Origin of the sequence: Desulfovibrio sp. 86 (assembly GCF_902702915.1) — a bacterium.
Lineage (GTDB): Bacteria > Desulfobacterota > Desulfovibrionia > Desulfovibrionales > Desulfovibrionaceae > Desulfovibrio.
Map to the genome: position 1 here is coordinate 690,412 of NZ_LR738849.1, position 230,686 is coordinate 921,097.

207 protein-coding genes, 4 tRNA genes and 5 pseudogenes (1 of these 216 cut by a window edge) are annotated in these 230,686 nt (G+C 57.0%); 88 read left to right on the forward strand and 128 right to left on the reverse strand.

Annotation, left to right across the window (positions count from 1 at the left end):
* The 3 genes from DESU86_RS02935 to DESU86_RS02945 all read right to left on the reverse strand — a co-directional run.
* Positions 1–781, reverse strand: partial view of a pyridine nucleotide-disulfide oxidoreductase/dicluster-binding protein gene (locus DESU86_RS02935; protein WP_232088241.1) — the beginning only. The gene continues 1,691 nt to the left of window position 1, outside the view; only the first 781 of its 2,472 coding nucleotides appear in the window; it begins with the start codon at positions 779–781; its stop codon lies beyond the left edge, outside the window.
* Positions 782–1,087: 306 nt separating this feature from the next.
* A complete protein-coding gene (locus DESU86_RS02940) occupies positions 1,088–3,811 on the reverse strand; it encodes a molybdopterin-dependent aldehyde oxidoreductase (protein WP_179979680.1) in 2,724 nt (907 codons plus the stop codon).
* Between the two features lie 146 nt (positions 3,812–3,957).
* Positions 3,958–4,983 carry a molybdopterin-binding protein gene (locus DESU86_RS02945; protein WP_363928289.1) on the reverse strand — a complete coding sequence of 342 codons (1,026 nt, stop codon included), beginning with the start codon at positions 4,981–4,983 and terminating at the stop codon, positions 3,958–3,960.
* A 322-nt stretch (positions 4,984–5,305) separates the two neighbouring features.
* Between DESU86_RS02945 and DESU86_RS02950 the strand changes: the two genes are divergently transcribed.
* The 5 genes from DESU86_RS02950 (at position 5,306) to hcp (ending at position 10,439) form a co-directional block, all read left to right on the forward strand.
* The gene (locus DESU86_RS02950; RefSeq protein ID WP_179979682.1) at positions 5,306–5,689 is read left to right on the forward strand and encodes a DVU3141 family protein; all 384 of its coding nucleotides are present in this window, start codon (positions 5,306–5,308) and stop codon (positions 5,687–5,689) included.
* Positions 5,690–5,774: 85 nt separating this feature from the next.
* On the forward strand, positions 5,775–7,325 hold the full coding sequence (locus DESU86_RS02955; protein ID WP_179979683.1) for a polysaccharide biosynthesis/export family protein: 1,551 nt from the start codon (positions 5,775–5,777) through the stop codon (positions 7,323–7,325).
* A gap of 296 nt (positions 7,326–7,621) precedes the next feature.
* Complete coding sequence (locus DESU86_RS02960; protein ID WP_179979684.1) at positions 7,622–8,311, forward strand: Crp/Fnr family transcriptional regulator; 690 nt, start codon at positions 7,622–7,624, stop codon at positions 8,309–8,311.
* A 65-nt stretch (positions 8,312–8,376) separates the two neighbouring features.
* The gene (locus tag DESU86_RS02965) at positions 8,377–8,724 is read left to right on the forward strand and encodes a cupin domain-containing protein (protein WP_179979685.1); all 348 of its coding nucleotides are present in this window, start codon (positions 8,377–8,379) and stop codon (positions 8,722–8,724) included.
* Positions 8,725–8,813: 89 nt separating this feature from the next.
* A complete protein-coding gene (hcp, locus tag DESU86_RS02970) occupies positions 8,814–10,439 on the forward strand; it encodes a hydroxylamine reductase (protein ID WP_197957574.1) in 1,626 nt (541 codons plus the stop codon).
* A gap of 280 nt (positions 10,440–10,719) precedes the next feature.
* Here the strand turns inward: hcp and DESU86_RS02975 are convergent, their stop codons facing one another.
* A complete protein-coding gene (locus DESU86_RS02975) occupies positions 10,720–11,796 on the reverse strand; it encodes an MltA domain-containing protein (RefSeq protein ID WP_179979687.1) in 1,077 nt (358 codons plus the stop codon).
* A gap of 123 nt (positions 11,797–11,919) precedes the next feature.
* On the opposite strand from DESU86_RS02975, the gene DESU86_RS02980 reads away from it, so the two are divergent.
* Positions 11,920–12,318: an acyl-CoA thioesterase gene (locus DESU86_RS02980; RefSeq protein ID WP_179981699.1), complete on the forward strand. Its 399-nt coding sequence runs from the start codon at positions 11,920–11,922 to the stop codon at positions 12,316–12,318.
* 644 nt (positions 12,319–12,962) lie between these two features.
* Here the strand turns inward: DESU86_RS02980 and DESU86_RS02985 are convergent.
* The gene (locus DESU86_RS02985; RefSeq protein WP_179979688.1) at positions 12,963–13,199 is read right to left on the reverse strand and encodes a FeoB-associated Cys-rich membrane protein; all 237 of its coding nucleotides are present in this window, start codon (positions 13,197–13,199) and stop codon (positions 12,963–12,965) included.
* 432 nt (positions 13,200–13,631) lie between these two features.
* Complete coding sequence (locus DESU86_RS02990) at positions 13,632–14,096, reverse strand: Fur family transcriptional regulator (RefSeq protein WP_179979689.1); 465 nt, start codon at positions 14,094–14,096, stop codon at positions 13,632–13,634.
* Between the two features lie 406 nt (positions 14,097–14,502).
* Here DESU86_RS02990 and ahpC point away from each other — a divergent pair, with 406 nt between their 5' ends.
* A complete protein-coding gene (gene ahpC / locus DESU86_RS02995) occupies positions 14,503–15,069 on the forward strand; it encodes an alkyl hydroperoxide reductase subunit C (protein ID WP_179979690.1) in 567 nt (188 codons plus the stop codon).
* Between the two features lie 482 nt (positions 15,070–15,551).
* Here the strand turns inward: ahpC and uvrA are convergent, their stop codons facing one another.
* Positions 15,552–18,509 carry an excinuclease ABC subunit UvrA gene (gene uvrA, locus DESU86_RS03000; protein WP_179979691.1) on the reverse strand — a complete coding sequence of 986 codons (2,958 nt, stop codon included), beginning with the start codon at positions 18,507–18,509 and terminating at the stop codon, positions 15,552–15,554.
* A gap of 219 nt (positions 18,510–18,728) precedes the next feature.
* On the opposite strand from uvrA, the gene DESU86_RS03005 reads away from it, so the two are divergent.
* A complete protein-coding gene (locus DESU86_RS03005; RefSeq protein ID WP_179979692.1) occupies positions 18,729–19,367 on the forward strand; it encodes a hypothetical protein in 639 nt (212 codons plus the stop codon).
* A 342-nt stretch (positions 19,368–19,709) separates the two neighbouring features.
* On the opposite strand, the gene DESU86_RS03010 is transcribed toward DESU86_RS03005, so the two are convergent.
* The gene (locus tag DESU86_RS03010; protein WP_179979693.1) at positions 19,710–20,300 is read right to left on the reverse strand and encodes a TrmH family RNA methyltransferase; all 591 of its coding nucleotides are present in this window, start codon (positions 20,298–20,300) and stop codon (positions 19,710–19,712) included.
* 201 nt (positions 20,301–20,501) lie between these two features.
* On the opposite strand from DESU86_RS03010, the gene DESU86_RS03015 reads away from it, so the two are divergent.
* Positions 20,502–21,926, forward strand: coding sequence for a sodium:proton antiporter (locus DESU86_RS03015; protein ID WP_442873477.1), 1,425 nt, complete (start codon positions 20,502–20,504; stop codon positions 21,924–21,926).
* A gap of 410 nt (positions 21,927–22,336) precedes the next feature.
* Here the strand turns inward: DESU86_RS03015 and DESU86_RS03020 are convergent, their stop codons facing one another.
* Together DESU86_RS03020 and DESU86_RS03025 are read right to left on the reverse strand one after the other, a co-directional pair.
* Complete coding sequence (locus DESU86_RS03020; protein ID WP_179979694.1) at positions 22,337–23,125, reverse strand: hypothetical protein; 789 nt, start codon at positions 23,123–23,125, stop codon at positions 22,337–22,339.
* Between the two features lie 433 nt (positions 23,126–23,558).
* Complete coding sequence (locus DESU86_RS03025) at positions 23,559–24,836, reverse strand: YIP1 family protein (RefSeq protein ID WP_179979695.1); 1,278 nt, start codon at positions 24,834–24,836, stop codon at positions 23,559–23,561.
* Positions 24,837–25,438: 602 nt separating this feature from the next.
* Between DESU86_RS03025 and DESU86_RS03030 the strand changes: the two genes are divergently transcribed.
* The gene (locus tag DESU86_RS03030; protein WP_179979696.1) at positions 25,439–26,659 is read left to right on the forward strand and encodes a sodium:calcium antiporter; all 1,221 of its coding nucleotides are present in this window, start codon (positions 25,439–25,441) and stop codon (positions 26,657–26,659) included.
* A gap of 534 nt (positions 26,660–27,193) precedes the next feature.
* Positions 27,194–28,264 carry a DUF3298 and DUF4163 domain-containing protein gene (locus DESU86_RS03035; RefSeq protein ID WP_232088242.1) on the forward strand — a complete coding sequence of 357 codons (1,071 nt, stop codon included), beginning with the start codon at positions 27,194–27,196 and terminating at the stop codon, positions 28,262–28,264.
* Positions 28,265–28,294: 30 nt separating this feature from the next.
* On the opposite strand, the gene DESU86_RS03040 is transcribed toward DESU86_RS03035, so the two are convergent.
* The 7 genes from DESU86_RS03040 to DESU86_RS03070 form a co-directional block, all read right to left on the reverse strand.
* On the reverse strand, positions 28,295–28,975 hold the full coding sequence (locus tag DESU86_RS03040) for an IS1595 family transposase (protein ID WP_179979375.1): 681 nt from the start codon (positions 28,973–28,975) through the stop codon (positions 28,295–28,297).
* A gap of 277 nt (positions 28,976–29,252) precedes the next feature.
* A complete protein-coding gene (locus tag DESU86_RS03045; protein ID WP_179979697.1) occupies positions 29,253–30,431 on the reverse strand; it encodes a tRNA-specific 2-thiouridylase in 1,179 nt (392 codons plus the stop codon).
* A gap of 282 nt (positions 30,432–30,713) precedes the next feature.
* Positions 30,714–31,463 (reverse strand): amino acid ABC transporter ATP-binding protein, encoded by a 750-nt coding sequence (locus DESU86_RS03050; RefSeq protein WP_179979698.1) that lies wholly within the window; start codon positions 31,461–31,463, stop codon positions 30,714–30,716.
* Complete coding sequence (locus DESU86_RS03055) at positions 31,450–32,250, reverse strand: amino acid ABC transporter permease (protein ID WP_179979699.1); 801 nt, start codon at positions 32,248–32,250, stop codon at positions 31,450–31,452. Before DESU86_RS03055 ends, DESU86_RS03050 begins: the two co-directional genes overlap by 14 nt.
* An 82-nt stretch (positions 32,251–32,332) precedes the next feature.
* Positions 32,333–33,076: a basic amino acid ABC transporter substrate-binding protein gene (locus DESU86_RS03060; protein ID WP_179979700.1), complete on the reverse strand. Its 744-nt coding sequence runs from the start codon at positions 33,074–33,076 to the stop codon at positions 32,333–32,335.
* A 61-nt stretch (positions 33,077–33,137) separates the two neighbouring features.
* Positions 33,138–33,881, reverse strand: a complete 744-nt coding sequence (locus tag DESU86_RS03065) for a basic amino acid ABC transporter substrate-binding protein (RefSeq protein WP_179979701.1) — start codon at positions 33,879–33,881, stop codon at positions 33,138–33,140.
* Between the two features lie 236 nt (positions 33,882–34,117).
* Positions 34,118–34,834, reverse strand: coding sequence for an NYN domain-containing protein (locus tag DESU86_RS03070; protein WP_179979702.1), 717 nt, complete (start codon positions 34,832–34,834; stop codon positions 34,118–34,120).
* A gap of 151 nt (positions 34,835–34,985) precedes the next feature.
* Between DESU86_RS03070 and DESU86_RS03075 the strand changes: the two genes are divergently transcribed.
* Positions 34,986–36,335 (forward strand): O-antigen ligase family protein, encoded by a 1,350-nt coding sequence (locus DESU86_RS03075; protein ID WP_179979703.1) that lies wholly within the window; start codon positions 34,986–34,988, stop codon positions 36,333–36,335.
* Between the two features lie 205 nt (positions 36,336–36,540).
* On the opposite strand, the gene DESU86_RS03080 is transcribed toward DESU86_RS03075, so the two are convergent.
* Positions 36,541–37,347 (reverse strand): FAD-dependent thymidylate synthase, encoded by an 807-nt coding sequence (locus DESU86_RS03080; protein WP_179979704.1) that lies wholly within the window; start codon positions 37,345–37,347, stop codon positions 36,541–36,543.
* A gap of 469 nt (positions 37,348–37,816) precedes the next feature.
* Between DESU86_RS03080 and trpB the strand changes: the two genes are divergently transcribed.
* Positions 37,817–39,028, forward strand: coding sequence for a tryptophan synthase subunit beta (gene trpB, locus DESU86_RS03085; protein WP_179979705.1), 1,212 nt, complete (start codon positions 37,817–37,819; stop codon positions 39,026–39,028).
* A gap of 235 nt (positions 39,029–39,263) precedes the next feature.
* On the opposite strand, the gene DESU86_RS03090 is transcribed toward trpB, so the two are convergent.
* The 40 genes from DESU86_RS03090 to queF form a co-directional block, all read right to left on the reverse strand.
* Positions 39,264–39,686, reverse strand: coding sequence for a hypothetical protein (locus DESU86_RS03090; RefSeq protein ID WP_179979706.1), 423 nt, complete (start codon positions 39,684–39,686; stop codon positions 39,264–39,266).
* A gap of 441 nt (positions 39,687–40,127) precedes the next feature.
* Positions 40,128–42,569 (reverse strand): endopeptidase La, encoded by a 2,442-nt coding sequence (lon, locus tag DESU86_RS03095; protein ID WP_179979707.1) that lies wholly within the window; start codon positions 42,567–42,569, stop codon positions 40,128–40,130.
* A gap of 193 nt (positions 42,570–42,762) precedes the next feature.
* A complete protein-coding gene (gene clpX / locus DESU86_RS03100) occupies positions 42,763–44,061 on the reverse strand; it encodes an ATP-dependent Clp protease ATP-binding subunit ClpX (RefSeq protein ID WP_179979708.1) in 1,299 nt (432 codons plus the stop codon).
* A gap of 1 nt (position 44,062) precedes the next feature.
* Positions 44,063–44,671 carry an ATP-dependent Clp endopeptidase proteolytic subunit ClpP gene (clpP, locus tag DESU86_RS03105; protein ID WP_179979709.1) on the reverse strand — a complete coding sequence of 203 codons (609 nt, stop codon included), beginning with the start codon at positions 44,669–44,671 and terminating at the stop codon, positions 44,063–44,065.
* Between the two features lie 102 nt (positions 44,672–44,773).
* Positions 44,774–46,126, reverse strand: a complete 1,353-nt coding sequence (gene tig, locus DESU86_RS03110) for a trigger factor (protein ID WP_179979710.1) — start codon at positions 46,124–46,126, stop codon at positions 44,774–44,776.
* A gap of 28 nt (positions 46,127–46,154) precedes the next feature.
* A tRNA-Leu gene (locus DESU86_RS03115) sits at positions 46,155–46,238 on the reverse strand.
* A gap of 580 nt (positions 46,239–46,818) precedes the next feature.
* Positions 46,819–47,877, reverse strand: a complete 1,059-nt coding sequence (gene selD, locus DESU86_RS03120) for a selenide, water dikinase SelD (protein WP_179979711.1) — start codon at positions 47,875–47,877, stop codon at positions 46,819–46,821.
* 256 nt (positions 47,878–48,133) lie between these two features.
* Entirely contained in the window at positions 48,134–48,607 is a 474-nt protein-coding gene (gene rplQ, locus DESU86_RS03125; RefSeq protein ID WP_179979712.1) for a 50S ribosomal protein L17, read from the reverse strand.
* Positions 48,597–49,640, reverse strand: coding sequence for a DNA-directed RNA polymerase subunit alpha (locus tag DESU86_RS03130; protein WP_179979713.1), 1,044 nt, complete (start codon positions 49,638–49,640; stop codon positions 48,597–48,599). The genes rplQ and DESU86_RS03130 overlap by 11 nt, the downstream gene beginning before the upstream one ends.
* A gap of 12 nt (positions 49,641–49,652) precedes the next feature.
* Positions 49,653–50,279, reverse strand: coding sequence for a 30S ribosomal protein S4 (gene rpsD, locus DESU86_RS03135; RefSeq protein WP_179979714.1), 627 nt, complete (start codon positions 50,277–50,279; stop codon positions 49,653–49,655).
* Positions 50,280–50,324: 45 nt separating this feature from the next.
* Positions 50,325–50,714, reverse strand: a complete 390-nt coding sequence (gene rpsK / locus DESU86_RS03140; RefSeq protein ID WP_179979715.1) for a 30S ribosomal protein S11 — start codon at positions 50,712–50,714, stop codon at positions 50,325–50,327.
* A 124-nt stretch (positions 50,715–50,838) separates the two neighbouring features.
* Positions 50,839–51,207: a 30S ribosomal protein S13 gene (gene rpsM, locus DESU86_RS03145; RefSeq protein ID WP_179979716.1), complete on the reverse strand. Its 369-nt coding sequence runs from the start codon at positions 51,205–51,207 to the stop codon at positions 50,839–50,841.
* Positions 51,208–51,221: 14 nt separating this feature from the next.
* Positions 51,222–51,335 (reverse strand): 50S ribosomal protein L36, encoded by a 114-nt coding sequence (gene rpmJ, locus DESU86_RS03150; RefSeq protein ID WP_005027799.1) that lies wholly within the window; start codon positions 51,333–51,335, stop codon positions 51,222–51,224.
* Positions 51,336–51,474: 139 nt separating this feature from the next.
* Positions 51,475–52,269: a type I methionyl aminopeptidase gene (map, locus tag DESU86_RS03155; protein WP_179979717.1), complete on the reverse strand. Its 795-nt coding sequence runs from the start codon at positions 52,267–52,269 to the stop codon at positions 51,475–51,477.
* Between the two features lie 20 nt (positions 52,270–52,289).
* A complete protein-coding gene (gene secY, locus DESU86_RS03160) occupies positions 52,290–53,603 on the reverse strand; it encodes a preprotein translocase subunit SecY (RefSeq protein ID WP_179979718.1) in 1,314 nt (437 codons plus the stop codon).
* Positions 53,604–53,831: 228 nt separating this feature from the next.
* The gene (gene rplO, locus DESU86_RS03165) at positions 53,832–54,293 is read right to left on the reverse strand and encodes a 50S ribosomal protein L15 (protein WP_179979719.1); all 462 of its coding nucleotides are present in this window, start codon (positions 54,291–54,293) and stop codon (positions 53,832–53,834) included.
* 19 nt (positions 54,294–54,312) lie between these two features.
* On the reverse strand, positions 54,313–54,489 hold the full coding sequence (gene rpmD / locus DESU86_RS03170) for a 50S ribosomal protein L30 (protein ID WP_179979720.1): 177 nt from the start codon (positions 54,487–54,489) through the stop codon (positions 54,313–54,315).
* A gap of 2 nt (positions 54,490–54,491) precedes the next feature.
* Entirely contained in the window at positions 54,492–55,004 is a 513-nt protein-coding gene (gene rpsE, locus DESU86_RS03175) for a 30S ribosomal protein S5 (protein WP_179979721.1), read from the reverse strand.
* A gap of 1 nt (position 55,005) precedes the next feature.
* Positions 55,006–55,365 (reverse strand): 50S ribosomal protein L18, encoded by a 360-nt coding sequence (gene rplR / locus DESU86_RS03180; protein ID WP_179979722.1) that lies wholly within the window; start codon positions 55,363–55,365, stop codon positions 55,006–55,008.
* Positions 55,366–55,375: 10 nt separating this feature from the next.
* On the reverse strand, positions 55,376–55,915 hold the full coding sequence (rplF, locus tag DESU86_RS03185) for a 50S ribosomal protein L6 (RefSeq protein ID WP_179979723.1): 540 nt from the start codon (positions 55,913–55,915) through the stop codon (positions 55,376–55,378).
* 11 nt (positions 55,916–55,926) lie between these two features.
* Complete coding sequence (rpsH, locus tag DESU86_RS03190; RefSeq protein ID WP_179979724.1) at positions 55,927–56,307, reverse strand: 30S ribosomal protein S8; 381 nt, start codon at positions 56,305–56,307, stop codon at positions 55,927–55,929.
* Between the two features lie 102 nt (positions 56,308–56,409).
* Complete coding sequence (locus tag DESU86_RS03195) at positions 56,410–56,595, reverse strand: type Z 30S ribosomal protein S14 (RefSeq protein WP_012624307.1); 186 nt, start codon at positions 56,593–56,595, stop codon at positions 56,410–56,412.
* A 10-nt stretch (positions 56,596–56,605) separates the two neighbouring features.
* Positions 56,606–57,145, reverse strand: a complete 540-nt coding sequence (gene rplE / locus DESU86_RS03200) for a 50S ribosomal protein L5 (RefSeq protein WP_179979725.1) — start codon at positions 57,143–57,145, stop codon at positions 56,606–56,608.
* Positions 57,146–57,154: 9 nt separating this feature from the next.
* Positions 57,155–57,487, reverse strand: a complete 333-nt coding sequence (rplX, locus tag DESU86_RS03205) for a 50S ribosomal protein L24 (RefSeq protein WP_012624305.1) — start codon at positions 57,485–57,487, stop codon at positions 57,155–57,157.
* Positions 57,488–57,496: 9 nt separating this feature from the next.
* Complete coding sequence (gene rplN / locus DESU86_RS03210) at positions 57,497–57,865, reverse strand: 50S ribosomal protein L14 (protein ID WP_179979726.1); 369 nt, start codon at positions 57,863–57,865, stop codon at positions 57,497–57,499.
* A gap of 9 nt (positions 57,866–57,874) precedes the next feature.
* Positions 57,875–58,138 carry a 30S ribosomal protein S17 gene (gene rpsQ, locus DESU86_RS03215; protein WP_012624303.1) on the reverse strand — a complete coding sequence of 88 codons (264 nt, stop codon included), beginning with the start codon at positions 58,136–58,138 and terminating at the stop codon, positions 57,875–57,877.
* Between the two features lies 1 nt (position 58,139).
* A complete protein-coding gene (rpmC, locus tag DESU86_RS03220; protein ID WP_179979727.1) occupies positions 58,140–58,370 on the reverse strand; it encodes a 50S ribosomal protein L29 in 231 nt (76 codons plus the stop codon).
* Positions 58,371–58,784, reverse strand: a complete 414-nt coding sequence (gene rplP / locus DESU86_RS03225) for a 50S ribosomal protein L16 (protein ID WP_012624301.1) — start codon at positions 58,782–58,784, stop codon at positions 58,371–58,373.
* Positions 58,784–59,425 carry a 30S ribosomal protein S3 gene (rpsC, locus tag DESU86_RS03230; protein ID WP_179979728.1) on the reverse strand — a complete coding sequence of 214 codons (642 nt, stop codon included), beginning with the start codon at positions 59,423–59,425 and terminating at the stop codon, positions 58,784–58,786. Before rpsC ends, rplP begins: the two co-directional genes overlap by 1 nt.
* 3 nt (positions 59,426–59,428) lie before the next feature.
* Positions 59,429–59,767: a 50S ribosomal protein L22 gene (gene rplV / locus DESU86_RS03235; RefSeq protein ID WP_179979729.1), complete on the reverse strand. Its 339-nt coding sequence runs from the start codon at positions 59,765–59,767 to the stop codon at positions 59,429–59,431.
* A gap of 9 nt (positions 59,768–59,776) precedes the next feature.
* On the reverse strand, positions 59,777–60,061 hold the full coding sequence (rpsS, locus tag DESU86_RS03240) for a 30S ribosomal protein S19 (RefSeq protein ID WP_179979730.1): 285 nt from the start codon (positions 60,059–60,061) through the stop codon (positions 59,777–59,779).
* A 9-nt stretch (positions 60,062–60,070) separates the two neighbouring features.
* Complete coding sequence (rplB, locus tag DESU86_RS03245) at positions 60,071–60,919, reverse strand: 50S ribosomal protein L2 (RefSeq protein WP_179979731.1); 849 nt, start codon at positions 60,917–60,919, stop codon at positions 60,071–60,073.
* A 2-nt stretch (positions 60,920–60,921) separates the two neighbouring features.
* Complete coding sequence (gene rplW, locus DESU86_RS03250) at positions 60,922–61,212, reverse strand: 50S ribosomal protein L23 (RefSeq protein WP_179979732.1); 291 nt, start codon at positions 61,210–61,212, stop codon at positions 60,922–60,924.
* A 2-nt stretch (positions 61,213–61,214) separates the two neighbouring features.
* Complete coding sequence (gene rplD, locus DESU86_RS03255; RefSeq protein WP_179979733.1) at positions 61,215–61,847, reverse strand: 50S ribosomal protein L4; 633 nt, start codon at positions 61,845–61,847, stop codon at positions 61,215–61,217.
* 11 nt (positions 61,848–61,858) lie between these two features.
* Complete coding sequence (rplC, locus tag DESU86_RS03260; protein ID WP_179979734.1) at positions 61,859–62,488, reverse strand: 50S ribosomal protein L3; 630 nt, start codon at positions 62,486–62,488, stop codon at positions 61,859–61,861.
* Between the two features lie 12 nt (positions 62,489–62,500).
* Entirely contained in the window at positions 62,501–62,818 is a 318-nt protein-coding gene (gene rpsJ, locus DESU86_RS03265) for a 30S ribosomal protein S10 (protein WP_022658146.1), read from the reverse strand.
* Positions 62,819–63,688: 870 nt separating this feature from the next.
* Positions 63,689–65,170, reverse strand: a complete 1,482-nt coding sequence (gene ftsY / locus DESU86_RS03270; RefSeq protein WP_179979735.1) for a signal recognition particle-docking protein FtsY — start codon at positions 65,168–65,170, stop codon at positions 63,689–63,691.
* A gap of 148 nt (positions 65,171–65,318) precedes the next feature.
* Entirely contained in the window at positions 65,319–66,479 is a 1,161-nt protein-coding gene (locus DESU86_RS03275; RefSeq protein ID WP_179979736.1) for a hypothetical protein, read from the reverse strand.
* 33 nt (positions 66,480–66,512) lie between these two features.
* Positions 66,513–68,318, reverse strand: a complete 1,806-nt coding sequence (locus tag DESU86_RS03280) for a lipid II flippase MurJ (protein ID WP_179979737.1) — start codon at positions 68,316–68,318, stop codon at positions 66,513–66,515.
* Between the two features lie 220 nt (positions 68,319–68,538).
* Positions 68,539–69,039: a preQ(1) synthase gene (gene queF, locus DESU86_RS03285; RefSeq protein WP_179979738.1), complete on the reverse strand. Its 501-nt coding sequence runs from the start codon at positions 69,037–69,039 to the stop codon at positions 68,539–68,541.
* A gap of 152 nt (positions 69,040–69,191) precedes the next feature.
* Here queF and DESU86_RS03290 point away from each other — a divergent pair, with 152 nt between their 5' ends.
* The 5 genes from DESU86_RS03290 to DESU86_RS03310 all read left to right on the forward strand — a co-directional run bounded on the left by DESU86_RS03290 (position 69,192) and on the right by DESU86_RS03310 (position 73,540).
* Entirely contained in the window at positions 69,192–70,022 is an 831-nt protein-coding gene (locus DESU86_RS03290) for a MogA/MoaB family molybdenum cofactor biosynthesis protein (RefSeq protein ID WP_179979739.1), read from the forward strand.
* Positions 70,023–70,182: 160 nt separating this feature from the next.
* Positions 70,183–71,094: a UbiA-like polyprenyltransferase gene (locus DESU86_RS03295; RefSeq protein ID WP_179979740.1), complete on the forward strand. Its 912-nt coding sequence runs from the start codon at positions 70,183–70,185 to the stop codon at positions 71,092–71,094.
* An 8-nt stretch (positions 71,095–71,102) separates the two neighbouring features.
* Complete coding sequence (gene yjgA, locus DESU86_RS03300) at positions 71,103–71,750, forward strand: ribosome biogenesis factor YjgA (RefSeq protein WP_179979741.1); 648 nt, start codon at positions 71,103–71,105, stop codon at positions 71,748–71,750.
* A gap of 70 nt (positions 71,751–71,820) precedes the next feature.
* A tRNA-Thr gene (locus DESU86_RS03305) sits at positions 71,821–71,896 on the forward strand.
* Positions 71,897–72,034: 138 nt separating this feature from the next.
* Positions 72,035–73,540, forward strand: coding sequence for a hypothetical protein (locus DESU86_RS03310; protein ID WP_179979742.1), 1,506 nt, complete (start codon positions 72,035–72,037; stop codon positions 73,538–73,540).
* 476 nt (positions 73,541–74,016) lie between these two features.
* On the opposite strand, the gene DESU86_RS03315 is transcribed toward DESU86_RS03310, so the two are convergent.
* The 8 genes and pseudogenes from DESU86_RS03315 to DESU86_RS03350 all read right to left on the reverse strand — a co-directional run bounded on the left by DESU86_RS03315 (position 74,017) and on the right by DESU86_RS03350 (position 83,470).
* A complete protein-coding gene (locus tag DESU86_RS03315) occupies positions 74,017–75,639 on the reverse strand; it encodes a cobaltochelatase CobT-related protein (protein ID WP_179979743.1) in 1,623 nt (540 codons plus the stop codon).
* Positions 75,640–75,643: 4 nt separating this feature from the next.
* On the reverse strand, positions 75,644–76,681 hold the full coding sequence (locus DESU86_RS03320; protein ID WP_179979744.1) for a DUF3150 domain-containing protein: 1,038 nt from the start codon (positions 76,679–76,681) through the stop codon (positions 75,644–75,646).
* Between the two features lie 357 nt (positions 76,682–77,038).
* A pseudogene (locus DESU86_RS03325) lies at positions 77,039–78,019 on the reverse strand (AAA family ATPase); the annotation flags it as partial.
* Between the two features lie 91 nt (positions 78,020–78,110).
* Positions 78,111–79,274: a hypothetical protein gene (locus DESU86_RS03330; protein ID WP_179979746.1), complete on the reverse strand. Its 1,164-nt coding sequence runs from the start codon at positions 79,272–79,274 to the stop codon at positions 78,111–78,113.
* Between the two features lie 68 nt (positions 79,275–79,342).
* On the reverse strand, positions 79,343–80,044 hold the full coding sequence (locus tag DESU86_RS03335; protein WP_179979747.1) for an ERF family protein: 702 nt from the start codon (positions 80,042–80,044) through the stop codon (positions 79,343–79,345).
* Between the two features lie 145 nt (positions 80,045–80,189).
* Positions 80,190–81,158 (reverse strand): annotated as a pseudogene (locus DESU86_RS03340) (IS30 family transposase).
* A gap of 263 nt (positions 81,159–81,421) precedes the next feature.
* Positions 81,422–82,381, reverse strand: a complete 960-nt coding sequence (locus tag DESU86_RS03345) for an ornithine cyclodeaminase family protein (RefSeq protein WP_179979748.1) — start codon at positions 82,379–82,381, stop codon at positions 81,422–81,424.
* 9 nt (positions 82,382–82,390) lie between these two features.
* A complete protein-coding gene (locus DESU86_RS03350) occupies positions 82,391–83,470 on the reverse strand; it encodes an alanine racemase (RefSeq protein ID WP_232088243.1) in 1,080 nt (359 codons plus the stop codon).
* Positions 83,471–83,661: 191 nt separating this feature from the next.
* Between DESU86_RS03350 and DESU86_RS03355 the strand changes: the two genes are divergently transcribed.
* The 3 genes from DESU86_RS03355 to DESU86_RS03365 all read left to right on the forward strand — a co-directional run bounded on the left by DESU86_RS03355 (position 83,662) and on the right by DESU86_RS03365 (position 86,314).
* Positions 83,662–84,606: a LysR substrate-binding domain-containing protein gene (locus DESU86_RS03355; protein WP_179979750.1), complete on the forward strand. Its 945-nt coding sequence runs from the start codon at positions 83,662–83,664 to the stop codon at positions 84,604–84,606.
* Positions 84,607–85,178: 572 nt separating this feature from the next.
* Complete coding sequence (locus DESU86_RS14470; RefSeq protein ID WP_232088244.1) at positions 85,179–85,469, forward strand: hypothetical protein; 291 nt, start codon at positions 85,179–85,181, stop codon at positions 85,467–85,469.
* Between the two features lie 569 nt (positions 85,470–86,038).
* Entirely contained in the window at positions 86,039–86,314 is a 276-nt protein-coding gene (locus tag DESU86_RS03365; RefSeq protein WP_179979751.1) for a type II toxin-antitoxin system Phd/YefM family antitoxin, read from the forward strand.
* Between the two features lie 401 nt (positions 86,315–86,715).
* On the opposite strand, the gene DESU86_RS03370 is transcribed toward DESU86_RS03365, so the two are convergent.
* The 7 genes and pseudogenes from DESU86_RS03370 to DESU86_RS03400 form a co-directional block, all read right to left on the reverse strand.
* Entirely contained in the window at positions 86,716–89,820 is a 3,105-nt protein-coding gene (locus DESU86_RS03370; protein WP_179979752.1) for a type III restriction-modification system endonuclease, read from the reverse strand.
* Positions 89,817–90,854: a virulence RhuM family protein gene (locus DESU86_RS03375; RefSeq protein ID WP_179979753.1), complete on the reverse strand. Its 1,038-nt coding sequence runs from the start codon at positions 90,852–90,854 to the stop codon at positions 89,817–89,819. The genes DESU86_RS03370 and DESU86_RS03375 overlap by 4 nt, the downstream gene beginning before the upstream one ends.
* Positions 90,851–92,761, reverse strand: a complete 1,911-nt coding sequence (locus DESU86_RS03380) for a site-specific DNA-methyltransferase (RefSeq protein WP_179979754.1) — start codon at positions 92,759–92,761, stop codon at positions 90,851–90,853. Before DESU86_RS03380 ends, DESU86_RS03375 begins: the two co-directional genes overlap by 4 nt.
* 2 nt (positions 92,762–92,763) lie before the next feature.
* Positions 92,764–93,651 (reverse strand): hypothetical protein, encoded by an 888-nt coding sequence (locus DESU86_RS03385; RefSeq protein ID WP_179979755.1) that lies wholly within the window; start codon positions 93,649–93,651, stop codon positions 92,764–92,766.
* A 50-nt stretch (positions 93,652–93,701) separates the two neighbouring features.
* A complete protein-coding gene (locus tag DESU86_RS03390) occupies positions 93,702–94,367 on the reverse strand; it encodes a DUF4391 domain-containing protein (RefSeq protein WP_179979756.1) in 666 nt (221 codons plus the stop codon).
* Complete coding sequence (locus DESU86_RS03395) at positions 94,364–97,630, reverse strand: helicase-related protein (protein WP_179979757.1); 3,267 nt, start codon at positions 97,628–97,630, stop codon at positions 94,364–94,366. Before DESU86_RS03395 ends, DESU86_RS03390 begins: the two co-directional genes overlap by 4 nt.
* Before the next feature lie 173 nt (positions 97,631–97,803).
* Positions 97,804–98,541: pseudogene (locus DESU86_RS03400) on the reverse strand (IS30 family transposase); the annotation flags it as partial.
* A 107-nt stretch (positions 98,542–98,648) separates the two neighbouring features.
* Between DESU86_RS03400 and DESU86_RS03405 the strand changes: the two are divergent.
* Positions 98,649–99,689 (forward strand): IS481 family transposase, encoded by a 1,041-nt coding sequence (locus DESU86_RS03405; RefSeq protein ID WP_179979759.1) that lies wholly within the window; start codon positions 98,649–98,651, stop codon positions 99,687–99,689.
* A 60-nt stretch (positions 99,690–99,749) separates the two neighbouring features.
* On the opposite strand, the pseudogene DESU86_RS14700 reads toward DESU86_RS03405, so the two are convergent.
* The 10 genes and pseudogenes from DESU86_RS14700 to DESU86_RS03455 form a co-directional block, all read right to left on the reverse strand.
* Positions 99,750–99,992, reverse strand: a pseudogene (locus DESU86_RS14700) (helix-turn-helix domain-containing protein); the annotation flags it as partial.
* A 650-nt stretch (positions 99,993–100,642) separates the two neighbouring features.
* The gene (locus DESU86_RS03415) at positions 100,643–100,828 is read right to left on the reverse strand and encodes a hypothetical protein (RefSeq protein WP_179979761.1); all 186 of its coding nucleotides are present in this window, start codon (positions 100,826–100,828) and stop codon (positions 100,643–100,645) included.
* 16 nt (positions 100,829–100,844) lie between these two features.
* Positions 100,845–101,126, reverse strand: coding sequence for a hypothetical protein (locus DESU86_RS03420; protein WP_179979762.1), 282 nt, complete (start codon positions 101,124–101,126; stop codon positions 100,845–100,847).
* A gap of 120 nt (positions 101,127–101,246) precedes the next feature.
* Positions 101,247–102,116, reverse strand: coding sequence for a ParB/RepB/Spo0J family partition protein (locus DESU86_RS03425; RefSeq protein ID WP_179979763.1), 870 nt, complete (start codon positions 102,114–102,116; stop codon positions 101,247–101,249).
* 206 nt (positions 102,117–102,322) lie between these two features.
* Positions 102,323–102,991 carry a YagK/YfjJ domain-containing protein gene (locus DESU86_RS03430; protein WP_179979764.1) on the reverse strand — a complete coding sequence of 223 codons (669 nt, stop codon included), beginning with the start codon at positions 102,989–102,991 and terminating at the stop codon, positions 102,323–102,325.
* Between the two features lie 506 nt (positions 102,992–103,497).
* Positions 103,498–105,126, reverse strand: coding sequence for a DUF3987 domain-containing protein (locus DESU86_RS03435; RefSeq protein ID WP_179979765.1), 1,629 nt, complete (start codon positions 105,124–105,126; stop codon positions 103,498–103,500).
* Positions 105,127–105,188: 62 nt separating this feature from the next.
* On the reverse strand, positions 105,189–105,650 hold the full coding sequence (locus DESU86_RS03440) for a hypothetical protein (RefSeq protein WP_179979766.1): 462 nt from the start codon (positions 105,648–105,650) through the stop codon (positions 105,189–105,191).
* A gap of 208 nt (positions 105,651–105,858) precedes the next feature.
* Positions 105,859–106,086, reverse strand: coding sequence for a hypothetical protein (locus DESU86_RS03445; RefSeq protein WP_179979767.1), 228 nt, complete (start codon positions 106,084–106,086; stop codon positions 105,859–105,861).
* Between the two features lie 318 nt (positions 106,087–106,404).
* On the reverse strand, positions 106,405–107,643 hold the full coding sequence (locus tag DESU86_RS03450) for a tyrosine-type recombinase/integrase (RefSeq protein WP_179979768.1): 1,239 nt from the start codon (positions 107,641–107,643) through the stop codon (positions 106,405–106,407).
* 448 nt (positions 107,644–108,091) lie between these two features.
* Complete coding sequence (locus tag DESU86_RS03455; RefSeq protein WP_179979769.1) at positions 108,092–109,006, reverse strand: LysR substrate-binding domain-containing protein; 915 nt, start codon at positions 109,004–109,006, stop codon at positions 108,092–108,094.
* 130 nt (positions 109,007–109,136) lie between these two features.
* On the opposite strand from DESU86_RS03455, the gene DESU86_RS03460 reads away from it, so the two are divergent.
* The 3 genes from DESU86_RS03460 (at position 109,137) to DESU86_RS03470 (ending at position 113,609) form a co-directional block, all read left to right on the forward strand.
* Positions 109,137–110,477, forward strand: a complete 1,341-nt coding sequence (locus tag DESU86_RS03460) for a D-serine ammonia-lyase (RefSeq protein ID WP_179979770.1) — start codon at positions 109,137–109,139, stop codon at positions 110,475–110,477.
* Between the two features lie 164 nt (positions 110,478–110,641).
* Positions 110,642–112,228: an N-acyl-D-amino-acid deacylase family protein gene (locus DESU86_RS03465; protein ID WP_179979771.1), complete on the forward strand. Its 1,587-nt coding sequence runs from the start codon at positions 110,642–110,644 to the stop codon at positions 112,226–112,228.
* A 142-nt stretch (positions 112,229–112,370) separates the two neighbouring features.
* A complete protein-coding gene (locus DESU86_RS03470; protein ID WP_179979772.1) occupies positions 112,371–113,609 on the forward strand; it encodes an MFS transporter in 1,239 nt (412 codons plus the stop codon).
* A gap of 370 nt (positions 113,610–113,979) precedes the next feature.
* Here the strand turns inward: DESU86_RS03470 and DESU86_RS03475 are convergent, their stop codons facing one another.
* Entirely contained in the window at positions 113,980–114,678 is a 699-nt protein-coding gene (locus tag DESU86_RS03475) for a glutamine amidotransferase (protein ID WP_179979773.1), read from the reverse strand.
* 32 nt (positions 114,679–114,710) lie between these two features.
* Positions 114,711–115,412, reverse strand: coding sequence for a Fe-only nitrogenase accessory AnfO family protein (locus DESU86_RS03480; RefSeq protein WP_179979774.1), 702 nt, complete (start codon positions 115,410–115,412; stop codon positions 114,711–114,713).
* Between the two features lie 595 nt (positions 115,413–116,007).
* On the opposite strand from DESU86_RS03480, the gene nifH reads away from it, so the two are divergent.
* From nifH to DESU86_RS03525, 9 genes are all read left to right on the forward strand, one after another.
* Positions 116,008–116,835, forward strand: coding sequence for a nitrogenase iron protein (gene nifH / locus DESU86_RS03485; RefSeq protein WP_179979775.1), 828 nt, complete (start codon positions 116,008–116,010; stop codon positions 116,833–116,835).
* Positions 116,836–116,977: 142 nt separating this feature from the next.
* The gene (locus DESU86_RS03490; protein ID WP_179979776.1) at positions 116,978–117,295 is read left to right on the forward strand and encodes a P-II family nitrogen regulator; all 318 of its coding nucleotides are present in this window, start codon (positions 116,978–116,980) and stop codon (positions 117,293–117,295) included.
* An 8-nt stretch (positions 117,296–117,303) separates the two neighbouring features.
* The gene (locus tag DESU86_RS03495; protein WP_179979777.1) at positions 117,304–117,675 is read left to right on the forward strand and encodes a P-II family nitrogen regulator; all 372 of its coding nucleotides are present in this window, start codon (positions 117,304–117,306) and stop codon (positions 117,673–117,675) included.
* A gap of 21 nt (positions 117,676–117,696) precedes the next feature.
* Positions 117,697–119,247, forward strand: coding sequence for a nitrogenase iron-iron protein, alpha chain (gene anfD, locus DESU86_RS03500; protein ID WP_179979778.1), 1,551 nt, complete (start codon positions 117,697–117,699; stop codon positions 119,245–119,247).
* 15 nt (positions 119,248–119,262) lie between these two features.
* The gene (gene anfG, locus DESU86_RS03505; RefSeq protein WP_179979779.1) at positions 119,263–119,616 is read left to right on the forward strand and encodes a Fe-only nitrogenase subunit delta; all 354 of its coding nucleotides are present in this window, start codon (positions 119,263–119,265) and stop codon (positions 119,614–119,616) included.
* 28 nt (positions 119,617–119,644) lie between these two features.
* Positions 119,645–121,033 carry a Fe-only nitrogenase subunit beta gene (gene anfK, locus DESU86_RS03510; RefSeq protein ID WP_179979780.1) on the forward strand — a complete coding sequence of 463 codons (1,389 nt, stop codon included), beginning with the start codon at positions 119,645–119,647 and terminating at the stop codon, positions 121,031–121,033.
* 54 nt (positions 121,034–121,087) lie between these two features.
* On the forward strand, positions 121,088–121,666 hold the full coding sequence (locus DESU86_RS03515) for a gamma-glutamylcyclotransferase family protein (protein WP_179979781.1): 579 nt from the start codon (positions 121,088–121,090) through the stop codon (positions 121,664–121,666).
* Positions 121,667–121,753: 87 nt separating this feature from the next.
* The gene (locus DESU86_RS03520) at positions 121,754–122,221 is read left to right on the forward strand and encodes a pyridoxamine 5'-phosphate oxidase family protein (RefSeq protein ID WP_179979782.1); all 468 of its coding nucleotides are present in this window, start codon (positions 121,754–121,756) and stop codon (positions 122,219–122,221) included.
* A gap of 135 nt (positions 122,222–122,356) precedes the next feature.
* Positions 122,357–123,931 (forward strand): sigma-54-dependent Fis family transcriptional regulator, encoded by a 1,575-nt coding sequence (locus DESU86_RS03525; RefSeq protein WP_232088245.1) that lies wholly within the window; start codon positions 122,357–122,359, stop codon positions 123,929–123,931.
* A gap of 90 nt (positions 123,932–124,021) precedes the next feature.
* Here the strand turns inward: DESU86_RS03525 and DESU86_RS03530 are convergent, their stop codons facing one another.
* Positions 124,022–124,915 (reverse strand): DMT family transporter, encoded by an 894-nt coding sequence (locus DESU86_RS03530; RefSeq protein WP_179979784.1) that lies wholly within the window; start codon positions 124,913–124,915, stop codon positions 124,022–124,024.
* A gap of 329 nt (positions 124,916–125,244) precedes the next feature.
* Positions 125,245–126,624 (reverse strand): amino acid permease, encoded by a 1,380-nt coding sequence (locus tag DESU86_RS03535; RefSeq protein WP_179979785.1) that lies wholly within the window; start codon positions 126,622–126,624, stop codon positions 125,245–125,247.
* A gap of 296 nt (positions 126,625–126,920) precedes the next feature.
* Between DESU86_RS03535 and DESU86_RS03540 the strand changes: the two genes are divergently transcribed.
* Entirely contained in the window at positions 126,921–128,033 is a 1,113-nt protein-coding gene (locus DESU86_RS03540; protein ID WP_179979786.1) for a pyridoxal-phosphate-dependent aminotransferase family protein, read from the forward strand.
* A 602-nt stretch (positions 128,034–128,635) separates the two neighbouring features.
* Here the strand turns inward: DESU86_RS03540 and DESU86_RS03545 are convergent.
* Positions 128,636–128,953: a helix-turn-helix domain-containing protein gene (locus tag DESU86_RS03545; RefSeq protein ID WP_179979787.1), complete on the reverse strand. Its 318-nt coding sequence runs from the start codon at positions 128,951–128,953 to the stop codon at positions 128,636–128,638.
* Positions 128,954–129,859: 906 nt separating this feature from the next.
* Between DESU86_RS03545 and DESU86_RS03550 the strand changes: the two genes are divergently transcribed.
* Entirely contained in the window at positions 129,860–130,552 is a 693-nt protein-coding gene (locus DESU86_RS03550) for a transporter substrate-binding domain-containing protein (RefSeq protein ID WP_179979788.1), read from the forward strand.
* 3 nt (positions 130,553–130,555) lie between these two features.
* On the opposite strand, the gene DESU86_RS03555 is transcribed toward DESU86_RS03550, so the two are convergent.
* The 3 genes from DESU86_RS03555 to DESU86_RS03565 form a co-directional block, all read right to left on the reverse strand.
* Positions 130,556–131,751 (reverse strand): IS3 family transposase gene (locus DESU86_RS03555; protein WP_232088246.1). Its coding sequence is split into 2 segments (ribosomal slippage): positions 130,556–131,487 and positions 131,487–131,751, totalling 1,197 coding nucleotides; the frame shifts between segments, so codons are not numbered across the junction.
* Between the two features lie 370 nt (positions 131,752–132,121).
* On the reverse strand, positions 132,122–132,697 hold the full coding sequence (rbr, locus tag DESU86_RS03560; protein ID WP_179979789.1) for a rubrerythrin: 576 nt from the start codon (positions 132,695–132,697) through the stop codon (positions 132,122–132,124).
* Positions 132,698–132,821: 124 nt separating this feature from the next.
* Positions 132,822–133,337: a FlxA-like family protein gene (locus tag DESU86_RS03565; protein ID WP_179979790.1), complete on the reverse strand. Its 516-nt coding sequence runs from the start codon at positions 133,335–133,337 to the stop codon at positions 132,822–132,824.
* A gap of 412 nt (positions 133,338–133,749) precedes the next feature.
* Between DESU86_RS03565 and DESU86_RS03570 the strand changes: the two genes are divergently transcribed.
* Entirely contained in the window at positions 133,750–134,955 is a 1,206-nt protein-coding gene (locus DESU86_RS03570; protein WP_232088247.1) for a M48 family metallopeptidase, read from the forward strand.
* 290 nt (positions 134,956–135,245) lie between these two features.
* On the opposite strand, the gene DESU86_RS03575 is transcribed toward DESU86_RS03570, so the two are convergent.
* A complete protein-coding gene (locus DESU86_RS03575; RefSeq protein WP_179979791.1) occupies positions 135,246–135,905 on the reverse strand; it encodes a potassium channel family protein in 660 nt (219 codons plus the stop codon).
* Between the two features lie 284 nt (positions 135,906–136,189).
* Positions 136,190–137,476, reverse strand: coding sequence for a TrkH family potassium uptake protein (locus DESU86_RS03580; protein ID WP_232088248.1), 1,287 nt, complete (start codon positions 137,474–137,476; stop codon positions 136,190–136,192).
* A gap of 359 nt (positions 137,477–137,835) precedes the next feature.
* On the opposite strand from DESU86_RS03580, the gene thiC reads away from it, so the two are divergent.
* From thiC to DESU86_RS03595, 3 genes are all read left to right on the forward strand, one after another.
* Positions 137,836–139,116: a phosphomethylpyrimidine synthase ThiC gene (thiC, locus tag DESU86_RS03585; protein WP_179979793.1), complete on the forward strand. Its 1,281-nt coding sequence runs from the start codon at positions 137,836–137,838 to the stop codon at positions 139,114–139,116.
* A gap of 514 nt (positions 139,117–139,630) precedes the next feature.
* On the forward strand, positions 139,631–139,978 hold the full coding sequence (locus DESU86_RS03590) for a DMT family protein (protein WP_179979794.1): 348 nt from the start codon (positions 139,631–139,633) through the stop codon (positions 139,976–139,978).
* A gap of 1 nt (position 139,979) precedes the next feature.
* Positions 139,980–140,762 (forward strand): sulfite exporter TauE/SafE family protein, encoded by a 783-nt coding sequence (locus DESU86_RS03595; RefSeq protein ID WP_179979795.1) that lies wholly within the window; start codon positions 139,980–139,982, stop codon positions 140,760–140,762.
* A 520-nt stretch (positions 140,763–141,282) separates the two neighbouring features.
* Here the strand turns inward: DESU86_RS03595 and DESU86_RS03600 are convergent.
* Positions 141,283–141,699: a DUF1090 domain-containing protein gene (locus DESU86_RS03600; RefSeq protein WP_179979796.1), complete on the reverse strand. Its 417-nt coding sequence runs from the start codon at positions 141,697–141,699 to the stop codon at positions 141,283–141,285.
* Between the two features lie 196 nt (positions 141,700–141,895).
* Between DESU86_RS03600 and DESU86_RS03605 the strand changes: the two genes are divergently transcribed.
* The gene (locus DESU86_RS03605; protein ID WP_179979797.1) at positions 141,896–142,405 is read left to right on the forward strand and encodes a GlcG/HbpS family heme-binding protein; all 510 of its coding nucleotides are present in this window, start codon (positions 141,896–141,898) and stop codon (positions 142,403–142,405) included.
* Between the two features lie 197 nt (positions 142,406–142,602).
* Here DESU86_RS03605 and DESU86_RS03610 read toward each other — a convergent pair whose 3' ends face one another.
* On the reverse strand, positions 142,603–143,988 hold the full coding sequence (locus DESU86_RS03610; protein WP_179979798.1) for a PFL family protein: 1,386 nt from the start codon (positions 143,986–143,988) through the stop codon (positions 142,603–142,605).
* A gap of 228 nt (positions 143,989–144,216) precedes the next feature.
* Positions 144,217–144,780, reverse strand: a complete 564-nt coding sequence (locus tag DESU86_RS03615; protein ID WP_179979799.1) for a glycine cleavage system protein R — start codon at positions 144,778–144,780, stop codon at positions 144,217–144,219.
* Between the two features lie 208 nt (positions 144,781–144,988).
* Here DESU86_RS03615 and lysS point away from each other — a divergent pair, with 208 nt between their 5' ends.
* Complete coding sequence (gene lysS / locus DESU86_RS03620; protein WP_179979800.1) at positions 144,989–146,575, forward strand: lysine--tRNA ligase; 1,587 nt, start codon at positions 144,989–144,991, stop codon at positions 146,573–146,575.
* Positions 146,576–146,839: 264 nt separating this feature from the next.
* Here the strand turns inward: lysS and DESU86_RS03625 are convergent, their stop codons facing one another.
* The 6 genes from DESU86_RS03625 to DESU86_RS03650 form a co-directional block, all read right to left on the reverse strand.
* A complete protein-coding gene (locus tag DESU86_RS03625; RefSeq protein WP_179979801.1) occupies positions 146,840–147,709 on the reverse strand; it encodes a 4Fe-4S binding protein in 870 nt (289 codons plus the stop codon).
* Positions 147,706–148,230: a 4Fe-4S dicluster domain-containing protein gene (locus tag DESU86_RS03630; RefSeq protein ID WP_179979802.1), complete on the reverse strand. Its 525-nt coding sequence runs from the start codon at positions 148,228–148,230 to the stop codon at positions 147,706–147,708. The genes DESU86_RS03625 and DESU86_RS03630 overlap by 4 nt, the downstream gene beginning before the upstream one ends.
* Positions 148,227–148,556, reverse strand: a complete 330-nt coding sequence (locus DESU86_RS03635; protein ID WP_179979803.1) for a chaperone NapD — start codon at positions 148,554–148,556, stop codon at positions 148,227–148,229. The genes DESU86_RS03630 and DESU86_RS03635 overlap by 4 nt, the downstream gene beginning before the upstream one ends.
* 8 nt (positions 148,557–148,564) lie before the next feature.
* Positions 148,565–150,832, reverse strand: a complete 2,268-nt coding sequence (locus tag DESU86_RS03640; RefSeq protein ID WP_179979804.1) for a nitrate reductase — start codon at positions 150,830–150,832, stop codon at positions 148,565–148,567.
* Between the two features lie 157 nt (positions 150,833–150,989).
* Positions 150,990–151,436, reverse strand: a complete 447-nt coding sequence (locus DESU86_RS03645; protein WP_179979805.1) for a hypothetical protein — start codon at positions 151,434–151,436, stop codon at positions 150,990–150,992.
* Positions 151,433–152,005 (reverse strand): cytochrome c3 family protein, encoded by a 573-nt coding sequence (locus DESU86_RS03650; protein ID WP_179979806.1) that lies wholly within the window; start codon positions 152,003–152,005, stop codon positions 151,433–151,435. Before DESU86_RS03650 ends, DESU86_RS03645 begins: the two co-directional genes overlap by 4 nt.
* A gap of 774 nt (positions 152,006–152,779) precedes the next feature.
* Here DESU86_RS03650 and DESU86_RS03655 point away from each other — a divergent pair.
* From DESU86_RS03655 to fabZ, 6 genes are all read left to right on the forward strand, one after another.
* Complete coding sequence (locus DESU86_RS03655; protein WP_179981703.1) at positions 152,780–154,006, forward strand: lipoprotein-releasing ABC transporter permease subunit; 1,227 nt, start codon at positions 152,780–152,782, stop codon at positions 154,004–154,006.
* Between the two features lie 2 nt (positions 154,007–154,008).
* On the forward strand, positions 154,009–154,695 hold the full coding sequence (locus DESU86_RS03660; protein ID WP_179979807.1) for an ABC transporter ATP-binding protein: 687 nt from the start codon (positions 154,009–154,011) through the stop codon (positions 154,693–154,695).
* The gene (gene bamA / locus DESU86_RS03665) at positions 154,676–157,438 is read left to right on the forward strand and encodes an outer membrane protein assembly factor BamA (RefSeq protein WP_179979808.1); all 2,763 of its coding nucleotides are present in this window, start codon (positions 154,676–154,678) and stop codon (positions 157,436–157,438) included. The genes DESU86_RS03660 and bamA overlap by 20 nt, the downstream gene beginning before the upstream one ends.
* A 365-nt stretch (positions 157,439–157,803) precedes the next feature.
* A complete protein-coding gene (locus tag DESU86_RS03670) occupies positions 157,804–160,353 on the forward strand; it encodes an N-acetylmuramoyl-L-alanine amidase (RefSeq protein ID WP_232088249.1) in 2,550 nt (849 codons plus the stop codon).
* A 205-nt stretch (positions 160,354–160,558) separates the two neighbouring features.
* Entirely contained in the window at positions 160,559–161,104 is a 546-nt protein-coding gene (locus tag DESU86_RS03675; protein ID WP_179979809.1) for an OmpH family outer membrane protein, read from the forward strand.
* 323 nt (positions 161,105–161,427) lie between these two features.
* The gene (fabZ, locus tag DESU86_RS03680) at positions 161,428–161,895 is read left to right on the forward strand and encodes a 3-hydroxyacyl-ACP dehydratase FabZ (protein WP_179979810.1); all 468 of its coding nucleotides are present in this window, start codon (positions 161,428–161,430) and stop codon (positions 161,893–161,895) included.
* A 370-nt stretch (positions 161,896–162,265) separates the two neighbouring features.
* On the opposite strand, the gene DESU86_RS03685 is transcribed toward fabZ, so the two are convergent.
* The 6 genes from DESU86_RS03685 to DESU86_RS03710 all read right to left on the reverse strand — a co-directional run bounded on the left by DESU86_RS03685 (position 162,266) and on the right by DESU86_RS03710 (position 173,123).
* Positions 162,266–163,048 carry a hypothetical protein gene (locus DESU86_RS03685; protein ID WP_179979811.1) on the reverse strand — a complete coding sequence of 261 codons (783 nt, stop codon included), beginning with the start codon at positions 163,046–163,048 and terminating at the stop codon, positions 162,266–162,268.
* A 120-nt stretch (positions 163,049–163,168) separates the two neighbouring features.
* On the reverse strand, positions 163,169–164,275 hold the full coding sequence (cfa, locus tag DESU86_RS03690) for a cyclopropane fatty acyl phospholipid synthase (RefSeq protein WP_179979812.1): 1,107 nt from the start codon (positions 164,273–164,275) through the stop codon (positions 163,169–163,171).
* 660 nt (positions 164,276–164,935) lie between these two features.
* The gene (locus DESU86_RS03695) at positions 164,936–165,442 is read right to left on the reverse strand and encodes a metal-dependent hydrolase (protein ID WP_179979813.1); all 507 of its coding nucleotides are present in this window, start codon (positions 165,440–165,442) and stop codon (positions 164,936–164,938) included.
* A gap of 359 nt (positions 165,443–165,801) precedes the next feature.
* Positions 165,802–168,114: a vitamin B12-dependent ribonucleotide reductase gene (locus DESU86_RS03700; RefSeq protein ID WP_179979814.1), complete on the reverse strand. Its 2,313-nt coding sequence runs from the start codon at positions 168,112–168,114 to the stop codon at positions 165,802–165,804.
* Positions 168,115–168,677: 563 nt separating this feature from the next.
* Positions 168,678–171,266: a small ribosomal subunit Rsm22 family protein gene (locus DESU86_RS03705; protein WP_179979815.1), complete on the reverse strand. Its 2,589-nt coding sequence runs from the start codon at positions 171,264–171,266 to the stop codon at positions 168,678–168,680.
* The gene (locus DESU86_RS03710) at positions 171,267–173,123 is read right to left on the reverse strand and encodes an ASKHA domain-containing protein (RefSeq protein ID WP_179979816.1); all 1,857 of its coding nucleotides are present in this window, start codon (positions 173,121–173,123) and stop codon (positions 171,267–171,269) included. It lies immediately after the preceding gene.
* Positions 173,124–173,305: 182 nt separating this feature from the next.
* Here DESU86_RS03710 and fliM point away from each other — a divergent pair, with 182 nt between their 5' ends.
* A complete protein-coding gene (gene fliM / locus DESU86_RS03715; RefSeq protein WP_179979817.1) occupies positions 173,306–174,286 on the forward strand; it encodes a flagellar motor switch protein FliM in 981 nt (326 codons plus the stop codon).
* A gap of 162 nt (positions 174,287–174,448) precedes the next feature.
* Here the strand turns inward: fliM and gmhB are convergent, their stop codons facing one another.
* The 3 genes from gmhB to purM all read right to left on the reverse strand — a co-directional run bounded on the left by gmhB (position 174,449) and on the right by purM (position 177,169).
* Positions 174,449–175,054 (reverse strand): D-glycero-beta-D-manno-heptose 1,7-bisphosphate 7-phosphatase, encoded by a 606-nt coding sequence (gene gmhB / locus DESU86_RS03720; protein WP_179979818.1) that lies wholly within the window; start codon positions 175,052–175,054, stop codon positions 174,449–174,451.
* A gap of 310 nt (positions 175,055–175,364) precedes the next feature.
* Positions 175,365–175,829, reverse strand: a complete 465-nt coding sequence (locus DESU86_RS03725; RefSeq protein WP_179979819.1) for a YccF domain-containing protein — start codon at positions 175,827–175,829, stop codon at positions 175,365–175,367.
* Between the two features lie 275 nt (positions 175,830–176,104).
* Positions 176,105–177,169, reverse strand: a complete 1,065-nt coding sequence (purM, locus tag DESU86_RS03730; protein ID WP_179979820.1) for a phosphoribosylformylglycinamidine cyclo-ligase — start codon at positions 177,167–177,169, stop codon at positions 176,105–176,107.
* Positions 177,170–177,412: 243 nt separating this feature from the next.
* Between purM and DESU86_RS03735 the strand changes: the two genes are divergently transcribed.
* From DESU86_RS03735 to DESU86_RS03750, 4 genes are all read left to right on the forward strand, one after another.
* Positions 177,413–178,684, forward strand: coding sequence for a hypothetical protein (locus DESU86_RS03735; RefSeq protein ID WP_179979821.1), 1,272 nt, complete (start codon positions 177,413–177,415; stop codon positions 178,682–178,684).
* Between the two features lies 1 nt (position 178,685).
* Positions 178,686–179,708 (forward strand): AmmeMemoRadiSam system radical SAM enzyme, encoded by a 1,023-nt coding sequence (gene amrS, locus DESU86_RS03740; protein ID WP_179979822.1) that lies wholly within the window; start codon positions 178,686–178,688, stop codon positions 179,706–179,708.
* Positions 179,708–180,211, forward strand: a complete 504-nt coding sequence (locus DESU86_RS03745; RefSeq protein WP_179979823.1) for a cob(I)yrinic acid a,c-diamide adenosyltransferase — start codon at positions 179,708–179,710, stop codon at positions 180,209–180,211. The genes amrS and DESU86_RS03745 overlap by 1 nt, the downstream gene beginning before the upstream one ends.
* Positions 180,212–180,356: 145 nt before the next feature.
* On the forward strand, positions 180,357–180,860 hold the full coding sequence (locus tag DESU86_RS03750; RefSeq protein ID WP_179979824.1) for a translation initiation factor 2: 504 nt from the start codon (positions 180,357–180,359) through the stop codon (positions 180,858–180,860).
* 43 nt (positions 180,861–180,903) lie between these two features.
* Here the strand turns inward: DESU86_RS03750 and DESU86_RS03755 are convergent, their stop codons facing one another.
* From DESU86_RS03755 to murA, 3 genes are all read right to left on the reverse strand, one after another.
* Positions 180,904–181,362, reverse strand: coding sequence for a GNAT family N-acetyltransferase (locus DESU86_RS03755; protein ID WP_179979825.1), 459 nt, complete (start codon positions 181,360–181,362; stop codon positions 180,904–180,906).
* 275 nt (positions 181,363–181,637) lie between these two features.
* Positions 181,638–182,372 (reverse strand): BON domain-containing protein, encoded by a 735-nt coding sequence (locus DESU86_RS03760; RefSeq protein ID WP_179979826.1) that lies wholly within the window; start codon positions 182,370–182,372, stop codon positions 181,638–181,640.
* A gap of 19 nt (positions 182,373–182,391) precedes the next feature.
* Entirely contained in the window at positions 182,392–183,645 is a 1,254-nt protein-coding gene (gene murA, locus DESU86_RS03765) for a UDP-N-acetylglucosamine 1-carboxyvinyltransferase (protein ID WP_179979827.1), read from the reverse strand.
* A 259-nt stretch (positions 183,646–183,904) separates the two neighbouring features.
* Here murA and DESU86_RS03770 point away from each other — a divergent pair.
* From DESU86_RS03770 to DESU86_RS03795, 6 genes are all read left to right on the forward strand, one after another.
* Positions 183,905–183,980 (forward strand) — tRNA-His (locus DESU86_RS03770).
* Positions 183,981–184,023: 43 nt separating this feature from the next.
* A tRNA-Pro gene (locus DESU86_RS03775) sits at positions 184,024–184,100 on the forward strand.
* Positions 184,101–184,700: 600 nt separating this feature from the next.
* The gene (locus DESU86_RS03780) at positions 184,701–185,153 is read left to right on the forward strand and encodes a hypothetical protein (protein WP_179979828.1); all 453 of its coding nucleotides are present in this window, start codon (positions 184,701–184,703) and stop codon (positions 185,151–185,153) included.
* Positions 185,154–185,327: 174 nt separating this feature from the next.
* On the forward strand, positions 185,328–185,537 hold the full coding sequence (locus DESU86_RS03785; RefSeq protein ID WP_179979829.1) for a hypothetical protein: 210 nt from the start codon (positions 185,328–185,330) through the stop codon (positions 185,535–185,537).
* 41 nt (positions 185,538–185,578) lie between these two features.
* Positions 185,579–185,863 (forward strand): hypothetical protein, encoded by a 285-nt coding sequence (locus tag DESU86_RS03790; RefSeq protein WP_179979830.1) that lies wholly within the window; start codon positions 185,579–185,581, stop codon positions 185,861–185,863.
* 267 nt (positions 185,864–186,130) lie between these two features.
* Entirely contained in the window at positions 186,131–186,364 is a 234-nt protein-coding gene (locus DESU86_RS03795; RefSeq protein WP_179979831.1) for a hypothetical protein, read from the forward strand.
* A 39-nt stretch (positions 186,365–186,403) separates the two neighbouring features.
* Here the strand turns inward: DESU86_RS03795 and DESU86_RS03800 are convergent, their stop codons facing one another.
* The gene (locus DESU86_RS03800) at positions 186,404–186,631 is read right to left on the reverse strand and encodes a hypothetical protein (protein WP_179979832.1); all 228 of its coding nucleotides are present in this window, start codon (positions 186,629–186,631) and stop codon (positions 186,404–186,406) included.
* A gap of 152 nt (positions 186,632–186,783) precedes the next feature.
* On the opposite strand from DESU86_RS03800, the pseudogene DESU86_RS03805 reads away from it, so the two are divergent.
* The 25 genes and pseudogenes from DESU86_RS03805 to DESU86_RS03920 all read left to right on the forward strand — a co-directional run.
* Positions 186,784–187,392 (forward strand): annotated as a pseudogene (locus DESU86_RS03805) (IS3 family transposase); the annotation flags it as partial.
* Positions 187,393–187,422: 30 nt separating this feature from the next.
* Positions 187,423–187,620, forward strand: a complete 198-nt coding sequence (locus tag DESU86_RS14475) for a hypothetical protein (RefSeq protein ID WP_232088250.1) — start codon at positions 187,423–187,425, stop codon at positions 187,618–187,620.
* Positions 187,563–187,856: a DNA cytosine methyltransferase gene (locus DESU86_RS14480; RefSeq protein WP_232088400.1), complete on the forward strand. Its 294-nt coding sequence runs from the start codon at positions 187,563–187,565 to the stop codon at positions 187,854–187,856. Before DESU86_RS14475 ends, DESU86_RS14480 begins: the two co-directional genes overlap by 58 nt.
* A 113-nt stretch (positions 187,857–187,969) precedes the next feature.
* A complete protein-coding gene (locus tag DESU86_RS03815; RefSeq protein WP_179979833.1) occupies positions 187,970–188,311 on the forward strand; it encodes a carboxymuconolactone decarboxylase family protein in 342 nt (113 codons plus the stop codon).
* Positions 188,312–188,856: 545 nt separating this feature from the next.
* The gene (locus tag DESU86_RS03820; protein ID WP_179979834.1) at positions 188,857–190,560 is read left to right on the forward strand and encodes a sensor domain-containing diguanylate cyclase; all 1,704 of its coding nucleotides are present in this window, start codon (positions 188,857–188,859) and stop codon (positions 190,558–190,560) included.
* Positions 190,561–191,002: 442 nt separating this feature from the next.
* Positions 191,003–192,244: a type III sulfide quinone reductase, selenoprotein subtype gene (sqr, locus tag DESU86_RS03825; RefSeq protein WP_179979835.1), complete on the forward strand. Its 1,242-nt coding sequence runs from the start codon at positions 191,003–191,005 to the stop codon at positions 192,242–192,244.
* Between the two features lie 12 nt (positions 192,245–192,256).
* Positions 192,257–192,925 (forward strand): DUF1641 domain-containing protein, encoded by a 669-nt coding sequence (locus DESU86_RS03830; RefSeq protein ID WP_179979836.1) that lies wholly within the window; start codon positions 192,257–192,259, stop codon positions 192,923–192,925.
* A gap of 303 nt (positions 192,926–193,228) precedes the next feature.
* Complete coding sequence (locus DESU86_RS03835) at positions 193,229–193,837, forward strand: TetR/AcrR family transcriptional regulator (protein ID WP_179979837.1); 609 nt, start codon at positions 193,229–193,231, stop codon at positions 193,835–193,837.
* A gap of 158 nt (positions 193,838–193,995) precedes the next feature.
* Positions 193,996–195,351: a Glu/Leu/Phe/Val dehydrogenase family protein gene (locus DESU86_RS03840; protein ID WP_179979838.1), complete on the forward strand. Its 1,356-nt coding sequence runs from the start codon at positions 193,996–193,998 to the stop codon at positions 195,349–195,351.
* A 75-nt stretch (positions 195,352–195,426) separates the two neighbouring features.
* Positions 195,427–197,205: an indolepyruvate ferredoxin oxidoreductase subunit alpha gene (gene iorA / locus DESU86_RS03845; RefSeq protein ID WP_179979839.1), complete on the forward strand. Its 1,779-nt coding sequence runs from the start codon at positions 195,427–195,429 to the stop codon at positions 197,203–197,205.
* Positions 197,202–197,780, forward strand: a complete 579-nt coding sequence (locus DESU86_RS03850) for an indolepyruvate oxidoreductase subunit beta (protein WP_179979840.1) — start codon at positions 197,202–197,204, stop codon at positions 197,778–197,780. Before iorA ends, DESU86_RS03850 begins: the two co-directional genes overlap by 4 nt.
* A gap of 44 nt (positions 197,781–197,824) precedes the next feature.
* On the forward strand, positions 197,825–198,904 hold the full coding sequence (gene buk, locus DESU86_RS03855; protein ID WP_179979841.1) for a butyrate kinase: 1,080 nt from the start codon (positions 197,825–197,827) through the stop codon (positions 198,902–198,904).
* A 96-nt stretch (positions 198,905–199,000) separates the two neighbouring features.
* Complete coding sequence (locus DESU86_RS03860; RefSeq protein ID WP_179979842.1) at positions 199,001–200,404, forward strand: amino acid permease; 1,404 nt, start codon at positions 199,001–199,003, stop codon at positions 200,402–200,404.
* A 65-nt stretch (positions 200,405–200,469) separates the two neighbouring features.
* Positions 200,470–201,399: a bifunctional enoyl-CoA hydratase/phosphate acetyltransferase gene (locus DESU86_RS03865; RefSeq protein ID WP_179979843.1), complete on the forward strand. Its 930-nt coding sequence runs from the start codon at positions 200,470–200,472 to the stop codon at positions 201,397–201,399.
* A 490-nt stretch (positions 201,400–201,889) separates the two neighbouring features.
* Positions 201,890–203,719 (forward strand): SLC13 family permease, encoded by a 1,830-nt coding sequence (locus DESU86_RS03870; RefSeq protein WP_179979844.1) that lies wholly within the window; start codon positions 201,890–201,892, stop codon positions 203,717–203,719.
* 593 nt (positions 203,720–204,312) lie between these two features.
* Positions 204,313–205,734: a heme anaerobic degradation radical SAM methyltransferase ChuW/HutW gene (hutW, locus tag DESU86_RS03875; protein ID WP_179979845.1), complete on the forward strand. Its 1,422-nt coding sequence runs from the start codon at positions 204,313–204,315 to the stop codon at positions 205,732–205,734.
* On the forward strand, positions 205,718–207,817 hold the full coding sequence (locus tag DESU86_RS03880) for a TonB-dependent receptor plug domain-containing protein (RefSeq protein WP_179979846.1): 2,100 nt from the start codon (positions 205,718–205,720) through the stop codon (positions 207,815–207,817). The genes hutW and DESU86_RS03880 overlap by 17 nt, the downstream gene beginning before the upstream one ends.
* 72 nt (positions 207,818–207,889) lie before the next feature.
* Positions 207,890–208,435: an MptD family putative ECF transporter S component gene (locus DESU86_RS03885; RefSeq protein WP_179979847.1), complete on the forward strand. Its 546-nt coding sequence runs from the start codon at positions 207,890–207,892 to the stop codon at positions 208,433–208,435.
* Positions 208,413–209,195 carry an energy-coupling factor transporter transmembrane component T gene (locus DESU86_RS03890; RefSeq protein ID WP_179979848.1) on the forward strand — a complete coding sequence of 261 codons (783 nt, stop codon included), beginning with the start codon at positions 208,413–208,415 and terminating at the stop codon, positions 209,193–209,195. Before DESU86_RS03885 ends, DESU86_RS03890 begins: the two co-directional genes overlap by 23 nt.
* On the forward strand, positions 209,195–210,658 hold the full coding sequence (locus DESU86_RS03895) for an ABC transporter ATP-binding protein (RefSeq protein ID WP_179979849.1): 1,464 nt from the start codon (positions 209,195–209,197) through the stop codon (positions 210,656–210,658). The genes DESU86_RS03890 and DESU86_RS03895 overlap by 1 nt, the downstream gene beginning before the upstream one ends.
* Before the next feature lie 13 nt (positions 210,659–210,671).
* Positions 210,672–211,208 carry a heme utilization cystosolic carrier protein HutX gene (hutX, locus tag DESU86_RS03900; RefSeq protein ID WP_179979850.1) on the forward strand — a complete coding sequence of 179 codons (537 nt, stop codon included), beginning with the start codon at positions 210,672–210,674 and terminating at the stop codon, positions 211,206–211,208.
* Positions 211,208–211,756, forward strand: a complete 549-nt coding sequence (locus DESU86_RS03905; protein WP_179979851.1) for a flavodoxin family protein — start codon at positions 211,208–211,210, stop codon at positions 211,754–211,756. The genes hutX and DESU86_RS03905 overlap by 1 nt, the downstream gene beginning before the upstream one ends.
* A gap of 11 nt (positions 211,757–211,767) precedes the next feature.
* The gene (locus tag DESU86_RS03910; RefSeq protein ID WP_179979852.1) at positions 211,768–212,481 is read left to right on the forward strand and encodes a MotA/TolQ/ExbB proton channel family protein; all 714 of its coding nucleotides are present in this window, start codon (positions 211,768–211,770) and stop codon (positions 212,479–212,481) included.
* Positions 212,482–212,490: 9 nt separating this feature from the next.
* Positions 212,491–212,889, forward strand: coding sequence for an ExbD/TolR family protein (locus tag DESU86_RS03915; RefSeq protein ID WP_179979853.1), 399 nt, complete (start codon positions 212,491–212,493; stop codon positions 212,887–212,889).
* Positions 212,846–213,706 carry an energy transducer TonB family protein gene (locus tag DESU86_RS03920; protein ID WP_179979854.1) on the forward strand — a complete coding sequence of 287 codons (861 nt, stop codon included), beginning with the start codon at positions 212,846–212,848 and terminating at the stop codon, positions 213,704–213,706. The genes DESU86_RS03915 and DESU86_RS03920 overlap by 44 nt, the downstream gene beginning before the upstream one ends.
* Before the next feature lie 116 nt (positions 213,707–213,822).
* Here the strand turns inward: DESU86_RS03920 and DESU86_RS03925 are convergent, their stop codons facing one another.
* The 13 genes from DESU86_RS03925 to DESU86_RS03985 all read right to left on the reverse strand — a co-directional run bounded on the left by DESU86_RS03925 (position 213,823) and on the right by DESU86_RS03985 (position 226,473).
* The gene (locus tag DESU86_RS03925; RefSeq protein ID WP_179979855.1) at positions 213,823–214,350 is read right to left on the reverse strand and encodes a metal-dependent transcriptional regulator; all 528 of its coding nucleotides are present in this window, start codon (positions 214,348–214,350) and stop codon (positions 213,823–213,825) included.
* A 60-nt stretch (positions 214,351–214,410) separates the two neighbouring features.
* Positions 214,411–215,763 (reverse strand): MATE family efflux transporter, encoded by a 1,353-nt coding sequence (locus DESU86_RS03930; RefSeq protein ID WP_179979856.1) that lies wholly within the window; start codon positions 215,761–215,763, stop codon positions 214,411–214,413.
* A 363-nt stretch (positions 215,764–216,126) separates the two neighbouring features.
* Positions 216,127–216,786, reverse strand: a complete 660-nt coding sequence (locus DESU86_RS03935; protein WP_197957535.1) for a TetR/AcrR family transcriptional regulator — start codon at positions 216,784–216,786, stop codon at positions 216,127–216,129.
* A gap of 141 nt (positions 216,787–216,927) precedes the next feature.
* Entirely contained in the window at positions 216,928–217,638 is a 711-nt protein-coding gene (locus DESU86_RS03940) for a DUF134 domain-containing protein (RefSeq protein WP_179979857.1), read from the reverse strand.
* 237 nt (positions 217,639–217,875) lie between these two features.
* Complete coding sequence (locus tag DESU86_RS03945) at positions 217,876–218,253, reverse strand: response regulator receiver protein (RefSeq protein WP_179979858.1); 378 nt, start codon at positions 218,251–218,253, stop codon at positions 217,876–217,878.
* 8 nt (positions 218,254–218,261) lie between these two features.
* Positions 218,262–218,642, reverse strand: coding sequence for a NifB/NifX family molybdenum-iron cluster-binding protein (locus tag DESU86_RS03950; RefSeq protein ID WP_179979859.1), 381 nt, complete (start codon positions 218,640–218,642; stop codon positions 218,262–218,264).
* A gap of 11 nt (positions 218,643–218,653) precedes the next feature.
* Positions 218,654–219,565, reverse strand: a complete 912-nt coding sequence (locus tag DESU86_RS03955) for an ATP-binding protein (RefSeq protein WP_179979860.1) — start codon at positions 219,563–219,565, stop codon at positions 218,654–218,656.
* Positions 219,558–220,571 (reverse strand): nucleotide-binding protein, encoded by a 1,014-nt coding sequence (locus DESU86_RS03960; protein WP_179979861.1) that lies wholly within the window; start codon positions 220,569–220,571, stop codon positions 219,558–219,560. The genes DESU86_RS03955 and DESU86_RS03960 overlap by 8 nt, the downstream gene beginning before the upstream one ends.
* A 6-nt stretch (positions 220,572–220,577) precedes the next feature.
* Positions 220,578–220,928, reverse strand: a complete 351-nt coding sequence (locus DESU86_RS03965; RefSeq protein WP_179979862.1) for a NifB/NifX family molybdenum-iron cluster-binding protein — start codon at positions 220,926–220,928, stop codon at positions 220,578–220,580.
* Positions 220,929–221,344: 416 nt separating this feature from the next.
* Positions 221,345–222,256 carry an AmmeMemoRadiSam system protein B gene (gene amrB, locus DESU86_RS03970; protein ID WP_179979863.1) on the reverse strand — a complete coding sequence of 304 codons (912 nt, stop codon included), beginning with the start codon at positions 222,254–222,256 and terminating at the stop codon, positions 221,345–221,347.
* 511 nt (positions 222,257–222,767) lie between these two features.
* Positions 222,768–224,228, reverse strand: coding sequence for an NAD-dependent succinate-semialdehyde dehydrogenase (locus DESU86_RS03975; RefSeq protein ID WP_179979864.1), 1,461 nt, complete (start codon positions 224,226–224,228; stop codon positions 222,768–222,770).
* A gap of 29 nt (positions 224,229–224,257) precedes the next feature.
* Positions 224,258–225,520 (reverse strand): dihydroorotase, encoded by a 1,263-nt coding sequence (locus tag DESU86_RS03980; protein ID WP_179979865.1) that lies wholly within the window; start codon positions 225,518–225,520, stop codon positions 224,258–224,260.
* Positions 225,517–226,473, reverse strand: a complete 957-nt coding sequence (locus tag DESU86_RS03985; RefSeq protein WP_179979866.1) for an aspartate carbamoyltransferase catalytic subunit — start codon at positions 226,471–226,473, stop codon at positions 225,517–225,519. The genes DESU86_RS03980 and DESU86_RS03985 overlap by 4 nt, the downstream gene beginning before the upstream one ends.
* A 397-nt stretch (positions 226,474–226,870) precedes the next feature.
* Here DESU86_RS03985 and DESU86_RS03990 point away from each other — a divergent pair, with 397 nt between their 5' ends.
* The 4 genes from DESU86_RS03990 to DESU86_RS04005 all read left to right on the forward strand — a co-directional run bounded on the left by DESU86_RS03990 (position 226,871) and on the right by DESU86_RS04005 (position 230,543).
* Entirely contained in the window at positions 226,871–227,668 is a 798-nt protein-coding gene (locus DESU86_RS03990; RefSeq protein ID WP_179979867.1) for a sulfite exporter TauE/SafE family protein, read from the forward strand.
* Positions 227,669–227,694: 26 nt separating this feature from the next.
* Positions 227,695–228,561, forward strand: a complete 867-nt coding sequence (locus tag DESU86_RS03995) for a YitT family protein (RefSeq protein ID WP_179979868.1) — start codon at positions 227,695–227,697, stop codon at positions 228,559–228,561.
* A gap of 10 nt (positions 228,562–228,571) precedes the next feature.
* Positions 228,572–229,819, forward strand: coding sequence for an amidohydrolase family protein (locus DESU86_RS04000; RefSeq protein ID WP_179979869.1), 1,248 nt, complete (start codon positions 228,572–228,574; stop codon positions 229,817–229,819).
* 385 nt (positions 229,820–230,204) lie between these two features.
* Positions 230,205–230,543, forward strand: a complete 339-nt coding sequence (locus DESU86_RS04005; protein WP_179979870.1) for an Hpt domain-containing protein — start codon at positions 230,205–230,207, stop codon at positions 230,541–230,543.
* Positions 230,544–230,686 lie beyond the last annotated feature (143 nt).

Here is a 230,686-nt window from a genome sequence, read left to right on the forward strand (position 1 = left end):
CCAGCGTCTGGGCGGCGCGGCGTCCCTGCCCGGCCTGACGCGACGATGAGGCGAAACTGTGCCCTGTGGGCGTCACGCTGCGCCAGCCAGCGCAGCAGATGGCGTCACGCCAGTGCAGGGTTTCCTCATCCAGGGCCGCAGGGGCCGGAGCCAGATCCGGAGCCGCGCCCGCGTCCACAAGCACGCCCGCATATTCCGCAGCCGCCTTGTCCAGCAGGGCCTGATCCAGATCGGCCGCGACAAACTGCACCTTCTGACGCACCAGAAGTTCCATATCTTCGGCCAGAAAATCCTTGGCAAAAGCCCCGTCGCCCTCGTTGCGCAGTTGCGGATAGGCTTCAAGCACTGCCTGACCGGGCGTTCCGGCATGGTACACCGTCACGGGATACGCCTTGCGCGAAAGATCCCATGCAGCCGCGAGGCCAGCCAGACCCGCCCCAATGATGGCTATGCTGAAGCGCTTGGGCGGCAAGGGCAACGGGCGGCCCTGCGGGCCGGCCGTCAGCATGCAGGCAAGCTCAAGGCCGTGCATGGCAACACTGCCGCCAAGGTCGCGCCGCAGACAGACGTTTTCACACGGGGCGTCACAAAGGCGCGCCATGATGCCGGGCAACGGCAGATGGCGCTCCACAAGCTTACGGGCCTCGCCGGGCTTGCCCTCGGCCATACGCGCCATGAAGGTGCGTACGTCCAGATCAAAAGGACAGGCTTCGCGGCAGCGCGGAGGGCTTTCCTGCGTGCAGCGGGCTTCAATCTCGTGCAGACGTTTTTGATCCATCATGGCGTAAACTCACTGAAAACCGACTTGATGTGAAGTAAGGGCAACAATCTTTTTCCCTGTTCATCCCGCGTGGTCCCACAACAAGGACTGACGTATTCCCTGCCCGCAAAAATGCGGGATTTTCGGGGGAGCCCCCGAAAACCCCGCTCAAACGTAAGGACAATGCGCCACAAGAGCCTGTACCCCTGCGCGCCAGACAAACCAGTGATCTTTGCGGGTGAGGGTCCGGAAGGAGGGGGCAGCGGGCATGGCGCTGCCAGCCGCTGCGGCCCTCCTCCCGGTTTTTTCCTTTGTTATAACCTTACCCTACTTGGGCATGGCCTCCAAGACCTTTTCGGGACGCGCGGGCAAATGCCGGACGCGCGCGCCGCAGGCATTGTAGATGCCGTTGATGATGGCCGCATGCGGGGCGGTGAGGGGCATTTCGCCCACGCCGGAAGCGCCGAAGGGGCCGTCCTTGCGGTGGGTCTGCACATACACGATTTCCATATCGTCGGGGATCATCTTGATGCTGGGAACGCCCGATCCGGCTATGGTGCTGTGCTTCTTGAGGTCTTCGTAGTCTTCGGTAAGAGCCAAGCCAACGCCCTGGGCGAGGCCGCCGTAGATCTGACCGTCCACCACAAGCTTGTTGCAGAGGGTGCCGATGTCGGCCACGCAGACGATTTTTTCCACGGTGGCTTTGCCGGTGGCCACTTCAACAGCCACTTCGGACAGGAACAGGCCGTACATGTAGCAGGCGAAAGGCGAACCCTGGCCCTTGCCGTCGCAGTCCTTGGCCGGAGCGCTCCACTTGCCGTCATAGTGCAGCGGGCGGCCTTCGGCCTTCATTTCTTCAGGAGTAAAGAAGCCGCCGCCGGGCTTGCGCATGCCTTCAACAAGCATTTCGCAGGCCACGCGGATGGCGTTGCCCGTGACCACCTGTGAACGCGAGCCGCCCGCAGGACCGGAGTTGGGGGTCTTGCTGGTGTCGTTCATGACCAGGTGAATCTTTTCGGGGGCGATCTTCAGGGGACGCAGGGCCTCATGGGCCGTGCCCAGCGAACCGGCGTCCGCGCCCTGACCGTGGTCTTCCCAGGAGTTGCCCAGGGTCACGCTGCCGTCCATGTTGAGTTCAACCCAGGCCTCGGAGGTGTCCGGCCCGTCAAGGCCAGCGCCGTACACGCCAAGGGCGATGCCCACGCCGCGCTTGACTTCGGCGGTGGAACGCTCCTTCACGCGCTTTTTGGATTCTTCATAGTAGGGGCGCATTTTATCGAACATTTCAGGCAGGCTCATGACTTCAGGAACCTGGCCAGAGGGCGTGGTGTCGCCTTCCTTATAGCAGTTCAGGGCGCGCAGTTCGAAGGGATCCATGCCGAGCTTTTCAGCCAGTTCGTCCATGAGCACTTCAGAGGGGAATTCCGATTCCGGCGCGCCGTAACCGCGGAAAGCCGCGCCCCAGCAGTGGTTGGTGGCAACGGTGCGGCCCTGGCCGCGAATGTTGGCGATGCCGTAGCCAGCGCCGATGTACTGCGCACCGCGCAGGGTGAGCAGGTCGCCGAATTCGGAATAGGGGCCGTGGTCAACGCTCCAGTCCGTTTCCATAGCGAGGATCTTGCCCTGCTTGGTGGCCGCGTAACGCAGCGTGGTCCAGAAGGGCGAACGCTTGCCGGTGTAGTTCTGCTGCTGCTCATAGTTGTAGCGCAGGTGGCAGGGACGACCGGTGGCCATGACGGCCACGCCGATGAGCGCTTCCATGGTGGGGCTGAATTTGTAGCCAAAGGTGCCGCCCGCGGTGTTTTGCACCAGCACGAGATCCTTGGGGAATTCCAGGCCCAGACCGGGAGCGATCATAAGCGCGTGCAGGTGAAGACCGATGGACTTGGAGTGGATGACCACCTGGCCCTGCTCGTTGATGTAGCCGTAACCCACGTCGGGTTCGATGGGCAGGTGCGGCTGGCGCTGGGTGTAGTAGCTGCCCTCGATCACGACATTATTGGAGTCGTTGAAGAAAGGAGCCGTATCGCCGCCCTTTTCTTCAAACTGATCATAATAGACGTTGGGGGTGCCGGGGTGGATTTCAATGGCGTCAGGGGCCATGGCTTCGGGAGCGCTCATGTATTCGGGCAGCAGCTCCAGGTCAAACTTGACCTTTTCAGCGGCGGCGCGCGCATTGGCCTCGGAGTCGGCACAAACGATGGCCAGGGCATCGCCGTACTGGAAGATCTTCTGGTCGTTCAGGATGGGGCGTTCCCAACCGTCACCCTTGTTGGTGGGGAAGGTGATGAGGCCCGTGATGCGGTTTTTGCCCTTCACGTCCTTGTGGGTCAGCACCTTGACCACGCCGGGCATTTTTTCGGCCTCGGCGGTGTCGATGCCCTTGATGATGGCATGGGACACCTTGGCCTGGGCCAGGGCCAGATGCAGGGTGTCTTCAGGCATACGCCCTGCGGCGTCCGCGCCGAATTCGGCCACGCCCGTGACCTTGGCCACAGCGCTGGGACGGGGGATGCTGGTGCCCCAGATGCGGCCGTCGGCAGGCATCTTGAAGCTGATTTCTTCAACGGTTTTTTCGCCGCGCATGATGGCGGCCGCGTCCATGACGGCGTCCACCAGGGGCTTGTAGCCCGTGCAGCGGCAGATATTGTGGTTCTTCTGGAACCAGTCGCGCACGTCTTCACGGCTGGGCTTGATGTTCTCGTCCAGCAAAGCTTTGGCCGACACGATGAAACCGGGGGTGCAAAAACCGCACTGCGCCGCGCCGTGCTGTATCCAGGCATGCTGCAGGGGGTGCAGGCAGGCGGGCGTACCGATGCCTTCAAGCGTGGTTATGGCTGCATTTTCAGCCACGCGGCTCATCTTGATGATGCAGGCGCGCGACACCTTGCCGTCAACAATGACGGTACAAGCGCCGCACTGCCCTTTGCCGCAGCCGACCTTGACGCTGGTGAGCTGCAACTGGCTGCGCAGCACGTCCACCAGGGTATCATTGGGGCTGACCAGCAAACGCCGGGGTATGCCGTTCACTACTAGAGTTTTTGGTTCCATGCGCGACTCCTTTATTAATAAATGCCTGTGTATTTGCCGACGCGGGATATCCGCGCTCAGGGCCGTGGCTGACCGGCGTGCACGCCGTGCTGCTCTTCCAGAAAACAGAATGATATTTTGACTGTGATACCGTTGCGCCCGCGCCTCTATTTGCCAAAAGGACACATGGGGTACGTGCATTCAGGGCAACCCGAGCAAAAACCGCCGTGCCCAAGGGCCGCCACATCTTCGGGCGTGACCTTGATGCCGGCCAGCAGGCGCGGCACCACCAGGTCGAAAATACTGGCCTTGTGGTACATGACGCAGCCCGGCAGACCCAAAACGGGCACGGAGCCGCGCGGTCCGGTTGCATAGGCCAGAAGAAACATGGCTCCCGGATATACGGGCGCGCCGTAACTGAGCACTTCCGCTCCGGAAGCGCGGATGGCCGTGGGCGTGCGATCGTCCGGGTCAACGGACATGCCGCCCGTGACCACGATCATGTCCGCGCCCTGATGCAAAAAATCCACAATGGCGGACGCCGTCATGGACACCTCGTCACTGGTGAGGGTCTGCCCCATGACAGTACTGCCCAGTTTGGCGAACTTTTTTTGCAGCACTGGCCCAAAGGCGTCCTGAATGCGGCCGTAGTACACTTCACTGCCAGTGGTCACCACGCCCACCCTGGCGTGCGCAAGAGGCAGCACCTCCATGACGGGGCCACTGACGCTGGCCTCCATGCGGCGCAGCTTTTCTTCCTCAATCATGAGCGGCACCACGCGCGTGCCCGCCACAGCCCGCCCCTTGGCCACAAACTGCATGCTGTGCAGCGTGGCTATGGTAATTTCGCCCAGACTGTTGATCCTGGTCAGCGCAGGCACGTCAATACGCAACAGGCCGTCACATGCGGCCAAAAGATCGATGCGCCCTTCCCTGGGTTCCCCGGCCACAAGGTTTTTGCCCACCGTGGCGGCCACAATGCGGGAGGCGGCGTCATTTTCATGAACCATGCCGGGGAGCGGTTCGAAAACATAAAGATGCTCCTTGCCTACTTCGAGCAGCACCTTGATATCTTCGGGCCGTACCACATGGCCCTTGCTGAAGATCGGCCCCTTGCTCTCACCGGGTACAATCCGCGTTATATCGTGACAAAGAACACTACCCACTGCGTCATGAACATGTATGGTTTTCATGCAAGGCTTTGCCATGAATACTCCTGAATGATGCTTGATCTGATGCTCAGATTAGGCAGATAATACCACCCTCACAACAAAATGCAAAATAAAATTCAGGATTTATAAAGTGTGGACACAATAAACAACTGGTATCTTATGTGTTACGTTTTGATTTTCTCCATTTTGACAAAAAGCGTGACTATTAAACCCTAGTTAAAAGATATAATACCCTGCGGGAATTGACAGAGCACGCATTCTCTGCGACAGGGAGTGGAAGAAAATGATCCGAAATCACGTCAGATGATCATGGCGCAGCGACTCGCCGCCGTCAGGAGTCCGCATGAACACAAACCTCGGTATGTCACGCACACAGCGCTTTCACCGGCTGGCCACACTGGCTGCCGCACTTTTTCTCACCCTGCCCCTGGCCGCCTGCGGCTTTGGCGACAACCCGCAGAAGGCTGACACGCCCCCTGGCCCTGTGGAAAACTTCATGATACTTTCCACTCCCGGCCAGACCTCCGTTGTGGACGACGTACAGTTCGGCCAGGGCGTAAACGTGAGCGTTGACGAAGTCTTTACCTCGGCCAAGGGGGAAAACTGCAAACGCGGCACAGTACTGGCCGGGCAGAAGGAAGCCGAAGTGGTGGTCATCTGCCAGGACGAACAGGGACGTTGGATCATGGCTCCCAGAGTATGGGGACAGGGTATCTCCAAGCCGTAATTTCAGCGGGGGCTGACCCCGAAACTATTGCAGGCGCGCGGCGCGGCTCAGCCGCGAAACCGCGCGTCTTATCCTTTGGAACACCATGCTGCAAAAACACTACTTTCTCGCCATCTTGGCGCTGTTGACCCTTTGTGGCGCAGCCCGGGCCGATGACAACGTGCGGCCTTACGCGGCCAATCTTTTTCAGGGCAATTTCGCCCACAACAAGGAAGGCTCCGTCATCGCTCCCGGCGACCGGGTGGTGGTGCGTCTGTGGGGTGGCGACCTTAACGTTGATCGCACCCTGACCGTGGGGCCGGACGGGCACATGAACCTGCCCGAAGTGGGTGATATGCCCGCAGCAGGGCTTGCCTACGACAAGCTGATTGACGCCCTGCGCAGCAAGCTGTCCGCCAACGGGCACCCCGACGTGCAGATCTACGCCGCACCCCTGGACGCCCGGCCTGTGTCCATCTTTGTGACCGGCGGCGTAGCCCGCCCCGGCAGCTACACCGGCGGCCCCAACGATCCCATGCTCAGCTTTCTGGACAAGGCAGGCGGCCTTGACCCTGTGCGCGGAAGCTACCGCGACATCCATCTTATGCGCGACGGAAAATCCGTAGCCAACCTTGACCTCTACCCCTTTGCCCGCAAGGGCGTGCTGCCCGCCGTGCGGCTGCAGGACGGCGATACGCTGGTGGTGGGCGAAAAAGGCCCCACAGTCACGGCCACGGGCGTGGTGCGCAATGCGGCGCTTTTTGAATTTCCCAAGGGGCAGGCCACCGGGGCGGCTCTCATCGATCTGGCCGAACCCGAAAGCCGCGCCTCGCACATCACCCTCAACGGCACACGCAACGGCGCGCCCTACAGCACCTATCTGCCCCTGAAAGACCTGCGCAACCTGCGTCTTGAAGACGGCGACAAGGTGCAGTTCATCGCCGACGCCTCGGGCAACACCATAATGATTGAAGTCCAGGGCGCGGTGCGCGGCGCTTCGCGCTTTCCCGTACGTCAGGGCGCGCGCCTGCGCGACGTGAAGAACTTCATTGCCGTGGAACCTGAGCGCGCCAACCTTGACGCCATGTACATCAAGCGCAAGAGCGTGGCCGTGCGGCAAAAGAAGGCCATTGCCGATTCCCTGCGCCGCCTGGAAGAAACCGCCCTCACCGCCTCTTCGGCCAGCACCGATGAAGCGCAGATCCGCGCGAAGGAAGCCGAAATGGTGTCCAAGTTTGTGGAGCGCGCCAAGGCTGTGGAACCAGAAGGCGTGGTGGTGCTCGAAGGCGGCCCGGACAAGGCCGACCTGAGCCTGGAGGAAGGAGACATCATCGTCATCCCCACCAAGAGCGACGTTGTGCTGGTCAGCGGCGAGGTCATGGTTCCCCAGGCCATGCTCTGGGCCAAGAAGAAGGATTCGGACGACTACATCAAGAGCGCGGGCGGCCTGACCAACCGCGCGGACAGCGACAAGATTCTTGTCATGCACCAGAACGGCTCGGTGACGCAGGGCGGCAGCCACATTTCGGCTGGCGACCAGATACTGGTGCTGCCCAAGGTGGAATCCAAAAGCATGCAGGCCGTCAAGGACATCTCTCAGGTGCTCATGCAGGTGGCCATTTCCGCCAGAGTGCTGCTGGGGCTGCCCACGCTGTAACACCCGCCCCGCACCACAAACGATCACAACGACAAAAAGCCCGGAAACGGGCTTTTTGTTTTGCACCCCCACGAAAACAGCGAGGTACGGCTTTGCCCCTCCATCAGGGTGCAATGCTCCAAACCAGCGGCGCGCAAGCCCCGCCCCAAGTCGCCGCATGGTTTTGGCGTCCACGGCCCGGTCAAGCCAAACTTAGAGGTGTGCATTTTATGGGCTTTAGTGTACACTGCTTCCAAGCTTACGATCGGCATGACTCCGGATCAATGCCGGTTTTCTCTTCAGGACAGGAAGGACGCATGGATCAGGCCCTGAAAAACTGTGACCTTTTCGCACATATGACAGCCGATGAAGCCAGACTCTGTCTGGGTTGCAGCGGCGCTGTGGAGGAGAAATACGGCAGGGGGGGCATGGTTTTTTGCGAAACCGATTCGCCCACCCGTCTGTTCGTCCTGCTGGAGGGCTCCGTCACGGTGGGACGCGACAGCGCCGACGGCAGACGCGCGGTCATGGCCCGCATTGACAGCCCTGGCGATCTGTTCGGCGAAGTGTATGTTTTTCTTGATCAGACCACCTACGGCTGTAGCGTGCAGGCCGAAAGCCCGGTACGGGTTCTGGCCATACCCGCCAAGTTCTTTTATTCTACCTGTGAAAAGCGTTGCGCCATGCACGCGCAGATCATCCGCAACATGCTCTCGGTCTTTGCGCGCAAGGCATTTTTTTTAACACGCCGGGTATCGCTGCTATCATCCGGCAGTCTGCGGCGCAAGATCGCCGCCCTTCTGCTGGAGCACCGCACCCCGGACGGGGCAGTGAATCTGGGCATGAACCGTGAACAGATGGCTGATTTTCTTGGTGTAACGCGCCCGTCCCTTTCGCGGGAACTGGCGGCCATGCGTGACGAAGGGCTGCTGGACGTACGCGGCAAAGCCATCGTCCTGCCCCACCCCGAACGGCTGAAAGAATTTTACGATTATTTTGTTCCGTAACATATGTTACGGACTCGCTGACTCCCCCTTGCTATACAGGAATCGTCAAAGCCAAGGAGGGGATCATGCAACGCTTCCTCAAAAATCTCGATTACGCCACGGCCCTGCCCCTTGCAGCGCAGGTGGCGTACCAGCCCGGGCAGATAGCCAGCAAGACTCTTGTTCAGAACGCCGCTGTGAGCATGACGCTTTTCGCCTTTGACCAGGGCGAGGAAATCAGCGCACACACCTCCACAGGCGACGCCTTTGTCCTGGCCCTGGACGGTCAGGGGCAGGTCAGCATCGATGGGCAACCCACCGTTCTCAAGGCAGGCGAAGCCATAGTCATGCCCGCCGGACACCCGCATGCCGTCAGCGCGACCGAACGCTTCAAAATGCTGCTGATGGTCGTTTTTCCCACAGAAAATCAATAAAACTTATAGCGCCGTGCCCGCCATGCGCGGGTTCACCCAAGCCTCCGCCGCAACGGAGCCGCAAGAAGGATACCACCATGAGTAATGCCATGTTCTGCTATCAGTGTCAGGAAACCGTAGGTAACAAAGGTTGCACCCAGGTCGGCGTGTGCGGCAAAAAGCCTGAAACCGCCGCGCTTCAGGACGTGTTGATCTACGTGTCCAAGGGCCTTGGCCAGATCACCACGCGCCTGCGCGCCGAAGGCAAGACCATTGACCACAAGATAGACCAGCTGATCGTGGGCAACCTTTTTGCCACCATCACCAACGCCAACTTTGACGACGACATTCTGGCCGAACGCATCCGCATGACCTGTAAGGCCAAGAAGGAACTGGCCGCCACCCTCGGCGACAAGACCGGCCTTAGCGACGCCGCCCTGTGGGACGCCACCGACAAGTCCGCCATGCTCGCCAAGGCGGGAACCGTGGGCGTCATGGCCACCACTGACGACGATCTGCGCTCCCTGCGCTGGCTCATCACCTTCGGCCTCAAGGGTATGGCCGCCTATGCCAAACATGCCGACGTGCTGGGCAAGCATGAGAACAGCCTTGACGCCTTCATGCAGGAAACCCTTGCCAAAACCCTGGACGACAGCCTGAGCGTGGGCGACCTCGTGGGTCTTACCCTTGAAACCGGCAAGTTCGGCGTTTCGGCCATGGCCCTGCTTGACGCCGCCAACACCGGCGCCTACGGCCATCCCGAAATCACCAAGGTCAACATCGGCGTGGGTTCCAACCCCGGCATCCTCATCTCCGGCCACGACCTGCGCGACCTTGAAATGCTGCTCCAGCAGACCGAAGGCACGGGCGTTGACGTGTACACGCACTCTGAAATGCTGCCCGCCCACTACTACCCCGCCTTCAAGAAGTACGCCAACTTCAAGGGCAACTACGGCAACGCATGGTGGAAGCAGAAGGAAGAATTCGAAAGCTTCAACGGCCCCATCCTGCTGACCACCAACTGCCTTGTGCCCCCCAAGGAAAGCTACAAGGACCGCGTGTACACCACGGGCATCGTGGGCTTCTCGGGCTGCAAGCACATCCCCGGTGAAATCGGCGAACACAAGGACTTCAGCGCCATCATCGCCCATGCCAAGAACTGCCCCGCGCCCACGGAAATCGAGACCGGCGAGATCATCGGCGGCTTTGCCCACAATCAGGTGATGGCCCTGGCCGACAAGGTCATTGACGCCGTGAAGTCCGGCGCCATCAAGAAGTTCGTGGTCATGGCCGGCTGCGACGGCCGCGCCAAATCCCGCGACTACTACACGGAATTTGCCGCCGGCCTGCCCAAGGATACCGTCATCCTTACCGCCGGTTGCGCCAAGTACCGCTACAACAAACTCGCCCTGGGCGACATCGGCGGCATCCCCCGCGTGCTGGACGCCGGGCAGTGCAACGACTCCTACTCCCTGGCCGTCATCGCCCTCAAGCTCAAGGAAGTTTTCGGCCTTGAGGACGTGAACGACCTGCCCATCGTCTACAACATCGCCTGGTACGAACAGAAGGCCGTCATCGTACTGCTGGCCCTGCTCAGCCTTGGCGTCAAGAACATCCACCTTGGACCCACCCTGCCCGCCTTCCTGTCGCCCAACGTGGTCAAGGTACTGGTGGAACAGTTCAATATCGGCGGCGTGAGCACCGCACAGGACGACCTCAAGGCCTTCCTCGGCTAGTTCCCACGGGCATTCCCCATACACGCAGAAAGGCGCGCCCCGTAAGGGGCGCGCCTTGTCATTTCTGTCAGCCAGAACAAATAACCGTTGAGATGATGTGATGCCTTGAAGACGCTGTATCGGGAACCCCGCCCAGATCAGACAACTCGCTGTATTCACAATAAGAGTTTTAGGGGGAGGGGGCGTGGGGGAGGAGACCCTTTTACAAAAGGGTCCCTCCCCCACAAAGCATTTCACCGCGAAACTTCTTGCGCGTATCGGGCAGTCCGCGCCGACGCCCCTATTTCGCCAACAGCACCCAGGCCGGGCCCTTGGCGTCCAGGTGGCTGGCCACAAAGTTGCCGCGCTCTTCGCCGCCGCAGAACACGTCGATACGGTTCTTTTTGATGGCTCCGCCCACGTCCTGGGCAAAGCCTATGCCGCGCAGGGGGAACTTGCCGCGCCGCTGGTCAGGTATGTTCACCCCATAGGCCACGATTGAACCAAGGGGTATGAAGGTGCGGTCCGTGGCCAGTGAAAGCCAGTCGTCCACCACCTGACCCATGGCCCCTGTGGGGCCGCGCCCGCTGTATTTGAAAAAGACGTAGCTCGGATTATCGTTGAGTATTTCGCGCACGCGGTGCGGGTTATCCTTGAACCACTGGCGCTGCTCAAAAATGTCGCCCTGCCTGAGCAGACCTTTTTCACGCATGATGCGGCCCGAGCTCTTGTACTTGTGCCCGTTCTGCCCCGCGTAATTGACAAACGCCTGGGTGCCGTCGTCGAAAACCAGGCGGCCCGAACCCTGAATTTCCAGAAAAAACACGTCCACGGGGTCGGCGGCCCAGGCCAGTTCAAGCCCTTTGCCAGCCAGCACCTGCTTTTCCTCAATGGTACGGCGGTCATGATAGCGGCCACGCTTGGCTATCACGGAATTGAGATCCGGCGGCAGCCCGTAAATGGCCTGGGTATAGCCGGGCTTGCGCGTACGGCTGGCGCGCACCATGGGCTCATAGTAGCCCGAATACTTTATGCCGTCAGGCACTTCCACCCAGGTAAAATTGGCGAGAAAAAGCCCCGGCTCCTTGTCCAGACGGGGCAAAAGTTCCTGGAGGCGGGTAAGCGTGCGCGAAAGCTGGCCCCAGGTCACGGTAAGACCGGGCCTTTGCACGGCAATGGCCCCCTGGGGCTTGCTGTTGACATAGAGCAAAGACTTGCGCACGGTAGGAGCCATGTCCTTCCAACTGGTCAGATCCTGGTTGACGGGCCGCAGGCAGCTCACAAAAAATTCGGGGCTTTCAAAGCCCACAGGAGGCCCCACGTATTCCGGCGCCGGAGGGGCAACCGTTTTGGCGCAGGCCCCCAGTACCAGACACATGAGCAACAATGCCGCAAATCCGCACCTGCGGACGCCCGGCTCCCGGATCGACTCCGGCGCGCACGGCGCATATACATAAGGAGATTTCTCGTGCATGACGCTTTTCCCACCCCTGATATATGGATGCCTCACCGCGTTTCTTACGGAGAAACGGACACGATGGGCGTTCTTTATTATGCTGAATATCTGCATCTTTTCGAGCGCGCCCGTGGCGAATACATCCGCCGCTGCGGCATGAGCTACGCTGAAGTTGAAAAAAGGGGCCTCATTTTACCCGTGCGTGAAGCGCAGTGCCGCTACCGTTCCCCGGCCCATTATGACGATCTTCTTCTGGTGCGCGCGGGCATCAGCGAGTGGACCCGAGCCTCCATGCGCTTTGTATATGAGATATGGAGCGAGGACAAGACGCGCCTGCTGGCCACCGGCATGACGCAGCATGCGCTGGTAAACAAGGAAGGACGCCCCGTTCCGGTGCCGGACTGGTTCAGAAACCTGAGTTTTTCAGACAGCCAGGATAAATAACTGTTTAAAATATATCTCGCAAAGATTGAACGCGCCTACCCACGCAGCCGCAAGGGCCAAGCGCTGTGGGCCAGACGCTGTGGGCCAGACGCTGTGGGCCAGACGCTGTGGGCCAGACGCTGTGGGCCAAGCGCTGTGGGCCAAGCGCTGTGAGGGAGGGATGAAAAGCTTTGTGGGGGAGGGACCCTTTTGCAAAAGGGTCCCTCCCCCACGCCCCCACCCCCTAAAACTCTTAGTGTATGGTTCTCGTATCGAGCAAAGAAAGTGGTGCCCTGAGGCGAGGGCTCCAGAGACAGCGCCTTGCCAGGCGCACACCATCCCAAAAGGTATTTGCTTCAGAGACGGCAAACGCCAAGGGGGATCAGTCCGGCACGCATGCGCAACAATCAAAACCATCCGCCATGCAGGCGGTTTTGGATTACCAATAATGACAGCCCCGGAGGAAACTCCGGGGCTGTACTATCTCGCTGTCTGACGCTGCACAACCAGGCCAGGCAACGAGCGGAGGGGGCTATGACACGGGGGGATGCCGGACGCTGCCAGGGAGCAAAACCAGACATCGGAAGCGGAGCCGTTTTCGGCCGGGATGGAGGCCATGACGGACGCTCCCGAGGCAGGCAGCGTCGGCAAATTCCTACAGGGGTTTATGCATCCTTCCGATGAATGGGATCAATACGGGCAGCTTCCAGCCTTTGGGCTTCAGCGGCCGACTCCGCGCTTTTTGACGAGCAGCAGGCCATGTCCTTGGATTTGCCGGGACTGCCGCAGCCGTCGCAGCCGCAGCCGCACTGGCCTTTATTTACCGCCCGAACCATGCGGCGAATAATAAAAAATGCCGCACCCGCAATGCAAAGCGCCACGACAATCAATTGTGCGTCCATGTGAATCACCTCATGAAAGAATACTGCGCCCAACGAAAATGAATGTCAAGTTCGTCAGAACCAGATGCGGCTACGTATTCATGCGTAACCAGAATTGTGTGCAATTTTTTTGGGGGTGGGGTGACAGCCCTGCCCTTCATGCCTCTGGCAGAACAGGGAACAGACGAAAGCCGGAAGGAACCTGACCGGGTCAAATTACCTTTGATAATGCATATTCTCAAAGGGGAAGGTATGCTCGCCCCGGCGCTTAACCACGCAGGAAAAAGCGGTGCGGTCTTCGCGGCAGCCGTTGCCCGCAGGGCTTGCCTGAACCGTTGACGGTTCCATCAACGGTTCAGGCAAGCCCTGCGGCAGCGACCGAAGCTGCGCGTGTACCTTCGCGGTTGGCGTCTGCTCACACAGTCGCCAGAGCGATTTCAACGTGAAATTGCTCTAGCTGTCTTTTTCGGCAGCTTCAGCCCGGCAGGCTTCGCACAATCCGTAAAGATTATGCACGTGCCCCCGCAGCTTGAATCCATATTTTTCAGCCAGTTCGCGCTGCAGTTTTTCAATGCGCGGGTCGCATATCTCCACAATTTTTCCGCACTGCAGGCACACAAGGTGGTCGTGATGGCTGTCGGGCTTGGCCACTTCGTAACGGGTGATGCCGTCGCTGAAGTGGATTTCCATAGCCATTCCGGCATCACAGAGCAGTTTCAGCGTCCGGTATACCGTGGTTTGCCCGATACCAGGATCACGCTGCAAGATGTGCTGATAAAATTCTTCAAGCGAATGGTGGCCCGGCAGCTCAAAAAAAGCTTCGGCGATAATGCGCCGCTGCGAGGTGGTGTTCAAGCCCTTGCGGTTCATGAACTCCAGAAAGTCCGCCAGGCAGGCGTCACGCTGTTTTGTAGTCATAATTTGCCTACCCCCGAATCCACACTAAAATATTTTCTCGGTTCGCGCCACGTAAAACAGGCTCTGTTTTTTGACGGATCCGCTTTTTCCCTCAGGCTACAGTGTTATTTGTGACGCACTTTTGGGCAAAAAGCAATGGATTACACATGCCTGTTCGGGACGGATATCCTGAAAAATCCATAAGCGCGACCACTTTGCCCCCACATCCGGGAGAGCTTAACACAGGAAAGGTACATTTCCACGTTTGGGAACGGGCTATTCTCTACTACACGCAATTCATATCCAGCCTTTCAAGAAACTTTTGCATTTTCTTGACAGGCATAATAAGATTGAATACTGTTTTCAAAAAGAACCACCCCACTTGCTTCCGGACGACGCAGCCGTCCGCCAAAATAAGGAAAGCATCATGTCCAATCTGATCAACGCAAAAGTGGAACCCTTCTCAGTCCAGGCATATCAGGCTGGCGAACTGAAAACCGTCTGCGACCTCGACCTGCTGGGGCACTGGTCTGTCTTCTTTTTCTACCCGGCGGACTTTACCTTTGTGTGCCCCACAGAGCTTGAAGACCTTGCAGAAATGTACGACGACTTCAAGAAGCTCCATTGCGAAATTTATTCTGTTTCCTGCGACAGCGCCTTTGTGCACAAAGCCTGGGCGGACGCCTCGCCCAACATCGCCAAGGTCAAGTATCCCATGCTTGCCGACTGCGCGGGCACGCTGGCGCGTTCTTTCAACGTGCTCATTGAAGGCGCAGGGCAGGCGCTGCGGGGCAGCTTTATCGTGAACCCCGAGGGCGTCATCAAGGCGTATGAAGTGCATGACCTTGGCATCGGCCGCAATGCCGAAGAACTGTTGCGCAAGCTTGAGGCCGCCCAGTTTGTGGCCGAACACGGCGACCAGGTGTGCCCCGCCCGCTGGAAGCCCGGCAAGGCCACCCTGAAACCTGGCCTGGATCTGGTGGGCAAGCTCTAGAGCATTTTCGCATTGAGAATATCTATTCTCAATGCTTCCAAGACGCCCGCTCCGGCGCGTAACAGCGCAAATAAATAGCGCTTACACCTCCGCGGCGGGCGTCTGCTCACGCATCCACCAGAGCAATTTCAAGCGGCAGCCGTTAGGCGACGAAGAAGCCTTACGGATGGCGACAGCATCGCTAGAGAAATTGCTCTACTTTGTCAGCCCCATAACATCCATTCCTCCTCCTCTTGCTTACCTTCTAACCGAAACCACCCGCAACTTGCGGGTGGTTTCTTTTTGCTGACAAGCACGGATTGGGGAAAAACATGCGCCTGCCGGGCTATGGAGCAAACAACACTTAGCGCCGTGCCACACTACGATAAAAGTTTTAGGGGGTGGGGGCGTGGGGGAGGAGACCCTTTTGCAAAAGGGTCCCTCCCCCACAAAGCATTCCTGCCTACAAACATTCCAAAGATTCTCCGCTCCAGAGCGTGTCGTTACGAGCGCCTCTTTATCCTGTCCAGACGTTCCTGCATGAGGAACTGCCCGGTGACGGAATTGGGGTCGGCCACGATGGCTTCCGGCGTTCCGGCCGAAACGATGAGGCCGCCGTTTTCGCCGCCGCCCGGTCCCATATCCAGCACATGGTCGGAGGCGAGGATCATGTCCGTATTGTGTTCAATGACCACCACGCTGGCTCCCCTGTCCACCAGCGCGTGCAGCACCTTGATGAGCTTGCCCACCTCGTGCATGTGCAGGCCGGTGGTGGGCTCGTCCAGAATATACATGGTGCCGGGCAGCGAGCGCTTGCCCAGCTCGCGCGAGATCTTGATGCGCTGCGCCTCGCCGCCCGAAAGCGTGGTGGCGGGCTGCCCAAGCCGCAGGTATTCCAGGCCGACCTCTTCCAGCACGGCAAGACGGCGCTCCAGCGCGGGGTAGTTCTGAAACAGATCCCTGGCCTGGCTCACGGTAAGGTTGAGCACCTCGGCGATGTTCAGCCCTTTGTAGCGCACCTCAAGGGTTTCGTGGTTGTAGCGCTTGCCCTTGCACACGTCGCAGGTGACGTAAACGTCCGGCAGAAAATGCATTTCTACCCGAATCTGCCCGTCGCCGCCACAGGCTTCGCACCGGCCTCCACGCACGTTGAAGCTGAAACGGCCTGGCTTGTAGCCGCGCTTGCGGGCGTCCTGCGTCATGGCGAAGATATTGCGAATCTCGTCGAATATCTTGGTATAGGTGGCCGGGTTGGAGCGCGGGGTGCGCCCGATGGGCGTCTGGTCAATGGCCACGATACGCTCGATGGGGGCAGCGCCGTCTTCGTAGGCCAGGCCGCCGATGGCGCCTGGCTGATCAACCCGCAGGCCCAGGTTCAGGGCCAGGTGTTTGTACAGCGTGTCCACCACCAGCGAGCTTTTGCCGGAACCGGAAACCCCGGTCACGCAGGTCAGCACGCCGAGGGGGATGCGGCACTCCACATTGCGCAGGTTGTTGGTGGTCACATTGTGCAGCACAAGCCAGCCCTGCGGGTCACGCCGGGCGTCCGGCAGGGCAATGGTGTCGTCCCCGCGAAGGTAACGGGCCGTGAGCGTATTGGCCTTGGAAAGCAGGTCGTCCACACTGCCCTGAAACATGATGTCGCCGCCGTGCGAGCCAGAACCGGGGCCAAGCTCGATGACCGTATCGGCCTCGCAGATGGTGGCCTCGTCGTGTTCCACCACCAGCACGGTGTTGCCCCGCGCCTGAAGCGAGCGCAGCGTGCCCAGGAGCCGCTCGTTGTCGCGCGGGTGCAGCCCGATGGACGGTTCGTCCAGCACGTAGGTCACGCCCACAAGGCCGGAACCAAGCTGGCTTGCCAGCCGGATGCGCTGGGCCTCGCCACCGGACAGGGTGGACATGGACCGCCCAAGGGACAGGTATTCCAGCCCCACGCTGCGCATGAAGGACAGACGGTGCGTCAGCTCCTTCATGAGCGGCTCGGCTATGACCACATGGCGGCCCGAAAACTCGCGCTTTTCCAGCCATTCCAGAGCGCGCTCCACCGAAAGATTGCAGAAGGCCGCGATATTGAGATCGTCCACACGCACCGAGAGCGCGTTGGGATTGAGCCGCGCGCCCTTGCAGTCCGGGCAATCCATGGTCTGCCGGTAACGCGAAAGGGCTTCGCGCCAGGCGTCGCCGTACTGCATGCCGCTTTCCAGCAGGGGGATGACGCCGGGCCAGCGCTTGTCATTGACGCTCACGTCGCCCGTGCTTCTGGCGGCGGTAAAATGCTCGCTCTGATAGTCGCCCCCGGCCCCAAGAGCCACGTTGCCGCCCATCCAGTTGCGGCGCAGGCCCAGGGATGAGCGCGCGGGCCTGCCCTTTTCGTCCTCGCCGTAAAATAGCGCGGCCAGGGCGTCTTCAGAAAATTCTTCCAGCGGCGTGGACAAGGTGAACTTGAAGCGCTTGCCCAATGCCTTGAGCGCGCCCTCATAGCGGCTGAACATCTTGTCCGTGGCCCAGGGCAACAGCACGCCCGTATTGAGCGAAAGCCCCATATTGGGCGCAATGAGCCGTGGCTCAAAGTAGTCCACGCCGCCAAGGCCCACGCAGCGCGGGCAGGCCCCCTGCGGCCCGTTGAAGGAGAAGAGCTGCGGGCTTGGCGCTGGCAGGGAAATGCGGCAGTGCGTGCAGACAGAGGAGGTGGAGTGCGTGGTGTCGGCCTCCTCGCCCGCAGCCGCCTTGTCTGGCAGATGCACCACAAGGCGGCCCTCGCCATAGCGCAGGGCCAGCTCCACCGAGTCGGCCAGGCGTCCCCTGATGCCTTCCTTGTTCACAAGGCGGTCCACCACAAGGTCAATGCTGTGCTTTTTGTTTTTATCCAGAGCGGGCACGTCATCCAGAGTGCAAAAAACGCCGTTGACCCGCACGCGGGCGAACCCCTCGGCCTTGAGTTTTTTGAACTTGTCCTGATGCGTGCCTTTTTGCAGCTCGACCAGCGGAGCCAGCACCATAAACTTGGCGCCCTGCGGCAGGGCCAGAATATCTGCAATGATTTCGTCTGCGGCGCGCGCCTCGATGGGGCGTCCGCACTGGGGGCAATACATGCGACCAAGGCGGGCGAAAAACACGCGCAAAAAGTCGTAAATTTCCGTCACAGTACCCACGGTGGAACGCGGGTTGCGCGAAACGCTTTGCTGCTCAAGGGATATGGCGGGAGAAAGCCCTTCAATCTTTTCAACGTCAGGCTTGTCCATCTGGGGCAGAAACTGGCGCGCGTAGGCAGAAAGGGATTCTACGTAGCGGCGCTGACCTTCGGCATAGACGATGTCAAAAGCCAGCGTGGACTTGCCGGACCCGGAAGGCCCGCAAATGACCACCAGCTCATCGCGCGGTATGTCCAGACTGATGTCTTTGAGGTTGTGCTGCCGGGCCTTTTCAATATGTATGCAAGGTTTTTTGGTGCTGGTGTTCATGTGGGCATATGTAAGCGCGCCGGGGCCGGTTGGCAAGATGGCCCAGGCCCATTGAAGTCGCCCGCATTGGTGAAGACCGCGCCAATGGCGCGGTTTTGATGCCGAAACAAAACTTGAGAACTGTTCTCACCTCTGCGTGGACAAAAAACCATAAAGGCGGTATAAATTTTTTTACGAACGCAGGCCCATCAAACCGTCCTGCGACAGGGAGCATACACTATGGTTTACCAACGCGCTCGCACGCATTTTCTTGCTCTGGCTCTTGCCCTTGTTTCCGCTCTGGCCTTCCACCACGCGCCTGCCGTGGCGGCCGCGCCCGAACGCAACGCGCGGGAATTTTTTACAAGCCTGCCTGAAAGCATTTTTGAAAATACCCCTGAAGGCCTGAGCCCCGCCGAAAAGCAAAAGCTGCTGGCCAACGGACAGTCCGATTTTTGGGAAATAGCGGGCGAAACTGAAGACATCATGGTTTTCGCCAATCTGCCCTTTCATGACATTGCGGTAGCACTGCGTCTTTTCCGGCACACCAATGACGCGTCGGTGGACGCGGCCATAGGCACTCTGGGCGGCTCGGTCTGCACTGTGGAACTGTGGCGCATGGACGCCTCCGGCCGTCTGGTTCCCGTGGACACGCCGCCGGAACCCGCCGTTGAGGAATTTCTGGCCAAAGACCAAAAGCTGCCGCCGGACGTGCAGGCCACGGTCATGATCTGCCTGGGCCTTGGCGGGCTGCGCGCGCAGCCCCTGTTCTGGACCAGCACCGGCATGGCCCATGTGCCTGTGGCCTATGACATCGGCTATCAGTGGAACGGCAAGCGCTTTGAAAAATACGTGCAGCCGGTCAGCGACGCGCAGTAGCCCTCAGGGCGCAAGGCGCGCAGCGACAGAACTGTGCCTCGGTAAAGCGCTCTGTGGGGGAGGGACCCTTTTGCAAAAGGGTCCCTCCCCCACGCCCCCTCCCCCCAAAACTCTTGTCATATACCGCTCTGACGTATCGCTCTTGCGTATCGCTCTGGCGGCTACGTGCCAACGCCCGCAGTGCAGATGTCAACCCCGGCTGTCTGCGCGGGTAAACACTGTAGCGGGCGTGGCGCACCCTTTGCGATGCGTGCTCTCAAGGGCAATCAACACGACTGAAAACAGAACGGGCGGTGCCCGCTTTTTCTGCTTTTTCTGCTTTTTCCGCGTGTTCTGTTTTCCCTACTTTTCCAGCCATTCGTCCATTTTGGCCTGTAAAGAGGCCGCGTCCAGGCGTGGCGTTCCGTACATTCCCGCCGCCTCGCGCTGGCGGGCGGCTTCGGACAGAATGATGGCCGCCGCCACCGAGACGTTGAAGCTCTGAATCATGCCATACATGGGGATATAGAGCTCGCCGTCAGCCACATTGAGCAAATCCTGCTCAACGCCGCTGTGTTCGTTGCCCATAATCACCGCCGTGGGGCGGGTGAAATCCCATTCCCGCAAGGGCCGGGCCGTAGGCGTGCAGGATGTGGCAAGCACCTGCATGCCCTGCCCGTGCAAACTCGTCATCAGTGCCGCGCTGTCTTTATGGCGTACGCTTTCCACCCACTTGCGGGCCGAAGCCGAGGTCTTGCGCCCAAGCGCGGGAAAAGGGGTGTTGGTGTAATACAGGTTCACCTGGCTGACGCCGAAGGCGTCGCACGAGCGGTAGATGGCCGACACATTGTGTGGATCATGAATATTCGCCAGCACCAGAGTCAGGTCGGGCTGGCGGTGGCTCAGCACTTCAAGCAGGCGGGCCTTGCGTCTTTCTGTGGGTTCCTTGGACATGGGGGTCTTCCTTTGCTGTTCTGTTCAGGCCTTGTTATTTCTCAAAAAAAGCTGGCCCAGGCAAGCGCATTGACTCCACAGCGCATTCAATATACATTATTATGGAAGCACTGATTAAAGAGCCTCCTGGGAACGCGCTGGTATTTCGTTTGGCGGCGTTTCCTTAGACTCTCATGCCTTCTGGATACACGCTGGAGCCTCATGATGCATATCCGAACACTACTTTTCGCGCTGCCCCTGCCCTTCTGCCTGCCCGCCGCCGCACTGGCCGCCCAAGGGCATCCCACGCTGCCGGGCGCAGGGCTGGACGCCCTCTGGGCCATCCCCTTTGTGTGCATGCTGCTGTCCATAGCCGTCATGCCCCTTGCCTCCCCGCACTTCTGGGAGCGGCATTTCGGCAAAATTTCCGTATTCTGGGGCCTGGCATTTCTGCTGCCCTGCGCCTTTGTCTTCGGCCCCTCCGTGGCTTTGTACGAGTTGTTGCATATCATCATTCTTGATTACATCCCATTCATCATTCTGCTCTTTTCTCTTTTCACGGTGGCTGGCGGCGTGCGCCTTAAGGGCTCGCTCACAGGCACGCCCCTGGTCAACGCCGGGATTCTGGCCGTGGGCACAGTCCTTGCCAGCTGGATGGGCACCACCGGAGCGGCCATGCTGCTCATACGCCCCTTGCTGCGGGCCAACGCCCACCGCCGCTACAAGGTGCACAGCGTTGTGTTCTTCATTTTTCTTGTGGCCAACATCGGCGGTTCCCTGACGCCCCTGGGCGACCCGCCGCTGTTTCTGGGATTTCTCAAAGGGGTCAGTTTTTTTTGGACAACCACCAACCTCTTTCTGAAAACGCTTCTGCTATCCACCGTCCTGCTGCTCATCTACCTTGCCCTTGACGCAATGCTGTTCGCCAGGGAAGGCAGGCCCCTTCCCCCGTGTTCACGGGCAGGCACCACTGAAAAACTGGGGCTTGAAGGCAAGGTCAACCTGCTGCTTCTGGCTGGCATCGTTCTGGCGGTGCTGCTCTCCGGCCTGTTCCGCCTTGGCACGGCGGCAGAGGTCTACGGCGTGCCCCTCGAAGGGCAGAATATTGCGCGCGACCTTGCGCTGCTGGCCCTGGCCTGGCTCTCGCTGCGGCTTACCAACCCTGCCAGCCGGAAGGCCAACGGATTTTCCTGGGCCCCCATTGAAGAGGTCGCCAAGCTTTTTCTGGGCATCTTCGTCAGCATGATTCCGGCCATAGCCATCCTGAAAGCCGGAACTGACGGCGCGCTCGCGGGACTCATCCAGCTTGTCTCCAGCAACGGCCAACCCGACAACGCCATGTATTTCTGGCTCACGGGCGTGCTCACAAGCTTTTTGGACAACGCCCCCACCTACGTGGTCTTTTTTAACACCGCCGGAGGCGATGCCCAAACCCTCATGCGCGACGCCCCCGCCACCCTTGCCGCCATATCGGCAGGAGCCGTGTTTATGGGAGCCAATACCTACATCGGCAATGCCCCCAACTTTATGGTACGGGCCATAGCCGAAAACCAGGGCGTGCGCATGCCCGGATTTTTCGGCTATATGCTCTGGTCCGGCTGCGTGCTGCTGCCCCTGTTCCTGCTGCTGACGTGGCTGTTTTTCTAGACAGTGTAGTCACGAGCGCCTTTTCAGGCATCTCTCCGTCGAACTTCGCCTTTTATTCCGGTCGAGTACCATCAGAGTACACTCCCTGCATAAAAGGCTTGTTCTCCTTGATATGACTGAAAATTCATCTCGTGACTACACTGTCTAGAGCAATTAACGCATTTCATTCGTAAACTGCTCTGCAAGGATTTTTCTGAAAATCCTTGCCACGAAATGCGAGCAGGCAGGCAAAAGCCTGCCTGCTCGCATTTCGTGGCAAGGAAGCACCGATTAAAGAGCCTCCTGGAAACGCGCAGTTGTTTCGTTTGGCAAGGCGCGATCTTTTTTTGAAGCAGGAGTGGACTCTTCCGTCCTCGACTGTTTCAAAAAAAGTGAAGCAACACCGCCAAACGGAACAAATCAGCGTTTCCCTAAAAAGCCTTGGACTTGAACATGTCGGTCCACGAAGAGTCCCTGGGAGCCGGATGGCTCGGGTCTACCCAACCCAGAACCTGACGCCCCATATCCCAGGCCAGGGTGCGGGCAATGAGGCTTGAGGGGTCTTCGGGATTCACTTCCGTTACGGAAAAGAGATAGAAGTCATGCACCTGACGCGCATCCATAAGCCCGCCCTGCGCCATGGACCACACAACCGTGCCAGTCTTCACGTCATAGACTTCCATGGCCAGCGAAAGCGAACTGGTGCCGCCGGAGCCGCCGTCCATATAGTGATTGATATAGCCGCTCACCAGCATCTGCGCTCCGCGCGCCCTGGCGACGGCGAGCGCGCGCTGCGGCTCGAAGGGCGTGGCGCTGGTGTCATACTCAAGAGCGGAAAAGGCATTGAGCGACAGCCACACCTGCCATATCTGGCGCGAAAACATGTTGCTGAAGGTAACGGCGTTGGACATCTGCTGCACCGTCCGCAAAGGAACAAAAAGCGCTGTGGGCCGGTACCCCAGTGGCTCTCTTGGCCGCACGTAAATGGCTGGCGGCTGGCGGCGCACAAAATTGCTGACCTGCACCTGAATGGGCGTGCTCAGATCTCCCGTCACGCCGCGCTCGGTACGACTGGTGTCATCGGGCGCTCTGGCGCAGCCCGACGCCAAGAACAGCAGCAGGCAAAACACCGCTGCAAACAGGATACGCACCAGGGGCCAGGCCGTATCCTCAAAACTCTGGCCGCGCCACGCGCCTGAAACTGAAGGGCAGGTATGCATAGTGTTCTCCTGACGTAAAACCAACCGGGCAGCCTGTCCCTCGGGGCAGAGTGCCGTTGATGATTGTTTTCTGACCAACGTGGTTTTTCTTAAGGAAGCACTGATTAAAGAGCCTCCTGGAAACGCGCTGGTATTTTCTTTGGCAAGGCGCGATCTTTTTTTGAAGCAGGAGTGGACTCTTCCGTCCTCGACTGTTTCAAAAAAATGAAGCAACGCCGCCAAACGGAATAACTCAGCGTTTCCTTAATTCTGTTTCCGTTGCGGCCCCGGTTGCGCGGCAGGCGCATGTGTCCTTACGCAGACATGGCGCAACGCCAGTATTCTGGCAGTTGCCAAAAGCGTGCCACAACAATCAACATGGCCGCTCCGCCGCCATAGCAGACGGTGGAGCGGCCATGACGCTTGCGGATCAGGCAATGGTCCGGCTTCCCGGTCACATGCGGGCAGCCTGAAATATCTGGAGAAGCAGGGGCGCTATCAGCAGAATGACCGGAGCCAGCCCCATGAGCGTTTGCGGCCATGTGAGCCTGAGCGCCGCGCGGCAGCCCACCAGCACGCAGGCCACCATCCAGACAAAGCCCACCAGAGAACCCAGCAAAGGCACCACGCACAAGAGCGTGGGCGCGGCGGCATAGGCCAGAACCTGAAATACCTGGCCGAAATCGGCACGGCGGCCGCGTACAAAACCATAGGTGAAGTTTATAAGCGCGCTGAGCACATACAGCTGGATTACGGACATGCCCGTTTTGATCAGAATGATCATGGGCAGGCTCATCTGCGGCGAAAGCAGGATGAGCATTTTTTCCAGTTGGGGGTCAGAAGCGGCGCTGGGCGCCATAAGGGACATGAACAGCCCTGACCAGACGCGCTCCACAACGACCTGCACCACGCTCACCAGCAGATAAAAAATCAGGGCGCGCATCTGCGACCCATCGGGCCGCACCTGGCTGAAAAGACGCTGCGTGCTGAACATGACGCGCATACAGGTATGATAAAAGGCAGACAGCCAGCCATCGGGTTCCGGGGCTGTTTCCCACGGAATGCCGCCCTCGCCGTCATCATACTGGGCGTCATACCCATCGTGCCCGGCATCGCCGTCATGATCGTCCGCAGCATCCCCAAGGCCGCGCCTGCGGTCATACGGATCATCGTCCTCGTCGTAACGGCGGTTCTGTTCACGCTCATAGGCGCGGCTGGCTTCGGCGCGCGGGTCATCATCATGATCCGCAGAGCCCTCAGGCCCGGCCTTGCCCGCGCCCAAGCCCCTCTTTTGCGCGCCATCCCGCGTAGAGGCCTGTTCCCGCCCACGCGGCTCTGTATCCTGCTGCGCGGTATGGTTTGGCCTTGCGTCCTCGCGCGACCATGAGGGGCTTCCGGGAACAATGGCTCCCGGAGGCAGGGGGTCGTCTTCATTGGGATCTCGCGCCGCGCCCGCAGCATCCCGGTATTCGCCGGAATCTGCGGAGCTAACGGAGTCTGTGGCATTTGCGGAATCTGGCACATCGTGAGAAGCGGGAACCGCGCCCTGGTCGCGTGCGGGGCCGTGGTCTCCGGTTTGCGGCGCATCCGGCAGAACCTCCTGCACGCCGGTGTCAGGCCCAAAGCGGAACCGGCAGGAGCAATGGGGGCAGGTGGCGATAACCGCACGCGCCGGGAGGCGGTCGGCGGGCACTTGGCGGCTGAAGCCGCAACGCGGACACGTAATATTCACAAAGCTTCTCCTGAGTAAACACATCGTAAGGCCATAAAGTGGCATATATAGTATCCACAGGCTTTGCCGCTGGCAAGCGTCCGGCACGGCGTACCCGTGACGCCAACATTCTCATACGAATGCCGCTTTGCGGTGGTGTGACGCCTGACAGGCGCTGCCTCTGCCCCCATCGTCATTTCAAAAACACCTCGCCATAGACCAAAATATAATAAGAGTTTAGGGGGTGAGGGAGGAGACCCTTTTGCAAAAGGGTCCCTCCCCCATCTAGCGCTCCCTCCTCCACAAAACACCTCTCCCCCACCTAGCGCTCTCTCCCCCACAAAGCATCCCTTTCCCGCAAAGCGTTGCGGTGTAACGGCGTGCCAAGCGCCAAAATGCGCATGAAAATAATACCTGAACGTAAAGTTATTCTTCTCGCATGTTGACACGGTCCTTTAGTGGTTATAGCCTGACCGCACAAGGGGAGTAACTGGGTTCTTGAAACCCGGGCGGCATCAACAGCATGGCTTTAAGCCTGGTGCCGCCGTCGGTTCCGCCGATTAGTGAGACCTTGGCATCAATATGCCAAGGTCTTTTTATTTTTTTAAGGAGACAACATCATTATGAGCATCCGCGCCCTAAGGCCCTATATCCTGGCTGTACTCATGACCATTCCCGGTCTGGCTCTTCATCTTGCACCGCCCGATATTTCACCTTTGATTGTGACCGCGCTCGCGGGCATGGCCATTCTTGGAGCCTCATTTCTGCTTACCTGGGCCTGTGAAGTGGCCCAGATGGACATGCCGCAGGCTGTGGCAGTGGCAGTGGTGGCCTTTATCGCCGTGTTGCCCGAATACGCCGTGGACATGTACTTTACCTGGATGGCGGGCCAGAACCCCGACAGTTCCTACTCCCACTACGCCATTGCCAATATGACCGGAGCCAACAGGCTGCTTATCGGCGTGGGGTGGTCGGCCATCGTGCTTATCTTTGCCGGACGCTTCCACTCTGCCGTGGTGCTGCACAGCGACAAACGCACCGACGTGCTGTTTCTGGCCATGGCTACGGTCTATGCGCTTATCATTCCGCTCAAGGGTTCCCTTACCTGGGTGGACGGACTGGTGCTTCTTGGCATCTACGTCTGGTACATACTCATCATCATGCGCCGCCCCGTCGAGGAGGAGGAGCTTGAGGGCCCGGCCGCCGTACTGGCGCGTCTGGCCAAAAAAGTACGTCTTCGCAGCGTGATACTCATTTTTGTGTTTGCGGCCATCGTGATTTTGGGCAACGCGGAAATGTTCAGCGAAGGGCTCATTGCCAGCGGCAAAATGCTGCACGTCAACGAATTTCTGCTGGTGCAGTGGATTGCTCCTCTGGCCTCGGAAGCGCCGGAATTTATTGTGGCCCTCATGTTCGCCTCACGCGGCAACGCCGGTTTGGCTCTGGGCTGCCTGCTTTCTTCAAAACTTAATCAATGGACTCTGCTGGTTGGCATGATACCTGGCGTATACGCGGCCTCTTCAGGCGGCTTTTCCCCTTCCATAAACCTTGACACGCACCAGTTTCAGGAAATATTACTCACAGCCGGGCAATCTCTTTTTGCCGTGGCTTTGCTGCTGGACCTGCGGCTGCACGTACGCGAGGCGATCTGGCTGCTTCTGCTCTTCAGCCTGCAACTGCTTTCGCCCCTGTATGACGTACAGCTTGAAACCATGCTGGGGCTGCCGCATGATCCCCTGCGGCTGCATTTGTTCTATGCCAAGGTGTATCTGGTGCTGGCGGCTGTGCTGCTCATCAAGAACTGGCGTCAGGCATGGGAGCTTCGCAAGGGCTTCAAAGTTTAAATAAAGCCTGTATACTGCTGGACAGCGGCATGGCAGGGACGAGAGCGGGTTCGCAAACCTGCTCGCCGACTACGGGAGCAGACGCTCGCCGTGAAGGCGCAAGCGCAGCGCATCTGCGCTGTTCACGCCATAACGGGCGTATCTGCAACTTTGCGAATGCACGTTCGCAAAGCTACTCTGCTCTAGAACAGAGTAACTTTGAAATGCTTCACATTTCAAAGTGTTCATTCAGCCGAAAAATGTGATTTTCGGCTGAATCCACGCCACGTTGTGGCGCGCTGCACTTTCGTGCAACGTTAGAGCATTTACACTTTTTCAAAGTTAAATTGCTCTAAATGAGGAAAAGCCATGCAGCTTCCTTTTCAGGTTTTGCGTTTTTTTCACCTTGCGTCCCTTTTGCTTCCGCTGACGACATTCGCTGGTGCGGCCTGCTTTTCCGGGCCGCACCTGTGCAAACAACGCAAGACATGCAGCCCCGGCGTGACCGCGGGGCAACTGCAAGACGGTTCCGCACCTGATAGTGCAGGGGCACAGATGGTATACTACCTCCGGCAAAATGTTTCGCCTTCACCCATTACCGGTTATCAAGGTATCATATCCATGCCGCGCCTTTTGTCATTTCTTCTGCTGGCGCTGCTGCTCGGTGAACGGGCAGCCGAAGCGGCCCGTATGCCGGATCAGCAGACCCTCTCTCCCTCTCAGGCCCAGGAATTTACCGCTACCGCCGATCTGACGGAAACCGGCACCGCCCTTGAGCCTCCGTACCCTGCGGAAGCTACGGGGCATGCCCGCCCTGACGACAGCGCCAAGCCGGGTGCGCCCTCGCAGGAACACCCAGGTGAGCGGGCCGCAAATCAGGCCGGGGACCACGTTGGGGATCGCGCCGGAGAACGCGCTGGCGACCAGGTCGCCCCCGAGGAACAATCCGCCCGGGACAGCGCCGCCGCCATCATTTCTGGCTCGCGCAAGCCCGGCATCATTGAACACCAGCTTGTCCGCGACCAGAGCGGCGGCCCCGTCATCAACATCAGCTACCCCTCTGTGGGCAGCAAGCAGATAGACAGCGACATACGCCAATGGGTCACAGGCATCGCCAGCGCTTTTGAACAAAGCTGTAACAACGGCAGCTTCGGGCCAGGAGCCGGGCTTGACGGCGAACGCCCGCCGTATGAACTCTGGGGATCGTACAGCGTCACGTCGCCTTCACCCGCAGGCCTCAGCATCACGTTCGAGGTATGGACCTACACCGGTGGGGCCCACGGCAATCTGGACGTCATGACCCTGAACTACAGCCTGCTCACAGGCCAGCGGCTTGGCCTGGTGGATCTTTTTGAGGATCCGGACGCAGCCCTGCACCTCATGTCCACCTGGTCATACAAAGAACTTTCACGCCGTCTGGGCGGCATGCGGCAGGAACAGATGCTGCGCACCGGCCTTAACCCGGTGCCGGAAAACTTCGCCAGCCTGACCCTGACCCCGCAGGGCGTGCGCATCAATTTTCAGCCCTATCAGGTCGCTCCGTGGGCCGCTGGAGCACAAAAGGTGGACATGCCCCTGGATCAGCTCCTGCCCGCCAGCCCCCTGCTGCGCCTTTGGGGCCGCTAGGGTAATGTTACAATAAAAGAAGGGTCATGACTAGCTGAGAGGAAAATTGCGGAGCATTTTGAGCACCAATTTGTATATGTCCTCTCGCCGATGGTTAAATCTAAACTCGCATTCTTTCAAATGAAAATAAAAAGTGTGCTGGTGCAAGCCTCTAAATCGGACGAGCCGAGTTTTTGCAAAGGCCCAAAAGCTTTCAATCCCGTTAATGTGGGAATGGTTGTTTGCAAATTCGTTATTGCCGTGCTGAACACGAAAATGCTTTTGATAGCCAAGGTCTACAAGACCATCATAGCCACGCCATCCGTCAGAGTGAATAACGCTCTCAAGTTCAACGCGACCTCTGATGATGCCCTGGAGAGTGGCTTTTGAACAGTCGGGCACAATTTCGGTGTAGACGTGCCCATTGCGTTTAAACAGGCCGAAAACGATAGTTTTGCCACGAGCACCCCGACCTCTGATACCTCTGACCCGGCGCGCTCCAAAGTAGCTTTCATCAACCTCAACCTCACCGCTGACAGGCGATTCCGCCTCACAGTACTGGGCGATTCTTTCCCGGAACGCAGCGAGATACCTATTAATGGTATTGCGGTTGAGGCTCGTGACCTCGGCAATTTGAGAGGCGTCCAAATCAACGGCAAACAGCCTTACGATTTGACGGATTTTGTCCTCGGAAATTCTCGAACGATAAGCATACTTGTTTTTTGTTGCCATACTTAGCTTTTAGCCTTTTGTTGGCCTCTCAGCTAGTCATGACCCTAAAAGAATAGGCTTTGTGGGGGAGGGACCCTTTTGCAAAAGGGTCTCCTCCCCCACGCCCCCACCCCCTAAAACCTTTATTGTGGTTTAGTGTGGCGCAAGATGCTTTCTATTCTGATGCCGGGGTTCCAATGCTACGCAAAAGGCTCCGTGCGGCACTGCCGCACGGAGCCTTTTATACGTATGCACATTGAAATTTCCCGGCCGCTGCGGGTAGACGTTCCCCACCGGCCTATTCCATAAACTCCACTATTCCCGCAGCCAGCGCGCGGCCTGCGGCGTCATAGACAGCGGCCACCTGCCCCGGGGCGGAAGGAAACTGTGGCTCGGCAAACGCTATTTCCAGGCGACCTTCCACATCCAGACGCACGTTGGCGGGCGCGGGCCTGTGCCTGTGGCGCAGACGCACCAGAACTTCATGCGGCCAGTAGCGCGTCGGCAAGGCCACGTTGGCGATGCCTGTGGTGCAACGGGTGACGCCCAGCAAGGCGCGCGGCCCCACAACCAGGGTATTGGCAAGGCCATCCTTGGCAAGCACGTACAGAGGCTCGCTGTGGGCGATTCCCAGGCCCTTGCGCTGCCCCTCGGTATAGCGCCAGAGTCCCTTGTGGCGGGCTATCTCCCGCTGCGTGCCGTCCGCATTCCGTAAAACGACAGGGCCAGGGCCGGGAGGAACGATGGACGCCGCCTGCCAGTGACGCTCAAGAAATGGCCGGTACGCCTCGGATACGGAAACGCCGCCCGCCGCCATATCTGCGGAAGCCCCCACAGCCGGGGCAAAGCAGATATCCTGGCTCTCACCGGGCAGGGGCACAGTCAGTCCAGCCTGCGCCACAATTTCGCGGGTGCGGGTTTTATCCTGATCCGCCAGGGGAAAACAGGCCTGCGCCAGCCGCGCCCGTGGCACGAGGCTCAAAAAATAGCTCTGATCCTTGGCCGCATCATGCGCGGCGGCCAGCAGGGGCAGGCGGGGCATGCGACCCAACGCTTTTTCTGCTGCGCCCTCTTCTTCCGGCGCGCTCACAAGCCGCGCGTAATGCCCTGTGGCAAGTTTGTGCGCGCCGAGCTTTTGCGCGGCATCCAGCAGGGCTCCGAACTTGATGGCCCTGTTGCACAGGGCGCAGGGGTTGGGCGTGCGGCCCGCCGCATAGGCAGCGGCAAAAGGGGCCAGCACCCCACGCTGGAAAGCCGGACGCAGATCGGCAACATGCAGGGGCACGCCAAGGGCCGCGCAGGCATCTTCAAGACCGGGCGGCGGCGCAAGCTCGGCTTTCGGCAAAAAAAGGCCGTGCAGGGCCAGCACCGTATGCCCGGCCTGTTGCAGCATGACAAGGGCGCAAAGACTGTCCACTCCCCCGCTGACAGCCACTGCTACAGTGCAGGGGGATGTGGTGGTATTACTCACGGCCATACTGTCATCCTTGGAGCATTTCAACTTTGAGTGTGTCATGGCGCCTTGAAGACTTTGCCTTCGGGAGCCTGGATACGGGTCAGAAATTTCTTTGTACTACTGTGAACTGGAATAAAAGTTTTAGGGGGTGGGGGCGTGGGGGAGGAGACCCTTTTACAAAAGGGTCCCTCCCCCACAAGGCATTTCACCGACAACCCAAACCAGATCAAAATGCGGCTTGGGGAAAGAAAGTCCTTGCGTGCAAGAGCTTTCTTTCCCCAGCAAAAGAGCGCCTAGCGGCAATTACAGAATCTGATTGAGGAACTGGCGCAGACGGGGATGCCGTGGGGTCGTGAACAGGGTTTCGGGTCTGCCCTGCTCCACAATCTGCCCCTGATCCATAAAGATGAGCCTGTCTGCCACGGTGCGGGCAAAGCCCATTTCGTGGGTGACGCAGACCATGGTCATGCCTTCTTCCGCCAGTTTGACCATAACGTCCAGCACTTCGCCCACCATTTCCGGGTCAAGGGCCGAGGTGGGTTCGTCAAAAAGCATGATGGCGGGCTGCATGGCCAGGGCGCGGGCTATGGCCACGCGCTGCTGCTGGCCGCCGGAGAGCATGGCCGGATACACATTGGCCTTCTCGCTGATGCCCACTTTTTTGAGCAGGCCAAGGGCGCGGGCTTCGGCCTCTTCGCGCGTAAGCTTGAGCAGCTTTATGGGCGCGAGGGTCAGGTTTTCCAGCACAGTCTTGTGGGGGAACAGGTTAAACTGCTGGAAGACCATGCCAAGATTCTGGCGGATCAGGTTTATGTCATTGTCCGGACTCATGATGTCCTGACCCTTGACCACGATTTTGCCCTGATCGATCTCTTCCAGCCGGTTGATGGAACGCAGCAGGGTTGACTTGCCCGATCCGGAGGGGCCGATGATGACCACGCGCTCGCCGGGAGCGATATCCAGGCTCACGTCCTGCAGGGCGGGCAGCGAGTCGAAATACTTCCAGACATTGCGAATGGTGATAATGGGGGCGGTGGTGCTACTTTCCGTCATAATAGTTCAGCCTGGATTCCATAATGCTCACGGTTTTGGAAAGCATGAGCGTGATGATAAGGTACAGCAAAGCCACCACGGTATAGGTCTCAAAATAGAGGTAGGTCGTGCCCACGAAGCTTCTGGCCCGCTGCATGATGTCCGGCACGGCCATGATGGACACAAGCGAGGTATCCTTGAGCATGGCGATGCATTCATTGCCCACAGGGGGCAGGATGGTGCGCATGGCCTGGGGCAGCACCACATAGCGCATGGTCTGAAAACCATTGAACCCCAGCGAACGGGCCGCTTCACTCTGCCCTTTGTTGATGGCCGTGATGCCCGCGCGGAAAACTTCGCCCATATACGCGCCGTAACAGAAACTGATGGCAACCACGGCAGAGGTGACGCCGCTGACCTGCACAAAACGCGAAAGCGCATAGTAGATATAAAAAATCTGTACCAGCAGCGGGATGCCGCGAATCACCTCCACGTAGGTGGAGGCGACAAGATTGATAAGGCGATTGTTTGAAATGCGCCCAAGGCCCGTCACGAGCCCCAGAGGCACTGCACAGCATATGGAAAGAACGGTGATCTTAAAGGTAATCAAAATGCCGTCAGGCAAATAGAGCAAAATACGCAAATAGGGCTCGGGCCAGCAGAGGCACAGGGCGAACAAAGTGGAAATGGCCCCTACCAGAGCAATAGACCATGCGTTTATCAGGCGCCATTCACGAGGATCAGGGATGGAAGCCCCATCCGTGACCATGATGATATTGCCCTTGCTTCCGTCTTTTTTGTCGTGCATCTCAATCCTTCAGGTCGATACGGCTGCGATGTCCGGGCCTTGCGGCCCGGACATCCTGTAAAGTCATGGCGGCGGGGCCTGTCTACTTGGAGGCGCCCATCCACTTTTCAAGCAGTTTGGCTTCAACGCCGGAAGCCTTCACTGCCTTGATGCCCTTGTTCAGCTTTTCAACAAGGTCCTTGCGGCCCTTGCGCACGGTGAAGCCGTAGTATTCCTTCTCGTCGGTCTTGTACGAAAGGTTCAGCTTGCCGGCGGTATCGGCCTTCTTGTTGGCATAGTACATGGCAACAGGGTCATCGCAGATGACGGCGTCAATGCGTCCGCCGAGCATGTCCTGAATGGCCAGGCCCACATCGTCGTATTCCTTGAGATCCACGGGCACGCCGGACTTGCGCACGACAAACACGCCGGTGGTGCCTATCTGGCCGCCGACCTTCTTGCCCTTGAGGTCTTCAAGGCTCTTGATGTTCTTGCCGGCGGGCAGCACAACCGCCTGCGCCACTTCATAGTAAGGATCGGAGAAGTCGAACTGCTTCTGGCGTTCGGGCGTAATGGTGGTGGCAGCGGCCACGATGTCGTACTGGCCGGTGGCCACACCGCCGAAGATACCGTCCCATGCAATATTGCGCACATCAACTTCAAATCCGGCAGCCTTGCCGACTTCAGTGATGAAGTCCACGTCAAAGCCCACGGGTTGCTTGTTTTCATCAAGATATTCCATGGGGGGCCAGGTGCAGTCTGTGGCCACAATGTATTTTTCGGCGGCCACGGCCTGACCGCAAAGCAGGGTCAGGGTCAGCAGGGCAAGAGTAAGACGACGGATCATGAAACCTCCTTAACGTGCGGCAAAACGTTGCTGGTGGATATCAGCAGCGCTTTCTAACGGGCTAGTTGGATTTGCCCATCCATTTTTCAATAATTTTGGCTTCTTCGCCAGACGCCTTCACCTGCTTGATGCCCTTGTTGAGCTTTTCAACAAGGTCCTTGCGGCCCTTGCGCACGGTGAAGCCGTAGTATTCCTTCTCGTCGGTCTTGTACGTAAGGTTCAGCTTGCCAGCGGTGTCAGCCTTTTTGTTGGCATAGTACATGGCCACGGGATCATCACAGATGACGGCGTCAATGCGATTGTTCATGAGATCCTGCATGGCCAGACCCACATCGTCATATTCTTTGATGTCAGCGCCCACGTTGGCCTTGCGCAGCACAAAGATGCCGGTGGTGCCTATCTGACCGCCGACCTTTTTGCCCTTGAGATCGGCAAGGCTCTTGACGCTCTTGCCTTCGGGCACGACCACGGCCTGCACCACTTCATAGTACGGGTCGGTAAAGTCAAACTGCTTCTGGCGCTCGGGCGTAATGGTGACGGAAGAGGCCACAACATCATACTGGCCAGTGGTTATGCCGCTGAAGATGCCGTCCCAGGCCACGTTGCGGATCTCCATGTCCAACCCTATTGCCTTGCCAATGGCATGCAGGTAGTCGGTGGAGTACCCTTCGGGTTTCTTGTTGGCATCAAGCATTTCCATCGGCGGCCAGGTGCAGTCGCTGGCGACTATGATTTTTTCAGCCGCCAAGGCGGGACTGCACATAAGAACGAGACCAATCATGGCGAGGGCAATTCGGCGAAGCATGGGACCTCCTAAAATGGTTTCCTTCAAAGCCCGCCGCCCACGGCGTCTGTGGGGGGACGCCAGCTCCGCAATACCGCTGATGCGGCAAACAGACCGTGATTGGACCGTTTTTACCGGAATGCGCAGTGCCACCGGTACGGGGCGGGCAGCCAGAAAAGAGCGTGTTCTTCTTTAGCGTTGGGCGCGCCCTGCGTCAAGCACAGGGGTTGCCAAAAAGCGGTAGGGCAAGACTGCGCCTACCACGTATTGCCAGAGGTGGGATCGGTATTTTCCGGCCCGTCCAATGGGATATCCTCATGTCGGGGGCCGTAGCCATTGCCCTCCACCGCGTCAATTTTCCGGGCATGCGGCAAGGCATTGGGAACCGATTTTCCGGCAGCGTACACCGCTTCGCCGTCAAGATCATCACGGTCGTCACGCAGGGCCTGCTGCAAAAACCAGTCTTCACGGATGCGCCAGGACGCGGCGGCCGTATACGCCGGAGAGGAGTACCCCACCGAAAGCACCAGCGTGCGGCGGGCATGCTCCTGAAGGCGGATAAGCAGGGGCGTAAAATCGGCATCCCCTGAAAGGATGATAAATTCGTCAAACTTGGTTGAGTGTGAAAGATCATCCATGCAGTCCATGACCAGATGGATGTCCGTGCTGGTTTTGCCCCGCGACGTGAGCGGCGGGCAGTCCACCACCTGAAAGGCGCTGCGGATGAAGAAATTGCGAAATTCCTGATACCGCTGCGGATTAAGATAGCACATGCGTTTCAGAATGCGACGGCGTACGCCTTCACCATAAAGAATGCGCAAAGCGTGATTTTCTATCCAGCGCACCCAGCGATAGGGCGCGGAACCAAAAGCCCGAGCGGCTTCGGGATCAATTTCAAGAAATCGGGTAAAAATATTGTCGAAATCAACATAAAGAGCGCTGTAAACCTCATCAAATCCTGTAAATCGTGCCATGGTGTCCTCATAGTAAGCTAACGAATTAGCTTAGTATATTTTGCCTGCCATCAGATGGCAAGGTTTTTGCCCCACTTGAATTGCCTGGGCTCACGAGCTATTATAATAAATGGATTACAAGCTTATACCAATTTTTCGGTATGGAGGGACAGTGTATAACTTGCTGGAATACGGCAAAGCCCGTCTGGCCGCCCTTCGTGGGCAGGCAGAGGCTTTCCGGCAATCCCCCCCGGCCGAGCGCTGGTTTTCCTGCCTGTTCTGGTCCTTCTGGATCTCTCTGGTCACGTTTCCCATGGGCTACGCTATCCGGGACGTCATGCCCGTGGTCTGCCTGGTTTTTCTTGCCCTCTACTACCGTCACAACTGGCAGGGCAGCGTGCTGCGTCGGCTCGGCGCATGGCCGCTCTTTGTCTGCTTCGGGCTTATGGTTATTATTGGCGTCGTCTTTTCCGGCAACGTGGGTTCTTCACTGCTGCATGCCGGTTCCGGCCTGAACAAGGGTTTTATTCTGCCCTTTATCGCCATGGAGTGCGTGCGCAATGAAAAAGACCTGCTCCGGCTGGTGTGGGCCAGTGTTCTGGCCGTGTTCTGGCAGGGGCTGGACGGCATATGTCAGGCCCTGACCGGCAAAGATTTTCTTATGGGCTACCCGCCAAGCAGCGGACGCCTCACAGGCAGCTTTGACGACTATGAGGTGGGCAACTATATTGCCCTGGCCCTGATTCCCGCCTTCAGTCTGTGGTACGTTTTACGCCAGTATTTCTCACGTCTGCCCACGCTGCTGCTCTGTGCGGCAACCCTGTGGCCCGCGTTTTTTCTGCTCGCGGGCGCGGCCAGCCGCAGCGGCGCGCTGGCCATCGCAGCGGCCCTGGGCCTGTGGTGTTTGCTGGCAGGCACGGGCAGCCGGGTGAAAAGCCTGCTCTTCGCCGTTGCGGCCCTTTTACTGATTCTTCTGGCCCAGGGCCGCGCCCGCATGGACGAAGTGTTGGATGACGGCAGATGGAGCCTGTGGAAGATGGGGTGGCGCATCTTTCTTGAACACCCGTGGTTCGGGTCCGGAGCCGGACAGTACAATACAGCCTTTCGTGCCCTTGGCCTCTCACCGGAAAAAGATCTTATCACTATCAGCCATCCGCACAACCTCTACCTTGACATGCTGTATGCGCACGGTCTGGTGGGCTTCACGTTCGGCATGATCTTTCTGCTGGGCTTCAGCTGGTGGGGCTATCAACACATCCGGCCGCAGCTTCTGGCCGAGCGCTCTTACGGAAGAACGGGCATCTACTGGCACATGACGGCATGGTTCTGGATAGGCTTTGTGGCGTGGCTGTTTAACGGCATCTTTGGGCACGATTTCTATCGCGTCTGGTGGCTGGCCCTTGCCATGGGGCATCTGGGCGTCATGATAGGCGCGGTCATCAATGGCCCGGCAGCAGAAAATGCGGCCCGGCCAGCGCCCGTCGAAACAGTGAACAAGGCCGGAGCCCCGCCACAAGCGTGAGGCCAAGTAACGCGCCGCTCGCATAAAACACTGCGGGGCCGGAACACGGGTTCCGGCCCCGCTTCTTTTTCGATCATGCTGCGGAGGACTTGGCCAGGCATGGAGCTACCCTGATCCATTGCCAGGGCATCAAAAAAACAGACCATGGCGCGCTGCGCAAAGCACTCCCTGCGTAACGCGCAAGCAAGGCTGCGCCTGACAACAATCACTCTCCGACAAATTCGTCGGCAGCGGGAGGCGTTCCCTCACCGGCATTCCTGTTGGCGCGCAACAGCGCCATGGCCTCGTCCTTGGTGATGATGCGGCCCCTACACCGCGCATTCTGGAGCGCGTTTTCCGGGCAGTAACCCATCTGCACGCAATTGGGGCCAGCACCGGCAAAAAGGTCGGGGGCAGCCTTGCGGCACAGGTTCAGCATCTGCCACGCAAGATGCCTGATCTCGTACTGGGCGTTGCGACAACAGCGGATGGAAAACCAGTCCAGCAGGGCGTGGGCGTTCATGCCCACGATGGCTTTGAATTCCGTGGCCTGGGGTTTCAGATAGCGCAGATCTTCTTCGGGCAGCCCGGCGTCGAGTCCGGCATCATACCACTGGCGGCCCAGATCGGCCAGATCGCGCCCGCTCAGATTGACTGTGCCGCCGTCAGGCAGGGTCACCTGCGCGGTAAACTCCGCCGCGTTGCGCGGATACACCACTGAATAGCGGCGGTTACCGCCCAGTTCCGCCCGGCCGGATTTGATAAGATAGGAGGCCAGGCGCTTGCGCACAAGCTGGGTTTCGGTAACGCGCGAATATCCCTCAAGGCCGAAGATGAAAAAATCAAATTCCAGTGCGGCCCGGTGCCCGGAAGACAGGATATTCTCAACGATTTTCTTGGAATAGGGCGAGGCCACTATGTCCTCAAGTTCACGCTCGCTGCGCACAAAGCGGGCTGCGATATCCGTATAGATTTTTCCGCCGCCAGCCAGTAGCACCACTTTGCCGTTGCCAGTAAATTTTTCGTCCAGCATTACACCTCCCTGGCGCGGACTACCGCTGCCCTGACAAGCATATGCGAAACGGCATTCAGCAGCAAGACCAGCGCTCAAAATCACAAACCCGTAACGCTTGCGCTCCAAAGGCGCAACACGTCAGCGCCAGTGCATATCTTGACACAGCAGGCCCAAAAAGCCAGAGTGAGAACCGTTTTCCGACGTTTACCGTTTTCGGGACAAGCACCTGCCGTGCCCGGCAGGCTGCCCTTCTGCGACCATTGCCCCGACTGCGGCACAATGGCAGAGACACAGCACTACGTACCCATGAGCTTTAGGGAAACGCTGATGTATTCCGTTCGGCGGACTTGCGTCACTTTTTCTGAAACAGTCGAGGACGGAAGAGTCCACCCCTGCTTCAAGAAAAGATCGCGCCTTGCCAAACGAAACAACTGCGCGTTTCCAAGAAGTTCTTTAATCAGTGTTTTCTTAGCAGCAAGGAGATTACATGAGCCAGCATTCCGCCCCACATGGCAAACCTGACAGCAGCGGTTTTTTCGGCGCTTACGGCGGCCAGTTTGTTCCTGATTCCGTCAAGGCCCGCCTGGACGAGCTGACTGCGGCCATGGAGGCTGCCCTGGCCGATCCCGGATTTTTGCGCGAACTGGACGACCTTTTTCTTCATTACACAGGCCGCCCCAGCCCGGTTTTTCACTGCGCCAACCTGAGCCGCACGCTTGGCGGCGCGCAGATATGGCTTAAACGCGAAGACCTCAACCATCTTGGCGCGCACAAAATCAACAATACCCTTGGGCAGTGCCTGCTGGCCAAAAGAATGGGAAAAACGCGCGTCATCGCCGAAACCGGCGCGGGGCAGCATGGCGTGGCCACTGCGGCCACCGCGGCCCTGATGGGGCTCAAGTGCACCATCTGCATGGGCGAAGTGGACATGGAACGCCAGCGCCTCAACGTCATCCGCATGCGCATGCTCGGAGCCGAAGTGGTGGCCGCCACGTCAGGACAGCGCACCCTCAAGGAAGCCGTGGACGAAGCTCTGGGGCTGTGGGTGGCTGACGACGAAATGTTCTACGTGCTCGGCTCGGCCGTGGGTCCGCACCCCTATCCGTTTATGGTGCGGCAGTTCCAGGCCATAGTGGGCAGTGAAGCCCGCGCCCAGATGCTTGAAGCCAGCGGGCGCCTGCCTGACGTTGTCCTGGCCTGCGTGGGCGGCGGCTCCAACGCCATCGGCATTTTTTCCGGCTTTCTGGACGATGCGGACGTGCGTCTTATGGGCGTGGAACCCGGCGGGCGCGGCAAGGAATACGGCCAGCACGCCGCTTCGCTCTGCCTTGGCGAGCCTGGAGTGCTGCACGGTTTCAACTCCTATATGCTCAAGGACGAAAAGGGCGATGCCGCTGCGGTATACTCCATCTCCGCCGGGCTGGACTACCCGTCCGTGGGGCCGGAGCATTCCATGCTCAAGGACGCGGGACGCGCCGAATACGTCAGCATTGCGGACAAGGAAGCCCTGGACGCCTTCTTTGCCCTGTCCAGGAATGAAGGCATCATTCCCGCGCTTGAGTCCTCGCACGCCCTGGCCCAGGCCATGAAGATGGCTCCTGCCCTGCCCGACACCGCCGTACTGCTGGTCAACCTGTCTGGCCGTGGCGATAAGGACGTGGCCCAGGTAGCCGAAATGATGGAAAAAGGCGAAATATAAGTCCTGATTTCTCCAAGGGCACAGGCCCATAACGCAAAAGCCCCCGTCCACCGGACGGGGGCTTTTGCTGGCCTTTTGGCGGGCACACGCCTGAGGCTTATGGGCTGAAACACCTGAACAAAGGGACAGCCCAATGTGAACTATACGCGGCAATGTTACGGGCACGACACGCACGCGTCTGCGCCGCAGCCGCCAGAACGGTTTCAACGTGAAGCCGCCCTGCTCTGATACTTTTTTATATCACTTCATTGAGCGCCGAAAGCTGTTCCTGCGCCCTGAATTTGTGCTGCAACATGATGGGCAGCGCTTCCGGATCAGCGGGGTCATATTCAAACATGACCGCCGTGCCAAAGCAGGAAAAATACTTGCTGCCGTCCGGGTGAAAGGCCACGTTTTCATTGTAGCCCACGATGGCCTGCGCGCCTTTGTTCATGGCGCGCGCCGCCATGCCGAAAAAAGCTTCCTCGGAATCAAAACCCCGGCAGCACACGAGCCCCAGCACCTTGGCAATACGCCGCCCTTCCACCTGATGCGTGGTCACCACGGGGAATCGCCCGGCCAGAAACACTTCACGGATGCGCGCGGTGGCGTCTGACACACGCGCCTGCTTTTCAGCTTTGCGAGCCTTTTTTTCCTGACCACCGAGTAAAAAAAACATGCCGGACCTCCAGAAACAATGGGATGCACAATGATGACGCTGTCGTGCTCTTTGTTTGCAAAGGCCTTGCCAATAAATTTTTATCCTTTTATTTCATAAAATTATGCGGTCTTGACACCTCATTGTCAGACCATTGACGGCAGTGTCTGCCCATATTCATTCCCTGCAAACGCTCTGGGGGTTTCCGTCCTGCCCGGCAGCAAAGGCGCTACCCTGTCCGGCACATATGCCCGTAAACGCGTAAACCCGCCAATGGCGGGTTTACGCGTTTGTAGTATTGTTTGTCGCTAAAATAGTTACCCTTTTTCAACGGTAACATTCCTAACTTACAATAAAAGTTTTAGGGGGTGGGGGCGTGGGGGAGGGACCCTTTTGCAAAAGGGTCCCTCCCCCACAAAGTATTTCACCCCTCCCCACAAAGTATTTCAACATCCCCCTGCTCTATTGCGCGGGCTGCTTTTTGGTTTCGTCTTCGTGCTTTTCGGGGCGCAGGATGCGGCAAATGGGCTGGGCCGTCGCACGACCGGAGAAAATTTCCTCCGCGCTGGCGTCCAGAGCCTGAGGCAGCACTTCGTCCACGTGATCCACAAAAACGATCTCAAGGTCTTTCAGCACCTCATCGGGCACTTCCTTGAGGTCTTTTTCATTGTCGCGGGGCATGAGCACCTTTTTGATGCCGCTGCGGCGCGCGGCCAGCAGCTTTTCACGCAGGCCGCCAATGGGCAGCACGCGCCCGCGCAGGGATATTTCGCCTGTCATGGCCACGTCGTTGCGCACGGGTATGCCCAGCAGGGCCGACGTGATGGACGTGGCCAGGGTGATGCCCGCCGAGGGGCCGTCCTTGGGCGTGGCGCCCGAGGGCACATGGACGTGGATGTCCACCTTGCGGTGGAAGCGGGTGTCAAGCCCAAGCACTTCGGCCCGCGAACGCACATAGGAAAGCGCCGCCTTGGCCGATTCGGTCATGACCTCGCCCAGTTTGCCCGTGGTGACCACCTGGCCGGAACCGGCCATGAGGGTGGTTTCCACCAGCAGTATTTCGCCGCCGCGCTGGTTGTAGGCAAGCCCTGCGCACACGCCCACCTGCGGCTCGGCCTCGCGCTCGTCATGCCGGTATTTTTTGACGCCCAGAATGGAGGATAGGCTTTGGCGCGAAATGTTCACACACTTGTCCAGGTTGTCCTCTTCCACAAGCTTGATGGCGGTTTTGCGGCACAGGGCGGCAATTTCGCGCTCGAGGTTACGCACGCCGGCCTCGCGGGTGTAGGAACGGATGATCTCAAGGATGGCATTGTCCGACACGCGGATATTGCTTTCCTTGAGGCCGTGCTCCTCTATCTGGCGCGGCAGGAGAAAGTGCCTGGCTATATGACGTTTTTCCGTCTCAAGGTAGCTGTTGAGTTCGATGATCTCCATGCGGTCCAGCAAGGGCACGGGAATGGAGTGCAGCGAGTTGGCCGTGGTTATGAAGAATATCTTGGAGAGGTCGTATTCCAGATCCAGATAGTGATCCATAAAGGTGTGGTTCTGTTCCGGGTCCAGAACCTCCAGCAGGGCCGAGGAGGGGTCCCCACGGTAGTCGGAGGTCATCTTGTCCACTTCATCCAGGCAGAACAATGGGTTATTGTACTTCACCCTCTTGAGGGACTGGATGATCTTGCCCGGCAGCGCCCCCACGTAGGTGCGACGGTGCCCGCGGATTTCGGCCTCATCGCGCACGCCGCCGAGGGACAGACGCACAAAATCGCGTCCTGTGGCCCTGGCCACGGATTTGGCCAGCGACGTCTTGCCCACGCCGGGGGGGCCCACAAGGCAGAGAATGGGGCCCTTGAGCCCGTGCGAAAGCTTCTGCACGGCCAGATACTCAAGGATGCGCTCCTTGGGTTTTTCCAGGCCGTAGTGGTCGCCGTCAAGGATGGCGCGCGCCTTTTCGATATCAATATCTATCTGCTTGAGGTCGTTCCAGGGCAGGTCGAGGATCCAGTCCACATAGTTGCGCACCACCGTGTATTCGGCGGCCGACGGCGGCATGCTGCGCAGCTTCTTGGCTTCTGCAAGGGCCTTCTGACGGGCCTCATCGGGCATGTCGCGGTCCTTGATCTTCTGCTCAAGCTCGTCCACTTCGGCCATGGGGTCGTCATCGCGCCCCATTTCCTTGTTGATGGCCTTGATCTGCTCGTTCAGATAGTATTCGCGCTGGTTGCGCTCCATCTGCACCTTGACGCGGTTCTTGATGCGCTTTTCCACAGAGGCCAGGGCAACTTCGCCGTGCAGCATCTCGTAGGCCAGCTCCAGGCGTTCGGTCACGTCGTCCAGCTCGAGGGCTTCCTGCTTTTTGCGGTAGTCCACCTTGAGATTGGGGATGATGGCGTCGGCCAGGGAGCCGGAATCGTGCAGCGCCATCATGGAGAGCACGGATTCCTGCGAAAGTTTTTTATTGTTTTTGGCAAATTCTTCCAATGCTTCATGCACGGCGCGCACCAGGGCCTCCCGCTCATCGGGGCGGCTCTGCCACTCGTTGCGACGGCTCACGCGCACCATGGCGCACTGCTCGTCATCGCGCAAATCGTTCCAGTTGGCGCGGTACATGCCCTCAAAAAGCACCTTGATGGTGCCGTCGGGCAGGCGCAGCATCTGAAGAACCTTGCTGACAACGCCCACGGGGGCAAGATCCGAAGCGTCGGGTTTTTCCAGTTCCGGCTCGAGCTGGGCGACCAGAAAAATCTGCTTGCTGAAGCTGGCCTGCGCGGCCTCTATGGCTTTGATGGAGGCTTCGCGCCCTACAAAAAGCGGCATGATGGAACGCGGAAACATGACCACCTCGCGCAAAGGCATGATGGGCAGGTCCACGTATTTTACAGTGCCGCGTTCGGATTCAGTCATAGTTTTCCCCTGAATGGCCATATTGGGGCGCAAATGGGCCCCGAACCTGGGAGATTAGAGCAGTTTTACCGATAATGGTAAACAGCTCTGCGCGAACTTTAAAAAAATTCGCGCAGAGATGCAGAGATGTGGCTGCCGGGCGGCGTGCCACAGCACGCGCCCGCTACGCCATATGGGCCGGAATCAGGCGGCGTTACGCGGAGTTGCCGCTCGCCTGCGCCTGCCCGCCCTTGGTGGCCGGGCTTTCGCCCGCCTCGCCGAACAGCAGCACAGGTTCCTTGCCCTTGTCAATGACGGCCTGATTGATAAGGCATTCACGCACATTGGGCATGGAGGGCAGCTTGAACATGATGTCGAGCATGGTGCGTTCCATCACGTTGCGCAGACCGCGCGCGCCGGTTTTACGCTCAATGGCCTTGGCGGCAATGGCCTTGAGGGAGTTGGGCGTAAACCGCAGGGTCACGTTCTCGAACCCGAACAGCTTCTGGTACTGACGCACCAGGGCGTTTTTGGGTTCAGTGAGAATACGCACGAGATCAGCTTCATCCAGTTCATCCACATGCGTGATGATGGGTATGCGGCCCACGAATTCGGGAATAAGGCCGAACTTCACCAGATCCTGCGGGTGAATCCTGTCCAGCAGTTCGCTCAGGGGCATGTCCTTGCTGGCGCGCACCTTGGCGCCAAAGCCCATGGCCCCGCCGCTCATGCGCGATTCCACAATCTTGTCCAGTCCCACAAAGGCGCCGCCCACGATGAACAGGATGTTGTTCGTGTTCATGCGGATGAATTCCTGCTGCGGGTGCTTGCGGCCCCCCTTGGGCGGAATGTTGGCCTCGGTGCCTTCAATGATCTTCAGCAGGGCCTGCTGCACGCCCTCACCTGACACGTCGCGGGTAATGGACGGGCCGTCGCCCTTGCGGGAAATCTTGTCGATTTCGTCCACATAAATGATGCCCTTGCTGGCGGCTTCAAGATCGTAGTCCGCATTCTGGAGAAGCTGCACCAGAATGTTTTCCACATCTTCACCCACATACCCGGCTTCCGTCAGGGTTGTGGCGTCGGCAATGGCAAAGGGCACGCGCAACACGCGGGCCAGGGTTTTGGCCAGCAGGGTTTTGCCGCTGCCCGAAGGCCCGACCAGCAGGATATTGCTTTTTTCAAGCTCCACGCCGTCATCGCCCAGGGCGTCAGCGTAGAACACGCGTTTGTAGTGGTTGTGCACGGCCACAGAAAGGATCTTTTTGGCCTCGTGCTGTCCGATGACGTACTGGTCAAGCCTGTCCTTGATTTCCTGCGGAGACAGCAGGCGCTCGTCGCCCTCGGTGCTTTCCACCTGATCGCGGGCAATGATGTCGTTGCAGGCTTTGACGCACTTGTCGCAAATGCTTGCGCCGTCCTGCACGATAAGGTTGCGCACCTCAAGCTCGCTGCGCCCGCAAAAGGAGCAGGTCAAAGGTTCGCTGACCGTGGGTTTGTCGTTCTTGGCCATATTATTCGCTCTTTTCCTGAGCCATCTCGTGGCGCGAAGTGAGCACGCGGTCAATGATGCCCAGATCTCTGGCTTCTTCAGGAGTCAAAAAGTTATCGCGTTCGGTCGCCTTGACGATATCCTTGAAGGGGCGGCCGGTATGTTCGGCAAGCATGCGGTTGAGGCGTTCCTTGAGGCGGAGCACTTCGCGGGCATGGATTTCAATATCCGTGGCCTGCCCCTGATAGCCCGCCGAAGGCTGATGGATCATGATCTGGCTGTTGGGCAGGGCAAAGCGCATGCCAGGCTTGCCCGCGGCCAGAAGGAAGGCGCCCATGCTGGCCGCCCGCCCCATGCACACCGTGGAAACAGGCGCTGAAATGAAGCGCATGGTGTCATAAATGGCAAGACCGGCAGTAACCGATCCGCCAGGGGAGTTGATATAAAGATTGATTTCTTTTTCCGGGTCCTGCGATTCAAGGAAAAGCAGCTGCGCGCAGATGAGCGAGGCCACGGTGTCGTTGACCTCGGAGCCCAGCAGAACGATGCGGTCCTTGAGCAGGCGCGAGTAGATATCATAGGCGCGTTCGGAACGGCCAGTGGTTTCGATAACCATAGGAACTAGCGACATGTGAGCCTCACTACATGGCCTCAGGGGCCGGATATGGCAGCCCGGGAACGCCCGGGCCGCAAAAAAAGCAAAAGGCGGCCTTAGGGCCGCCTTCCCTTATTCTTATTTGTCTTCCTTGTCGCCGGGCTGAGCGCTGGCGGATGCGCCTGGCGCGGCGTCGGGGGCTTTTGGCTCCACTTCTTTGACATTGGCCTTGGCGTATACAAGGTCCATGGCCTTGTCGGCCAGCATGCGATCACGCAACACGAAGATCATGCCCGAGCGTTCGTACTGCTCGCGCAGGGACTTGAAATCTTCGCCAGTGCGCATGGCAAGCTGGTAAATCTGTGTGGTGACTTCGTGGTCGGTAACGTCCAGCCCTTCCTTCTTGGCGATGGAAAGCAGCAGAACCTGAGAGCGGGCCAGCTCATCGGCCTGGGGCTGGGTTTCTTTACGAAGTTCCTCTATGCTCTTGCCAAGGCTTTCCAGGCTACGGCCCTGACGTTCCAGCCTGGCGGCCATGTCGCCCAGCAGTGTGTTCATCTGGGTTTCCACAAGACTGGGGGGTAATTCAAACTGCACCATCTTGAGCAGGGCGTCCAGCAGGTTTTTCTGCGCCACGCTCTTGCTCAGATTGGTACGGCTCTGGATGTAGCTGTTGGCAATGGTTTCTTTCAGCTTGTCCACGCTTTCAAGGCCAAGGGTCTTGGCAAGCTCGTCATTGAGTTCGGGCAGCTTGCGTTCCTTGATGGCGTGCACCTTGACCTTCATGGTCACGGTCTTGCCCGCCAGATCCTTGGCAAGAAAATCATCGGGAAAACGGATTTCGCCCTCGCCTTCTTCGCCGTACTTCACGGTCTTGACCAGGGCTTCAAAGTCTTCCAGGGCCTGGCGTTCGCCAAGGGCCAGATCAAAGCTTTCAGCCTTGACGCCTTCAATGGGTTCGCCGTTATCAAAGGCAGCAAAGTCAACGGTGGCTATCTGGCCGTCCACGGCGGGGCCTGCGCCGTCTACAGGCACAAGCTCGGCGCGGTCGCGCAGGATACGGTCAAGCACGTCCTGCACTTCTTTTTCGTCCAGCACCACTTTTTCCTGCTCCACATCCATACCTTCGTAGGGGGGCAAATCAAAGGCGGGCAGAACTTCAAATTCGATGGTGTACGAAAAGCCCTTGCCGCGATCAAAGGTGTCGGGCGTGTCCACATCAAGGCCGGCAAGGGGCGAGACGTCGAGCTTCTGCATCACATCATTAATATGCACATTGATGAGGTCCTGACGGGCCTCATCATAAATCTTGTCGCGGAAGCGCTGTTCAATAACCGAGGCCGGGACTTTGCCCTTACGGAAACCGTCAACCTGCACGGAGGTTTTATACAGGGCGACCGCCCCCATAATGGCGGCTTCGACTTCCTGGGGTTCCGTGGTGATGACGACCTTTTTTCTTACCGGCGAGATATCTTCAGCGCTATATTCCACGAGGGGCTCCTTTTATGGGTGGACGTGATGGTGCGAGAGGGGGGACTTGAACCCCCATACCTATGGTGCTGGATTCTAAGTCCAGTGCGTCTACCAATTCCGCCACTCTCGCAAAGCGTGTTTCCATAGCACACTTGCTCCCGGCCCGCAAGCCGTGACCTGCTCCGCCGGAGGTTCGAGACACGTGGCGGCGTGTGTGGAATTGGCGCCAAAAACGTAACTCTTTAATACTAATGCCTTCCGAAACAATGGCAACAGGCAAAGCGAAAAAAAGCGACAGACATGTGACAAGAGCGCGCGCCACGCCCGCGCTCATCTTTTTCAAAGGCAGCGGTGGCCGGGCCAAACCGAGGCATGGAGTCGGGATAGCTCGCATGACCTGCCTGCGGAATTTCGCTTCAGATCAAAAAGACTCCGTGCTGTACCCAAACACAATAAGAGTTTTAGGGGGTGGGGGCGTGGGGGAGGAGACCCTTTTTAGAGCATTTGGCTTTTGAAAAAAGTTAAATGCTCTTACGCTGCACGAGAGTGCAGCGCGCCACAACGTGGCGTGGATTCTGCCGAAAATCGCATTTTCGGCAGAATGATACCTTTGAAATGTGAATATTTCAAAGGTAATCTGGTCTAAATCGGGTCCCTCCCCCACAAAGTTTTTCACCCGTCCCCCACAAAGTTTTTCACCCGTCCCACATCTAACGCAGCACCAGGGCCTTGCCGTCGGGTCGGGCCTCCACAACCTCGCCCACCAGGCAGGCCAGATCCCCGCCTGCCAGCAGCAACTGTCGCGCCTGCTCAACCTGATGGGGTTGCACGGCCAGCAATAGTCCGCCAGAGGTCTGGGCGTCAAAAGCGAGGCTTTCCACAGCTTCGTCCACGCCCTCGTGGACCAAGGTCGCGCAGGAGCAGTGCTTGCGGTTCAAATGGCTGCCAGCCGGGATAAGTCCGTCACGCGCATACTCCAGCGCGCGCGGCAAAAGCGGCAAGGCCTCGGCGTCAAGCACCACGCAGACGCCCGATGCCTGCGCCATTTCAAGCGCATGCCCGCCAAGCCCGAAACCAGTAATGTCCGTTGCGGCCACCACCTTGAGCATGCGGATCACTTCACCGCCAACGCTGTTCAGGCGGGAGCACCAGCGGGCGACCTCGGCTTCACTTTCTTCTGCGCCGTCCCAGCGCGCCTTGACCGCCGTAGCCAACACGCCCGTTCCCAGAGGCTTTGTCAAAAGCAGTTTCTGCCCTGGCGCAAGTCCGTCATTGCGGGCCATGTGCGCCGGATCAATGATGCCGGTGACGGCGAGCCCGTACTTGAGTTCGTCGTCCTGCACCGTGTGGCCGCCGGCAAGCACGGCTCCGGCCTCATTCATGGCGTCAAGTCCACCGCGCAGAATGGAAGCAAGAATGCCTTGAGGATCGTCCTCGGCCAAAGCCTGAGGAAAAAACGCCACGTTCATGGCGCTCCAGGGCTCACCACCCATGGCGTACACGTCAGAAAGGGCATTGGCTGCGGCAATGCGGCCAAAGCTGAAAGCGTCGTTGACGATGGGCGCAAGAATATCCACGGTCTGCACCAGCGCGCGGCCTGGCGGCACGGTCAGGACCACGGCGTCCTCATTACGGGCGCGGCCAGCCAGCACACGGGCTTCAAGGTCGGGCCGGGAACCGGAGGGCAGACCGCGCAACAAACGCTCCAGAGCCCCTGGAGCAAGTTTGGCAGCTCAGCCTGCGGCGCGGGCTTTTTCCAAAAGCTTCATGCGCGTCTCCTCATTATACGTTATTTTGCAACAAAATTTTTTACAGTATGCACTCTTACTGTTCAAAGGTCAAAACCTGGACGCAATAATGAGAGGCAGGACGGTGCTGGACGCAAGCGCCTTTGACAATTTTCGCCGTGCATACGAGAAACTGTCTTAACTGAAGCACGCGCACGCGCTTTGGTAAAGCCATAAAATGAAAAGGGGCGCTGAGCGCCCCTTTTCAATATATTCTGCGTCGTTGAAAAGACATTGCCTAGTTGGCTTCGGCCTTTTCCGTGACAGTTCCAGCTTCTTCAGCCTTGGGCTTGCGCTTGGGCTTGACCGGCGCTTCTTCGGCAGCCTTGGGGGCTTCCGTTGCAACAGTTTCGGCGCTGTGGGTCAGTTCAATAAAAGCCATGGGGGCGTTGTCGCCCTTGCGGGGCATGGCCAGCTTGAGGATACGGGTGTATCCGCCAGGCACGCCAGCGAAAACAGGGCCGATTTCATCAAACAGACGCTTGACCAGGGCATGATCATTGAGCACACGGTAGGCCTGACGGCGGGCGTGCAGGTCATTGCGCTTGGCAAGGGTAATCAGGGGCTCCACAACGCGGCGAAGTTCCTTGGCCTTGATTTCCGTGGTGCAGATTTTGCCGTGGATCAGCAGCGCCTTGGCGAGATTGTGCAACAACGCCTTACGGTGCGCAGGAGTACGCGAAAGTTTCCTGCCGGAATTGCTATGCCTCATTTTGCTGCTTCCTTTTCCATTCCTGATATTTCTTTTCGAAAGAGTCGACCTTGATGCCGAAGTCGAATCCCATGCTCAACAGCACACTCTTGATTTCGTCCAGCGATTTGCGGCCGAAATTCTTGGTCTTGAGCATTTCAGCTTCAGTGCGCTGCACCAGTTCGCCCACAAGCGCTATATTGGCGCTGCGCAGGCAGTTGGTGGCGCGTACCGAAAGCTCAAGATCGTCGATGCTTTTGAACAGGAGTTCATTCACTTCGCCGCTTTCGTTCCCGCCGTTGCGCATATCGCCGGACACACGTTCATCAAAGTTGATGAAAACGGATATCTGATCCTTGATGATCTTGGCGCTGTATGCAATGGCGTCTTCGGGCGTAAGCGAGCCGTCAGTCCACACTTCCAGCAGGAGGCGGTCATAGTTTGTCATCTGGCCCACGCGGGCCTGTTCCACCGTGTACGCAACTTTGCGGACAGGGGAAAAGCTGGAATCCAGCTTGATGAGGCCGATTTCATCGGCCAGACCCTCATGCATGTCGGCGGGCACATAGCCCTTGCCCATGCGGGCCTCAAACTCCATCTCCAGCACCACGTCCTCGGTGAGGGTCGCGATGTGCAAATCAGGGTTGAGTACTTCTACGTGCTGGTTGGGCACGATATCGGCAGCAGTGACCGGTCCCTTGCGTTCAACGCGAAGGGTCAGGCGCTGGGGCTCTTCAGTGTCCATGCGCAAACGCACCTGCTTGATGTTGAGGATGACATCAGTGATGTCTTCCAGCACACCGTGGATGCTGGTGAACTCGTGCTGCACGCCGATGATTTTCACCGACACAAAGGCAGAGCCCTGAAGGGAGGCCAGAAGAACGCGACGCATGGCGTTGCCAATGGTGGTTCCGTAGCCCCTTTCCAGAGGTTCACAGACAAACTTGCCGTGTGTGCCGCTGGCGGTCTCTTCTTCGCGCATAATCTGGTCAGGCTTGACAAGCTCGGACCAGTTGCGCGCATTGATAAGGCGTTCGCCCTGTTTAATAAGCATGCGAACCCCCGGTTATTTCGAGTAAAGTTCGACGATGAGCTGCTCGTTGACGGGGAACTGGATGTCGTCACGCTGCGGCATGGCCTTGACAGTGCCCTTGAAGGCAGCACCATCGGCTTCAAGCCAGGCGGGGCAGCCACGGCGGGCAATCACTTCCTGCGCTTCTGCAAGCACGGGAATTTTGCGGTTCTGTTCGGGCACTTCAATGCTGTCGCCCACACGAACCTGCAAGGAGGGGATGTCCACCTTGCGGCCGTTGAGGGTAAACACGCCGTGACGCACAAGCTGGCGAGCCTGGTTGCGCGAGTTGGCGAACCCGAGACGGAAAACCACGTTATCCAGACGACGTTCAAGAATGACGAGCAGGTTGGTGCCTGTAACACCCTTCTGCATATCGGCTTTCACAAAGTATCCGTGGAACTGGCGTTCCAGGATACCGTAAATGCGGCGCGTCTTCTGCTTTTCACGCAGCTGCACTGCGTATTCGCTCACCTTCTTGCGGGCACGGCCGTGCTGGCCGGGAGCGTAGGGGCGGCGATCGTAGGCGCATTTGTCAGTGAAGCAGCGGTCGCCCTTCAAAAAGAGCTTGCAGCCCTCGCGGCGACACATGCGGCACTTGGCTTCAGTATATTTGGCCATGTATTAATCCTCTTACGTTACTGGCTCTGCCGGAGCAGGGCCGGTCTAGACGCGGCGGCGCTTGGGCGGCCGGCAGCCATTGTGCGGAATGGGCGTGACATCACGAATAAAGGCGACCTTCATGCCTGCGGCCGAAATGGCGCGCATGGCAGCTTCACGGCCGGAGCCGGGGCCTTTCACATAGATGCCTACAGTACGCATGCCGTTGTCCTGCGCCTTGCGGGCGGCCGTTTCGGCAGCCACCTGGGCCGCGAAAGGCGTGGACTTGCGTGAGCCCTTGAAGCCGCTCTGGCCCGAAGAAGCCCAGGAAACGGCGTTTCCGCGCGTATCCGTAAAAGTAATAATGGTATTGTTAAACGAAGCCTGGATGTGGGCTATGCCCACCGGCACGTTTTTCTTTTCCTTTTTCTTGACCGCTTTTTTGGGTCTGGCCATATCAATCCCTCTGGATGGAGCTTGTCAGATTTATGCTCCGCGCGCGGCGGAAAATCCGTTCGTCCTCACGGCAGCACGAATGCTGCGTCCGCTTTACAAACTGCGACAAGCGCAGCCCGCACGCCTACTTCTTCTTGCCTACCGCACCGCGACGGGGTCCCTTACGGGTACGCGCGTTGGTGTGTGTGCGCTGGCCGTGCACGGGCAGCCCGCGACGGTGACGAAGGCCGCGATAGCAACCAATGTCCATAAGACGTTTAATATTACCGGACACGTCACGGCGAAGATCGCCTTCCACCTTGTAGTGCTGTTCGAGTTCCTTACGGATCTCGTTCACTTCGTCAGCGGAGAGGTCGTCGATACTACGCTCCCAGTTGACTCCGGTGGTGTCCAGAATTTTCATGGCCGTGGTACGGCCAATGCCATAAATATAGGTGAGCGCTACGTCCACCCGCTTGCCTCGCGGCAAATCAACACCTGCTATTCTCGCCACAATATGTCTCCTGCCTAGCCCTGACGCTGTTTGTGCCGGGGGTTTTCGCAGATAACTCGAAGCACTCCCTTGCGCCGGATAACCTTACACTTGGGGCATATTTTCTTGACGGAAGGTCTTACTTTCATTCCATTTCTCCAATAAGAGCCTTTGCTTTGACAGATAAAGTCTCCGGCAACCGGCCATTAACCGCACAAACGGCTCGACCGACGCCCTCAAAAAAAATAGGGCGTGAACGAAAGTCTTTATCCGGCTTTATCTGTTCTGTCAACCTTCAATGGTGTGCCGGTTGAGTCCGCGATCCGAGATGCTGAGGATTTGCGGTCCGGACGGCGTTATGGCCACACTGTGTTCAAAGTGTGCGGCCCACTGGCCGTCGCGCGTCACCGCAGTCCACTGGTCGTCAAGGATGTCAACCTCATACGTGCCCATGGTCACCATAGGTTCTATGGCTATGACCATACCGTTTTGCAATGTCAGACCGCGCATGCCGGGCCTGAAGTTGGGCACTTCGGGCTTTTCATGCATCTTGGCGCCAACGCCGTGTCCCACAAAACGCCGGACCACGCCGAAACCGGCTGCTTCCACATAATCCTGCACGGCCGCGCCGATGCTGTACACATCATTGCCTGCCCGTGCCTGCTCAATGCCAACGTAGAGGCTTTCCTCGGTAATTCGCATGAGCCTGCGGGCTTCGTCGCTCACCTTTCCCACAGGGAAGGTGCGTGCGGCGTCACCCACAAAGCCTTCAAAGACCACGCCCATATCCACACTGACGATGTCCCCTTCCTCAAGCAGCCGCGTGGAGGGAAAACCGTGCACCACCTGTTCGTTGACCGAGCAGCACAGTGCAAAAGGATAGCCGCAGTAGCCCAAAAAGGCCGGTTTGACCTTGTAATCAGCACACATATCGCGCGCCAACTCTTCAAGACGCATGGTTGGAAGGCCTGGGGCCACCATGTCGCCCACTGCATCAAGAACGTTGGCGACCATACGGTTGGCTTCGCGCAGGCAGCCTATTTCACGCTCGTTCTTGATGTACGCGCCCTGGTATTTTTTCATACTACCAATCACCCGTTGTTTTACAGCCGGCCGCTTTTGCGCGCCTTGGCCATAAGACCCTGGTACTGGCTGGAGATCATGTGCGACTCCACCTGATTCATAAAGTCCATGGCCACACCCACGAGGATCAGCAGGCTTGTGCCGCCAAAAAAGAACGGCACGTTGAAGTTGCTGATGAGCAGCATGGGCAGAAGGCAGACCAATGAAATGTAGGTGGCCCCCGAAAGGGTCAGCCGTGTAAGCACCGTATCAACATACTCCTGCGTCTTGTCGCCAGGGCGTATGCCAGGGATGAACCCGCCGTTCTTCTTGAGATTCTCGGCCATATCCTTGGGATCAAAAATAATGGCCGTGTAGAAGTAGCAGAAGAAGAACATGAGGCCCACGTACAGCACATTGTAGGCTACACCGTGGGGCGAGAACAGTTCCGCCGCATGCTTCACGTATTCGTTGCTGGAAAACTGGCCGATGGTGGCCGGAAACAGCAGGAGCGAAGAAGCGAAGATGGGGGGAATGACGCCAGCGGTGTTAAGACGCAAAGGCAGGTGGGAGTTCTGCCCACCGTACATCTTGCGGCCCACCTGACGCTTGGCGTAGCTGATGGGTATGCGCCGTTGCGCCCTTTCGACAAAGACGATGGCCACAAGCACTGCGGCCATGAAAACCAGAATGACGGCAGCCATGAATATGCTCATGTCGCCAGCCTGGATCAACGCCACGGACTGAATGAGGCCGCGCGGAATGCCGACCACGATGCCGCAGAAAATGATAAGCGATATGCCGTTGCCGATGCCGCGTTCGGTGATCTGTTCGCCCAGCCACATGACCAGTACCGAACCAGCGGTAAAGGTGGCCATGGTGACCATGCGGAACTGCCAGCCGGGATTGAGCACGATGGACGTTCCCGCAGGGCTCGTCATGTTCTCAAGGCCCACGGCGATCCCGAGTCCCTGCACCAGAGCGATGAGCACGGTAAGGTAGCGGGTGTACTGGGTGAGCTTGCGCCGCCCGGCCTGCCCTTCTTCCTTGGCCATGCGCTTCACGTCAGGACTGATGACCTGGAGCAGCTGCATGATGATGCTGCCCGAGATATACGGCATGACGCCCAGGGCAAAGACGGAAACGTTGGACAGTCCGCCGCCGGAGAACATGTCAAAAAGGCTGAACAGCGTCCCCTGCATGCTTTTGAAAAAAGATGCCAGAGCGGCGGCGTCCACACCCGGAATGGGCACATGCACACCGATACGGTAGCAGCACAAAATCAGGAAGGTCCAGCCAAGCCGCTTAACCAGCGAAGGCTGCCCCGCCATAGTATTTGCCGTTCCTACTGCCATGTAAGACTCTTTGCGTTTGTGCGCCAGTAGCGCAGTATGTGCATAGCCCCACTGCCTTCCCCAAAAGGGAAGCAATGAGGCAGATGCCAGGCATTGACAGGGTCACGACCCTGAAAACCGCAGGCCCGACGCTCGGCCGGACACAAGGGTTTTCGCCTTTCCGCACGGCTTTCGCCAGCTGCGGAACAAACCGGCCGGTCATGAAACCGGCCGGTTTGACGTCAACAGTTATTCCGCAGGAGCCGCTTCAAGCTCGCTCACTTCGCCGCCAGCAGTGCGGATTTTTTCCGCAGCGCCCTGGCTGAACTTGTGAGCCTCGACCTTGAAAGCGCCCTTGACTTCACCGCGCGAAAGAATCTTCACGGGAGAGCCCATGCGGGCCAGGCCGCGGGCGTAGATGTCGTCAAGCGTGATGTCGTTTTTGCCTTCAAAGGCTTCCAGCAGGCGGTCAAGATTGATCACGCTGTAGGTAACCTTAAAAGGGGCATTCTTGAAGCCGTGCTTGGGCAGACGGCGTTGCAGGGGCATCTGGCCGCCTTCGAAGCCAGGGGCCACACCGCCACCGGCACGGGCATTCTGGCCTTTGTGGCCTTTGCCCGCCGTGCAACCCAGACCGGAACCAGAGCCACGGCCCACGCGACGGCGGGTCTTGCGCTCTTCCGGAAAAGGAAAGAGATTGTGCAGTTGCATGGTATATGTCCTCCGACCGTTATTCGATAACGGTCACCATATGCGGAACTTTGGCGATGATGCCCCGGATGGCCGGGGTGTCCTTGAACGTCTTGACCATCTCGCGGCGCTTGAGGCCAAGGGAGTCCAGCAGCCTGCGTTGCGCGGGCGTGGTGCCGATGCGCGAGCGCACGAGTTTAACCTTGATTTCTGCCATGACTACTTCCTCGGAGCTTCGAGCTTTTTGCCGCGCAGAACCGAAACATCGTCGGCGCTGCGCAGGGCGACAAGACCCTGCATGGTGGCGCGAAGCACGTTGTGCGGGTTGTTGGTGCCAATGGCCTTGGCAAGCACGTCGCGCACGCCGGCAGCTTCCATAATGGCGCGCACAGCGCCACCGGCGATGATGCCGGTACCTTCGGAGGCGGGCTTGAGCATGACACGTCCGGCGCCGAAGCGGCCCAGAATTTCATAGGGCAGCGTGCCGTCCACAAGGGCAACCTGTACACGGTTCTTGCGAGCGCGTTCGGTCGCCTTGCGCAGGGCTTCGGGCACTTCCTGGGCTTTGCCGAGGCCGAAGCCCACGCCGCCCTTGCCGTCGCCTACCACCACAAGGGCGCTGAAGCTGAAGCGACGGCCACCCTTAACCACTTTTGCCACGCGGTTGAGGGAAACGATCTTTTCGATTTCGCCCAACTCGTTCTGCTGAGTTTCGGTATTTTCCTGACGCATATTAGAACTCCAGGCCGCCTTCGCGGGCGCCATCGGCTACGGCTTTGACGCGACCGTGATAAAGATACCCGTTGCGATCGAATACCACCTTGCTGATATTCTTCTCCTTGGCCATGCGGGCAATCTCCATGCCCACCTTTTCTGCGCCGCTCTTGTTGCAGTGCATACCAGCTTCGTTCTTGGCGAGCGAAAGCGTGGAGGTGGCCACCAGGGTGGCGCCGTCCAGATCGTCAACGATCTGGGCATAGACATGCAGGTTGGACCTGTAAATAACCAGACGCGGGCGCTCGGCGGTACCGCTGATCTTTTTGCGAATGCGGACCTTGCGGCGCTGCCGCGATTCATTCTTGCTGTAATTCATGACGCGCCCCCTACTTCTTGCCGCCGGACTTGCCGACCTTACGGCGGATAGTCTCGGTCGTGTACTTGATGCCCTTGCCCTTGTAGGGTTCAGGCTTGCGGATGCGGCGGATCCTGGCGGCCATTTCGCCCACCAGTTCCTTGTCAATGCCGCTGATGGTCAGCACCTGGCCTTCCACAGCAGCCTTGAGGCCTTCGGGCAGTTCCACGAGCACAGGATGGGAGTAGCCCACCTGAAGCTCGATGATGGTGCCTTTCACCGCCACGCGGTAACCAACGCCGATGACTTCCAGAGCCTTGGAAAAGCCCTTGGTGACGCCGTCGATGCAGTTGGAAAGCAGGGTACGGCGCAAGCCGTGCTGGGCGCGGGTAACGCGGTCATCTTCAATGCGGCTCAAGATCACGTGGCCATCGGCCTGTTCGTAAGTGAGCAGGGAGCAGACAGGGGTGCTCAGCGAGCCCTTGGGGCCTTTCACTTCCACAACATCCGCTCCGATCTTGACTTCAACGCCATTGGGAACGGGAATGGGCAGTTTACCTATTCTGGACATGCTCGCACCGCCTACCAGATTTCACACAGAAGTTCGCCGCCCACCTTCTTGTCATGGGCAGTCATACCGTCCAGCACACCGCTGGACGTGGACAAAATGCAGATACCGAGGCCGTTCTGTACACGGGGGATCTTGTGAGCGCCCACATACACCCGGCGACCGGGCGTACTGATGCGCTTGAGGCCGCTGATGACGGCCTTGCCCTTCAGGTACTTCAAAGTGATGGTAATGTTACTGTCGGCCACGGTCACGTCTTCGACGTAACCTTCCTGCTTGAGGATGGCGGCTAACGCTTCCTTCATCTTCGAGCGCGGCACATTCACTTCCTTGTGCAGGGCCAAATGTGCGTTGCGGATACGGGTCAGCATATCCGCAATGGGATCTGTCAACATCGAAAGCTCCTGAGAGTTTGAACGCGGGGTTGACGGCCCAATGCCGCCACTTCCCGCAGGCGCGCAAAAACGCGCCATCCGGGCGCTTGCGCGCCCGGAAATTTACCAGCTCGACTTGCGTACGCCGGGCAGCTCGCCACGAAGGGCCATATTGCGGAAGCAGATACGGCAGATGCCGAACTGACGCAGAAAAGCCCGGGGCCGGCCGCAAAGCGGGCAGCGATTGTAAGCGCGAGCGCTGAATTTGGGCTTGCGCTTAGCCTTTACTTCCAAAGAAGTACGGGACATAGCTTAACTCCTACTTGCGGAACGGCATGCCAAGCTGGTCAAGAAGGAACTTGCCTTCCTTGTCCGTGGACGCCGTGGTGACAATGGTGATGTTCATACCCTTGGGATTTTCCACACGATCCACCTCAAGTTCGGGGAAGATGGTGTGTTCCTTGATACCCAGGGTGAAGTTGCCGCGTCCATCGAACCCACGGTCAGGAATGCCGCGAAAGTCGCGCACACGGGGCAGTGCGAAGTTCATGAGCTTGTCAAGAAAGTCCCACATGCGTTCCTTGCGCAGGGTAACGCGGGCGCCGATGGGCATGCCTTCGCGCAGCTTGAACGCAGCGATGGATTTTTTGGCGCGAGTCACCACGGCCTTCTGGCCGGCAATGGCTGAAAGTTCAGCCACGGCCTCTTCCATCAGCTTATTGTTCTGGCTGGCGGCGCCAAGGCCGATGTTCAGAGAGATCTTTTCAATCCCGGGAAGTTGCATGGAAGAGGAGTAGCTAAACTCCTTCTGCATTACCGGAACCACCTTCTCTCTATATATCTTTTCAAGGCGTGTCATCGTATCACCTTATTCCATGACTTCGTTGCACTTTTTGCAGAAGCGCACTTTCTTTTCCTTGCCCTCAGACTCGATGGTCTTGTAACCCACGCGGGTGGCTTTGCCACAAGCGGAGCAGACAACCATGACGTTGGACACGTGGATGGGCATTTCCTTCTCCACGATACCACCGGGCTGCTGAGCATAGGGGTTGGGGCGCATATGGCGCTTGACCATGTTGGTCTTTTCCACCAGCACGCGATCCTTCTTACGCAGGATCTTGAGCACCTTGCCGATTTTGCCCGCGTCTTTGCCGGCGATTACCATCACCTTGTCGTCCTTGCGGATACGATACATTTTCATGACGGTCTCCTACAGCACTTCCGGGGCCAGCGAAATAATTTTCATAAAGTTCATGGCGCGCAGCTCACGGGCCACGGGGCCGAAGATGCGGGTGCCAAGCGGCTCGCCCTGGCTGGAAAGCAGCACAGCGGCATTGCCGTCGAACTTGATATAGCTGCCGTCCATGCGACGCACTTCTTTGGCGGTGCGCACGATAACAGCCTTCATCACGTCGCCCTTCTTCACTTTGCTATGTGGTATGGCTTCCTTAATGGAAACCACTACAATGTCGCCGACCGAGGCGTAGCGGCGGTGTGAACCGCCCAGCACCTTGATGCAGGCAACCTTTTTGGCGCCGGAATTGTCGGCGACCTGAAGCGTGGATTCTACCTGGATCATGGTCCTACCCTACACGGCTTTTTCAATGATGGAGACCAGATGCCAGCGCTTGTTGCGCGAAAGCGGACGGAACTCCACAATCTTGACCTTATCGCCCATACCGCATTCGTTCATGGGATCATGAGCCGTGAACTTCTTGCGGCGCCTCACATACTTCTTGAGCAGAGGGTGCTTGACCAGGGTCTCAACGCGCACGACAATGGTCTTGTCGTTCTTGTCGCTCACCACAATGCCGGTCAGCGTCCTGCCCTTACGATCTTCCAGAGCTTGCATTTTAGGCCCTCTGTTCCTTTTCGTTCAGTACAGTCTCGATGCGCGCCACATGCTTGCGCATGGCCTTCAGCTCGGAAGTCTTTTCAAGCTGCGCAGCGGCGTGCTTGAAGCGGGCGGACATCAGTTCCTGGCGCTGCTCGACCAGCTTGCCGCGCAGTTCTTCGACGCTCATGGCGCGAAGATCGGCGGCAGCGGGCCGGACGCTCTTTTCAATTTTTTTCTTGGCAGCCATTTAGATGCCCTCCCTCACCACGATGACGGTCTTGACGGGCAGCTTGTGCGCGGCGCGGGTGAGCGCTTCGCGGGCAAGGTCAAGGCTGACGCCCTTGATTTCATACAGCACGCGGCCGGGTTTCACCGGAGCGCACCAGCCCACCGGGGCGCCCTTACCGGAACCCTGACGGGTTTCAAGGGGCTTGGCGGTCACAGGGCGGTCGGGGAACACGCGGATCCAAACCTTACCACCGCGCTTGATGTGGCGCATCATGGCGATACGCGCAGCTTCAATCTGCTGGCTGGTAAGCTGTCCGTGCTGCACGGCCTTCAAACCAATGTCGCCAAAGGCAACGGTCGCACCGCGTGTGGCCAGGCCGCGGAGGCGGCCCTTCTGCCATTTGCGGAATTTTACTTTTTTAGGCGCAAGCATTACTGATCAACCTCTTTGTCAAGGATTTCACCCTTGTATATCCACACCTTGACGCCAATGATGCCGTAGGTGGTGCGCGCTTCAGCAAAACCGTAGTCAATGTCGGCGCGCAGGGTCTGCAAGGGCACCCGGCCATCGCGGTACCATTCGGTACGGGCGATTTCAGCACCGGCCAGACGGCCGGAACACGTCACCTTGATGCCTTCGCCGCCGAATTTACGCGCCATGGACACGGTGCGCTTCATGGCGCGGCGGAAAGCCACACGGCGCTCCAGCTGCTGTGCCACGTTTTCGGCCACAAGTTGGGCGTCCACTTCGGGACGGCGGATTTCATTTACTTCAAGCGAAAACTCACGGCCGAACTTCTGACGAAGGTCGTTGCGCAGCTTTTCGATTTCCACACCCTTGCGACCGATGACAATACCGGGGCGGGCAGTGGACAGGATAAGCCGTACCTTGCCGCCAGCACGTTCGATTTCAATCTTGGAAACGCCTGCATGATACAGGAGCTTTTTCACGAACGCGCGGATCTTGCTGTCTTCATAGACAAAGGCGGGGTAATCTTTCTTGCTGAACCAACGGGACAGCCAGTTCTTGTTATACCCAAGCCGGAACCCGAACGGATGTACTTTCTGACCCATAGCCTATTCCTGCCCTTCTGCGAGTATAACGGTGACGTGGCTCGTGCGCTTGTGAATCTTGGTCGCCCGGCCCTGGGCACGGGGCATGAAGCGCTTCCAGGTGGGGCCTTCGTTGACCACGACTTCCTTCACCACCATGGCGTCCACATCAACGCCGCCCAACTGAGAGGCATTCGCCAGCGCGCTTTTGAGCACACCGTAAATAACCCCAGCGGGCTTATTGGGCGTAAAGCGCAGAAGGTTCATTGCCTCCTCCACTCCAAGGCCCTGCACGTTTTTGGCGACAAGACGGGTCTTGCGCGGCGAAACGCGCTGGAATTTCGCAATAGCTTTAGATTCCATATCGCTACCCTACTTCCTGCCGGCCTTAGCCTTTTTGTCGGCGGCATGCCCATGGTAGGTACGGGTGGGCGAGAATTCGCCCAGCTTGTGACCAACCATGTTTTCGGTGACGAACACCGGCACGAACTTTTTGCCATTATGCACCGCAAAGGTCAGTCCCACCATTTCGGGCAGGATGGTCGAGCGGCGCGACCAGGTCTTGACCACGCGCCTATCGCTGTTGGCCACGGCGGTGTCGACCTTCTTCATCAAATGACCGTCAACAAACGGCCCTTTTTTCAATGATCTCGGCATGAGCTACTCCTACTTCTGGCCGCGGCGTTTAACAATAAGCCTTGAAGAGGCCTTCTTCTTGTCGCGGGTCTTGAAACCCTTGGCGGGCATGCCCCAGGGCGACACAGGATGACGGCCACCGGAGCTTCTGCCTTCGCCACCGCCCAGGGGATGGTCGATGGGGTTCATGGCCACGCCACGGACCTTGGGACGGCGACCGAGCCAGCGGTTACGGCCAGCCTTGCCCAGCGAGATGCTTTCATGGTGCACGTTGCCCACCTGGCCCACAGTGGCCACGCAGGCCACGAGAACCTTGCGGACTTCGCCGGAGGGCAGGCGCAGCAGAGCGTGCTTGCCTTCCTTGGCGACGAGCTGCGCGTAGGTGCCCGCGGCGCGGCAGAGCTGTCCGCCCTTGCCGGGGTACAGTTCGATGTTGTGGATGACGGTACCCACGGGGATGCGCTGCATGGGCAGGGCATTGCCGGGGATGATGTCGGCCACCACGCCGTTGCGCTCGTTGACGCCGGACATGACCACATCGCCCTGCTTCAGGCCCACGGGAGCCAGAATGTACCGCTTTTCGCCATCTGTGTAGTGCAGAAGGGCGATGCGGGCGGAGCGGTTGGGATCATACTCAATGTGAGCAACACGGGCTTCAATGCCGGTTTTATCGCGCTTGAAGTCAATGATGCGGTACAGACGCTTCACGCCACCGCCACGACGGCGGCTGGTGACTCGGCCCAAGTTATTGCGGCCGGCCTTCTTGGTCAGACCGACAGTAAGGGACTTCTCAGGGCGCGTCCGGGTGATTTCCTCAAAATCGGAAACCGTCTGGAAACGACGCCCAGCGGAAGTCGGTTTCAGCTTGCGGACAGCCATGCTTATACTCCCTCGAAGAACTCGATTTTATCGCCCTGGCGCAGCGTCACATACGCTTTTTTCCAGCCAGCCTTGCGACCAACCACACGGCCCTGGCGCTCCCTGTTCAGGGGCGCGCGGCGAACCACGTTGACCGCTTCCACTTTAACGTCAAAAGCCTTTTCCACAGCCTGCTTGATTTCAAGCTTGTTGGCCTGGGTGTGGACCATAAAGGCCACCTGCTGCGCTTCGTCCTTAATCAGGGTCGTCTTTTCGGTCAGCAGGGGCTTGAGCAGAACAGAAGTAATTTCCATAACTACGCTCCCTTCTTCGCGAAACGCGCCTGAACGGATTCCACAGCGCCTTCAAGCAGCACAAGCTGCTTGTGCTTCAGGATTTCAAGCACGCTCAGGCGGTCCACCGTGGTCAGCGTGAGACCGGGGATATTGCGAACCGACCGGGTCAGTTCAACGCTTTCCTCGTGCGCCACGATGAGGGCCTTGTTGAGGCCCAGGGTGTTGGCCACCTTGGCAAAATGTTTGGTTTTGGCCTCGGGCAGTTCAATGCCCTTGACCACCATCAGTGTTTCAGCGGCCAAGCGGCTGGACAGAGCCATCTTGAGGGCCAGGGCGCGAACCTTGCTGTTAACCTTGAAGCTGTAGTCGCGGGGGCTGGGTCCAAAAATGATGGCGCCGCCGCGCCAGATGGGCGAACGGTTGGAACCGGCGCGTGCGCGACCGGTGCCCTTCTGCTTCCAGGGCTTGACGCCGCCGCCGGAAACAAAGGCGCGGGTCTTGGCATTGTGCGTTCCAGCGCGTTTCGCCGCCATTTGGGCGCGCGCCACGAGATTGAGGATTTCGGGCCTCACCTCGATTTCGAACACATCGGAAGCCAGCGTAACTTCACCGCTTTCCTGCTTGTTCTGATCAAATACTTTCACGGTAGCCATTGCTGCTTCCTCTACTGCTTGCGGATCAGTACCAGCCCGTTCTTGGGGCCGGGCACGGAACCTTTGACCAGAATGACGTTGTCCTCAGGACGGACGTCAACAATGGTCAGGCCCATTTCCGTAACGGTTTCATTGCCCCAGTGGCCAGCCATCTTCCGGCCCTTGAACACGCGGCCGGGGAAGGTGTTGTTACCGATGGAGCCGTTGTTGCGGTGCACCTTTTCGCAGCCGTGCGTATCCTTGGAGCCAGCAAAGTTCCAGCGGCGCATACGGCCCTGGTACCCCTTACCAACGCTCTTGCCGGTCACCTTGACGGTGTCGCCGGCGGCGAACATTTCAACGGTAAGTTCCTGGCCGAGCTCCTGATCGGGAGCAGCCGAAAGGCGGATTTCACGCAGGTGGCGGAAGAGCCCTTTGCCAGCCTTGGCAAAATGACCCTGCATGGCCTTGCCCACGTGTTTTTCCTTAGCGGCGGTCAGCGCGATCTGCACGGCGTTGTAGCCGTCGCTGGACGCGGTCTTGACCTGGGTGACCGGGCAAGGTCCTGCCTCAATCACCGTAACGGGCACAGCGGCGCCGTTGCCGTCAAATATGCGGGTCATACCGAGTTTGCGACCCAAAATTCCCATTTTCTCAGCCATGACTGCCTCTCGCTAGAGCTTGATTTCCACGTCCACACCGGCGGGCAAGGAAAGCTTGCCCAGCGCGTCGACGGTCTGCTGGGTGGGTTCCAGAATATCCATAAGCCGCTTGTGAATACGCATCTCAAACTGCTCACGGGACTTCTTGTCCACATGCACGGAACGCTGCACGGTATACTTGTGAATGTTGGTGGGCAGAGGAATGGGCCCCGCCACACCGGCACCCGTATTGCGCGCCGTATCCACGATTTCCGCAACGGCTTTATCCAGAATGCGGTAATCGTAGGCTTTGAGCTTGATCCGAATGCGATCGCTGCTAACTGTCGTCATTGTTGCCTACTCCGTTTGCATAAACATCCCGCGTGCCGACCACCGGCTACGCAGGCTTCTTCACAGCATTCGCGGGCCATGAAGCATGGCCCGAAGGCCGACCTCACCCTGGAATGGGACGGAACGGAGCAACGTAAGGGGCTGCGCTAATGCGCGTATCATGCCTGAGATTCAGGATATTCGGAAGATTTTTGGACGCCTGAACGCGCCAGCATCATCCGCATGATACTCCCCGGCGTCGCCCAGGCCAGGCCACCAAGAAAGGTGGCAAGGCGGTCCCGCAGGGTCACCAAATGAGGGGAATTCTCCCCCCTACCTTACAGCCCCGGGTCACGCGCGCCTCCGGGGCAGCGGTGGGATCCGTCGATGGGCTGGAACGGCTCGACATTGTCCGGCATCTGGTAACGCCTGCACATGTCAAAACCTGTCGGATTCGCTTGGAACCCTTCCAGGTACAGCAGGGCAGACTCAATCTGCCCTTCCCTGCCGTCCAGGGAATACCCATTGAAGACACCTGTCCCAATGGGCAAGGGATATTTTAGCCAACCCGGGCCGCCGCGTCAAGGCTTTTTACAGTATTTTTTGCAGTGCGTCGTCAGAATGTCATTTGGCGGCAAGTAAATCAGCAGGTAGCGGCGCGCGTGCAATTTTCCCCTGTGATTTTTTTTGGCCTCAACGACAGAGCGTGTACCCTATTCAAAGGGTACACGCTCTGCCGTCCCCGTGAAGCTCACAAAAAACCTTGCGCCACAGCAGCACACCATAAGAGTTCTAGGGGTGAAGAGTTTTAGGGGGTGGGGGCGTGGGGGAGGAGACCCTTTTGCAAAAGGGTCCCTCCCCCACAAAGTTTTTCCAAAATTCGCCACGGGATCAGACCGCCCCGTCGTCTTTGTGCCCCAGCAGGGCACGCGCGTAATCCTCGCCATTGAAGGGGCGCAAGTCTTCGAGCTTTTCGCCCAATCCCACAAAGGTTATGGGCAGGTGGTGCTGCATGGCCACGGCAATGGCGACGCCGCCCTTGGCCGTGCCGTCCAGCTTGGTAATGATGAGTTCGTCCACCCCTGCAGCTTCCTTGAACAGTTTGGTCTGCGACAGGGCGTTCTGGCCCGTGGTCGCGTCAATGACCAAGATGCTGCGGTGGGGCGCTCCAGGATGCTTTTTGCCCAGCACCTGACGGATCTTGGTCAGTTCTTCCATAAGATTGACCTTGGTTTGCAGGCGGCCGGCCGTATCCACAAAAAGGACGTCCACGCCTTCCTTCACCGCCCTGTCCATGGCCTCGTACGCCACCGAGGCCGGGTCCGACCCCGGGGACTTGGCATGAAAGAGCGCGCCCACGCGTCCGGCCCAGACCTGCAGCTGCTCAATGGCGGCGGCGCGGAAGGTGTCGGCGGCGGCGATCATGACCTTTTTGCCCTGCATGCGCGCGCGGTGAGCCAGTTTGGCGATGGTCGTGGTTTTGCCCACGCCGTTGACGCCGATCATGAGCACAACTTCAGGGGGATTGACGGCGGCAATGCGGCGCGGCGCACGAAATATCTCTTCCACCTCGGCCATGAGCAGGGCGCGCATGCCCGACGCCTGGGTGACTTTTTCCTTGCGGGCCCGTTCCTTGAGGCGCTCCACCAGTTCCAGCGACGGTTCATAGCCGAGGTCGGCCATGATAAACAGTTCTTCAAGCTCTTCCCAGAAGGCGTCGTCAAGCTCGCCGTGGCTTGAAAACAGCGAATCCAGACCGCGCGCCAGTTGATCGCGCGTGCGGGCCAGACCTTCGGTTATCTTGATGAACAGACGGTTGCGCTCGTCTTCCTCGTCTTCCAGGTCAAGGGCCAGAGCCAGGCGGTACTGCAGTTCCGAGCGGAATTCCTCAACCTGGCGATACTCCATGCGCTGCGTCCAGGCGCGAAAATCGTCAACAAAGTCCTGTGCTTCCTGCGGCGGCGCTTCCAGCGCGCCAAGCAGAAAAGCAAGGCGCTGCCACAAAAGATCGCCCGTTGCATCAACGCCTTCCAGAACAATGCCAAGCCAGACAGAAAGGCGCGGCTCCGCCTCGCGCAGGCGCAGCGTCAGCGCTTCTTCCGCAGGACTTGCGGCGGCAGTGACCGGAACGGAGACGGAAGGTGCCGCGTCTACCCCTGCCGGGGAAGCAGATTCGGCAGCGGCGGTCTCCCCCTGATGGGGCGCAGCTTCAGGACTTTCAGTTTCAGACGCTTTTTGCGGCGGCGTTTCCGGCTGGCCAGGGGCCTTACCTTCCTTTAGGGCAGAAGAACCATCCTCTTGCTGAATCTGCGATTCCTGCTCCGCAGAGGATTCGGAGCCGAACATTTTTTTGATGGCTGAAAAAAATCCCATTCCCTCTCCTTATGGCTCGTGCCCGCGCAGACTTGTGCGCAGAGGCGGCATCCGGAGCGTGTTGCCCCGTAAAATACGCATTCCAAAATCTCAAGCACGGCCTTTTGCGCCAGACAGCAACAAAAAACCGTCCGGGCAATTCCAGCCTTCAGCGCAGGGCGTCCAGCACGGCCTCCAGAGCCAGAACGCACTCCTCGACCGCCAGCGTCGCGCGTTCCCTGTCGGGACAGTGCAAGGCCGTCTGCATATCCCTGGCCGCTGCGGCCAGACGCTCGGCTCCAAGGCAGGGAGCGGCCCGTTCCAGCAAATCTCCAAGGCGGCACAGCGCCGCGACGTCGCCAGCCGCGTACAGGCGGCCCATAAGCTCCGGCCCCTGGGCGAAGCTGTGCCGGAACAGTCCGGCGGTCACCTGCCAGGCGTGATCATGCCGACGCACAAAGGCCAGTCCCAGCGCGGGGCTCACAACCTCACCCGCCCCCAGGGGCGCGCTCAGGGGTTCGCTGGACTCCGCGCCGGGCGCATCTGCTCCATCCTCACGGCACGGGCTGACACGCTCGGCCTGAACCTGTTCACCGGGCGCGGCGGCTTCGGGCAAAGCCTCTGCCCCGGTGGCAGCCACAGCAGGTGCGCCGTCGGGAGGGGCGTCCTCGGGAGGGATGGCATCTGAGGAAGCGTCCGCAGGAGGGGCGTCATCGGGAAGAGCGCCATCGGAAAGAACGTCCTTCGGCTCGCGCCGGGGAGAACCCTGCACGCCGCCCTCGCCAGTTGCGTCGCGCTGCAAGCACGTCCGCCACAAAAAGGCCAGGGCCGCCGTCCAGCACAAAAAACTCAGCGCAAAGCGCCATGTTTCGCGCCGGGCCGTGAGGGCAGCGCCCTCCTGACTTACGCGCGGCGAAACATAGACCTCCACAGTGCCCACGGGCCGACCTTCCACGCGCAGCGGACTCAGGCCCGACACGGCCTCTTCATCAATTTCGTCATCCCAGGGCACAGGCTCCCACTGGTAATTGCGGCGCTGGCCCTCCAGCATGCCTTGCGGCGTCTGTACCTTGACGGCGTAGATGCTCTCGTCTTCCATGGCGGCCATGACAATGGTGCGCGCCGCCAGTTCGTCCACATCCCATGCGGGAACGGCCAGCAGGGCCGAAAGTTGCACGGCCGTGTTGCGCGCCTCGACGGCAAGACGCTCCCGGGCGGCTTCACGCTCTGCGCGTACCGTCCACAGGGCAGGCAACAACAGAGCCAGCAGACCGGCGCACCAAATGGCCAGCAAGATGCGGCCAGACGCAATTTTTGCACGCTGTGACATACTTTTCCCACAAAAAACGGATTGCGCGCCTTCTCAGGCGTTGCCACCAACTATAGGGGTGCGCGCCTTCTTGCGCAAGCGGCCTGCCAGAAGGGCCAGATCAGGATCGCGCAAAATCCCCAGGCACAGCATCCAGGCCAGTACGCCGCCCGTAATGGCCAGACAGAGCGAGGGCCACAGCCCCAGGGGTTCCGCTAAACGCACAAGCCCCCCGGCCGCAAGACCGGTAAGGCCCCCGGCCAGCACATGCCGCCACATATCCTTCCAGCCGGGCAGCCAGGGCGGCGCACAAAAGCGTTTGGACGCTGCAGGCCGCATCCGGTCGCCGTCATTTCCGTCTGGCCCGTCATTCCCGCATGGCCCGTCTGGCCCGTTTGGCAATGCCCTTTGCAAAAGGAGCAGCAGCAGACCGCACTGCAACCAGAGGCCAAGACTCACGGCCAGCGCCGGAGCCATGCCGCTGTGCTGCGGCCCGAGAACGCGGGTCAGAGCAAGCCCGGCGGCCAATGTGCCGCCCACAGCCCACAAGGCGCTCATAGCCGTGCGGCGCACAAGCCCAAGGGCGTTGCAGGCCGCCAGCAGCGAACGGTTGCAGGCAAAGGCGGGCAGGCCGGGCACATACGCCAGCAGGGCAAGGCCCGTGTCCCTGGCGGCCTGACTGTCAAAAGCGCCGTGCCCCAGCAGGCCCGTGACCAGTTGCGGCCCCACTGCCCACAATCCGGCGGCAGCTGGCAAGCTGAGCATGACGGTCAGACGCAGGGCCGTGGAAAGCTGCGCCGCGAACTGGGTAAAATCCTTTTCCGCCGCCAGTCGGCTCAGGGTCGGCAGACTGGCCATGCCAAGACAGACGCCCACGAGCCCAAGAGGCAGTTCAAGCAGCCGTTCGGCATAGTACAGGGCGGCCACCTGTCCCTGACCCAGTCCCGAAGCCAGCGTCATGGCGGCCAGCATGGCCAGCTGCGGCGCGGCTGCCCCAAGAACCCCGCCGGGCAGCAGGGCCAGGCAGCGCCATGCGCCAGCCGTGATTTCACGATCCGCACGGGCATCCGCAGTACTCGCGGCAGGCTGCGCGCCCGCGCGGCTCTCACTGGCAGCCGCGGCATGCGCGCGGGTCGCATGCTTTGGCAAAAGGCGGCGCACCGCCAGCCACTGCGCCAGCCACTGCGCCAAACCACCGCAAAGCATGCCCACCGCCAGCGCCTCGGCTGGCGGACAAAACCCCAATGCCGCCGCCACGGCGGCAAGCAGCATGACCAGGTTGAACAAAGCCGGAGACAGGGCGGGCAGCCAGAATACGCCCATGCTGTGCAGAAGGGCCATGCCCAGCGCAGCCATGCCCGCCGCCAGCACATAGGGCAGGCAGATGCGCAGCAGCACCACGGTGCGCTCCAGTTCCGGGCCGCTGAAACCGGGAGCCAGCATTCGCGCCAGCCAGGGCGCGGCCGCCATACCCAGCAGGGTCAGCAGCAAAAGCATAAGGCCAAGGCGCAGCGATAGGGCGCGGGCCAAGAGCCGCAGAACCCCGTTGCCGGATTTTTCCGCAGCGCCGTCGCAGGAGTCAAGGCGCAGGCCGTTGGGGAATCCGTAGCCCTGACGCAGACGCACCAGACTGGCCGTAAGCGTCATGGACAGGGAACCTTCGCCCAGCAGCCGTCGCAACACATGGGGCAGGCGCATGGCCGCCACCAGGGCGTCTGCGGCAGCGCCTCCGCCCAGAAGCCAGGCCATGCTCATGTCGCGCGCAAGCCCCAGCAGACGGGAAAAAAGCGCAAAACCGCCCAGAAGGGCCGCAGTGCGGGCCAGACCGGAGTTGGGCGTATTTTCTTGCTGACTGCGCATGGATGGCCTGCAAACCGGGTTTGGAACCGTCATTTCAAGTGCCGCCGTGGCAGCGTGCCAAGGCATCTGCCAAATTGTCTGTTACGGACGTAACCCGGCGAGGGCCGTCAGACCGTCACCCGACCTGACAGCCCCACAGTGACCCGGCGTAACGGCGTAGGCGCACTAAATCCGCGAGCAACGCGCCGAAGTGGGCATGGCGACCCCCTTAAGTGTTCATCTAGGGCCGATGCGGGTCCGGCTCGGATTTCCAGGAACGAACGACCTCGCGCACAAGGGCGTTCTGCTCTTGGGGCATATCCTTGAAGGATTCGGCGAACACGTGGATGCGCGTTCCCCCGCGTGGCGCGAACAGGCCTTTGACCCGGCACCAGCAGGGGTTCAGCAGAGTGCGCAGGTCATCCAGCACGTTGTTGGTGATGGTTTCCATAAAGGACTGATGGTTGCGAAAGGCGAACATATAGAGCTTGAAGCTTTTGGACTCAACGCAAAGCTCGTCGGGGATGTATTCAACGGTGATGGTGCCGCAGTCGGGCTGGCCCGTCACCGGACAGAGCGAGGTGAATTCGGGAAAGCTGATGCTGATGACATAGGGACGCTGCGGAAAACAATTGGGAAAGGCCTCCAGCTGGGCCACGCTCGGGCCCCCTTCCGGGGTGGCAAGACGGCCTGTGCCAAGTACCTTCAGGTCCTGGGTCTGATCCTGGCTACGAGTGGTCATGACTATGAACTCCTTGAAAAAGATGCCCCGCGCCATCCCAAACCGAGACGGTGCGGGCGCGTATGGGACTTGTAACCCATCGCGCTTGCGGCTACAATATTCTATTATACACTTGAATCCGATATCAGCCATGCGGATTTTCCGGAGCATGCATGAATATTCTGATGCACCTACACGCCTGCCAGCGCGGGCAAGTCCTGCCCCTTCTGCCTGCGGGCGCGCCCCTTGACGGACACATGACGGGCCATGGCCTCATGGCCCCGGAGCAGTGGGCCCTGCCCACGCTCGCGGTAGGAACCACCCTTTGCGGCGCTTGCGGCACAGCCCTGCTCAAAGTGACCGGGCGGGCATGGCTGGACGTGCCGGTCTGCCAGGGCGGCGCGGCCCAGGCCTGCGTCCTTGACGCCATGCGCCATGCCGCGCACTGCCTGCTGCTGACGGCGCTTACCGATCTGCCCGAAGGGCCGCTGGAACTGACCCCCCGCAAGGACGGGCACAGTCTGGCCTGGGTAACCCTTTCGGACAAGGGTTCGCGCGGCATGCGCCAGGACTTGAGCGGCCCCGCCATTGCCGAGGCCGTGGCCGCAGCCATGCCCCTGTGCCACAGCCAGGGTTTCGTGCTGCCCGATGAGCCTGTTCAGTTGCGCGCCCTGCTCACGGAACTGGCCCTGAGCCACGGCTATGACATCATCTGCACCACCGGCGGCACGGGCCTGTCCCCGCGCGACATCACGCCCCAGGTCACGGAAGCCCTGCTTGACGCCAGCCTGCCCGGCTTCACCCAGGCCATGATTGCGGCGAGCATGGCCAAAACGCCGCACGCCATCATATCGCGCGCCGCAGCGGGAATACTTGGGCAAAGCATCATCATCAACCTGCCGGGCAGCCGCAAGGCGGTTGTTGAAAATCTGGCGGCCGTGCTGCCCGCCCTGCCCCACGCCCTGAACAAGCTTCAGGGCGACATGGACGACTGCGGCGGCTAGGCAACGCCAACACAGCATATCCATTTTTGCGGGTTGCCGGTCAACCCAGGGACAGTTTTATCCTGCGGCCGCGCCGCGCACAGGCAATATGCCAGCAGTCGGGCGGGAACGGACATCAGAACTGCGCGCCCTGCTTACGAAATCGCCTCAAGGAGAAACCATGCGCTTCAAAAATCCCCTCGGCGGGGTGTCCCTGTCTGTGGACGCCCTGTCGGCGCCCTTCGGCAAGTTTACCGACGTCTGCCGCATGATCAAGATCGAGCATTCCGTCTTTGCCCTGCCCTACGCCTGGGCCGGGGCCGTGCTGGCTGCCCGTGGGCTGCCGCCGCTGTGGAGCCTCTTTTTTCTGACCATCGCCATGGTGGCGGCACGGTCATTCGCCATGGCCTTCAACCGCCTGGTTGACCTGCCCTTTGACCGCGACAACCCGCGCACGCAAAACCGCCCCCTGGTCACCGGAGCCATCACCACCAAACAGACGTGGGCTTTTTGCGCCTTCATGGCCATCATCTTTGTGGTGGCCTGCGGCTGCATCAATCAGGTCTGCCTGTGGCTGTCGGTTCCCGCGCTCATTTTTTCCGCCATCTACAGCATACTCAAACGCTTTTCGCCCATGTGCCATTTCTGGCTGGGCGCGACTCTGGGTCTGGCCCCGCTGGCAGGCTGGCTCTCCGTAAGCCCCAACAGCCTGACCCTGCCCCCCCTGCTGCTGTTTCTGGCCGTCACCTTCTGGGTGGCCGCCTTTGACATCTACTACGCGTTTCAGGACATGGACTTTGACATGGCCTTTGATCTGCATTCCATCCCCGCCACCTGCGGCGCAGAAACGGCGCTGGCGCTGGCGGCCTTTTCCCACGCCATGACGTCCATCTTCCTGCTGCTGGCCGGTTTTGCCGCCGGTCTGCACTGGCCCTGGTATGTCGTCTGGCTTGGCATCACCACCATGCTCTTTGTGGAGCACAGGCTTATGAAGCCGCAGGACCTGCGGCATGTGAACACGGCCTTTTTCACGCTGAACGGCATCATCTCGCCCGTGGTGCTGATCGGCGTGGTCTTGGGCATTTACCTGTAGGACATTTCATGCCACGTAAAAAACAGTACCAATGGCACGCCAAGGACGAAAACGGCGATGCGGATTTTTCACAGCCCAGCCGCTCTGCAAAAAAGCGGGAAAGCCTCGCCCTGCAAGCCCTGGGCGAAGAACTGGCCAATCTTGCACCGCAGGAAGTGCAGGCCCTGAATCTGCCGCCAGACCTTGCCGAGGCCCTGGCCTTGTATGCCCGCCTTCGCGATCACGAAGGACGCCGCCGCCAGATGCAGTACATCGGCCGTCTCATGCGCGAGGCCGATGCGGAACCCATCCGGGCCGCCCTTGACCAGCGCAAGGAAACCTCGGCGGCCGCCACTGCGGCCCTGCACAGGGCCGAACAGTGGCGTGAACGCCTGCTTGCCGCCCCGGAAGCTGAACTGGACGGCCTGCTGCACAGCCTGCCTCGCCCCGTCGCGCCCGAATTCGACCCGGATCAGCCGGATCAGGACGAAGAGCGCGCCCCGCGTCCCAAGGGCAAAAAGCCCCTCGGCACAGAGGAATTGCGCAAGCTTGTGCTTGAGGCCCGCAAGGAAATTGACGACAAGGCCGCGCCCCATGCCCGCAGGGCGCTCTTTCGGGCGCTGCACGTCCTGCTGACCGCGCAAGCCGCTGCCGCCGTACATCCGGAACAGGGATAATTTTGCATCATTCCGGCAAAAATGCTTGACGCTTGCGAAGGCATACGCTAAAAGCTTTCTTCGTTACAACGCCCTTGTAGCTCAGTCGGTAGAGTGCATCCTTGGTAAGGATGAGGTCAGCAGTTCAATCCTGCTCAAGGGCTCCAGAAATTACAGAGGCTTACGGGTAGTATCCGTAAGCCTTTTTTCATCGTTACGATTCTAGCCCCGCAATAGCCCCGCTTTTTTTCGGTTTGGAGTCGTGACACACGAATATGTACTATTACCTCAAAAATGAGGCGGCCATGAAAAGTCTCCGCAAAAAATCAAAGCTCAAAAAAATTACAAGGAAACATCTTCATCGTTTTAAGCCTTCGGCTTCAAATCAAATTAAACTGCGAAACTCTCCAAAAGGAATATCAAACACAAAAAGGGGCGAACCTTTTAGCGCCAGGATTGTCCTATCCAGCGACCATTCCTCGCCCAGCGACGGGCAAAAACGGGAGAAATTGAAAGAACAAATTGGCCGCGCAAGCTCCCTAGGAAAAAACTTGTGCTACACTTTTGACGAAGCAATAGAAAAAATTGCAAAAAAACTTGATGAGGCTGAAGAGTCTTCCATTTTTTCAAAAAAACTTAAATACAGCCCAGCTCTTGCAGTTTTTTTCAAATTATTCATTTGCAAATTGTTTTTTCAGGGAAAAGTTGATTGTGGAATAATTAATAGTGAGGGCGTGGTATCTCCATTATGGGATATGAATGTTTGCTATCAAAATTTTCATAAAAGAATGAACAATATTGCTAATACCCCCCTTGAAGCGATATCAATTTGTTATAAAAGAGATGATGAGCATGAAGACTTTGAAGATATATTTAAAAATTTTTTCAAATATTTGAGTATAAATAAAAAAAATGATCATGGAATTCTTTTTTCCCTGACTGGCAAAGACAATCCCGTCACTCTGGGAGAACGCATGTCGGTTGTCAGTGGGGGAGATTGCGTTACCCCTCCCGTTCGAATTGCCGAGCATGGTCCAGATAGGTATGCACAACTCACCATGTTATCTGGAAAAAAAACATTATTTTACTGTAAAAATTGTAAAAATAAAATCATTGAACTTCCCCTATCAATGGATTTTTGTATATCGTTCAGTCCTCTTTTGGACACTCATGATCCCAGCATACTTAAGCTCAACAAAACGTTACCTAAAAATTTTTCTACATTAATTGGAATGGCTGGTGGAATTTTTTTGCTTTTTTTGGCATCGCATGGCATAGTTGAAACGAAACTTTTTTCTATAGAGAAACGAAGGACAGTGTTCGAATGCTATGATGATTTTGTTGTCGCGAAGTACCGTGACACACTGCAATACTTTAACAGATTTTTATTGTTACAAAAAAAATCATTTGATTTATTTTTAGATAGTTTTAACATCGATCATATTGAAAATTATTATACAAATCCTTTATGTCCGTTTATATTTAAATCTAAAACTAATATTAAAACAAATAATACATCTATCGTTAATGATAAAATTAATATTTTGCAAAAACTTCTTTCCTCTGACGATATAAACAAAAACGCTGATGACCGTGCTATAATTGAAGCAGAACTTCACAGGGTGCGCGACAACCTCAGCATGACACATTTCTATAAAGAGTATTCAAAAACAATTCTTAAAAAGGACAGTGATACAGCTGCTAAATTTTGGGAACGCTTTAAATATAGAATAAAAGTCATTATGAAGAAAAAAGAAATTCATGATTATAAAGTTGAAAAATTTTCCCATGACAAATCCAAAGATGAATAACATCCTTTATGAAAAAATATTATTTATAAAATCCATGTAACAATAATCTTGATGTGTGATTTCAATTCTACTGAATGCAATATTGAATAAATAGTGCCTTGAACGCTAACACTGTAACAATCAATAGCTCTTTATATCGTCTTAAAATTTACAGATATTGCACATTTTGAAATGCACATTGCGCAACAACTAACAATCATCAATCGGAAATAGTCTCTGTTCTATTGTTCTCTTTTCCAATAACATGATTACAGGGGGTAGGAATTCTCCTACCCCCTACCTATTCAGCCGCAGTACGAATTAATCATCCCAGTTATCTTTTATGGCCTGAAGTACAGCGATAACAACAGGTATCCAGTTCAGGTAATTCATTTACCCTCCCTTCATTTAGCAGCGCTGGATGCGCCGCTTTTTGTTAAGTAAGAAGAACCGAAATATTCCCGTTCGGTACCAAGGGCTGAAATCAAGGGGAACCATCATACAGCACCGCCTTTGAGCAAGGCGACCTGCAGCAGGGTAAACATGGCAGGCACCAGGTCGGGCAGATCGTTGACCACCCTGCTGGTGTGCGGCAGCAGATGCGTGATGTGTTCATCCCGAATGCCAAGGCCATAGACTTCAAAGCCAAGTTGTTGGGCCACCCCTATGGCATTGTTTGCAGCCAATGGGTTGTCCGGCATGCCGTCAGTGATAACCAGAATCATCTTGCGTTGCTCCTTGAGGGGCAGCATGCTTTGCAAAACCCACCACAAGGCCCCAGCCAAGGGTGTGCCGTCAGAAGCCCGAATGTCGAACAAATCTGGCACCGATTGCCCATGCCGCATGATGGGGAATACAGAGTTTGTGACCGCAGTAGCGGGGAAAGCCGTAACTGCTGGATTCACGCCACGGATACGACTCAGGGCAGTTACCACTGCATAGCAGGCCCGATTGGCAAGATTAATCGGTGCGCCAGCCATGCTGCCGCTTACGTCCAGCAGGACATGGACAGCGGTGTTTAGCCCTTGCTGCTCAGATTCTTTTTGGAAAACCCGATCATTACCAACCTGCAGACGGTGTAGCAAATTGGCATGCAGTGTTCCTCTACGCCCGATGCTGCAACGCCTCTGGGTTTGCGCCTGTAGAAATCCCTGAAGGCGAGTGCGCAGGGCAACGCTGGCCTGAAGGGCTTGCAGCTTCTGCTCTGCTGGCAAGGGGGCTGCATGTCGGGAGCCTTCCACGGCCACGGTCAGTGCGTCACCAGCGGATTCTGCGCTGCTATTGGCAAGCTCAATCGACATGATTTCGCCGAGTTGCTTGGGGAGATCCTGCGCCTCTGCATGAAACAAGGCCTTAAGCGGTAAAGCACTAGACAGTTGGACCGGTTCAGATTGCTGGTTGATTTGTGTGGCAGAATCGTTGGCTTCCCCTATCGCCCTTGGTGTGGCTCCCTGACCATTTTTATTCGTGCCTTCGCTGGTTGCAGTTGACTGAGGTGGTTCCCACTGCCTGATACATATGGCAATTTGTCGAGCATACTCGACTGCTGCCGCAGTATCCGGGCAATGGATGTAAACCTTGACCAAGATGGCATCCAGAACCTCTATCAAGCTGGGGAAGTGCTGCTCCACGATGCTTGCCGCGTGTTGCCGTGCCGGGGTCACCTCATCCACATCCCAGGCTCGCACGGTCAACAGCACATAGTCCAAAACAGCAAGGGCCGGGGAATCATCCCCGGCCCTTGGCTGTGCTTGCGCTACAAAGAATCGTCGTATCAGCCAGTTCAGGTTTCTCCTACAGCCAGGGAAAATGCCTGACAGCATTTTTTCAACACGCCAATCTTCAAGACAGTTGAACAAATTGAAGGTCATTGGATCAAGGTTTGCAGCTTTCAGCACGCCAAAATCTGTGTGCCGTATATGGGCAGCCTCATGGTCTGTGAACCCCTTGGCGAGCGCCAGCAATTCCGGCTCACAATCCATGGGCAATGAAGGCAAGTGGATAACCTTACCGTTGGTGCAGGCCTCCTTGCCGCCAATACGTACCTGCACCCCGTAGCGGTCACCCAGGATGGATGCCACAAGGGGCAGGCAGTTGAGTACATCTTTTGTTCGAATCATGGAGTCACCACAGGCCCAGGCTGGGGATGGCAGGATGAGGCAACGGGCTGTCAACCACGGGAATCTCAGGCAGGATGGGTTCATCGTCCATTTCTCCATCCACGGTGCTGTCCACCCGTCCAGCAGGATCATCCGGCTCGGATACGCACGCTGGACCAGCCAGCAGAGCATCCAGCACAAAGGCCGGGCCATAGCCCTCAATGACCTTCTGAGCGTGGCCTACAAGGGCAGTACTGTCCTTGAGCAGGCAGACCAGCCCCTGCAACAGCAGCAGGTCTGTACCGGTGATGTTGCCCTTCTTGGGCATGCGCAACAGTGCAGCCTGCACGATGTCAGCCACCGGGGCCACATGCGGCTCTACGAAGGACAGACTCGTGAGCTTGGCGTGCAAGGTCCGCAGGGGCGAAAGGGCTTTGTGGGTTACTTCCGTCTTGCCGTGGTACACCCTGCGCCAGATGTCTTCGGCAGACTTGGCCACTTCGCCAAAGAGCGTGCCGCCGAGGGCCTGCACTTCTTCTGCCAGCCCTGCTTCCAGCACAGCGGTATTGTCCGAGTGCTGCTCCAGCGGAGCCACCCTGTACAGCTGCCAGCGAAAATCCATGCGGGCGCGCACATAGTCCGGCCCCACGATGGAATTGCGGATAATTGCGCCCCAGTGGTGGTGCTTCTCAATCCAGGCCTGTACATTCTGGTCGTAACCAGCCAGAAAGGCTTCTTTTTCTCTCTGAAAGTCGTTGCGGATGCTGCAAAGCTCCTGCACGATTTCACCGGCTTTTTCTTCAGGGATGGCCCAGCCGGACATGAAGCGCACGCCGTGTCGGTCCAGATAGTTGAAGGCGCGGGCCTTGAGCGTGCCGAACACCTTGAGGTTTTCCGGGTCGGCAATGCGCTTGGAACCCAGCGAAGCCAAATCTTCGGGGGGCAATTCCGCCCCACCCAGGTCTTCCTGGCTCATCTTGCGCCGGGCTGACCACAGGCTGACATTGAGGTTGAGGGCCAGCAAATTGTCCAGAATACGAATGTCAGAAACAATTGGTGTCATAACCGTCTCCTAAAATGAGCTTTTTGTGGTGTTTAAGACGTAACCTTTGGTGAGCTTTTTGGCTGCACGGGCTTCAAGCTCCAGGACGGAATTGTTGCCCGCACAATTTTCAGCGGGAATAACGTGTTGTTGCCCAACAGTATTCGGCTTACCCCAATGGAGCATGAGGCCTTCGGGGCGGGCCTCGCCGATCCAGAATTTACCGTTCTGGTTCTTGCCGGAAAGGGTATGAACTACCTCCAGATGGACGCGGGGGTTAGCTACCGCAGTTGTGTGGTGCAGCTGGCCGCGCATGAACCGTAGGGCCTGATCTCCTTGCAGATTTTCAGGGCCAGCCGTTTCTGTTTTGGGGGCTTCAGTTTCCATATGTTGCGGGAACATGCGCTGAGCCAGTTCGTGCAACATGGCGCGGGTTTCGCGGCTGGCGCGATAGGCCAATGCCCGGTCAAGGGCATAGGTGACAGGCTGTATGCCCTGGTGGGCCAGAGGTTGGAACCGCACGGTCAGATCGCCCCAGCGCAGCAGGCTGCGCGTGGAGAAGGTGACTTCAATGGTGTTGGTCAGATTGCCGGTGGAAGCCTCGCCCATGAACAGCTTGCGAACCTCATTGGCATAGTCCACCATGGTGGCGCACAGCGATTCGGGCAGCGATGGGAAGCGCCGGGCAAGCAGGCTTTTTTCCACATCGGCAGGTGGGTAGCCCACTTCGCAGATAGTAAAGCGGTCCAACCAGGCAAGGTTCTGCCGCTGGGTGCCCTGATAGAGGCCGGTGTCATCGCCGCCGCCATTGGTGTTGGCCGTGGCAACCAGACGGAACATGGGGTGTGGCGCAATCAGCTCGCCGCCGTTTTCCGCTATGCACAGGGGGGAGCCGTCCAATACGCTATTCAGCCCAGCTGCAATCTCTGGCGAGGTCAGGTCAATCTCATTCAGCAGCAAAAGTGCGCCGTAACGCATGGCAAGCGCCAGTGGGCCGTACTCAAAGGCCATGTTACCACCCTTAACGGTCAGGTGACCAACCATGTCGGCAAACTCCAGACGTCCGTGTCCGGTGACCTCAAAGACGGGATAGTTAAGTCTGGCAGCCAGCTGCTTGATGCAAGTCGTTTTACCACAGCCTGTGGGGCCGAAGACGTACAGTGGTTCCTGGGGGTTGAGAAACCAGACCACAACATCGCGGCTGGACTCATGGAAGATATATTCGTGGTCAATAGCCGGGGTGTAGGCCGAAGGGACGGCGTAGCCTCTGACAGTGGTGCCGGATGGTTTGCCGCTGAAGACCTGACCGGCATCAAGATCCGTGGGCTGCAGCTTACAAAGGTCGTTGATATTATTCATGCCTGGCTCCTTAAAACGAAAACTGCCCCAGGGTGGGGCGGTTTTGGCGAACGGGATAAAAGTGAGGGGATGGTCATGAGCGCCCTATTTTTTAGTTTATGGGCGAAATGCTCAATTTTTCGAAAGGTGAGCCGGTGCGCTCGCAACGGGCCAGCAAGGTATCCACGTCTATGCCGCCCATGTGCTCAGCGTTAAGAATCTCGGTCAACTCCTCCCGCAGAGCATCCTTGTCCAACGTGGTACGCCCTGCTGCCACTGACATACGGAAGCGGTAGTTTCCCGTGTCTACCCAATCCCGTGTGCCAGCCTGACGGTGGACCAGCTTAAGCACAGTCTCCATTTCTTTGATTTCATTATCTAAAAACGTGCGCTGATCCTTAAGGGCAGCCAGTTTTTCAAGCGTCGGTTCCCATTGCGGCATTTGCACGCCCTGTGGGAATTTGGGGCAGGCGCTGTTGTGCTCGCAGTACGAGCACAATGGGTAAAAGCCCTGAGCGCAATCCACCTGTTCCAAGGTTATGTGCCCAGCGCGAAATGCCGTTAGCTCACCCCAAAGTTGCGCCGCATGGTCAAGGGCCGTATCCAGCATGGCCTGATTGAAGCCATATGGGCCGAACGCTTTAACCTCTTTCATGGAAAGGCAGAGCAACCATGCCTCCACGCTTGCCTCGGCAGCCGTTGCGGGCAAGTTAAGGCCAAGTTGGGCACGGCAAAGTTGAGGGAAGGTCACTTTGTCATGCAGAAGCGTACCGTCCTCAGCACGGAGGCTGAAGACGGGTTTGCTCCATGCTTTTGCCAGAAGACCGATTTGCCCGTGCAGTTGCAGCAGGTGGGAATCGTGAGGCGAAGCAGGTAGTTTGTCAGTGCTTTTAACTTCCAGAATGCGTATGGCATTGACGGGCGCGCCCCAGACCAGCACAAAATCAAGATGGGCTTTAATGGGCACGCCCTGATGCTGCCAGTTGATTTCAAGCTGGGGCAGCATATACAGACCCAGTGATGCCAGAGCTTGCCCAACCCCGGACTCGAACCAGTGCCCGCGCTGAAGTGTGAGCAGGCGCTCCAGACTGTTTGTAGTGGGCAGCACCTTTCTGGCCAGTGCAGCCCGTGGACATTCCCAGTGCTGACCGATGTCGCTCATACCAATGTAGCTGGAGCGGTCGCCCAAATGGGCAAGTGTGTCTTTGTGGGCCACGGCTTGCAGGCCCTGCCTGATTAACGCCCGTAATCCTTCCGTGCGGTCCTTCTGTTCCATGGTTTAGCCTCCATAAACGTGAAAGGGCCGCCATCAGGCAGCCCTCTCACTCGATATTTTTATTTTTGCTATGCGGCATCAACATACTTCCACCACAATTTTCTCTGCGGATTCCAGCGGAAGCCCGAACCAGTCAGTAATTCCTTTTTGGCCTGCGTGTTGCCGGTGGCAATGATGCACGGTCGTCCGTCCTGAGCGGTAACCTGCTGGTAGGTGACACCTTCAAGCGGTGGAAGGCTTTCAAGGCTGGCTGACGGGCGATTTGAAGGGGTTGAAATACTGTTCGTGATGGATGGGTCGCGTTGTCGGACTTTTTGCGATTCAGAGGCGATTGTGGGCAATTTAGGCCGTGTAGACGATTTTTTGCCATTTTTAGCCCCTTCGCCATCGTCATCTTCGGTTACCATGCCCAACATGGCGGTTAACGCGTAGCGGCGAGCATAAGTAATTGCCGATCCCATGCCCTGCGGGTCGGCCTTGGGCAAAGGAACCACAGCAAGAGAGCTTTGCCACTGGCCAGACTCTGCATGTGTCAGCTTGGTAACCAGCCCTAAGGAGTTGGGCTGTTCCACAGGCACAGGATACTGGCACAGCCAGATGCCATTTTCGATGAGCGCATCACGGCAGGCGTCCATGACGCTGTTGAGGCTGGCGTACCAGCTTTTGGTGAAGGGATTTTCAGCGTCTTTTGTAGCAGGTTGAACGGTTCGTTGTACGCAGAGCAGGGCCTTAGCCAAATCGGTAATGTTTTCTGATTGGTATTCGTGCATGTTTGCCCCTTAAAAATGGCAAAGCCCCGCCCAGCTTAGTGCTGGACAGGGCTTTTTGGGTGTTTTGAAGCGTAATTCCTATCTTCTTGAGAAAGTAATATATTTTTCAAATTTAATGAATAACTCTGTTTTCGCGGTTTCAAGTTCAAAGTGCAACACCCAGTCCTTGGGTATTGGCGTCTTCTAAAAAAACTTCATAGGGTGTCTTAAACCCAAGGCATTTTCTAGGCCGCCAGTTCAAGCGGCACATTGCCGCTATGATCTCATCTTGCGTGACCGATGCCAAGCTTACCCCCTTGGGGAAGTATTGGCGTAGAAGGCCATTGGAGTTCTCGTTCAAGCCACGCTCCCACGAATGGTAGGGGTGCGCAAAAAATCCCTGAGCCTCGAGTGTAGCTGACACATCGGCATGGTAGCTGAACTCCTTGCCGTTATCATAGGTAATAGTCTAAACAAAGTCCTTAATGGGTGTCAAGAGTCCTTCAATGACCCGCCTTACTTCGCTGGCGCTTTTGTTGGGAGCCTTGCCAAACAGGAAAAGACGACTTTTACGCTCTGCAAGTGTCACCAAAACGGGGCCTCCTTTACTGCCTTCAACGGTATCAGCCTCCCAATCACCAAGGCGTGAGCGCTCGGCAACAATGGACGGGCGTATGTCTATGCTGATACGCCCCTTGATTTGACCTCGTCTGTCGGGTTTGCCATATCGTCGTTTGCGTTTGCGCTGGCAGCGCAAATGGCTGTGCAGCGTTCCTCCTCGTTTTTTGTCCGCCAGAATGTACTGGTAAATCCATTCATGACTGAGGGCAAAACCTTTGCGTTTGAGAACTCCAGAGATTTGCTCCGGACTGAAGTCCTGGTGCAGACACTGTTCAACATACGTCCATACCTCAAGGCCAATGCGCTTCTTCCCTTTACTGGTCTGCCTTTTCTGACTGCGCTTGTGTGCCTGCCTGTAGCGGTAGCCACGCGCCCCGGTATTTCGCGCAAGTTCGCGGCTTACAGTTGAGACGCTACGGCCTATCGCTTTGGCTATGGCCCTCAGTGACGTTCCACTTTTCACTGCCTGGCAGATGTAGTACCGTTCTTCCCTGGCAAGGTGTGCATAGCCCATACGCCCCTCAATCTTTGGTTGGATGGAGAGGCTAAAGGGCTATACCACCTTGCCTTTTCATTCAACTTTGAGGGTGTTGCACTTGCAAGTTGAATCCGCCTTTTATAATAACCGGCCCGCAGCATATCGATTTCATCCTGCTGAAACAGCTCAGCCAGTCATTTCAAAGAAATTTCTAACTTTCATGACTTAAGCATTTCTCCCTCCTTATCCGTCGTGTGTTTTCAATATGGCTAAAATTGTATCCATATTTCAAAATGCAGCTAAATTTCTTTTGCCATGCCCCTGTTATGTGCTTTTTCGAGAGCCAGTGCACAGATGGCAACATCTTGAAGGGCCATGCCTGAGCTGTCGAAAACTGTAATCTGCTTGCCGTTTGTTCGTCCGGCCCGCCCATTGAGCACCGCCCCAAGCGGTGTAATGCGCTCTTTGTTTACAAGACCTGTTTTGAATGCTTTTTCGTATTCACCTACGGTTATTGACTGTTCCACTACGTCGGCGAACAGATTGGCCCTTGCAAACAAAGCCGGATCGAGTTCCTGTTTGCCCTCACCGTCGGCTCCCATTGCAGAAACATGGGTTCCTGCACGCACCATATCTGCGGAAAACAGGGGCTCGCGGGCAGCAGTGACGGTAACGATGATATCTGCTTGCTGTACCGCGTCAGGGGCATCCACGGCATTTGCCTCAAGCGAGAGTTCTTCGCGAATCCGTCTGGCAAATGCGGCTGCGGCCTCTTTTGATCTGTTTGTTACAAAAACCTGCCTGATCTTTCTGACTTCGCAAATGGCCAAAAGCTCGTACCATGCCTGGTGTCCGGCACCAAAAATCGCAAGGGTTGCGCAGTCGGGCCGTGAAAGATGACGAACAGCAACGGCATCGGCTGCGGCAGTGCGCAGGGCTGTCATGTGCGAGGCCCCCACCAGCGCCTTGGCGTATCCGGTTTCCGGATCAAGCAGCAAGGTAGTGGATGCATGGGCATTATGCCCTTGCTTGCGGTTTTCTGGCCAGTAGCTACCTACCTTAAGGCCCAGCACGCCACGGTTGGTCAGTAATCCGCTTTTCATGCTGAAGGACGTACCCTGTTTGGGGCCGTGCCCCATGACCACAGGAAACACCTTGGCCGCACCCCGGCCAATCTCGCAGAATACCCCTTCTATTGTTTCTATGGCGTCGGCCATTGTTACAACAGATTTTGCTGTTTCTTCAGATACATAAAGCATACGTACCCCCTACCAACCCTTCAGGCGCGTCCACTTGGCCGCGATTTTCTGTTTATCTGCGCCGATGACATTGTAGAGGGCGTGCTGCTCAACCGTGGCACAGGCATGGATGGGAAGAATGCGCACTTTTGTGCCATAGGGCAGGTCGGGTATGCTTGCCTGAAAATCTGCCCGGCGGGCAATGATGCCGTGTTCCTGATTGGCATTGGCCACAAAAAGGCCGTGCATAATGTTACCTTCAAGATCACAGACCAGCCCGTACCCCTGGTCAACGCTCTGCGATTCGGTTCCCCGGTCAGAAGATAGCGCTGCCCATCCGGCGTCTATGATAGTCCAGCCTTTTTCATGCTGATGCCCGATAACAGTGGCCAGAACTGAAACGGCGATGTCCTGTGGCGAGCACACACCAAGCCCGGCCTGAACAAGATCAAAAAAGGCAAACACGCCTGCGCGAACCTCGGTGATTCCGTCATAGTTCTCGGCAAACAGTGCAGTGGGGGTGGAACCAATGCTCACCACAGGGCAACCGTGCCCAGCGTGACGCAAAATTTCTGCGGCTCTTACTGCGCTTGCCCGCTCGTTTTCCGCAGCAGCTACAAGCGCCTCGCGGTTGATGGCTGTGTAACTTTCGCCCGCATGGGTCAGCACGCCACGCAGGTTGCCAGAAGCATGCAATGTTTGGGCAATGGCAAGCAGTTTTTCATGGTCGTCACAATGCACGCCCGATCTGTGGCCGTCGCAATCAAGTTCAATCAGCGCCGGAATCGTAACATCCTGTCGCGAGGCAGCGGCAACAGCCTCGGCCTGCTCCACACTGTCGAGCAGCACGGTCAGGTTGACGCCCTGCCGCAACAATGCCTGAACGCGCACAATCTTTTGCGGTGAAATACCAACAGCATACGTTATGTCTGTAATGCCGGCTCTTGCAAAAGCCTCTGCCTCGTTGAGCGTAGACACCGTTGCTGGGCCGTGGGCTCCGGTTACCATGCGGCGGGCGATTTCAATGGACTTGGCTGTTTTCAGATGGGGGCGAAATGCAACGGTCTTTGCGGCAAGTCGAGTGTGCAACCGTATTATATTACAGTTCATTTTCGATACATCAAGAAGCAGACAAGGGGTATCAAGATCGGAAACAAAATCGGTTTCAGCCCGGGTAGTTGCCTGCGGTGTCGTGTAATTGGTATGCATGGTAACCTCTTTTATTCTGATACTATATTAGTAGGATACCAAAAGTAAAAATTCAATTTACAAATGGTAAATCCCATATTAAGTGGTTCTTAATGTTCACATCAGATGATATGATCTTTCTTTCGGCTCTCAGCAGATCTTCATCTCTGGCTGCCGCTGCCAGGCTTCTGAATGTTACTCCACCCGCTGTTACACAGCGGCTGAGGGCTTTGGAAGCCCGTACTGGCGTACATCTGGTAGATAGGGGTACAGGAGAAATCATATTCACCGACGAAGGTGAACTTCTGGTGGATGCTTCAAAGCGTATTTTGCGAGATATAGATAGCGTATCTGAGTTGTTGCGAGAAAGAAAAGGCGTTGTCTCCGGCCAGTTGCATATTGCAGGGCCCACAGGATTTGGGCGCAGGTATCTCGCACCAGTGGTAGAAGCCTTTAGTAAACTGCATCCACAAGTTACAATCACCCTGAATCTGTCAGACAACCCGGTGCATCTGAGGTCGGATTACTGGGATTTGATAGTTCATATTGGTGAAATGCCCACGCACCCGTTTCAACTGGTAACGCTCGCACCCAACAAGCGTTTGTTGTGTGCCTCGCCCGGTTATGTGCAGCAACATGGCACGCCAGAAACGCCCAGGGATCTGGTGAAACACAATTGTCTTATTCTGCGAGAAAACGACGAAGACGTTACCATGTGGCGCTTCTGCGGGCCCGGCAACAACAATCTGGCTATGCGTATTGCTGAGGGAATGTCATGTAATGACGGCGATGTGATTCTGGCGTGGGCTCTTTCTGGTCTGGGGATCGTTTTGCGGTCAGAGTGGGATGTGGCTGACGCCCTTGCCACGGGGAATCTTGTTCACCTAATGCCAGACTGGGTTTCTCCCGATGCTCCTGTTATTGCCCTGCTTGGGCCCCGCCACCAGCGGGCGGCGCGTACGCGTTTTTTTCTGGAGGAATTGAGGCAAGCGCTCAATCCCGCACCGTGGCGTGCGGCATGGGAACACACAGCAAGTGTTCAGGATCTTTTGAAATAGATTACCCTGATAGGTCTGTGGGGCAGAGCCGCCAATTATGCGTTAAAAAAGGGTTCTTCCAAGTTTTCCGTGGGTAGGTGACCAGCATGGTCAGCCCCGGAGAGTGATCATGAAGGACACGGATCTGTATTCGCGGGTTCTGGGGCTGAACGCCCCCTGATGTAGAGTTGGACACAACCGTAGGCCAGGTGGATGACCATGTTTATCATGCTGCCGGTGTCCGATGGCGAGGTCCGACCTGTGGACGCGAGCTGGCTTGCCGGGATCATGCAACGCCCCGGATTTAGCGTCATCTCGACACCTGCCAGTTCAAGACCTTTCTCCGTGCCCGGGTTTCACGGTGGAGTGTCCTGAGCACGGTGTGCTTCAGGTCAAAGTGCCTTGGCTGAGACCAAAGGACGCTTCACCTTGCTCATGGAGCGTTTGGTAATTATCATGCAGCATGTGGCTCAGACGGTAGACACGGTCCGCCGGTAGAAACATCAAGAGCTGCTCCGCCAAGAAGACGAGCGCCTCGGCACCAAGTACATCTGGCTATTCTGGGAGGAGAACCACCGGACAAACACCAACCAATGTTAGAAGCCCTAAAGGACACGAACCTGACGGTGGCCAAGGTCTCGGCCCTGAAGGAAAGCTTGCCCGAGTTGTGGAACTACCTCCGCGTCGGCTGGGCTAGGCGAAGGCCATCCTTTCCGCAGGGCTGGCCGCTGGGACGCCAGAGTGAAAGTAAATCTTTCCACCAGTTTTCACCGGCATCGTTCGCCATTGCATGGAGAGCCTTTAACCCTGCAGTGGAGATGCGTCTTTTGAAAATGCTCATCTTTGTTCCCCTCTATCCTTATGCAAGTGCACTGGTTGCATGAGATCAAGTTCGTTGCAGGTTAAAAGCGCTGTTCAATCCCCCCCACCGCTACTAGCGTCGACAATCTCAAGCCAAACAGTGGGTTGGGTTCATATTCAGCCAAGGCCCTAACCTCCGAAGTGATCCATCCACTCGAAAGCGTATCCCGATCACTTTCGCGCAGAGGCCGGAGGCACTCCACAATCCGTTGGTGATCAGTGTGAAGCTCCCTCAAGCCTGAAAGCCTAGGTAGATGCCGAAGAAATCACCCGTGAGTATGTATGCGCTTTCATTGCATACCCTACCCGAGGCTCGAAGTACAAGCTCTGAGCAGCCGCGATGCAGTATGCCGTAGGTGGAATTCTGCAGCGGCCACATTCCCGAGTCAGGCATAGCAGCCAGCTGGATAATTGAGATATGTAGCAGAGAGGGCCGGGGAAATCCCCGACCCTCTCTATTCTGGCAGGCTACTTTCTGATGAACAAGGACAAGCCTTCACTGATTGGCAAGCACAATCCAGAGCACGGTACCGCGAAGCCAGCTTGACCGATAGAATCAAATTCAGCACTTTTTTGGCAAAGGAGCGCGGATATGCAACTTAGCACCGCAGTACGCCCAATTAGTGCGGTCAAGGCGCACCTTACAGAAATCATTCGCACTTTCAGCGAAGAAGCTGCGCCGCCCGTTGTGATCACACAGAATGGCGAGGCCAAGGCCGTGCTCATGGGCGTTCATGAATATGAGCGCATGCAGGAAACGCTGGCCATGCTCAAGGCTCTTTGCGTTTCCGGCAAGAGCTTTGAGACGGGCAAGGGACGCCCCGCTCGGGAAGTTTTCGCAGGCCTGCGCGCAAAGGGTAAACGATGACCCCCTACACCTATAAGCGGCCAATGCAGGCCAGCTCAAGCAGATACGATTCTGGGCAAGTTAGAGCAGGCCATCCGCTCTCTGCACAGCCTGCCTCAGAGTGGCAATGCCCCACCGGGGCTCTACCGTTTCAAACGCACATCGAAAATGTCCTCATTGTGCGCTGGGTAAGGTCAAACTAAGATCAGCTAAAATCTCGATGCTAGATAAAACCGTTGCAGTTTCGCAATATTCTGCTTAGCTTATAAGGCCATTGTATAAATTTACCAAATATTATCTATTTTCAGCTGTGAAATACGTAAAAAATTCTCACCACCACAGAAATTATCAACCGACGTGAATCGTCCGCGCAGTCTGAATAGCAATGCCAGGGAGAGAAATTACTCCCACCCATAATCAGCTTAGCCATCTTTTCCAGCAACAACTTCCATCAATTTTTCATAGCTATCCACAACAGAATACTGCACATGTTCAGGGTTAATTTTGCGGTTCACCTCGGCAAAAAACTTTTGGGCACACTCAATTTTTGTTTTCTCAATAGCGCGCAGCTCCATACTGGACATGGAACCTTTGGTCTCGGCCACGAAGTATATATGTTTGACGGAACCTTCTTTGAAGGAAATGGCCCAGTCCGGGTTATAGTCACCCACAGGTGTAGGAATTAGAAAACCTCGCGGAAGCTTTGCGTACACAACCACTTCGGCACTGGTGTCCAGCTCTTTGACAAATTCCCTTTCGACCTTGGAATCTGTGATTGCGTAGTCATAAATGTGGTTCTTGAGTTTTTCCCCAGCCTTGCTGAAGTCCTGCTTACTTTGACCCGCCGTAAAAATGTCCATGTCATAGCTTTCGGCAAGGCTGTCATAGCTCAGTCGCTCAATAATTATAGTGGCTTTTTGTTCGTTGATAAGCCGTGAAGCCTCGGCAATAAAATGCTCTGGGTTTTGCTTGAACTGGTCAAAAACATCTGGCCTGACACCGCACAAAATTTTCGTGATGGTTTTTCGTGTCAGGTGCGTATTTTCAGCAATTTTCCCGATTAGATCATAGGTCACAGCGGAGTGAACCGACATAGCGTGGGCTTCTGTTGTTGAGCTGATCAACGTGAAGGCGTCACCATTTTTGAGCTTATCATCGGTAAGTTTGTCACCTTGCATCCCACTTTGGATGGTGTATTGCAAAGGTGTTACGTGTAATTCCTTATTCAGTGTGCTGATACTGTTCTGAACAAGTTCTACGGAATCAAACTCAACACGATAAACGGCCCTTCTATTGATACGATTCCAAAGAGCCTTAAACTCTTTTTTCTCAAAGTTGGAATTCAGTGGATTTGATTTAGTACGGCGCTCATTATCAAAGGTGGGCAATCCAGACTCGCTAAACACGCTATCAATCAGGCCAAAAATTTGCGCCGCGTGAGGTGCAAGTTCTGTCGGTAAAGGAGCCAGGGTGCCGCTCGTCTTTGCTTCGTGGTAGGCTGTGGCAACGTGATCTGTGTCATTATCGGTGTAGTCATTTTTGAGCAGATACTTGTAAATTTGTTTGGCCATAGCCGGGGTAATCTCCACGGGGCCATTTTCTGTTGCAATGATCTTTCCTGTGAAGTACGCCTCGTCGGCCTTTCGTGGTCTCTCGGAGAGCGATGCACTGATTTCCTGCTGCAAGTTGCTCACAAAGTCCTTGTAGCTCTCGCTGGCAACAACCGTCAGCACATTCACGTCATGGACAGTTGCAGGGTTATCCATGCGATCCCCGTGCAGGTTGACGCTGATGCGCAAGCCACGGCCCACCTCCTGGCGGCGGGATATGGTGTTGTCGCTGTGCTTGAGCATACACATCACAAATACGTTGGGGTTATCCCAACCTTCGCGCAAAGCGGAGTGAGAAAAAATGAAGCGGACTTCTTTCTTTTTGCGGCTTTCCGCATCGTCACCGGCGGTGGGAAAAGACAGAAGGGATTCCTTGTCCTTCAAAATCAAATCATAGGCGTCCACGTCATCAGAAAGGCCCGCCTCTTCACCGCGCTTGACGATGCTGGGGTCAACGAGGCGTCTGCTCTTTTTGTCGATGGAAAAATACCCGTTATGGGTGCGCTCCACAGGAATAGCCTGCAAAAACTGACCGTAAGCATTGGTATTAGCGGGCAGAGCTGCCAATATTTCAGCTTTCAGGCTTTCGTACTCTTCTTCAAAAATTCTGGCGTATTCGCCTTTTTCACCTGGCTGACTGTAATCCCGATACTTTGCTACCTCGTCAATAAAGAAGAGTGAAAGCACTTTGACGCCCTGCGTGAAAAGAGCCTGCTCTTTATCCAAATGGGCCTTGATGGCTTCCCTGATCTGGATACGCCGCATGGTCATTTCGGTGATGTCGCCGGTGGCGTCACCAGCCGTTAAAACCTGGCCATTGGTGAACTCTACAGTGTCGGTAGTGGCGTCGATTTGGGCAATTACAAAGCCCTTGTATTGATCCAGTTCGTTGGATTCCGCAAAAAGATCGCGTCCTTGCTCTAGACGCTTGACGATGCGTTTTATGCCGCCGCTTTGACGTACTTCCATTTCAATGCGGGCCACAGGAGCCTTTTTGGAAATTTCAATGGATTCCAGATACAGATAGGCATTGGTGCCAGCCAGCCCCTTGACCGCAATGCCGCGCACGGCAATCTTTTTCACCAGCTTCAGGTTATAGGCGTCCAGCGCATCCAGCCGATGAATCTTGTTGTGCGTGGTACGGTGGGTGGCGGAGTAACGCAAAATCATCAACGGTTTGAATTTACTCAAGGCTTCCAGCGTTTTCTTGCCTTCCATCTTCTGTGGTTCATCCAAAATTAGGATAGGATGATTGCTGCTTATAACGTCAATGGGCTTACGCGATTGAAAATCGTCCAACTCGTCGTAAATGCGGCGGTTATCCTTGCCTGTAGCATTGAACGCCTGAATGTTAATGACCATGACGTTGATGCCCGCATCAGAAGAGAAACTCTCAAGATGGTGAAGTTGTCGAGAATTGTAAGCAAAAAAACGAATCTTCTTTCCGTAGCTTTCGGTAAAGTGCTCTGCAGTGATGGCCAGTGATTTCAGCACGCCTTCACGAATGGCAATGCTGGGGACAACAATGATGAATTTGCTCCAACCGTAGAGCTTGTGCAGTTCAAAAATTGTTTTTATGTAGCAATAGGTTTTGCCGGTGCCAGTTTCCATTTCAACATCAAGATTGATGTTGCATCCAGCACTGGGCACCAGGGCAGAAGACAGCGGCAGGTTCTGGCGGCGTTGTACGGCCTGAATGTTGGCCAGCACCTGCCCATCACTCAATTGGCAAGGGGCATTCCTGAAGCCAAGGGATTCTGACAAAGTTTGCAGATACCCAGCGGGGGCTATCTGTTTTCCACGGCCTGGATCAACGCGGTACGTCACACCGGCGCTGTTCACCTGCCCGGCAAAACAATCAATTACAGATTCCACAGCCGTGGTCTGGTAGGGCTGAACCTTGAACTTCAGTTTCATGACTTGTTCCTGTCCCGACTTGGAATATTTTGCTGAACTCGCCTTTCGGCTTCGACAAAATGCTGTTCTACGGCTGTGGGCAACTGCGCTCTGACAGTACAAAACTTTTCGTATTCTACACGAGCTTTGTGCATAGCTGCTTCATGGCTGATTTGCCCAGCATGTGCCAAAACTTCCCGCCCTGTCATGGTCAGGAATTGATGCAAGCGCTCCATCCAGTCGCGCATGGTCATGGGGATCCGGTTCAAAGCTTGTATTTCCGCCACTTCAAGATAGGCGGTAACAATGCGGTTGAGAATATTTAGCTCTTCTTCCGTCAGGTAGTTCTTTGCTATTTCCACATCACGCAGGAGTAATGTATTGCCCGAATAGTTGGTTACCCCCATGTCGGGTTTTGTGGCATCCACCCTGGCGTGAATCAGCTCGGCAGCGGTGTGACCGTGCGCGGCCCAGTGCATTTTATTCTGCACCTGCTTGAAAAATAGCTGTGATTCAGATGCTTGTGGGTTATAGTCCACACTTGTCGCATAAATATCTAAAATTTTTCGCCAAAATATTTTTTCAGAACTGCGTATATCCCGGATGCGGGCAAGAAGCTCTTCAAAGTAGCGGCTGTTGCCAGCTTCTTTCAAGCGCGCATCATCCATCGTGAAGCCCTTGACGATATACTCTTTCAAGCGCTCCGTAGCCCACATGCGAAACTGGGTTCCCCGCAAGCTATTTACGCGGTATCCCACTGAAATGATGGCATCAAGATTGAAATACTCCACCTGGTAGGTTTTGCCGTCAGCCGCAGTTGTTGCAAAAATTGCAACAACTGAATCGCGCTGCAATTCCCCGCTGGAAAAAATATTCTTAAGGTGACGGGAAATGCCCGATTTATCAACCTGAAGCAGCTCTGCCAATTGAGAGAGGGAGAGCCAGACGCTTTCATTATGCAGCCGCACTTCAAGTTTGGGGCCTTCCCCATCGACCTGGAAGAAAAGCAATTCCCCCAAATTCTCACAAGGAATCATAGGCACCTTGTCATTCATATGGCTTTGACCTCTGTACCCGGAGACAGCTGCCAGAAAATCTGTGTGGCGTTGATTTTGACGGCATCAGAAGAAAAACCGTTATCGCGGAACACCACGCGCAAAGGCTTAGCGCGGGCAAGTTCTTTGATCAGCTCCTCGGTAAGGCCGGTATCAAAGCAGGCCACAAGGACGTTTTCATCCACGAAGAAGACTGTTTTACCCAGGATGGTTTCCTTGCGGATGGGCAGGGTCAAATCCACGCCCCAGTCCAGCAACACCTGGAAGAGCAAGTCTTCCGGTGTGCGACCCAACTTGATGTTGTCGGTCATCATGTCCAGCATGGACTGGTTCAGTGTGTCTGGCGTGTAATACACGTCGGCCATGTTGGATGAGTCAACTTTGAGGACGCGGAAGCCGATGTCCAGCGGGGTATTGCGCTGTGTATCAGGGGCAAGCAAGCTGGCTTGGGCGTTCTGGTTTTGCTGTGCGTCAAGTTCCGCCTTGATCTTGGCTCCGGCCCTGCGGATGCGCTCTTTGCCTATCTCCGCAATGGTTGTGTAGCCCGCTTTATAGGCTTCGGACTTTTCGTCACACGGCTCTGGCAACTGAACCATGATGAATTGGCGTTTGCCGCCGTCTTCAGCGTTGAGCTGCATAACAGCGTGAGCTGTGGTGGCAGAGCCGGAGAAGAAGTCGAGGATGATGTCGCACTCGGTTTTTGAAGATATTCTTAAGCAGCGTTCAATCAATCCAATCGGTTTTGGATTATCAAAAATATGACTAGAAAATAAACGCTTCACTTCCCCAGTACCAATATTTCCCTCTGGCAAATCATCCCATAGGGTATCTGCAATTTGCCCTTCATTTTCTCTTTCATTCCAATAGCACTTCTCACGCAGGGTATTACCATCAAGATACAATCGACCATCATTTTCTAGAGATTTTATTTTTTGCTGAATCATGCGCCAGCCTTTAGATGGGCATGACCATATTTTACCCGTATTATCTTCATAGTCATAAGTCGTTTCTGGTCCTGGCGATTTTGTTTTTTGCAATGAAACAGTACAGTATTTACCTCTTCCATCTTTATCATCTCTGTTATAAGTTGCAACAGTAGAGTCTGATAGCGGCTTATAAACATTCATTAAGCTATATATTAAAGATTTTGAGAACATTAGAATATATTCAATATTTACAGGAAACTCGCGTGACACTGTTTTACCACTGCTATTTTTTTTCCAAACAAAGTGGTTTATAAAATTTTCATTCCCAAAAATAGCACTACACAATTTTTCCATATTGGCAATTTCATTGTCATCAATGGAAATAAATAGCAGGCCATCCTCCCTTAACAAATTCCTAGCCAGTTTCAACCTAGGATACATCATGCTCAACCAATCAGAGTGAAAACGTCCGTTGCTTTCTGTGTTCGCAACAAGCCAGTTCCCTTCCTCGTCTTTTTGGTTGGAGCGGCGCAAGAATTCGTCAGTATTTTCTGCAAAGTCGTCTTCATAGATGAAGTCATTGCCCGTGTTGTACGGCGGGTCAATGTAGATCATCTTGACCTTGCCCAGATAGGTCTCTTGAAGGAGCTTTAAAGCATCAAGGTTGTCGCCCTCGATATATAAATTCTTGGTGGTATCAAAATCCACGCTCTCTTCACGGCAAGGGCGCAAGGTTTTGGCAATGGGCGCATTGGCGGCAAGCAGAGCTTCACGCTTGCCCGGCCAGTCAAGGCGGTATCGCTCTTGCGGCCCTTCCACGATAGATTCGGACAACTCTTGCCGCAGCAGGTCAAAGTCTACCGCCAGCTTCACCTTGCCATCTTCATCTCTGGCCTCGGTCACGCAATTGGGGAAAAGCTCGCGGATGCGGGACATATTTTCTTGGGTCAGGTTCGGGGAGTGCATTTTGAGTTTATCCATGGCTAGGCCTTTGTTCTGTATAGGGGGATAGTATTAAATTGTATTTCTTCCATAAGTCGAGGATATCCGCCAAGACGTCTTGCTATTGCCTCAAATCTTGGAAGTAATGGGGTAGTATCTTCTCTATCCTCAATGTTAAGATGTGATTGCTGTTTCCAGATATACTGCAAATTTTGAGTGTCGTATTTATCAGCCCTCTTGAGGTACAATTCACACTCTTCAATGTCATCTTCATATTTTTTCAAAAATATTAAATAGATATCTGAGAGTATTTCGCTTAGGTAGCCGTAAAACTCTCCGGACAAGGCGTATACAGAATTTTTAATATTCTTTTCAAGGTAATCATATCCGCCATTTTTGAAGTTGTCCCGCGCATCACCATCCATAAAGTCTCTAATTTCTTGCAAAAAACTATGAGGAAACTTCATGTCTACAAATTTTTTACCTTGCGAAAAAATGTGGCTATCTGTAGCTGAAAAAATTGGAACTAACGTATGCGTTTGATAATTTCGCAATGACTTAAAAAAATCAAACGCTTCATTATTCTTAAATTTCTCTTCAAACTCTTGCTTTGGCAATAGCCATGTATTCTGAATTGCATCACGAAAAGGTAGCACTGTTTGTAAAAATGCAAATAAATAGTAGTTAGCCTCGGACTTAAACCCAAGCATCACTTCTGTGCTCTTTTCGCTGAGATTATCCATATAGCATAACAAACTATACAGTTTTACCAGAGAAAGATGTGCATAGAAAAGCAGTTGATTAGCAGAAAATATTTTTTCGAACACTTCTACACTATAGGCCTCCATAATTTTGCGCTGTACTGCTTTCCTATTTTTGACAAAGTATTCAATAAAGTTGTCATTATTCCATGAAAAATTATTAGCCATCTTCACCTCGAAATTTTTGCAGGCTCACTACAATGTTTTAGATTAGCACTTTAAACATCAATAAGAGCCTTGAAGACTAGCTGTAACTCCCGCTTCTCCGCATTCATCGCCACCTTCCGATTAAACTGCCTTTCCTTGGCAAGCCGTGCCTCACACCGCTCCAACTCACGCTGCAATTGCCCGATCTGGTCCATGCGGTCAACCTGCGTCTGCAAACTCTCCCCTTGGCGTGGCGGATAGGGCAGCAGCGGTGCCAAAAGCTGCGCGTAGAGCGCCTCAAGGTCAAACACCACTGGCAGCGGCTGGCGTGGCGTACCCTCTGGCAGCCAGTCAGTGGCAAAATAGGTGCTAATGACACTTTTTGCGGCGTCAGCCTCACTGGGCCGCTTATAGGCGGCAATACTCTTGACGTTGCCCTCGTGATGCAGCTCAAAAACAAGTGGAAAAGGGATGGCCTGGTCGATACAGCGCAGCGCCTCTGGCTTCAGTTCTCCAGTTTTGAGGGCGATATGGAATATCTGAATTTCTGGAACAGCGGCTGTACCTTGCACATTGATGGTTTCGGTTGCCAGTTTATACTGCCAGACTATCTGCTCAATCTGGCGAACAAACAGTTCTTTCACGGCAGTGGTGGGCTGGGTGCGCTCATAGATTTTACTCTTGGGCAGCACCCGACCAAATGCGGCGTTGGTAGGATAGGCAAAGAGAGTTGTCACTGCGCCTCCTGCACTACCAAGAAGGCAATAAGCTCAAAGTCATCAAGCCCAGAAATAGCATTGGTCAGGGCTGTGGTTTTGCCGCCGGTGAACAGGCTGTCAATGTCCTTTTCTTCTTTCACCACAATCATGGAACGGACAGCCGCACTCAACAGGGTGGAATACGCTTTCATGTCCCTGCCTTCCTTGGTTTGTTGATTAAACAGGCGGCAGACTTCGGCAATGGGTTCGCTCTGCCCTTTGCAGGAGGTGCGCACAAGATCGAGCAGTCTTTTTACTTCCGAGTGGTAGGCGACAACCTCTCCATCCTTGGCAACATACACAAGGTAGTAGGGGTGAAGACGATTGTGCTGTTGAACGGTGGCCCCGTCATTACGATTGCGCAAAGCAAAAATAGCACCGGGCCTAAGCCCTAAAGCCAGTTGTGCAGGAACAACGGCGTGCATTCCCTTGGGGGCAAGCTCCATATCGCCGTGCGCTTTGACGTAACCCAGAAGATCCATACGAAAATCATTCAGTCCCAAGTCGGTTATGGAAACGCCCGTTTTTAGGTCTTCCAGCTCAATGACCTCATCCTGAAGGCGGCGGAGTTGCTCTTTGCGGTAACTCACTTCGCTGCTTTGCGCGGTGAGCATGTTGTCATCGCCGGTAGCCGTCACGTCCGCAATCATCATGCGGGTTTCCACGCGTTCCTTGAGGTTTATGTATTCGTCAAGGGAGATGTCCGGCCAGTAATTGACGAGCTGAATATGGGTGTTGCGGGAGCCTATGCGGTCGATACGCCCAAAACGCTGAATAATACGCACGGGGTTCCAGTGTATGTCGTAATTGATCAGGTAGTCACAGTCTTGAAGGTTTTGCCCTTCAGAAATGCAATCCGTACCGATAAGCAAATCAATCTGATGAGGTTCATCCGGCAGTGCCAGCGCCTTTTCTTTGCTGATAGGCGAAAAAAGCGTTAGAATTGACTGAAAATCATAGCTTTTCTTCAGGGTTGACTTGGGTGCATCCTTGCCTGTGACTTTGCCGGTGTGCAGCCCCCTTGCCCTAAGTAGTGGGGCAAGGTTGTCGTACAGGTAGTTGGCAGTGTCGGCGAAGGCTGTAAAAATGAGCACCTTCTTGTTGTCAGGATTGAGGGGAGCTACAATTTTTTTCTGAATCAGCTCCTGAAGATGTTGCAGTTTGGCATCGTCTTCAGGGGTAACTTTGTTCATGGAAGCCAGCAAAGCGGTAATGACGGCAAGATCGGCAGATAAATCGGCTTCCCATGAGGGCAAATCCATATCTGCAAGATGTATTTTAACCTTGCCGCCGACAGGTTCACCGGAAAACACAGGCACGTCATCGTCATCGGCATCCAGAGTTTCCAGCCGATCACTCCAGTCAGTGACGTCTCCACTCCCCGACTGCTTGAAGGCCTGGATGCGCGAAAGCATCTGAACATGGTTTTCATGCAGGCCACTGAGCGTCAGCCTGAAGGCCTCAACAGAGCTTTCGAGGCGTTTCAGGAGGTTGGTGGTCATCAAAGCTTGTAGGCTGCGTTCTCGGTCAGCTTGACGGAATTTGCTTCTTCCACCTTCCACCTGCGTGTCATACCGTTCCTCGTAATTTCTCAGACGGCTGGGCAGAATGTAGCTTATGGGCGCATAAACGGAGAGCTTGAGCTGCGATAATGCTGCAAAAATACCGTTAAAATCGGGAACATCAGCCCGTGCTGTCAAAGGGCAGCGGAAAGAAAGAGGCTTGAGTCGCTCTGGAAAAGGGCCAATGTCCTTGGTGTCGTAAAAAGCCTGAATGTGTTTGCGCGAGCGGGCGATGGTTACGCAGTCGAGCAGCTCGAAAAAATCAAAATCAAGTGTATCCAGAATGGCCTTTGCCGTGCGCTTTTCTGGGGGGAGCTTGGCCCATTGATTGAAGGCAACCTGGGCGCGTCGAAAGACCTCTTCTACGCTTCGTTGACTGCGTAGTTTGTTGCTGAGGTTTTCAGAATCGCCTTCATAAGCCAGAGCCAATTGATTGCGTAAGTCGCTGAAACGATTGTTGACCGGCGTAGCGGAAAGCATAAGTACCTTTGTTTTTACGCCATTTTTGATGACCTTATTCATCAATTTTTGATATCTGGTTTCCCTATCTTTAAATGCCTCATTATTTCTGAAGTTATGCGATTCATCAATGACAACAAGATCGTAATTACCCCAGTTGATGCGGTTGAGCGGGATTCCAAAAGATACACCTGATGTTCTTGAAAGATCAGTGTGGCAAAGCACATCGTAATTAAAGCGGTCTTTGGAAAAAATATTTGTATTGAGATTACTGTTGTAGTTCAGCCAGTTGTCAGAGAGCTTCTTGGGGCAAAGAACAAGAACAGAGCGATTGCGCAATTCGTAGTACTTTATGACAGCAAGTGCAGTGAATGTTTTACCCAGGCCAACACTGTCAGCAAGAATACATCCATTGTATGTTTCCAGCTTATTGATGATGCCTACAGCAGCGTCCTTCTGGTAGTTAAAAAGCTTCTGCCATACAAGTGTATCTTGGTAGCCAGTTCTGTCATTTGGCAAAACGTCTTCATCAATATCGCTAAGAAATTCACTGAAAATATTATAAAGAATAAGAAAATAAATTCTTTCAGGGGAATTTTCATGATAGACTGATTCAATATGGTCGCAAACAATGGACGTCACTTCTTCGAGCTTGTCGGAGTCATTCCAGATTTGCTCAAAAAGCTGAAGATATGTACCTGTAAATGTTGGCTCATCGAACCTGTTTACAATATTCGAAACAGCATCACCTTTTTGATACCCAATATCCACTGCTGTAAAACCGTGCAGCGGCATATAGGCCACATCCTGTTCTTCCTGCTGAATACAGGCAAATTGCTGCATTGGTGCTTTAGTTTTATTTGAACGAAAAACAGCTTTGCTTCGCATCCACTCGGCGCACTCCCGCGCAATTGCTCGCTGTGTTAATTTGTTTCTGAGCTGTATCTCAAATTCTGAGCCATAGAGACTTTTTTCTCGTTCTTTTTTGGGGATAAAAAACTCTCGACGTTCTTTGTGTATCTTGCCTGTAACTTCATCAGCAATAAAGGCTGGTGATGTAAATATAAACTGTAAAGAATCAATTTTTGCAAGCTCAAACTTGAGAGATTCGTATGCATATATCGAAAAGCACGAAGCTGCAATTTTAAGTTTACTTTTCTTGTTCAATGATTTTTTAAGATCATCGCCAAGCAATGAATTGATATTATCAATAATTTTCATCCGGCTTTACCTTCAAAATTATCCCTACTGAATCCCTAGCTGTTACCTGCTGACGCAGAGCTAATTGCACCTGCGCATCTCAGAAGGCAAGTGTCAGACGAATTAGACGATGCTCGCGTTCAATATATCGAATTGAAAATACGCTTGGAAAACTGAATTACGCGGTTTCAAGTTCAAAGTGCAACACCCAGTCCTTGGGTATTGGCGTCTTCTAAAAAAACTTCATAGGGTGTCTTAAACCCAAGGCATTTTCTAGGCCGCCAGTTCAAGCGGCACATTGCCGCTATGATCTCATCTTGCGTGACCGATGCCAAGCTTACCCCCTTGGGGAAGTATTGGCGTAGAAGGCCATTGGAGTTCTCGTTCAAGCCACGCTCCCACGAATGGTAGGGGTGCGCAAAAAATCCCTGAGCCTCGAGTGTAGCTGACACATCGGCATGGTAGCTGAACTCCTTGCCGTTATCATAGGTAATAGTCTGAACAAAGTCCTTAATGGGTGTCAAGAGTCCTTCAATGACCCGCCTTACTTCGCTGGCGCTTTTGTTGGGAGCCTTGCCAAACAGGAAAAGACGACTTTTACGCTCTGCAAGTGTCACCAAAACGGGGCCTCCTTTACTCCCTTCAACGGTATCAGCCTCCCAGTCACCAAGGCGCGAACGCTCGTCAACAATAGGCGGCCGTGTGTCTATGCTGATACGCCCCTTGATTTGACCTCGTCTGTCAGGTTTGCCATATCGTCGTTTGCGTTTGCGCTGGCAGCGCAAATGGCTGTGCAGCGTCCCTCCTCGCCTTTTGTCCGCCAGAATGTACTGGTAAATCCATTCATGACTGAGGGCAAAACCTTTGCGTTTGAGAACTCCAGAGATTTGCTCCGGACTGAAGTCCTGGTGCAGACACTGTTCAACTGAGGTAGTCGCGACTTGATCTGACAGTAGCCCTTGAAAGAGAAGGGACTCTCCGTTTTGATGGAAGTGTAAACGCACCATCAAACAGGGTACTATGCCCACGGAGAATCCCAATGGAAAGCTTCAATCAAAACGTCATCAAGCACAAGACCGGACTTCTGAATCTCGCCGCCGAACTCGGCAACATTTCCAAGGCCTGCCGCGTCATGGGCTTTTCGAGAGACACCTTTTACCGGTATCAAACAGCACGAGATGCCGGGGGCGTCGAGGCGCTGTTTGATGTCAGCAGGCGCAAACCCAATCTGAAAAATCGTGTTGAAGAAGCCACGGAAGTCGCCGTGACCACTTTTGCCATCGATTTTCCCGCCCACGGGCAAGTGCGGGCCAGTAACGAGTTGCGTAAACAAGGTGTATTTGTTTCTCCCTCCGGAGTGCGTTCCATCTGGATGCGGCACGGGCTGGCATCCATGAAACAGCGTTTACGCGCACTGGAAAAGAAGTCCGCCGAGGAAGGCCTTGTGCTGACGGAAGCTCAGGTGCAGGCCCTGGAGCGTAAAAAGCACGACGACGAAGCCTGTGGTGAAATCGAAACTCACCATCCCGGGTATCTCGGCAGCCAGGACACGTTTTACGTCGGGACCATCAAAGGCGTGGGGCGCATTTACCAACAAACCTTCGTGGATACATACTCCAAGTGGGCCGCAGCCAAGCTCTACACCACCAAGACGCCCATCACCGGAGCCGATTTGCTCAACGACCGAGTTCTGCCGTTCTTTTCCTCACAGGAAATGGGTCTTATCCGTATCCTGACGGACAGGGGCACGGAATACTGCGGCAAGGTTGAACAGCATGATTATGAACTATATCTTGGCGTGAACGGCATAGAGCATACCAAAACAAAGGCCAGGCATCCGCAGACAAACGGCATTTGCGAGCGCTTCCACAAAACGATCTTGCAGGAGTTTTATCAGGTTGCTTTTCGGCGTAAGCTGTATCACTCTCTGGACGAGTTGCAGGTAGACTTGGACGCCTGGATAGACAACTACAATTCAAAGCGAACTCATCAAGGGAAAATGTGTTGTGGCAGAACGCCTATGCAGACACTCCTTGACGGAAAACAACTTTGGATGGAAAAGGTCGGACAGCTCAACTAATCGGACAGAAAAATCCGTCAAAACGGAGAGGACTGTCAGATAAAGTCTAAACTACTACAGTTCAACATACGTCCATACCTCAAGGCCAATGCGCTTCTTCCCTTTACTGGTCTGCCTTTTCTGACTGCGCTTGTGTGCCTGCCTGTAGCGGTAGCCACGCGCCCCGGTATTTCGCGCAAGTTCGCGGCTTACAGTTGAGACGCTACGGCCTATCGCTTTGGCTATGGCCCTCAGTGACGTTCCACTTTTCACTGCCTGGCAGATGTAGTACCGTTCTTCTCTGGCAAGGTGTGCATAGCCCATACGCCCCTCAATCTTTGGTTGGATGGAGAGGCTAAAGGGCTATACCACCTTGCCTTTTCATTCAACTTTGAGGGTGTTGCACTTGCAAGTTGAATCCGCCTTTCTTTCTCAGTAGAGTCTATTGATTTTTTTTGTCAGTACCATTATCAAGCCCCGAGTTTCGAACGCAATCGATTTTTTTTGCAGACTAGAGCCTGCTCTAATCATTAGCAAGAATCTTTGGAGCAAACGAGGCATAATGGTCGGGTTTTCTGACGGTGGCGGGGCTGCGGCACTACTTGCTGCCATGAGGCAGGATGTGACCTTTCTGGGAACAGTTGCAGGCAATCTTGATATTGATGCTTGGGCAAACCTGCAGGGCGTGAGCTAGCTTGCAGAAACTTTGAACCCTAAGGCGGTGGCTCCATCGCTGCAGCACTTGCCCCAGCGGCATTTAAGCAGCCGCACGGATGCGACCATACCCCCGGAAATCAGCGAGGGGTTCTGTCGAGCAATGAACCAGCCAGAAAGTTGCGTTGTTGTTTCAGGCGTGCCGCATGGCGGGGCGTGGCAACGTTACTGGGACTACAATTATTCGGTTCGGGGGCGATGAAGCCAAGGCCAGACTAGGGATGTTGCATCAAACATTGGTATGCGCCCCTCAACTCCTTTCACACCCTTAGCAGATCAATAAGCTGGCTGGCCTCGTTTGCTGTCATCTCGCTATATTCCTTGCGAAAATTTATGGAACAAAGTGCTTCAGCGTCTAGGCCCTGCCGCTCCGCGAGGTCATAGGCATAGCAAAGTTGCTTGTCAGAAGCAGGCTGATTGGCACTGCGCGGGGTAAAACCGTACATAATCACCTCAAATTTTTCATAACAGTTTAAATTTTTTCCGAATGTACGCCATGGCTGAGGCGCGGGTGTAGCCAATTTTTGACCCTGCCCGTACACGCTCTGCGGGACCTTTGTGCAAAGCGTCTTCATTGGACAGCGTTTTTGGTGAGATCAGCCCGCCTGTGGCCTTCGCCAGCTCTGCTCTTGAGACAACAGGCGGTAATTCCTGTTCGATAGACCTAAAAAAGGCTTCTGTACCGAGGCCGTGGTTTATTAGGCTTTCATAACGCTCAAAATTGCGTTGCCAGTATTGTTGCATGTGTTCTCCTGCCTGTTGGGCTGATAAGGGTTGGTGTGGGAATGCATATAATAAGCAGATAATAAAATAAAAAGGGTGTTGCCAGTAAAGCAACACCCTCAAATATTTTGAGTGAAACAGTTAATTCTCTTCGGATTTGCCTTTCTGATAGGCAGAGACTTCATCCAGTAGAGCTCGTATCTCCTTTTCAATGCCTTCTCTAAAACGAGCATCCGTAATTTTTTCTACATCTTTCTTGATTCTATCGCGCAACTTTTGGATGTGACCTTTGAATACGTTCAATCTACGGTCCATTTGGGACATATTTGGCGGTTGGGCAGTAGGTTTCTGCCCTGCTTCACCAGAACTAGAATCTCGCGAATTTTTGGCTGCTTCCTTCTTTTCGATGGCCTCTAGCATCTTTTTGAATTCAGCTTGCTGCTTATCATCTTTCAATTTTGAAAGTTTAAGCAGTTTATTGCGCGACCAAAGGGGACTCGTAATAGCCGCTTCTTGTATGCCAGATGGGAGACTATTGAGCTTGAGTATCTCAGAGATGGTACTTTCTGCCTTGCCCAATTGAACTGCAACGTCTTGTTGAGCTAAACCAGATGCATTGATGATGTCTTGAATAGCTCGAGCTTCTTCCATGGGCAGGAGAGAGTTGCGCTGTAAATTTTCAGTTAATGCAATGACCCTGTAATTTCCAGATACAAACTGAGCTGGTAATTCTTCAAGACCAAGTTCTGATGCCGCCTTATATCTACGCTCACCTGAGACTATTACTTTTTTATCGCCATCAACCCGGTATAGAATCGGAGTAATAATTCCATTAGCACTAATAGAGCCTTTCAACTCTTCAAGTTGCTGTTTATCAAAATAGCGCCGGGGCTGATTACTATCAGGCAATATCTCTGATATCTTGAGCATCTCGATCTTTGAGCTAACACCCACAGGGTTCTGTGGGACAGATTGAGCACTTGTCGACACCTTGGGCGGATCAATAGACACAGCAACACCTCGTATTTTTTGACTATTTCACACTTCGGAACTCCGAAGTCACCAAAACAACCAATAAAGTCTGCGAGCAGGCCTTTTAATTAGTGTAGGGATGATTGACAAAAAAAGTCAACACAAACCAGGACCCCGATGTCCTGCGAACATAAAGGCTTATTCGAGAGGTCTGGAGGATACCACTACCTCCGCAACTCGCATCATCATTTTCGAGGAATCCTTGTGCATGAGGATACCCTTGATCCCTTGGGATTGAATTCCTTGGTGCGGACTTTAGCCAAATAGCTACCAGCAAAGATTACGTCATTGATCTGATCTTCGGCCTCAGGTGAATTGCGCTCTATGAGCTTCCCCTTGGCTCCATTGCTACCAGAAAAGTTAACAAGCCCATCATAGCTTTCATTTGACGTGTGATTTGCGCTTTGCAGTTTGTTTTTGACTGCTCTACTCACTGCTTCTTTGACGGAGTAGCCATTTTTAATGGCATTGCCGTTGACAAACGCATTTACATGAAAGTGTGGTTTGTCATTTGGTGAGGTCCTTTCCGTTGTCCAGACCCAATGCACATCAGGATCATTTTTTCCTTCTTTTAATTTTGAGTTTAGAGTACGTGTTGCACTTTCAATAATCCTGGTCATGTCCTTGCTGTCGAGTGCATAGTCAATCTCTTGTCCATTGTTCCCGATACGGCCAGTTGCTGTGTTCTGAATGTCAAGGCGTACTGAAAACACCTTTGAGTGTTTGGCTGCCATGAGTTCAACAGTGTCTATGATCTGGTCTAGTGTTTTCGTATGGCAATGAAGGTTGCCATCTTGACCATTGTTGATTGTGTAGCCCCTGTATTTTCTCCCAGTCGTGGTGTCTTTTGCCATGACCATCTCCTTTAGTTTGCTTTAACTCTGTCGTAGTTATTACTTCTATGGCTAATGAACATACAAATGGCATTAATGTTGTGCTTATAATTTATTCTGCATGTTGCATTTATTATTCGCAGCAAATAGCTCTTTTATGATTATTATTAAGACACTACTAAAACCGGGATAGCCAAGTACGAACTACACGGAGTATAAATAATCTTACTTCTAAAAGTTGCTGACCATTTACACATAGTATATTTGCGATAAAGTTCTACTTCAAATAAAATACAAAAGATAAAGAAATAAACAGAGTCTCTCAAAAACATTTCAAATCATTTGCCACGGATTCATAGATACATGACTCTAACTATACGTTACCCATTGCCATTAAACATAATGACAGAGTTTATGGTAAATTTGAGTAACTAAGTACATGAAATGGCGCCAGGAAGCACTCCCTGACGCCTGTATGAGCCATAAAAACATGTACTTAGAGCCATTTTTTTCCATAAACTCTTTCATTATCGCTCTTGGCTATATCTTTCAAATGAATCAAGATGAAGAACAAATTTTGGATTTTTTGAACCATCATCATGAAAGAGTATCCAATTACACGCCTCCAGAAGTTTTAAAGCATTAGTAGCAGCTACAGCGCTCAGCCCTAGGCGGCTTCTTATGTTTTCGACATCCCAGACTTGTCCGATCTTGTGCCTTTTGTCTTCCCGTCGTGATAAGATGTTATCTAAAATTTGCTTAGCAATAGGATAGGCGGGCAATCCCCTTGGGTCATGTGCAAATTGAAAATGATTTATAAGATTTCTGGCAACACTAATCCCTATGCTCATTTCGTAAGCATTAATGCTTGCTTCGTGTGGAATGTCGTGGAGTAAGGCATGGAAGGCACATGCGAATCTCACAGCTAAGCCATGCATCTTTTTTAAGCTCGCAGTAACCGAACCGTGCATGTCTGGTATAATATCAAATTTAATCTCCTCTTCAAAATCTTGGATTAACTTTGACGCATCAGCTTCGACATTTATTACATACCGTTGCGGTGACGAATTTTGCGTGTAGTACATACTAAGCAATCGTATCATAACAGCATCATAAAGCTTAATTGATTTGAACATAGATGGAACACGCTCGTGATGCTCATGAAGAAAGAAAGGGCTGATCCGTGGGGTCAAACCGATGTCATTAAGATGTTTATTGCCATAAACCTCTGCTGCAACGCTATACTGCGACGCCAGCAGCATAGGAAGTGCGGGTTGCTTCAGGTGTATTTGATCCCTGCCCAAGCGAGTATAAGGTTCTTGGGTATAACCACGCAAAATAATATCTAAATTTGCGTTTGGACTGAGCACGAGATCCCGAAAGACACTAGGTTCAGGACTAACTACCCCAATACACCCCCCATTATCCCTTACACACTCTAGCAAAGCTACCGGTGTGCCAGAATCTATTACAACTTTCGGGGCTGGCCTGCACATTTCCGCCGTTTTTTCTCTGAGCTCAGCGCTTTGAAGAGCTAATTCTTTGGAAGATTCCAGCATCTTGTCGACAATATACATTGGATTTTCTCCGACAAGCTCCTTAACAGTATTTCGAGTGATTTTCCCCTCGAAACAACTTAGATGTTTATTGCTGATACGGCGGATTTCATTGGCCATCATCAATTCTCTTTCCGATGGAGCTTTACTTTTTTCAAAACATTCAAATGGTTTATATAGTATACTAAAGAAACCGCTCTTACGAACACCTGAGTCACCAATCATCACGGACATAATGGGTGAAGGTTCAACCCAGCCTTCTCTTACAAAAACTGACACCGCTCCCCTTAATGCAATGCTTGCGCATGTAAGCAATGCAGTTACAGCTGCATCTGGCGGCACATGTAGATCAGAGTGGCTAATGTATGTCACACAAGAATAAATTTCGTTTGGAATTGATAAATTATGAGAGAGACGCCCAGGCAAGCTTGATAAAGAGAATGGGTGACACTTAGCACTAAATTCATATTGGCAATCCTTGAGATAATTTTGAAGTTCAAAATTGTCCTTATTGCTCTGAAATCGCTCAAGCTCCTCATACGCATGATTTGCCATGGTTATCTCCTGCAGCCACGGCAATGCCTTTCTTCCTGTGGACATATATTTCTCCTTATATATTCGAGCCCGAGTGGCAATTTCTTGCCACTCGCTGCTCAAATAAATTATTTGTATTCCATAACGATGATCTTTCCATTCTGAACATCCGGCTCAACACGAAGATACTCAGAATTGGCTATGCCAAACTTGTTCATGACTTTTTTTAGTTCCTGAGGTGTATTTATAACTTCGTATTTTTGTGACACCTCGCACAGTTGCCCTTCCATTTGTAGAGAAAAATAGATTTTTATTAGAAAATCCTTGCGAAGGTTATATTTATGCATTACTGCGGCGAATGGCACACCAGCATTATGGTCCTCTGCTATTTTTGTTTTTAACTCTTCCATTTGTTGAGCGGTACGCCGACTTCGCTTAACTCCCACGCAATTATTGCCGGTTTTTTCGCATGCACGGGTGACCTGTGCATTGCTACTAATCTCATTGAAATCGCTTACCCCTATATCGTTGGGAGATGACATTACATCCGGAGAAGAGCTTCCATTTACGAGACTGCAGATATCAAGCATAATAGTCACCTTTTTTTAGATATTGACTGATACTACTGATAAACAGTGCATATTCAGCCCATCAATATTTTAAATTAATCAATAATTCCTACGAAAACTAACTAGCATTAGTTCATTTTACTAACATTTCACCCTCATTTACTTCAAAGTTTGATCCCATACCCCAAATAGACAATCGCACTCCTGCGGCCCTCTCTTAGGAGCAAAATTAACGCACACGACTGCGAAGCCAAGCTATGAATGCGGTTCTTTCGTAGCCAGCATATTTGCCAATCCTAATTTTTCCACTTGGCCCTTGCCCCTTTGAATCCAAATTGGCCAACCCGCCAGGCGTAATCAACGTCCCGCAATATTTGGGCACGTCACGGCGCGCAAAGATCGGTGGAAGCGCGCCCTCAAGTTCCTTCCAAAAATTTTCTACTGCTTTTTCTCCCATCGAAATTACCTCCTCATAATCGCCCAATACGATCAAAATTTATGATGCAGAGCGCTACTTGCTCTTGCGGCTAACATATAGCCTGTAAAAAATTTGTCTACAACTTAATGATATTATTGATTAATCTTAAAAAAATACTATTCAAAATTCAAAAATTCAGAAAGCTAACAGGCTACAATTATTCAATTTTTAAAATGACTATTCTTAATTTTTTCTTAAACTTTTTTTGTATTTTTTGCGGCGAGTGTGTGTTCAGGGGCGAGCAAAAAAAAAGCCGTCGGCATCCGACGGCTTTTTGGCAACTTTTTTGAAAAGGGGTCATTCTGATTGAGGTAACACGCCTTCTAAGCTTAATGCTGCTCTTTGAAGCGTATCAGGAGCAAGATGACTATACCTCTCGGTCATTTCCAACGTGCTATGTCCCATTAGCTTAGCAACGGTATAAAGAGGCGTACCCTTTTGCACCAACCATGAAGCAAACGTATGGCGAAGGCTGTGAAAGACTACTCTCTGGCGGGAGTCAGAAATTTCAATAGGAACTTGTGTTCCATCGGCTAGAGGTCGTAATTCTCCTGAGTTGTTGAGGCCTAAGTCTCGTACTGTACGTTCAAACGTATCTGAGACCCATTTACGCACAAGACCATCCTTACCAGGAAAGACATACTGTAGTTTTCTTTCTGATTCAGGAAGTCTACCTATCAGCATTCTGCGCACTTCTTCGCCCATAAATGCGTGACGATTTTTATTATTTTTTGTGTCTCTTATATAAATGGTGCCGTTAATAAAATCGATATCAGACCACGTAAGAGCATGCACTTCCCCAGCACGTAGACCGCAAAAAAGAGAAAGCAGCGCCATATCGTGCATATCAAGAGAACGACCACGCAGTGCGCTCAGCAATGCACATGCCTCATCAGGCGTAAGGAAACGCATTCGTCGATTGTCTTTCTTGGGAAGCTTTACCCGTTTCGTTGGAGAATTCCCAGAAACGAGACCTCGAGATGCGGCATGATTCCAGACCTGTGAAATGATTCCAAGGATTTTGGCCATAGTGGCTGGGCTTTTACCTTGTTCTGTGGCCTTCAATATGACATCTTCCACCATGTTAGTCGTGATTTTCTGTAAAGAAATCGATCCGATAATGGGGAAAATCCACTTACCAGCCATACTTTTTTCAAAGGCAATGGTTCTGGGATGTTTTCCAACGCACGAAGGCAAGTAATCGGAATCCCAAAATTCAGCTAGCGTGATATGGGTGCGGTGAGCAGCCTGTGCTTCAAGTTCTTCGGCTTGGCGGGCTTCGTTTTCCATCTGTCGCATGTCAGCCAAGGACTGTGGTCGCTTACCAGTTTTGATATTGTTTTTGATGATGGCGAGTAGCCCCGCCGCAGTGGCTGCGGATACTTTTTCAGAGGCCCAACCAACCCCTTCTTCCTTATCTTTGCCATTAAGTTTGTAGCGGATAAAAAAATAACGATCCGGTTTGATTCCATTTTTACGAGTTTTACTGTCTCTATACCTAACCCCAGGATGATTACTCTTAGTGGCCTCAGCCATATTTAAGATCCTACCTGTCTAAATTTTAGCCCCGCTATAGCCCCGCTTTCTTATTTCAAATGTCATGCGGAGTGGTGATGAGTGATGAAAAATTTACTAGCAAGACACTTGTTATAGCAAGACATTATTGTTAAATTTATGATGAACGATTACACATCATGAAGTATCTCAAAGTTATAATTTTATCCTTGGTAAGGATGAGGTCAGCAGTTCAATCCTGCTCAAGGGCTCCACGAAAGTTACGGGTCACTGCCTCGGCAGTGACCCGTTTTCTTTTGTGCACATGAATCCTCATGCATTCCCGGCATAGGGCTGGCGCTCCCCGCCCATGTGGCAGTGAAGGCAACCTGCACACGGTTCGTGCCCAAAGCACGCGAGAAAAGCGCGTCAGCCCGCATTTTCACAAAACGCCCGTTCCCCCTGCGACCACCTCCAGCCAACGCCCGCACTACGCGCCGGTCATGCTTTGCAGCCAGTTCACAAAACCGACAATGCGCGGGCGGTGCACATCTTCACGGCGCAAGGCCAAATGATAGCTTTGCGTGGACAGCAGTTCCTCCCCGAACGGGGCCACCAGCCTTCCCGCCGCCAGTGCCGCGCTGACAAGCTGCTTTCGCCCAAGGGCGACGCCCAGGCCGTTTTCCGCAGCCATGGCCGCCAGTTCCGACCTGTCAAAGCTGTAGCCGCTCTGAACGTTCAACCCCGTAACACCGCACTTCTCGGCCCAGCGCTGCCACTCGTCATAATACTGGCTGTTGGGCCAGGGCGTGTTGTCGTGCAGCAGCAGGCATTCCTTGAGGCCGTCCTTGCCTTTTTCGGGCAACTGCATGGCCCTGGCATATTCCGGCGAGCACACAGGCAGCACAAATTCCTGCATCAGGGGAATGACATGCAGACGCGAATCAGGCACGTCGCCATAAAAAATGGCGATATCCACCGAATCCGTTTCAAAATCCACCAGATCATTGCGGCAGCGTAAATGCACTTCCACACCAGGGTGCTGCGCCCTGAAGCCGGAGAGCCTCGGTACAAGCCATGTTCCTGCCAGAGACGGAGGACAGTGCACCATAAGCGTGCCCGTCAGGCCCAGATGGCGTATCCGGCGTATTTCATTCTCAAGATCCCACACAGGTCTTTGCAAAATATCATACAGGCGCTCGCCCTCGCCCGTCAGCGTGAGCCTGCGCGGGAAGCGGTGGAAGAGCGGAAAGCCAAGCGCTTCTTCAAGCTGGCGGATGCGGTGGCTCACAGCGCCCTGGGTGACGCACAGATCCGCTGCAGCCCTGGTGAAACTCAGATGTCGCGCCGCCGACAGAAAAAAGGGCACGGCTGGCATGACGTCCAGCAGTACGGACATGTCCATGGATTAGTTTTCCTAATGCATACGTGAAAGATTTTCGTTTGTCGTCATCACAGAAATACACCAAGGTGCATAAACAGGTAGAATTATACCCGCGTGTGTCACATGCAAAACCTTTTTGGAGCATCCCCCCATGAGCTCATATAACACATTAGAAAATTTGATACAAGAATATCCCCTGCTGCGCCAGATGGCTGCAGGGGAACCCGTGTGCTGGACAAATCCCGGACTGCGCCCCTTTGCCGAAGCCGCGGCCGACAATCCCTTTGGGCTTGAAGACGCGCTGGACGCCATGACCAGACTTGAGCGTTTCGCGCCCTACATTGCCCAGGTCTTTCCTGAAACTGCCGCACGTGGCGGCATCATTGAATCTCCCGTGCGTGAAGCGCCCGCCATGCGGGCGCGGCTGGAAGAACTGTGGAGCCTCCCCCTGCAGGGCAGGCTTTTTCTCAAGCTGGACAGCCAGTTGCCGGTATCCGGCTCCATCAAGGCGCGAGGCGGATTTTACGAAGTGATGGCCCTGGCGGAACGCCTTGCCCTGAAAAACGGCATCCTCAAGCCCGGCGACTGTTACAGCACGCTTGCCACGCCCGCTGCCAAGGAGGCCTTTGGCAAATATTCGCTGGCTGTGGGCTCCACGGGCAACCTTGGACTTTCGGTGGGCCTTATGGGCGCGGCTCTGGGCTTTAAAACCACCGTGCACATGTCGGGTGACGCCCGCCAGTGGAAAAAGGACCTTTTGCGCCAGCGCGGCGTCACCGTGGTGGAATATCCCGAAGACTACAGCAAGGCCGTGGCGGCCGGGCGCGCCCTGGCGGCCACTGATCCCTTCTGCCACTTTGTGGATGATGAAAGCTCGCGCGATCTCTTTCTTGGTTATGCGGTGGCCGGGCTTCGCCTCAAGCAGCAGCTCAAGGACGCGGGCATCCGCCCCGATGCGGAGCATCCCCTGTGCGTCTATCTGCCCTGCGGCGTGGGCGGCGGCCCTGGCGGCGTGACCTTTGGCCTCAAACTGGCTTTCGGCGATGCGGTTTCCTGCTATTTTGCGGAACCAACCCAGGCCCCTGCCGTCATTCTGGGCCTCATTACCGGGCGTGACGACGCCATTTCCGGCCAGGATCTGGGCCTGCCGGGCAAAACCGCCGCCGACGGCCTTGCCGTTTCGCGGCCTTCAGCCCTGGTGTGCCGCGCCATGCGCTCCCTTGTGAGCGGGCTGTACACCATGCGTGACGAAACCCTTTACCTGCTTTTGCACCATCTGTTCCAGACAGAGGGCATCTTTCTCGAACCTTCAGCCCTGGCCGGTTTTCCCGGTGTGCGTCACGTGGCGCGCGGCGGCTTTGGCCCGCATCCCCATGCGGCGCAAGGCACACATCTTGTCTGGTGCACGGGCGGCAGCCTTGTGCCCGAACAGGAACGGCAAACATATCTGGCCATGGGAGAAAAATGCGCTGCCGAGGCGACGCCGTACTGAATCTCACCATGCTTTTCTGACACTGGAGCAGATTTCGAATGAAATGAGTCAACTGCTCTGCAAGGATTTTCTTGAAAACCCTTGTCACGAAATGCGAGCAGGCAGGCTTTTGCCTGCCGTAAGCGAGTATTTCAAGTGTTAATTGCTCTAACCTGGAGGTGCGTATGCTGGATATCCTGATAAAAAACGCCCGCATTCTTGATGGAACGGGCAACCCCTGGCAACCGGGCGATGTGGCCGTACAGGACGGGCGCATTGTGGCCATGGGCCGTGTGGAGGGCGATGCGGCCCAAACCATTGACGCCGCCGGACTCTTCTGCACGCCGGGATTCATTGATCCTCACGGACATGACGAAGGCTATGCCCTCACCGATGAAGAAACCCATGCCAAACTTTCGCAGGGTGTAACCACGGACGTTTCCGGCAACTGCGGGCTGAGCCTGGCCCCGGTTTCGCCCGACCACACGGCCGAACTGGCCGCTGCCATGGCGCTGCTCACTCCGCCAAAAAACCTCAAGGATTTTGTGACCTTTGATGATTTTTTGCGCGCCATGGAAGCGCGCCCCCACGCCATCAACCTGGCCTATCAGGTAGGGCACGGGGCCTTGCGTATCGCCGTCACGGGCATGGAAAACCGCCCCGCAACGGTTAAAGAGCTGGACACCATGTGCGGCATGCTGCGCGAAGCCCTGCAAAGCGGGGCCGTGGGCATGTCTGTGGGCATGCTCTACCCTCCGGGAAACATCGCCTCTCAGGACGAGCTTGTGACACTGTGCCGCGTTTTGCGCGACTACGACCGCATCATGACCATCCACATCCGCGACGAAGCGGACGGGGTTGTGGAATCGGTGAAAGAAGCCATCGACCTGGCGCGGTTTTCGGGCTGTTTTGTCAACATTTCGCATCACAAGGCGCTGGGGCTTTCCAACTGGGGCAAGGTCAATACCACCCTTGGCCTTATTGAAGAAGCCAATGCTCAGGGCGTGGCCGTGGGCTTTGACCAGTACCCCTACAACGCCAACTGCACCGGCCTCAACACCATTCTGCCGCCAAGCTATCTGCTGAGCGACCAGGCCGAGCTTGTCAGCAATCTGCGCACGCCGGAATTTCGCGATCAGGCGCGGCACGCCATCATGAATCCCACAGAAATTTGGGACAACTACGCCCGCAACGTGGGCATGGACAGAACCCTTGTCATCAAGGCCGACGCCACCCCTGAGGCCGTGGGCATCCGCGTGTCGGAATACGCCGCCGCGCGTGGCCTTGAACCTATGGACGCCGCCTTCCAGCTGCTGGCGGACAATAATCTGGATGTGGTGGCCGTGTACTTCAGCATATCTGATGAGGATATCGCCACGGTCATGCGCAATATCAACGGCATGTTCGGTTCTGACGGCATCTATGTGCCCGGCGGCAAAAAGACGCACCCGCGCATCATGGGCACCATGCCCAGAGTACTGGGGCGCTATGTGCGCGAAAAGGGCGTGCTGCGCCTTGACGAAGCCGTGCGCAAGATGACCTCCCTGCCCGCCCGGCGCATGCGTCTGGCCCGCAAGGGGCTGCTGCTGGAAGGCTATGACGCGGACATTGTGCTCTTTGACGCGGCAACGGTCACGGACACGGCCGACTTCATCAAGGACAGCTACGCGCCCAATCAGGGCATACGGCACGTCATCGTCAACGGGCGCATAGCCATGACGGACAATATATATACCGGCGCGGCGTCCGGCCGGGTTTACCGGGCGCGCTGACGGGGGAAGGCGGCGAAGATCGCTTCGTCGCCCAGCTCACAAAGGGCTTTCCAGCTTTTCCGGGGGCGGAAGAGCCGGAAGGCGCGAGGACTGGATAGAGGATGTAAAGGCAACGTCAACAGACACCTACGAGGAGTGCTCCATGCCCAAGAGATGGAAATACCGGTACACCGTGCTGGTCATCATGTTCATGACCTATTTGCTCTGCTACATGGACCGTATGGTCATGGCCACGGCCATCCCCTTTATCGCGGATGAATTCGGCCTGACCACCCTTGAAATGGGCGGCGTCATGAGCGCCTTTTTCTTCAGTTACGCCATATTGCAAATTCCCGGCGGCATTCTGGCCGACCGCTTTGGTTCGCGCCCGGTCATGGCCTTTGGCATTGCCTGGTGGTCCGTCTTCACGGCCATGACGGCTATTGCCAAAAGCCTGAACCCGCTGATTCTCATCCGCGTGGCCTTTGGTCTTGGCGAAGGCGTCTTTCCTCCGGCTGCATTTAAAACCATCGCGGCATGGTTTCCCAAAAAAGAAGTCGGGCGGGCCAATGGCTTCATGCTGACCACCAATTCGCTCGGACCCGCCCTGGCTCCGCTGTTCGTGGCTGGCGTGGTGGCGGCCTGGGGCTGGCGCAGCGTGTTTTTGAGCCTGCTTTTCCCCGGTGTTATCATTGCCTTGCTGGTGTGGTTTTTTGTGTCCAACACGCCGCAGCAAAGCAAGCATATGAGCAAGGAAGAACTGGCTGATTACGAAGAGGACGAAGCCGCCGCACCCGCCGTCACGCACAAGCGCGGCATTGGCGATGTGGTCAGGATGCCCATTGTATGGTGGTGCTTCTTCACGCTGTTCTTCTACAACATCGCCTTCTGGGGCATTGCAAGCTGGCTGCCCACATACCTGCTCAAATCGCGCGGTTTCAGCCTTTCACAAATGGGCGTGGGGGCCTCACTGCCCTTCTTTATGGGAACCATCGGCTTTTATCTCAGCGGCCACATTTCAGACAAGTTCTTTCGCAATGCCCGGCAAATGCCCGTTGTGATCGGGGCCGTCATCGGGGCTGTTTTCGTCTACCTCACGGCCATTGCGCCTTCGGGCAATCTTGCCATTGCCGCGCAGATGGTGGGCTTCTTCTTCATCACCATAGGCCTTTCAGCCATCTTCACCCTGCCTGTGGCCGTCATGCCCAAGGAAATGGTTGGTTCCGCAGCTGGCGTGGTCAATACGGCCGGGCAGATCGCGGGGTTCCTGTCACCCCTGCTGGTGGGCTACATACTTTCGGTAACTGGCAACAACTACACCATCGTCTTCAATCTCTTTGTGGGCTGCCTCGCCATAGCCGCACTTCTCTCAACGCGCATCAGGAAGGCTACCGATCACTAGAGCGTTTTCAAAGTGAAATTGCTCTGGGCCCAGGGCGACGTTGAAAGGTACGCTGCCAGAAGCAGATTCACAGTGCGAGGCCTGACTGACAGCACAAATATTCCGGCAATCCATCCGCTGAAATCCGGCTGCCTGCTGCTGCTCCCGTGATGCAGGGCCAGACCGGAAAAACCAGCACCATTCCCGCAGGAATGGTGCTGGTTTTATTTTGTGCCCATGCGTCATGGCACGGGTGCGTTTGCGAAGACGCGAGCGCTGTTAACGAGGCTGGGAACCCGGACAAACAGGGCAACATATCCCCGCCCAACGCCTGCTCCCGTTGCCGTCAGAGCCATGGCAACGAAAAAACGCTGTTCCGAAAGGCCGCGCCTCAGGCAAGCTCTTCAGCCAGCCAGCGCCGTATGAACTTCTGCCCCGCCGTGCGGGCGGCTTCTCCCAATCGCAGCGCGTCCGCCCGTATGGCACGGGGGTCGTTGCCGGTCTGGGCCAGTTCGCAGCAATGGCCGATAAGCCAGGTATCCATAAGCCTTGCGTCCATTTCCGCATGAAATTGCAGACCAAGCTGGCCGCGCCCGCAGGAAAATGCCTGATGCGGCGTCAAAGGCGTTGCGGCTAGCAGTTCGCATCCTGCCGGGACGTCAAACGTGTCGCCGTGCCAGTGGAGCACAGGGGCATCGGCAAGCTCCGCCAGAGGTCCGCGCAGCCCCGCTGCGGTCACGTCCACCGTGCCCCAGCCTATTTCTTTTTTCGGCCCGGCATAGACCTTTGCGCCAAGAGCGGCGGCCATAATCTGCGCCCCAAGGCAAATGCCCAGCAAGGGCTTGCCCGAGGCCAGCCGCTCCGCCACCATGGCCCTTTCGTCAAGCAGGAAGGGATAGATGTCTTCTTCGCCCACGCCAATGGGGCCGCCCAGGACCACGGCCAGATCCGCATCCTTCCACAAATCGCTGGTCATGGGGCTCACCCCGGCCTGCACGTAGGTCACGTCATAGCCGGCCTCTCTCAAAGGCTGTTCAAAAACGCCCAAATGCTCAAAAGCCACATGCTGCACGGCAACACAACGTTTCATATTTCCCTCACAGGCAGTACGTTACAGCCCCGTTATCCACAAGAACACCCCCCCGCGTCAAACCATTTTTGCCCTGTGAGCGTGGCGTGATCGCGTCCTGCCGGATGGTTTACGGTAAGCAGGGTAAGGCCGGACTCCAGAGTCTCCCTGCTGGTCTCAAGCCCGGTCAGCAGCGCAAAGCTGTCCAGCCAGCGCGGCGGATGATCGCAGCGAACCTGCAACTGGATAAAAGGTTTTTTTTCAAAGAAGACCAGAAGAGCCTCCCGTGAGGTGAACAGGGGGTCAACCTCCTTGGCCTCCACCATATCGAGAAAAAAACGCCCTGGCGCTATCTCGCGCGGCGTGCTGGCAGATGGTCGCGACGAAGGCGCGGCCGGGTTGCGCAGGGCATTCAGAACACTGCCGCGCACAGCCTCCAGGGCCAGAACGTCAAACCTGTCCATAATGCAGATGTTGAAGCCAAGGGCATCCAGCATGCCGTACAGGGCTCCATTGTCGTCCGTGCCCACCAGTATGCGGCAAGCGCCCAGCGTCCGCACCAGATGGTCCAGCTTTTCGCGCAGGCCGCCGATGCTCTCCTTACCAGTCAGGGCGAAACCGGTTTCGCTCTCCGGCTGCCATCCGTCTTCACCTCTGGCGTACACTGACACAACACTGGCAGTGGGGGGAGCCGCAAGCTCTCCGGCCCCATCCATAAAGACTGCAATTCTGCCTCCATCGAGCAACGTGGTCATAAAGCCTCCCGCTTTTTGCCTGTCTACGCATGCCTACGGCCGGGCACTTCTGCACCTTGGCGCTAGTGCCCCGGCCATACGACAATGTCTGGCAGGCAGAATTGCAAAAACCGTGCGCTTTCAGACAAGCTTTGGAGAAATCCGCCCCTGGCCCGGCTCCCCTGCCATACAACAGCTGTTTTCACCTCCCGCCTGCCCTACCTGTGGGCCGCACACAGAAAATGTGTACCCAGGCGCACAAACAGCCACGTCCACGTTCAGGCCGCGCTGAACCGCCGTTAAAAAATATACTTATATTTTAGTAATTTATAAGATAGCCCCAACGGGGAGATACCGTTTCTGTAAAAAAGAGTGAACATATAACATACTGTAATTTATTATTTTTAATGCACTTTGTACAACTATGTACGAATTTACGTGATGTGTACGCTTCAGTACACAGAGGCACGAGTCCTTTTATAAAAAATACATTTAATCAATATAGTTATATACAACAACCACCTCTGGCATACCCGATGCAATTACGGCTGCAAACAACGACAGGGCCAAACCTGGCCCCTGCCTCAAACAGCCGGAACCCGGCGGGAGAACGCTTATGCCTCGCAAAATCGCTATTTACGGCAAGGGCGGCATCGGCAAGTCCACCACCACTCAGAACACTGCGGCCGCCATGGCCCATTTTCACAACAAGAAGATCTTCATCCACGGCTGCGACCCCAAGGCCGACTCCACCCGCCTCATTCTCGGCGGCAAGCCGCAGGAAACGCTTATGGACACCCTGCGTGCCCTGGGCGCTGAAAAGGTCACCCTGGACAAGGTCGTGAAGAAGGGCTTCAAGGACATCCTCTGCGTGGAATCCGGCGGCCCCGAACCCGGCGTTGGCTGTGCGGGACGCGGCGTCATCACGGCCATTGACCTTATGGAAAATCAGGGCGCGTACACGGACGATCTGGACTTTGTGTTCTTTGACGTTCTGGGCGACGTGGTGTGCGGCGGCTTTGCCATGCCCATACGCGACGGCAAGGCCCAGGAAGTCTACATCGTGGCTTCTGGTGAAATGATGGCCATCTACGCCGCCAACAACATCTGCAAGGGGCTTCTCAAGTATGCCAAGCAGAGCGGCGTGCGCCTCGGCGGCATCATCTGCAACAGCAGAAACGTGGACAAGGAAAAAGAATTTCTTGAAGAGTTCACCGCATCCATCGGCACGCAGATGATCCACTTCGTCCCCCGCGACAACATCGTGCAGAAGGCGGAATTCAACAAAAAAACCGTCACGGAATTCGACGATTCCGTCAATCAGGCCCAGGAATACAGCATGCTGGGCGAAAAAATCATCAACAACAAGAATTTTGTCATCCCGCAGCCCCTGACCATGGACCAGCTTGAAGCCATGGTCGTGAAATACGGCATCAGCGACTAACCCTAGGGCAATTTACGAATGAAATGAGTCAATTGTTCTGCAAGGATTTGCGTACAAATCCTTGCCACGAAACAGGCGCAGGCGCGCGTTGCCCGCCGTAAAGCGACTGTTTCAAGTGCAAAATTCTATAAAGGAGCGCCACATGAAAATGGTACGAGCTGTCATACGACCGGAGAGCACGGAACTTGTGGTGGATGCCCTCGCCGCTTCGGGCTTTGTGGCCCTGACCAAGATACAGGCCTTCGGCCGCGGCAAGCAGAAAGGCATAGACAGCGGCAATGTACACTATGACGAGTTGCCCAAGAACCTGCTTATGCTCGTGGTAGAGGACGAACACGTTCCCCAGGTGCTGGAGGTGGTGCAAAAGCAGGCCAAGACAGGCAGCTTTGGCGACGGCAAGGTTTTCGTCTCCCCTGTGGACACCGTCTTCACCATCCGCACCGGCCAGGAAGGCGTCTAGGAGGCGACATGAAGGAAATAATCGCCATCATACGGCCCAACAAGGTCACAGCCACAAAACGGGCACTGGACCGCCTGGGCTTCCCGAGCATGAGCGTCGTGGCCGTTTTCGGGCGCGGCAAGCAAAAGGGGATCGCCAACGAGGTCGCTGTGGAAATCAGCCCCATAGTGCGGGGGCTGGGCAGCTTCAAGGGCATGCCCTATGTGCCCAAACGACTGCTTTCCATCGTGGTTCCCGCCGAAATGCTCAACAAGGTTTTGAACACCATCATCAAGGTAAACCAGACCGGGGACATCGGCGACGGCAAGGTCATCGTCTGTCCTGTGGAAGACGCTCTGCGGGTTCGCACGGGCGAAACGGGCCAGGCCGCCATCCTGTAAGCTCACAGCAAGGAACATCCCATGCCATACCATCTCTTCAAGTGCAGTGAATGCATACCCGATCGCAAGATGCACGCCGTGGTCAAGGGCGAAAACGAAGACCTGTCCTCCTGCCTGCCGCTGGGCTATCTGAACACCATTCCCGGCACCATTTCCGAACGCGGGTGCGCCTTCTGCGGGGCCAAGCACGTTATCGGCACGCCCATGAAGGACGTTATCCATCTCTGCCACGGCCCCGTGGGATGCACCTACGACACATGGCAGACCAAAAGGTACATCAGCGACGACGGCAACTTCCAGCTCAAGTACACGTTTGCATCGGACATGAAGGAAAAGCACGTGGTCTTCGGCGCCGAAGACCAGTTGCGCAACAGTATTGTCGAGGCTTTCAAGGCCTTCCCGCACATCAAGCGCATGACCATCTACCAGACCTGCGCCTCGGCCCTTATCGGCGACGACATCAACGCCCTGGCCCAGGAAATTATGGAAGAAATGCCCGATGTGGACATTTTTGTGTGCAACTCGCCCGGCTTCGCCGGCCCCAGCCAGTCCGGCGGGCACCACAAGATCAACATCGCCTGGATCAACCAGAAAGTCGGCACCTATGAGCCGGAAATCACCAGCCGCTACGTGATCAACTATGTGGGCGACTACAACATCCAGGGCGATGTGGAAGTCATGTGCGACTACTTCCGCCGCATGGGCATTCAGGTGCTTTCGGTCTTCACGGGCAACGGCCGCTACGACGATCTGCGCGGCATGCACAAAGCCCAGCTCAACGTGCTGGAGTGCGCCCGCTCGGCAGAATACATCTGCAACGAACTGCGCACCCGTTACGGCATCCCCCGGTTGGATATCGACGGCTTCGGTTATGAGATGATCAGCGAATCCCTGCTCAAAATCGGGCTTTTCTTCGGGCTGGAAAAAGAAGCCCAGGCCATCATCGACGAAGAGACAGCCCGCTGGAAGCCCGAACTGGACTGGTACGCCAAGCGGCTCAAGGGCATCAAGGTCTGCCTGTGGCCCGGCGGTTCCAAGCTGTGGCACTGGGCCCACATCATAGAAAAGGAAATGGGCCTGAACGTGGTTTCCATCTACTCCAAGTTCGGCCACCAGGGCGACTTTGAAAAGGGCATAGCCCGCGTCAAGCCGGGAACCCTCGCCATCGACGATCCCAACGAACTTGAAGGCCTGGAGGCAATGGAACAGTGGAAGCCGGACATCATCTTCACCGGCGTGCGCCCCGGCGAGGTCGCCAAAAAAATCCGCGTGCCGTATCTGAACGCCCACGCCTACCACAACGGCCCGTGGAAAGGATTTGAAGGCTGGGTGCGGTTTGCCCGCGACATATACAATGCCGTGTATTCGCCCATTCACCAGCTGTCCGGCATTGATATCAGCAAGGACGACTTCCCGCTGGATCGCGGGTTCATGACCCAGAGGCTGATATCCGGCCCGGATATCAAGGACGAGAATGGCGAACGCCAGTATACGGGCAAGTACGACTGCGTGACCCCGTTGCGCAGCAAGGAATACCCGCCCTACCCCGAACCTCTTTCACAGGCCGTGTAGAGCAGGAGCAGAGACATGGGAGCCCAAACAAACGATCACTATGTGGAAAAAGTCATCGACTACATCATGCGCAAATGCCTGTGGCAGTTCCACTCACGGGCCTGGGACAGGGAGCGGCAGAACGCGGGCATCATGACCCAGACCACGCAGATACTCTGCGGCGAGCAACCCGACGTTCAAACCCCCGAAAACCGCTGCTACTGGGTTGATGCTGTCATGATGGCCCGGGGCCTGATCGGAGAAAACCCCGAACTGGCAGACATGAACAACGACGACATTCGCCTGTTCATGACGGATGCCAAAAAGAGACTGGATTTTCTGACTATTCACGGTTCACTGAACCAGGAACTGACAGATCCCAAGTACTGAGTACCAGTCCAAGCAGAAGAGGTGAGCCATGTCTTGCGAAATAATGGAAAAAGAACGGTCAGGGGTCATCAACCCCATTTTCACCTGTCAACCCTGCGGCGCGCAGTATGTCAGCATCGGCGTCAAGGACTGCATCGGCATTGTCCACGGCGGTCAGGGCTGCGTCATGTTCGTGCGCCTGCTATTCGCCCAGCACTTCAAGGACAACTTCGAAGTGGCGTCCTCCTCCGTGCATGAAGACGGCGCGGTCTTCGGGGCCACCAACAGGGTGGAAGAAGCTGTGGACGTGCTGCTTATGCGTTATCCGGACGTGAAGGTCGTGCCCATCATCTCCACCTGTTCCACGGAAATCATCGGCGACGACATCGATGGCGTGGTGACCAAGCTTAACAACGGCCTGCTCAAGGAAAAATATGCGGACCGTGAGGTGCACCTCATCGCAATACATACGCCAAGCTTTGTGGGCAGCATGATCAGCGGTTACGACATCGCGCTGCGGGATTTTGTGACGCACTTCGCCGAAAAGGGCGAACCCAACGGCAAGCTCAACCTCCTTACCGGATGGGTGAACCCCGGTGACGTCAAGGAGCTCAAGCACCTGCTCAGCCTGATGGACGTGGACGCCACCGTGCTTCTGGAAATTGAAAGTTTCGACTCGCCCCTGTTGCCCGACGGCACGGGCAAATCCCACGGCAGCACCACCATTGCGGATCTCAAGGGAACCGCCAATGCCGTGGGAACCATCGCCCTGGCCCGGTACGAAACAGGCAGGGCGGCAAAGTACCTTGAAAAAGAGTTCGACCTGCCCACCGTCATAGGCCCCACGCCCATAGGCATCCGCAATACGGACGTTTTTTTGAAAAACGTGCAAAAGCTCACGGGCAAGCCCATCACGCAGGCTCTGGTGCACGAACGCGGCATAGCCATGGATGCCCTTGCTGACCTCACCCATATGTTCCTGGCGGACAAAAAGGTGGCCATCTACGGCAATCCCGATCTGGTCATCGGCCTGGCCCAGTTCTGCCTTGATCTGGAAATGAAGCCCGTCCTGATTCTGCTTGGCGACGACAACCCGCACTATGCCGAAGACCCGCGCCTCAAGGAAATGAAGGACAATGTGGACTTTGACATGCAGATCGTCACCAACGCCGACCTCTGGGATCTGGACGGCCGCCTCAAGCGTGGCGAAGTGGAACTGGATCTCATACTCGGCCACTCCAAGGGGCGCTGGGCCGCCATAGACAACAATGTGCCCATGCTGCGCGTGGGCTTTCCCACCTATGACCGTGCCGGCCTCTACCGTTACCCCGTCATGGGATACGCCGGAGCCGCCTGGCTTGCGGAAAATATGGCCAACACCCTGTTTACCGATATGGAATACAAAAAGAACAAGGAATGGATACTGAACGTCTGGTAGCTGTTCGCAGTGTGCCTGCCTTCAGACAATCACCCTCAACACGGACATGCAGTTATGGATATCACCGCCAGCTTTGACCGATACGGGCGCAAGGACAGGCAGTACTACTTCGCCTATGGTTCCAATATGCATCCCGCCCAGATCAGCACGCGTTGCGCCGCGCCCCGCGCGGTCTGCACCGCCTGCCTGGCGGATCACAAGCTGGCGTTTCACGGTCGCAACAGGGTTTGGGACGGCGGCATGGCAACCGTCGTTCCGGCCCAGGGCCGCGAGGTTTGGGGAGTCTTGTATGAACTGGGCTTCGGCGACAGCCTCAGCCTTGACCTGTGGTGCAGTGCGCGGCTGGACGGCGGCGGGGCCTATTTTCATTATCCTGTGCTTGTGCGCGATGGCGCTGGCGAAGAGCATGCGGCAGTGCTGTACAAAAAGGACGTGCTCGGCACGCCTGTGCCGCCCAGCAGCGAGCATATGGCATTCATTCTGGAGGCGGCCCGCATGCGCAGCCTGCCTCCCCGGTATCTGCAAATTCTGGAAAAGATGGAAAGCACGCCCGCGCGCTATGACGTCCCACGCGAGGCAAAACAGTTGCACGGCGTGCTTGTGGAAGCTACCTGCCATGAGTGCGCCGGGTAAGACCAGACGGTCTGGCCCTCTGCCCGGCGCGCCCCTTCAGGCAAAGACACAGCAATGACAACCGTTCAGCACTTCAAAGGAGAGCGCATGCAGGCGCGCATGAAGGAACACCAGCTCACGGCGGATCAGATCGTGGCCCTTCTGGACAAGGCCCCAGTGGGGCATCTTGGCACAGTGGATGAAAAGGGCTTTCCCTATGTAACGCCCGTCCACTTTGTCCGTCTTGGCGACAGCATATATTTTCACGGCCTTGCCAGGGGGCGCAAGCTCGCGAACCTTGCCGCCGACCCCAAAGTCTGTTTTGAGGTTGCGGGCGAGCACAGCTACATCCAGGCAGATGCCCCGTGCGACACCAATACGGCCTATCGGAGCGTCATCATCACGGGCAGGGCCGCGACGGTGGAGGCTCTTGACCTGAAAACCCGCGCGCTTGACGCCATTGTCGCCAAGTATACGCCGCAGCACAGCGGCGCGAGCTTCCCCGCGAACATGCTGCAAATGACGGCCGTGGTCGAAATCACCATTATTGAAATTACCGGGAAGTACTATGCCTAGTTCTGGGGCAAGGATACACGGATAAAAAGAGGTTCCCTACAGAACCGGCTTGCGGACGGCGCGGGCGTGAACAAGGCCATGTGAGGCCAAAACCGCGCGACCGCTCATGTACCCTGAAAGATGGTTCGGTTTTTCATGCGTGTCGAACTCTATGACGCAGAGCTTCAGTGTGAGGCCGACGAATGCAGGGGTAAAATCATCACCCTGCTCCTGCGGGTCGGCAAACTGCTTTCCGAGCAGAACGACGTTGTGGCGGCTCTGGACAGCCTGCTGTCTTACATGCGGCGGCATATGGGCATGCAGCGCGCCGCCATAAACCTGTTGCACAGGGAATCAGGACATGTTTTTGCCTACCGCTGCACGGGCATGACCCCCTCGGAACAGGACAGAGGCGTGTACCACGTTGGCGAGGGCATCACCGGCAAGGTTGTGGAAAACGCGACGCCCATCGTGCTGCGGCGCATCGGCAGCGAACCGGATTTTCTCAACCGCACCGGAACCATCATGCTGGACAGCGACAAGGACATGTCCTTCATCTGCGTGCCCATCCACCTGGGCCCCAAGGTTTTGGGAGCCATCAGCGCCAGCCGCCTGTACCAGAGCGATGCTGCGCTGCGCAAACATGTGAACGTCCTGAGCGTCATGGCGCAGATGCTGGCCCATGCCGTTGAGCTGTATCTTGTGGAAAACATTGACCGTGTGGAATGGGAAAAGCGTACCCGCCTGCTGCTCAGCCAGTTGAAGGAGCGTTTTCATCCCGACAACATGATCGGCATTTCCCGCCCCATGCAGGAGGTGTATGAACTCATCCACAAGGCTTCACCCACCAAGGTGACGGTACTTCTGCTGGGCGAAAGCGGCGTGGGCAAAGAAATGGTGGCCAACGCCCTGCACTATGGCGGGCTGCGGCCCGGCGGCCCCTTTATCAAATGCAACTGCGCCGCCCTGCCCGAAAGCATCGTGGAAAGCGAGCTTTTCGGGCATGAAAAAGGCTCTTTCACAGGGGCCAGCTTTCGCAAGGGACGCTTTGAAGATGCTGACGGCGGCACCATTTTTCTGGACGAAGTGGGCGAACTGTCGCTGGCCGTGCAGGCCAAGCTGCTGCGATTGCTGCAAGAGCGCCAGTTCGAGCGTGTGGGCGGCAACCGCAGCATTGCCGTTGACATCCGCATCATCGCCGCCACCAACCGCGACCTTGCCGAAATGGTGACGCAGGGCACGTTTCGCGAAGATCTGTACTACCGCCTGAATGTCTTTCCCGTAATGATTCCTCCGCTGCGTCAGCGCGGAGACGATGTGGTGGCCCTGGCGGAGCACTTCATGAACTATTATGCCAAGGAGGCGGAAAAAAACATCACGGGCATTTCCACATCAGCCATGAATCTGCTGGTGCGGCACAACTGGCCAGGCAACGTGCGCGAACTTGAGAACGTCATCCACCGCGCCGTGATCCTGGCTGAAGGCGAGATTCTTCACGCCCACGACCTGCCCCTGGCATTGCACCCGCAAACGTCCCCCGGCAAGGGGCAGCCCCCCAATCTGGAAAACAGGCTGGCGTCCATCGAATACGACATGCTGGTGGAAACCCTGCGCAGATGCCAGGGCAATATGAGCAAGGCCGCCGAAGCCCTGGGGCTTACGCGACGCACCATGGGCCTGCGCATGAAGCGCTTCAATCTGAACTACAAGCAGTTCCGCGAGGGCGGGTAAGGCGTCAGACCGTGTTGCCGGGCGAAACACCCAGGCCATGGTCAGCCCCTCGGCTCAACACCGTTTTTTCAGCTGGCATGCCTGGCAAAACTACGAAGCTGCCTTTTCCTTCTTTCCCCGGCGCGGCCGCGCGCTGCTGATGAGCACGCCGGCCACCACAAGCGCCCCGCCCACAAGGCTCAGCAAGGGCAGGCGCTCACCGGCCATGCGCCCGAAAATGGCCGCCCATACGGGTTCTCCGGCATAAATGAGGGTGGCGCGGGTGGGCGAAATGGTTTTTTGCGCCCAGTTCATGACCAGCTGGATGAGGGCTGTGGCAACCCCAAGCCCGCAGGCGCTGCACACGAGCAGCCAGGAAAACCCCGGCACAGGCTCACCCACAATGGGCATAAGGCTGAAACTCAGTATCGAGGTAACGGTCACCTGTACAACAGTGACCCTGCGCACATTGACCGACCCAGCAAAGTAGCCGATGAACAGAATCTCAAGAGCGCAGGCCACGGCTCCCAGGAGCGTGAGCATCTCGCCGGCGCCGAAGCCAAGCGAAACGCCGTCAGGCCCGGCCAGCAAAATCAGCCCCACCAGGGCGCAACCCACGCCAAGCCATGCCATGGCGCTTGGGCGGTGCCGCATGAACAGCCATTGTAAAACAGGCACGGCAGGCACATAAAAAGCCGTTATAAATGCTGATTTGCTGGCAGAGATGGTCACAAGTCCATACGACTGCAAGGCATAGCCGCCCAGCAGCGAAAGCCCTATGAGGAATCCGGCAAAAAGCTCGTGCAGGGTAAGTCCGCGCAGAATGGGCAAAGAAATGGCCAGAAGCGCCAGAGCCGCCGATCCAAAACGCAGGCCCACAAAAAACAGGGGGCCGGTAACGTCCAGAGCGTTGCGTATAATAAGAAACGTCGTGCCCCAGATCATAGTTACGCCAACCAGCGCCCATTCGCCCTGGCTGAGCTGAAAAAATCTTTTATCCCGCATGATGGAAAATACCTGACCCCTCGTGAGCAAGGCTGGGGCAAAAAGCATTATGCCCAGGCCATGTCTGACAACGTGCAGCGCAGTTTTCTGCCGACCCCAATTGCCAGATGGTCGGCGTAACTGCCATTGCGGTACGCAATAAAACACAAAAAATCGCCGGACGATTGCGGCGCAACACATTGAGGCCGCATTACAAATCCGACTCCGGCCAGGGCACTGTAGCTTGTGGCAGTACAAAAGGGAACCGGTAAAACCGGTTCCCTTTCTGCGGCCAGAACATGGCCGGGACATGCCTTTCGTGACGTCACTGGCTCACGAAAGCGGGCGTATCACAAATTGTATTTTTTCTTCGCCTTGTACCCAAGCCACACAAGAATCAGCCACACCGGCACCGCCTCCACCGAGCCTGCCATGCCGATCTGCGTCAGCACCACAAGCACCACGGCCATGAAAAGCAGGCAGAGATAATTGGACAGCGGAAACCAGAAGGCTTTGAACACGATCTTTTCACCGGCCTTTACCTTGGCGGCCCGAAACTTTATGTGCGTAAGGCTGATCATGGCCCAGTTGATGACAAGGGCCGCCACCACCAGCGCCATAAGCATGCCAAGGGCCTGGGCGGGCATAAAATAGTTCAGCAGCACGCACAACAGCGTTGCGCCCGAGGATATCATAAGCGCGGGAACCGGCACGCCCCTGGCGCTGACTTGGGCCAGCGCCTTGGGCGCGTTGCCCTGAAGCGCCAGCCCGTAAAGCATGCGGCTGTTGCAGTACACGCAACTGTTATACACGGACAGCGCCGCGGTCAGCACCACAAAGTTAAGCACATGCGCCGCCGAGGGAACGCCGATAAGATCAAAAATCTGCACAAAGGGGCTGGCCACCATGGCTTCGGCCCAGCGGCTCTTGTCCACTGGAGCGCCAAGCTTGTTCCAGGGATGCAGGGTCAGCAGCACGGTGAGCGCGCCGATGTAGAAGATGAGAATGCGGTAGATAAGCTGGTTGACGGCCTTGGGGATGGTTTTTTGCGGATTGGCCGTTTCTGCGGCGGCAATGCCCACAAGCTCAAGCCCGCCAAAGGAAAAGCTCACCACGGCCAGAGAAGTGAAGACGCCGCCCCAGCCTCTGGCAAAAAAGCCGCCGTATTCCCAAAGGTTGCTGACGCTGGCGTCGGGCCCTGCGTTGCCGGACACCAGAAGAAAGGTGCCAAGGGCAATCATGGCAACAATGGCCGCAACCTTGATGGAGGCGAACCAGAACTCCATCTCGCCAAAAACGCTCACCTGGGCAAGGTTGATGCCATTGATGAGAAGAAAGAAAAAAGCCGTGGTCTGCCACGGCTCAATGCCCGGAAACCAGTACTGCACGTACACGGCCACGGCAGTGAGTTCCGACATGCCCACCAACACGTACAGTATCCAGTAGTTCCAACCGGAGAGCAGACCGGGGAATTCGCCCCAGTACTTGTAGGCAAGATTGCTGAAAGACCCGGCCACAGGCTCCTGCGCCATCATTTCGCCAAGCTGGCGCATGATGAGAAAAGCGATAAACCCGCCGATGGCATAGCTGAGAATAACGGCAGGACCGGCCATTTGAATCGTGCCCGCAGATCCGAGAAAAAGGCCTGTACCAATGGCTCCGCCAAGGGCAATCAGCTGGATGTGCCTGTTTTTTAAGGCACGGTGTAGTTCTTGTGTGTCTTTTTTCATACCTGGCCCTTAGGTTATAATGATTCGGGAAGCCATAGCAGCATTCCGAACTTTTGAAAAGACGGCTGGCCCCGGTGCAACGCCTCCAACGCCTTCGAAACGGCTTTGGGCCTGCCGATTTTTTTGGCGGCATGTAAAAAGTCCGCCGCCACACTGGACAGATGCGCGCCAGTATCGTAAAATTTTTTGGAATAATAAATTTTTTAATAAAAATTGCAGCACTGCGGCCAATACCGCAGAAAATGGGCGCATACTACGTCAAAACGAACAGCTTTCGTCAACCAGAGGAGATCGCCATGAGTACCGTTTTGGGAACGCTTGACCATGTTCTGCTGATGGCCCCCGGCCCCAGCCCCGTTGCCTCCAACGTCCTGCAGGCCATGAGCCTGCCCACCCTTGGGCACCTCGACCCCGACTGCATCAAGGTTATGGATGCCATTCAGGGGCAGTTGCGGGCCGTGTGCAAAACCGGCAACGACGTTACCTTTCCCATTTCCGGCACAGGCTCGGCCGGTATGGAAACGTGCTTCGTCAACCTGATCGAGCCTGGCGACGCCGTGCTTGTGATCAATAACGGCGTATTCAGTTCCCGCATGGTGGAAGTGGCCTCGCGGCTTGGAGCAGAAGTGGACGTGGTGGAAAGCCCCTGGGGCACGCCCGTCAAGGTGCAGGACGTCAAGGCGCAACTGGCGAAAAAGCATTACAAGATTCTGGCCGTGGTGCATGCCGAGACATCCACGGGCGTGAACAACCCTGTGGCCGAATTGGGCGAACTCGTCAAGGGCAGCGACACCCTGTATCTCGTGGACAGCGTGGCCGGACTTGGCGGCGTGGACGTGCAGGTGGACAACTGGGGCGTCGATGCCTTTTACAGCGGGTCGCAAAAATGCCTTTCCGTCCCCCCCGGCCTTGCGCCCGCGTCGTTCTCCGAGGCTGCCATGGACGCCATGGCCAAACGCAAGACCAAGGTGCCCAACTGGTATCTGGACGTGTCGCTTATCCGCAAATACTGGGAAGGCTCCCCGCGTGTGTACCACCACACCGCGCCCATAAACATGTACTACGGCCTGCACCAGGCCCTGGACAACCTGCTGACCGAAGGGCTGGACGCGGCATTCGCGCGCCACAAGGCCATGCACCAACGCCTGGTGGACGGCCTCGCTGCCCTGGGCTTCAGCCTCTATGTCAAGGAAGGCGCGGCCCCGCAGGTGAACCTCTTTGTACCGCCCGCCGGCGTGGACCCCAACGCGCTGAAGGGCTGCCTGCGCGAAAAGCATAAAATCGAAGTGGCTGGCGGGCTGGGCGCCCTGGCTGGCAAGGTGCTTCGTGTGGGCGTCATGGGCGAAGGCGCGCGGCCTGAAGCCATTGACAAGCTGCTCGCGGCCATTCGTGCCTGCATGGGCAAATAATATCCCGACCATCCCTGCGGGCGGCGGTCAAGGCTGCCGCCCGCATTCATACTACGTTCAAAAAAATCCGGGCCGTTGGTGGAAGGGCCATGCCGTAAACGCGTCAGCGCCTGTTTTTCCGCACGGCTACACGCCAGACGCCCGCAGACATTGAGCGCAAACGCGCGAAATGGGATCAACGCCGCCGCTGCCATGGCATGCCTGCCAATGGCGACAACGATTGCGAAGAGCAGGCTGCAGGCGCAGATGCAGGCACACCTGTTGCCATTATACGGGGTTTGAGCGGCGCGCCGGATGGAGCCTGCGCCGTGCTGCCTACCTGCTGGCAAGAGCGTTCAGCCAGCGGGTGATGCAAGACTTCGCGGGCAGAGTAAAGGAAGCACTCATTTAAGGGCCTCCTGGAAACGCGCAGGTATTTCGTTTGGCAAGGCGCGATCTTTTTTTGAAGCAGGAGTCGACTCTTCCGTCCTCGACTGTTTCAAAAAAGTGAAGCAAGTCCGCCAAACGGAATACATCAGCGTTTCCTAATATGTGATCACGTCTTCAGGTGAGCGTCAACGCTTGCGGCGCATCGAAGTCTCAAGGCGTCACAGCGCCAGCGCTCAAACCTTTTCTTCGTTGCTCTCTGCCTTAACCGTCATGGCCTTGCTGATGGAGGCGGCGCGGCGCTCACTGTTTTTCTTTTTTTCAATCTCTTCTGAAACGCGCCTGAAAAAATCCTCCGGCTGAACTCGCAAAGCTTCGCAAATGGAATAGATGGCATTGACGGTCGGCTTTTTCAACTCCCGTTCAATGTCTCGCAAATAGCGTCTCTCAAGGCAGGCAAAGTCAGCCAGAGACGACTTGGTCATGCCGCGCTCTGCCCGCAACACCTCAATCACCCTGGCAATGGCGCTCGAAAGGTATGGATATACTTTCATGAGTATCAATTACACCAAATTTTGCCGATGAGCATGTGCTATAGTACTCATAAATTGAGTACTATAGTTCACTTTCTTTTTTTCCGGTTTCTTTTTTAAGCAACAATCGCCGCACAATTCTTTTTTCCACATATTCATACCCCCTATATTCCTGTCATTCTGCTTTAAAAAACATTTATACCCCCCACCTCAAATAGGTTTATAAATAAATAGACATCCACTCTACATATGATGCAACACAAATATACATTATACACTATTAACATTAGTGCATGCATATAGACATTCAATAACACAATTGTAAGTTGCACAACATTATTAAACGATTTGTAGTTATGTTTATTGAAAGTAAAAATTAAACATAAATCATTAGCAATAACTTTACTGCGCCACATAGATAACAAAATTGGTAACTACATACTATCATATAAAAATATTGTTAAACATTTTTCTTTATTTTCAAGAGCCTTTGAAACCCAAAAAAAGAATAGCCACTATTATCGGTTAGCGAGTTAACGGCACATTTAAAAACAAATTTATTTTTATATATCAATAAATTATAGACACATTTCTTACCCGGGGACACAGCCCCGGCACAAATTGTCCGTAATGGTCAATTGATACTTGCTTCAACAATCCAATAAATGTAGAGTAATCCATCATTTGTCACCAATCCATTACTGCGAGCCAAATTCCCGCCTCTTTTTCTCCACGCAGCGAATGTTGGTCCAGGGTGATGTGATTTACGTAATTGTTGCCCCAATCGCTGGCGCCCCCAGAGAACATAGACTATACTATATACAGGGTAGTTCCCCCGCTAGCTCAAAACCCACTATGCGGGTGGTATGCTTCTGTGGCATCGGACAAACGCTTCCCTATGATCTGCGAAACCTGAGGAAAGCGCGCATGAAGATGTTTCAGTTCAGGATCCTTTTGCTGGTTCTCTCAATTCTGCTTTACTCGAGCGTCTGCCCGCGCGCCCACGCCCAGGAAGAGGCTATGCGCGTGGGTTTTTTTGAATTCGGCGACTACATGTTTCGTGCCCGCAGTGGCCAGTACCAGGGGCTCATCTTTGAGTTTCTGCAAGAAATTTCCCGAACCACTGGCATGCGTTACAAAGTTGTGGACTGCGGCAACTGGACCCGCAGCCTGGAAATGCTTGAAAACGACCAGATAGACCTTTTGCCCTGCACCTTTTTTACGCCAGAACGCGCCGAAAAGATGCTCTTTCCCAACCTGCCTCTTGCCAATTCCTTCATGACCATCAGCGTCAGAGACGATGACGCGCGCTATACCTTTGAAGACTATGCCGCGTTGGACGGCATGCGCGTGGGCGTTCTGGCCAACACCAAGAACGTCCCCGCCCTTGAAGCCTTTATGCGCGATCGCAACCTGAACTTGACGCTGGTGCCTTACATCGACATGCAAAGCATGCTGCAAGCCCTGCGCGACAAGGAACTGGACGGCGTGGGCATCACCAACCTTGGCAAAAACAATCCCTTTCGCGTTATCGCACAATTTTCGCCAGAACCTTTTTACATTGCCGTCAACAAGCGCAAGCCCGAAATTGACCGGCCCCGGTTTTTTGTACCAGGCTAAAAGTTAGTGGCAAGCGCTTTGCGGCGCTTCTTCTGCCATCCGTATACACAACAACTCAGTGGGAGGCGAGAGCGACCCCATTGCCCCTCCCATGGGAGGGGCAAAAAACGTCAGAGGTGCTGGCGGTTGGCCTCCCAGGGAACGATGCGGCCGGCGGTGATTGTAATGCCTACGCCAGTTCTCAATAACAATTTCAGCCTCTTGTAGCGTCATAAACAGCTCGCCGTCCAGCAGCTTGTCGCGCAATTTTCCGTTAAAGCTTTCGCAGTAGCCGTTTTCCCAAGGGCTTCCCGGCTCAATGTATTGAGTCTGTACCGATAGTTCCGCCAACCACTTTTTCAAGGCTAATGCCACGAATTCCGGGCCGTTGTCCGAACGAATATTGTCCGGTCGGCCATGGGTCAAAAACAAATCCGCCAAGACATGCATGACCTGCTCGGCACGAATCGTACGAGCCACATGCAAGGCCAAGCATTCACGGCTGTATTCGTCAATGACCACCAATACCCGGAAGGCTTTGCCATTAACGGTACGGCAATGCACGAAGTCATAAGCCCAGACATGGTTTTTCCACTCCGGGCGGAGACGAACGCAGGAACCGTCATTCAACCACAGCCGTTTTCGTGGGCGCTGTTTTGCCGGAACCTTCAAGCCTTCCTGTTTCCAAATCCGCTCTACGCGGTTGTAGCTGATACCCCACCCGTCCATCCGCAAAAGATCGGTTATCGCCCTGTATCCGTACCGGCCATACTCCGAAGCGTAGTTGATCACCGCCTGGCGCACCAGCACTGAAAATTCACGGACAGAAGACGTGTACCGCTGCGTTGTCCGGTTTTGCCCAAGAACAGCGCATATTTTACGCTCGCTGCTCCCGGTCTGCTCACGAACATGCTCCGCACATTGGCGGCGACGAGCGGGGCTCAAAAGTTTCCCTTTGCCGCCTCCGCCAAAATAATTTTCTCAAGACTCAGATCGGCCACTGCCCGCCGCAGTCTGGCATTTTCCTTTTCAAGCTCTTTCAACCGCTTGAGCTGATCCGTTCCCATGCCACCGTATTCCTTGCGCCAACGGTAGTAGGTTTGCTCCGTCACGGCTATCTTTCGGCAGGCCATGGCGATGCTCTCGCCTTGTCCCACTAGCACCTCGACCTCGCGTAGCTTGAAGATAATCTGCTCTGCTGTGAAGTTTTTGCGACCCATTGCAAGCCCTCCGTGCCCACACCATACACTAACTTTTTAGGTGGGCCAGTTTTTTGGGGGCAGGTCATTGGCGCCGTCACCCTTGCGAATTTTCATCGCACCAGATGGGTATACGGTTCGCCGTTGCGGCGCAGGGCAGCGCGGATAAACCGCGCCTAGCCCTTGCGCCTGACGGCTGACCCTGCAGCTGCAGGGCACTTTCAGCGTTACATTGTTCTAAGGAAGCACTGATTAAAGAGCCTCCTGGAAACGCGCTGGTATTTCCTTTGGCAAGGCGCGCTCTTTTTTTGAAACAGGAGTGGGCTCTTCCATCCTCGACTGTTTCAAAAAAGTAAAGCAAGTCCGCCAAACGGAATAAATCAGCGTTTCCCTAGAAGCAGTAGTTCAGTTCTTCAAAGTAGGCCTTGGGATGCGCACATGCGGGGCACATTTCGGGCGCATGGTCGCCTTCCACAAGACAGCCGCAATTAAGGCAGCGCCACACCGTGGGCTTGGAACGCATAAACATGCGTCCTTCCTTGATGTCGCTGGCCAGCTTCAGAAAACGCTTTTCGTGATAGGCTTCGGCCACGGCGATATGGCGCATGGCAAAGGCCACTTCAGAAAAACCTTCTTTTTCGGCAGTGGCTGCCATAGAAGGATACATCTCGGTATGCTCATAATTTTCGCCATGGGCGGCGGCCAGCAGGTTGGCTTCGCTGCCGGCGATGATGCCAGCGGGATAGGCTGCCTGAATTTCTACTTCGCCGCCCTCAAGAAACTTGAACAGGCGTTTGGCATGTTCCTTTTCCTGCGCAGCGGTTTCAAGAAAAATCTCTTCCACCAGCACGAAGCCGTCTTTTTTGGCCACACCGGAAAAGAAGTCATAGCGGTTGCGCGCCTGGGATTCACCGGCAAAAGCGGTAAGAATGTTCTTTTCAGTCTGGCTGCCCTTCAATGATTTCATAATCCTCTCCTCGAACATGCCAAGCATGCATTTAAGGTGTGTGAGCAGTAATCAAATAAAAAGGGACAGCCATTGCCATCCCCAAAATCCACTATAAGAAATGCGATCAGTTACTGTCAAGTCTTTATGCAACCCGTTGCGCCTCTGCAAGCTGGGCCTCCAGAGCCGCTATTTGTGCCTGGAGGGCATTAATTTTACTATTGATTCCGGCATCCATCACACCGCCGGTCACATGACTGGCAAGACTGGTCAACTGACTTTTGAGAGCTTCAATCTGCTTTTTGATGTTCTCAACGGAATTTGCTCCACCGGATCCGCCGCCAACTCCGGAGCCTCCACCTGCGCCGCCCGTACTCTGGGCGGACTCCTCCGCCGCGCCGCCGGAAAGTCCTTCAACGGATACGCCGGAAGAGCTGGCAGTTTCGGCTTTTTTGTCGCTGTCAGAGGCCGAGGCGGTATACCGGCCCAGTTTTTCGGCAAAAAGCTCCCTGGCTTTATCGGAGATGCTTACCGTATCGCCGGAGCCGCTCTCTGACGAGGCGCTGCTGACGGTTTTGCCGCTGCCTCCGGTAACGCTCCAGAGTTCATCCACGCCAGAAAGACCGCTGACGCCGTATGCGCTTGTGCTGGACACGCTCATAATTGCTCCTTCAGTGCAGATTAACTTTGAAATGCAACACCTTTCAAAGTTTTCATTCAGCCGAAAAATGTGATTTGCGATAACCATCAGCAGGCTGGTCGTTCTATTAACCAATTGCTGTCTTTGCGGCAGTCGTTGGCGAGTCTACGAGCCTTACGAATGGCGACAGCGATTACACAGAACAAGACGTATAGTTACTCATGCTGTCTTCAAGCGTAGTTTCCTGCGTCACAACGCTTTAAGCATCCGTAGCTTCCTTCGTCGCAACGGCTAAAGCTCGGCTGAATCCACGCCACTTCGTGGCGGCTGCCGCCTTCGCGTCAGCAGAGCAATTTCAAAGTGAAATGGCTCTAGTGCCGGGCGCCGGGAAAATATTGCTCCTCGCCCGCTCCTCCCCGAAGCAGCAAAAGATATGCCATTCTATACTGGTAAAATTTGCCCAGAGGGCGCGGTGGCGGCCGTTCTTTACAGGCGCGCCGACCTGTGGCAGCCTTGTCGCATGGCTGAAAAAAATCCGGCTTCACGGCGCTTCCGGTCTGTAGGCGCGCCCTTGCCCGCCTGTGTACATCTGCGCCTTGCCGACGGCACCGATCTTACAGCCAGGGTAAAGATCTCCTCACGTGCCAGGCGCACGCGCCTTTCCCTCAGCCCTTACGGGCAGTTGACCATCACCACTCCTGAAGGCATGCCCCTGTCGCTGCTGGAACAGACTCTCCCCCAGTTCTTGCCATGGCTTGAACGCGCATGGAAAAAACGCAAGGCCACTGCCCCACGGCAGCAATTGCCTTCCAGCATTGAACTGCCCCTGGCCGGGCTGACGTTTGCGGTGCGGACTGAGGGCGACATGGCGGCGGGCAGGCTGGCGGCGGCACGGCATCATGAAAACCATTTTTCCCTGCTGGCGCGGCAGGGTTCGCAACGGCTGCTGCTGGTGCAAAGCCCTGACTGCCTCCGCCTGTTTGGCGCGGTTGAAGACGCCAGCCTGTGCGTCAAGGCCCTGCGCCAGTGGTGCCGCCATATGGCTGAAGCCCTGCTTCCGGCATATCTGACCGCCCTTGCCCTGCAGACAGGCTTTGCGCTTGAAAAAATCAGCGTGCGGGATCAACGCTCGCGCTGGGGCAGTTGCGCCCGAACGCGCAGAGGCAAGGGCGCGGCCAGCGGCAGAAGCCAACCGCAGAAAAACGGCAGGCCAAGGGCACAGGACGGTACAGCGCACGACGCCTCCCTCCCCGTGCAAGGCAGGGCCGGAAGACTGGCCGCAAAGCTTTTCGGCCTGTTCACCACCAGAGCCGAGAACCATGACGGCAGGCAGGTCGGACTTCTGCCCGCAGATCAGGAGTACAGCCCTGCGGGGCAGCAAGCCCCCCCCATCGGGCGCATCAGCCTCAACTGGCGGGCGGCGCTTCTTCCTCTGCCCCTTCTGGAGCACCTTTGCTGGCACGAGCTGTGCCACCTGCGCCATATGGACCATTCGCCAGCTTACAGGGCCGAGCTTGCCCGATACTCGCCCCACTGGCCGGAACAGGAAAAAGCCCTCAATGACGCATGGCGCGACCTGCCCTGGTGGGCGCTGCCCGGAGAAGGCGATCCCGACCCGGCTGAAAGCGAAGAAGACTGAAAATGAAGACGGCCGCCCCCACCGTCCGCCGGGCCAGAACGCCGCTGCGGATAGGACAGGGACGTGGCCTCGATGCTCTTGCGCTTCGTGTTTTTTGGCTGGATGGCAGGCTGAAAGGCAAGGCATTTCAACGGCGATATGCCTGGACAGTGCCGCCACGAGACGAATTTCCCGTCATATCACGGAGAACGAACCTTTTACGCAGAGAGTGTACTCTGACGGTACTCGGCCGGAATAAAAGGCGAAGCGCGACGCAGAAATACCAGGAAAGGCGCTCGTGACAACAGTGTCTAGGGCTTCAGGTCGCCCATGGAGTTTGCCCTTCCGGCCAGCACGATGGTGTCGCCCTTTTGCAGCACCGTCATGGCCGGGGGCACAAAGTTGAAAGAATGTTCCCCCACAGGGCGTATGCCCAGCACCATGACGTTAAACCGCTGCATCAGGTTGAGGTCAATCAAGGTCTTGCCGTGCCACTCGTCCACCTTCAATTCCTGAATGGCTATGCCGCCATACTTGGGGATAAGGTCCAGCATGCCGGGGTAGGTAAGCTGGTGGGCGGCCATGACGGCGGCCTCCATTTCGGGCACAAGGGCGCGGTTGACGCGCAGACGCTGCAATATCTTGCGGTGTTCCTCGTTGGACGCCTTGACCCATATCTTGGGGCCGCCCAGTTCCTGCACGTTCAGGGTGATGCTCAGCGACTGCTCCACGCTCTGGCCCACGCTGATGACCACCCAGTCCAGGTCCTGCACATGCAGCGAACGCAGCACGGCGATGTTTGTGGCGTCAGCCTTGTACACGGAATTCAACGCATCCTCGGCCCGCTGCACCTGTGCGTCGGACATGTCTATGCCGACCACCGTATGCCCCAGAGACACCAGGGTGGTGGCCATGCGCAGCCCGAACTTGCCCAGGCCGATAACACCGATTTCAAGTTTCTTTTCCGCCATATATCTCTCGCAGTAACGCTCCCGCCGCTGGCGGAAACGCCTTTATGCCCGCACGGCTTTTTGTCCATGCCAGGACGTCTTGTACAGGAATGCCGTTCACCAACGGCGCAAATATTTTTTGGGGGCCGCATCCCCGGCGCAAAACCCGTTGGGGCCGACCAGACGGCCACTGCGCGTTGCCCAAAACTTGCGCATACCGCGCCGAACAGGCAGATGCGATCCGTACCATGCACCAGACCGTACTTGAGGCCGCGCGCCAGCCATGCGCCGGACCGCGTCCCGGTCTAGCCGATGGGCAGCTGTGTTTCCGCCACTGAGTAGGCCTTGCGCGGCTGAAGGCTCTGCACGGCCATGAGCAGGCTCAGCAGGCCCACGCGCCCGGCAAACATGTTGACGATAATAATGCCCTTGCCCTCGGCGCTCAGTTCTGGCGTGAGATTCAGGGAAAGCCCCACAGTGCCGAGGGCGGACACTTCCTCAAACAGAATGCGCAAAAAAGACGGCCCGTCAGTTGTTGTTCCGTGCAGAATCCCGTATTCCGTGATGCTGAGCAGAAAGGTCGATATGCCCACCAGCATGGAGTAGAGAAAGAACAGCGTCAGGGCACGGGTGACGTTTTCTTCCGGCACGCCCCTGCCTTCCAGCACTATCTGCCTGTCGCCGCGAAACTGCGCTGCAATATACCCCGCCAGCACCCTGAACGTCACCACCTTGATGCCGCCAGAGCACGAACCTGGCCCGCCGCCCACAAACATGAGGGCCATGATCACCAGCAGGCTGGCCTCGCTGAGGCTGGTCATGTTGATGGTGTTGAAACCGGCAGTGCGCGCCACTGCCGCCTGAAACAGGGCTGTCAGGGCCAGATCGAAACCGTCGCCAAGGGCATGCTCATTGCCCACACGCCAGAATTCAATGGCAAAGCCTATGGTCGCGCCCACAACGATGAGAAAAAAACTGGTTTTCAGCACCAGGCGGCTGAACCGGCTGAACTGGCGTACCGGCAGGCCGATGCGGCCTCCGGAGATGATGCCGAGCGCCTCGCGCAGTACGCCAAAGCCTATGCTGCCCAAAAAAACGCTGGCCGTGATGATGCTGTTCACCACCACATCGTCGCGAAAATTCATGAGGCTGTTGGAACTGAGCGAAAAACCCGCATTACAGAAAGCCGACACCGCGTGAAAAACCGCGCTGAACGGATAAAAAAACACTGGATCATGCCAGTACAGCAAAAGGGCCGTCACCGCCTCAATACTGAAGACAAGGGCCAGCACCTGCACAAGAAAGGATTTGAGGTTAAAATCGTCCCCAAGCAATGCCTGGCTCACGGCTTCACGGCTGGTGAAGGGCACATGGTTGCGCCAGAGCAGAAAAATAATGCTTGTATAGGTCATGATGCCAAGGCCGCCCAGTTGCACGAGCAAAAGCAGCACGGTCTCGCCAAAGGGGCTGAGCACGGCGCTGATGTCCACAGGCGTAAGCCCTGTGACGCACACGGCGGATGTGGAAAGAAAGGCCGCGTCAATCAGGCTGAGGCTGTGCCCTTTCTGCCAGCTTGCGGGCGTGTGCAACAAGACCGCCCCGACGGCAATAACCGCCAGGAATGAAAAAACGGGCCAGGTGAGGGGACTGAAAAATCGGTTCCGCTGCATTCTCACCATGTAAGCCAGGCGTGACGGGATTGCAAGGCAGATGACGCCCAACAGCAATCCGTCTGACGCGCGGGCAGCGCTCTTTACAGACGGCTTGGGTGCGCGTATGCTCCTTTCTGAGCTAGGGGAACCGTGCGGACGACAGTTGCACGGCTGAGAGTGGGAAAACCCAGACCCTATGAACCTGACGCAGTTCGCACTGCCGGAGGGAAGCCGCAGCCACAAGCTCCACTGCTGCTTGTGGTTTTTTTGCGCCCTGCGTCGCAACCAGCGAGGCACACATGTCTACGACACTTTGTTCCCAGAACGCCGCTTTGCGCGGCCTTCTGGATACGCACCTTGCCGCCCTGGCCGCCGAAGAGGGCCTGACCCAGGAGGCAATCGTCGCCGCCCTTGAAGCCGGAACCATGGTTCTGCTTGGCAATCCCGCCCATGCCGGTCTCAAGCCCATTCTCGTGGGCCAGCCTGCCAGGGTCAAGGTCAACGCCAACATTGGCACGTCTCCCCTGAACAACTGCCCCAATACGGAAGAACGCAAAATTCACGCCGCGCTGGACGCGGGCGCGGACACGGTCATGGATCTTTCCATCGCCGGAGACCTGGACGCCCTGCGTCTGGGCATGCTGGCCGCCTGCCCCCGCCCTCTGGGCACGGTGCCGCTCTACGCCGTGGGCCAGCAGATACTCGACGCCGACCGCGAGATCACCAGCATGTCGCCCGACGATCTTTTTGACGAAATAGCCAAGCAGGCCGCGCAGGGTGTGGATTTTGTCACCGTGCACTGCGGCCTTTCCCACCGTGGTGCCGAGATGGCCGTCAAGAACAACCGTGTTCTGGGCATAGTCTCGCGCGGCGGCTCCATGCTGGCGCGCTGGATGCTTGAAAACGACCGCGAAAATCCCCTGCTTGAATATTTTGACCGCCTGCTGGACATCTGCCGCCCCTACAATGTCACCCTGTCCCTGGGGGACGGCCTGCGCCCCGGCGCTGGCGTGGATGCCGGGGACGCCGCGCAGTGGGAAGAAGTCATCAATCTTGGGCGTCTTGCCAAGTACGCGCTTGAGCGCGGCGTACAGTGCATGATCGAAGGCCCCGGCCATGTGCCGCTCAATCAGGTGCGCACCCAGATTCAGGGCATCAAGCGCCTGACCAACAATGCGCCCCTCTACGTGCTTGGCCCCCTGTGCTGCGACAGCGCGCCCGGCTACGACCATATAGCCGGAGCCATAGGCGGCGCACTTGGCGTGGAGGCCGGCGTGGATTTTCTCTGCTACCTCACCCCCGCCGAACACCTTACCCTGCCGGATGAAGCCGACGTGCGCGCGGGCGTCATGGCCTCACGGGTGGCGGCCCAGGTGGGCGAAACCGCCCTTGGCCGTCCCCATGCCGTGGCGCGCGAGGCTGCCATGAACGCCGCTCGCAAGGCTCTGGACTGGGATGGCATGTCAAAGGCCGCCCTTGACCCCAAGATGCTCGAAAAACGCCGCGAGGCCCACAAGTCTGAAGAAGTGTGCGCCATGTGCGGCAAGTTCTGCGCGGTCAAGATGCTGCGCGACCATTAGGGAAACGCTGATTTATTCCGTTTGGCGGTGTTGCTTCACTTTTTTTGAAGCAGTCGAGGACGGAAGAGTCCACTCCTGCTTCAAAAAAAGAGCGCGCCTTGCCAAACGAAATAACTGCGCGTTTCCAGGAGGCTCTTTAATCAGTGCTTCCTTAGAGCGATTTCACTAGCGGTGCTGTCGCCATCTGGAAGGCTTCTTCGTCGCCTAACGGCTGCCGCTTGAAATTGCTCTGGCGGCTGCGGGAGCGGACGCCCGCTGCAAGTTCTGATGGTAAGGGCTGACACCGCGCTTGCGCTTTCACCACAGGCGGCTGCTCCGGCAGCCGCCTGAGCGTTTCGGCATGCCCACACTCCGGATGTGCCGCCACAGCAGGCATACAGGCGGCGGGCAGGCAGCCTTCCAGTGGCCCCTTCTTGACTCCAAACGGTCCTGCAGATATGCCTCAGCCTTGCCCGCGCTTTGGCGCGGGATCACCATCCCCTCTGCCCGGCGTAACCCGGTATGCGGAAGCACTATGAACGTACCCGTTCCTGTGGCCACTGTGGGCCTTCTGCTTTTTTCCAACGTCTTCATGACCTTTGCCTGGTACGGGCACCTGCGTTACAAGGGCGCGGCCCTGCCCGTGGTGATCCTTGTCAGTTGGGGTCTGGCTTTTTTCGAATACCTGCTGCAGGTTCCTGCCAACCGCATCGGCTACGGGCACTTTTCGGCAGCGGAACTGAAAACCATTCAGGAAATCATTTCCCTGAGCGTTTTCATGGTTTTTTCCACCCTGTGGCTGCATGAACCCATGCGCTGGAACCACGCCGTGGGCTTCGGGCTTATCGTGCTGGCCGCGTGGGTCATTTTCAAGGAGTGGTAGCATGGAATTCGGTCTCGTAGCCCTGCTGGCGGGCATCGCTGCCGCCTTTGCCGGTGGCTTTATCGACGCCATCGCCGGAGGGGGCGGGCTTGTGACCATGCCCGCGCTGCTGCTGACCGGGGTGCCGCCGCACATGGCCCTGGGAGCCAACAAGTTCAGCGCCTGTCTTGGCACCTGCGTGGCCCTGGGGAACTTTGCGCGCAGCCGCCTTGTACTCTGGCGCGTGGCCCTGGCCGGACTGGCCTTCTCCCTTTTGGGCTCCTGGGCGGGCGCGCGTCTGGCGTTGCACGTGGAACCGGCGCTGCTGGGCAAAATCCTGGTGGGGCTTTTGCCCGTGGGCATGTGCGCCACCCTCATGCCACGCAAGGAGCGGGCGGGCGGCCTCGACATGGCCCTCTACGGCCCGCGCCTGTGGCTGCTCACGCCCATGGTCTGCCTGCTCATCGGCGCGTATGACGGATTTTTCGGCCCCGGCACGGGCAGCTTTCTGATACTGGCCTTTCACTGGATTCTGCGCATGGGCCTTATGGAAGCATCGGCCACGTCCAAGGTGCTCAACCTCGCGTCCAACTTCGCCGGACTCATGGTCTTCATGATCAACGGCGTGGTGGTCTGGAGCCTGGCCCTGCCCATGGCCGCAGCCTGCTGCCTGGGCAACTGGCTTGGCAGCCGCCTGGCCATCCGGGTGGGCCCCGCCGCCGTGCGCCGCTTTCTTATGGTTTCACTGAGCCTCCTGCTGCTCACCCTTGTGTGGCAATATTTTCTGGCGCCATTCATGCGGTAGGCCATTGCCTCTTGGATTTTTTTGTGGGGGAGGGACCCTTTTGCAAAAGGGTCTCCTCCCCCACGCCCCCACCCCCTAAAAATCTTAGTGTATTGTATTGTAATACAACGAGCTTTCTAGCCTGTAGTGGGGGGGGCATAAACAAAGCCTCCCAGTCATCGCACCATTCAAAATTTGTCCGTCCCGCGCACCAAACACTACGGCAAACGCTACGACCAATCCTCCCCCGGCAATTGCGCCAAACAATACGCCAGCCGTAACGCCGGATGGCGGCACGAGCGAACCCCTCCCGAACCCGGGGCATTTAAGAAAACACTGATTAAAGAGCCTGTTGGAAACGCGCAGTTGTTTCGTTTGGCAAGGCGCGATCTTTTTTTGAAGCAGGAGTGGACTCTTCCGTCCTCGACTGTTTCAAAAAAAGTGACGCAACGCCGCCAAACAGAATAAATCAGTGTTTCCTTATAAACACAAAGGCCCGTGCACAATGCACGGGCCTTTGCGATATATGGATAGAAGAAACTTATTTCTTGGCGTCCTGCTGCATCGTGTCACGAACCTTTTCGGCTTCTTTCAGCTCGTCTTGCGCTTCACGCAGTTTCTGCTGCCGTTTTTCGATCTTTTTACGCGCAACGCCCTGAGCCGTGGCCTTGTCCAATTCTGCCTGACGCTCCGCCACTTTTTCCTGCTTCTCAAGCACCTTGATTTTGGCTTCGGCCAGTTCGCCGTCATCCGTGCACCACGTGCGCACGTTTTCCAGGGCGCGCTCAAGTCCGGCCGCCCTGCCCGTGTTCTTGTGCTGCTTGGCGATGCTCAGCTGACGCTCAAGCTCGGCTATTTTTTTAGTGCAAATACCTTCCGCGCGCACCGACACGGCAAAGGCGGAAACCACGACTGCGCAAGCGTACATTGAAGCTATCTTCATTATATTCTTGATCATATTTTCTCCTTTTTTGCCCAGGGCAGTGCCTGAGGCATGCCCTGGGGTGGGCATGTCCTGCCCACTGTTATCCCTATATAATGGTACAAACAAAAATCCAACATATGCGATCCTTGTCCGTTTATGAGCGGCACTATATACTTATTACAAACTGGCCGACATTGCGCCCGCAACTTCGACCATCAAGGAGCCACACATGCGTACATTGATTTTCACTCTTGCTCTCGTGCTTACCCTGGGGCTGAGCGCTGTCCAGGCGGCGTCTGTCAAAACCCATCTGCCCGGCGACCTTACTCTCGAAGAGGCGCAGGACATTCTCAAGGCGGCGCTGGCCAAGGCAAAAGAAGTTGCCGTTCCGATGAACATTGCCGTGGTGGACGCGGGGGGAAACCTTAAAATTTTCGCCCGCCAGGACGGGGCCTTTCTTGGCAGTATAGACATCGCCCAAAAGAAGGCCAAAACGGCCCGCTACTTCAACATGTCCACGGGCGAACTGGGCGCAGCCGCGCAGCCCGGCAAGGAGCTTTTCGGCATCGAGGTGACCAATAACGGACTCGCCATCTTCGGCGGCGGGGAACTGCTGGTGCGCGGCGGCGTTGTCGTTGGGGCCATCGGCGTCAGCGGCGGCAGCGTTGTGGACGATACCACTGTGGCCAAGGCGGGAGCAGCGGTCCTGCAGCAATCGTCCAAAAAATCTTCTTTTTAGGCGGCTAAAGTTACAACAGGCTCTATGATCTAACGCTGCACGCGCGTGCAGCGCGGTGTTTCGTTGCGTGCTCTCTGCCCACGCGCACTTCATGCCGTCACAATCTTGTTGCCGCGCGCAAAACAGAACATCCCGCGTGCGCGGGATGTTCTGCAATCATTGATTATGCGGCAGCCGTGACGTGCACGGCCGGAAAATCAGTTTTTCAGGCTGTGGATGGGGGCAGGAATCCGGCCGCCCAGCGCGATGAAATCTTCGGCATTGCCGCCGGGCACGGGCATGATGGCGGCCTTGCCAAGCAGCCCGCCAAAGGAGACCTCGTCGCCGACGCCCTTGCCGGGCACAGGGATGAGGCGCACGGCCGTGGTCTTGTGGTTGATCATGCCGATGGCCATTTCATCGGCGATGATGCCGGAAATGGTGGCCGCCGGGGTGTCGCCGGGAATGGCTATCATGTCCAGCCCCACGGAGCACACGCTGGTCATGGCCTCAAGTTTTTCAAGACTGAGTATGCCCGCAGTGGCAGCCGCCTCAATGCTTGAGTCTTCGGACACGGGAATGAACGCGCCGGAAAGCCCGCCCACCGAGGATGAGGCAAAAGCCCCGCCCTTTTTCACCGCATCGTTGAGCATGGCGAGCACGGCGGTGGTGCCGGGCGCGCCTATGCTGGAAAGCCCGAGGCTCTGAAAAATCTCGCCCACGGAATCGCCCACGGCCGGTGTGGGCGCCAGGGAAAGGTCGGCCACGCCAAAGGGGATGCCCAGACGGGTGGCCACTTCGGTACCGATCATTTCGCCCACGCGCGTCACCTTGTAGGCAGTGCGCTTGATGACTTCGGCCATGTCCAGCAGGGTGAGGGGGCCGCCCTTGCCGTTATGGCCCGCCTCGCGGGCGCGGTCCAGAGCCTTTTTCACCACGCCGGGGCCGGAAACGCCCACGTTGATGACCACATCGGGCTCCCCAACGCCAAGATACGCGCCAGCCATAAAGGGCACGTCCTGCGGAATATTGGCAAAGACCACAAGTTTGGCGCAGCCGATGCCGCCGCGATCCGCCGTGGCTTCGGCCACCTTGAGGATCTGCCGCCCCATGAGGGCCACGGCGTCCATATTGATGCCGCTGCGCGAGGAAGCCACGTTGATGGACGAGCAGATGCGGTCCGTCTGTGAAAGGGCTTCGGGCAGGGCTTCAATGAGGGCGCGGTCGCCCTTGGCAAAGCCTTTTTCCACCAGGGCGGTGAACCCGCCCAGAAAATCCACGCCCGCTTCCTTGGCGGCTTCGTCCAGAGCCTTGCACACGCGCACCATGCCGTCAGGGCCAAAGGGCGCAGCCACCACGGCGATGGGGCTGACGCTGATGCGCTTGTTCACCACGGGGATACCGTACTTGTCGCCCACCTCGTCGCATATGGCCACAAGCTGCGAGGCGTAGCGGCGCAGTTTGGCCCGCACGTTGGCGGTGAAGAGATCAAGATCGTGGCTCACGCAATCAAACAGGCTCACGCCCAGGGTGACGGTGCGCACGTCAAGATGCTCGTTACGGAGCATGTTCAGAGTGCTTGTGACTTCGCGTTCGGAAAGCATGGCTGTAATCCTGTATGGTTGCAGACGTGTCTGGCAATGATTCTTGAACAACGGTTCCTGCGCGGGCGCGCGTCGGGCCTTCGGCCCGCAGGGACATTCCCTCACGCCGGGCCTTGATGCGGAGCCCTGATGTCAATCCCTGATGCCAATCCCTGACGTTGGGCGCTGTCCCGGAGACTCGCCGAAAATTTGGCGGCGGAGTCCGGCCTGCCCGCAGTCCAGCCTTGGCTAGAAGGAATTGACGCGGTGAACGGCCTCGAAAATATCCCGGTGCTGCACGCTCACGCGCAAATCGCGGCTCTGTCCCTCGCAGGAGAGTTCGCGGCGCAGACGGCCGAGATCCACGGAGTCGGGAACCATGACCTCAAAAACAAACAGGGCGCGGTTGGCCCCGCCTTCGCCCAGAATGGCCTTGAGGCTTTCAATGTTCACGTCATGACGGGCGAACACGCGGCTCATGGCCGCGATGAGGCCGGGTTTGTCCGGGCCGTCGGCAGTGACCACAAAGGGTTCACAGTGCAGGTCCTGCCCCCACTGCCCCTTGATGGCGGGGCGCACCAGCACCGACAGGTCAACCTTGGCCTCGGCCAGGCTGGCGCTGAGATTCTGGCGCAGACTCTCGGCATCTGTTCCGTCAGGAGCCGCCACCACAAATATGGCGGCAAACTCCCCAGAAAGTATGGTCTGGGTCACTTCTTCGATATTGCAGCCGTTTTCTTCAAGAATACGACTGACAGCGGCCACAACGCCGGGGCAGTCGCGCCCCAGAAATGAGGCAGTATACTTGTGCATGAGGTAATCCTTGCGGAAATGTACCGCTGGCGGGGCCGTTGCGGATGTTGTCTTGGAAAGCATTGCTATATACGCAACCAACGCGAACTTCAAGGGGCAACAGGCCCCACGGGCGGCTGAAAAGCATTGGACACGCCGTCCTTGACGCCTTTCTGTGAATGGCATACCCTAACAATCCTTTAAGACTAGGCATCTCAGGAGTTTCTCAGTGGAAAATCGGGAAAAGAAGAATAAAAAGCCTACCATCAAATTAGGCACCAAGTCGCAGCACGCGGGCTATTTCATGCCCATGCTGGAAAGCTTCGCCAGCCGCGAAGGACTTAACGAAGTCGTAAAAAACCGCGTGGTTAAATCCTGCGATCTGCTGGATGCGGGCGTGCCCCTCTTTCCCAATGATTTTCGAAAAGAGCACTCCATCTCCTGGGTACTGGACAAATTTGGCGACCTGGAAGGCGAAGCCCTCGAAAGCCAGGAAGACGTCGTCGCCATTGCCGGGCGCATTGTTTCTTTGCGCTCCTTCGGCAAGGTGGCCTTCTTCCATATAATGGATCAGACGGGCCGCGTGCAGTGCTACGCAACGCGCGAACACCTTGACGAAGCGACGCACAATCTGGTGAAAAAGCTGGATATTGGCGACATTGTCGGTGTTTCCGGGCACCTCTTCCGCACCAAAACGGGCGAACTGACCATCGCCTGTCGCAAAATAAAGCTCATCACGCGCTCCCTGCGTCCCCTGCCCGAGAAATATCACGGGCTCAAGGATATGGAAACGCGCTACCGCCAGCGCTATGTGGATCTTATCGTCACGCCGCGCGCCCGCGAGATATTCTTCAAGCGCAGCCTTATCGTGCGCGAGTTCCGCCGCTTTATGGAAGACCGGGGCTTTATGGAAGTGGAAACGCCCATGATGCAGCCCCTGGCTGGCGGCGCGACCGCACGCCCCTTCAAGACGCACCACAACGCGCTGGATATCGGCCTCTTCATGCGCATCGCGCCGGAGCTGTATCTCAAGCGCTTGCTGGTGGGCGGCTTTGAAAAAGTTTTTGAGCTCAACCGCAACTTCCGTAATGAAGGCATCGACACGCGGCACAACCCCGAATTCACCATGTGTGAATTTTACTGGGCCTACGCCACGTTTGAAAACCTCATGGATCTGACCGAAGAGCTTTTTGCCCATCTGGCCCAATGCGCGTGCGGCACAACCGTGGTGCCTTATCAGGGCGATATGATCGACCTCACGCCCGGCAAGTGGACGCGCATGAGCTTCTACGATTCGCTCACCGTCATTGGCGGACACAAGCCGGAGTTCTACAACGATTACACTCAGGTGCAAAATTACATCCGGCAGAAGGGCGAAAAGGCCGCTGACAGCGAAAGCCTGCAAAAGCTGCATGCCAAGCTTTTTGACCTTGACGTTGAAGGCAAGCTGATCCAGCCGCACTTCATCTACCATTATCCCACGGAAATCTCGCCGCTGTCGCGTCGTAACGACAAAAACCCCGGTCTCACCGACCGTTTTGAGCTTTTCATCACCGGTCGCGAGCTTTCCAACGCCTTTTCCGAGCTCAACGATCCCGTGGACCAGCGCCTGCGCTTCGAAGAGCAGGTGCGTGAAAAGGAAGCCGGAGACGACGAGGCCCACAGCATGGACGAAGACTATCTGCGCGCCCTTGAATACGGCATGCCCCCGGCTGCCGGACAGGGTGTGGGCATTGACCGACTGGTCATGCTGCTGACGGATTCGGCCTCCATCCGCGAGGTCATCCTCTTCCCCCTGCTGCGCCCCGAGATTTAAGGAAGCACTGATTAAAGAGCCTCTTGGAAACGCGCAGTTGTTTCGTTTGGCAAGGCGCGATCTTTTTTTGAAGCAGGAGTGGACTCTTCCGTCCTCGACTGTTTCAAAAAAAGTGAAGCAACGCCGCCAAACGAAATAAATCAGCGTTTCCTTAATTTCCGAGTCCACCTCCAAGACTTTTCCAATTCAAGAGGGCCGTTCCATTGGGAACGGCCCTCTTCACGTGGTGGGCACGCATTTGGGGCACGTGCAGTAAAAATACGCTCACTCTTCGGGCCGCTTGGGCTGCCGGTGAAAAACCCTCCATCCCAGCGCACCGCCCCGGCTTTCACAGGCCCGCAGGCACTCGCCACAAACGGTGCAGTCCCGCCGCTCCGGCCCGTCCAAGCGTCTGGGATTGAGTTGCAGCGGGCAGGCGGCCCTGCACGGCACTTCCCCCCGGCAACTGCACTGCGCGGCCGTCCAGTCAATGCGCAGCCCCGGCGCTTTTGCGGGCAGGCAACGGGCCGCCGCTCCAAGCAGCACGGACTGCGGGCACACATACCGACACCACAGCCGCTTGCCGCTTATGGCTTCCAGCACCAGCGCCGCTGCGGGCAAAGCCAGCGCCGACAGCAGAAACACCGCTCCCGCGCCCTGCCATACCAGCACGGGAACCAGAGAAAGTTCACCGGGCATGCCCAGTATGTTGAGGACAGGATATTCCAGCAAAATGGCCAGAGACAGGCCCGCCATGAGTATAAAGCCCTTGGCGGCAAAGGCTATGGCATGCTGCGTGGAGGCAGTATCACGCCTTGCCACGGCCTTGGCCCGGATCCTCCGCCCGGCCATGTTGTACAGCAGTTCGGACAAAAAACCGTAGGGACACACCCAGGAGCAGAATACCCGCCCCAAAAGCAGGGCCAGAATCAGGGAACAGACCGCCCCCCACAGCAGGGCTCCGGCGGTCATCATTCCCTCAGCCGCCACTTGCAGGGCGGCCACGGGATCGGCAAAGGGAAGTCCGAAAAAATGCAGGGAAAACAGGCTGCCCCTGATCTGCCCAAGCCCCGCCCCATTGATCCAGGGCAACATGCAGAACACCACAAGAACAGACAACTGGGCGCACCGACGCGCCAGAGTGTACCTCTTCATACGCCGCCCCCTGGAGCGTCCAGCGTCGGCACGGCGGAAAGGGGCCTGCGGCGGGAAGATGCGGGCCACACCTCCACCGCCTGCACGGGGCACACGTATTCGCAGATGCCGCAGCCGACGCAGGCCCTGGTTATGGCCGGCGTCACCCCTCCCGAAAGAACCACCGCCGAACCGCGCAGGGGGCAGCGGTCATAGCAGGTCATGCACATGACGCCATTGGTATAGTTATGGCACCGGTCTTTCAGTATGTAGGCCCGCCCCATTCCGGCGTGCGCCATGTCCGTGACGGCGGCGTTGAGCGCGCCGGAAGGGCAGACAGGCGGGCACTTCATGCAAAGGTAACAGGGCGTTTCGCGCGGCACGACGCGCGGCGTCCGGCGGGATGGCCCGAAGCCGCCCATAAGCTCCAGACTCTTGTGCGGGCATACGGTCACACATTGCCCGCAGCGCACGCACTGGCGCAAAAAATCTTCTTCCGCCGCCGCGCCGGGCGGTCGCAGCGGCGGAAGAAGCAGGCTCATTGGAGCCCTCCCTCACCTACGCCTTCCACCACCGGCCACGGCCCATGCCCTTTGGGCCGATGCGGCGGGCAAGGCATGTGCCCGGTGCTGTCCAGATCATCCTCATAGTTGATAAAAGCCACGTCGAGGGCCAACACATGGGGGAGGCCGTTCACGTATTCCAGATATCCCTGCAGCGTCCGGGACGGGCTTTCCAGCACAACGGCCAGCTTGTCCGCATCCGGCACTTCCTGCACTTCCAGCACGCCCCTGGTGGCCCGCAACTCGCTGCACAGCGGCAGCAAATGTTCACGCAGGCAACTGACCACAATACCCGCTATAGCCATACGGCCCCCTATGCCTTGCGAATGCGCGCGGCGCATATCTTGTATTCGGGCTCGCGCGATGCCGGGTCGGTGGCATCGAGAAAGAGCTTGTTCACCAGTTTCTTGGGGTCAAAAAACGGTACCGCCACAAGTCCGGGCCGACAGACGTCGCTGACCCGCGCGGGCAGCTCCATGGCGTCACGCCGCGTTTCCAAAATGACGTTATCTCCGTGCTTGATGCCAGAATTTGCCGCATCTTCCTCATTTATTTCCACAAAAGCAGACGGATTGGCCTTTTGCAGTTCCGGCACCTTTCCCGTCATGGTGGCGGTATGCCAGTGGTCAATGACGCGCATGGACGTCAGGTACAGAGGATAGTCGGCATCCGGCTCCTCTGCCGCGCCCTTGGCCGGGCGCATCCAGATCACGGCCTTGCCGTCGGGCTTGCCGTAAAAGAAAAACCGGTCCGGGTGGTCTGCCGGAACGAAGGGGTCCTGCCCGCGCACATAGCGCAGGAATGTTCCGGGGTGATCCTCGCTGGGGCAGGGCCAGATCAGGCCGGACTCCTTACGCAGGCGAGCCCGTGTCATGCCGGAAAAATCATAGGTGGTGCCCTTGGAGACCATGCGCCACTCGTTCCAGACGTCCTCTGCGTTGTTGAAGTTCACAAGCTTGGGGTCCACGCCCGCGCGCTTGGCGAATTCCACCAGGGTGTTGACCGTGGGGCGGCACTGGGCCGGAGGCTCCACGGCCTTTTCAATGAGCGAATAGCGGCGCTCGCCGCAGCCGTACACGCCGTCGCGCTCGCACCAGAAAGCCGGGGCAAGTACGAGGTCGGCATATTCCAGCGTGACCGCGTCGGGAAAGGCCTCAATGCAGACGATGAAGGATTCGGGGTTGGACATGGCCTTGTGCACCTTGTTCAGGTTGGGCAAGGTGTGGGCCGGGTTTGTCTCGCAGATGATCATGCACTTGACGTCGCCCCTGCCAAGGGCCTCGAACAGGGCCACCGTGTGATAGCCCGGTTCGGGCGCGATGCGCCCCTCGGGCAGGCCCCACAGTTTTTCCATTTCAGCCCGGTGCTTGGGATTGGGGATGGCCCGCCCGGCGGGCAGCAGATGCGAAAGCGCGCCGCCGTCGCGGACGCCGCCGCAGGCGTTGGGCTGCCCTGTGAGCGAAAACGACGTGGCCCCGGGGCGGCATATCTGCCCGGTGAGCAGGTGCAGGTTATGGATGAGGTTGTTGGCAAAAACGCCCTGCACACGCTGGTTGATGCCCATGCACCAAAGGCTCATGGTGGCTGAGGATTCGGCAAAGGCGCGGGCGGCCCCGTAAATCTGCTCAACCGGCACGCGGCATATTTCGGCCACCTTCTCCGGCCGGTAGTTTTCAAGAAAAGCCTTGTAGCCTTCAAAATCCGAAGGCTTGCCCTCGGCGTCCATAAAGGTGACGTAGCGCTGCCAGAAGCGTGGGCTGTCCAGCTCCTCATTGATGATGACCCAGGCCATGCTGTGCATGAAGGCCAGATCCGTGCCCGGGCGAAAAGCGATGTGCATGTCCGCTATGCGCGAGGTATTGGTACGGCGCGGATCAGCCACAATGATCTTCACGCCCGGCTCCACCTGCTTGCGGCGGGCCAAGCGTCGGAAAAGCACCGGGTGCGCCTCGGACGTGTTGGAACCGATGATGAAAAAACAGGTGGCCTGGTCCATGTCGGCATAGGTGCCCATGGGCTCATCCTTGCCGAAGGTGGTCACATAGCCGCCAACGGCCGAGGCCATGCACAGGCGTGGGTTGCCGTCCACATTGTTGGTGCCGAACCCGCCCTTGAATATCTTGTTGGCCACATAGCTTTCTTCCGTGAGGCACTGGCCGGAGCCGTACCAGGCCACGGAATTGGGTCCGTAAGTGTCTATGCTGTGCCGGAACTTTGCGGCCATGAGATCAAGGGCCTCGTCCCAGCTCACGGGTTCGAGCTTGCCGCCCTTCTGGCGGCGCAGCATGGGCTGCGTGACCCTTTCCTTGGAATTGAGCACGGGGATGAGCAGCGAGCCCTTGAGGCACAAAAGGCCCGCGTTATGGTTGTTGGGGTCGCCCTGAATGGCCACGGCCTTGCCGTCCCTGACGCCCACAAGAACCCCGCAGCCCGTGCCGCAATACCGGCACACGCCCTTGACCCATTTTTCGGGCTTGTTGTCGGCCGCATGGGCCAATGTGGTCAGTCCCGTGCCCGAAGCCGCGGCCATGGCCGCTGACATGGCAAAATATTTCAAAAAATCACGACGTGAAGTACTCATGTGTTCAACCTCGCTATTAAGCTGGCGTAAGGGTCCGTTGCGTCCCAAAGCGCCCTGCCCTCTTCACGAAGACCGGGCCATGGCTGCCGTCAAGGCTGTGCGCTGAAAGCCGGGGCAACTGCCCCACATCCGCCGCAGTCAGCCTTGCCGGTGTGCATCACAGGTCCGTCTTGTTGGAAGGCATGCGATATTCATAAGCCCGGCCATGCAGAGGGCTCTGATGATAGGGGTGGCAGCTCACGCAGTCGTCACGCTTGCCGAACTTGGCTTCCATGCGCTGTATGGAAAGCGAGTGGCAGCGCGCGCACACCTCGACGCCGGGTTTGCGCGCAAAGGGTATGGCCCCCTTCCCGTCGGGCATGCCGTGGCAGGTCTGGCAACGCACCAGGGTGACGCCGTGCTTGCTCTCATACCACTCCTGGGCCAGACGCGGCGTGCTCTTGGCATGGCAGCTGTAGCAGTCGCCCTCCATCTTGGGCGCGGCAAGGTGTTTGGCCGCCTCGCAGCGCTCGGCCGGAAAGGCCCAGGCCATATAGCCGAAATAGCCGCCCGCGAGCACCAGCAGGGCCAGCAGGGAACCGATCAGGATCTTACAGGACTTCATGGCCGGATCTCCTTGATTTTCTGAGCGAACGTGTGGTTGGCGGGTATGCGTTCGTCAAACACGGGCAGGTGGGCAAGATTGCGGTGACACCCCACACAGCCGCTGCGGGACTGACCGTTCTTGCCCTCATAATTTTCGTGCGCCAGTCTGCCCTCTTCGGAGACAGGCCCGTCGTTTTTGGCGTTTTTGGTCAGGTTTTGATGACAGGCCCTGCAATTGGCGTCATCGGTGAAGCGGCGGGCCACAGGCTGCATGGCCGCCCTGTTCAGGTCATCGCCGCCATCAACGGAATGCACCCACACATCCCTGATGCCCAGCCACGCCTTGGCGCCGAGCATGCGGGCGATGTTGCCCGAAGGAATGTGGCACTGCCTGCAGCCAATGGCCTGGCCCTGCGCGTCCTTGGCATGTGATGAAAAACGCATCTCTTCCTGATAAACGCGCATTTCATGACAGGAAAGGCAAAAGTCCGTACTGGAGGTGTACGCCACTCCGCCGCCAGCCAGAGCCACACATGCCACAAAAATTACGCAGCCTATGATCCAGACGCGCTTTCGTGGATAGGGCATGGGTTTGAACCTCCATCAAAAGAAAAGAAGAAGAGTTGTAATAAACGCCTTGCAAATCATGAAGTGTGGCACTGCAATACTACCAAATGCCAACAGAATCTTTGTATTGAAGCCGCTACAGCAAGTCCTGTGCCAGATCACAGTTTTCATTTTAACTGTGATTACAGGCACATTTTGAGAAAAACATCACACGCCCAAGACTGGCATTCATAGTAAAATGACAATCGTCATAAAAAAATGACAAACGCCCCCATCCCGTCGTGCCGCACGCGCAACAAAGGGCTGCGCCCAAACCGTGCGCGCGCCAGCCCGTGCGCAAAAAAACAGGACCGCCACTGCCGCTGCGGACATTGACAATCCCCGGTTTTACAGGCAATGCCTCGTGAGAAAAAACAGCGTTTTACCCGCCGCCCTCGCGCCGCGCCTGGAGCAATGCAACTTTTACATTGCCCTCATGGCGCCCTGGCGGCTGCGAGAACAGACGTTCGCTACGGAGGCATGGGCGCGGCTTATCTGCGCGGGCAAACGCCGTAGTAAGCGCGCCTTAAACTTTGAGAATGCATATTCTCAAAGGTAATCCGCTCTGGGCTGACAGCGCCCCGGCCCTGCCGGAACCGCCGCCGGAGCCGCCGCCAGAACGGACTACGGAACGAACAACAGAACGAACAACGCCCGGCAGGATGCTGCCGGCCGATGCCGCAGAAAGCGTGTCACTGCCCCTTTGCTCTAAAAAATCTCTTGAATATCCCGCCAAGCTGGGCCACTATGCCGCAAATGTCATTTGAACTCTTCGTAGCCTTGCGCTACCTCTTTTCAAGGCGCAAACAGACCTTCATTTATATAATCTCACTCATGTCCATTATGGGCGTCGCGCTCGGCGTGGGCGCGCTGGTGGTCGTGCTGGGCGTTTATAACGGCCTGACCACCGACATGCGCGACAAGATCCTTGGCGCCAACGCGCACGCCATTGTCATGTCCTACCTGCCTTCGGCCTTTGAGAATGACGACGGACTGCTGGACCGCATCCGCTCGGTCAAGGGCGTCACCGGGGCGACCCCTTTTATTTACACTGAAGTGATGCTCTCCGCCGGAAACGGCGTAAAAGGCGTGGTGTTGCGCGGCATTGACCCGGAATCGGGCCCGCACGTGCTCTCCATGCTGCGCCAGATGCGCACAGGTTCGGCAGCCGCCCTGCAAAAGGAAGGCACGCCAGGGCTCATCATTGGTGAAGAACTGGCCAAAAGGCTGGGCCTTGTGGAAGGCAGCCGCGTGAATCTGCTTTCGCCCTCCGGGCAAAAAACGGCTTCAGGCTACGCGCCGCGCATCCGCCCCTTTGAAGTGGTGGGCATATTCAAGACAGGCATGTTTGAATACGACTCCTCGCTGGCCTTTGTGAGCCTGGCTGCCGCGCGCGACGTGCTTGGCCTGCCGGACAAATACCTTTCCGGCGTGGAGCTCACCGTTGACGACCTTTTCAAGGCGGATCAGACCTCGGCGCGCGTGGCCACCGAACTTGGCTCGCCCTTCTACGTGCGCTCCTGGATGGAAATGAACGCCAACCTCTTTGCGGCCCTCAAGCTGGAAAAGATCGGCATGTTCATACTGCTGACCATGGTGGTGCTTATAGGCTCTTTCTCCATCGTGACGACCCTTGTCATGCTGGTGATGGAAAAAACGCGCGACATTGCCATCATGATGTCCATGGGGGCAACGCGCAGCATGATACGGCGCATATTCATGCTCCAGGGCAGCATCATCGGCGTCATCGGCACGCTGCTGGGCTATGCCCTGGGTCTTTCGCTGGGGTGGCTGCTCAAGCGCTACCAATTCATCAAACTGCCTGAAAACGTATATACGCTTGACCATCTGCCCATCAGCATCACCGTTACCGACGTGATCACCGTCGGGGTCAGCGCCATGCTGCTGTGTTTTCTGGCCACCCTTTACCCGGCACGCCAGGCCGCCCGCCTTGAACCGGCGGAAGCCCTGCGCTACGAATAGCCATGTCCGCACTCTACAAATTTTCCAACGTGAGCAAAAACTTTTCCGCACCGGGTGAAGATCTTGAAATTCTCAAGAATATCAATCTGGTCGTGGAAGAAGGCGAGGCTCTTGCCATCGTGGGAACTTCCGGCTCCGGCAAGAGCACCCTCTTGCATCTTATGGGTGCTCTTGATACTCCAAGTACGGGCGCTGTCTTTTTTGACGGTCAGGACATGGCGCGCATGACGCCTGACCAGAAGGCGGCCTTCCGCAACAGAACACTGGGCTTCGTTTTTCAGTTTCATCATCTCTTGCCGGAATTTTCGGCAGTGGAGAACGTGGCCATGCCGGCCATAATCGGCGGTGAACGCCAGGCCGTCATCATGTCCAAGGCCCGCGAAATGCTCGAACGCGTGGGTCTTTCGGCTCGTATGGAAAGCAAGATTTCCACGCTTTCAGGCGGCGAAAGGCAAAGGGTGGCCATTGCCCGCGCGGTGCTGATGCGCCCGCGAGTTCTGCTGGCCGATGAGCCCACCGGCAATCTGGACGAAGGCACCGGAGCGCAGGTGGGCACACTCATGAACGAACTTAACCGCGAACTGGGCATGACACTCGTGGTCGTGACGCACAATCGGGAGCTGGCCGCAGGCATGGGCCGCACTCTGGAACTGAAAGCGGGGACACTGTATGAAAAAAATGTTGCGTAATCTTCTCTCTAACATCCTCTGCATTACAGCTCTGGCTTGCGCTGTGCAGCTTGCGCCCGTAGCGGCGGAAGCCGCCCAGGGACCTCTGGTTCTTGTGCTGCCCTTTCAGGTCAATGCCGGGCCGGATATGCCCAATGCCGCCCGGGATGTGCCCCAGATCATTGCCGACCAGCTCAAACAGAACGGCATGAGTGTCGTGCCGATGAATGCGGCGCGGCAGTTGCAGCAACGACACGGCGAGAACATTGATCTCGCCACAGCGCGCGCTCTGGGCCGTCAGGCTGGCGCGCAGCTTGTCATATACGGCAGCTTCAACCAGCTTGGCGACGGCTTCAGCATGGATACGCGCCTTGTTCCCGTGCAGCAGGGCGAAGCCGTGCCCGCGGGTTTTGAGCGCAACTCACTGGTCGCCCTCAGCGACTGTGCCAGCACCCTCGCCAGCCGCGCGGCCGAAATGACCAAGGCCAGCAGCCCCGCTCCCGCGCCGCAACTGGCGGACAACGGCCCCGGATTCGTGCCCATGGGCGCGCCCGCTGCCGCCAAGGGCGGCCTTGCCGACGTGCAGGTGCGCGGCATGAATGTTATGGACCCTGACACAGTGCTCATGCGCCTGACCATCCGCAAGGGTGACACCCCCGATGCCCACGCCATCAACGAAGAGGTGAAGCGCATCTGGGAAATGGGCTATTTCAGCGACGTGCAGGCCACCCTTGAGGGCAATGTGCTCGTCTTTACCGTGGTGGAAAAGCCCCGCATCGACAGCATCGTGGTGGAAGGCTCCAAGGGCATCAGCAAGGATGACGTCCTTGCGGCCATGGGCACCAGAACCGGCAACGTGCTCAACGAGCAGGTGCTTTCCGACGACCTGCAGAAAATTACCGAGCTGTACCGCAAGGAAGGCTACTACCTCGCCAAGGCCAACTACCGCCTTGAAGACCGCCATAGCGGTCGCGGGGCTGTTCTCGTCATCAATGTGGACGAAGGCAACAAGCTCTACGTCAAAGAAGTCAATATCGAAGGCCTCAAGACCCTGAACAAGGGCGACATTGAAAAATACATGGCCCTCAAGCCGCGCGGCATGTTCTCGTGGCTGACGGGAACCGGCGTGCTCAAGGATGAATATCTTGAGCGCGACACCAACGCCATCGCCGCCTTCGGCCTCAACGAGGGCTATGTTGACATTCAGGTGAGCGCTCCCCAGGTCGATTACAAGGATGACGGCATCTACGTCACCTATGTGGTCAACGAAGGCCCCCGCTATACTGTCCGCAACGTGGTTTTCGCGGGCGACGTCATCGACAGCGAAGACAAGATGCTTGAAGTCGTGCAGATGGACGACTGGCAGAAGTCCAACAAGTACTTCTCCCTTACTGTCATGCAGGAAGACTCCAAGCGTTTGACCGACTATTACGCCGACTACGGCTACGCCTTTGCCGAGGTGGACACAAAACTGATGAAGGCCGATGACGGCAGCGATCAGGTGGATGTGGGCTACCTCATCAACAAAAAGCAGAAAGTTTTCATCCGCCGTCTGGTGGTCGAAGGCAACACAAAAACGCGTGACAACGTCATCCTGCGCGAAATGCGCCTCGGTGACGGGGATATGTATGAAGGCGCCAAGCTGCGCCGCTCCAATGAACGCCTGAACCGCCTGCGCTACTTCGGCGCTGTGGATATGGAGCTCGTCCCCACCGGACAGGAAGACGAGGTCGACCTCAAGGTCAAGGTCAAGGAAGCCAATACCGGCGCCATCATGGGCGGTATCGGCTACTCCAGCTACTATGACGTGGGCGTGAGCGCCTCCATCATGGAGCGCAACCTCTTTGGTCGCGGCTACTGGCTGCAGTTGCAGGGCTTCTTCTCCTGGCGGCGCACGTCGGGCACCCTGTCCTTCACCAACCCGCGCGTGTATGACACCGACCTCTCCTTCGGCAACGACATTTACTACACCCACGACTACTGGGACAACTTCACCAAGGACACCATAGGCGACACAGTGCGCTTCGGATATCCCATCGGTGAATACACCACCGTGGGCACAGCGTACCGCTTGGAACGCTACCACCTCTATGACGTGTCCGACACCAGCTCGCCCTACATCAAGGACTACAAGGGCATTAACTGGACCAGCGCCATTTCGGGACGCATCCTGCGCGACACGACCGACAGCAAGGAACGTCCCACCAAGGGCACCATCTCGCGCCTGTGGGCTGAATACGGCGGCGGCGGCCTCGGCGGCACGGACAACTTCATCAAATCCGTTGCCGACTGGCAGGGCTTCTGGTCCTTTAACCCGCAAAACACCATTCACCTGCGTGGGCGCGTCGGCGGCGTGTTCCAGAACACCGACAACAAGGTTCCCGTGTTCGAACGCTTCTGGGTCGGCGGCATGGATACCATCCGTGGCTACTCCTATTCCGACCTTTCACCGCGCGACTACAAGCACGGTGGCGAACAGATCGGCGGCGACCGCATGGGCGTTGCCAACCTCGAATACATCTGGACCTTCCAGAAGGAACTGGGGCTGGCTATCGTTCCCTTTGTGGACTCCGGCTTCAACATCGACTCCAAAACAATGGCTCAGGACTGGGACAAGTACATCGTCGCCTCCTCTGGCCTGGAACTTCGCTGGCGTTCACCCATGGGCGACCTTCGTATAGCCTACGGCATCCCCATGGTGCAGGATTACGACAAGGAAATGCCCACCGGCAGAATCGAATTCAGCATGGGCCAGTTCTTCTAGGAACAAATGCCTTCACTGGGCGCCAAGGCTTTCGTGAACAGCCAGTGCTGACCAGACATAACTGCACGCGTGGCGCGGGGATAAACCCCGCGCCACGCTTTTTTGCATGTCAATCTTTTTTGGCATATATTGTGCAAATATGCTTGCAATGTGCATGCGCAGCGACAAAACTACGGCTGTACGCCCGCATGTCTTGAAAGCAGATTCCCAATGAGAGTATACGTTCTCTAAGATGAGGGCGATCTCACTTTGAAATTACTCTGGCGGCTGCGGGAATAGACGCCCGCCGCGAAGACACAAGCACAAGGAACACAGCAGTCTGTCACCAAAATGACAGTCGAACGCCAGCAGAGCAAGGAACACCCGTGGCCCGCAAAGAAAACCCATCCCCTACTCAGGGCCCTCCAAAGGCCCGGACGCAATCCCGGAGCCCGTCGCCACGGCCTCCCCAGGATACGCCTGAGGGCAGGTCGCAAGGGCAAGGCGCGGCCCCCGGTCAGGCCAGGCACGGCATCAGACGTCTTGCCCCGCCAGTGTTTTTTCTGCTGGCTCTCTGCCTGCTGGTGGTTTTCTTTTATGACACAGGTTATACGTCCTTGCCGCCCACGGGCAAACGCTACGATACCGCCAAGGCTGGCATCGAAACGCTGCGCCTGGACGCCAAAAAGGCCAACCTGCGCGAACCCTGGGAAAAACTGGCTGCGGAATTTCGCGCCATCTATGATGCCGACCCAGGCTGGCCCAACCGCCCCGCCGCCCTTTTTCGCGCTGCGGAAAGCCTTGAGGAACTGGCCCGCCGCTCCTTTGCCAAGGCTGATGCCCGCAAGGCCATAGAATGTTACGAGGCCGTGGCCATGCGCCACGCCGACAGCCGCCTTGCCGACGACGCCCTTTTTCACGCCGCCAGACTGCGCGCGGCATGGCTCAAGGATGACAAGGGCGCGCTGGAACTTCTCAACCGCATCAAGACCCAGTATCCCAAGGGCGACATGCTGCCCGAAGCCCTGGCCCTGGAAAAAACCCTTCTGGCTTCGGCGCAGGGGCGCACTGCCCCTGAAGCCCGGCAGGTCGCCGCCGCTGAAGCCAAACCTTCCATTGAAGACCAGGCCTCAAGCCCCTCAGCCCAGGACAAGGATAAAAAACGCGCTGAGGCAGGCGCGTCTGCCGCGCCCTCCCCAGTGACGTCAGCCCAAGCTGCGCCAGGGGTCCCCGCTCTGGCGACAGCCCCCGCCGTCCTCCTGCCCCAGGATCAGATCTTGCCGCGCTACCGCAAGGCCAAGGCCGACATGGAAAGCTTGAGCGCCGACAAGGCACGCTCCTGCTGGAGGCAACCCTGGGAAGAACTGTCGGCGGAATTTCTGCTTATTTATCAAAGCCGCAAAAACTGGGCCATCTCGCCCGGCGCGCTCTTTCGTGCGGCTTCAAGCCAGGAATCCCTCGCCAACTGCTCCCACCTCGCGACGGAATACCGTCAGGCACGCGACCTTTACCTGAACCTCGCACAGGAATTTCCCAAAAGCGCTCTGGCGGACGATGCCCTCCTTCGGGCCGCAGTCATTGAGGCAGACCGGCTGAACCAGCCGCAGGAAGCCCTTGAGCTGCTTGACGCCATCGCCACCCTGTATCCGCAGGGCGACATGCTGCCGCAAGCCAAAACCCTGCGGCAGCGCCTTTCCGGCGGGACTGATGTTGCCGCCGCGCCCGTGGGCAAAGCTGGCACGGCTCCCACCCCGGCCACACCCCCTGAAGTCCACACGCTTTCCTGGAATTCACTGAGCAAAAACTCTGTGGAAATCGTGCTGGATCTCTCCTCTCCGGCCCGCTATCGCGCCCGGCTGGAAGAAGGCAAAAAAGGCGCAGGCTCCAGCCTGTATCTGGAATTTGACGATGCCTCCGTTGTCAAAGATGTGCGCCAGGGCGTCACGGTCAAGGGCAGCCTTTTGCAGTCCGTCCGCGTGAGCGACCGCAAGGGCGGCGGCGCGGTGATGCAGTTCAGCTTTCGGGATGTGCGGCGCTTTGACACACAGGCAGAAAGCAACCCCTGCCGCATAGTGTTGCACGTGGCGGCGGGCAATACCCCTCTGCCCTCCCGCCAGGGCGCGGGAGCGGGCTTTGCCGGGCAGGACAAGCCGCGTGACCAGGCAAACGCGCCCGACGAGCCTCGGCATGTCAACGACATGGCCCGCCAGCTGGGCCTCACGGTGCGCACGGTCTTCATTGACGCCGGGCATGGCGGACGTGACCCTGGCACCCACCACAACGGCATTCTTGAACGTGTCATCACTCTGGACGTGGCCACGACCCTCGGGCGCTTGCTGCAAGCCAACGGAGTTGACGTGGTCTACAGCCGCACCAACGACACCGGTCTTTCCCTGCGCGAACGCACAACACGCGCCAATGAGGCGGGGGCAGACCTTTTTGTCTCCATCCACATCAACGCCAATGACGACAAGTCGGTCAACGGCTTTGAAACCTACTATCTTGATCTGGCCCAAAATGCCGAAGCCGCGCGTGTTGCGGCACTGGAAAACGCTGGCAGCGATCATCGTCTTGGTGATATGCAAAAGATGCTGGCGGATGTGATGCTTACTGCAAGAGTAGATGAATCAAAAAAACTTGCTCAGGATGTTCAGCGTATTACCCTTTCCAGATTGAAAAAACGCGAGTATACTGTACGTAACAATGGCGTCAAATCCGCGCCCTTCCATGTTCTGCTTGGCGCGCAGATGCCGGCGGTGCTGGTTGAGCTGGGCTATTGCACCCACGCCGAAGAAGCCCGGAACCTCGCCAACGCCAAATACCGGCTGACATTGGCTGAAGGGCTGGCCGAGGGCATACTTGCATATAAAGATCGACTGTTAAAAAAGCGGACAGCCCAGAATTCCTTGACGCCGGAAAGCGCTGGTGCTATGTGATGCAGGGATTTCAAATACGCGCCGGGCTGTTGTATCAACAACAGTAAAGCCCAATTATACCGGCGCGGCAACCATGCCCCCTGCTTGTGCAACGTGAGCGCAGGCCGCATTAACCTACCATTATACAAGTTTCTTACGGCGCGAGGGTCATCCCAATTCCGCAAGGACAAGATAAAAAACAGCAATCGGGGAAGGAGTACTTTAAATGCGCAAGGTTTTGATGATGACCTTAGTGGTCTGCATGCTCATGGCTGGAACGGCGCTTGCGGCTGACAGCAATGCCGTGCCGGCTGCCAAAATTGGCGTTGTGGACATGCAAACGGTGGCCACTCAGAGCGATCCCGCCGAAGCTGCCAAAAAGCAGATGGAAGACAAGTTCGGCAAAGAACGTTCTGCTCTTGAAAAGCAGGGCGAAGCTCTGAAAAATAAGGCCGAAGCTCTCAAGAATCCCAAGGTTAGCGAAGAAAAGAAGCTTGAGTTTATTCGCTCCAAGCAGGATCTGGACCAGAAGACCCGTAACTTCCTGCGCAAGGTTGAACAGGAAGAAGTCAAACTGCGCCAGGACATGGTTACTCTGGTTTTCAGCGCCACCTATGAAGTGGCCCGCGCCAAGGGTTTCAACTTCGTGGTTGACGTGACCGCCGGCGGCGTTCTGTATGCCGACCAGTCTATGGATCTGACCCAGGACGTGCTCACCGAAGTGAACAAGCTTTATAAAGAAAAGAAGAACGACAAGGGCGGCAAAAAATAGCTCCGTCTCTTCAAGACTGTGATACAGCCTCTCGACCCTGACGGGGCGGGAGGCTTTTTTATTGGCGACTGCCTTTGGCTCAGGCAGGAGCGTTGCGCTTCGGCATATCAGCGTTCAGAGCATTTTACGAATGAAATGAGTTGGCCGCGTGCAGGGATTTTTCAAAAATCCTCGCCACGAAATGCGAGTGGACTGGCTTTTGCCTGCCGTAAGCGAGCATTTCAAGTGTTTCATGCTCACGAGCTTCAACATTCCAGCGGGCAATTATGGGGCGTCCCTCTTGGGCCGTCCCCGAATCATGCCCGAAATACCCAGGAGGCCACATGCAGGAATCAGCCCCTCAGCCCCAAAGCATGGACATACAGCGTATTTTGCGCCTGCTCCCCCACCGCTACCCTTTCCTGCTGGTGGACAGGGTGGTGGAGTGTGTGCCTGGTTCACACATAAAGGCATACAAAAACGTGACGTTTAACGAACCTTTTTTTCAGGGTCACTTTCCCGATGCGCCCATTATGCCCGGCGTTCTCATTCTTGAGGCTCTGGCCCAGGCGGGCGGGTTGCTGGCTGTTGCGGGCATGGGCGACCTGGATGACAAGCTCTTTCTTTTCACAGGCCTCGACGGCGTGAAATTTCGCCGCCAGGTGGTGCCCGGCGACCGCCTTGACCTGGAATGCTCCAATCTGCGCCTCAAGCTCAAACTCTGCAAAATGGAAGCCCGCGCCTTTGTGGACGGCAAACTGGCGGCAGAAGCGCAAATTACCGCAGCCATCGGCGACAGGCCCAAAAGCTGAGGAAACGCTGCCACATTGGAATTGAAATGCTTTGTGGGGGAGGAGAATGAAATGCTTTGTGGGGGAGGGCCCCTTTTGCAAAAGGGTCCCCTCCCCCACACCCCCAAACAGAGTCGTCACGAGCGCCTTTCCAGTCGTTTCTGCGTCGAACTTCGCCTTTTATTCCGGTCGAGTACCATCAGAGTACACTCCCTGCATAAAAGGCTTGTTCTCCTTGATATGCCAGGAAATTCATCTCGTGACGACACTGTCTGAACCCTTTACTGTATTTTACAATACTGCAAAGTTTTTTGTGATCTGAAGCGGGGGATTCCAGAAACAGCGTCTTCCGCATCACGCCGCAAATCACGTCAAAGGCCGCCAGTACTCCTCAGGCGGCCTTCATGCGTTTTTGCACGAGAGTGACGACAGCGCTGGCCCCAAGAGCCGCCGCAGTGGCCAGCACATAACACAGCCATAGGGGCGTGCGCTCCACAAAGGCCATAACTATGGCCGCAAAGGCTATGCAGCCAAACCATCCGGCCATGAGCCCCCTGTAAATGCGCACCACAGCCCCTGCCCCTTGCGTGGCGTGTATAAAGGGCACCATGGCGCAGATCATGACAGGAAAAAACATCAGCACGCCGCTCCAGCCCGCCCCAAGCCAGTGGGCGACCTCGGTGACAACATAGACCAGCAGCGAGCCAAAGCCCATTTGGGCGGCAATAAGCCACCAGTGCGTGTGCTGCGGCTGTGTGGCCTCCGGGGAATCCTGCCGGGGCAGGCAGACCAGCACCAGCAGGGGCGACAGCAGAGAAAGCGCGAAGGCTGCCAGCGGCCAGTAGGGAAAAAACTGCACAATCCAGCCGCCCAGAAAATATATGCCCAGCGAAAGCGCGATGGCCAGATACCAGGGGATGCCCAGCACAGCCAGCCAGGGATAGGCCACAGCGGCCAGTCCGTTGGCGTCGATGCCGAGCAGGGTGTTGTATGAGGCGTGCGCCGAAAAGGCCGTCCCCTGCTCAAGAGTCAGAAAAAAGGACAAGGGGCCGGAGACCACGGGCAAACCGGCCGCCACGCCTCCGACAAAAGCTCCCCACCGGCGGGTGATGAGCATGCAGATCAACACCAGCAGGGGCGTCACGATCAATTTGAATGCAAGAATCCCGTTCACAACACGCTCCGTCGCAGAAATAGCCCCCACCCAATAATAAAGGCGGCGTCATGGCGCAAGCAGATGCCATAACGCCGCCCCCAATGCAAGGCAAGAGGAATGACGGAGCGACTCATGAATTCAGGGGCGGGCATACCCGCCCGCGACGCCTCCCGGACTCAGCACAAGCTGCCACAGTTGCAGGTCGCGCGCGCGAAAAGCTCCGGCGCAACTCAGCAGATAGTACAAAAACATGCGGCTTTGAAGTTCACTGCACTGAAATCTGCCTTCCTTTCGTCCCCTGATGAAGTTGTTGGCCCAGCATACGAGCGTTTTGTCATAATCCGCGCCAAAGTTGTGCCAGTCTTCCATCACAAAGCGGCCTTCGGCGCACTTTCCCAAAAGGGAAATGCTGGGCAGGATGCCGTTTTTAAAAATATACTTTTCAATCCAGGGGTCCACGCTGTGGTGGGGTTCGTTGCTGCCGATGGTGTGCAGCAAAAAAAGACCGTCCCTGGCCAGCAGGCTGCGCGCCTTGTCCATAAAGACGGCATAATTTTTGTGCCCCACATGCTCGAACATCCCGACGGAAACAAGGCGGTCATACGTGCCTGTCAGGGAACGGTAATCCTGCAACAGCCAGCGCACGTCCAGGCCTTTGCTGTGGTCGCGCGCATATTGGGCCTGGGCACTGGAAACCGTCACGCCGGTAACGCTTACGCCATACTCGCGGGCCATATACCTTCCAAGCCCGCCCCAGCCGCAGCCGATATCGAGAACGCGCATGCCTGGCCGTAGCAGCAGCTTGCGGCAAATCATGTCCATCTTCTGCCGCTGCGCCGCCTCAAGCGTGTCCACACCCTGCCAGAAGGCGCAACTGTACTGCATTGACGTGTCGAGCATGGCTTCAAACACGTCATTGCCGAAATCATAGTGATGCACCGCCACCATGTGCGCGCGGTCGGGGCTTTGAAGATTACGGAACAGATAGGAGACAAGCTCAAGCAGGACAGGCAGGGTAAAACGGAAGCGCCTTTCAAGCCCCCCGCGCAAAACCTTGCAGAAGAACTGATCCAGGGCCTTGCAGTCCCACCAGCCTTCCATATAGGCCTCGCCCAGCCCAAGGTTGGCAAAGCGCAGAACGCGGCCATACAATTTGTCGTTGTGAACCTGAATATCCCAGGGACGGGGCCCGTCAATGGCAACATCAACCGAAGCCAGCATTTTTTTAATGTCTGATTCACACATAACTGACACTCCATATTTACTCTGATGGCAGCAGGCGTGATAAACCTGCGCATAAAGAAAATATTTCCGCGTGTTACGCTACTTGAATTCAGCGCATGATGTGGACACAGATAAAAACTACTGCCATTTTTTTTCAAAGACAATAGTACGCATGTTTCATTTATGTTAACTATATCGGCACTATCCCAAGCACGACACCCTTTCAAGAATTTATAATAACCTCACGTAACATTTAGTAATCTCAGGCATGAGAACAAAAACTTTGCCATGATGTGAGGCCAGCGGACGCGGCTACTGACGTTTCGACTTCAAACCAGAAAACACCTTGCAACAGGCCACACTACGGCAAGAGTTTTAGAGCAATTTCTCTTTGAAATTGCTCTGGCGGATGCGGGATCAGACGCCCGCCGCGGAGGCGTAAGCGCAGTATGTCCGCGCGATTAAGCGCAGGAGCGAGCGTCTTGGAAGCATTGAGAATAGATATTCTCAATGCGAAAATGCTCTAGGGGGTGGGGGCGTGGGGGAGGGGACCCTTTTGCAAAAGGGTCCACCCCCACAAAGTATTTCAAGAGTAAAAAAACACCGGCGCGGGGACGGGTGCGGCAAGGCCGCTTGCGTCCGCCGCGCCGGGAAACGACAGGCAGAGAAAGGCTGGAGCAGTTACAGTATTTTCGAGTGGGCCAGATGGCGCGTCAGCTTCAAAAGGTCAGCGCCGTAGAACCACCATACAAAGCCCACAACGCAAAGCAGAAAGCAGTATTCCCCCAGGCTGCCTGTGGAGCACAGCTTGAGCGAAAACTTGTTGCTGCGTGAAAAGGGCGTAAGGGGCACGCCCGACGGCGTCAGCATGTCCAGAACCACGTGACTGAGGCCGCCGAAGCCAAGCCCCAGCAATACGTCACGCCCCATGGGGCCCATTTGCGCCCCAGGCGCGGCAAAAGCCACTGCGCACAAGATCAGCCACCAGCCGAACCAGTGGGTGGTTCCCCTGTGTACGGCATTGAATATTTTTTGCCGTCCGCGTCTGGTGGGAGCAAGGCCAGCCATGCGCTGGTCCAGCACGTCGGGCATGACGGCCCCGACGCAGGCCGCCGCCACTCCGGCAGCGGGCAGGTGCAGGGCCAGGGCCGCAGCGACGGCCGTGGCCTGATGGGTTATCCACTTCATGAATAATCCTGGGAGAGAATGTTGGGAAACGCTGATTTATTCCGTTTGGCAGTGTTGCTTCACTTTTTTTGAAACAGTCGAGGACGGAAGAGTCCACTCCTGCTTCAAAAAAAGATCGCGCCTTGCCAAACGAAATAACTGCGCGTTTCCAGGATGCTCTTTAATCAGTACTCCCTTAACCTCGGGAATATATCCTTAAAAAAACCCGCCTCGGACAGTTTCGTCACGAGATGAATTTTCTGGTATTTCAAGGAGAACGAGCCTTTTATGCAGGGAGTGTACTCTGATGGTACTCGACCGGAATAAAAGGCGACGTTCGACGCAGAAATACCAGAAAAGGCGCTCGTGACGGCACAGTCTTAGCCGCAGCGGGAAAACCCGCAAGCCGGGCAAATCAGGCACCCTTCCTGAAAAACAAGTTTTTCGCCGCAGTCGGGGCAGCAGTTGGCGGCAAGGTCGCTGACAGTATCCACAACCTCATCCTTGAGGTAGCGCTGCTCCAGCACCCAGGCAATGGCGTCAGGGATGGAAAGCAGCAGGCCCTTGCCGCGAAAGACGGGGTGTTCGCCGCCGATGCCTTTAATCTGCGCCACAACGTCGCGCACGTGCACGCCGGAGCGCAGCGCCAGAGAAACGAGGCGGCCTATGGCCTCGGCCTTGGCGGTAATGGAGCGGCCGGATTTGCCAATGGTGGCAAAGACCTCAAAGGGCCTGCCGTCCACCTCATTGACCGTAAGGTACATGGCCCCGAGGCCCGTCTGCACCTTGCGGGTAAAGCCCTGCACCTCGTCGGGGCGCTTGCGCACCAGAGACGTGGGCGCGGCGATGGGTGAAGCGGGGGCAGGCGCGCTGCCCTGCTGCCCGGCCGTGCCCGATTCGGGCGCGGAATCGCCGTCCATTTTCTTCTGTCCCTCGCCCGTGGCGAGCACCTGAATGCTCTTGCAGCCGTCGCGGTATACGGTGACGCCCTTGCAGCCTTCCTTATACGCCAGCCAGTATATTTCGCGGATGTCCTGCTCTGTGGCGCTGTTGGACAGGTTGACGGTTTTGGACACGGCATTGTCCGTGTGCCGCTGAAAGGCCGCCTGCATGCGCAGATGCCACACCGGCGCTATATCCATGGCAGTCACAAAGACCTTGCGCAGAGGGGCGGGCAGATAGTCCATGCCCTGAATGGAGCCCCTGGCCACCACGGCGTCCATCAGCTCATGGCTGAACAGCCCGCCGTTCTCAAGCGCTTCCGCAAAATGCGGATTCACTTCCACGAGGCGCTCGCCATCCAGAATATTGCGTGTAAAACACAGGGCGAAAAGCGGCTCCACGCCGGACGAGCAGCCAGCGATGATGGAAAGCGTGCCCGTGGGCGCGATGGTGGTTACCGTGGCGTTACGGTACGGCCCAAGCTTGCGGCGGCCGTACACCGAGGTCTCGTAGGCCGGGAACGGCCCGCGTTCCTGGGCCAGCAGGGCCGATGCCTTGTGCCCTTCCTCCTGCACAAAGGCCATGACCCGCTCGCCAAGGTCAATGCCCTCTTGCGAGTCATAGGCCACGCCAAGCTGAAAGAGCAGGTCGGCAAAGCCCATAACGCCCAGGCCGATCTTGCGGTTTTTGCGCACGGTTTCGCTGATGCGGTCAAGGGGAAAGCGCGAGGCGTCAATGACATTGTCGAGAAAGCGCACGCCCAGATGCACGGCATGGCGCAGTTCGTCCCAGTCTATGCCCTTCGCGGCCGGATCCGCATCGTTTTCGTGCCCGGGGACATAAAAGCAGGAAAGATTGATGGAACCGAGGTTGCAGGCTTCAAAGGGCAGCAGGGGCTGCTCGCCGCAAGGGTTGGTCGATTCAATGTCGCCCTGATCCGGCGTGGGATTGTCGCGGTTGATGCGATCAAGAAAGACAATGCCGGGATCGCCCGACAGCCATGCCTTGCGCACCAGCAGGTCAAAAACCTCGCGCGCGGGCAGGCGCCTCATGACTTCGCCGTTGTTGGGGGCCACGAGGTCATACTGCTCGTCCCGCTCCACGGCCTGCATGAAGGCTTCAGTCAATCCAACGGAAAGATTGAAGTTATTGAATTCGCCTTCTTTTTCCTTGGCGCCTATAAATTCGAGAATATCCGGGTGATCCACCCGCAGGATGCCCATGTTGGCTCCGCGTCGAGTGCCCCCCTGCTTTATCTGCTCCGTGGCGGTATTGAAAATGCGCAAAAAAGACACTGGCCCGGAGGCCACACCGCCGGTGGAACCTACCCGGCTGTCCTTGGGGCGCAGGCGCGAAAAGGAAAAGCCAGTGCCGCCGCCGGACTTGTGGATCATGGCCGCGTATTTGACGGCGTCAAAAATCTCTTCAATGGAGTCGCCCACCGGCAGCACAAAACAGGCGGAAAGCTGCCCCAGGTCCGTACCCGCGTTCATGAGGGTCGGCGAGTTGGGCAGAAACTTCCAACTGGTCATGAGGTCATAAAAATCGCGGGCCAATTGCCCGCTCTTCTGGCTGGAGCCCTCGTACTTTTCTTCTTCAACGGCAATGGCGGCTGCCACGCGCCAAAAAAGATCGCGTGGTGTTTCGATAGTCTGTCCGTCCAGGTTTTTGCGCAGATAACGCTTTTGCAAAACGACTTCGGTATTGGGCTTCAACTGTGGCTCAGGGAGATCTTTGGGCTGTGCGAGCATGGGAATGCTAACCTTGTCTTGAAGTTGTGCAGGGCAAAAACGGTCCTGCGGGACCATGGGCGAGTATACACGCTTGAAGGGTAAATAAAAGCCCCATACCAAAACGGCCGAAATTAACAGCTTGAATTAAATGACTTTGCATATCGATAGATATTTTTATTAGAGCAATTTTTCTTTGAAATTACTCTGGCGGATGCGGGAGCAGACGCCCGCCGTGGAGGCATACGCGCAGTGTATCTGCGCGGTTAACCGCCGGAGCGGGCGTTTTGAAAGCATTGCTTCAGGCTTTGTGGCGCAGGAAACTACGCTTGCTCCAGCCGCGAGAATAGATATTCTCAATGCGAAAATGCTCTAGAGCATTTAACACTTGAAATGCTCGCGTACGGCAGACAAAAGCCCGCCTACTCGCATTTCGTGGCAAGGATTTTCAGAAAAATCCTTGCAGAGCATTTAACTCATTTCATTCGTAAACTGCTCTAAGAGCCATTCTCCACGCAAAAACCCCCACAAAACGCGCGGGGAGGCGCGCCCTGTGGGGGTTGGTACTGCGTGAAAAAATAGATTTAGCCTTTTTTCCCGCCCTTTCCACCGCGCCTTTGCGGCCTGCCGGAATCGCGCTCGGAAGATGGCCGACGGGAGTCCGGTCGGGCCGGAGCATCCCGGCGGGCCGGACGGGCCGGACGCGGCATGCCTTCTGCAGGGGCCGCAGGGCTTGCGTGGGCATAACCATGCCCGGCGGGGGACGCGCCCCCGTAACCCGGCCGCCGCACAATGCGCGCGCCGCTCTTGGCGTCACGCCGTGCGTCCGGTGGCACCTGCACCTCGAGCAGACTGCCGGACGGCAGCCCGTCGGCATCTTCCAGCAACAACAGACCGCAGGCGGCACAGGCATAGCGGCCACGGCCCGCAAGGCCGGGAACGGCAAAAGGCGCTGTGAGCACGCGGGCCTTCATGCTGCCGGAAGTTTTGCGTCCCTGCTCCTGGCCAGCCGCAACTTCCGGCGCTGCCACGGGCGAAAGCAGGAGCGGCGCGAGACTCAGGCCGCTTTTGCCAAGCCCGGCATCGGCGGAAAGGTCTTCAAGCCATCTGGGCGCGTCTTCGCTGCCAAAGGTAAAGTGACACCAGGTGCGGCCTCCCTGACCGCCCAGCAGCGGACAGGCCGCCTGATGCGGGCACGGGGCCAGGGCCGTAAGCCCGCCCTCCACAGCCAGATGACGCAGATCCATAATGGTGGAACCGCCGAGGCGCGTGCCGGGTTCCACAAAAAGCAGGGATGGGCCAGAAGACTGGCCTTCCGCGCCGTCCGTGGCGGAGCGGCCATGGCTGCGGAACAGCGGCGCAAGCGCATCCAGAAAACGCGCAAGCCGCTCCTCGCGGCAATCGTCGGGCCGTTCGTCCGGATCCGCCGACTGGCCGGAACCGGCGCGCCCTTCCGCATCGGGATCGTCCATTCTCCCCATCAGGGGGGCGTCGTCTTCGTCGTAGGAATCAAGCGTGCTGGCGCGGCCGCTTCTTTTGCCGAAACGCAGTTCATTGAGCACGTTGGCGGCGCTGACCAGCCAGGGCCGGGCCTGCCCTCCGGACAGCAGCGGCGCGGCCTGTCGCGCGGCCTGCTCCAGCGGAGCCCGCACGATCTGCACCTGCCAGGGCTGATGGAAGGTCAGGGCTGCCACTTCGTGCAACAGGCTGCGCCCCAGTTCCAGCGGCTGCGACGAACTGTCCAGAGCCAGTACCTGAATGGGCGCTTGCCGCCACTCGGGACGGGCCAGCCACAGAGCCAGAGGCAAGGTCAGCGGGCCGGATCCTGTATCGATCAGCAGAGCCTTGCCGCCCTGAGCCGCGACGGCCTGCGGGTCCGGCAGGGGCATTGCCGCCAGCAGGCGGATGAGCCGCACCAGATTCCAGGGCAAAAAATAGTACATATACGCGCTGACAAAGGCCGGAGTACCCCAGTAGGGACGGTCAAGGGCCGCCCGCTCGGTGGTGAGCAGGCGTGACAGCCGGGCTATGTCGTCGGGCAGCGAACGGCGATGGGCCGCGCTCAGGGGCCATACGCGGGCCAGCACTTCCGGCAGTTGGTCAAGAATGACGCGCGCTTCTTCCGTCAAAGGCGGAAACAACGGCATTGCCCCCTTCCAGGCGTAACTCTGGGCGGTGGCCGGGCGCGGGGCTCGGGCGGTTATGGATTCACGCCTGTCCCGGTTGAAATCATCCCTGCTAAAGCTGTCCCGGTCGCGTCCGTCCCTGTTGAATCCAGCCCTGTTTCTGTTCTGACCATCTGCGCGGTCAAAAGCATTTTTGGCATCGGGCCAGCCTTCGGCTGACGCTCCACCCCTGCCGGAGCGCGGCGCGTCGGAGCGCGGCCTGCCAGAGTGCGGCGGGCGCGGCCCGTTGTCTCTGCCCTTGCCTGCGTCCTGGCCCCAGCTACGGTCTCTGTCCTGACCCCGGTTCCGGCCCCGGTTCTGCTCTCTGTCCTGGCCCCGGCTCTTGTCACGACCCTCGCCGGGCCAGTTTTTGTCAGACCCGGTTTTGCCGGATCTGCCCTTGTCCTGCTCATATTTTTTGGGCTCATATTTCTTGGCCCCAGATTTTTCGGGCCAAGCTTTTTCGGGCCGGCCTTTATCCTCATAGGACTTGCCCGCTCCCGCCCTGTCGGGACGGGAATGGCCTTCGCCGCCCTTGTCCTGACCGGGCCTGCCGCTGCGCGAGCCGCCGGGTTTGCCCGCTCCCGCCCTGTCGGGCCGGGAATGGCCTTCACCGCCCTTGTCCTGACCGGGCCTGCCGCTACGCGAACCGCCGGGTTTGCCCGCTCCCGCCCTGTCGGGACGGGAATGGCCTTCGCCACCCTTGTCCTGACCGGGCCTGCCGCTGCGTGAACCGCCGGGTTTGCCCGCTCCCGCCCTGTCGGGACGGGAATGACCTTCGCCGCCCTTGTCCTGACCGGGTCTGCCGCTGCGCGAACCGCCGGGTTTGCCCGCTCCCGCCCTGTCGGGACGGGAATGGCCTTCGCCACCCTTGTCCTGACCGGGTCTGTCTGCTGTCCTGTCCCTGTCCGCAGGCCTTTTCGCAGGTCTGTCTGCGGGCTTGTCACGAGAGACTTCGCCGTTGCGGGAACGGTCCGGACGCGGTTTCTTTTTTTGCTGATCTGACATTTATGCTCCAAAGCGCATGTGGCGTAAATAGTTCTGATGAAAATTCTTTTCTTCCACAAGGGGCAGCAGTCGGGCTGTGGCGCACAGTGCGGCCAGGTTTTCGCGCATCTGCGCGTTGCGGACCAGAAGGGCCGCGCCATCCAAAGAGGCATTGCCAACGGCCCGCAGGCGCGGAGCCAGAGCCGACGGCAAAAAGCCCAGCGTCTCAAGGTCCTGCGCCCGCACATGTTCGCCCAGAGCGCCCGCCAGACACAGGGCGGCCACATCGCCGGGGACAAGCCCCGCCGCAGCCAGCAGGCTTTCCAGCGCCAGGGCAAAGGCCGCCTTGACCTTGAGCAGTTCCTCCACGTCAGCGGCGCACAGCCACATGCCGTGGGGCAGACGCAGACGCATGCCCCCGCTGTCCTTGCCCGGTTCAAGGCACGCGGCCAGCCTGCGGGCCAGGGGCATGGCCGGAGCGGATTCAAAGCCGCCGTCCTCACGCACAAGTTTCGTCCGCAGCAGCACGGCCAGCAGGGACACATAACCGGTGGCGCTGATGCCCCGCGCCCTGCCGTCTTCCGCCGCCGGTCCCAAAAGCCCGCTGGCGGAGGCTTTGTGCCTGACAGCCTGACAGGAAGGGCACGGACAGTGCCCGCCGTGCTCACGCAGGTCATCTTCAGGCCGCCGGGCGAAGAAATGCGCCTCAAGGCCCGTGGGCGCAAGGCTGAAATCCGTAATCACCCCCGGCCCGGCCAGTTGTCCGCACTGCGGGCCAATGCCCTCAAGGGCCGGGCCCAGCGGCACGCTGGTCAGCAAAAGCCTGCCCTGCGCGTCCACAAGCGCCAGTTCGCCATTGGTGCCAAGGTCCGCCAGCACAAAGGGGCGCGGCATGTCCCCGGCCAGCAACGCGGCCAGCCCCGCGCTCACGTCGCCGCCCACAAAGGGAGCGGGCAAGGGCGGGATGTACACTGGCGGCAGGCCGGGCACTTGTACCGTTTCATGCCCGCCATGCGCAAGCCTGTAGGGCGCGGCGCACAGGCCGTCCACAGGCAGATCCAAAAAAATGTCCGTCATGGCCGTATTGGCGGCAAGGCACAAGCCCTCCACCCGCGCCGCGCCTTTTTGCTCAAGGAAATCCACCACATTTCGCAGGCTGCGCCGCACCAGTCGGGACAGCACGCTGCGGCCTTGCGGCTGCCGCGCCACGGCCAGCCGCGACATGATATCCGCCCCGGCCCCGGCCTGCGGGTTCAGAAAACTGCCCTGCCCCACAACGCCTGCCGTGTTTTCGCGCTCTCCGTCAACGGATATGCCAACGGCGCGCCAGTACACGGACGTTGTGCCCAAGTCCACAGCCAGAGCCAGCGGAACGGGCTTTCCCGCAGCATTGTCAGCCTGGGTGTCCGTCGAGCCGCCTGCCGGGCAGCCTGCCAAAATGTCAGGCCAAGCGCCAGCCGGGCTGTACGCCAAACTGCTGCCCGGCGTGTGCCGCCTGTGGTGTGCGACATACGTGGCGGCAACATCTTCCGGGCCAGACGGCCACGCCATGCTTTCCTGGGGAAGCTCCAGCGCGAGCCTTTCTCCGTCAGGCACTTGACGGCGGCACGCCAGACGCCAGCCCTCAGCCAGTTCACTGGCGGAAAAAACGTCCGCTTCGGCGGGCAGGGACGCGGGAGCTTTTGCCGCAAAGCGCACCCGGCACCGGCCGCAACGGCCAAGTCCGCCGCACAGGGGCTGGGGGGGCATTTGCCCGGAAAGCCAGATGGCCTGCGAAAGGCTTTGGCCCGGCGCAGCTTCTATTTCAAGGGGTTTTGCGTCCGCGTTTTCCCCCGGGGATGCGGCGGTTCCGGCGGCAAAAAAAATTTGTAACAGCATGGATATCGCTCCGGATGTAGCCTGCCTCAAGGGGCCATGGTTGGCAAGGAAAAGGCGCGGCCGCGCCGTCACGCTGCGCGCCCCTGTCCGCCCTTGTCAAAATGGCCTTTTTCTTGCAATATTTTCCAGCAATAGTTGATCAAGGAAAAAGCAAACCCTCACCAGGCACTTTTGGGGCTGGCATGAACAAAGTTTTGGCGCAAGATGAAGTGGATGCACTGCTTCGCGGGCTTTCCGGCGGCGAAATTGAGAGCGAAGTTGAGACCCCGGAAGACGATTCCGGCATTGTGGCCTTTGACCTTGCCAATCAGGACCGCATCATACGCGGGCGCATGCCCGTGCTTGAAATCGTCAATGACCGTTTCGCCCGGCTTTGCACCAACGCCCTTTCCAACTCCGTGCGCAAGCGCGTTGAACTGAATCCCATATCCATTGATATGACCAAGTTCGGCGAGTTCATGCGCTCCCTGCCCGTGCCCACGTCCATCAACATCTTCAAGATGGACCCCCTGCGCGGCAACGCCATCATGGTTGTGGACTCCCGCCTGGTCTTTGCCCTGGTGGAAAGCGTCTTTGGCGGCGCTGGCTCCCAGCCCAAGGTGGAAGGCCGCGAATTTACCCGCATCGAACAGGCCGTGGTGGATAAGATCGTCAAGATCGCCCTGGAAAATATGGAAGAATCCTGGCGGCCCGTGCACGACGTGAAGCTTGAACTGGTGCGCAGCGAAATCAACCCGCAGTTCGCCGCCATTGTGCCGCCCAGCGACGTCGTTGTCGTCATCACCTTTGAGGTTGAGCTGGATACGGCTCTGGGCTCCATGATTATCTGCCTGCCCTACGCCACCATCGAGCCCATCCGCTCCAAACTGCACGCCAGTTTTCAGACGGAACGGCTTGAAGTGGACCACGCCTGGGTGGCGCGCCTCAAGGAGCGCCTGCTGGAAACGCCCATTGAACTCAAGGTGCACTTCGGCAGCACCACCATCACAGGCAACCAGTTGCTGCGCATGCAGGTTGGCGACGTTCTTGTGCTGGACAAGGATCAGGAAGACCTGCTGAACTGCACCGTGGCCGGAGTCTGCAAGTATCAGGGAATAGCCGGCACCGTGAAGGCCATGAAGTCCTTTCAGATTATCAAGGAAAACGAACCGCAATACACCTGATCGCAGTTGCCGGGCCTGCCCCGGTAGACCTGCGCCGCCTGACGCCGCTTGGCGCTACCTGACGCCGCCGCCAACAGCAAACAGAATTCAGGCGACGCCAAAAGCGCACGCCCGCAGTGTTGCCACAAGCAAAGGCCCGTTTACACAGCCGGGCCTTTTTGTTCATTCCTTCATTTTTTCCAGCATGCGCGCCGCGCGCAACTGCCGCATGCGCGGAGCCAGGATGCGCACTGTCGCCGCTGGCAGATGCGGCACCACGGCCACGCCGTCCGGCACGTCATCGTCATCGCTGTTGTCGCTGCCTTCGGGGTGCAGCAAGATGCTCTGGCAGCCCGCCGCAAGACCAGCCTGCACATCGCGCACGCGGTCGCCGATCATCCAGGAGTTGGCCAGATCAAGATCCAGATCGCGGGCGGCCTGCAGCAGGAGCCCCGGATCGGGCTTGCGGCACTCGCAGGGGCCGGTGATTTCAGGCAGATGCGGGCAGTAGTACCACGCATCTATGGCCGCGTTCTTGGCGGCCAGTTCCGCATTCACCCATTCTTCCAGCAGGCGCAGCGCCTCGCGGTCATACATGCCGCGCGCGATGCCGGACTGGTTGCTCACCACCACAAGCACATAGCCCACGGCCCGCAGGCGCTTGAGCGCCTCGGCCACGCCGGGCAGCCATTGCCAGTCTTCCTTGCGGTATACGTAGCCGACATCCTTGTTCAGCGTGCCGTCACGGTCAAGAAATACTGCCCGCCGCAAAACCTTACCTTCCACCATATGCTTTCTCCTGACCGTTCTTGAGCGGGGCGCCGCCTGCGCCGAACCCGCTTCTTTGTGTCCTGAAGCCGCTGGAAACCACAGATATGCGTCGTCCATCATGCCGCAAATCCTGGCCAATTGCAAAAAAATCCGCACAGGCCCCAGGGCCTTTGATCTTTTCAAAGGTAAAAAGCTCTCACGCTGCACGAGAGTGCAGCGGCCGCAAGCTGCAAGGGTTCAGCCGAAAAGTTTTTTTGATTCAGAAGCGCAAAACGGCCCCATATTCAAAGGAACATGGGGCCGGAAAAGATTTTTTTCAGGCGCTTGCTCAGCGTCTGCCGTGGTAGTCGCGCAGAGTCGCGGCTTCTTCGGCCGCCTGCGCCACAGGCGCGGGCACAATGGTCTTGCCAATGGGGCACAGGGCCAGTGCGGCCAGCTTCACATGCTGCCATGCGAAGGGAATGCCGATAATGGTCACCGCGCATGCGGCGGCGGACACAAGATGTCCCATGGCAATCCAGATGCCCGCCAACAGCAGCCAGATGATGTTGCCCACTGTGCCGAACACGCTCGTGCCCACATCCGGGGAGCCTGTCAGCACATCGCGCGAAACGGGCATCTTGCCAAAGGGGAAAAAGGCGAAGTTGCCCATGACAAAGCACGCGCGCCCCCAGGGGATGCCCACAATGGAGATAAAGCAGAGCACGCCGAACAGCCACCACATGAGGCCCATAAAAACGCCGCCCAGCAAAAACCACAGCGCGTTGCCAAGGCAGCCCAGGGTACTGTTCATATATGTTCTCCCAAATCAGGGTAAACGACGGTAAAGAACACGTTCCACTTGTTATCGCTGCGGCGGTTGCACATGCAGCCGCTCGCCAGCAGCGAAGGCGCAAACACAGCTTCAGCCCGTACCCGCAGGGCTTGCCTGACCCGTTGACGGAAACGTCTACGGGGCAGGACAGATCGATACGGACGAAGACTACACCGCTATGTATTTGCGCTGTTAAGCGCCAAGGCGGGCGCGTCGTAACCTTTGGGAATGCCCATTCTCAAAGGCAAGCGGCTCTAGAAGTGCACCACGACCTGTTCGGTTTCGCCGCCGTCGCCCTTGCTGCGGCGGGCCACATCACCGATGTGCCAGGCGCGCAGGTTGAAGGCCTGAATGCGGCTGATGGCCTCTTCACTCTGATCAGGGGGCAGCACCATCACATAGCCTATGCCGCCGTTGAAAATCTGCAGGATTTCCGGCCAGGAAAGGTCGCCCGTTTCCTTGAGCCAGCGAAAGACCGGAGGCATCTGCCAACTGCCGAAATTGATGCGGGCCTCGACCTGGGCGGGCAGCACGCGGGGGATATTGTCGTAAAAGCCGCCGCCGGTAATATGGGCCATGCCCTTGACCTTGAGGTCGCGCAAAAGGGAGCGCACGGCTTCAACGTAAATGATGGTGGGCGCCAGCATGACTTCGCGCACGGTGGCCCCATCGGCTCCGGGAAAAGCGTCATCAGGTTTGAGACCGCTCTTTTCCAGCACCTTGCGGGCCAGGGAATAGCCGTTGGAGTGCAGACCGGAGGAGGCAATGCCCACGATGTGGTCGCCAACCTGGATGGCCGAACCGTCGATAAGCTTGGCATTGTCCACAATGCCCACGCAAAAGCCCGCGAGATCGTATTCGCCGGGGGCGTACATGTCGGGCATTTCAGCGGTTTCGCCGCCAAGCAGGGCACAGTCGGCCTGACGGCAGCCTTCGGCCACGCCGCCGATGACGGTCTGCGCCGTATCCACGTCAAGCTTGCCCGTTGCAAAATAATCCAGGAAAAACAGAGGATTGGCACCCTGTACCAAGATATCGTTGACGCTCATGGCCACCAGGTCGATACCCACGGTATCGTGCTTGTCAAAAGCAAAGGCCAGCTTGAGCTTGGTGCCCACGCCATCCGTGGAGGAAACCAGCAAAGGCTCGCTCATGCCGCTGAGGTCAGGTCGGAACAGGCCGCCAAAGCCGCCTATATCTGAGATGACACCCCTGGTCTGGGTGCTCTGCACCATAGATTTGATGCGCGAAACAAGGGTATTTCCCGCTTCAATGTCAACGCCTGCCTGCGTATAGGCTTTTGCGCGATCGCTGGACATCCGTAGCCTCCTTTAGATTGGCGTTCTTTAGCAGATTTTGCCGCAAAGCCCAAGCGACTTTTTTGCCATTAGGCCGCGCCAACGTTTTCAGGCTGCCTTTTTTTCCCTTCATCGTGCTGTCGGGCGCTGTCACGTTTTTTTACCAGCGCGCCGATCCTGCCATTTTTCGTAGACCAGTTTCACCGCCACTGCTAGAGTAAGGACGGGAAAGAACATGCGCATACTACCATCAAGAAGGTAGCCATGAAAAAACTTACGTCCATATGTCTGCTGTGCGCGATCTGCGCCCTGTGGAGCGTCCGCCCCACCCCGGCGGCCGGGCGAAACGAAGAGTACGTGCCCCCACCCGGGCAGCAGGGCGGCGCACAGGTATGGGGCACGCAAGACCTTGAAGGCGGCCCCGACCGGCGGGCACATACAAGTACACGGCGCGACAGCAATGGAGACATTGTCACTTCAGTTGTGCCCCCACCGCCGCCTGCGCAGCCGCAGCAATGGAACGGGCCCATCTATGTCACCCCCTGGGTGTCGCCCGACGGCAGCTATACCGTCGGCGGACAGGGCGGCGTCTACCCGGGAGGGCCATATCCTGGCGGGCCGCTCCCCGGAGTGCCCTACCCCGGCGGTCAGTATCCCGGCGGCGGCCAGTATCCCGGCGGCCAGTATCCGGGAAATCCCCATCCGGGGGGACAATATCCCGGTGGCGGACAGTACCACGGCGGCAAGCCTGGCAACGGCCAGTACCACGGCGACCCGCGCCCCGGCCAGCAACACTCCGGCGATCACAATGCCCAGTACCCAGGCCAGCGGCCCGGCGGAGCCCAATCTGGCGGCCCGCAAGCTGGCGGTGGAAGCGACAACTGGCAGCAAGACCCCTATTTCAACAGCAATCCGCATCCCGGCGGCCCCTCCTGGCCCACGGACGGGCCTCGCCCCGGCCCCAATCCTTCACAGGGGCAGGGCAATGTCCAGCGCCAGCCCGCACCGGGCAGCAACCACAATACTTACGGCAATCAGGACTATGGCAGTCAGGGCCATGGCGGACAAGGCTACGGCCCCGGATATAATCAGGGATACAATCAGGGATACGGCCAAACCAATGGGCAACCGTATGGCCAGCCCTATGGTCAGCCATACGGCCCAACCTATGGCCAGACCTATGCCCCGCCCACCCTCAACCAGAGAGCCAATGAAGAGGCCGACATCCTTGCGGACGAACAACAATGGCAGCAGCAGGGCGATCCACAAAACATGGAGGAAAACATGCCGCAGCCTTGGGGGCCGCCCATGGGCATGCCGCCGCAGGGCTATAATCAGGGCTATGACCAGGGCTATGGCCAGCACGGATACGGCCAGCCGGGGTACGGCGGCCAGGGCCAGCAACAGGGCGCGCCCCAAAGCCAGCAGCAGGGCCAGCCCGGGCAACGGCAGCAACCCCCGCCGCCCCAGAGCGGCACAGCCCCCGCCGTGCCGTACAGCACCATAAACCCCAACACTTCCGCAGGGGGGCGCTGATATGCAGGCACTGCTCTGGCACGCGCTGGACGGCGCGCACAAGGGTTCCGTTCAGTGCGACTTGTGCGCCCACGCCTGCCGCCTGAAAAAAGGCGACAAGGGCCTGTGCGGCGTACGCGCCAACAGTAACGGCGAACTGGTCACGCTTGTGGGCAACGTTGTTACGGCCGTCAATATGGACCCGGTGGAAAAAAAGCCGCTCTACCATTTTTTACCCGGCTCAAGAACCTTTTCCATTGGCAGCGCAGGCTGCAATTTTTTCTGTAAATACTGCCAGAACAGCAGCATTGCCCACATCCCCCCCAGCGGCCTCGTGCCCGGCAAAAGGGCGACGCCCGAAGACCTGATCGTGCTCGCGCAGGAAAATCACGCACGCAGCATGGCCTTTACCTATAATGAACCCACGGTGTTTTTTGAACTGGTATATGAAACGGCCGGGCTGGCCACCGCCCGTGATATCCGCTGCCTTCTCGTGACCAACGGCTACATGTCGGAAGAATGCCTGCGGGCCCTCAGCCGCCGCGTCTGCGCCGTCAACGTGGATCTCAAATCGTTTCGCGACAGCTTTTACCGGCAGTATTGCGGCGCACGTCTGCAACCTGTGCTTGATAATCTCAAAGCCATGCGTAAACTCGGCTGGTGGCTGGAAGTGACCACCCTGGTCATTCCCGGCGTCAATGACAGCGCCGCCGAACTCAAGGAGGCGGCAGCCTTCATCCATCAGGAACTGGGAGCCCACACGCCCTGGCACCTTTCGGCCTTTCACGGCGCGCACCAGATGGCCGACCACCCCTCCACACCTCTTTCCAAACTGGAAGAGGCATGGAGCATCGGCCGCCAGGAAGGTCTGAACTTCGTGTACATCGGCAACGCGCTGAGCGCCATGGCCAGCAATACCTTTTGCCCTGAATGCGGCGTGCTGGTCATTGAGCGCCAGGGCTACAGCGTAGCCATGCATATGCAGGCGGGCGCACCGGGCGTTTGCCCTTCCTGCCATACAACACTGCCCGGAGTCTGGATCTGATGATTCTTGTATATACTGGCGACGGCAAGGGAAAAACCAGCGCCTGCACAGGGCAGGCCGTACGTGCCCTGGGTCAGGGCATGAAGGTGGCTTTTGGCCAGTTCATGAAGCGCGACGGACAGGCCGGAGAACAGGCCATGCTGTCGCAGTGGCTTGGGCCGCGCTTTGTGGCCGGGGGACTCGGTTTCTTGCGCAAGGATGAAGACCGCCCCGCGCACCGGCAGGCCGCCCTGCGCATGCTTGACTGGGCGCGGGAGCAACTGGCCCATGTGGACATGCTGGTGCTGGACGAAACCCTGTACGCCCTGAGCGCGGGCATTCTGACGCAGGAAGAAGTGGAAGACCTGCTCGCCCTTGCCCGGCAGCGGGATAAACACCTGGTGCTCTCGGGCCGCAACGCCCCGGACTGGCTGGTGGAAGCCGCCGATCTTGTCACGTCCATGACAGAAATCAAGCATCCGTGGCGCTCTGGCGTCAAGGCCAGCCCCGGAATCGAATACTAGCGCAAGGTCACGTTGCAATATTTTGTGGGGGAGGAGACCCTTTTGTAAAAGGGTCTCCTCCCCCACGCCCCCACCCCCCAAAACCTTTACATTTTTTACAGAGTACAACGCGTTTTCAGATCTGAAACGGTAAAAAGGATTGTTCATGACGGCATTGACCATCTACGTGGCTGGCTCATTCAAGCACAAACACGGTGTGCGGCTTCTGGGACGCGAACTGCGCGGCATGGGCTGCCGCCTTCTTGACTGGACGGAAAAGGCCGTGCCGCCGCCCGGCCTCACCCCCGCCGAACGCCGCATCTGGATGGATACGGACAGGGACGGCGGGCAGGTCTACAGCTTTTGCCGGGACGCCTGCATCGAGGCGGATATGGTCATCTACTACGGCGCGTCCGGGCAGGACGCCGGGGTGGAAGTGGGTCTGGCCGCCGGGGCCGGGGTTCCGGTACTGGGCATACGCGGCCCCCTTGAAGGGCCCGGCCTTATGCTGCACGGCGCCGTCAGCCTCTGGACGGACAGCATCGAGGAGGCCCTTGAGGCCACGGCCGCCCTGTTGCGCCACAAAGAAGAGGACTGGGAAAACCTGGCCGCCGAACCCTGCGAAGGGCTGCGCCGCATGGGCCAGGCCTTGCGCAATGGCAGAGCCTGAACAAGGCTGTCCTCGGAAAGATTATTCGCTTGCCCTCGGAAGGCTATTCGCCTGGCCGGGGGCGCTTTTTTTCAAAGCGCACGTCACCGTTCCCAGAGGTGGCGGCGGGCATCCAGCCCAGATGCGCGTAAAATCCGCTGGCCCTGCTCCTGCCGTCAGTCTCAAGCCAGATGGTTTCGTGCCGGCGAAAAAGGCTGGCCTCTGCCTCGGCCATAAGCCTTCGGCCAAGCCCGCGCCCCTCCCATTCCGGCAGAACAAAGGCGGCAAAAACGCAGCCTTCCTCCGCATCAACCATGGCAAAGCCCACGGCTTTGCCATCAGCTTTGGCCAGCCAGGCGCAGGACTCGGCCGCAATGGCCTCCCGTATGGCGTCGGGCGTGATGCCCATTGCCGCCATCTGTTCCAGAGAAAGGTGGTTTTCCTTCACGCTGGTGCGGATGTGAAAAACGGCCTCCACATCCGCCTCGGTGGCGGATCGTATGTGTATGGCGGCGTCATGCATGGGTTTTCCCTTTTTGCTGCGCGCCTGCGCCTGGCAGGCGAACACATAAAAGAGATGGCCCGGTTTGCAACGACATGTGCGTCAAAACCGGGCCATCTGGTGATGTTAGAGCATTTTAACTTTGAAAAAGTGTAAATGCTCTAACGCTGTACGAAAGTACAGCGCGCCACAACGTGGCGTGGATTCCGTCGAAAATCGCATTTTCGGCTGAATGAAAACTTTGAAATGTGAAACATTTCAAAGTTAATCTGCTCTATTATTCGTCAGCGCCTGCGTCAGGGCAGATCGTTGCTTTCCAGACCGCCGCCGGAAGCGCCGCTGGAAGATGAACTGCCGGAAGACGAGCCGTCGGAACGGGCCGGTGAAGACGCGGGGGTCGTGTTCATGCCGCCCGCTTCGCTTCCAGCGCCCATGCCCTCGCCAGCGCGGCCCGCGCCATCGTGCTGCTCAGGCGTACTTGTGCCAAGCTGGCCGACCTTTTGGGGCAACATCAGGTAGCTCGTTACGGAAGTCACCCCGGGCACGCCGCGTGCGGCCTGTATGGCCAGCTGCTTTTCGGCGTCGTCCTTGACCACGCCCAGCAGCACCACGCGGCCCGAGTTCACCTCCGTATCGATCCGCGAGGACGAAAGCCCCTTGGTGCCTATGAGATCCTTACGCAGCCGCGCCGCCAGCATCATGTTGTTGCTGTCGCTGGTGGCAGGGGTAAACCAGTGCGGCGTGACGGAAAGGGGCTTGTACTTCTGGGCAATGGTTATGGCCTTGCCCTGCATGTCCGCCGGGATCTCGCCCACAAGAAACACATGGCGGTAAAAACTGTACACAGCAACAGACCAGCCCCCGGTGAAGCTTTCATCCATGAGGCCTGTCTTGATCTTGGTGGCCATGGCCTTGTCGTCCGAAATGGTGTCAACAAGGCGTTGGTCGTCGATGATACCGTAGCCGCCGTAAGCGCAGCCGCTCAGGCCCGCCAGCAGTAACAGCAGCAGAATAAGCGTCAGGCGTTGCATGACATTCTCCTTTGGGCGTCTATTGCTTTTCGCGCCGGATGCGCGCGCCCACGGCATTGAGCTTGTGCTCGATATGCTCATACCCTCTGTCCAGATGGTAGATACGGCGTACTTCCGTAGTGCCTTGAGCCGCAAGGCCAGCCAGCACCAGCGAAGCGCTGGCCCGAAGGTCCGAGGCCATGACAGGGGCTCCCGTGAGTTTCTGCACGCCGCGCACCATGGCCGTATGGCCTGAAACCTTAATCTGCGCGCCCATACGCATCAGTTCCTGAACATGCATGAAGCGGTTTTCAAAAATGCTCTCTTCCACCACACTGGCCCCCTGGGCCAGGCACATGAGCGCCATGAGCTGGGCCTGCATGTCTGTGGGAAAGCCAGGGAAGGGCTGTGTCTTCACGTCCGTGCCGCGCAAGGGCGCGGAGCAGCAGCGGGCCAGCACGCCCTTGTCCTGCGGGATGATTTCCATGCCCATGCCGCGCAGCTTGAGAATGACGGCCTCAAGTTCCTCATACGGGCAATTGTGCAGCAAAAGCTCGCCGCCCGTGATGCCTGCGGCCACCAGAAACGTGCCGGCCTCAATGCGGTCGGACATGACGGGGTAAACGGCGCTGTGCAATGAACTGACGCCCTTGATGCGGATGGTGGACGTGCCCTGCCCCGTTATGTGCGCGCCGCAGGCGCACAGGAAGTTGGCAAGGTCCACCACCTCGGGCTCGCGGGCCACGTTTTCAAGAATGGTCTCGCCTTCTGCAAGGGTCGCGGCCATGAGCAGATTTTCAGTGCCGCCCACTGTGGGCATGTCAAAAGTGATGTGCGCGCCCGTGAGCTTGCGGCAGCGCCCGATGATGTACCCCTCTTCCAGCTGGAAGCTCGCGCCCATCTGCTCCAGCCCCTTGAGGTGCTGGTCCACAGGGCGCGCGCCGATGGCGCAGCCGCCCGGCAGGGCCACACGGGCCTGCCCGATGCGCGCCAGCAATGGCCCGAGGCACAGCACAGAGGCCCGCATGGTGCGCACAAGGTCATACGGCGCTTCGGGCAGTAGCGTTCCGGGGGCGATTTTCACCTGCCCCTTTTCGTAGTGGCAGTCGCAGCCGAGCACCCCAAGGAGATTGAGGGTCGTGTGGATGTCGCGCAGGTCAGGCACATTGGTGATGGTGACGGGCTCTTCGGCAAGAATGGCCGCAAAAAGAATGGGCAGGGCCGCATTTTTGGACCCGCTGACTTCAATAGTGCCTGTGAGTGGCAGACCGCCTTCAATGACCAGTTTATCCATAACTATCCCCGAACGGTTATGCCGCTTTGCGGCCGATGTTTGTCGTGTGGTGTTTTACCCCGTCGGGCATACGCGAACGTGCGCGGACGAGTGAGAGCAGGCACTGACGGGCTTGCCGTCCAGGGCCGGTGCGGACCCGCAGGCTGCCTCTTGCGGCGGTTTGCGGAGTGTAGTTTTTTTTCTAGATAAAATCCAGATCGCACCCGACTAAAAAAGTCTTGCCAAAAGAAATTATCCTGCTTATAAGAGCTTTCCCGTGGCGGAAGTAGCTCAGTAGGTAGAGCACCTGGTTGTGGCCCAGGTGGCCGTGGGTTCAAGTCCCATCTTTCGCCCCACAAATTTCCCGCGCCAGCACACGCCACGGCGCGGGTTTTTTTACGGAGCGTGGCGCAGCCTGGTAGCGCACCTGCTTTGGGAGCAGGGGGTCGAAGGTTCGAATCCTTTCGCTCCGACCAAATAAATCATGGGCTTATGGTGAATAACCATAAGCCCTTTTTTCGTTAGGATACACACTAGGATACAGAAAGCATAAAAACTGATTGCCGCTAAAAAAATAAAAACAATAAAATAAGCATGTCACAATATCGGCATGCTTTGATAGCCCGCAATATAAATGCAAACGATTGCAAGTTACCGCAATCTCTGCAATTACCACCTCCCTCTAATCTCCCTTACGCAGCAACGGTTTCAGCCCCCATTGCGGCACTTTCTTTTTTGCAATTTTTTGACAGAAAAGCCCGAAGGTTGGCGCGGATGAGTGCTTTTCCTGCATAGATTTTTTTCTTGCTGAACTGATGGCGCAAAAAGAAAGCGACAAGGGGTGTCGCGTTTTGGCGTAACTTATGATTTCATTACACCATCAACGCCGTGGTGATATCCAACTGCTCATCTTCAAGTTTTCGCTAGCGAGGGAATAAATGCGGACTTTAACTATTACCCTATTAGTCCTGCTGACTCTGGGTGGCTGCACAAAGCGGCTACCTGAGTTCGGGCCGCCCGAATTTGGAACCTTGGAACGAGGGCAAATAGTTTATATCACGATTCCTGGTGGGGAAATGATTGCCAAGGATGATAGAAGATCAGAGCCCGACGCACCACGAGATTACACACGTTATCCAGACATTGAAACTCAAATTGCAAGAATGCTTCAGAAGGCTATCGCACCCTATACAACACGAGCTATCATCAGCGACCGTTATGAACCTTGGCCCGAAGCCTCTAAAATAGCCAAGGCTAACAATGCGCGCTACCTAATTTATTTAACAATGCAGATCGGAAAAAGTCACCTTTATCTTGAACGAGAAAAAGTACGGCGACTTTTCCTTCTCATTAGCATTATGGATTTAGACAGTAATGCCCTATCGCGCACAACAGTCATGTATATTACGTTCCGCGACCTGAATCCCCAGGATGTCACCCCTGAGGTGCTGAACAATGTCCAATCGGGCTTTGATAGCCGAGCAAAACTTTTATTCGAGGGAAAACCTTCTTCAAATACATTACCATAACTTGAAGATTAGCATGGTAGTGCCTGAAGCTATCTTTGCTTGGCAAAAGCCATAAATTTTTCTGATGGCGAAAGCAGCCTTATCGCCAATAGGTTTGTAAGCGCCTTACCTGCTGACGATTCCAGATGATTGGCAGTAGGTTTTATTTCAAAATCTCTATGAGGAGGGTTTGGGATGAGAATACTGATTGCCTGTTTACTGACTTTATTTTGCCTTGCTACAACAGCTTCTGCCAAGGATGAACCACAAGGGCTTAATTTGACGCCCAAGCAGATCGACACGGTGATGGAAGTCATGCTGGAACATTTTGAACTGAAGCTGGCTCATCGCAAAGACACCCTTATGTGGGGTTTCAGGAACGAAGGGGCACTTGTGGCCTCTTAGGCGCAGAGCAGCACAATGGGCAAATACGCCGCATACAGGCAATGAGCCTCCAGCTTCCCAAGAAAGATAAAAACAGCGCTCTGGTAAACAAGGCTGGCGTCAAGCTGATGATCTGCGCAGGTGTGGCTTTAATGCGCGGAGATCTAGAAAAAGGGATGGACCTGGTGGGAGACATGCTGAAACGGCTGGACAAAGCCCCAAATGGTTCCGTTGTCGGCACACTGGAAGACAAAAATGGCCTGCTTGTAATGCATAAGCAAAAGTTTTCAAAGGGAAAGGAAGCCATATTGTTTGAGATATTCCCGCTAATTCTCACCATTGAGTAGCCATGCTTGACACGATGCCTCCTTGCGGGGCATCGGGTTTCTTAGGTGCTAGAAACACCTTGATTCAACAGCGGTTCCACACCCGACAGCTTGTGGTTTTTTTGCGTCTACTGGAAAAAGACGCAGCTATGGAGTGTTACGGCTCCGGGTGTGGGCTAATACAATACCCTTCTGAGAAATAGGCCCGGCTGTCTTGCGGCAGTTTCTAGCACCCGGAGCTTTTTGTGTTCTGCAGGCTCCAATAGAAAAAACCGCAAGAGGTGCCTCATGTCCCAGTCAATCAGCCAAGCGCAGTGCGCGCCCCCGGAAAACGTCATCATGCATCTTTACCACACGGCAGCGGCTATGGAGCATCTGGCCGGAACCCTGCCTGAAGGTATGGACGGCCTGGCCCACCTTATCGGCAAGTTGGGAAAGAATGTTGAGTTCTGCGCCATCCTGCTTGATGATGCCCGCCAGATGCAAAAAACTAGAGAAAACGAGAACCCCGCCCTCATATGAGAGCGGGGTTCTTATCATTCCTTTCACTGTATTACTGTTTTATTTAGCAGCATACTGGTGGACGGCAGGAGGACTGATATCTAAAATTTTAGCAATCTGTGCTTGAGATATCTGATGCTTTAGACAAATCCTTACAAGTTCTTGCCCAAATTCAGTTAACCTCGTGCCGTTTTTTGCCGTTGATCTTATTACGTGTACCAACGCGGCCTGAGCCTCAAGCTGCCTTATTTCTTCTGACAATATTTTCAAAGTTGAATCAACTGACATAATAGCCCCTTTGTTTGTTAATAATATTTTGCTTAATGTTATTAATATTGTCAAGATTGTTAAAAAGTTTTCTGAGCAAAAAATCTATACCTCGGATAAAAAAACCGTGCAAAAAGACCCCCGCCCTAGTAATCCCCCCAGAAAAAAGTCGCATCTCAGGGTGTGCCTGGAACCATAAGCACGTGTATCGAATTTACCGAGAGCTGGAGCTGAACTTGCGCATCAAGCCTCGAAAACGTCTCAAGCGTGATAAACCTGAGGAATTGAGCGTACCTGAATCTGTGAATCAGATATGGTCAATGGATTTTATGCATGACCAGCTCCGGGACGGGCAAACGATCAGACTTTTGAACGTTATTGACGACTTTAACCGTGAAGGGCTTGGGATTGAGATAGACTTCTCGCTTCCAGCCGAACGCGTGGTGCGAACACTGGAGCAAATCATCGAGTGGCGTGGCTGCCCGCAAGAAATTCGCTGTGATAACGGCCCGGAATACATAAGCGCCCGGCTCTTATCGTGGGCAGAGAAGCGGAACCTTGCAATACGGCATATCCAACCGGGAAAGCCACAGCAGAATGCCTACATCGAACGCTGCAACCGGACAGTTCGTTACGATTGGCTGAATCAGTATCTCTTTGAATCTCTGGAAAAAATACAAGGGTTTGCCACGGCCTGGCTGTGGACATATAATAATGAGCGACCACACATGGGCATTGGCGGCATCACCACCCCAGCCATGAAACTTAAACTGGTAGCATAGGCTCTACTTTGAAGAGCTACTAGAAAGGGGATGATTACCCATCCCTGTGGCTTTTTCGGAAATAAAGCCCTTCCCGTGGCCGTTCTGGCGCACCATTATCCAGATGTGCCGAATCTTGGCGACATGACCAAGATTGATGGAGAGCAATACTATGTGGAGCAGTTGACCTTATTGTCGGCGGCACCCCCTGCCAGGATTTCAGCGTTGCCGGAAATCGCGCCGGAATGACCGGAGAGCGTGGAGGCTTGGCCCTGCACTATCTCCGCTTGGTTGATTATGTGTCACCGCGCTGGATTGGTTGGGGAAATGTTCCCGGAGTCCTTTCCAGTAATGGGGGGGACGAGGCTTTGCCCTCCTTGTCCACACATTGGGCAAACTCGGGTATGGGTGGGCCTACAGAGTGTTGGACGCACAATATGCAGTGCGGCGACGTGAATTATACTATTTCCATAGTGAGCCTGTAACTTTCGTATGGCAATCTTGACTGCAGTTTCTACAGAACATCTTTTGCTTTAAAAATAGTCAATCATGGGCTAAAAAACGTCAGCTGCCAGTGACACCTACAAAGGAGGCAAACATGGCAAACTGGAAAGAGACTCTTGATGCAAGTATGGGCACCATCGGAACGCTGGCTAATGGCAACTCCGGCATCATAGACGCGCTGGAAGTTCTGGGTAAAGCGACATCAAGCAAGGGAGCTTTGGACGAAAAAACGCGCGAGCTTATTTCCCTGGCTGTTGCCGCAACAACCCATTGCGAGGGCTGCATTTCCGTGCACGCAGATGCCGCGGTAAAAGCAGGAGCAAGCCGTGATGAGTTGCTGGAAACCCTGGCTGTAGCCATTAACCTGAACGCCGGGGCCGCACTGGTGTATTCTTCTAAAATTCTTGAAGCCTTCGACCAGTTTTCTGCCAAATAGGCCCGCCCAAATAGCTTTTGCAGGGGGGCGAAAGTCCAAATCCTTCCCCATGACCAGATATAAGCAAGCGGTTATCTGCATTTTGCAGATGACCGCTTTTGTTTTTGCGACCATTTTGCGACCAATCGCGCAAAATATTCTTTGCTCCGCACAATAATTCTTCCCCTCCTCCTTCGAGCCCGCTTTATGCTGCCCCAATCCTAACCTGTCAAAGCCCTTGTGCGGCCAGGCTGTCCCTTCACGACACATATCTGCCACTTTTCCCTCGTATATTTACAATCATACTTCATACTTAGCATCCTCATTGCGACACGCATGGCCCTTTTTGCACCGCCGCCAGCGCCAATTTGCTTCCGCAACCTGTCGGGCATTTTCGTGCCCGTAAAAAAAGCATCGGCAAGCCGGACGTCCATGTCTATTCTTGGGCAGTATTCCACAAAGCCAGAGAGTTGCGCTGCTGGACATAATACAAACAGTTTTAGTATCATAGATACAAGATAATTGCTTTTGTAATATAAAACATAGCTTTACACTGGAGTATGTTCATGTTCCACTGTATGTTACGCATCAGCCTCTGCTCTCCGGAGCCAATGCTTGAAGCCGCGTTCAGGGCTTTGCAGGCTGATGCTGACTTCAGGCACAAGGTAACCTTCAGTGCTGAAGCGCAATCCCTTTCTGCGACGGATCGGGCCGGAGAAGATATTTTTTTCATAGATTCCACGCACCTTTCCGTGCTGCCCGACCTTAAAAAAACAGCCAAACCCGCAGCGCGTATAGTCCTCATCGACACAGCAGGCCAAGAAGCCGCCTTGCAAGAGTCCCTGGTTTCCCTGCTGGACGATATCTGGCCCTTGCCGGCAAACCCGGACGTTGTCGCCCTTAGGGTCAAAGGTTTGCTGCGCGACGCGCTGCTGCGCAAAGAGCATGCGCTGTTGCAGCATTGCCTGGAAACCACCATCGATACCACCCCCGACCTGATCTGGTTCAAAGACATCCGGGGTGAGCACCTCAAGGTCAATCAGGCTTTTTGCCGTTTTGTGGGAAAAAGCAAAGAGGATGTCATCGGGCGGGGCCACTACTATATATGGGATATTGAACCGGACGAATATGCGCAGAGCGAATACGTCTGCCTTGAGACCGAAGAGGAGGTCATTGCCCGTGGCGTGACCTGTACCTTTGATGAATCGGTGAAAACCAAACTGGGCATGCGGCAATTCAAAACGCGCAAGTCACCCATATTCGACGAGCACGATGTCATCATCGGCACGGTGGGCATTGCCTATGACATGACAGATATTACAAAATCGAGCGCAGAGGTTGAAATAATCCTGCAAAACCTGCCTTTTGCAGCCATGATTTTGGACGAAGAAAACAGGATTGCCAACGCGAATCAAAAGTTTCTGGATTTTTTCCGCTTTGAGAACGTGAAAGAAATTTTGGGCAGTTACCGCTCAAAGGTGCGCGCCATTGCCATCAAGGACCACCACTTGAAGCAGGTAGGCGACCACCTTGAAATACGGTCATGGAAAAAGGGCGAAGAAATCATCCTTGAGTCATACGAAAAAGAAATCGTGGACATGTTCCAAAACCGCATCGGCAAGCTGGTCATTTACAGAGATGTGACATCGGAGCGCAACTCAAAGCAGATGCTGGAACGCAGCGCCAATACTGACGAGCTCACCGGACTGTACAACAGAAGATATTTTTACAGCCAATTGCCGGAAACAGTCGCTGTTGGCTCGGCGCTGCTTTTTGTGGATCTGGATGACTTCAAAAAAGTCAATGACACGTTTGGGCATCGTGCCGGGGACGACGCCCTGAGGCTGACGGCCCGGCTTTTGAAAAAACACTTCAACGAAGCCCTCACCTCTCGCATCGGCGGTGACGAATTTGTTCTGTATCTGGCCAAGGTCCACAGCGTGGAACAGGTGGTCAACCGGGCATGCCGCCTGCAAAAGGCCATGAAGTCCCTTTTTACAAAAAATACGCCCTGGCAGGGGCTGTCCGCCAGTATTGGCGTCGTTGTGACTGATACGGACGACGTTGGTCGGGACGAACTGGTGCGGCGCGGCGACACTGCCATGTACGAGGCAAAGCGCCGGGGGAAAAACAGGGTGTGTCAGTACCAGCACAAGATGGAAGCGCCGCACGATGAACCCCCCTCCCCTTTGTGTGCCGCACCATGTGCCCCCTGCCACCAACGTGAAGTTTGCCGGGCCAAAAAACAGACTGCCCAGATGCGCAAATAGGACCGTGCCGCAGGGGCAATATCATTTTTAATCGCTTTGCGGGGCCCCTTTGACAACGAGGGGTACCTCTCGCACTCCCCCACGGCCCCACGCCCCACTCCTTCACGCCCCATTTCTTCACGGCCTCACGGCCCGCTCCCCCAATCCTCCACGCCCACGGCCCCACGGCCACCCGTAAATTTTTTTCAGTAACCCCCGGTTGTTACTGCCGCCATAGAGCTTGCGCGGGTGTTGCCATCGCGCCTTAAAACATACCATAATAGTATTAATTAAACAATACCTAACCAGTTTTATTGACGAATATGATGCAGCCTCAAAATATTTATGGTAGAGGTAAAAAATACCATCTTACTATGATATGGGCCTGCAACTGCCGAGGTTGCACGTAGTAAGCGAACCGTTTCAGGGCGAAAGACTCTACTTTCAATTCGGGGTTAATTGTATGAAAAAATTGCTTATTCTTGGTGCTGGCGCTGGTGGAACCATGATTGCCACAAAGATGAGAAAGTTATTGAGCGAAAGAGAATGGGAGATAACCCTCATCGACCGCGATCCCATCCACCACTATCAGCCCGGCTGGCTGCTGGTTCCTTTTGGAGTCGACACGCCGCAGGGTTGTGTGCGCCCCAAGAAAGACTTTATCAGTCGCGGCGTTAATTTTGTCATCGACACTATTAACGCGGTAGATCCCATATCCCGCAAGGTAGAATGTCAGAACGGCACCTACACCTATGACTGGATAATCATTGGCACTGGCGCAAGAATCGCTCCAGATGAGGTCCCCGGCCTGCTGGACGACTGGGGCGGCAAAATCCACAACTTCTACACTCCCGACGGCGCGGCCGCCCTGTACGAAAAGCTGAAGCGCTTCAAGAAGGGCCGGCTCGTTCTGCACATCTGCGAAACCCCCATCAAGTGCCCTGTGGCGCCTCTGGAATTCGTATACATGGCAGACTGGTACCTGCAGAAAATGGGCGTGCGCCAGAATGTGGAAATCGAGCTTGTGACCCCGCTGACAGGCGCTTTCACCAAGCCCGTGGCCAACAATATCCTTGGCGCGCTGTGCGAACAGAAAGGCATCAAGGTCACGACCAACTGGACCGTGGACAGCGTTGAGGCCGACCGCGCCGTCATCGCGTCCGTCACCGGCGATGAAATCCCCTACGACCTGCTGGTGACCATTCCCCCGAACCTGGGCCAGGAATTCCTCATTGATTCCGAAGTGTCCGACGTGACCGGCTATGTGGATACCGACAAGGAACTGCTGCGCGCCAAGAAGTTCGACAACATGTACATAGTTGGCGACGCCACCAACGTGCCCGCCTCCAAGGCCGGTTCGGTGGCCCACTTTGAAGTGGACGTCATCGCCCAGAACCTGATGTCCGACATCGAGGGCACCGACAACTACTACCGCTTTGACGGCCATACCAACTGCTTTATCGTCACGGGCTTTGAAAAGGCCTCGCTCATCGACTTCAGCTACGCCGTGGAACCCCTGCCCGGCATGTTCCCCCTGCCCGGCGTCGGCCCCTTTGAACTGCTGGGCGAAAGCCACATCAACTACTGGGGCAAGCTCATGTTCAAATGGGTGTATTACAACCTCATGCTCAAAGGCCACGAACTGCCGTTTGAGCCCAACATGTACCTTGCAGGGAAAGATACCTCCTTGCTGCGCAACAAGTAGGTTGGAGGGTATATGACACCTGAAGATAAAATTCTCGAACGGCTGAACGCCATTGAAGATCGGCTTGCCGACCTTCAGGCGGGCAAGGAAAACAGCAGCCTGCTGATGGAGCAGTTGACGCCCATCGGCAACCACGCCTTCCGCCTTATGGTTGAAGAGATGGAAGTTCTCAATGGCCGGGTTACGCTTGACGACATCCTTGACCTGGCCAGAAAGGGCTTGCTGACAGTCCCCAGGCTTACCTGGCTTCTCGACCAGATTGAAAACGCTACTGACCTGTGGCACGTGCTGCATCCCGCCGTGGGGCAGACCTTCCCGCATATCGTTGAAAAAATGGGCCAGTGGGAACAGAAGGGCGTGTTCAAAAAGGCGGCCGCCCTCAAGGATGCCGGCGGCAACCTGCTGGACGGCATGACCCCCGAGGACATCGCCAAAACGGGCGAAGGCCTCGCCTTTGTGACCAGCCTGATGCAGCGCCTTGCCGAGCCGGAACTGCAAAGCAAGATCACGGCCATGCTCGACCTCATGAGCGCCATCGACACGTCAAACGTGAAACCCGCTGGCGTACTGTCCCTGCTGGGCGCGCTGCGCAGTCCCGAAGGCAGGCAGGCTCTGGGTCTGGTGGTGGAAGTGCTGAAAGCTACCGGAAAATTCTCTGCACAAGGGAATTCGTCCAAATAACGCTATTTGTATGACAGGGCGGGCCGCAGGTCTGAGCCGCATGTCGGGAATCTTCCGATTCCGTCACGGCATGGGGCCATTCACGCGGTCCGCCTCTGCCTATTTTTTCAATTATAAAATACTTACATTCCAAAATATTATCTAAAGACCAATTTTTTCTTATACCAAATTCTTCAAAAAGGTATTGCAATGAATTCATTTCAAGCTTAGGAGAAAAGAAAAAAAGTGGTGATGTTATACTACCATTTGTGTAGTATATAATAATATAGAACATGCAATAACTGTTTTATATAAAGGCGTTGCATGCCCACGGCAAAAGAGAAAAAGATCCGCCATATCGTTGAAGTTGCTACAAAGCTTTTTGCAGAAAAAGGTTATGCAGCTGTTTCTGTAAGAGAAATTTGTCAAGCATTGGATGTCAACCTTGCAACGATATCTTATTACTTTGGCGGAAAGAAAAAATTATACTTGTATGTTCTCAGATCACAGTTCTTTTTTTATGAAAAAGTGCTGGATAAAATAAGCCAGGAAAGTAACTCTGCCACCGAAGAATTACGCCTTCTTTTCAAGCAGGTTCACATCATTCACGAAACCTGCCCCTGGCTTTCAGTTATCGCCACACGTGAAAGCTGTGCGCCCAGTGAAGAATTCTGCATTGCTCTGCGAGAGCATGAGCAAAAATACAATGGTGGGCACATAATTAATCTCATTCGGCGTGCGCAAAAAGAAGGCAGTATTGATAGCTCCATAGACCCTTTCTATTTATCGCGTATTTTTAGTATGTTATTGAACAGTTTTATTATCGTGGAAAACATGTCTGCCATACTTGAGCCAGATTTCAAATTCAATCTGAACGACTACTTTGCTACCGTTTCAAAGCTTCTTTCTTTCAGCGTCCTTCTCGATTCCTGACAAGCAAATTTCAACTGATTACCGAGAATCCGTGATCGGTAAAAAATTGTGACACAATTTTAAACAAACGTTTGTTTGAATAGGTGGCGAAAAAAGAGGTACTAACACTCGGGCGCCCGACGAACCGCAGGGTGCCTTACAAAAAGGATGGTGCTCTTATGCGTAACAGCGTCTTTGACCTTATGTGTGAAGAAGACTTGACCAACCTGAAAATTCAATATGACTGGCACACTGGAACATCTTGTCTGTATGCAGCCAAAGAATGGGATGAAGACATAGACTGGACCCAGTACAATAAAACGTTTACCGCCTATCACATCCTTACTCCCAGCGCCCACTACTACGGCACTGACGACACTCGCGCCCTTTTCCGCAAGCATAAGATCGAAGCATACCTCGACCAGATCATCGCCATCATGGCCAGTGGCCGCAACCTTATGGAAGACTTCTACTACTGGAAGAAAGAAGACGTAAGGTTTGTCAGCAACATCCATAGCCTGCGCAGGGGGCTCAACAACAGGCTTGACTGTGTGGTTATGGGTGCTCTGCGTCGTCACCCGCGCGAAGAAGATGAAATAGAGATGCTCGTAGACGGCATGAATCTCGGCCGCGCAATGGCCTTCAAAAACTTTGCGGGTGGCCTGCCTATGGGTGGCGCAAAATGTACCGTGCAGCAAGATGAACTGGATGTGAACAACCTGGCCAACATCGGATTCCTTGCCTATGCACTGGATCGCACCCGCGACAATGCAGGCCCGGACATGCGCATGCCCACCAATATGGTGCACCCGATGAACCAGCACTTCACCCTGAAATTTACCGGCGACCCCAAGGGTCCCTTGGGCGAATCGGGAACCCCCACTGCCTATGGCAGCTTCATTGCCTCCAAGGAAGCCGCAAGAATGGTCTTCGGCTCCCCTTCCTGGGCAGGCAAAACCGTGGCTATCATGGGTTTGGGCGCTGTGGGCTTTCCCCTTGCCAAGCACTACCTTGAAGAAGGCGCCAAACTGACCGTAAGCGACATTTCACCCAAGGCTATTGAAAAACTGCTGACGCTATACCCCAACCATTCCATCAAGGTTGTTCCGACAGACGAAATTATTTACCAGGATGTGGATTTGCTGGCTCCGGCCGCCATCGGCGGTCTTTTCAGCGACGACAACCTGGACAAACTGCGCGCCAAAATCATCATCGGGCCAGGCAACAACCAGATCAAAGCATCCAGCCCTGAAGAAGAAATAGCCCTTGCCCGCAAGCTTGCGGCCAAGGGCATTCTGTTCCAGGTGGAATGGTTCCACAACGTGGCTGGCGTCATGTGCGCCTTTGAAGAGTATTTGCACCAGGAAAAAGCCAGCAAGGAGGCTCTTTACAAAAAGATCGACAAGATCTGCGGTGAAAACACGCGGACCAACCTCGAAGAGGCCAAACGCTTGGGCATTACCCCCACAGAACGCTGCTACAAGGTAGCATCCGAAGCTATTTATGACACCAAGCCAGCCTGGCATGCCGTCTAAGGTCAATCTTGCCCCACGCAGCGGCATTGTTTCGCTGCGTGGGGCAGCACATCCCAACGAACGCGAGAGCATGTTATGACAAAAAAACTGATGAGCGGTAATGAAGCTGTCGCCCGCGGTGCATTCGAGGCCTGCTGTCGGGTAGCGGCGGCCTATCCGGGGACGCCCAGCACTGAAATCCTTGAAAACATTTCACAGTACGCCGAAATCAATTCACGTTGGACAACCAATGAAAAAGTTGCGCTTGAAGTTGCTTCAGGCGCATCCATAGGCGGCATCAGAGCGCTAGCCGCGATGAAGCACGTTGGCTTGAATGTCGCGGCCGACCCTCTTCTGACTATGGGCTACATTGGCGCACTGGGCGGCCTGGTTATTGTTTCTGCTGACGATCCGGGCTGTTACAGCTCGCAGAATGAACAAGATAATCGCCTGTACGCTCCCTTGGCCAAGGTGCTCATGCTTGAGCCTTCTGACAGCCAGGAATGTCTGGAATTTACCAAAGAGGCTTTCGCCCTGAGTGAGCGCTTTGATACGCCAGTGCTTCTGCGCCTGACAACCCGCATCTGCCATTCAAAAAGCATGGTGGCAGAGGGAACACGCGAAGAAATCCCCCCGATCAAATATGAGCGTAACCCCGCCAAAAATGCCATGCTGCCGGCCCATTCACGCCCACGCCATGTGGTTGTTGAACAAAGGATGCGTGATATTGAGCAGTACGGAAATCACTGCCCCTATAATCGCATTGAACGGGGTTCCGACAAGAGCATCGGCATTATAACCAGTGGTGTTTCCTACCTGTATGCCAAAGAGCTTTTTGGCGACAAGGCAGCTTTCCTCAAGCTGGGTCTTACCAATCCGCTGCCGCATGATCTTATCGATTCCTTTGCTCGCTCCGTAGACAAAATCTACGTGATTGAAGAAGGCGAGCCATATCTGGAAACAGCGGTAAAAGCGCTTGGCCATACCTGCCACGGCAAGGATATGCTGCCCATAACCGGCGAACTGAGCTTGCACACCCTGCGCGAAGCGTTTTTCCCCTCTACCAGCCCGGAAGGCTGCGAAGCCATTGCCGTTCCCGGGCGCCCACCAGTGCTCTGTGCTGGCTGCCCGCACCGCGGCTTTTTCCACATGATTGGCAAAAAGAAAAAGAAAATACTCTCCTGTGGCGACATTGGCTGCTACACACTGGGTATCCAGCAACCACTTAACGGCATGGACACTGTCGTTTGTATGGGCGGCGGCTTCTCCATTGCCCTTGGTATGGCTGAAGCAATGAAGGCTGCTGGCGACACCAGAAAGATCTTTGGTGTTGTTGGTGACTCCACGTTTTTCCATTCTGGCATGACTGGCATGGTGGACGCCATCCATAGCAACGCCAATGTCTGCTTCTGCGTGCTGGACAACAGCATCACGGCAATGACCGGCCATCAGGAAAATGCAGGGACTGTCGTGGATGTTCAGGGTCAGCCTGCCACAAAAGTCGATATTCAAAGCGTCATTGAAGGTATGGGCGTTCCCCGGTCAAAAATAACCGTTGTTGATCCGCTGGATATGAAGGCGGTTGGCGAGGCGCTGGACGAAGCGATTGCTACGGAAGGCTTCTCTGTCATTATAACAAAACGGCCCTGTGTGTTGATCCGTTCACTGCGCAAGAGCATTGTTAAAGCGCCGTATTCAGTCAATATTGAAAAATGTAAAAAATGCAAAACGTGCCTCAGTGTTGGCTGCCCCGCCATTTCTATGCATGCTGAGGGATATTCTCAGATTGATGCTACGGCCTGCATTGGTTGTGGATACTGCATGCAAGTATGCCCCTTCGGCGTCATAACCCGTGACGAGGAGATTGCACAATGAAAACCCAAAGCTTATTGCTCATAGGCGTCGGCGGGCAAGGAGCCTTGCTGTTTTCAAACATTCTTGCCGCCGGACTGATGCAGTGTGGGCATGATGTAAAAATGTCTGAAATCCACGGCATGGCTCAGCGCGGCGGTAGCGTCACCACGCAGATCCGCTTTGGTCAAAAAGTTTATGCCCCTGGCATAGGTTTGGGCGAAGCCGACTATGTGGCCGCCTTCGAAAAAATGGAAGCCCTGCGTGCCCTGCCTTTTCTTAAACGCGGGGGCACCCTTGTGGTCAATAACCACGAAATATATTCAATGCCCATTGCCTCAGGAAAAGAACAGTACCCTGATGATGCCTTGGAACTTCTTAAAGCAGCAACACCAAGCACACTGGTGATCAACGCTGAAGAAATCGCAACACAGCTTGGCAATCCACGGGTGCAGAATGTGGTTTTGCTGGGGGCCCTTGTGCGGGCCATGAATCTTCCAAAGGTTGACTGGAACGCCTGCATTTCACAGATGGTTCCCGCCAAAGCCAAGGAAGTGAACCTGCAAGCCTTTACCCGTGGGTTTGAACTGTCCACCTAGCCAAAAGCAACTCCGTACAAGCATTACAAGACCTGGGAGATACCATGCCGCACATCCTCGCCATCAACCCCGGATCAACAAGTACCAAGATAGCGGTATACAAAGATGCGTCTCCTTTATTTACGGAGAATATAACGCATACGCCCGGTGAATTGTCTGCGTACAGTTCGATCATCGACCAGTATTCATTCCGGTTTGAGCTTATTCTGGCAGCGCTCGAAAAGCATAGTGTGCCACTGGACAGCATTGACGTGGTTGTTGGACGCGGGGGGCTGTTGCCGGCTTTAGATGCCGGGGCATATCTGGTTGACGAGAAGATGCTGGAGTATCTGCGCCGCGCCCCCAGAGGAGAACACGCCTCCAACCTTGGAGCCTTTCTTGCCAAGGGCGTGGCGGATAAAGCCGGGGTTAACGCGTATATATATGATCCTGTAACAGTAGACGAGATGATCCCCGTAACCCGTGTTACCGGGCTGCCCTCAATACAGCGGCGCGGCATGGCGCACAACCTTAACATGCGAGCCTGTGCCATAAAATACGCGGAAGAACGGGGTAAAAAGTATACCGATCTGACCTTGATTGTAGGACATCTGGGTGGCGGATTTTCATTCACCCTGCATGACCACGGCAAGATGATCGACATGGTCTCTGATGACGAAGGACCATTTTCTCCCGAACGTGTCGGCGGCATACCTTCCTTTGCACTCATGAACTATGTTCTGGAAGCCGGGCTTGATGCCAAAGCCTTCATGCGCAAGTTCCGGGGGCAGTCTGGCCTCATCGCCCATTGCCACACTACCGACGCCAGAGAAATCGAAGAAAGCATCCGTCAGGGCGACGCCCAGGCAGCGCTTGTGTATGAAGCAATGATACTCAACATTGCCAAAGCGTTGGCCGGACTTTCCACGGTTGTATTCGGCAATGTCGAGGCCATCATTCTGACAGGCGGTCTGGCATATTCCAACATGATCGTCGAACAAGTAACAAAGCGTGTCAGGCATATTGCCCCTGTTGTTTGCATGCCAGGCGAAAATGAAATGGCAGCTCTGGCTGCTGGTGCCTTACGGATGCTAAAAAAAACAGAAAAAGCAAATGTCTTTCCTGAAGAGGTTAACGCAACATAGTCGCACCCCCCATTGGGCACATTTTGAGCCCGTTCCCCAAAGGGAAAAGAACGGCACAAAATTTTTTTGCCCCACCCTAATCAAGACGGAGCGCGTATGAGTGATCTTCAAAAGTCTGATACTTCGCTACAACGGGGACTCAACAATAGACATATTCAGTTGATCGCGCTTGGTGGTGCCGTTGGCACAGGCCTGTTCCTCGGTATTGGGGGAGCCATTTTTTCAGCTGGCCCCTCGGTTCTTCTTGGCTATGCCATTGCTGGCTTGTTGGTTTTTCTTATTGTACGTCACCTGGGCGACATGGTTACTGAAGAGCCTGTTGCTGGTTCTTTCAGCTATTTTGCCTACAAGTATTGGGGAGATTTCCCAGGCTTTTTATCCGGCTGGAACTACTGGATACTCTACGTTATGGTGGGAATCTCGGAGCTGACGGCAGCTGCGGCATATATGCAGTACTGGTATCCGGGACTTGAAACGTGGAAAACTACCCTGTTCTTTTTCGTTGCCATCAACCTGATCAACCTCGCCACAGTCAAGGCTTTTGGCGAAATGGAATTCTGGTTTGCGCTCATCAAAATTCTGGCTATCTGTGGCATGATCGCCATTGGTGGTTACATTTTGTTACTTCAGCCCGACCTGGTTCCCGGCGCTACCGTCAGAAATCTTTGGATGCCCCCCACCGTGGGTGCACACGCAGGCGACCCGGCGTATGGAGGATTCTTCCCCAAGGGCATTGGGGGATTGATACTGGCTGTACCCATCATCATGTTTGCTTTTGGTGGCCTGGAACTCGTCGGCATCACGGCGGCAGAAGCAGATGATCCCAAAAAAGTTATCCCCAAGGCCATCAATCAGGTTATTTACCGAATTCTTATTTTCTATATCGGCACTGTTGGCATTTTGCTATCGCTGTATCACTGGAGCAGCCTCCACGCCACAGACAGTCCCTTTGTAATCATTTTCAGCAAAATTGGCTTTAAAAATGTGGCGCATGTGCTCAATTTCGTGGTACTTACAGCGGCACTTTCCGTTTATAACAGTGCCGTTTACTGTACAAGCCGCATGTTGTACGGCCTTGCTCTGCAAAAAAATGCACCCGCCTTCTTTGCCCGTACCGACAAGCGCGGCGTTCCATACGCGGCCATGCTTCTGGCTGGTGTGGTGACATTCTGCGTTGTCCCCCTCAACTATTTCATGCCAAGCTGGATCGACGCCTTCCACACGGCCATGTCTGTTGTGGTTTCGGCTCTGGTCATCAACTGGGCCATGATCAGCCTGGCTCATCTCTTTTTCAGACGTAAAATGGACAAGGAAGGCATTAAGACATCCTTCCCTGCCATTCTCTACCCATACAGCAACTACTTCTGCTTACTTGCTGTCATCGTTGTGTTGTCCATCATGGCCACTCCGCAAATGGGTATGCGCAGTGCAGTTATTGCGGTACCCATCTGGATTGCCCTTGTGTACGTTGGTTACCGGATATCCAAACGCAACAAGTAACGCGGCTCTGAAAGGCCCAGCGTAGCACGTTTTACCTCTATCCACCCATCACTGGAGCTATCAAAATGGAGTATTATAAAAACTGGGATGAAGTCATTGCAAACGTTTCCGAGTTTCCGCACCCGGAACGGCTGGTGATTGTCTGTGCGGACGATGCCCACGCTCTTGAGGCAGCCCAGAAAGCCGCCGCGCACGCAACAGTGGCCCCCATTCTTGTGGGCGACAGAGCAAAAATCGAACCCCTGGCTGAAGCTGCGGGCATGGATCTGACCAGGGTTCCCGTGCATCATGAGCCTGACAACGACAAGGCCGCGGCGCTGGCCGTTTCGCTCATACGCGAGGGCAAGGCCGACTATCTCATGAAGGGGCATATTGAAAGCAGCGCCCTGCTCAAGGCCGTCGTCAGCAAGGAGCACGGCCTCACGCGCGGCAGGCTGATCAGCCACATCAGCTACATCGAGGTGCCCAGCTACCACAAAATGATCGCCATCACGGACGGCGGTATGGTCGTCTACCCCACCCTGGAGCAGAAAAAGACCATCATGGATCACGCGGTCAACATGCTGCTGACCATGGGCTACAACAGGCCCAAGGTGGCCGTTCTCGCGGGCATTGAAAAGGTTAATCCCAAGATGAAAGAAACCGTGGACGCGGCGGCCCTCAAAGAAATGAACCGCAAGGGCGAGATCAGGGATTGCGTGGTGGAAGGCCCCATTGCCGTTGACATCGCCCTTTCCAAAGAAAAAGCCCGACAAAAGGATTTCGTCAGTGAAGTGGCGGGCGAAGCGGATATTCTGCTTGTGCCTGACCTGTGTTGCGGCAACTGCATCGCCAAAATACTGCTCGAAATGGCCGGAGGCAGAATGGCTGGCGTGGTTGTGGGCGCTTCCGTGCCCATCGTGCTCACGTCACGCTCTTCATCTATGGAAGAAAAATATCTCTCCATTGTCATCTCCGCCGCCTTCAGCGCCAGAAAAATCAAAAATCTTGGGTAAATGAAGTTTGTTGTGGGGAATGTTTTGTGGAGAATGCTTTGTGGGGGAGGGACCCTTTTGCAAAAGGGTCGCCTCCCCCACGCCCCCACCCACTAAAACTCTTGTTGTACGTCAGTATAAGAGTACAGCGGGTTTCCTGATCTGAAGGGAGGCCAGATGCAGCGCTTCCGGCATCACGCCACCGCAGTAGGCATCTGCTCCTGCGCCTAAGAATTTGGCCGACCCCGCCAATGCCCAAACAGCGCCAAAACATCCCCAAAGTCGCGCCAACCAGCCCCCCGGCTTGTATTTGGCGGCTTTTTGGGGGAAGATTACAAGATCGGTTCCGGCGTCACCGTATCCGAAGTCCGGCATCCGAAGTCCGGCATCCGACGCGCGGCGCCCGGACAGGCAGCTCCATACCGCCACAACGGCATACCGCAACCTCTTCAGGGGCGCCGGGCACATTCTGGCAGTCCCTGCATACTTTTATTGGCCCCGGAGTTTTTTCATGCTTACCTTTGACATGGCCGCCACCCTCGCAATCCTTGCGGGGGCCGTCATTCTTCTTGTCACGGAAGTTATACGCAATGACGTGATCGGCATCCTTATAGTTCTGGCGCTGACATTCAGCGGCGTACTCACGGTGCAGGAATCGCTTTCGGGTTTTTCCAGCCCCACGGTTATCATCATCAGTTGCATGTTCATCGTTGGCAAAGCCATACTGCACACCGGCGTCGCGCAACGCGTGGGCGACTTCATCATCCGGCGCGGCGGCAGAAACGAAAAACGCCTGCTGACCATGATTATGGGCGCGTCAGCCTCGGTGGGCGCATTCATGAGTTCCACGGCCACGGCCGCCATCTTTATTCCCATTACCCTTGCCGTGGCGGAAAAAACCCGCATCAATCCCAAACGCCTGCTCATGCCCCTGGCTTTCGCCTCCCTCATCAGCGGCATGATGACCCTGGTAGCCACCACCCCCAACATCATCGTCAACGGCATTCTGCGCGAGCGCGGCGCGGAGACGCTGGGATTCTTCAGCTTCACGCCTTTTGGCATAGTGATTCTGGCACTGGCCATTGGCTTCATGATGCTGTTCGGCCAGAACATGCTGGCCCCCAAGGTCGCGCCCGCGGAGCAGAAAAAGGGTCTTTCCATTGACGACTTGCTGCGCTACCACGAAATCAACAAGAGCTTGTCTTTCTTGCACATCCCAAGAGGTTCCGACCTTGTGGACCGCAGCGTCGCGCGCATGCAGCTCAGCGCGCGCTTCGGCATTACCCTGCTGGCGGTGGAAAGCGCCGGGCAAGGACGTAAACGGGTCATCACCGCCGCAAAACCCGAAATGGTGTTGCAGGCAGGTGATCTGCTCATGCTCATCGGCACCGACGCACAGTCGCAGGCCTTTATCAAGGAGTTTTCGCTGGAACGGGTTTCCGCCCCTGCCTCCAGGCGAAAAAGCTTTTTTCAGGTGGTGGGCCTTGCGGAAGTGATGCTCAACCCCGAATCCTCACTTATCGGCAAGTCGCTCAAGGAAACCCTTTTTCAGACCACGTTTCAAAGCATGGTGCTGGGCATCCGCCGCAAGGGCAAAACCCAGACCGAAGAACTGGCGGACATTCCGCTGAAATTTGGCGACGTGCTGCTGGTCTGCGGCGCATGGGCTGACATCCTGCGCATGGAACGCAACAAGAGCCAGTACCTGCTGCTCACCCTGCCCCAGGACTACAAAGAGGTTGTTCCCGCGCCGCAAAAGGAAAAAGTCACCCTGGCCATTCTGGGCGTTATGGTCGCGGCCATGGCCTCCGGCCTGCTGCCCCCGGTAACCGCCATCCTTGCCGGCACAGCCGCCCTGGTGCTCGCGTACTGCGCGCCCATGAACTCCATCTATGAAGTGGTGGACTGGCAGACCGTGGTAATGCTCGCGGGAATTCTGCCCCTTGTTCTGGCCTTGCAGAAAACAGGGCTGCTGTCGTTGGCTTCGGACGGTTTTATCGGCCTTCTTTCAGGCAGCGGGCCTTTCATGGTTCTGGCGAGCCTGTTTCTCATCACGGCCATACTGGGCTTCTTTCTTTCCGGTACGGCGGTCGCCGTGCTTGTGGCCCCCATGGCGGTTGATATCGGCCTGAAACTTGGCATCAGCCCGCAGGCCTGCGCCATGACCGTGGCCATTGCCAGTTCCGCCGTCTTTGTGTCTCCGCTTGGGTCCGCCGTGCATCTGCTGGTGCGCGATCCCGGCGGATACGTGGCCAAGGACTACGCCAAGGTCGGCACCCCGCTGCTTGTCCTCTCCCTGCTGGCAACGCTGGCGCTATGCTGGTTCTTCTATTTGCGGTGATCAACCGCTCGGCCTTTAATAGCAACGTCTTTGGGGGCGTGGTCAGGTTGAAATGCCTTGTGGGTGAGGGGCCCTTTTGCAAAAGGGTCCCTCACCCACACCCCCACCCCCTAAAACTCTTATTGTGCGCTAGTATAGTGTACGGTGTTTTACCGATCCGAGCCGGGGTTTCAGAGAGTGAAGCTGCCCGGCAGCACACCATCACAACGTGTAGCTGCGCTCAATCTGCAACAACTTCCGGGCGCTGCTTACTGTAACACGACATCCCGCTTGCAACGCAAAAGACCTCCTGACAACAGGAGGTCTTTTGCGTTGCGGCCATTCGACCAATGCGCGAAGGGTTCGGCTTTGGCCGCCTCCCGCTAGGAGCGCCATGGTTTGAGGCATCAGATCAGCCGACAAAAAACACCTGAAACAGCAAATACATTCCCCTTGTATGCCATTAATCCCATCTCTTTGAATTCACAGACAAAAAATATTTGCGCGCTTTTTATTCAAAAAGCAATTGACATTCGATTTCATTTTTGTAGACTCACCTAAACAAATTAGACAAGACTAACTTGGCGGACAGCCCAACCCGCAAAGGAAAAATCATGCACCTCCATACGCACGGCTCATCCAATGCCACGCAGACCGGCATTACCAAGTCATCTACTCTGAATTCGCTCACGCGGCCGGATCCTGAAAAGTTCTTCGCCAAAGAAGGGGTCTCTTCGCTCTCCCACGCCTTTGAGGGCAAAATCGCCGTTCATCCTGGTCTGGGCGGCAACACCACGTCTGACGCGGAAATGCAGTCAGCGCTTGACGGCCTGCTGCAAAAACCTCTGGCCGGGAAAACCGTGGCCTATATTCATGTGCCCTTTTGCCAGACCCACTGCCTGTACTGCGGGTTTTACAACAAACCCTACCGGACCGACGAAAGTCGGTACTATACCGACGCCCTGCTGGCCGAACTGGCCTTGTGGCGCGACAGCCCCGCTGTGCAGAGCGCGCCGGTGCACGCCCTTTACCTTGGCGGCGGCACGCCCACGGCCCTGGAAGCCCATGACCTGGAACGGATACTCAAGGCCGCGCGTGAGACCCTGCCCCTGGCCCATGACTGCGAAGTGACCGTTGAGGGCCGGTTGACCAACTTTGACGCCCGCAAGATGGAAGCCTGCTTTGCTGGCGGAGCCAACCGTTTTTCGCTCGGCGTGCAGAGCTTCAACACCAGCATTCGGCGCTCCATGGGCCGCATTGGCACAGGAGAAGACATGGCCCGTGGGCTTGAGCAGCTCATGAGCTACGACCAGTCCGCCGTTATTGTTGACCTTATTTACGGCTTTCCCCGGCAGACCATGCAGCACTGGCTTGATGACATAGCCATGGCCCAGTCGCTCAATCTTGACGGGGCCGACTGCTACCAGCTCAATGTGTACGGCCAGACCCCTCTGGGCAAGGCTATCAAGGATGGCAGCATTCCTCCCGCTGCGGCCATCCCGGAACAGTCCGCCATGTTCGCCGCCTCGGTGGAAACCATGACAACGGCCCGTTACCGCCGCCTTTCCATCAGCCACTGGGCGCGCACCTCCAGAGAACGCAACCTGTATAACCTCTATGTCAAAGGTTCCGCCAACTGCCTGGCCTTTGGCCCTGGCGGCGGCGGCAACTTTGCCGGCAACTTCTACATCAACACCCCGGACTACGCATCCTGGCTGCAACAGGTGGCCGAGGGCCGCAAACCCCTGAGCATGCTGCAAACGCCGCCAGCCCACTACTTTCTGTTCAGAGCCGTGGCCGAAGATATGGAGCAGGGCTGTCTGAACCTGTCCGCCCTTGAAGGCCGCTTTGCCCTGCCCCTTGATGCCATCTGGTCTCCCCTGCTCACCCAGTGGCAGCGCGCGGGTCTGGTCATGCAGGATCAGGGGCGCGTCACGCTGACTCTGGCCGGACAGTTCTGGCAGGTGAACCTTTCACAGCTGTTGCTCAATTATCTCAAACTCGTACTGGAGGAAAACGATGATCTTGCTGCGTAGTCTGCGCAGGCATGCTCTACCCCTGGGTCTGGCAGGGGCACTGTTCTGGAGCGCCCCTGCCCATGCCGAACCTCTTCAGACCGATACCGTCAAGGTATCAGCCTCGCGCGTTGAAAAAGAGCTGCTGGACGTGCCCATGGCCGTAAGCGTGGTCACTGAAGAGCAAATCAAGCTTTCCCCCGCAGCCACGGTGGGCGGAATCTTGCAGGATATTCCCGGCGTGCAGGTTCTCAATTCCGGGGCCCAGGGCTTGAAACGCATCGCCATACGCGGCGAGAGCCCCAACCGCGTGCTCATCCTCATCGACGGCCAGAAGATCGCTGAAAACAAGTCCATGGACGGTTCGGCCCTGCTTGTGGACCCTGCCATGATTGAAAGAATCGAAGTCATCAAGGGTCCGGCCTCGGTGCTGTACGGCTCCGAAGCCATGGGCGGCGTCATCAACATCATCACCAAGAAGGGCGGCACAAAACCCATTCAGGGGCAGTTAACCACAAGCTACAACGGCTCCACGCGCGGTTTCGACGAAAGCCTCTCGCTCTATGGCGGCTACGAAGGCTTTAAATACAGGACCACAGGAGCCAACACCTATCAGCACAACCTGTCCACACCTGACGGCGAGGCCAAGCATTCCAAGTTCAAGCAGCAGTCCGGGTCCGCTTTTCTGAGCTATGATTTCACCCCCCATCTCACGGTGGGCGGCCTGTATGAGCAGTTTTACAGCGAGATTCTCGCCGGCAACAGAAAAACACCCAACTTTTTTGTCGATATTTCTCCCTGGGAACGCAAAAAGGCCGCCGTGTTCGCCGAAATCAAGGACGTCACCTCCTTTTTGCCGCGCCTGCGCATGGATGCCTTCTGGCAGCACAACCGGAAAAAAATGCTCAACCATGTGGAGCAGGGCGAGGCCATGCTGATGGACAACCACGCCAACAACAAAAACGAACAGTGGGGCGCAAGCCTTCAGTCCGACTGGGCCATTGGCGAGAACAACTACCTTATCGCCGGCTATGAATTCAACAGGGACGGTCTCGACGCCAAGACTGACCAAGCGATAACGGCCACAGGAGTCAAAAAAGGTGTTCTTACAACCACCTTCATAGACACTAACTACAAATACAAGGGCTACATGGACACCCATGCCCTGTACGCGCTGATGGAAAGCAAGCTGCCTTGGGACTTCACGCTGTCTTACGGCGTGCGGCAGACCTGGGTAAGTTCTCACATGACCACGGCGGAGGGCAATAACCGCGTTCAAGTAAGCACCAAAGGCAGGACCATGCCACCGCAGTACGGCAGTGCTGACGCTGGCGCCACTGGCGACACATGGGAATCAAACCCCGTATTCAATGTTACGCTCATGTGGCAGGGCATTAAAGACCTGGCCCTGCGCGCGGGCTTTTCGCAAGGGTTCCGCGCCCCCAACCTGCAGGACAAATATATCATCTCCAGCATGGGCGGCGGCACGGTATATCCCAATCAGGACCTCAAGCCCGAAAAATCCAATACCTGGGAACTGGGCGCACGCTACTTCGCGCACGGTCTCAGCCTTGACCTCACGGGCTTCTATACCGTGGCTGACGATTATATTGCTTCAATGCAGGACAGCGACACCTCGTATCGCTACCAGAACGTCAGCAAGGCCAAGACCCACGGCGTGGAGTTCAGCGCGGGCTATGACCTGCCCTTCGGTTTTACGCCCTACGTCGATGTCACCTGGATGAAGCGCGAATTCAACAACGACCAATACAAGACATGGAAAACCGGCACGCCCGAATGGACTGGCCGTACCGGCGTGCGTGCGCTGTACCCCGTCAATGACAGCCTCGACATCATTGGCGACGCCTACATCCGCTTTGCCAGCAAGACAGAACTGGAAAGCGGCACGCCCCGCACCACATATTCCAGTGACGCATGGACCACGGCCAACGCCATGCTTGGCGTAAAATTCGGCTCTGAAAAGCAGTACACCGTTGTCGGCGAAGTGCTCAATATCTTTAATCAGGAATATACGCTTAATACTGGCGATTCCATCTACGAACCCGGGGTGCATGCCAACCTCAAGGTCAGCGTAGAGTTTTAATTATCGGGCCCGTCTCTTTTGATATTGAATTTCATATTCAATTAATGTAAGAGACGGGCCAGGAGCTACATCATGAAGTCCACGGTCAACCGCTACTGGAATGCCCATGAGCTGGTGGTCATCGGGGTATTTTCGGCAGCCGCCAAAATTTCCACCCTGCTGGTGGCTCTGGCCGGAGGAGGCATGAACCCCGTGTCCCTCCTGCTGAAAAACCTCGTCTTCACCACACTCTTGATAGTCATGCTCTATAAGGTGCGCAAACCCGGCACCCTGCTGCTTTTCACGCTTATCAACATGCTGGTGAGCGCATTGCTGCTCGGAACCAGCCTCACGCTGCTTCCGGCCATGCTTCTGGCGGCCCTCATTGCAGAAACGGCGGCGGCCCTGACGGGCGGGCTCTCGCGGCCCTGGGGGCCTCTGGTGGCTGTGGCCGTGTTCGACCTGCTCTTCCGCATCTGTTCTCTGGGCATTTCCTGGCTGGTCATGCGTGAAAATCCCGCCATACTTGTGGCCGCCGTGCCCATTGTGGGTCTGGGATACGTGGGCGCGCTTATCGGTCTTTTTACCGGCGTAAAAGCCGTCAGGGAGCTGCGCCATGCAGGCATCGTACGCCAGTAACCGTCCCTTGCCGCAAGGCTGGCTGTATGAGGCCGACGTGCGGGCGAAAATCGGGGTGAGCGCACTTGCCTCGCTGGGAACCCTGGTCACCTCCAACCTTGAAGGGCAACTGCTGCTGGCAGGGGCGTCGCTGTGCTACGCCCTGTGCATGCGCAGACCCCTGGCCCTGCTCGCCGCCTACGCTGTGCTGGCCGCCATGATCTGCATTGCCATGGGCTGTGTATGGATTATGGGCAAATTCTCGCCCCGGCTCATGGGCAACATGAACTATATATCCCTGACCATTCCCTTTCTGCGGGTGCTGACCATGCTCCATGTGGTGCTGCCCCTGGCGCTTTCCAGCCGGGTGCAAAACCTGCTGGACGCCCTGCGCGGGCTCAAGCTGCCCTTCTGCATCTATCTGCCGGCCGCCGTCATCCTCCGGTTCATCCCCACCTTCATAAACGACGTGAAGCAGGTGACGGAATCCCTCAAGATGCGCGGCTACCGGCTGAATCCGTGGACAATGACGCGCCATCCCGCGCTCAGCATGCGCCTGTTGCTCACGCCGCTGCTTTTCCGCTCGCTACGCACGTCTGAAGACCTGGGCGTCGCTGCGGAACTCAAGGGCCTTGGCATGGGCGAAAAACTCACCCCCTACCGCAAAAGGGCCTGGACCAGCCGCGACAGCCTGCTGCTGGCCGCCGCACTGCTTGTGGTGACCGGCGCCATTGCCTGCCAGTACACGCTGGGCGGCTCCACCCTGGGAGGTATGCGCTGATGCTGCGTTTTGAAGATGTCAGCTATACCTATCCTTTTCAGGAACATCCGGCGGTGAGCCATATCTCGCTGCACGTCAAGCCCGGCGAAGTGGTGCTCTGCACCGGGGCCAGTGGCTGCGGCAAATCAACGCTCATCCGTCTGGCCAACGGCCTGTGCCCCCTGCATTTCGCGGGCACACTTGAAGGCCGGGTGCTGGTCAACGGCGTCTCCACCCTGGAGCAGGATCTGCCCCACCTGGCGCGGCAGGCGGGCACGCTTTTTCAGGACCCGGAACAGCAGTTCTTTGCCCTCAACGTGGAGGACGAGCTGGCCTTTGCCCTGGAGTGGCAGGGCATGCCCGTGGAACAGATGCACGAAACCGTGAAGCGCTCGGTGCGCGAATTCGGCCTGCATTCGCTGCTGGGCGCATCCCTTCATGAACTGTCCGAAGGGCAAAAGCAGAAGGTGGGGCTCGCCACCCTGTGGACGCAAACGCCGCAGGCGCTCATTCTGGACGAACCCACCGCCAATCTGGACCCGGAATCCACCGTGGAACTGGCCCTGCAGCTCAAACAGCTCAAGGCGCGGGGCATGGCCATCCTTGTGGTGGACCACCGCCTGTACTGGCTGGCCGACGTGGCCGACAGGGTCATTGTCATGCAGGACGGGCACATCCGGGAGCAGGGGGAATTCTCCCTGCTGCACGACGCGGAACTGCGCGCCCGCTACGGCCTGCGTGAAGCCAGCGTGCCCGACGTGCGCCACACCCTGCCCTCCTGTTCCATTGCCGGGCAGCACCCGGTGGAGGCGCACAACCTGACCTATGCCCACACCGGGCAGGAGCCGCTCTATTGCAACGCCCGCTTTGCGCTGCCCTCGGGCATCACGGCGCTCATCGGCCCCAACGGCACGGGCAAGACGACTCTGGCCCGCGTGCTGGCCGGGCTGAACCAGCCCCAGGCCGGAGAAATCACCATGGACGGGCTGCCCCTGAACCCGCGCCAGCGCCTTGCGGGCACAGGCATTGTGCTGCAGAACGCCGACCACCAGTTGCATATGCGCACGGCCCTGGCCGAGGTGCAGACCTGCCTTGACCTCGCGGGGCAAAAGAGCGGCGGCGACGCCATGAAACTACTGGCGGCCTTTGGCCTGGAGCCCCTTGCCAGCCGTCATCCCCAGTCCCTTTCCGGCGGCGAAAAACAGCGCCTTGTCATTGCCTGCGCTCTGGCCAAAAAACCCCGCCTGCTCATTCTGGACGAACCCACAAGCGGTCTGGACGGGCAAAACATGTCGCGGCTGGCGCAGGCGCTGGAATCCCAGACGCAGGACGGACGCTGCATCCTGCTTATTACGCATGACCTTGAACTGCTGGCCCGCATGGGCCGTCATGCCCTGCGGCTGCCCCTGCCGCCGAATATACGCGCAACCGGTGGACAAGGGGAACGCACCGACACACAGGAAGCCGTCACCACGGCCGCATAGAGGAGAATTTCAGATGAGTACCTGCACTACAGACGCTGCCGGGGCCGAAAGCCTGCGCCAACAGGTGGAAACACTGCTGACCGAACAGAAAATGGTCATGCTCGACACCATTGCCCGCCACTGCGGCGTCAGTGAACTGGCCGCCGCCCGCGCCCTGCCCGGCCACATGAGGGCCTTTGCCCCCGCCGCGGCCTTTGACGACGTGTGGCAGGGGCTGACCCAATGGCCCGGCGCGACCTTCATCATGCGGCACGGCCGCAGCGTTGTGGAAATCAAGGGGCGCATCCCCGGCGGCAAGCATGCTGGCGGCTACTTCAATCTTGAGCACGGCCTCCCCCTGGGCGGGCATATCTGCAGCGACGAGGTGGCCCACATCTGTTTTCTGTCGCTGCCCTTCATGGGGCTCGAAAGCCACAGCGTGCAGTTCATTGATGCGGCCGGGGCCGTCCTGTTCGCCATCTATGTGGGCCGTGAAAACAAAGCGCTTATTCCCGAAGCCCGCGACGGATTTTTCGCCCTGCGCGACGCTTTCGGCAAGGAGGACATATAATGAAAAGTCTTGTGGTCTATTCTTCGCGCACCGGCAATACCCGTAAAATAGCCGAGGCCGTGGCCGAAGCCCTGCCCGGCTGCCATCTGCACCCGGTGGAAGAAGCTCCGCAGCCCGAGGGCTACGATCTTGTGGCCGTGGGCTACTGGGTGGACAAGGGCATGCCTGACGACGCCGCCAAAAACTATATGGAGCGCATCAAAAACAGCACGGTGGCCCTGTTCGGCACGCTGGGCGCGTGGCCGGACTCGGAACACGCCGCCCAGTGCAAGGTGCAGGGCGAGGCATTGCTGACCGAACCCGCGCAGGGCAATACCGTGCTTGGGACGTTTCTTTGCCAGGGCCGCGTAGACCCCGCCGTGGTGGCCATGATGCAGAAAATGGCCAACAACGGCCACCCCATGACTGAAGAACGGCGCGCCCGCCTTGAAGAGGCGGCCAAACACCCCGACGCGGAAGACTGCCGCAAAGCGCGTGAAACCTTCACGGATTTTGCCCGCGCTCTTGGCTCAAAGCCTGACGCTGAACTCGCCCGGAATAACGCATAAGGATACCAGCCATGAATTTGGCCGCCATTTACAATACCATTGGCCCTGCGGGCTGCGCCCTTGTGGTTGTGGGCTGCGCTGGCGTGTACATCGCCTTTCGCACCTATTTTTATCTCGCTCTGGTCTGGCGCAACTTCCAGCACGGCTTTCTTGACCTGGAAAATACTGGCGAAAGCCGCTGCCTGCGCAACAACAACAGCGACAACCCGCTGATCGCCATTGTGCGCGACGTGGTCAAGACCCACAGCGGGCATTCACAGGACATCAGGGCCGAGGTGGCCTATCTGTTCCACCGCAATTTCGAGCAGACCACCAAGAGCCTGTGCTGGCTGCGCCTTGTGGCCATGATCTCCCCCCTGATGGGCCTTCTGGGCACGGTGCTTGGCATGGTGCGCGTGTTTCAGGCCATTGCCGACACAGCCACCCCCGACCCTGCCCAACTGGCGGCAGGCATATGGGAAGTGCTCATCACAACGGCCATGGGCCTGAGCGTGGCCATTCCCATGCTGATTGCCTATTACTTTCTGCTGCTCAAGTTCAAGGGTTTTCATATTGAAGCCGTGGAACACAGCTACCGTGCCCTTGAGCTTTGCCAGGGGTCGGCGCGGCATGCCCACGCCGTCGTGCCCGCCGTGCCCGTCGTGCCTGCCGCGCCAGCCGTGAAGCGCACCGTGGCTAACACCCCCGCGTCATGCCCTGTCAGTCCGGAACCGGAATCCGCATAAGGAGATCCCATGTTCGATCTGGACGAAGAAGTCAGCATTGATCTCACGCCGCTTGTGGACGTTATCATCGTATTGCTTTTTTTCTTTATTCTCACGGCCTCGTTCAGCAAGCCCATACTGGAAATTGTGCTGCCCAAGGCCGAAAATCCGGATCCGGGCTCAAGCCGGACCCCGGAGCTGGTCATTTCCATAAAGCAGGACGGCACCATACACCACGCGGGCCAGCAGGTCAGCAAGGATGCACTGCCCGCACTGCTGGAAACAATGCCCGAAGCCCTGCTGAACCTGCATGTGGACGAAAAGGCGCCCTTCAATGCCTTTGTGGGCGTGGTGGATCTGGCCAAGACCAAGAGAGGAGGCCGCTTTGTCATCAGCACCCAAGCGACATTGGCGTCCAAGCCATTATGACGCGGCTGCACAGACGCGCAGCCGCAATTACGCCCTGTGCATAACATCGGGCATCGTCGTGCTGGCGGTGCTGCTTATGTCCTTGTCAAAGCAGCCCCAGCGCCTGCTGCTTCCAGCGGCAGCGGCGGGGCCAGTGCCCCTGGCCATGCGGATAGAGTTTGTGCCGCCAGTTGCAGAGCCGGAGCCAAAGCCGGTCGATCGGCGCCTCATGGCCGACGACTCGCCCTTCAGCGCCGCCCTGCCGCCGCAGGCCGAGCCGGAACAGCCAAAAGAGACGCCCAAACCGGAAGAAACGCCCAGGGTCGCGGAGCAAAAACCCAAGGTTCAACCTCCGGCCCCCAAGCCCGCGCCGAGCAAGGCCGCACCGCAAAAGGCGCAGCCGTCCAGGCAGGAAAACGCTGTTCCCGGCCCGCGCAATCAGGAAGGACACCCTCAGGGCAGCCCGGACGGCGGCATTGCAGGCGGCGTACCGGGGGGCGTGCCCGGCGGTAGGGCCGGAGGCATGGATGGGGGCGTTGCGGGCGGCGTGCCCGCTTCCACCAGGAATATGGCCCTGAGCAGGATACTCAGCGCCGTGGAAAAACATAAAAACTACCCCAAGCACGCGCGCCGCAGCGGCGCTGAGGGGCTGGTCATCCTGCTGGTCAGCGTGAACGACCAGGGACGCATCACGGCCAGCACGCTGGACAAGCACTGCGGTCAGGCGGCATTGGACACGGCCACCAAGGAACTGGGGGAAAAGCTGATGGGATTGAACACCGGTGTTCAGGGCGCGGCTTTCAGCGTGCGCGTGCCGGTGGAATACAAGCTGAAGTAGGGCATTTCATGTGGCAGGCGCGCTGACGCCGCATGCGCCACTTCAGGAGCCGCGCGCAACAGCCCGGACTGCCAGCCGCAGGCACGCCCGCCTGGACGGCCGCATGCGGCCGCGCCTCAGCCTTCATCCACAAAATCGCGGCGGTTCACAATGGCCGGGGGCGTATCATCGCCCTTCGGCACTCGGTGTTTTTTGGCCGCGTGCGCGTCGCGCAGGACAATGCTTTTTTCCAGCCAGCCCTCCCACTGGGGCATGGTGTGGCGCATGTACAGCACAAAGAGCCGCCAGCGCATCATGACGTCGTCGGGCAGGATGTGCTCGAGCTTACAGGCCGTGTCAGCCGCCGTTTCTTCCGGCAGTTGCAGCACCGTGGAAAAGAATTCCCGCAAAACCATATTGCGATGGGCCAGGCGTTGCCCCGCCTGCAGGCCCTTTTGCGTCAGATTCACCAGGCTGTAGGGTTCATAGCTGATATAGCCGCGTTTGGCCAAGGATCGCAGGGCGTTCGTCACCGAAGGACGGGCGACCTTGGCCGCCTCTGCGATATCACTGGGACGACACGCGCCTGTGGCGAATTCCTGTTTGAAGATGATGGCCAGATAGTTTTCCAGGGCAGGAGAAAGGTCTTTTTCATCCTGAACCATTGAACCAGCTCCTTGCATTTTCAGCTCCATATGTGGACCGGATGGCGTGCACCACAAATATCAGAGAACACGTATGCCACCAAACCATTTTTTCTGCATATAGATTTGCAGCGTCCAGAGAGAAGAAACCAGGCCGCCGCACGCCATGCCAACATACGCCCCAATGGCTCCGAATCCCAGCCAGTGGGCAAGGCCGTACGCCAGCGGCACGGACACGCCCCAGGTCGTGAAGCAACTCACCCGGCAGGTGAAGCGTGTGGCTCCCGCGCCTGCCAGCACCGCGCTCAGCATCTGGCTCAAGCCCTGCAGGGGCAGCCCCAGGCAGGATATCCACAAAAATATTTTGGCCAGCTCAACCGTGCCGGGGTCCTGGGTAAAAAGCATGACAACGGGTTGACAGAAGAGGCATAGCACCAGCCCGGCCGCGGCCAGGGCCAAAGCCACCCACAGGCCATAGCGCATGCCAAGGACATACCCCTCACGCCCCATGCCCGCGCCCAGCAGATGCCCGCCAAGGATGGTCAGGGTCATGCCAAGCCCCGCCAGGGGGAAAAGCAGAAAGCCCAGAACGCGCATGCCAAGGGTCATGGCGGCAATGGAGTCCACAGCGTGCAGGGGCAGGCTGGAAACGCAGGCAAGGATGGCGATGCTGCCCGCATGCCCGGCCAGATTGCCAAGAGCCGCCGGAGCGCCCACGCGCCACAGCCGGGGCATGGCCAGCCGGTTCCAGCGCCAGGCGGCAAATGAAGACGCCCGCAGGATGCCCACGCGCATGGCCAGGATGATATTGCAGGCAAAGCCCGCCAGTGATGATAGGAACGTCGTCCAGGCCACGGCGGCGTAGCCAAGCTGCGGGAAACCCCACCAGCCAAGCCCCAGCCCCACGCTGCTGACAAACTTGATGGCCGTCACAAGGCACAGGGTGGCCGTGGGCAGCCAGACCATCTTGTGCGCGCGAAAAACGGAGTTCAGCATGACAAGGCTGTAGTAAAAGGGCAGTTGCGCCGCATAGGCAAAGGCAAAGGTGCGCACCATGGGCGCTATGGCCTGCGGCACCATATCCGTCATGGGCAGTGCCAGAAGCACGGCAAGCCCCAGCAGCGCAATGACGGAGCCAGTCGTGAAGGAAAGACAGACGATCAGGCCGGAATACCGACGGGCGCGCAGGATTTTGCCCGCGCCAAGGGACTGGCTGACCATGGCCATGCAGCCGCTGCCCACCACCGCCGTCAGCAGCATCAGAAAGGTGAGAATCTGCGAGGTGAAGCCCAGGGCGGCCAGGACGCCCTCGTTGAGCTGGCCCGCCACCCACAGATCGATCATGGACATGGCCATGTAGCAGAACATCAGACCCATCTGCGGGATGGTGAGAAGCGCTACTTCGCGGACGGAAACGGCCTTGGTTTCGGGCATGCGGCATAGTGCCGCACTGAATTCTTAATGTCAAATAAAGTTAGTTTAAAATAATTAATTTAGTGTTGTAATTTTATCCAGTAAAACTTAGAACTTCCGTTTGAAGCAGCCTCTTGGGGCAGCCCGTACCCCATACCTATCAATCCCGTGCCCATACCTGCCCGCCCATTCGCATATCGGTCGGTCCACTCCCATACCAGCCCGCCCTGTGCCCATACTGGCAACCCCCTCCCGTACCTGCCCGGTGTGCCCATACGACCAAGGCGATAAAGGTTTTAGGGGGTGGGGGCGTGGGGGAGGAGACCCTTTTGCAAAAGGGTCCCTCCCCCACAAGGCTTTGCAATGCCTTATGGGGAAGGGGCATTAGCGCGAGGTTTCCTGCCAGTCCGGCCCAAGCAACTGATCCAGCACATGCCCAAGGCCTTTGCGAACAGTTTCCCGTTCTTTTTTACCGTGTTTTACATCGCGTGACAGACTTACAAGCATGGCCGAACCCGTGAGCAGCACGCAGGCAATGTCGGCCCGAGCAGTCACATCCGCTCCACGCAGCCTTTCTTGCAGCGCCTTACGCTTTCTGTCGAAAAATGCAGAAATAATATCCGTAACTTCAGGATTCAGCGCCGAAAAAAGAATGATGCGGAACTCGTCCACCCAGGTGCTGTTGCCGCGCTCTCCTCCAAGCACTATGCTGTCCAGCGCCTTGTCCAGAGCGCCCCGTGCGCTTGTTCCGGACGTTTTGGCGAGTTCGTCCAGCGAGTCCACCACTGCCGCGAACAGCTTTTTTTTGGAGCCGAAATACCTGTTAATAAGCGTGACGTTCACCCCTGCCTTGGCCGCAATCTCTCGTGTGCCCACGCTTTCATAATGGCCTTTGGCAAAAAGACTGCGTGCGGCCAGCAATATGCGCTGCCGCGTCTGCTCCGCGTTGCGGCCCCGCATTCCCTGCCCTGTCGCTGGATGCGCCTGATCCGCAACACTGACAGAGGCAGGGGAACCTCCGTCATTTTTGACTGCATTGCTCATGGCATTCCCGTATGTTGCCAAGACGGCTGCGAGGGACACATATGGTCACAGCCGTGCCTGTTTTACCTCCGGTACATATACGCAAAAGCGCCCCCAACAAGCTGCGGGCGCGCTTCTGCAAGACATCCGGATCTGAAAAAATTATTTTTCCGGTGCGCAGCCGCCACGGCAAAGATGCTCGGTACCAAAAGCCGCCAGCCTGTTTTGGGCAAAAGCTTCGAGACAGGCTCCCACGCTGGGCAATCCCGCGTTATGATAGACGGCTATGCCTGCGGCCTGCATGGCCTGCAAGGGGCGCACGCCCATGCCCCCGGCCAGCAGCACCGTTACGCCCATGCTGGCCAGACCCTGCACAGGGCTGCTGCAGTCGCCGGGCAGATGCGCGGCATTGGCCCGAACAGTGACGTTTTTCACCTGGCCATCCTTGACCCAGGCCAGCGTATAGATGGAACATCGGCCAAAATGGACATGCGGCGCGGCCTCAAGCCCTCCGGGTTCCTGAGAGGGCACGGCCACCAGCACGCCCTCGGAGCCAGAAGGCGCCGTTTCGCCTTCCTGGGCGTCCATGGCGCACACGCCGCCCTCGATACGCAGGGCCAATCCGTCCACAAGGGCTTCGGCCACACAATGTCGCGCCCGGCGCAGCAGCCTGCCGAAGGTGTGTCGCGACACGCCCATACGGACAGCGGCCTCATCCATGTTCCGGCCTTCATAATCGGCCAGGCGCAAAGCCTCAAGGCCATCCAGCGTCAGAACTCTTTCGTCAATATCTGATAGTGGAACGCCCTTGGGCTTGAAATAGCTGGCTTTGGGAAGAGCGCTTACGCGCCTGCAATGACTGGGTCTTGGCATATTCTCACGCTGATACGATTTTATTATAACCTACGGCACTGAATGACGCACGTCAAGGGCATCGGCATCTGGCATTGGCTGCACTGCATGCACGTGACAACTACGTGATATTACATACCAACCGCACATACGGCCTGAAGGATAAAAGGCAATATGCGGAACCGGCGAAGGAAAACCGGTTCCGCATATGCATCGGATACGTGAATGCATCAGACAGGCGCGTCTGGCAAAACTCCGTTATCCGCCAAGGCTTTCCACCTGCTTCAAAAGCCCGAGCAGTCTGCGGGCCTCGGACGCGCCCGGTTCAGGCGGAAGCGGCATCAATATTCCCAGGCCTTCCATGACGTCATGAAAGACTTCTTCATCCATTTCAGTCACAACGGCGGTATGCATTCCGGCGTCAATCATCATAAGCTCCAGCACCCAGGCCCGCGCGAGATCGCCGAAAGGCGGGTCAAGGAGCGCCAGAACAGGGATATCGCGTCGCGCCGCTTCCTTGCACTGGTCGATAGTCGCCGTCATGCACACAGTGCAGCCGTCATGTTGCAGCTGCGCCACAAAATCCTCCCAGGCTTCGGGCCGGGATGTTTGCAGCAGGATACGCCTGTTCTTCATGGCCGCCCCTAGTGTGCGCCGCCGCCGCAGGTCTGGTCTGTGGAGAAGCGGTTGAGCTTGCCCGCGCAAAAAGCCTCGACCGCCTGCCCCACGGTGGGATAGTTGCCAGCGAAAAAGACCTCTATGTGCATCTGGTTAAAGCCCATGAGGGGGCGCATGCCCATGCCGCCAGCCAGCATGGCCGTAACGCCATGCCCGGCCAGATACTGCACGGGAGCCATGCAGCCGCCCTGCTGGTGCGGTATGGACGGCAGCGTACCCTGGGCCGTCACAGCGCCATTTTCAATTTCCACTACGGTGTAGATGTCGCAATGGCCAAAGTGCATGCCCATGCCCGCGTCCATACCGCCGGGAAGTTCGGAAGGAATGGCCAGAACTGTCTTGCTCATGATGATGTGTCCTATAACGTGTTGATGTTGGCCCGTCGGGCGGGCTTGTCAGCCATGGCGCGAATGCGCCGCCATATCTGCTCCAGTTCGCTTGCCAGGGGGGAATCCCTTTCGGTCAGGGCCTCGCCCCTGACCATGGCCTCCGTCACAAGGGGGCTGAAGGGCAGCCGCCCCGCCAGCGCGTGCCCGCGCCGGACGGCCTGTTCTTCGATGGCGCGGGCTTCGTCGCCGTTGAGGTCTGCCTTGTTGATGATCACCGCCACAGGAATGCGAAAATGCCCGCACAGATCCGCCACACGCTCGAAATCGTGCCGCCCCGACGGCGTGGGCTCCACCACGGCCACGGCCAGGGTGGCCCCCGACAGCGAACTGATCACCGGGCAACCTATGCCCGGCGAGCCGTCGCAAAGGATGAGCCCGCCCTCTTCGGCTGCGGCAATCTCGCGCGCCTTCTGCTTGAGAAGGCCCACCAGACGGCCCGAATTTTCCTGACCGGGCTCAAGCTGCGCGTGCACGAAAGTGCCAAAGCGCGTGCGGCTCAGATACCAGGTTCCACAATGCCGCTCGGGAAATTCAATGGCCCCGGCAGGGCACAGCTTGTGGCACACGCCGCAGCCCTCGCAGTCCAGCGCGTCTATGCTGAACACGCCATCCTTCAAATGCACGGCACCGAACTGGCAAAGCTCCATGCAGCGCCCGCACTGCGTGCAGGCGGCCTCGTCAATGATCGCCGTGTGACCCGAAATAAATGGCTGCTCCTGCTCGATGCGGGGATCAAAGATGATGTGCAGGTCGGGCACGTCAACATCCAGATCGCAGAGAACGGGATTCAGCCCCTCGCGGTGGGCCAGGGCAGCCAGGGAGGCGCACAGCGTCGTCTTGCCCGTGCCGCCCTTGCCGCTGATAACAACTATTTCACGCATGCCGTGCCTCCGCTGCGCCCTGCCCGTCGCAAAACCGCCCCGCGCGGGCCTGCTCCGCTGTTTCCGGCTGTCGCGCAGAGTCTGCCAGATCTGTCCAGGGCTGACCCCCAATCCACCGGCACAGCGCCTGTTGCAGACTTTCGAAACGCCCGCGCCACGCCTGGGCATTGGCGTCTGTTCCCGCTGGCGGCAGATTCCCGCGCGCGTAGCCCTCGGCGGCCTGAATATCAAAGGGCAACCGGGCAAGCAAAGGCAGGCCCTCCGCAGCGCAGTACCGCTCAAGGGCCGCATCGCCAGCTTCATTGCCGGGCATGCCCGCCCGGTTCATGACAACGGCCAGGGACAGGCCAAGCTTTTTGAAGGCCGCATGGGCCAGCTTGAAATCATACATGCCAAAGGGCGTGGACTCCGCCACCAGAACAAGTGCGTCCGCCATGCGGGCCGTGGTCATGGCCGGACAGCTCACGCCGGGGGGCGAATCGATGAGGATGTCCGGGCCGTCCGCCGCACCCTTGCGGGCGGTGGAGGCAAAAGCCCGCTCCAGGGCACGCAGCAGGGGGGGCGACATAGCCTCTCCCACACGGCTTTTTCCCATAAGCAGGACCTGCTCGCGGGCAGGATTCAGATTCCACCGCCCCCATTGCAGGCTGCCCAGTTCGCGTTGGCCCCTGTTCAGGGCAGCGGGCGCGCAAACCTCGAAACAGCCGCCGCAGCCATGGCACATGTCGGCGAAAATGGTGGGCTTTCCCCCCAGCATGGCAATGGCCTTGTAAGCGCACATGTCAGCGCATGCCCCACAGGCAGTGCATTTTTCCGCGTCAAGTTCGGGCACGGTCAGATACACGGCTTGGGCCGCGTCCAGATCAGGCTGCAAAAATAGATGCAGGTTCGGAGCCTCCACATCGGCGTCAACTATCAGGCAGGGCCGTGGCCAGACCACGGCCAGTGAAGCCGCCACCGTGGTCTTTCCCGCGCCTCCCTTGCCGCTGGCAAATGCTATACGCATGACAGCCTACTTGTTGGGCGCTGCGGCCGGACTGACGGAACCTTCGGTATAGCAGCGCACGGCTTCGCCCACGCTGCGGCCGTCCAGTTCCTGATATACCTGCATGCCAGCCGCCCGCAAAGCGGTGAAAGCCTTGGGGCCAACATAACCGCTGAGCACAGCGCCAACGCCCAGGGACGACAGGCGCTCGGCCGTCTGTATGCCCGCGCCTTGCGCCATGACCTGCGAGCTGCCATTATCGACATATTCCGTGGCCATACTTTCCGTATCCACCACCACGAAGCCTGCGGCACGGCCGAAACGCGGATCAACCTGGGAATCCAGACCCGGCCCTTCGCTTGAGACAGCGATTTTCATACATTCGCTCCTTTGCGCAGCCGAGGCCGCACCTTATATTTTGCTCATCAGTTTTGCTCAAATGAGCATAATCTTCAGCCGTCCAATGTCAAGACAAAGACACAAATTTTTGCCACGAAAAAAGGGCCGGTTTCGCGTACATGCGAAACCGGCTCTGTCCAAGGCGGAAATAAAGGTTTTGGAGGAATGGGAGGGCCGTTGGGGTGGAGCCCTTTGACACAAAGGCCCTTCCCCCACAAAGCAGTTCAAAATCCACCAACATCAAGGGGAGCACTGATTACAGAGCCTTCTGGAAACGCGCAGTTATTTCGTTTGGCAAGGCGCGATCTTTTTTTGAAGCAGGAGTGGACTTTTCCGTCCTCGACTGTTTCAAAAAAAGTGAAGCACGCCGCCAAACGGAATAAATCAGCGTTTCCCTAGAGTCCGAAACGCAATCCGGCGTACCCCACAACCCGGCTGGTATCGCCGGATGCGGCGGCAGAAGTGTCGTAGAGGCAAAGCTCTGCCCAGGGGTTGCCAAGGGCGCGCGCGGCAAACAGGGCCAGGGCCAGAGGGCCTACCCCGCACATGGTAATGCCCTCACGCTCCACAACGGCAAGCAGACCATCGGGATCACAGGCCAGGGCCTGCGTCAGAGCCAGCGCGTCCTTGTGCAGGGTCTGCTCCTGGTTCTGGTAGTGGTTCAAGTCCGAACTGACGATGATGCCCACATCCTGCCCTCTGGCGCTGAAATCCTGTATCACCTGCGCCAGGGCCAGCCCGGCGGCGCGCAGCGCATCGGGTCTGCGGGTTCCCACGCATACGGGCGCAATGGTGCGACGCACGGGCGATCCGTCCTCTCCGGCATCGATGCCGGGCAGACTTTGCAGAAAAGGCAGAATAACTTCGGCGGAATGCTCGACAAGATGGCTAAGCTCGTCCGGCAAAAAGCCGCCCGGAGCCCGAATAAGAGCCTGGGTCAGTTCTTCGTCCACCGGCATCGGGCCCAGCGGCGTCAGCCATTGGCCTTCGGCCCATACGCCCAGGGGCTTCCCCTGGCCCGTGTGGTTGGGAGACAGGACAAACAGCCGATGCGGCAGGCTGGCTCCTGTTGTGGAGTCGCCCCATGGGGCCGCCAGGGTGGCGCCAATGATGCGGCCGCAGTAAACATAGCCGGCATGAGGCAGTACGAGTCCCAGCAGGCGGGAACCGGCATCCTTCGAATGCTCGTCCGACAAGAAACCAGTAGAAACAGCTGACGCCATAAGCCATGCCTGAACTTCTTTTTTTAACTGATCAGCCTCGGCAGGATAAAAACGGCCTGCCGCAATGGGATGTCGTATACTCATGGCCGCCCCCGGAATATGGCATGTCTCGAGCAGATTAACTTTGAAATGCAACACATTTCAAAGTTTTCATTCAGCCGAAAAGTGTGATTCGCGGCTGAATCCACGCCACGTAGTGGCGCGCTGCACTTTCGTACAGCCTTAGAGCATTTACACTTTTTCAAAGGTAACATGCTCTAAAATAACACTGCGAACCCCACGCTACAGGCCTGACCGCTCTTGAGAGCCGCCTGCCTTTCCCAGCGGCTTTCTCGCGGCATCCCGCCTTTATTGCAGGCTGCGCGCCCATAAAATCCTGCGGATATTCAGGGCACATGCAAAACGCTTCGTGCAGGGTTCTCGCCTGTTTCGTCCTTTTGTTATTGGTTAGAGCAAGTTAACTTTTAAATTGCTCTGACGGCTGCGTGAGCAGACGTCCGCTACGAAGGCGTAAGCTCAGTTTATCTGCGCGGTTAAACGCCGAAGTGAGCGTGCTTTAAACTTTGAGAATGTACATTCTCAAAGTTAATCTGCTCTAGTCGAGACCACCCAACAGCGCGTAGTGGGTTTCCATATATTCAAGCAGCCCTTCACGGCCGCCTTCACGCCCCACGCCGCTGCCCTTGACGCCGCCAAAAGGCGTTTCCGCCGAGGCCAGCGCTGCGTCGTTGACACCCACCATGCCGTACTGGAGGCCCGCCCACAGTCGCCAGATACGGGCCATGTCGCGCGTGCAGACATAGGACGCGAGGCCGTATTCCGTATCATTGGCCAGGGCCACGGCCTCTTCCTCGTCCTCAAAGGACATGACGGCAGCCACAGGCCCGAATATTTCTTCACGGAAAATACGCATTTCGGGCGTTATGCCCGTCAGCAGCGAGGGTTCGTAAAAGTTGCCGCCCAAGCTGTGGGGCTGGCATCCTGCTATACGGCGGGCTCCCTTTTCAAGGGCGTCGTGCACAAGGGCGTCCACATGGGCCACGGCTTCGGCGTTGATGAGCGGCCCCATGGTGGTGTCGGGCTTGAGCCCGTCACCGACCTGAAGCTCCCGGATGCCTTGCAATAGACGGCGCACAAAGGCGTCGGACACGTCGCTGTGCACCAGAAAACGGTTGGCGCAGATGCAGGTTTGCCCCGCATTGCGGAACTTGCTGCCCATGCCCACACGCGCCGCCAGATCCAGATCCGCGTCGTCAAAAACAATGAAGGGCGCGTTGCCGCCCAACTCCAGCGACACCTTCTTCAAGGTGGGGGCGCACTGGGCGGCGAGAGTTCTGCCCACGGGCGTGGACCCGGTAAAGCTGAGTTTGCGTACCAGAGGACTTTCTGTAACCACGGAGCCGATGGCCCTGGCGCTGCCCGTGATCACGTTGAAAACCCCGGCGGGAATGCCCACCCGCATGGCCAGCTCGGCCATGGCCAAAGCGCTGTACGGCGTGGCGCTGGCGGGTTTGACAATGGCCGTGCATCCCGCCGCCAGGGCCGGAGCCACCTTGCGGGGAATCATGGACATGGGGAAGTTCCAGGGGGTAATGGCCACGGCAACGCCCAGGGGAGCGTGCCGGGTAAGCGCCTGCACGCCCTGCCGGAACTGGGGCACCACCTCGCCGCTCACGCGGCGGGCCTCTTCGGCATACCAGGGAAAATAGGAGGCCCCCTGAAGGATTTCCGCCCTGGCTTCAGCCAGGGGCTTGCCCTCTTCAAGAGTGAGCAGGCGGGCCAGGTCTTCAAGGTTGGCGCGTATGGCCTGCTCCCAGGCATGAAGGTAGGCTCCGCGCTCCTGAGGGGTTTTGTCCTTCCAGAGGGCAAAGGCGCTGTGAGCGGCTTCAACGGCAAGCCGGGCCTCGTCTGCGCCGCAGTTGGGCACAGTGCCAAGCAACTTGCCGTTGGCCGGATTGACGACATCCAGAACACTCTTGTCTGCCGCGTCGCGCCACTGCCCGTTGATGAGGCAGTGGGGACGGAACAGGCTTTTATCCTGCAATATTTGGTGCATAAGAACCCCTGTTGTGCGCGGGCAGGGGGTCAGAACAGTTGTCTGCCTCCCATCCAGTGGTGCTTGACGCGCCCGCGCAAGGTCTGCCCCAAAAAGGGCGAGTTCAGGCTTTTTGAATACATGGTTTGCCGTGAGGGCGTCCATTCTTCATCAGTATCAAACAAAAAGAAGTCCGCCGGATCGCCAGGGGCGAAGCCGTTCCAGGGCAGGCCAAAAATTTCAGCCGGACGGCGGCACCACAGGCGATGCACGTCGGATTCGGCCAAGATGCCCGCATCCACAAGCTTCCAGGTAAGGCCAAGAGCCAGATCAAGACCTGTGAAGCCGCAGGGGGCTCCGTCCAGGGTGCCGTCTTTTTCATGGGCCGCGTGCGGCGCGTGGTCGGTCACAAGAATGTCCACAATACCCGTTTTCACGGCTTCACGCAGCACTTCGCGGTCGTGCGCCGTGCGCAGCGGAGGGCTCACCTTGGCCTGCACACTATAGTTCTCCAGGGCTCTTTCGTCCAGCAACAGATAGTGCGGGCAGGTTTCTGCGCTGACCTTCACGCCGCGCTGCTTGGCCCAGCGTATGAGGTCTACGGTCAAGGCAGCGGAAACATGCGCGATATGCACAGGGATATCAAGATATTCTGCAAGCATGATGTCGCGGGCGGCCTGTATGGCCTCCCCGGAGGCCGGTTGCCCCTTGAGCCCCAGAAGGCCGCTGACATGCCCCTCGTGCATGATCCACCCGCGGCCCAGGTGCGGGTCCTCGCAGTGGTCGATGAGGATCAGACCGAGGTCTGCGGCGTATTCCATAATGCGGCGCACAAGCTCGGCGTTTTCCAGGGGGCGGCCGTCATTGGACACGGCCACGCAGCCCGCCTCCTTGAGTTCGGCCAGGGGGGCCATCATCTCGCCCTTGAGGCCGATGGTGGCCGCCGCGATGGGGAAAAGCCGGGGCCCGTGGGGGTGGCTTTGCCTCGCCCTGTCCAGCATGTGGCGGGTAACGCTGGCCGTATCATTGACCGGCTTGGTGTTGGCCATGCACATGACCGCGCCAAAGCCGCCCCGCAGTGCGGCTTCAAGCCCTGAAGCCACGTCTTCCTTATATTCAAAACCGGGTTCGCGCAGGTGAACATGCGCGTCAATAAGGCTTGGCATGAGCGCAAGGCCGCAAGCGTTAAAAATTTCGCACCCTTCGGGGGCCTCGTGATGGCCCGCCGGGGTCATTGTCATGATTTTATCGCCGTCCACCAGAAGGTCCACAGGGGCCTCAAGGTGACGGGCGTTTTTTATGCAAAGCCTCATGCGCGTCCTCCATCGTTGCGTGTGGCCAGAAGATAGAGCACGGCCATGCGCGTCGCCACGCCAGCGGCCACCTGGTTCAGCACCAGGCTGGCAGGAGCGTCGGCCATGTCGTCGGAAATTTCCAGTCCCCGGTTCATGGGCCCGGGATGCAGCACCTTGGCCCCTGGCCGGGCCATCTCCATATGTCTGAGGCCCAGGCAGAAGCGCCGCGAGTACTCGGCCAGATCGGGCAGAAGCCCGGCCTGCTGGCGTTCCAGCTGCAGGCGCAGGCACATGGTGGCGTCCACATCGCGCACGGCCTCTTCAAGATTTGTATACACTTCCACAGGCCAGTGGTCCACCCCGGCGGGCAGGAGAGTGCGGGGGGCGCAGACCCGCACGCGCACGCCAAGGCTGGTCAGCAGATGGATATTGGACCGCGCCACACGACTGTGGGCGATATCCCCAAGGATGAGCAGCGTGCGCCCTTCAAAGGCGTTATCCCATGCCTGACGCAGGCTGAAACAGTCCAGCAGGGCCTGCGTTGGGTGGGCATGCCAGCCGTCGCCGCCGTTGACCACGCCACAGGGCAGCAGTTCCGCGATATAGCGGGCAGCGCCGCTGCTGGAGTGGCGGATGACGATGACGTCGGGCGACATGGCCTGGAGCGTCAGGGCCGTGTCCTTGAGGCTTTCACCCTTGTTGAGGCTTGAACCGCTCTTGCCCAGAGAAAAGGTGTCCGCCGACAGACGCTTGCCCGCCACATCAAAGGACGTCTTGGTACGGGTGCTGTCTTCCACAAAAAAAAGCACCACAGTCTTGCCTTTGAGCGTGGGCACCTTCTTGACGGGTCGGGTGTTTATTTCCTGAAAGCTGGCGGCCAGATCCAGCAGATGCAGGGTGTCGGCCCTGCTCAACTGGGTTACATCCAGCAGATCCTTGTGTGACCAGTGGTAGCGGTTGTCGGTATTCATGGCAGTACTGTGTAAAAGGTAAAAAAAAACCCCGCTGATTTTTCAACGGGGAACGGCGGGAGAGGCTGCGGCCCTGACACGGAGCGATGTAAATTTTGAAAAATCATGCACACCGGGCACCGGCAAAGGCGCCCTCCCGAATATGCGGAGTACAGGAGCGGCAGACATCATGCCTGATTTGTAGTCGCGCCAAAGACCTTTGTAAAGTAAAAAGTCTGTTGACGCCTGCAGGGCCATTGTCTAGTTAGAGAAAGGCAATGCCGCCCCCAGGGCGGCGCAGTCCATGTGGCCGCCGGGCGGCACAACCATGCGACTGCCAGCCCGGACACGCTTTGGGCCGATGCCCGGCGCTTTTCGCCATTGTTTCCATCAGGCTCTTTTGTGGAGGATGTGACCAATGCTTTTGACTCTTGTGATCTATCTTGCATGTGGCGCTGTGACCGGGGTGCTGGCCGGACTGCTGGGCGTGGGCGGAGGCATTGTGCTGGTGCCCATGATGGTGGCCATATTTCCCTCTGTGGGCGTGCCTGCCGAATATGTGCAGCAAATGGCGCTGGGCACTTCCCTTGCCAGCATCATGATCACCTCCATTTCCAGCGCCCGCGCCCAGAACAAGCGCGGAGCCGTGCACTGGGACATCTTCCGCAACATTACGCCGGGCATCCTCGTTGGCACTTTTGTGGGCGGCCTTATCGCCACGCACATGCCCACGCTTGCCCTCAAGATCATCTTCATCTGTTTTCTGCTGATGGTGTCTGTCCAGATGCTCTCCGGCTACCGGCCTCCGGCCACCCGCAACATGCCCGGCTTTGTCGGCACGTCCGGCGTGGGCGTGGGCATAGGTCTTATTTCGAGCTTTGTGGGCATTGGCGGCGGCACGCTTTCCGTGCCTTTCATGTCGTCCTGCAACGTGCCCCTGCACCACGCCGTGGGCACCTCGGCGGCCATTGGTTTTCCCATTGCCGTGGCGGGAACGCTGGGCTTCATAGTGGGCGGATGGGGCCGACCGGATCTTCCCCCTATGGCTCTGGGCTTTGTAAACCTGTGGGCCTTGCTGGGCATAGCTTCGGCCAGTTTTCTCACTGCGCCCCTCGGCGTCAGGCTGTCGCACGCCCTGCCAGCCGACAAGCTTAAACGCGGCTTTGCCTGCTTTCTGGTTATCGTGGCCGTCAAAATGGCCTGGGGATTGCTGTAAACCGCAATTACTGACAAGATAGGAACATGAAACTCTATTCCTACAACCACAAACTGGCCGAATCAGTCTGGTGGAATCTCTTTCTGCTGACCCTGGGCGGTCTGCTTACAACTATCTGTATCCAGAGCGTTGCCGCCCCCCACGACTTTCTCGCGGGGGGCATCATGGGCGTGGCCCTGCTCACCAACTACTGGACAGGGACGCTCACCCCCCTTGTGTGGTACGCCCTGTTTTGCGCGCCCATTTACCTTTTCGGCTGGTTTGTTGTCGGAAAACGCTTTCTCCTCTACACGGCCTACGGCACCCTGTGCACGACGATCTTTGGCTTTTTCATCAATTTCACCATCCCGCTGCAAAGCGAACTGTATGCCGCCGTGGTGGGCGGCGTGCTGCACGGCACAGCAGGGGGACTGATGCTGCGGACCCTTGGCAGCGGCGGCGGCACGGACGTTATCGCCGTAGTGCTCAAGGACCGCTGGAATTTTTCCATCGGGCAGTTCAACGTCATTTTCAACGGCCTGCTTTTTCTGCTGGGCGCCTACCGCCTGCCCTTTGATCTTATCGTGGCCTCGATGATCATGATGTTCATTTCGTCCAACGCGCTTGAATACGTGCTGGGCATGTTCAACCGGCGCAAACTGGTCTTCATCATCTCCGATCACGGCGAGGAAATCAGCGAAGCCATACTGGTGACGGAACGCTTTGGCGCAACCATGTTGCGGGGCAAGGGGGCCTACTCCGGCTCCGACCGTGAAATACTGCTCACCGTCACCAACAACATCGCCCTCAAGCGACTGGAAAATCTGGTCTTCAGCATTGACCGCAACGCCCTTTTCATTGTTGAAAACACCTTTTACGTTTCCGGCGGGCAGTTCGCACGCAGGAGCAGGTAGGAGCAGCACAATGGCGCCAGCCGCATCCGCTCCCGGTTCCATCCCTGAAGGCAGGGCGCAGCAGGCGCTGGCCATCAGGGCCAGAAGCATCGTCACCCTGGCGGGCGAGGACCCGGCCAGAGGCGCGCGCCTGTTCGCCCCCCTGAAAAAAATCGACAATGCCGTGCTCATCGTGCGCGACGGCATGGTGGAAGAAGTACGCCCCTGGTCGGCAGGGGCGACGCCCACGGGCGCTCTGGTGCGCGATCTCGGCCCGGTGTGTCTGGCCCCAGCCTGCGTCAACGCCCACACCCATCTGGAGCTTTCCCACCTGGCGGGGCGCACCCGCTTGGGCAAGGGGTTCACGCCCTGGCTGCAAAGCCTTATTCCCCTGCTGCGCGAAGCCCCGAACCCGGAGGCGGCTGAAAATGCCTGCGCCCATATGGCGGGCACAGGAACCCTATACGCTGGCAATATCACCGGCTCCCTGCCCGGCGGCATGCTGCTGGCGGACGCCGCCTGCCGTGAAGCCGGGCTTGCCGTGAACCACTTTTGCGAATGGTTCGGCTTTGGCGCGCCCTTTGCCGACGGCCTGCGCCCCTGGCCGCCCCGCTGCCGCCAGGCGCTGGAAGACGATCCTTTTCTGGCCGCCCGCTGCGCCCCCGGGGGGCACGCCCTCTACTCCACCGGGCCGGACATCCTGCGCGCCGCCAAACAGGACTGCGCCCGCATGGGCCGTATTTTCAGCTTTCATCTGGCCGAATCGCCGGAGGAAACACAACTGCTCACCACGGGGGACGGTCCCCTGCGCCAGTGCTACGATTCAGTGGTGCTGCCTGCGGACTGGCAGGCTCCCGGCCTGCGCCCTCTGGCCTATGCCTTCAAGCTGGGGCTTCTGGATGCGGGAACCCTGGCCGTACACGGCACGCAACTGGACGCGCAGGAAGTGGAAGTGCTGGCCGCCAGCGGAGCGGCCCTGTGCCTGTGCCCGCGCTCGAACCGCAACCTTGGGCTTGGCGTGCCCCCTGTGCGCGACCTGCTTGAAAGCGGCTGCCTGCTCTGCCTCGGCACTGACGGCCTGACCAGCAACCGCGACCTTGACGTGCGGCAGGAAGCCGTATGGCTGCGGGAACATCTTGATGTTCCCCCCGAAGCCCTGGTGCGTCTCATGACCATTAACGGGGCGGCGGCCCTCAACATGCTCCAGAGCGGCGCGGGCCGTCTGGAACCGGGAAGTCCCGCGGACTTCTGCGTTCTGCCCGATGCCCTTACCTACTGAGTCCGCGCGAGTCCTGGCCGGACACATTGCCATGCGAGCATCACGAATTTTCGCCCCGTCACATACCCTGCCCTATATTTGTTGAACGACTCCAAATCCAATGACTGTGGGAACAAACAGGTTTTACCGCGTTTTTTGTCGCAACTTTTCCTCATTCCCGTTTTCGCGCGCCCACAGACGTTTTCATCGTCATCGGGGGGCGGGACGACAGCGCCGTTTTGCGAATTCCCACTTTTCAGGTCAATAAAGTTATTGTCATCATAAAATCTTGCTGGCAGTATTCGCGCATCCCAGATTTGTACGGTTACAACTCCTGGGGCCATTGCTGTGCAGTGGCCCCGGCGGTGTCTGCCGCCTGTCATCAACCTGCGCCAAGAAGGAAAAAATGAGCGAGGAATTACTGGACTGGAAAGAAGCCATGACCCGTGTGCTCGACAAACGTGACCTCTATGTCAAACTGTTGGGCAAGTTCATTGAGACGGAACGCGACACACCTGACAAGGTGGGCGTGGCCCTGAAAAACGGCAATGCGGAAGAAGCCCGGCAACTGGTGCACAACACCAAGGGAGTTGCCGCCAACCTTGGGGCCAAGGCCTTGGCCTCCGCTGCGCTGGAACTGGAAATGGCCATCAAGGCCGGGGCGGATACAAGCCGCGCCCTCAGCCATTTCAGCACCACCGTTATGGAAACCCTCGTGACCATGCACGCCTTCATGACCCAGTAGTTCCGGCGTAGACATCCCGACACGAAGCAAAGCCCGCTCCGCCGTTTTCGGCAGGAGCGGGCTTTTGTCATTCAGGCGCATTGGGGCGGATAACGCTTGCGGTGGCGCGGTGCCGAAAAGGCGCGTTCTCTGGAACCCCGCTG

Coding starts and splice junctions, on each gene's coding strand:
- DESU86_RS02940 (WP_179979680.1), bottom strand. CDS start 3,811: ATGGAACCAAAAACTCTAGTAGTGAACGGCATACCCCGGCGTTTGCTG.
- DESU86_RS02945 (WP_363928289.1), bottom strand. CDS start 4,983: ATGAAAACCATACATGTTCATGACGCAGTGGGTAGTGTTCTTTGTCAC.
- DESU86_RS02950 (WP_179979682.1), top strand. CDS start 5,306: ATGAACACAAACCTCGGTATGTCACGCACACAGCGCTTTCACCGGCTG.
- DESU86_RS02955 (WP_179979683.1), top strand. CDS start 5,775: ATGCTGCAAAAACACTACTTTCTCGCCATCTTGGCGCTGTTGACCCTT.
- DESU86_RS02960 (WP_179979684.1), top strand. CDS start 7,622: ATGGATCAGGCCCTGAAAAACTGTGACCTTTTCGCACATATGACAGCC.
- DESU86_RS02965 (WP_179979685.1), top strand. CDS start 8,377: ATGCAACGCTTCCTCAAAAATCTCGATTACGCCACGGCCCTGCCCCTT.
- hcp (WP_197957574.1), top strand. CDS start 8,814: ATGTTCTGCTATCAGTGTCAGGAAACCGTAGGTAACAAAGGTTGCACC.
- DESU86_RS02975 (WP_179979687.1), bottom strand. CDS start 11,796: ATGTGTCTGGTACTGGGGGCCTGCGCCAAAACGGTTGCCCCTCCGGCG.
- DESU86_RS02980 (WP_179981699.1), top strand. CDS start 11,920: ATGCCTCACCGCGTTTCTTACGGAGAAACGGACACGATGGGCGTTCTT.
- DESU86_RS02985 (WP_179979688.1), bottom strand. CDS start 13,199: ATGGACGCACAATTGATTGTCGTGGCGCTTTGCATTGCGGGTGCGGCA.
- DESU86_RS02990 (WP_179979689.1), bottom strand. CDS start 14,096: ATGACTACAAAACAGCGTGACGCCTGCCTGGCGGACTTTCTGGAGTTC.
- ahpC (WP_179979690.1), top strand. CDS start 14,503: ATGTCCAATCTGATCAACGCAAAAGTGGAACCCTTCTCAGTCCAGGCA.
- uvrA (WP_179979691.1), bottom strand. CDS start 18,509: ATGAACACCAGCACCAAAAAACCTTGCATACATATTGAAAAGGCCCGG.
- DESU86_RS03005 (WP_179979692.1), top strand. CDS start 18,729: ATGGTTTACCAACGCGCTCGCACGCATTTTCTTGCTCTGGCTCTTGCC.
- DESU86_RS03010 (WP_179979693.1), bottom strand. CDS start 20,300: ATGTCCAAGGAACCCACAGAAAGACGCAAGGCCCGCCTGCTTGAAGTG.
- DESU86_RS03015 (WP_442873477.1), top strand. CDS start 20,502: ATGATGCATATCCGAACACTACTTTTCGCGCTGCCCCTGCCCTTCTGC.
- DESU86_RS03020 (WP_179979694.1), bottom strand. CDS start 23,125: ATGCATACCTGCCCTTCAGTTTCAGGCGCGTGGCGCGGCCAGAGTTTT.
- DESU86_RS03030 (WP_179979696.1), top strand. CDS start 25,439: ATGAGCATCCGCGCCCTAAGGCCCTATATCCTGGCTGTACTCATGACC.
- DESU86_RS03035 (WP_232088242.1), top strand. CDS start 27,194: ATGGTATACTACCTCCGGCAAAATGTTTCGCCTTCACCCATTACCGGT.
- DESU86_RS03040 (WP_179979375.1), bottom strand. CDS start 28,975: ATGGCAACAAAAAACAAGTATGCTTATCGTTCGAGAATTTCCGAGGAC.
- DESU86_RS03045 (WP_179979697.1), bottom strand. CDS start 30,431: ATGGCCGTGAGTAATACCACCACATCCCCCTGCACTGTAGCAGTGGCT.
- DESU86_RS03050 (WP_179979698.1), bottom strand. CDS start 31,463: ATGACGGAAAGTAGCACCACCGCCCCCATTATCACCATTCGCAATGTC.
- DESU86_RS03055 (WP_179979699.1), bottom strand. CDS start 32,250: ATGCACGACAAAAAAGACGGAAGCAAGGGCAATATCATCATGGTCACG.
- DESU86_RS03060 (WP_179979700.1), bottom strand. CDS start 33,076: ATGATCCGTCGTCTTACTCTTGCCCTGCTGACCCTGACCCTGCTTTGC.
- DESU86_RS03065 (WP_179979701.1), bottom strand. CDS start 33,881: ATGCTTCGCCGAATTGCCCTCGCCATGATTGGTCTCGTTCTTATGTGC.
- DESU86_RS03070 (WP_179979702.1), bottom strand. CDS start 34,834: ATGGCACGATTTACAGGATTTGATGAGGTTTACAGCGCTCTTTATGTT.
- DESU86_RS03080 (WP_179979704.1), bottom strand. CDS start 37,347: ATGCTGGACGAAAAATTTACTGGCAACGGCAAAGTGGTGCTACTGGCT.
- trpB (WP_179979705.1), top strand. CDS start 37,817: ATGAGCCAGCATTCCGCCCCACATGGCAAACCTGACAGCAGCGGTTTT.
- DESU86_RS03090 (WP_179979706.1), bottom strand. CDS start 39,686: ATGTTTTTTTTACTCGGTGGTCAGGAAAAAAAGGCTCGCAAAGCTGAA.
- lon (WP_179979707.1), bottom strand. CDS start 42,569: ATGACTGAATCCGAACGCGGCACTGTAAAATACGTGGACCTGCCCATC.
- clpX (WP_179979708.1), bottom strand. CDS start 44,061: ATGGCCAAGAACGACAAACCCACGGTCAGCGAACCTTTGACCTGCTCC.
- clpP (WP_179979709.1), bottom strand. CDS start 44,671: ATGTCGCTAGTTCCTATGGTTATCGAAACCACTGGCCGTTCCGAACGC.
- rplQ (WP_179979712.1), bottom strand. CDS start 48,607: ATGAGGCATAGCAATTCCGGCAGGAAACTTTCGCGTACTCCTGCGCAC.
- DESU86_RS03130 (WP_179979713.1), bottom strand. CDS start 49,640: ATGCTTATTAAACAGGGCGAACGCCTTATCAATGCGCGCAACTGGTCC.
- rpsD (WP_179979714.1), bottom strand. CDS start 50,279: ATGGCCAAATATACTGAAGCCAAGTGCCGCATGTGTCGCCGCGAGGGC.
- rpsK (WP_179979715.1), bottom strand. CDS start 50,714: ATGGCCAGACCCAAAAAAGCGGTCAAGAAAAAGGAAAAGAAAAACGTG.
- rpmJ (WP_005027799.1), bottom strand. CDS start 51,335: ATGAAAGTAAGACCTTCCGTCAAGAAAATATGCCCCAAGTGTAAGGTT.
- map (WP_179979717.1), bottom strand. CDS start 52,269: ATGAAAAAATACCAGGGCGCGTACATCAAGAACGAGCGTGAAATAGGC.
- secY (WP_179979718.1), bottom strand. CDS start 53,603: ATGGCAGTAGGAACGGCAAATACTATGGCGGGGCAGCCTTCGCTGGTT.
- rplO (WP_179979719.1), bottom strand. CDS start 54,293: ATGCAACTGCACAATCTCTTTCCTTTTCCGGAAGAGCGCAAGACCCGC.
- rpmD (WP_179979720.1), bottom strand. CDS start 54,489: ATGGCAGAAATCAAGGTTAAACTCGTGCGCTCGCGCATCGGCACCACG.
- rpsE (WP_179979721.1), bottom strand. CDS start 55,004: ATGCGTCAGGAAAATACCGAAACTCAGCAGAACGAGTTGGGCGAAATC.
- rplR (WP_179979722.1), bottom strand. CDS start 55,365: ATGAATTACAGCAAGAATGAATCGCGGCAGCGCCGCAAGGTCCGCATT.
- rplF (WP_179979723.1), bottom strand. CDS start 55,915: ATGTCCAGAATAGGTAAACTGCCCATTCCCGTTCCCAATGGCGTTGAA.
- rpsH (WP_179979724.1), bottom strand. CDS start 56,307: ATGTTGACAGATCCCATTGCGGATATGCTGACCCGTATCCGCAACGCA.
- DESU86_RS03195 (WP_012624307.1), bottom strand. CDS start 56,595: ATGTCCCGTACTTCTTTGGAAGTAAAGGCTAAGCGCAAGCCCAAATTC.
- rplE (WP_179979725.1), bottom strand. CDS start 57,145: ATGACACGCCTTGAAAAGATATATAGAGAGAAGGTGGTTCCGGTAATG.
- rplX (WP_012624305.1), bottom strand. CDS start 57,487: ATGAAAATGTATCGTATCCGCAAGGACGACAAGGTGATGGTAATCGCC.
- rplN (WP_179979726.1), bottom strand. CDS start 57,865: ATGATCCAGGTAGAATCCACGCTTCAGGTCGCCGACAATTCCGGCGCC.
- rpsQ (WP_012624303.1), bottom strand. CDS start 58,138: ATGCAAGCTCTGGAAGATCGTAAGGGCAGGACGCTGACCGGCATTGTG.
- rpmC (WP_179979727.1), bottom strand. CDS start 58,370: ATGGCTGCCAAGAAAAAAATTGAAAAGAGCGTCCGGCCCGCTGCCGCC.
- rplP (WP_012624301.1), bottom strand. CDS start 58,784: ATGCTTGCGCCTAAAAAAGTAAAATTCCGCAAATGGCAGAAGGGCCGC.
- rpsC (WP_179979728.1), bottom strand. CDS start 59,425: ATGGGTCAGAAAGTACATCCGTTCGGGTTCCGGCTTGGGTATAACAAG.
- rplV (WP_179979729.1), bottom strand. CDS start 59,767: ATGGAATCTAAAGCTATTGCGAAATTCCAGCGCGTTTCGCCGCGCAAG.
- rpsS (WP_179979730.1), bottom strand. CDS start 60,061: ATGCCGAGATCATTGAAAAAAGGGCCGTTTGTTGACGGTCATTTGATG.
- rplB (WP_179979731.1), bottom strand. CDS start 60,919: ATGGCTGTCCGCAAGCTGAAACCGACTTCCGCTGGGCGTCGTTTCCAG.
- rplW (WP_179979732.1), bottom strand. CDS start 61,212: ATGGAAATTACTTCTGTTCTGCTCAAGCCCCTGCTGACCGAAAAGACG.
- rplD (WP_179979733.1), bottom strand. CDS start 61,847: ATGGCTACCGTGAAAGTATTTGATCAGAACAAGCAGGAAAGCGGTGAA.
- rplC (WP_179979734.1), bottom strand. CDS start 62,488: ATGGCTGAGAAAATGGGAATTTTGGGTCGCAAACTCGGTATGACCCGC.
- rpsJ (WP_022658146.1), bottom strand. CDS start 62,818: ATGACGACAGTTAGCAGCGATCGCATTCGGATCAAGCTCAAAGCCTAC.
- ftsY (WP_179979735.1), bottom strand. CDS start 65,170: ATGGGATTTTTTTCAGCCATCAAAAAAATGTTCGGCTCCGAATCCTCT.
- DESU86_RS03275 (WP_179979736.1), bottom strand. CDS start 66,479: ATGTCACAGCGTGCAAAAATTGCGTCTGGCCGCATCTTGCTGGCCATT.
- DESU86_RS03280 (WP_179979737.1), bottom strand. CDS start 68,318: ATGCGCAGTCAGCAAGAAAATACGCCCAACTCCGGTCTGGCCCGCACT.
- queF (WP_179979738.1), bottom strand. CDS start 69,039: ATGACCACTCGTAGCCAGGATCAGACCCAGGACCTGAAGGTACTTGGC.
- DESU86_RS03290 (WP_179979739.1), top strand. CDS start 69,192: ATGAATATTCTGATGCACCTACACGCCTGCCAGCGCGGGCAAGTCCTG.
- DESU86_RS03295 (WP_179979740.1), top strand. CDS start 70,183: ATGCGCTTCAAAAATCCCCTCGGCGGGGTGTCCCTGTCTGTGGACGCC.
- yjgA (WP_179979741.1), top strand. CDS start 71,103: ATGCCACGTAAAAAACAGTACCAATGGCACGCCAAGGACGAAAACGGC.
- DESU86_RS03310 (WP_179979742.1), top strand. CDS start 72,035: ATGAAAAGTCTCCGCAAAAAATCAAAGCTCAAAAAAATTACAAGGAAA.
- DESU86_RS03315 (WP_179979743.1), bottom strand. CDS start 75,639: ATGATTCGAACAAAAGATGTACTCAACTGCCTGCCCCTTGTGGCATCC.
- DESU86_RS03320 (WP_179979744.1), bottom strand. CDS start 76,681: ATGACACCAATTGTTTCTGACATTCGTATTCTGGACAATTTGCTGGCC.
- DESU86_RS03330 (WP_179979746.1), bottom strand. CDS start 79,274: ATGGAACAGAAGGACCGCACGGAAGGATTACGGGCGTTAATCAGGCAG.
- DESU86_RS03335 (WP_179979747.1), bottom strand. CDS start 80,044: ATGCACGAATACCAATCAGAAAACATTACCGATTTGGCTAAGGCCCTG.
- DESU86_RS03345 (WP_179979748.1), bottom strand. CDS start 82,381: ATGCTTTATGTATCTGAAGAAACAGCAAAATCTGTTGTAACAATGGCC.
- DESU86_RS03350 (WP_232088243.1), bottom strand. CDS start 83,470: ATGAACTGTAATATAATACGGTTGCACACTCGACTTGCCGCAAAGACC.
- DESU86_RS03355 (WP_179979750.1), top strand. CDS start 83,662: ATGTTCACATCAGATGATATGATCTTTCTTTCGGCTCTCAGCAGATCT.
- DESU86_RS14470 (WP_232088244.1), top strand. CDS start 85,179: ATGTTAGAAGCCCTAAAGGACACGAACCTGACGGTGGCCAAGGTCTCG.
- DESU86_RS03365 (WP_179979751.1), top strand. CDS start 86,039: ATGCAACTTAGCACCGCAGTACGCCCAATTAGTGCGGTCAAGGCGCAC.
- DESU86_RS03370 (WP_179979752.1), bottom strand. CDS start 89,820: ATGAAACTGAAGTTCAAGGTTCAGCCCTACCAGACCACGGCTGTGGAA.
- DESU86_RS03375 (WP_179979753.1), bottom strand. CDS start 90,854: ATGAATGACAAGGTGCCTATGATTCCTTGTGAGAATTTGGGGGAATTG.
- DESU86_RS03380 (WP_179979754.1), bottom strand. CDS start 92,761: ATGGATAAACTCAAAATGCACTCCCCGAACCTGACCCAAGAAAATATG.
- DESU86_RS03385 (WP_179979755.1), bottom strand. CDS start 93,651: ATGGCTAATAATTTTTCATGGAATAATGACAACTTTATTGAATACTTT.
- DESU86_RS03395 (WP_179979757.1), bottom strand. CDS start 97,630: ATGAAAATTATTGATAATATCAATTCATTGCTTGGCGATGATCTTAAA.
- DESU86_RS03405 (WP_179979759.1), top strand. CDS start 98,649: ATGGAAAGCTTCAATCAAAACGTCATCAAGCACAAGACCGGACTTCTG.
- DESU86_RS03415 (WP_179979761.1), bottom strand. CDS start 100,828: ATGTACGGTTTTACCCCGCGCAGTGCCAATCAGCCTGCTTCTGACAAG.
- DESU86_RS03420 (WP_179979762.1), bottom strand. CDS start 101,126: ATGCAACAATACTGGCAACGCAATTTTGAGCGTTATGAAAGCCTAATA.
- DESU86_RS03430 (WP_179979764.1), bottom strand. CDS start 102,991: ATGGCAAAAGACACCACGACTGGGAGAAAATACAGGGGCTACACAATC.
- DESU86_RS03435 (WP_179979765.1), bottom strand. CDS start 105,126: ATGTCCACAGGAAGAAAGGCATTGCCGTGGCTGCAGGAGATAACCATG.
- DESU86_RS03440 (WP_179979766.1), bottom strand. CDS start 105,650: ATGCTTGATATCTGCAGTCTCGTAAATGGAAGCTCTTCTCCGGATGTA.
- DESU86_RS03445 (WP_179979767.1), bottom strand. CDS start 106,086: ATGGGAGAAAAAGCAGTAGAAAATTTTTGGAAGGAACTTGAGGGCGCG.
- DESU86_RS03450 (WP_179979768.1), bottom strand. CDS start 107,643: ATGGCTGAGGCCACTAAGAGTAATCATCCTGGGGTTAGGTATAGAGAC.
- DESU86_RS03455 (WP_179979769.1), bottom strand. CDS start 109,006: ATGGACATGTCCGTACTGCTGGACGTCATGCCAGCCGTGCCCTTTTTT.
- DESU86_RS03460 (WP_179979770.1), top strand. CDS start 109,137: ATGAGCTCATATAACACATTAGAAAATTTGATACAAGAATATCCCCTG.
- DESU86_RS03465 (WP_179979771.1), top strand. CDS start 110,642: ATGCTGGATATCCTGATAAAAAACGCCCGCATTCTTGATGGAACGGGC.
- DESU86_RS03470 (WP_179979772.1), top strand. CDS start 112,371: ATGCCCAAGAGATGGAAATACCGGTACACCGTGCTGGTCATCATGTTC.
- DESU86_RS03475 (WP_179979773.1), bottom strand. CDS start 114,678: ATGAAACGTTGTGTTGCCGTGCAGCATGTGGCTTTTGAGCATTTGGGC.
- DESU86_RS03480 (WP_179979774.1), bottom strand. CDS start 115,412: ATGACCACGTTGCTCGATGGAGGCAGAATTGCAGTCTTTATGGATGGG.
- nifH (WP_179979775.1), top strand. CDS start 116,008: ATGCCTCGCAAAATCGCTATTTACGGCAAGGGCGGCATCGGCAAGTCC.
- DESU86_RS03490 (WP_179979776.1), top strand. CDS start 116,978: ATGAAAATGGTACGAGCTGTCATACGACCGGAGAGCACGGAACTTGTG.
- DESU86_RS03495 (WP_179979777.1), top strand. CDS start 117,304: ATGAAGGAAATAATCGCCATCATACGGCCCAACAAGGTCACAGCCACA.
- anfD (WP_179979778.1), top strand. CDS start 117,697: ATGCCATACCATCTCTTCAAGTGCAGTGAATGCATACCCGATCGCAAG.
- anfG (WP_179979779.1), top strand. CDS start 119,263: ATGGGAGCCCAAACAAACGATCACTATGTGGAAAAAGTCATCGACTAC.
- anfK (WP_179979780.1), top strand. CDS start 119,645: ATGTCTTGCGAAATAATGGAAAAAGAACGGTCAGGGGTCATCAACCCC.
- DESU86_RS03515 (WP_179979781.1), top strand. CDS start 121,088: ATGGATATCACCGCCAGCTTTGACCGATACGGGCGCAAGGACAGGCAG.
- DESU86_RS03520 (WP_179979782.1), top strand. CDS start 121,754: ATGCAGGCGCGCATGAAGGAACACCAGCTCACGGCGGATCAGATCGTG.
- DESU86_RS03525 (WP_232088245.1), top strand. CDS start 122,357: ATGCGTGTCGAACTCTATGACGCAGAGCTTCAGTGTGAGGCCGACGAA.
- DESU86_RS03530 (WP_179979784.1), bottom strand. CDS start 124,915: ATGCGGGATAAAAGATTTTTTCAGCTCAGCCAGGGCGAATGGGCGCTG.
- DESU86_RS03535 (WP_179979785.1), bottom strand. CDS start 126,624: ATGAAAAAAGACACACAAGAACTACACCGTGCCTTAAAAAACAGGCAC.
- DESU86_RS03540 (WP_179979786.1), top strand. CDS start 126,921: ATGAGTACCGTTTTGGGAACGCTTGACCATGTTCTGCTGATGGCCCCC.
- DESU86_RS03545 (WP_179979787.1), bottom strand. CDS start 128,953: ATGAAAGTATATCCATACCTTTCGAGCGCCATTGCCAGGGTGATTGAG.
- DESU86_RS03550 (WP_179979788.1), top strand. CDS start 129,860: ATGAAGATGTTTCAGTTCAGGATCCTTTTGCTGGTTCTCTCAATTCTG.
- rbr (WP_179979789.1), bottom strand. CDS start 132,697: ATGAAATCATTGAAGGGCAGCCAGACTGAAAAGAACATTCTTACCGCT.
- DESU86_RS03565 (WP_179979790.1), bottom strand. CDS start 133,337: ATGAGCGTGTCCAGCACAAGCGCATACGGCGTCAGCGGTCTTTCTGGC.
- DESU86_RS03570 (WP_232088247.1), top strand. CDS start 133,750: ATGCCATTCTATACTGGTAAAATTTGCCCAGAGGGCGCGGTGGCGGCC.
- DESU86_RS03575 (WP_179979791.1), bottom strand. CDS start 135,905: ATGGCGGAAAAGAAACTTGAAATCGGTGTTATCGGCCTGGGCAAGTTC.
- thiC (WP_179979793.1), top strand. CDS start 137,836: ATGTCTACGACACTTTGTTCCCAGAACGCCGCTTTGCGCGGCCTTCTG.
- DESU86_RS03590 (WP_179979794.1), top strand. CDS start 139,631: ATGAACGTACCCGTTCCTGTGGCCACTGTGGGCCTTCTGCTTTTTTCC.
- DESU86_RS03595 (WP_179979795.1), top strand. CDS start 139,980: ATGGAATTCGGTCTCGTAGCCCTGCTGGCGGGCATCGCTGCCGCCTTT.
- DESU86_RS03600 (WP_179979796.1), bottom strand. CDS start 141,699: ATGATCAAGAATATAATGAAGATAGCTTCAATGTACGCTTGCGCAGTC.
- DESU86_RS03605 (WP_179979797.1), top strand. CDS start 141,896: ATGCGTACATTGATTTTCACTCTTGCTCTCGTGCTTACCCTGGGGCTG.
- DESU86_RS03610 (WP_179979798.1), bottom strand. CDS start 143,988: ATGCTTTCCGAACGCGAAGTCACAAGCACTCTGAACATGCTCCGTAAC.
- DESU86_RS03615 (WP_179979799.1), bottom strand. CDS start 144,780: ATGCACAAGTATACTGCCTCATTTCTGGGGCGCGACTGCCCCGGCGTT.
- DESU86_RS03625 (WP_179979801.1), bottom strand. CDS start 147,709: ATGAAGAGGTACACTCTGGCGCGTCGGTGCGCCCAGTTGTCTGTTCTT.
- DESU86_RS03630 (WP_179979802.1), bottom strand. CDS start 148,230: ATGAGCCTGCTTCTTCCGCCGCTGCGACCGCCCGGCGCGGCGGCGGAA.
- DESU86_RS03635 (WP_179979803.1), bottom strand. CDS start 148,556: ATGGCTATAGCGGGTATTGTGGTCAGTTGCCTGCGTGAACATTTGCTG.
- DESU86_RS03640 (WP_179979804.1), bottom strand. CDS start 150,832: ATGAGTACTTCACGTCGTGATTTTTTGAAATATTTTGCCATGTCAGCG.
- DESU86_RS03645 (WP_179979805.1), bottom strand. CDS start 151,436: ATGAAGTCCTGTAAGATCCTGATCGGTTCCCTGCTGGCCCTGCTGGTG.
- DESU86_RS03650 (WP_179979806.1), bottom strand. CDS start 152,005: ATGCCCTATCCACGAAAGCGCGTCTGGATCATAGGCTGCGTAATTTTT.
- DESU86_RS03655 (WP_179981703.1), top strand. CDS start 152,780: ATGTCATTTGAACTCTTCGTAGCCTTGCGCTACCTCTTTTCAAGGCGC.
- DESU86_RS03660 (WP_179979807.1), top strand. CDS start 154,009: ATGTCCGCACTCTACAAATTTTCCAACGTGAGCAAAAACTTTTCCGCA.
- bamA (WP_179979808.1), top strand. CDS start 154,676: ATGAAAAAAATGTTGCGTAATCTTCTCTCTAACATCCTCTGCATTACA.
- DESU86_RS03675 (WP_179979809.1), top strand. CDS start 160,559: ATGCGCAAGGTTTTGATGATGACCTTAGTGGTCTGCATGCTCATGGCT.
- fabZ (WP_179979810.1), top strand. CDS start 161,428: ATGCAGGAATCAGCCCCTCAGCCCCAAAGCATGGACATACAGCGTATT.
- cfa (WP_179979812.1), bottom strand. CDS start 164,275: ATGTGTGAATCAGACATTAAAAAAATGCTGGCTTCGGTTGATGTTGCC.
- DESU86_RS03695 (WP_179979813.1), bottom strand. CDS start 165,442: ATGAAGTGGATAACCCATCAGGCCACGGCCGTCGCTGCGGCCCTGGCC.
- DESU86_RS03700 (WP_179979814.1), bottom strand. CDS start 168,114: ATGCTCGCACAGCCCAAAGATCTCCCTGAGCCACAGTTGAAGCCCAAT.
- DESU86_RS03705 (WP_179979815.1), bottom strand. CDS start 171,266: ATGTCAGATCAGCAAAAAAAGAAACCGCGTCCGGACCGTTCCCGCAAC.
- DESU86_RS03710 (WP_179979816.1), bottom strand. CDS start 173,123: ATGCTGTTACAAATTTTTTTTGCCGCCGGAACCGCCGCATCCCCGGGG.
- fliM (WP_179979817.1), top strand. CDS start 173,306: ATGAACAAAGTTTTGGCGCAAGATGAAGTGGATGCACTGCTTCGCGGG.
- gmhB (WP_179979818.1), bottom strand. CDS start 175,054: ATGGTGGAAGGTAAGGTTTTGCGGCGGGCAGTATTTCTTGACCGTGAC.
- DESU86_RS03725 (WP_179979819.1), bottom strand. CDS start 175,829: ATGAACAGTACCCTGGGCTGCCTTGGCAACGCGCTGTGGTTTTTGCTG.
- purM (WP_179979820.1), bottom strand. CDS start 177,169: ATGTCCAGCGATCGCGCAAAAGCCTATACGCAGGCAGGCGTTGACATT.
- DESU86_RS03735 (WP_179979821.1), top strand. CDS start 177,413: ATGAAAAAACTTACGTCCATATGTCTGCTGTGCGCGATCTGCGCCCTG.
- amrS (WP_179979822.1), top strand. CDS start 178,686: ATGCAGGCACTGCTCTGGCACGCGCTGGACGGCGCGCACAAGGGTTCC.
- DESU86_RS03745 (WP_179979823.1), top strand. CDS start 179,708: ATGATTCTTGTATATACTGGCGACGGCAAGGGAAAAACCAGCGCCTGC.
- DESU86_RS03750 (WP_179979824.1), top strand. CDS start 180,357: ATGACGGCATTGACCATCTACGTGGCTGGCTCATTCAAGCACAAACAC.
- DESU86_RS03755 (WP_179979825.1), bottom strand. CDS start 181,362: ATGCATGACGCCGCCATACACATACGATCCGCCACCGAGGCGGATGTG.
- DESU86_RS03760 (WP_179979826.1), bottom strand. CDS start 182,372: ATGCAACGCCTGACGCTTATTCTGCTGCTGTTACTGCTGGCGGGCCTG.
- murA (WP_179979827.1), bottom strand. CDS start 183,645: ATGGATAAACTGGTCATTGAAGGCGGTCTGCCACTCACAGGCACTATT.
- DESU86_RS03780 (WP_179979828.1), top strand. CDS start 184,701: ATGATTGCCAAGGATGATAGAAGATCAGAGCCCGACGCACCACGAGAT.
- DESU86_RS03785 (WP_179979829.1), top strand. CDS start 185,328: ATGAGAATACTGATTGCCTGTTTACTGACTTTATTTTGCCTTGCTACA.
- DESU86_RS03790 (WP_179979830.1), top strand. CDS start 185,579: ATGAGCCTCCAGCTTCCCAAGAAAGATAAAAACAGCGCTCTGGTAAAC.
- DESU86_RS03795 (WP_179979831.1), top strand. CDS start 186,131: ATGTCCCAGTCAATCAGCCAAGCGCAGTGCGCGCCCCCGGAAAACGTC.
- DESU86_RS03800 (WP_179979832.1), bottom strand. CDS start 186,631: ATGTCAGTTGATTCAACTTTGAAAATATTGTCAGAAGAAATAAGGCAG.
- DESU86_RS14475 (WP_232088250.1), top strand. CDS start 187,423: ATGATTACCCATCCCTGTGGCTTTTTCGGAAATAAAGCCCTTCCCGTG.
- DESU86_RS03815 (WP_179979833.1), top strand. CDS start 187,970: ATGGCAAACTGGAAAGAGACTCTTGATGCAAGTATGGGCACCATCGGA.
- DESU86_RS03820 (WP_179979834.1), top strand. CDS start 188,857: ATGTTCCACTGTATGTTACGCATCAGCCTCTGCTCTCCGGAGCCAATG.
- sqr (WP_179979835.1), top strand. CDS start 191,003: ATGAAAAAATTGCTTATTCTTGGTGCTGGCGCTGGTGGAACCATGATT.
- DESU86_RS03830 (WP_179979836.1), top strand. CDS start 192,257: ATGACACCTGAAGATAAAATTCTCGAACGGCTGAACGCCATTGAAGAT.
- DESU86_RS03835 (WP_179979837.1), top strand. CDS start 193,229: ATGCCCACGGCAAAAGAGAAAAAGATCCGCCATATCGTTGAAGTTGCT.
- DESU86_RS03840 (WP_179979838.1), top strand. CDS start 193,996: ATGCGTAACAGCGTCTTTGACCTTATGTGTGAAGAAGACTTGACCAAC.
- iorA (WP_179979839.1), top strand. CDS start 195,427: ATGACAAAAAAACTGATGAGCGGTAATGAAGCTGTCGCCCGCGGTGCA.
- DESU86_RS03850 (WP_179979840.1), top strand. CDS start 197,202: ATGAAAACCCAAAGCTTATTGCTCATAGGCGTCGGCGGGCAAGGAGCC.
- buk (WP_179979841.1), top strand. CDS start 197,825: ATGCCGCACATCCTCGCCATCAACCCCGGATCAACAAGTACCAAGATA.
- DESU86_RS03860 (WP_179979842.1), top strand. CDS start 199,001: ATGAGTGATCTTCAAAAGTCTGATACTTCGCTACAACGGGGACTCAAC.
- DESU86_RS03865 (WP_179979843.1), top strand. CDS start 200,470: ATGGAGTATTATAAAAACTGGGATGAAGTCATTGCAAACGTTTCCGAG.
- DESU86_RS03870 (WP_179979844.1), top strand. CDS start 201,890: ATGCTTACCTTTGACATGGCCGCCACCCTCGCAATCCTTGCGGGGGCC.
- hutW (WP_179979845.1), top strand. CDS start 204,313: ATGCACCTCCATACGCACGGCTCATCCAATGCCACGCAGACCGGCATT.
- DESU86_RS03880 (WP_179979846.1), top strand. CDS start 205,718: ATGATCTTGCTGCGTAGTCTGCGCAGGCATGCTCTACCCCTGGGTCTG.
- DESU86_RS03885 (WP_179979847.1), top strand. CDS start 207,890: ATGAAGTCCACGGTCAACCGCTACTGGAATGCCCATGAGCTGGTGGTC.
- DESU86_RS03890 (WP_179979848.1), top strand. CDS start 208,413: ATGCAGGCATCGTACGCCAGTAACCGTCCCTTGCCGCAAGGCTGGCTG.
- DESU86_RS03895 (WP_179979849.1), top strand. CDS start 209,195: ATGCTGCGTTTTGAAGATGTCAGCTATACCTATCCTTTTCAGGAACAT.
- hutX (WP_179979850.1), top strand. CDS start 210,672: ATGAGTACCTGCACTACAGACGCTGCCGGGGCCGAAAGCCTGCGCCAA.
- DESU86_RS03905 (WP_179979851.1), top strand. CDS start 211,208: ATGAAAAGTCTTGTGGTCTATTCTTCGCGCACCGGCAATACCCGTAAA.
- DESU86_RS03910 (WP_179979852.1), top strand. CDS start 211,768: ATGAATTTGGCCGCCATTTACAATACCATTGGCCCTGCGGGCTGCGCC.
- DESU86_RS03915 (WP_179979853.1), top strand. CDS start 212,491: ATGTTCGATCTGGACGAAGAAGTCAGCATTGATCTCACGCCGCTTGTG.
- DESU86_RS03925 (WP_179979855.1), bottom strand. CDS start 214,350: ATGGTTCAGGATGAAAAAGACCTTTCTCCTGCCCTGGAAAACTATCTG.
- DESU86_RS03930 (WP_179979856.1), bottom strand. CDS start 215,763: ATGCCCGAAACCAAGGCCGTTTCCGTCCGCGAAGTAGCGCTTCTCACC.
- DESU86_RS03935 (WP_197957535.1), bottom strand. CDS start 216,786: ATGAGCAATGCAGTCAAAAATGACGGAGGTTCCCCTGCCTCTGTCAGT.
- DESU86_RS03940 (WP_179979857.1), bottom strand. CDS start 217,638: ATGCCAAGACCCAGTCATTGCAGGCGCGTAAGCGCTCTTCCCAAAGCC.
- DESU86_RS03945 (WP_179979858.1), bottom strand. CDS start 218,253: ATGAAGAACAGGCGTATCCTGCTGCAAACATCCCGGCCCGAAGCCTGG.
- DESU86_RS03950 (WP_179979859.1), bottom strand. CDS start 218,642: ATGAGCAAGACAGTTCTGGCCATTCCTTCCGAACTTCCCGGCGGTATG.
- DESU86_RS03955 (WP_179979860.1), bottom strand. CDS start 219,565: ATGCGTGAAATAGTTGTTATCAGCGGCAAGGGCGGCACGGGCAAGACG.
- DESU86_RS03960 (WP_179979861.1), bottom strand. CDS start 220,571: ATGCGTATAGCATTTGCCAGCGGCAAGGGAGGCGCGGGAAAGACCACG.
- DESU86_RS03965 (WP_179979862.1), bottom strand. CDS start 220,928: ATGAAAATCGCTGTCTCAAGCGAAGGGCCGGGTCTGGATTCCCAGGTT.
- amrB (WP_179979863.1), bottom strand. CDS start 222,256: ATGAGTATACGACATCCCATTGCGGCAGGCCGTTTTTATCCTGCCGAG.
- DESU86_RS03975 (WP_179979864.1), bottom strand. CDS start 224,228: ATGCACCAAATATTGCAGGATAAAAGCCTGTTCCGTCCCCACTGCCTC.
- DESU86_RS03980 (WP_179979865.1), bottom strand. CDS start 225,520: ATGAGGCTTTGCATAAAAAACGCCCGTCACCTTGAGGCCCCTGTGGAC.
- DESU86_RS03985 (WP_179979866.1), bottom strand. CDS start 226,473: ATGAATACCGACAACCGCTACCACTGGTCACACAAGGATCTGCTGGAT.
- DESU86_RS03990 (WP_179979867.1), top strand. CDS start 226,871: ATGCTTTTGACTCTTGTGATCTATCTTGCATGTGGCGCTGTGACCGGG.
- DESU86_RS03995 (WP_179979868.1), top strand. CDS start 227,695: ATGAAACTCTATTCCTACAACCACAAACTGGCCGAATCAGTCTGGTGG.
- DESU86_RS04000 (WP_179979869.1), top strand. CDS start 228,572: ATGGCGCCAGCCGCATCCGCTCCCGGTTCCATCCCTGAAGGCAGGGCG.
- DESU86_RS04005 (WP_179979870.1), top strand. CDS start 230,205: ATGAGCGAGGAATTACTGGACTGGAAAGAAGCCATGACCCGTGTGCTC.